This window comes from Microbulbifer sp. Q7, assembly GCF_001639145.1.
Classification (GTDB): domain Bacteria; phylum Pseudomonadota; class Gammaproteobacteria; order Pseudomonadales; family Cellvibrionaceae; genus Microbulbifer.
This window is the reverse complement of the sequence record NZ_LROY01000001.1, coordinates 290,857-521,542: the sequence shown is the minus strand read 5'-3', so window position 1 is coordinate 521,542 and position 230,686 is coordinate 290,857. Positions and strand designations below refer to the sequence as shown.

Genomic DNA, 230,686 nt, shown 5'->3' with positions numbered 1-230,686 from the left:
ACCAGACAAAAACGCCACCCCCAAGGCCAGCATGGCCATCATCTTCAATTTCATTCTTTAACCCCAAGTTTCTTAGGTCACTATTGTTTTATGGTTTTCCAGCTAATCGTACTGGAACGTCGATTATTAACCAGAAACTGCGCCCACAACACATGGGGCTTCAGAATAAATCACTAAACCATACCCCAAGAGATCAACAAGCAATCACCTCGGTCGATATTTGGTCAAGTTTCATGATGATAGCCTTGCAGTATTTCCAATACCGCCCTGGGGCAAACAATGAGCCGATGAAGTATTAAGGAATACGACTGACGCTGAGACTACTTTGACCTGGCAAGTTTGACCTGGCACGCGATTTCTTCCCCCTCAGGAGACACCGCAGGATTAGTTTATTTGCAGCTCTCGGGTGCGGTAATAGGCCTCTTCACTTATCCGATGATAAGGTATTACCTGTGATTCAAACGCCTGAAATGCCTTGTACACACGATTAAATTGCGGATCTTCAGCCGCAGTCTTTTGCATAAGGTCGTGATTGATTTTTTTCAGGTGCGCAATCACTTCGTCGGGCAGTTTTCTCAATTCCACGCCGTGCTCATCCACCAGTTCTTTCAGGGCGCGGTTGTTGCGCGCGGTATACTCGTCGAGCATGTCCTGATTGGCGTCACGTGCGGCGATACGGACGATGGCCTGCAGGTCTTCGGGAAGCTTCTGGAACGCTGTTTTGTTGATGATGATTTCGAGCACAGAACCGGGTTCGTGCCAGCCCGGGTAGTAATAGTATTTGGCAATCTGGTGGAAGCCAAAGGCGAGGTCATTGTAGGGACCCACCCATTCGGTCGCATCGATCACACCGGTTTGCAGTGCCGTGTAGAGTTCGCCACCGGGAATGGTGACAGCCGTGCCACCGGCACGGTTCAGCACTTCCCCACCGAGACCGGGGATGCGCATTTTGAGACCTCTCAGGTCATCGACAGAATTGATTTCCTTGTTGAACCAACCGGCCATCTGTACACCGGTGGAGCCCCCGGCCATGGGAAGCAAATCGAAGGGAGCGTAGATCTCTTCCCACAATTCCTGACCACCACCGTAGTGCAGCCAGCCATTCATCTCCTGGGCGTTCAACCCGAATGGCACCGCGGTAAAAAACTGCGCGGCGGGAATCTTGCCTTTCCAGTAATAGGCGGCACCGTGGCCCACCTGGGCGGCACCGCTGGACACGGCGCCGAACACACCCATCGCAGGCACCAGTTCGCCCGCCCCAAATACCTTGATCTTGAGTCGCCCGTTGGACATTTTCGCCACATTTTTGGCGAAACGTTCCGGCGCGCTACCGAGGCCGGGGAAATTCTTCGGCCAGGTGGTAACGAGCTTCCACTCAAAGGTCTGCTGACCCGAGTTTTTCAGGTGAGAGTCTTTTAGCGAGGTAACGGTCTGCACCTGATCAGAGCGGGAAACCACTAATGCGCCAAAGGTCAACACCAGCAGGGCGAGCAGGCCGAGGATAACGGGGGGATACCAGTTTATTTTTTTCATATCCGTTTGATTTTTTATTCTTCGGTTTTTTGTGTCATCCCTGACTTGAGCCGGGATGACGGAGTTTTGGGCTATGGATTGGTGGATAAGCGAAGCGCATCCACCATTTGCGGTTACAGAGGCTGTAGCTTGGCCATGGATACTACCAGCCATTTGCTGCCGGCGTCGTCGAAGTTGACCTGCACCCGTGCGCGTGGGCCATTGCCTTCGAACTGAATCACGGTGCCCTCACCGAATTTGGCGTGGTCCACGCGGCCGCCCAATGCCAGCGGCGGCAGGTCGTCGTCAAAGTCCGGGGCAGCGTCAGAGTATGGGTTGATGCCCCCACCGTACTTGCCGGCGTTCGGCTGGAACAGGGGTTTGGAAATTTCGGTTTTGAGCCGTACCTCGTGAATGTATTCCACCGGGATTTCACTGATAAACCGCGACGGCTTGTTGTAGGTCTCGCTGCCAAACAGGCGCCGGCTCTCGGCGTAGGTGATGTACAGTTTCTGCATGGCGCGGGTGATGCCCACATAGCAGAGGCGGCGCTCTTCCTCCATGCGCCCGGGTTCCTGGGCGGACATTTTGTGCGGGAAGAGGTTTTCTTCCACGCCGGCCATGAACACCAGCGGGAATTCGAGGCCTTTTGCGGAGTGCAGGGTCATCAGCTGCACCGCATCTTCAAACTCGTCTGCCTGCCCCTCGCCGGCGTCCAGCGCGGCGCTGTCGAGGAACTGGTTGATCAGCGGGATTTCTTCTTCGTCCACCGCTTCGCCATCCGCGTCCACGGTGGGCAAGCCGTCGAAGGCGCGACAGGCGCTGACCAGTTCCTGCAGGTTCTCCACCCGCGTCTGGCCCTTCTCGCCCTTTTCCTTACCGTGAAACTCGATCAGGCCGGTCTGCTCGATCGCCATCTCGGCGATGTGGTCGAGGGTCTTGTCGGTGCTCTCCTCATCCAGCGCGTCGATCAGGCTGAGGAAATTGCCCAGCGCATTGCCGGCGCGGGCGGCGAGCACCTTTTGCTGCAGCATCTTGGACGCAGCGTCCCACAGGGAGCAGCCGTGTTCACGAGCGAACTCGCGCACGGTATCCACGGTGCGCGCGCCGATGCCGCGGGTGGGGGTATTTACCACCCGCTCGAAGGAGGTGTCGTCGTGGCGGTTGGTGATCAGGCGCATGTACGACAGCGCATTCTTGATTTCCATGCGCTCGTAGAAGCGCTGGCCGCCGTAAATGCGGTAGGGCACCTGCTCGCGCAGCAGGCCTTCTTCCAGCACCCGCGACTGGGCGTTGGAGCGGTACAGGATGGCGATACTGTCGCGGCGGTTGCCGTCGCGCACCCAGTCCTGGATACGCTCGACGATAAAGCGCGCCTCGTCCTGTTCGTTGTAGGCGGAGTACAGCGAGATGGGTTCGCCCTTATCGCCCTCGGTCCACAGTTCCTTGCCGAGGCGGCCGGAGTTGTGTGCAATCACCGCGTTGGCGGCGTTCAGAATCGTGCTGGTGGAGCGGTAGTTCTGCTCCAGGCGTACCGTCTGCACGCCTTTCAGGTCCGCCTCGAAATGCTGGATATTCTCGATCTTGGCACCGCGCCAACCATAGATGGACTGGTCGTCGTCCCCCACTGCGGTGATCGCACACTGATCCCCGGCCAGCAGGCGCAGCCAGGCGTATTGAATAGTGTTGGTGTCCTGGAACTCGTCCACAAGGATATAGGGGAAGCGGCGGCGGTAATGGGCGAGGATACTGTCGTTATTAAGCAGCAGCTCGTGGGCGCGCAGCAGCAGTTCACCGAAGTCCACGACGCCGGCGCGCTGACAGGCTTCCTCGTAGGCACTGTAGATACGCACCATGGTCTGCAGCCAGGGGTCGCCGGTGAGCTGGATATACTGCGGGCGGATGCCCTCGTCTTTCTGGGCGCCGATCCACCACTGGGTCTCCCGCGGGGACCACTTTTTATCGTCCAGCCCCAGTTCGTTCTGCACCCGCTTGATCAGGCGCAGCTGGTCATCGCTGTCGAGGATCTGGAAATTTTGCGGTAGCTTCGCTTCGGCCCAGTGCGCACGCAGCAGGCGATGGGCGAGGCCGTGGAAGGTGCCCACCCACATGCCAAAGGTGTTTACCCCCAGCAGTTCCTCGATGCGCCCGCGCATCTCGCGCGCGGCCTTGTTGGTAAAGGTCACCGCCATAATGGAGTAGGGCGATGCCCCCTCCACCTGCATCAGCCAGGCGATACGGTGCACCAGCACACGGGTCTTGCCCGAGCCGGCGCCGGCCAGAACCAGTTGATGGCCCGGCGGCGCCGCGACGGCTTCGCGCTGGGGGTCGTTGAGGGGGTCTAAGAGTTCAGATACGTCCATGGGGGCGGATTGTATCAGGGGTTTTGGGATAACTGGGTATATAAACAGGGTTTTGTGGTGCGCCCGAATAAGGTTCGGTGGCGGGCCTGCTACCGGATATAGCTTTGCGGGACACGCCGTGCACCCATCCCTGGGGGCTCGGCTGCGGCCGTCCTGGCCGCAGACGGTCCCGCAAAGCTATATCCGGTATCAGTCCCTTAGCATTCGAGTCCTGTCTGACCCGCAAAATTTGTCCAAAACTCACAGACCCGAAGCGAAGGTGATGGTATCGGTGGGCCTATGCGGGACCTTCTGCGAGAGGGACCTCGCAGAAGAGCCCCCAGGGATGGGTGCACGGCGTGTCCCGCATAGGCCCACCGGTGCCAGCACCGCCCCAGGTCCAATATAAGCCAAGGCTCGCCAGCACCCCGCCATACCGCTAAACTGCACGGCTTGAACCATAGAAGGTAGAGTCGTGAAGCCAGCGGAAGTCACGCAGCGGATCAGCGAACAGCTGAGTTCCATGCGGAAATCGGAGCGCAAGGTCGCCGAATACATTCTCGCCAATCCGGGCGAAATCATCCATATGCGCATAGTGGATCTTGCCACCGAGGCCCAGGTGAGCGAGCCCACCGTGGTGCGTTTCTGCCGCGCCGTCGGCTGTTCCGGCTTTCAGGAATTCAAGCTCAACCTCGCGCAACAGCTCGCCTCCAGCCCCAGCTTTGGCCAGATCGCGGTTACCGAGACCGACACCATCGCCGAATACAAGCGCAAGGTCTTCGACTCCACCGTCGACACCTTGCTCAATGTGCGCGACAAGATCGACGGGCGCGCGCTGGAAGCCGCCGTGGCCGCCATTGCCGCCTCTAAACGCGTGGAATTCTTCGGCTTCGGCGCCTCCGGGGCGGTCGCCGCCGACGCCCAGCACAAATTCTTCCGCCTGCAGATGGCCACCGCCGCCCACTCCGACCACCACATGCAGAGCATGTCGGCGATGAGCATGGAGCCCGGGGACGTAGTGGTCGCCATCTCCCAGAGCGGTCGCACCTCCTCGCTGTTGCGCTCCATGGAAATGGCCAAGCAGCAGGGCGCCATCGTTATCGGCCTCGGCCCCAGCGGCTCCCCGATGACACGCCAGTCCAGCATTCCGCTGGAAGTGGATGTGGAGGAAGACATCGAGCTGTATACGCCGCTGTCCTCGCGCATTGCGCACCTGGTGGTCATCGACGTGCTGGCTATCGGCGTGGCCCAGCGCAAGGGGCCGCAATTGCAGGAACACCTGCTGAAGCTGAAAAAAGGCCTCTATAATTTGCGGGAAGAGAAGCACTAATACGACCGCAAAAGAGGCGAACAGGACGCGATATGCACGGAAGCAGCGACCAACAAGATAATACGCCCAACCAACCGCAGGATCTTGGCATCGCCGAAAAGCGCCTGATCCTGATCGCCGCCCTTCTTCAAGGCCTTGCCCTTTACGCACTCAAGTTCTTTGCCGCCGTCGAGCACTGGTCGCCAGTGTGGCAATTTCTCTGCTACACCCTGGTCATCACCCTGCCACCACTGATTATTGTCACGGTGGCGCCGCGTCTGGCGCGGGGGTACTGGTGGATCATCGCAGCGTACGCCGCACTGCTGGCTCTGCTGGCCAGCTACCGGGGCTATCAGTGCACGCCCGCCGATATGATCGATTGCAACTGGCCGTTTGCGTTCTGCGTTGCCGTGGTGGTTGCCACCTTTATTGTCGCTTTCCTGCTGCGGGCGGGCGCCACCGGCACGGCGCAGCTGCGCTGGCCGGGCTATTCCGCACAGTTCCACTATTCCTGGGACATGGCGCTGACCGTCGGCCTCACCCTGATTTTTACCGGGATTTTCTGGCTGATCCTGTTCCTGTGGCAGTCGCTGTTCAAGCTGGTGGGTGTGGGCTTTTTCAGGGAGCTGTTTGAGGAAGACTGGTTTTTCTACCCGGTGACCTGGTTGGTGACGGGCTGTGGCGCCATCCTGTTCCGCTCGCAACAAAGCTTTGTGCTCACCCTGAAGCGCCTGCTGCGCACCATGCTGGTGGCTCTGCTGCCACTGCTGGGGGTATTGACCGTGGTGTTCCTCGCCACCTTGCCGTTTACCGGACTGCAGCCGATCTGGGACACCGGCCACGGCAGCGCCCTGCTGTTGTGGCTGCTGGCACTGTTGCTGTTTTTCACCAACGGCGTGATCCAGGACGAGTTTCCCTTCGCCCGCTACCCCAAATGGGTCAATCGCCTGCTGTTGCTGGCCCTGGTGCTCGCGCCGATTTATGCCGGATTCGCCCTGTACGGCTTGTTCCTGCGGGTGCACCAGTACGGTTGGACCCCGGAGCGGCTGTGGGGTTTTGTGGTGGCGCTGACCCTGGCGCTGCTGGCCGTCAGCTACAGTGTCGCCATCCTGCGCCGGGGCGGGCACTGGGCCGACTGGTTGCCACGGCTAAATAGCGGGCTGGCGCTGTGGGTGCTGGCGGTATGCCTGATTACCCAGTCGCCACTGGCAAATTTCTGGCGCATCAGCGCCGACAGCCACGCGGCGCGGCTACAGGACGGGCGGGTGGCGCTGGCGGATTTTGATTTCTTTTTCCTGCGTCAGAAGCTCGGGCGACCTGGGCTGGAAGCGCTGCAAAGCCTGCAGGCACTGCCGGCAATCCAGCAGGACAAAGACATCGCCGAACATCTACAACAGTTGCTAGCACCAGAGATTGACGGGAACCTTCGGGAAAACCCGCTACAGATACACGCTCGCGCGCAGCGGGTGCGGGAGATTCCGGTGCTGCCCACAGGTGCGTCACCGCCACCGCAACACGCCGACCTCGGCGCCGCGGGTAGGGCCTGTGAGCAGGAGGGGCGCGCCTGCCTGTGGCTGGTGCAGGACCTCGACGGCGACGGAAAGCCCGAATACCTCCTGTTTGAACACCGGGATTCCAGCACGGATCAGCGCCACTGGCTGCGGATCACCGCCCACACCGCTGCAGACGATGGCTGGGCCGTGTTTGCCGACAGCAGCCGCACCACCACTGAATCCTTTGATCGGCTGAAGGAGCGGCTCGCCAGGGGTAACTTTGCGCTGCGCCCCTCCCGCTGGCAAAGCCTGTACCTGGAAGATGAACTGCTGTTCGACCCAACCCAGTAACCGTTTGACCCGGTATTCTCCCACTGTCATGGAAACCACCGCACGGGGCCGCTACCATGCCGGCCCCGCGGTTGCGTAATACCAAGCCCATCGACCGCCCGTGTTCGCCAACCAACTGTCGTACCCGATTTACTATGCCCCCGAATTTTTTCGACGCCCAAGGCAAGCCGCCGCGCTGGTTCGCCCCCTGTCTGGCTGCGCTGGTGGCGCTGACACCCTTTGCCATCGACACCTACCTGCCAGCCATCCCCAATATGGCCGCCGCCCTGGGTGTGGAAGTGGCGCAGGTGCAGCATTCGGTGTCCAGCTACCTGCTGGGTTTCGCGGTAGGGCAGATCTTTGGCGGGCCGCTGTCCGACCGCTTGGGGCGCATCCTTATCGGCACCATCGGCCTCAGCATTTTTATCGCCAGCACCATTCTGATCCTGTTTGCCAACACGGTGGAACTGCTGATTGCACTGCGCTTCCTGCAGGCGGTGGGCGGTGGCTTTGCCACGGTGATCTGCGGTGCCATCGTGCGCGACCTGTACCACGGCCGCGAGGCGGCACGCATCATGTCGATGATCGCCACCATGATGCTGATCGCGCCCATGGTGGCTCCGGTAATTGGCGCCACCCTGCTGAGCTTCGGCGACTGGCACACCATTTTTATTTTCCTGCTGGTGTACGGCCTGCTGATGATGTTGCTGGTGCGCGGCATCCTGCCGGAAACGGTATCGCGCTTTCGCCGCGCGCGTCGCCAGCGCCAGTCCCGACGTAGCATGCTGCAGGGCTACGGGCAGATTTTCCGCTGCCGGCGGGCGCTGGGCTTTCTATTCGGACAGGCGTTTGTCAGTGGCTGCATGTTTATCTATATCACCACCGCGCCGTTTGTCTTTATGGACCACTTTGGCGTCAGCTCGGAGCAATTTCCCCTGCTGTTTGGCAGCTGCGTGCTGGGCCTGGCAATTCTGGTGCAGCTGAATATCCGCCTGCTCAAGGTATTCGAGCCACGCCAGATTCTGGTGGTGGGCGTCGGTGCACTGCTGATGTCCTGTGCGCTACTGGTGGCCAGCACCTTGTATTTTGGTGACCGGCAGCCGCTGCTGGCGTGGATGGTCCCGCTGGTGATGGCGATGGGCTCCATTGGCATCATCGCGCCCAATTCCGCCGCCTGTTACCTGGAGTTTTTTCCCAATATCAGCGGCACCGCCAATGCGCTGTACGGTGCGTCGCTGTTTATTTTCGGGGGTGTGCTGGGCGGGACCGTGAATGCGGTACATACCGGCACCCTGGTGCCGATTGCCGTGGGCATGCTGTGCTGTGCGGCCGCCGCCGTGAGCCTCGCCCTGTTTGTGGCCAGGGCGCGGCAGCCGATCGGCGTCGAGGAAAGAGTGAAGTAGGCCCCGGAGCCGGGGCGATTACAGCAGGCCTTCTGCCTGCATCGCCTTCCTGACCCCTTCGCGCTGGGACATGCGCTCGGCAAAGGCCTTGAGCTTGGGCCAGCGGCCGGTATCCACCTCCACCTTGCTGCACCAGTTGTACACGGTAAACAGGTAGGCATCGGCGATGCAGAAGTCGTCACCCATCAGGTAATCACCGGCCATTTTTTCTTCCACATAGTGGAAGCGCTTGCCGAGTTTTTCCCTGGCCTCCGCCTTGTCCTCGTCACTCCCGCCCCAGAACAGCGGCACAAAGGATTTGTGCACTTCGGTGGAGATGTAGTTCAGCCACTCCAGTACCCGGTAGTGATCCAGGGAGCCGTATTCCGGGGCCAGTTTTTTCTCCGGCTTCTGCTCCGCCAGGAACTGCACAATGGCAGGACCTTCGGTGAGCACCTCACCGCCTTCCAGCTGCAGCGCGGGCACGTAGCCCTTGGGATTCACCTCGGTGAAATCACCGCCGCTTTCGGTCTGCTTGGTCTTCAGGTTGACCTTGCACAGATCCAGGTCAATACCCGCCTCGCAGGCAACGATATGCGGGGACAGGGAGCAGGCGCCCGGGGCATAGAACAGCTTCATGACACTTCCTCACAGAGTTTGATTGGTTCACATCGCAAAATCAGCCGCGACCGTGGGGCGCTGAATAATCCAGCTCCGGCCCCAGCGGCACAATCCCGGTGGGATTGATGTTTTTGTGGCTGGCGTAGTAGTGGGTTTTGATGTGGTGGAAGTCCACCGTCTCTGCCACACCAGGCCACTGGTACAACTCGCGCACATAACCCCACAGGTTGGGATAGTCCGCCAGCCGCTGCTTGTTGCACTTGAAATGGCCGTGGTACACGGCGTCGAACCGGATCAGTGTAGTAAACAACCGCCAGTCCGCCTCGGTGATGCGCTCACCGGTGAGGTAACGGTTATCTTGCAGCCGTTGTTCCAACTGCTCCACGACCTCGAACAGCCGGCGGTACGCCGTCTCGTAGGCCTCTTTACTGGTGGCAAACCCCGCACGGTACACACCATTGTTGATGTTGTCGTAGACCAGCGTGTTGGTGGCGTCGATGTCGCCACGCAAATCCTGTGGATAAAAATCCTGGGTATCGCCGGTAAGCCCATCAAACGCGGTATTGAACATGCGGATGATTTCCGAAGACTCGTTGCTGACGATGCATTGCTGCTGTTTGTCCCACAACACCGGCACCGTGACACGCCCGGAGTATTCGGGGCGGTTACGGGTGTACACCTGGTGCAGGAATTCGCTGCCGAACAGGTCATCGCCGGTACTGCCCTCGCTCTCATCGAAGGTCCAGCCGTTCTCCAACATGTAGGGGCTGACCACCGACACGCCGATGTAATCGGTGAGCCCCTTGAGCTTGCGGAAGATCAGGGTGCGGTGAGCCCAGGGGCAGGCCAGTGAGACATACAGGTGGTAGCGGTCTTTCTCCGCCGCGAAGCCACCTTCGCCGCTGGGGCCGGCACTGCCATCGGCCGTCACCCAGTTACGCAATTGCGCCGCCTCACGCTCGAAGGCACCACCACTTTTGTCGGTGTCATACCACTGATCTTTCCATTCGCCATTTACCAGTAATCCCATGGGTATCTCCTTAGCGCTTCTTCACGTTGGCCATGGCGTAATCAAAGCTGAATCGGCCGGCACCGGCGCAGGCCAACATCAGGAAGCCGCCGGCGATGGTGATGTTTTTCATAAACAGGATTTGCTGCATCTGGTCACCGGGCACATTGTGGAACAGCCACGCGCTCACCACACAGAAGGCGGCAAACGCCACCGCCACCCAGCGGGTAAAGAAGCCAAACAGAATGGCCAGGCCACCGCCCAGCTCCAGCAGAATGACCAGCGGCAGTAGAAAGCCGGGTACACCCGCCGATGCCATATATTCCTGCGTGCCCGCGTAGGCGCCGATCTTGCTGTAGCCGGCGACAATAAACATCACCGACATCAGAATGCGCGCCATCAGCTTGGAGAAATCAAACAGTACGCCGTTGTTCATAGCAGAGTCCTTAAGCGAGAGTTCTTTCAGAGAGAAAGTGTATGAAGAGACAACGCCGTTTAGTCTAATTCGGATTTTTAAAACGAAAATCGCATATATTCGCAGGGATACATCGAATTTATAGAAGTGAGCGCCAAACCTAGCGAAATCCCGCCAGAATCTGGTCCATCACCCGTGAGGCCTTGCCACCTTCGGCGGCAGATACCGGGTGCCGGCCTTCGCCGTTGAGGTGTTTGACCATATTGTCGATGTGGAAATACTGGATGTTTTCCGGGTGGGCGATTGCGACGGTTTCGGAATCGTCGCCGGCGTCGAGCACCAGCGGCTTGTCGGCAAACACGGAAAAACGGATGCTGCCCCTGCTGCCGTAGATCACTACCTCATCGCTGTAGTCACTGGCGGCAAAATTCCAGAAGCCCGCGCCGGTGGCACCACTGTCAAATGCCCAGCAGGCGGAAACCGCATCTTCCGCGTTATACAGGTCCTGCTGATTGACCGCGATCCCCTTGGCCTCGGTGATATCTCCGGCGAGATGGATAAACAGGTCGAGACCGTGACAGGCGAGATCGACAAAATGGCCGCCGCCGGACACCGCCGGGTCGGTGCGCCAATCGTATTCCGGTGACAGGTCCGCGGCGGAAGGCGCGCGCGCATAGCTCCAGTTGATATGGCGAATGGCACCGATTCTACCGCTGTCGATCCACTCTTTTACCTGATTGAAGCGGGGCAGGGAGCGGCGGTAGTAGGCGACAAACAGCTGTGCCTCCCGGCCTGCAAAAGCGGCGACAATGTCTTCGCACTCGCTGAAATCGAGCGCCATCGGTTTTTCCAGACAACAGTGTTTGTTAGCGCTCGCTATCTTCAGCGCGTACTCCCGATGGCTCCCCGGTGGCGTGGCCACATAAACGGCGTCGATTTCCGGGTCGTTGATCAGGTCGTCGGCGCTGGTATAGGTTTTCGGCACACGGTGGCGCGCGGCATAGTCCAGCAGCTTTTCCCGGTTGCGGCGCATGACCGCAACCAGCTTTGATCCCGCCACCTTGTTGAACGCCGGGCCGCTTTTCAGCTCGGTGACATTGCCGCAACCGATAATGCCCCAGCGGATTTCGTCACTGTCACGCACCATGACACGCTTCCTGTTTTAGATTGATTTGACCAGCGGGCAGAGGATACGGCGCCCCGATCACTCGATCGGTGGCAAGCCTTCACGCAGGGCGCGCAGCAGCAGGCAGGCGGCGGGGCCGGCACGGTCCTGATCCGCGTACACCAGATAGACAGTGACATCCCGCTCCCAGGGTTCTTCGGTGCGCAGCGGCAGCAGCCGGTCGGCCGACAGGGAGTCGCGGATGCGGGTCTGCGGCAGCCAGGCAAACCCCAGGCCGCGCTCGATCAATTCAATGGAGGTGTGCACGTTGGTGACGGTGATGCGCTGGTCGGAGCCGAGCCAACCCGCATCCTGGCGGTTTTTCAGCGCGGAATCGCGCATCACGATCTGCCGCGCCGCCTTGAGATCTTCCCGGTTCACCGGCCGCCCCAGATGATGCAGCGGGTGGTCCGGGTGTGCCACCGGCACAAATTTCACCCGCGCCACCGGCTCACCCACAAACCCCTGGGGTACGCGCGCGGACAGGATGAAATCCGCCTCCTGCTGCAACAGCAATTCCTCGGCACCGGACAATACGGTCTCGCGAATCTCCAGGCGGGTGTGGGGAAACTCGGCGGCAAAACGCTCCACCGCATTGAACAGGGCCTCGTAATCAAACAGCACATCCACCGCCAGGCGCAGTTGCGCCTCGGTGCCGGCGCCCAGGCTCGCGGCCACCGACTCCAGCGCTTCCGCCTCATCCAGCAGGCCGCCGGCGCGGTTCAGCAGTACCCGCCCCGCGTCGGTGAGTTCCGCCTTGCGCCCGCGCACTTCCAGCAGCGAAACCCCGAGGCTCTCCTGCAGTTTGTGCACCGCGTGATTAATCGAAGACTGGCTCTTGTGCACCGCTTCCGCGGCCTGGGAAAAACCGCCGTGTTCCACCACGGCCTGAAACATCCGCCACTGCTCCAGGGTTACCTTGGCCATTGACTGTCCTTTGTCTGATTTCGATCGGTGAAAAGAGTTACCGGCGCGACCTGTCGAGCCGTTCGAATATTAGCTGCGATTATTTGCCATTTTCTGGCGATTTAATCGGCCTATACTGCCGGAAATGGAGGAGCAGAACCATGCAAAACGTCACACCCAACAGCGAAAACAGCGTCAGCCTGCGGCCCGCCGCACGTGTAGTGGCGGGGCATCCGTCCGCCGATGGCGCCGGCGTGAAAATTCATCGGGTGGCTGGATTCCAGTCCGCGGACTTCAGCCCGTTCCTGATGGTCGATGAGATACGCTCGGAAAATCCCGACGATTACATTGCCGGTTTCCCGCCGCACCCGCACCGGGGGATCGAAACGCTGACCTACATGCTGAGTGGCGAGTTTGAGCACCAGGACCACCTGGGTAACCGCGGTGCCATTCGCGAGGGCGGTGCCCAGTGGATGCGCGCCGGGCGCGGCATCATCCACTCGGAGATGCCCTCCCAGGGCGAGGGCGGTATGCACGGCTTCCAGCTGTGGATCAATATGGCGGCGAAGGACAAGATGAGCACGCCGGACTGGCGCGACCTGCAGCCGGAACAGGTACAGGAACGCACGCTGGACGCGCATGGCTCAATGATTCGCCTGATTGCCGGCACCTGGCAAATTGCCGGTGAGTCCGTATCCGGCCCGCTGCTGGATGCGGCCAGTGCAGCCTCGGTGGCCGATGTGCGCCTGGCGCCGGGCGCCGACGTTTCCCTGCCACTGCCCAGGGAGCACACCGCACTGGCCTATATCTACCGGGGATCGCTGGCCACCGAGCGCGGCACCGTGACCCGGGGCAATCTGGTGTTGTTTGGTGCTGGTGAATCATTACAATTGCGCGCGCCCGCAGACGGCGCCGGAAAAGGTACCGGCTTGTTGCTGCTGCACGGCGCCCCACTCAACGAACCCGTTGCGCACTATGGCCCCTTTGTCATGAACACCCGCGAGCAGATTGAGCAGGCGGTGCGCGACTACAATAACGGCACGCTGACGGACTGAGCGCAGGCGCGCTGGCCGCAACGCCAGCGTGCAACCGACCCAACCGAGGCACCCCCCAGGGCATGGACGTCTATTACACCTTCTGTTTTCTCGCGGCTGTGTCCGTGTTCCTCGGTTTTATCAATCAATACGTACTGCGCACCCAGACCACCATTGCCATCACCGCGGGCTCACTGGCTCTGTCGCTGCTTGTTACCGGTCTCGGCAAGCTGGAAATAGTGGAGCTGCGGGATTGGGTGGCGCAGCTGCTCCCGGTGATGAACCTGGAAGACCTGCTGCTGAAAGGCATGCTGGGCTTTCTGCTGTTTGCCGGCTCCCTGCATATCGACCTGTTGATGCTGCGCAACCAGAAGGTGGAAATCACCCTGCTGGCCATCGTCGGCACCCTGATTTCCACTTTCGCGGTGGGCTACATGATGTATGCCCTGTTTGCGCTGATCGGTATGCCGGTGGACCTGGTGTACTGCCTGCTGTTTGGGGCGCTGATCTCGCCCACGGACCCCATTGCGGTGCTGGCCATTATCAAGAGCCTGAAGGCCCCGGAGCAGGTTTCGATTCAGGTCGAGGGGGAGTCGCTGTTCAATGACGGTTTCGGCATGGTGGTGTTTGCGGTGCTCTACGCGCTGGCGTTTCAGGGCACCGAACCGACGCTGCCGGCTATCAGCCACCTGTTTATGGTGGAGGCGCTCGGTGGCATCGCGCTCGGGCTCGCGATTGGCGGCCTGTTCCACTGGCTGATCTGCTCCACCAATGACCACAGCCTGGAACTGTTGCTGACCCTGGTGATTCCCACCGCCGGTTTTGCCGCCGCCAACCTGCTGCACGTGTCTGGCGCCCTGGCCATGGTGGTGTCCGGTATCATTATCGGCAACTTCACCCGCGAGCGCGGATTTTCGCGGGTGAGTCAGCACGAGCTGGACAACTTCTGGACCATTACCGAGGAGTTTCTCAACGGTATCCTGTTCCTGCTGGTGGGCCTGTTCCTGATCACCATCGACTTCTCGCCCATCGACTATGTGCTGATCGTCGCCGCGATCGTGATTGTGCTGCTGGGACGCGTGCTGGCGGTGGGTGTCCCGTTCCAGCTGCTCAAACGGCGCCGCAAATACCACCCCTACACCGAGCGGATTCTGATCTGGGGCGGGCTGCGGGGCGGACTGGCACTGGCGCTGGCGATGTCGATCCCGTCCGGCTACCTGATCGGCGATACCAGTAACGGCAGCACCCACGACTTGCGTCACCTGTGGGTAGTGATGACCTACGGCGTGGTACTCTTCTCCATTGTGGTGCAGGGATCTACCATCGCGCCGCTCATCCGCCGCAGCCGCGAAGCCGCCGATCCCGAGCGCGCCGCACCCACACCACAACCTGACTAACTGGCCGCCACGCGGCCCCGCGACAACCAGAAAGAGCGTTCATGCCGCACGACAATTTTTTACTTCAGACCGTCATATTTCTCGCCGCCGCCGTCTTCTCCGTGCCTCTGGCCAAACGCCTCGGGTTCGGCTCGGTGCTGGGTTACCTGGTGGCGGGGGTCCTGATTGGCCCCCACGCCTTCGGCCTGGTGGGTGATACCAGCGATGAGCTGCACTTCGCCGAGTTTGGTGTGGCGCTGATGCTGTTTTTGATTGGCCTGGAACTGCGGCCGAAGAAACTGTGGGCCCTTAGGGGGGCGATCTTCGGTACCGGTGGTGCCCAGGTGCTGCTTACCGCGGCGGCCGTGTGCGGGCTGGCGATGGCCATGTTCGGGCTGGACTGGCGCAGCGCCACCGCGGTGGGCCTGATTCTCGCGCTGTCGTCCACCGCCATCGTGCTGCAGTCGCTGTCGGAAAAGAACCTGCTCAAGACCGAGGGCGGGCGCAATGCCTTCAGCGTGCTGCTGTTCCAGGATATTGCGGTGATCCCCATTCTTGCGCTGCTGCCACTGCTGGCCACCGTGGAAGTGGCCACCGACCCCGACGCCCTGCAGGGCTGGACCTACGCGCTGGCGGTACTGGCGGCGATTACCGCGCTGGTGCTGGCCGGGCGCTACCTGCTGACCCCGCTGCTGCGGATGGTGGTGGGGTCGCGCACCCGCGAACTGTTTACCGCCTGCTCCCTGCTGATCGTGCTCAGCGCCGCCGCCATCATGAGCGGCCTCGGTCTGTCGCCGGCACTGGGGACGTTCCTCGCCGGCGTAGTACTGGCGGACAGTGAATTCCGTCACGAGCTGGAAGCCGATATCCAGCCGTTCAAGGGGCTGCTGCTGGGGCTCTTTTTCCTTGCGGTAGGCGCCAACCTCGACATCGCACTGGTGATGCAGCAACCACTGCTGTTGCTGGGACTGTTGCTGCTGTTGGTCACGGTCAAGTTCGTCATCCTGTTCGCGCTGGCGCGGGTGCGCGGCATGGCGCGGGGCGAGGACTGGCTGTTTGCCCTGTCCCTGGCGCAGGCGGGGGAATTCGGCTTCGTATTGCTGGCCTATGCCAGCCAGAACCAGGTGCTTCCGGCGGACGTCACCAGTGTGCTGATCGCCCTGATCGCGCTGTCCATGGCGGTGACGCCGCTGCTGTTGCTGGCCTATGAGCAGCTCATCCAGCCGCGGTTCTTCACTGGCCCACGCCTTCCAGATGTGCCCGACAGCGCCCCCAACGATGACGGTTCACCGGTGATCATCATCGGCTACGGCCGCTACGGCCAGATCTCCGGGCGCCTGCTGAACGCCTGCGGATTCGAGACCACGCTGCTGGAACACAACGCGGAACAGCTCGAACTGGTGCGCCGCTACGGTATCAAGGCCTACTACGGTGACGCCTCGCGGGAGGACCTGTTGCACGCCGCCGGCGCGGAAAACGCCAAGATCGTGATCCTCACCCTGAGCGACCAGGCGGCCTCGCTGGAGATTGTGAGCCGCATCCAGAATCACTTCCCGCACCTGACCATTCTGGCGCGGGCGCGCAACCGTATGCACCAGTACGCACTGATGGAAGCGGGGGTGAAATACATCTACCGGGAAACCGTCGACAGCGCCCTGGAAATCGGCGCCGGTGCCCTGCAGCTACTGGGGCTGTCGAAACACCAGGCCCAGCGCGCGGCGCGCAAGTTCAAGCAGCACGATCAGCGTATGCTGGAATCCCTGTTCCCCTACTGGCGGGATGAATCCCAGCACGTGGCAAAAACCAAAATCTACCGCGAGCAATTACTGCAGGCACTGCAGGAGGATCGCCGGGACCCGGACCTGCACCTGGATCACCACTGGGGCGATCACGAAGCCACCGCCGCAGAGAAGCAGCCGGCGCAGGGCCGCAAAGCGGTTCAGCCCGGCCTCTAGCCAACCGGGCCCGGTAGGATACCCGCGCGCGCCAACACATCCCGGTAGGGCTGCAGCTGCTCGGCAAACTGCTGCCAGCGGCCGCTGGAACGGGCGTGAATCGGTTCGCGCACCTGGGCCGCGCTGGCGGTTGCCGCGGCGCGTTCCGACCGGTGGAACTGCAGGCAACCGCTGGCGAAGGGCAGCCCCAGCCAGTCCAGCAGTGCGCGGGTCTGGCCTTCCGGGTCCGCCACCAGCTGGTCGTAGTCCAGGGTGTAAATTCGCTCCGGCATCAATTCCTGCCACTGCTGCATCAGCTGGTGATACTGCACGTAATACTCGCCCAGTTCCTGCAGATCGTAAGACCAGGGATACGCATCGGCGAACAATTGTTTGTAGATGGCAAAGCCGGCATCCATGGGATGGCGAGTAACGTGTACAAATCGCGCGCCGGGCAGGGCGCGGGCAATCAGTGGCAGGTAGAGAAAGTTGCCCGGCAGCTTGTCGGTAAACCAGCGCTGGTCGTTGCGCAGGTGCGCAATGCTCTGTAGGTAGCGCTGCCCCAGTGTGGCGGTAGAGCATCCGGCCACGGCGGCAATACTGTCGCGACTGATTAACGCCGCATCGCGACTGCCCGCGTGCTGCTTCACTGCCAGTGGCCACTGCACCAGTTCGCCCAGTGCCTGTACCTGCGGGTGGCTGCCAAGAATCTGCTCCACCAGGGTACTGCCGGTCCGCGGCAACCCCACAATAAACACCGGCGTTTCTCCATCGTCCCGGCCTGCGGCCTGATTCCGGTACCACTGATCTCCCAGGTGTTCGCGCACCGCGTCAAATATCCCGGTCTCCTCGTCACTGCGGTAATTCAATCGCTGCCGCTGCGCGCCGGCCCCGGCCTGGTAGTGCGCCCAGGCTGCTGGCCAGTCTGCGAGATCCTCACACAGCTTGCCCGCCGCATAGTGCACATAGGGCAGTGCCGCCGGCGACGCGCGTTCCGCGAGGGTGCGCAGGGTGCCCAGCTGGCCCCGGGTCTCATCGGGGTCCTCGGTGTGCCGGCATTTCGCCAGCAGCCAGTGACAGCGGTAGTGCTCCGGCGACCGCTGCAAGGCGCGCTGCAGAAGCTCGGCGGCTTCCGCGCGCTGTCCCAGAAATATCTGCACTGCCGCCGTATTGGCAAGAATACCCACGTCCTCGGGTGCGCAAACAAGCGCCTGCCGGTACAGCGCCAGTGCCTGTGGCTGGCGCCCCAGGTGGCTGTAGAGCGTGGCCAGGGTATCCAGTAACTGCGGGTCGCTGGTGATCTGCTCTTTGCACCTGTCGGCTTCGGATTCCGCCTCGGCAAACTGGCCGTTGGCCGCCAGTATCCGCGCAAGGTAGACCCGCGCTTCGCCAAACGAGGGATCCACCTTGAGGGCCGTGTTGAGCGCGCGCACGGCGATCTGCGCGTTGCCGCCCTCCAGCGCGGCGAGCCCCAGCAGGGTATGCGCTTCCGGCTGCCGCGGGTCGGTTTTCAGCACCGCGATACAGCGGGCGGACACGCTGCGCCAATCCCGGTTGGCGGCGGCCTTACGGGCGAAATCAAGCTGCTGGCGGATGGTGAGGTCAGACATAGCGGGCCATTCGGTATGGGTACACAGACACCGGTTGTAGCGGTTTTTTTCCTGCAGATCCAGAAACAAAAAAGGCGGGGCAAGCCCCGCCAAACGATCAACTCAGAGAAAGGATCAAAAGGATCAATCAGAACTCATACGCGAGGTTCACACCTACGGTACGCGGCTGGCCCACGTAGTAGAACTGGCCGCGCTCGCCGTAGCGCTTGGCACTGCGCACACCGTTGTAGTACAGCTCATTGGTGACGTTGTCCGCGAACAGGGATGCACGCCATTCATTCAGGCGGTAGTCCGCAGACAGGTTGAACAGGTGGTAGTCCTCGAGGGTTTCGTTATCGAAGTTACCGCCCTGACTATTAAGGCGCGTGTCCACCTGGTCCTTGTAGTAGAGGTTGCCGCGCAGGGTCAGCTCACCGGTGGGCACCGCCACGTTGTAGTCCATTGCCAGGTTGTACTGCAGGTTGGGCACACCCGGGAAGCTGTCGCCATCGAAACCACCGATTTCAGGCGCATCGCCATCCAGCGCGTGATCGTAGTAGGTCACCCAGCCGTTCAGCATCAGGTTGTCGGTGAGCGCGGCCTGGGTGGACAGTTCGAAACCGGTGATCTGGCCCTGGCTGGCGTTCTTGGTGATGTTGATCGCCGCTTCCTGGGACTTGGTGGGCACCTGCAGGTCGCTCCAGTCGATCATGAAGACCGCGCCGTTCAGGATGATGTTGCCACCGAGGGTAGTGTGCCAGCCCAGCTCGTAGTTCACCGCGGAATCGGAGCTGAAGGTCTGCTCGCTGTCCAGCAGCTGCGGGCCGGCATTGGTGCCGCCGCGGCGGAAGCCTTCGGCCACGGTCGCGTAGAACATGACTTCATCGGTGAAGTTGTAGGCGGCATTCAGCTTGAATACGGTGTCGTCGATCTCGCCATCACCATCGCGGCAATCCGCATCGGTGCCGGTGTAGAAGGGCAACATGGTGCAGTCGTAGGCGAATGCCTCTTCCTGCTGGAAGTAGCGGGCGCCCAAAGTGAACTGCAGCTGGTCGTTGGCGTGGAAGGTGGCCTCCCCGTACACCGCCTGCTCGGTGAAGGTACTATCCGCGTAGCGCCAGTATTCCAGGTCACCCAGACCGGTGGGGGACCAGTCCCATTCGTTCACCACAAAGTCGCCGAAGCCGGGAGCGTACTCACGGGCATCCAGCAGGGTGTCGGTTTCCTCGTAGTAGACACCGGCGATCCAGTCGAGCCACTCCGGGGAGTTCTCGTCGGTGGACAGGAAGCGGGTCTCATGCACCAGCGACTCGGACTGGTTGTCGTCCACGGTGTAGGCGGAGAACTGCGGGAAGTCGCAGTAGCCACTCCAGATGTCCACACACAGCAGGTCGGTCTGGTCGCGATTGCCGATACCTTCGTATTCCGCCACGGAGGTGGTGGAGAAAATTTCGATGGCGTCGCTGTTGTATCCCAGCTCCACGTTGAACAGGGAGTCCTTGTTCTCACGCACTTCGTTGTAACGCAGGGCGGAAGTGAAGTCGTCGCCGGTAAAGCCCGGGTTTACCGCCTGGCGGCCACCGGCCTTGGAATCCTGCAGGTAGTAGTTGGCCTGGGCGAAGAAGGTGTCGGTCGGCTCCCAACGCAGGGCGACACGGGCGGAAGTGGTTTCTTCGGTGTTGGCATCCTTGATCCGGCGCTCGTCATTGGAAACGCCCGGCTCAACCAGCACATTGTTGTAATCCACAAAACCTGCGTCGTCCACGCGCGTACCGGACACGCGCAGGGCCAGGGTGTCGGACAGCGGCAGGTTGAATACACCACTTACTTCACTGGAGAAACCGTCGCTCTCGCTGTTCTTGTACACCTCGGTGCGCACGGAACCCTCGGTAGCCTCGGTACTCGGCTTGTTGAGGATGTAGCGCAGGGTACCGGCCATGGCACCGCGGCCGTACAGGGTGCCCTGCGGGCCACGCAGGACTTCCACGCGCTCAATATCCACCAGCTTGAAATCGATCAGCAGCGGTGTGTCGTTGACGTAGCGGGAAATGATGTCCTTGCCGCCCTGGTTTTCTGAAGCCTCCAGGCCACCCACGTTCATGCCGCGCAGGGTCACCAGGCCGGTGCTGCGGGCGCCGGCATCGATCATCTGCATACCCGGAATGAACTGGGACATCTTGCTCAGGTCATCGGCGCCGATATCGTTGATGAACTCGCCGGTCACGGCGGTGATGTTGTAGGGAATATCCTGAATACTTTCGGCGCGGCGACTGGCGGTCACCACCACCTCTTCCAGCATTGCAGTCTTTTCTGTATCGCTCTGCGCCATTACGGCAGCAGGGGCGCAGTTGGCCATGGCAATAGCCAGGGCGAGCAGCTGTTTGTTGGACGGTTTCATCTCGGTACCCTCGGATGTGTCGTTGTTTTTGTAGAGTTTTTTTGTGTGTAAATTGCTGGTCTCTCCTCGACCGCTGGCGCGACGCACACGCGCGCGCGCCACCAAAACGAACTGGCCGAGAGAGGGAGCTGGAAAAATCAGGCAGGAAGGAGCCGCCCGCTACCAGAGCTGGTAACGGTCAACTAATTATCGAACCACTCACTGAGGTGGAAATCGCTGGCGCGCTTGCAGAGCGGGTCGCCCACAGCGCTTTGGAATCGCAACATAACGCCAAGTTTCTCAGGTTTACGCGTCGGTTCTACCGAATCGCGCAGGGAGACACAAGGCAAATCATATCGGCGGGATATTTTGTTAAAGTTTTTTGCCCGGAAGTAGCGGAATGTCAGGTTGTGCAGGTTCCGCCCACTATTGGAGTTGTGGAAAGACCGAGTAATCAATGCAGGACTTGCCGCACCAACTCGAATACCGATTGGTGCGCCTGGATAGATACATGGCGAATAACCCATGTGGTCATTTTTTTGCACCACTTGCTGTGAGTATTTCGCTGGCTTCCGTTTACTGGCTCTCTACCGACTTTCAATCTGATCCACGAAAATCAGCTCGCCCGTGTCGAACCCGAGTGCCGCGGCCCGGGACACAAAGCGCTGTTTGACAGCGTCCGGAACGGTGGGTGTACGCGAGAGTAACCAAAGGTAGGAGCGGTCGGGGCCGGAGATCATGGAATAGCGGTAATCGTCGTCCAGCTCGAAAATGATGTAGGAGCCGTAGAAGGGCCCAAAGAAGGAGACCTTGAGGTGGCCCACGTTCGGCGCGCCGACGAGATAGGCTTTGCCCTCGGCGTCTTGCCAGGTGCCTTTCTTCTCGTCATAGCCCCGGTTCACAACCCGAACCCCGCCATCGTCACGCACACTGTATTCCGCGGTCACCCGGCTCAGCCCGCGCTCAAACGAGTGGTCCAGACGCGCGATTTCATACCAGCGACCGAGGTAGCGCTGCAATTCAAAGTCATCGATGGGCTCCACGCCCTCTGGGATACCGGTGCAGGCCGTGAGCAGAGTGAGAAAGCACAGCAGCAGAATGTTCTGGATTCGATTGCGCACGGAGACCACCTTCGCCAAATTCATGTTTTCCACGGGTTGCTGCGATGGAAGGTCGCAACGTACAGGGCCTCGACCTTGTCCCGAGCCCAGGGAGTTTTACGCAGAAATTTCAAGCTGGATTTCACCGACGGGTCATTGATGAAGCAGTTGACCGGCACCCGCTCGGCGAGCCCGTCCCAGCCATAGTGCTGCTGCAGCTCCACTACGATGGCCTCCAGCTTGATGCCGTGCAGGGGATTGTTGGGTTGCTCATGGTGCATCTTCACGATTCCCAAGGAATAGGTGTCGGTTGTCCCGGGCAAACATGGCCAGGGTGCGCGGGGCTCTGCCGGTAACTTCCTGCACTGTTGCCGTCAGTGGCGGGGTGCCCTGTATACGCGGCAGGAAATGCAGCAGTGTGACGACCATCACCCAGGGGAGCTGTTCGCCACGCCGCAACCGGTCCAGAATGAAGGTCACTGGATTGCGGTTGGAATAGCGGATATCCGCTCCAACCGCACGGTTGATGGTCGCGGTTGCTTCAGCGAACCCGAGGCTTTCCGACCCGGTGACCTCGAGTACACGGCCGCGATATTCATCGAGCCGGCACATTGCACTGGCCGCCACTGCGCCGACATCTTCCACATCGACCCAGTTAAAGCGGGCATCTCCGGCGGGTAAACGGATATGCCGATTTACCAGCACATCGATTTTAAGGGTTGTTGTCAGGTTCTGCATGAAGTATCCAGGGCGGATTACGACATATGCCAATCCACTATGCGCTAGCAATCGCTCTATCTTGTGATGCGGTATCAGGCTGCTTTTTTCTGCTCCCTGAACCGATAGAAATACCACACCAGGTTTAGGCTCCAGACTGCAGCAGTAGTGGATCAGTGGGCGAAATATGCGATCGACATCCGAAATAGACGGTGGTCTCAACAGAAACAGACGATCACAGCCTGCAAGGGCCCGCGGCCAAGTGTGCTCACTTTCGAAGTCAAATGGTATCGTTTTCAGCCGGGTTGATCGCGGGAACTCCCAACGGACCGCTGCGGGATCGCGCACCCCGGCGACTACGGGAAAATCTCTCGATTGCGCACAAAGATGCCGCAGTAGCGAGCGGCCAACATTGCCGGTAGCACCGGTAACCAGGTATTTACCCATTCATCAAATATAGGCGGCGCTGTAAGCCTCTGCCTCGAGTGTTCACGGGTTAGTCGTGCTGTTGGTGATGGCACAAGCACCCGCTGGCTACTGCCTTACTCCCTTATTCGGTTGCCGCCTAAAAAGTGAAGTGGGTAGAACCGGCCGGCGACTCTACACTCCTCCCAAGCTCGGCACGGCCCACACTATCTCTTTTTTCACCGTGCATCGAGCGCAACCCTAGAGGTGACTCCATGACTTCGATGACATCTTTCTTCGCCCGCTTTCTTTCCGCCCCTCTACTGATTGCAGCCATGCTTGCCACGCCCCTTCAAGTGCACGCCGGTGATCATGGGAAAAAGACCATTGTCGAAACCGCTGTGGGTACTGAAGCCCTGTCGACGCTGGTAGCGGCGGTGAAGGCGGCAGAACTCGTCGACACGCTCAATGGCGATGGCCCTTTTACCGTATTTGCACCCACCAACGATGCCTTCGCGGCGCTGCCGGCCGGCACCGTGGACACACTGTTGAAACCTGAAAACAAAGCCAAACTGCAGAGCATTCTCACCTACCATGTGGTGCCGAGCAAAGCCACCGCGGAAGCGGTTGTCGGTCTGATCAAACAGGGCGGCGGCCACGCCAAGGTGAAAACTGTTCAGGGTGATGAACTGACCCTGCGTCTGGCGGGAGACAAGGTAACGGTGACTGATGCGAAGGGTAACACCGCAACCGTAGTAAAGGCCGACGTAATGACCTCCAACGGCGTGGTGCACGTGATTGATGGTGTGCTGATGCCCAGCAAGTAACCGCTGCACACCATCATGGTGTAGATGTGAGGTGTCGATACGAGTCGGCGGCCCGCTTGGGCCGCCGACTTTTCATTGGGGGTCTGCGGGTGCCTCAGGGGGCCAACCACCATTTCAGCAGCAACGAAAGACAACCCAGCACTGTCACACTCATCAGCCAGATCGCCAGCATCCAGCCCAACCGCTTCCAGGTCACCGCCGCTACCTTCATCAGTGGTACCCCTCGGTGCCGACTTTGCCGCGAAACACCCAGTAAGCCCAGCCGGTATAGCCCAGGATAACCGGGATGATAAACACCGCTCCCACCAGCAAAAACAGCTGGCTATCACGCGGGGCTGCAGCCTCCCAAAGCGTGACGGATGGGGGAATCATGTTAGGGAAAATACTGATGCACAGACCAATAAAGCCCAGCAGGAACAGTGCCAGCGCCATCAAGAATGGCAACAGTTCCCGACCTTGTTTCAGGCTCCAGAAAAGCACGCCGGTGCAGATAGCCACCAGTAATGGTACCTGGGCAGTCCACAGCACCTGGGGCATTTCAAACCAGCGTCGCCAATAATCATCTTTCAAAAATGGCGTTGCCGCACTTACCGCCACCAATGCCAGCACAGTGGCAATGGCCAGCCAATACGCCAGGCGATGGGCATGACGGTGGCATCCGCCCTCGGTTTTACGAATCAACCAGGTGGCACCCAGCAAGGCATAGCCGATCACCACCGCGACACCCGTAAGAACGCTGAACGGGCTTAGCCAGTCCAGCCAGCCACCCGCATAGGCGTTGTTCTCCACTTTGATGCCCTGAAGTATCGCGCCAATGGTGATGCCCTGGGCCAGGGCGGCCACAGTGGATCCCACGGTAATGATCAGATCCCAAAGCGGCTGATGGGCGGGATCCCGCCAGCGGAACTCGAACGCGGCACCACGAAATACCAGTCCCAGCAGCATCGCGATCATCAGCGGGTAAGTCGCCGGCAGGATGATCGCGTAGGCGAGGGGAAATACCGCCAGCAAGCCGCCGCCACCCATCACCAGCCAGGTCTCATTGCCGTCCCAGAATGGCGCGATGGAGTTGATCGCCTGATCCCGCTCGGTGCCCGGTTCCAGCACCGGAGAGAGAATACCCACGCCCAGGTCAAAACCGTCCAGCACCACGTAGGCGAATATCGCAAAGCAGATGAGTCCCGCCCAAATCAGCGGTAAATCAAGACTTTCCATGATCCCCCCCCTGCGGGTTCAGCGAGGTTGCTTGCAGGCTGGATGCGGGCGTAATACCCGCGGCATAGGTCGGAATGTTTGCCGGTTCCGGTTCGCCGGGATGGGGTGGACTCGCCATCATGCGCAGCAGGTAGTAAATACCCATGCCGAATATCGCCGAATAAACCACGACAAACGCGATCAGCGAGGCCGCTACCGCGGGCGCATCCAGCGGAGAGGCGGAATCCACCGTTTTCATCAGGCCATATACGGTATAAGGCTGTCGGCCCACCTCGGTAGTGATCCAGCCCGCGATAACGGCTACGAAACCTGCCGGCCCCATCAATACCGCCGCGCGGTGTAGCGCGCGCGACTTGTAAAGTCGCTTGCGGCGACGCGCAATCAGGCCGCATATTCCCAGTGCCAGCATGGCAAAACCGATCGCAACCATGATGCGGAACGACCAAAACACCACCGCCACCGGTGGCCACTCGTCCCGCGGAAAGTCCTTCAGGCCAGGCAGCGGTGCATTGAGATCATGTTTAAGAACCAGCGAGCCCAGCTTGGGAATGGCGACTTTATAGTGCACCTTTGCCGCCTCTTCGTCCGGAATACCGAACAGAATGAGCGGTGCTCCCTCTGGGCTCGGATCAAAATCCCCCTCCATCGCCAGCACCTTGACTGGTTGATGCTCCAGGGTATTCAAGCCATGCAAGTCGCCGACAAAAATCTGGATAGGTGTTACCAGCAACGCCATCCACATGGCCATGGAGAACATCTTGCGCGCCCCAAGATTGCTGCGGTCTTTCAACAAGTGCCAGGCGCCAACACCGCCCACCGCAAACGCGGTGGTGAGATAGGCCGCGGTCACTGTGTGTACCAGACGATAGGGGAAGCTCGGGTTGAAAATCACATCCCACCAGGAACCGTCGACAATAAACTGCCCCTGGTCATTCATGGCAAAGCCCGTCGGGGTTTGCATCCACGAGTTCACCGACAGGATCCAGAAGGCGGAAACAAAGGTACCCAGCGCCACCATACAGGTGGCAAAAAAGTGCAGGCGCTTGCCCACCTTGTTGATGCCAAACAGCATCACCCCGAGGAAGCCCGCCTCAAGAAAGAATGCTGTGATCACCTCATAGCCCATCAGCGGCCCGATCACCGGGCCCGCCTTGTGGGAAAACTCCGACCAGTTGGTGCCAAACTGGTACGACAGCACGATGCCGGAAACGACCCCCATGCCGAATCCCACGGCAAAAATCTTTAGCCAGTAGCGATACAGGTTGGCGTAGACGCCACGCCCGGTTTTCAGCCACAGCCCCTCGAGCACCATCAGGTAACTCGCAAGACCTATGGAGAAGGCGGGAAATATAAAATGAAACGACACGGTGAATGCAAATTGCACCCGTGCGAGGAAAACGGCGTCGAGATGTTCGAACAAAACCTGTGTACCCCGGTGACTGGTTTTATCTATCCTGATAAAAGTAGTCGCCAATGGGTCGCTGTACAGCACCGAAAGGTATGTTTTGTTTGACCAATGCTCAAACGCGGAAAATTATCGCTAAATTGCATTTTACCCACGAGCGCCGGCTAACGGAGGCTTAAGCTAGTTTGACCGCTTGTTTGATGATTGACGCTCGAAAAACTCCAGCATATCCCTTTCCACCGGCGCCTTGAAATCCAGTAGCCAGCTGAGAGAGCCGATCATGTCGATATGATCAACGCCCTCATAGATTTTTGCCTCTACTACACCACCGGATTTTTCAATTTTGTCTCTCAATCGATTCAGGTTGCGCTGAATCACATCGGTATCGTCGGCGCCATGCAGTAAAAGCATCGGCGGCTCGTTACCGCGGATATAGGTTGGCACCTGCATATTGGGATAATTGTCCGGCGGACCGAAAATGATTTTCAGATCCTCCGCCTGCGGTATGAAATCGTAGGGCCCGGCAAGACCGGCAAAGCCAGTGATAATGGAAAGCGGCTTGCCCTCGGCTTTCAGATAGTCGGGATTGGCGGAAACCAGCGCTCCCATATGCGCACCAGAAGAGTGGCCGGAAATATAGAATCGCGCGGTATCACCGCCATACTCGCCGATGTGATCGTGGGTCCAGGCGACCGCCTTGGCAGCATCTTCGACAAAAACCGGAAATTTTACCGCCGGATATTTGGAATAATCCGGCAAAACAACCACATAGCCCGCATCTGCAAATGTTTTTGCGACAAATGCGTACTGTTCTTTTTTACCAAAGGTCCAGCGGCCACCGTAGAAAAACACGAGCACCGGAGCCGGGGCGCTAGTTTCTTCCGGCAGGTAGATATCCAGTTTGTGCCAAGGCTCCGTGCCATAGCTGATATCCCGGTGCGTTTCGGGGCCTGCGAATTTCACCGGTAGGTTCGCCAGGAAAAACGCACCAGAGGAGCAGGCTGACAGCAACACCGTCGAAATACTAGCGATCAGTACTAATGTCAGTCTGCGTAACACCGATTTCCTCCTAACTGGAAAAGACGCCGTTACACATAACGACTTATTCAACGGTCACTGATTTGGCCAGATTCCGCGGCTGATCCACGTCGGTACCTTTCAACAAGGCCACGTGATAACTCAGCAATTGCAAAGGTACAGTGTAGAGAATCGGCTGCAGACTCTCCGGTGCATCCGGCACTTCAACCACCGTTAACCCGGACTCACTCTTGAATCCCGCTTCCGGGCTGGCGAACACGAAAAGTTCGCCGCCGCGCGCGCGCACCTCCTGCAGGTTCGACTTCAGCTTTTCCAGCAATTCATCGTTCGGCGCAACGACGATCACCGGCATATCCGCGTCTACCAGTGCCAGCGGGCCGTGTTTAAGCTCACCTGCGGGATAGGCTTCGGCGTGGATGTAGGATATTTCCTTCAGCTTCAGCGCACCTTCCAGCGCAATCGGGTATTCAACACCGCGGCCCAAAAACAGCGCGTGATGTTTTTCGGCGAAGGCCTCACTGGTGGTTTTTACCAGGGTGTCGAGGCCAGTGAATTTTTCCATCAGTGTAGGCAGCTGGTGCAGGGCGGTGATGAGCTCCGCCTCGCGCTCGCCGCTCATGCCGTTGGCCTTGGCCAGGGCGATGGAGAAGATCTGCAGGGCGACCAGCTGGGTGGTGAAGGCTTTGGTGGAGGCAACGCCGATTTCCGGGCCGGCTTCGGTCATCAGGTGCAGTTCGGATTCGCGTACCAGGGAGCTGTTGGGCACGTTGCAGATGGTCATGGAGGCGAGGTAACCGAGCTCCTTGGCCTGACGCAGTGCCGCCAGGGTGTCGGCGGTTTCACCGGACTGGGAGATGGTGACAAATAAAGTGCCCGGACGCACGGCGGTTTTGCGGTAGCGAATTTCGCTGGCGACTTCGACGGAGCAGGGGACACCGGCCCAGTCTTCAATCCAGTAGCGCGCGACCAGGCCGGCGTGATAGCTGGTACCGCAGGCGACGATCTGCACCTGTTTTACCTTCGGCAGGATTTCGTTGGCAGCGGTACCCAGTGCCTGGGACAGCACAGAGTGTTCTCCGATGCGGCCAGCCATGGTGGCTTCGACCACTTTGGGCTGCTCGAAAATTTCTTTCTGCATGTAGTGGCGGTAGCGGCCTTTGTCGGCGGCGTCGTGGCCGCCCTGCAGTTTGTGTACCGGCCGGCTCACTTCTTCGCCGGTTTTATCCCATACAGCAATACTGTCGCGGGTGACTTCGGCGAGGTCGCCTTCCTCGAGGAAGATAAAGCGGTCGGTAACCTGTTGCAGGGCCATGGGGTCTGAGGCGATGAAGTTTTCTTCGATGCCGACGCCGATCACCAGCGGGCTGCCAAGGCGGGCGCACACCAGGCGCTCGGGTTCGGTGGAGCAGACGACGCCGAGGGCGTAGGCACCGTGCAGTTTTTGGGTGGCGGCGGAGACGGCCTGCAGTAGGTCGCGGTTGTCTTTGGCGAGGTCGTGGATCAGGTGGACGACGACTTCGGTGTCGGTTTCGGACTGGAATTCGTAGCCCTTGGCGATCAGGTCGTCGCGCAGTTCCTGGTAGTTTTCGATGATGCCGTTGTGTACCAGGGCGAAGTTGCCGGAGGCGTGCGGGTGGGAGTTTTTGTCCGAGGGTACGCCGTGGGTGGCCCAGCGGGTATGGGCGATGCCCAGTTGGCCGGCGGTGGGGCTGTCGTCGAGAACGGATTCCAGATCGGCGACTTTACCCTGGGTTTTGCGCAGTTGCAGTTTGCCATCGCCATTGACGAGACACACACCGGCGGAGTCATAACCGCGGTATTCCAGTCGGCGCAGGCCTTCCAGCAGGATTCCAGTGACATTGCGTTGGGCCAGGGCGCCTACGATTCCACACATTTTCTTTAACCTCGTTTGTTAGTGCCTCCGGATCTTTTTGTCCGGTGGCGGTGACGCTACCGGATAAACCTTTGTGAGACACGCCGTAAACCACCATCTGACCGCCATGGATGGCGGAAATGCAGATTTTGCAGGAGCAAAAATCTGCCCTGGGGGCTCGGCTGCGGCCGTCCTGGCCGCAGACGGTCTCACAAAGGTTTACCCGGTATCGCCACCTTCTCGTCAAATTTCAGAGTGTTTGTTGCAATCCGTTTTAGCTTTAATTCACTTCTGCGCAGATGACGCGAAGCCCACGGCTTTCCAGTTGCGCACAAACCTTGTCGTCGATACCGCTATCGGTCACCAGCGTGCCGAACATTTCCCAGCTCAGTTCCAGATTCGGAATTCGTCGCCCAACCTTGCTGGATTCCGCCATTACCACCACTTCGCGGGCCACGTCGGCCATCACGCGGGACAAACCGATCTGTTCATTGAAGGTGCATGTGCCGCGCTCGAGGTCGATGCCATCAGCGCCGATAAACGCCTGGTCGAAGTCGTAGCCGCGTAACACCTGTTCGGCGACCTGGCCCTGGAAGGCTTCGAAGTGGGGGTCCCAAGTGCCTCCGGTCATGAGCAGGGTGGGTTCGTTTTCCAGTTCCCGCAGCTGGTTGGCGACGTGCAGGGAGTTGGTCATGACCACGAGGCCGCGCTTGCGGTTGAGCTCGGGGATGAGGCCGGTGGTGGTGCGGCCGTAGTCGATGACGATGCGGTTGTGGTCGCGAATGAGTTCGGCGGCGGCGCGGCCGATGGCGCGCTTGGTCTGGGACAGGGGGTCTTCGGCGACCAGTTCCCGGGGCAGGGGGATGGCGCCACCGTGGCGGCGCAGCAGCAGGCCGTTGTTTTCCATTGCCGCCAGATCCTTTCGGATCGTAACTTCGGAGGTTTCGAACTGCCGCGCCAGTTCTTCGACGCTGGCTTCACCGGCTTCGTTGATCTGGCTGAGTATCTGGTGACGGCGCTGCTGGGTGTTACGTTTCGACATAGTGAGTTAAGTTTCGATTCGAAAGTTAAGCATAGCAAAACGAAACGCGAGATCACACCCATGAATCAGGCGAGGTCCTCTTTAAGGGCTTTGAGGAATCGCGCCAGTTCGCCACCGGTGACGGCGCGGTGATCGGCGGTGATGGACAGGGGGAGCAGTTTGCGCACCCGGGCCTTGCCCTTGTGCGGCAATACGGCCTTGTGGGCCCGGCCGGCACCGACGATGCACACCAGTGGCGGGACAACCACCGGGGTGGCGAAGCGGCCGGCGAGACTGCCGAAGTTGGACAGGTGAATGGTGGCGCCCTGGAGATCTTTCTGGGGGATGGCACCTTCGCTGGCCTGTTGTTTAAAGCGGGTAATGCTGTCCAGCAGCGCGGTCTCGGTCTGGGCGCCCACGTCGCGCAGCACCGGCACGAACAGGCCCTTGGCGGTGTCCACTGCCAAACCCACGTTCACCGGGGTTTTCGGTTCCAGCACTTCGTTGTCGAAATGGGCGTTAAGGTTCGGTTCTTCGATCGCGGCGCGGGCAATGGCTCGCAACAGACGCAGGGTAGCGCTGGTGCCTTTGGGCCAGCCCGAGATATCCACCTCGTCGCACAGGGTCATGGGGCAGACCTGATCGCGGGCCCGGTTCATGGCGATGGTCATGGCCCGGCGCGCGGGGGCCATATCGCTTGCTACTGGGCCAGTTATCGACGATTCGTGTTTTTTTTCTCGATTTTCGTCGCCTATTTTCGATTTTTCGCTCCATCTCGGCAGGTTCTCGCCGCGGGCGGCGGCGCGGACTTCGGCTTCGCTGAAGCGGGCACCGGACGGGTGCAGGCTGTCGAGGTCGACACCGAGACGGCGGGCGAGTGCGCGGATGGCGGGAGTGGCGCTGCGGGGGCGGCTGCTTACGGGCCGCTGCTCCACGGCGAGAGCCTCACTGCCCTGTTCGATCTTGCCGACCACGGTGCCACTGTCGCCGGCGGCGTCTGTAGAGAGCGCCTTATGCGCAGGCTTCGGTCCCTCATCCGCGTCTTCATTCACCGCTTCATCGGCTTGCGCATCCGTGAACCCGATCAGCGGCTGCCCGGTTTCCAGGGTCTCACCCTCGGCGGCGAACAGGGTTTGCACGGTGCCGGCAAAGGGCGCGGGCACTTCCACCAGTGCCTTGGCGGTCTCCACGGTAACCAGCGTCTGGTCGGCTTTGACGCTGTCACCCTCCTGCACGTGCCACTGGCGGATGACCGCGTCCGGCAATCCCTCACCCAGGTCCGGCAGTTTGAAGACTTTCATTGGCCGCCCTCCTGCCCGCTTTGCCGCACATAATCCAGCGCCGCGCGCGCCCCGGCGAGGATTCGCTCAACCCCGGGCAGGTAGGCATTTTCCAGCTGGTAGTAGGGCATCACCGCGTCGTAGCCGGTCACCCGCTGCACTGGCGCATCCAGTAGATCAAACGCATATTCCTGGATCTGCGCGGCGATCTCCGCGCCGAGGCCACCAAAGCGCGCGGCTTCGTGCACGATCACACAGCGGCGGGTTTTCTCCAGGGAGTCGATGATGGTGTGGATATCCAGCGGTTTGAGGGTAGCGGGGTCGATGACATCGGCCTCGATACCTTCACGGGACAACTGCTCGGCGGCGGCGAGGGTTTCCTTGACGCTGGCACCCCAGGCAACCAGGGTCAGATCGCTGCCCTCGCGCAACACAAAGGCGCGGTCGAGTGGCAGGGCTTCGCCATCATCCGGCACCGGTTGTTTGGCGGCGCGATAGATACGCTTGGGTTCCAGAAACAGTACCGGATCCGGGTCGCGGATCGCCGCCAGCAACAGGCCGTAGGCGCGGGCCGGGGACGAGGGCACTACTACCCGCAGACCGGGGATATGCGCAAACATCGCCTCGGTGCTCTCACTGTGGTGTTCCGGCGCGTGGATGCCACCGCCGTACGGCGCGCGGTAAACAATGGGGCAACTGAGTCGACCGCGGGTGCGGTTGCGCATGCGCGCGGCGTGACTGAGGATATGGTCGAGGCCGGGGTAGATGAAGCCCATAAACTGGAACTCCGCCACCGGCCTCAAGCCCTGGGTGGCCATGCCCACGGCGATACCGGCGATCATGGTTTCCGCCAGTGGCGTGTCCAGCACCCGGTCGGCACCGTAAATTTTCTGCAAACCGTCGGTTGCCCGGAATACGCCGCCGTTCGCACCAATATCCTGACCGAACACCACCACTTGGGGATCGTTCTTCAGTTCAAACGCCAGTGCCTGGGTGACGGCTTCGACCAGCGTGATGCCGTTATCCTGCGCCGCCATCTATTCCGCCACTCCCTGCTGTTCGTCGCGCAACTGGTCGTACTGTTCATAGAGCCCCTCCGGCAGCCGCGCATAGAGATGGTCGAACATCGCGGTGACCGGCTCCGGAGCGCGGGACTCCCAGTTGTTCAGCGCCGCCGCCATCACCTGCGCCAGCTCCCGGTCCAGGTCCTGCTGCTTCGCGTCACTCCACAGGCCCTGTGCACGCAGATAGTTATCCAGCCGCTTTATCGGCTCCCACTGCCAGGCCTGCTCCAGCTCGGATGCGCTGCGATAGCGACTCGCATCGTCGGCGGTGGTGTGGTCGCACAGGCGGTAACTCATCGCCTCGACCAGCGCCGCGCCCTCACCCCGCCGCGCCCGCTCCATCGCATCGCGTACCGCCCAGGCCACGGCCACCACATCGTTGCCATCCACCTGCAATGCAGGAATGCCCGCGGCGATCGCTTTCTGGGCGATGGTCTGAGTGGCAGTCTGGGCGTTTCTGGGTACGGAAATGGCCCATTGATTGTTGTTCACCACAAACACCATCGGCAGCTTCCACACCCCGGCCAGGTTCATCGCTTCGTAGAAATCCCCTTTGGAGGTGGCCCCCTCACCGGAACTGGCGACCGCCACCTGCAGGGGCTGGTTGTTCTGCTGGTGGCGATATTTCAATGCAAAGGCAACGCCGGCGCCGTGCAGCATCTGGGTGGCGATAGGCACGCAGATAGGCAGATCGTTCGGCGCGTGCTGAAAATTCTGCCCGCGCTCGTCGCCGCCCCAGATAGCGAGGATTTCTTCAATCTCGACACCGCGCTCCAACAGGGCGCCGGTTTCGCGGTAGTAGGGGCAGTAGACGTCTTCGGCCATCAGCGCATTGCCGGCGGCGACGCCGATGGCTTCCTGGCCGAGGGTGGAGGGGTAGGTGCCGAGGCGGCCGGTGCGCTGCAGTTTGACCGCGCGATCGTCCACCAGCCGGGCCAGTTGCATCTGACGATGGCAGTGGCTGAGCCAGTCTGGGGTGGCGAAGTCGGGCAGGGGCTGGGTGGCCTGACCCTGTTTGTCCAGATACTGGAGGTAGGCGATATCGAAGGAAGCCTGAAGCTGCAGGCGGGGTTTGTGCATCGGCTGGGTTCCTTGGATTCCGATGCTTTTAGTGTAGTTGGGGGTTTTGGGGGTCTTTGGGTTGTGGGGTTCGTTTTATCTTGGTTCCGTGGCGGTAAATCACCGGGTGTGGGGTTTCGGAACCGCTGTAAATACATCCCTGTACGCTGCGTCAGCGACGTCCCTGTCGCTGACGCTTCCGAAACCCCACACCCGGCGCTTTACCTTCGCTTTAAAGATTGGGACTTTGTTAGCGGATCAGGAAAGTTTTTACGAAGTGGTTTAGGTTCGACTGAAGGTGGAGTGCCGGGTAAAGGTTTTCAGGAGCGTCGCAAACAGGATGTTTGCGCCGCAGCGCCCAGGGATGGGTTCACAGCGGTCCTGAAAACCTTTACCCGGTGCTCCACCGCCACCCAACCAAATTCAAAGTACCCAGGACCACAGGACTCAAGACTTTTTGCGAGGCCGCTGCCAGCCACTGATATTGCGCTGCTTACCACGAGCCACCGCCAGTTCGTCAGCACTTACTTCGCGAGTAATGGTGGAGCCCGCGCCAATGGTGGCGCCGGCGCCAATTTCTACCGGAGCCACCAGCGCAGAGTTGGAACCAATAAAGGCCCCATCGCCGATCACGGTTTTGGATTTGTTCACGCCATCGTAATTGCAGGTGATAGTACCCGCGCCAATATTGACGCCTTCGCCCACTTCGGCATCGCCAATATAGGACAGGTGATTCACCTTGCTGCCGAGGCCGATTTTGGTCTTTTTGGTTTCGACGAAGTTGCCCACCTTGGCGCCATTGGCCAGTTCGGTGCCCGGACGCAGGCGCGCAAAAGGACCGATGGCACAGGCTTCGCCCACCACAGCGTCTTCGATAATCGAGTTGGCTTCCACCACCGTGCCTGCAGCCAGCTGGCAGTTTTTCAGCAGGCAGTTGGGGCCGATTTTCACGTTATCGCCGAGGGTGACGTCACCTTCGAAGATGCAGTTGATGTCGATGGAGACGTCGGAACCACAATTAAGGGAGCCGCGGACATCAATGCGCGCCGGGTCCAGCAGAGTGACGCCGGCCGCCATCAGCGCACTGGCGTTGTCCGCCTGCAGCGCCCGCTCCAGTTCCGCCTGTTGCGCACGGCTGTTTACCCCAGCCACTTCGTTGGGATCGTCGGCGATCACGCCGGTAACGGCGATGTTTTCACGCACTGAACGCGCGATCACATCGGTCAGGTAGTACTCACCCTGGGCGTTGTCGCTGGAGAGTTCCGGCAGCCACTGGGCCAGCAAGTTAGCGGGCGCGGCGAGAATGCCGGTGTTGATTTCGGTGATTTTGAGGGTCTCAGCGTCGGCGTCTTTCTGCTCGACGATAGCCTGTACCTGTCCCTCCTCGTCACGCACTATGCGACCGTAACCCGCCGGATCCTCCATCACCACCGACAACAGGGCCGGGCCGGTTTCAGATGCGTTCAGCAGGTTCTGCAGGGTGGCGGTTTTCACCAGCGGTACATCGCCGTAGAGCACCAGCACCGTGGCGCCTTCGCGGAAGTTCGGAATCGCCTGTGCCACCGCGTGGCCAGTGCCCAGCTGCTCGGTCTGCTCCACAAACTGTACGCCGCTATCGGCAAAGCGCTCGCGCACCAGCTCCGCGCCGTGGCCGATCACCACAGTGATACCCACTTCGCCAAGACCTTTCGCCGCCTCAATGACTCGCCCCAGCATGGGTACCCCACCGATAGGGTGCAGGACTTTGGGCAGGTCGGAGCGCATGCGGGTGCCTTTACCGGCGGCGAGGATAACTACATCGATGGTCATGGGGTTCCCTGATGAGGTGCTATTGGTTTAGGTGCTATTAGTTTTTGATCGGAGCGGATTGTCACGAGTTGAGACGGTAACCGCAACCCGGAATGATGTCCCGACCCGCCCCCAATTCCCTCAATGGCTATGGCGGATGGAGCTGTATTTTACCCGCCCGACGAATATCGAGCCGCCGATGATATTGCCCGTGGTGGCAATGGCGAGGAACTGGAGTACATCCAATAGCCCGACGGTGGTGTTTTTGGCAAACCAGGCGCAGAACATGCCCACCGCGCCCGCAATACAGTGCGGCAGGCCACCAAGACCGATGACAAAGGTGATGATCGCGACCACGGTGATACGGCTGATGGTTTCCGCAGATGAGGTCACCATCCACGCCAATTGCCCCATCAGCCAGCCGGCGAAAATGGCACCTAGAAATTGTCCACCAACGCCGTCAGCGAGCATTTTCTCACCGTAGTAAGTAAACACTGACGCATCGAATCGGTCGGTCATATCCACAAACTGGACAAACAGGGCACTGAATACAATGGCCCCCAGCATGTTGCCCGAGTAGATAAAGCCCCATACCCGCAATAACTGTGGAAAGGATTTTCGACCATCCAGCACCGGCAGGATCGCCAGCGTCGTGTGCTCGGTAAACAGGTCCGAACGGCCGATGATCACCAGCATAAAGCCGACGGGATAGCTCAGTGCAGCCAGCAGGTACATCAGTTGGTGAGAGATACTGGCATGGAAATGACTGTAAAACGCCGCGATCAGGAACACGCTGAAGCCAATCTCCATGCCCGCCGCCATCGACGAGAGCAGCAGCGAACGGTTGTTGCGATTGTATTCCCGCAGGCTTTCGTCCATCTGCTCCGAAAGAATCTGGCGATCACTCTTGGGCCTGTCCTGATCCTTGTGGTGAGTCATTGCTGGTCTGTCCTGGATGGGATGCGCCCCGCGGCACCCCTTACCCCAGTCTAGTCACGCTGTTTGGCGGAAGGGCGCAAGCTGGGGCACCTTTTCACAGGCAAAAATCCGGTCACCTCGGGATATCCCGAGTTTTCCCCCGTTCGGCGTAGATGCGTTGAGTTTTGCCGGGAATCCAGTAATTTGTCACGATAGTCATTTTTCAAATAGCGGTGCCTTACCGGGGCGGCCGCGACTTCCAAGACCACTCCAGTAACCCAGGAGCCCTGAATGATCCATTCCAAAGTCAGCAAGCTGGCACGCCTGATCGGCGGCGCCGGCCTAGCCCTGACCCTGCCGCTGGCCGCCGCCGCAGAAGCGGGCAAACAAGAGGCGGACAAGTGGGACGTGAACAAGCCGCCCTACGAGTTCAAGTCCATCCCGCTGGATACCCGCGAAACCACCTGGAGCAACCTGGATATCAGCCCAGACGGTAAAACCATCGTCTTCGATATGCTGGGTGACATCTATGAAATGCCGGTCAGCGGTGGTGAGGCGAAGGCCATCACCAATGAGATTGCGTGGAATATCCAGCCGCGCTTCAGCCCGGACGGCAAGTCCATCGTGTTTGTGAGCGACCGCGACGGCGCCGACAACATCTGGATCATGGATCGCAACGGCGACAACCTGCGCCAGCTGACCACCGAGCGAGAGAACCTGGTGCATGCTCCCAGCTTCAGCCCCGATGGCCAGTACCTGGTGGCGCGTAAAGGCTTTATGAGTGGCCGCAGTATTCCCGCCGGTGAAATCTGGATGTACCACCACGGGGGTGGCGAGGGCCGCCAGATCAAGGCGCGCCTGGGCGGCGATATCGCACAGAAGAACATCTCCGATGCAGTGTTCTCGCCGGATGGCCGCTACATCTATTACACCATCGACACCACCCCAGGCACCGTGTGGGAGTACAACAAGAACTCCACCCAGCAGATTTTTGCCATCAACCGCTACGACCTGAACGATGGCAAGGACGAGACCTTCGTCTCTGGCCCCGGCGGCTCCATTGCGCCCATGCCCTCACCGGACGGTAAGAAGCTGGCGTTTGTTCGCCGCCAGGACTTCAACACGTCCCTGTTCGTCAAAGACCTGTCCACTGGTCTCGAAACACCGATTTACTCCGAGCTGGAGCGCGACCTGCAGGAAACCTTTGGTTCCCACGGCAACTACGTGCACTACGACTGGATGCCCGATGGCAAATCCCTGATCGTGTGGAGCAAGGGTAAGTTCCTGCGCATCGCCGCCGATGGCAGCAGCATCGATAACGGCCCGCGGGAAATCGTGGCGCACATCAAGACCGAGAAGAAAGTCGCCGACGCGGTGCGCTTCCCGGTGGATGTGGCACCGGAGCAGTTCGATGTGAAGATGATCCGCTGGGCACAGAAGTCCCCGGACGGCAAGCAGATCGCCTTCCAGGCGCTGGGTAAAATCTACGTTCAGGACGTGAAAAGTGGTGAACGCCGCCGATTGACCCGTCAGGATGAGCATTTCGAGTTCTATCCGAGCTGGTCCCGCGACGGCAAAAGCATCACTTACGTCACCTGGAACGACGAAAAACTCGGCCAGGTGCGCGTGGTTTCCGCCCGCAACGGCCGCGGCAAGAACATCACCAAGGAGCCCGGCCTGTACGTGGAGCCGAGCTTCTCCCCAGATGGCGAACTGGTGACCTTCCGTCGCTTTACCGGCGGTTACCTGTTGAGCCCGGAGTACTCTCTGGAGCCGGGTATTTACCTGGCAGATGCCGACGGTGACTGGCAGCGCCGTATTGCCAAGTCCGGTTACGAGCCGCACTTCGGTGCCGACAGCGACCGCATCTACTTCTCCGAGTTTGTCTACGGTAACGGCGGCAAGCGAGTGTTCAAGAGTGTGGACGCCAACGGCAAGGACGAGCGGGAGCATCTGCACGGTGCGGAAATCACTTCCTTCCGCCTGTCGCCCGATAGCCGCTGGGTCGCCTTTACCCAGGACTTCAAGGCATTTGCCGCCCCGTTCATGCACACTGGCAAATCCGAGTCCATTGGCCCCAAGGCGACCGCGGTCAAGGTGACCCAGGTCTCCAAGCGCGCCGGTGAAAACCTGCACTGGTCCGCCGACAGCGCGACCCTGGGTTGGGCCCACGGCCCCAAACTGTACGAGCGCGAACTCAAGGACGCGTTTGATTTTGTCGCCGGTGCCCCGGAGCAACTGCCGGAACCAGTGAGCGAGGGCATCGATCTCAGCTTCAAGCAGAAGTTCGCCAACTCCGACAAGCTGGTGGCGCTCACCGGCGGTACTGTGGTGACCATGCGCGATGCCGACCAGGCACAGGAAATCATCGAAAACGGCATCGTGCTGTTCCGCGGCAACCGTATCGTCGCGGTGGGCACCAGCAGTGAAGTGGAAATTCCTGTGGGCACACAGCGTATCGATGTCACCGGCAAAACGGTGCTGCCCGGCCTGATCGATGCCCACGCCCACGGCGCCCAGGGCCGCGAGGAGATCATCCCGCAGCAAAACTGGAACCTGTATTCCAGCCTGGCATTCGGTGTGACCACCATTCACGACCCGTCCAACGACAGCAGTGAGATCTTCTCTGCGTCAGAGATGCAAAAGGCGGGTGTGATCAACGGTCCGCGCATCTATTCCACCGGCACCATTCTTTACGGCGCCAAGGGCCCCGGCTACAAAGCCAAGATCAACAGCCTGGAAGATGCCGAGTTCCATGTGGGCCGCCTGAAGGAAATGGGCGCGATTTCCGTGAAAAGCTACAACCAGCCCCGCCGCGAACAGCGTCAGCAGGTGCTGGAGGCGGCGCGCAAGCACGGCATCATGGTGATGCCGGAAGGTGGCGGTAAGTACCAGCACAACATGAACATGATTGTGGACGGTCATACCGGCGTCGAGCACTCCCTGCCCATCGCCAATATCTACTCCGATGTGGAGCAACTGTGGGGCCAGACCCAGGTAGGTTACACACCGACCTTCGTGGTCGCCTACGGCGGTCTTACCGGTGAGTACTACTGGTACGATCACACCGAGGTGTGGAAGAACGAGCGCCTGACTCGCTTTACTCCGGACTTTATCGTCAACCCGCGTTCCATTCGTCGCGAGCGTGCGCCGGATCACCACTACAACCACTTCAATGTGGCTGAGCATGCAAAAACCCTGCGTGACAAGGGTGTCACCGTGCACATCGGTGCCCACGGCCAGCGCGAAGGTCTCGGCGCACACTGGGAACTGTGGATGATGGGGCAGGGCGGCTTCACCCCGTGGGAAGCCTTCCGCGCCGGCACCATCGACGGTGCGCGCTATCTGGGAATGGATAAAGACCTGGGCAGCCTGGAGCCCGGCAAGCTGGCGGACATCATCGTGGTGGACGGCAACCCGCTGGAAAACCTGCGCCTGTCCGAGAACATCAAATACACCGTGATCAACGGCAAGGTATTTGATGCGGCCACCATGAACGAGGTGGACGGCGACGAGCGCCTGGCATTCTTCCATGAGCGCCTGCCGGTCAGCGCCATGCCGACACCGACGGCAGAAGCCATTCAAGAGAAGCAGGAGCGCCACCACTGGGTGCACTGATTCCAAGTCAGCCAGCTACAAACAAAAGACCCGCGATTGTTCGCGGGTTTTTTGTTTCTGCTCACAACGCATGACCAGCGATGCTGTTGGTTTCTACTGCTATAACAATATTGGCAAATTCCAAAATTGATTTAAGAGCAGGGGGGACACTATGGGCAATAACAACAAACTGACTTTGGCAGCAACCGCGTTGGGCTCCGCCATCTCTCTTGCAGCTGTCCCCGCTTTTGCCGATGACTGGGCGTTTAGTGTCGCCCCTTTGTACCTTTGGGCCAAGAGTGTGGAGGGCACATCGAGCGCAGGCGGTATCGAAGCGCCACTGGATCTGGACTTTCAGGACGATATTTTGGAGAACCTCGAAGCAGCCTTCTCGATCCACGCTGAGGCTACCAATGGCACCATTACATTCTTCGCTGAGTATAACTACGCCAAGCTGAAGCCAAGTAACCGAACCGAAGTAGGGCCGGTGGAGGTACGCTCAGACATCGACTTCAGGGACGTAATGATCGAGGGCGGCCTTGGCTGGACGCTCGTAAGCTCGGACAGTGGCACCTGGGAACTGCTGGGTGGCTTGCGCTATATCGAGCAGGATATGACGGTAAAGTTTAGCAATTCTCTGCCCGGCGACTCTTCCCTGTTTGACCGGCTCGAGTTAGGCGACAGCTGGACACACCCTTTCGCGGGTGTTCGCTATACCAGTGTCATCAACAAGTGCTGGCGTTTTCGGGTGCGCGGCGACTTCGGCTACGGAGGGTCAGATAACAGAGCATTCCATGCTATCGGCCTGTTCGACTATCAGTTCCGCGACTGGGGCTCGGCCTTTGCCGGCTACCGCTACCTGAGCACTTACTTCGCCAACGGTAAAGACGGCCTGAGCCAATATGGCTTCGACGGCGACCAGCAGGGCCCGGTGCTGGGCGTAAACTTCTACTTCTAATTCCTAAAGCTAGCTAGTTTTACCGGTAATAAAAATTCGGATACCGGGACCACCTTAAGTGAAGAAGAACTCAAACCAACAGGAGCTTTTCATGTCCACTCGACAACCTGAAGCACTATCCCGGCTAGTAGCGAGGAGCCTCGTCGTGCTAGGTGCGATACTGTTCAGCTCCACCGCGCTCGCGGGCAAACCCATCGTCCATGACGCCGAGTTCTATGTTCTGCAGCAACAGAACGGGGAACGCTGGGCGGAGGAAGACAAGGTGCTGGACCAACGGCTGGCTGAGTTCAAGCGCAGCAATGGTGGCAAGCCGCCGAATATTATCTACATCCTGATCGACGACATTGGATTCGGCGATCTGGGTAGCCGTACCCTGAACATGATCCGTGGCTACGAGACACCCTCGATCAACAAAGTGGCCCGTGAGGGTATGCGCATGGTGCGCATGTACACGGAGCCCTCCTGCACCCCGACCCGGGTGGCGATGATGACTGGACGCCAGCCTCATCGTAATGGAATGGGAAACACCGCAGTGGACATCTCTGGCTTTGGTCTCGCGGGCAAGGAGGTCACACTGGCAGAGATTCTCTCAGCGAATGGTTACAACACTACCCACATCGGTAAATGGCACATGGGGGACATCAAGGAGGCCTGGCCGAATTTTCAGGGCTTTGATTACGCTGCCTTCCCAATTCACCAGCAAGGTCAGCTGACGATCTTTCACGACGATGCAGCTAACGAGGAAGTGTCTGTCGGTATCGGCGACAACAATTACGACGACCGCTATACAATGGACCGCTGGCTGCGCACGGATGCCTCGGCAATGGCGCTGGGCGTCGAGGGAACCCGCGGCCAACCGGTAAAGGAAGTCGGCATTAAACCCGGCGAACGCTGGACCGAGAAAAAATACGAGGAGATGAACTACCGCTACCAGGCTCAAGCTATGGAGCAGCTGCGCAAGCTGGCGAAGGAGGACAAGCCATTCTTCCTTAACTACTGGCCACTTTACCCACTGACAGGTCCACGTGCTTCCTACGATGAATACACCACCCCAAACGGCGGCAACTACGTGGAAAAAATGAAACTGGTGGACCAGTGGATTGGCGACATGATGAGAGAAGTGGAAGCGCTGGGCATTGTCGACAACACCATCGTAATCATCATGGGGGACAACGGTCACTTCACAAAATATTCGCCGAAGTCAGGCTACTCGCCGATGATTTTTCGCGGGGGCAAGGGAGCCACCACCGAGGGCGGTGTGCGGGTAGATGCGTTTGTCCGCTGGCCCGGCATGATCGAGGCGGACTCGGTTACTGGCGATATCGTGCATGTTACAGACCTGTTCACCACCCTCGCTCGTATCGGTGGCGCCCATGACGAAATACCACGAGATCGTATTATCGATGGTCTCGACCAGACTGCACTTTGGCTAAACGGTGACACGCATGGGCGTCGCGATTACGTCTTCCTGTACAACATTAACGCGCTAGAGGCGGTGATAAAGGAACAGTACAAGCTGGCTATACCCGGCGGAAAAATTGAGAATGCGATTCTCGCGGATTTCTATGACCTGTTCCGCGACACCCGCGAAGAGAAGCCAGTGTCAACCGAGATCGGAGCGTGGGGCGGCGCCAAGTTTGTGCGAATGCTGCAGAGACACATGGCGCGCAAGCAAAAGTACCCTAGCGAGGGACCCGCCACAGGTATGCCGTATGAAGGCATCACCAATCTTCGGCCGGAGACAAAGAGCGCTGTTCAGCAATTCCTGTTCATGATGAAAACCCCCACCATGTAATAGTTAGCGACATGGGAAAGCACTTGGGCCCGAGGACCGACTGGAAGACAACGTAAGCGCGTTGATTTATTCAGGCTCCACTTTCCGGTGTAAATCCTGCGCCAAGTCCAAGGAGGGCGGGCTCGCACTGGGTGTCCAGGCCGGCCTGCAATGACTTACCAGCGTACTCGAAAGCGCCGATTTTTCACCCGTGCGGGGAACGCCCCACAGCTGGGCAGCATCATCCTTGTGAGCAAACGCTGACCGTGTAAGGTCCATCAGCTGCCACTGCGCAAAAGGGCCTGCGCTCGCTGGCGTTGTTCCGCGGAGTGGCTCCACGCCACCACCCGCTCCAGGTATTCCCGCGCCAAAGCGTGTTTACCCAAGTGGGCAAGGTAAAACCCCAGCGCGATATTCAGGTTCAGGTGGTTCGGTTCCTGCTGGTAGGCGCTGAGCATAATCTGCAGGGCTTCTTCGCTTTTTCCCTTTAGTTGATAGGTGGTCCACAGCGTCCGGTATCCGGGCAGGTAGTCCGGCCCCATCTGCACAGCGATCTTGCCGTACTTCACGGCGGATTCATACAAATCGTCATCCCACTCGCGGGTCAGGGTCAGCGCCTGCAAACGCAGTAAATAATATTGCGCGAGATTGGCGGCGGTGAGGTGGCTGATCTGGCCGTACTCACCGATCTCCTCCACCACTTTTTCGCCGGGTTTGTAGTTCTTGTTTTCCGCTTCGAGCACCGCCAGGGCGGCTCGATTTTCCTGCCAGCCGAGGGCCAGCGGCTCACTCTGCTGCAAATACTGCATGGCCAGTGGGGGCCTGCCAAAGTCCACGGCGGTGCTGGCGAGCAGGAATAAGCGCGCGTTTTCGCTCAGTTCGCGGCGGGGAATGGAGTAGGTGTATTCGGGGATATCCAGCTTGTGGCGGTGAATATCGGTGCGCATATAGGCGAGCATTTCCCGCTGCATTTCTGCGATGGTTTTTCCGAAATGCTCCCGAAAAATTTCCCGCGGGTTGTCACCGGCGGCCACGGCTTTCAGGTATTGCGCGGCGGCTGTGCGGTAGTCCGGATGGCCGGCGTTGTAGCCCAGCTGCAGATAGTGGGTGAGCAGCCAGGCACTGGCGTAGTAATTGTTCCAGTAACGACTGTTGTCTTCACCCTTTTGCGAGACGAGTGGGGGCGGGGACAGCAACTGCGCGATACTGAGCGGCTCATCCTCAGCCCAGGCGCTCAGTCGCCACTCCGGTAACCCGCCCACTAGCACGGTTTTTTTGCGCAGCTCCGCACTGGCCAGGAGCTCGGCGAAGCCCTCGGAGTACCAGCGCGGGTAGGTCATGCCGCTGCGCTCGCGCATCAGGTGATGTACGTATTCGTGGAAGATGAGCCCGGAGCCAGTAATGCCGTGATCACCGTCGCGAGAAAAAATGATGGGTCCTTGCCAGGTTTCCCGGTACAGCCCGGCAATCTTGCGGTCGCCGGTAAACTGTTCAAATTCGATGGAATCGCGGAAGTGGAAGACCCGCAGATTACGATTTTCCGGGGTTTCTTCCTGACCGGTAAAGGAAAGGGCGGTGCGACGGAATCGCTCCAGGTCGCGCACCAGTGCGTTGACCCGGCGCTCCGGCACATCGGAATAAACGGTAAAGTTTTCCGAACGATATTCGTGCCACTCGGCCGCACCGGCGCTGAGAATGAACAGTGTGCTTAACCAGAGGCCGCTGAGAGAGAAAAGACGCCACATAGTGCCTCCCGGCCAACCAATCAGCCAGCGGCCACCGTATCTTCGATCCAGGTGCGCAGCCGGCGCGCTTCCACCTCGCCCGCGTCGATCGCCTCGGAGGCGCGGGAAAATTCCATACCGCCGATATCTGCGACCTTGGGCATGACCAATACATCCGGAGGTGAGCCCATCATGCGGGTGCGCTTGTGGCGGCGCTCGAGAATCGCCATCGCCTGATGCATGGTATCGAACATACCGGGCGGGGTAATTTTGGGCCGTTTGCGCAGTTCGCGGAACTGGGTCAACTGCTCCTTGCCTTGCTCCAGCAGGCGCGCCAGGCCATTCGTCGCACTCCCGTTTTCCGAGTCCGGTGCTTCCTCATCGTCGGCGGTCTCCGGTAGCGCGATCTCTGCGCGTTCCCGCTGCAAGGTCTGGATATCCTCTTCGGTGGGTTGCGCACTGACCACGCTGGTGACTTCATCATTATCACGGGTCAGCAGTGGCGCGCCATCCTCCATCACGTCAATCGCAATCACCCGTGTGGCGCCCATCGCCCGACACACATCCACCGGCACCGGATTGACTACCGCACCGTCAACCAGCCAGCGGCCCGACAGCGCCTTTGGCGACAGAAGGCCAGGAATGGAACAGGAGGCACTCACGGCATCTTGAAGATTGCCCTGTTGCAGCCAGATCTCCTGGCCACTGTGCAGGTCCGTCGCTACCGCCGTGAACGGCAACGCCAGGTCTTCAATGTCTTTGAACTCAAAGTCCTCGAAAAACGTGCGAAAGGGTTTTTTTCCGCCGATCACGCCGCCGCTCAGGGTCCAGTTAATGTCCAGCAGAGAAAACACTTTCCAGTTGTCCAGCTGGCGCACCCACTCTTCCAGTTTATCGAGCTGGCCGGCGGCATACGCCGCACCGACAAAGGCGCCCATGGAGGTGCCGGCGATGACATGGGGCTGGATGCCCATTTCATTCAGTACTTTGAGCACGCCGATATGGGCGAACCCCTTGGCGGCACCACTGCCGAGGGCTAGACCGATACAAGGTCCATCCGTTTTGACTGTTTCCACCTTTTCCTTTTCCTAAACCGGATTTACAGCAACCCATGATGGCGCGGCTGCGTTTGAAAGGGAATGACGGGCACAAAAAAAGCAGCCGAAGCTGCTTTCTTTGACCGGCGCTAAGCCAATGGCTCACCGCATTACTTGCCGGCGGCCTTGCGAATGGCCTGCATGGTACGCAGGCGCGCTTCGGCCTCGGCCAGTTGCGCGGAGATGCGGGCGTAGTCGATATCCGCCGGGGCACTGCGCAGGGCGTGTTCCGCCTCCTCGCGCGCCTTTTGGGCGGCATCTTCGTCGATTTCGCGCTCGGCGAGATCGGCGAGGATGGTCACCATATTCGGCTGGATTTCCGCATAGCCACCGCTCAGGAACAGCACCTCTTCATCACCATTGTCTTTGATGATGCGTACCGGGCCCGGCTTGAGGTGAGTGAGCAGCTGCGCGTGACCGTAGGAGATACCGAGTTCCCCTTCGACGCCGCTGACAATCACCATCTTCACCAGACCCGAGAAGAGGGATTCCTCTGCGCTAACAATGTCGCAATGTACTGTCATAGCCATAAGGCTACCTCAATCTCATTTGTTTGCCTTGTGGCATCGCACAAAATCTACTGCGCGTCTGGCTGACGGCGTCCGGCGGTGCTCGGCTGCTCATGTATGAGAATACACTCCGCTGCCTGCGCTCCGGCGGCCACCGCCAGCCAGCCGCTCGCTACGATTTTGAGCGAGCCATGATCCCCAAATACTTGGGGATCTATGTGCGTACCTTACTTCTTGTTGGCTTTCTCGACGGCTTCGTCGATGGTGCCGACCATGTAGAAGGCCTGCTCTGGCAGGTGGTCGTAATCGCCGTTCAGGATGCCCTGGAAGCCACGGATGGTTTCTTTCAGGGATACGTATTTGCCCGGTGCACCGGTAAATACTTCCGCTACGTGGAACGGCTGAGACAGGAAACGCTCGATCTTACGCGCGCGGGCAACGATCTGCTTGTCTTCTTCAGACAGTTCGTCCATACCCAGAATCGCGATGATGTCCTTCAGCTCTTTATAGCGCTGCAGTACGGACTGAACGCCGCGGGCAGTGTCGTAGTGCTCCTGACCGATCACCAGTGGATCCAGCTGACGGGAAGTGGAATCCAGTGGGTCAACCGCTGGGTAAATACCCTTGGCGGCGATGTCTCGGCTCAGTACTACGGTGGAGTCCAGGTGCGCGAAGGTGGTGGCTGGAGACGGGTCGGTCAAGTCATCCGCCGGTACGTATACCGCCTGGATGGAGGTGATGGAGCCAGTCTTGGTGGAGGTAATACGCTCCTGCAGCACGCCCATCTCTTCCGCCAGAGTCGGCTGGTAACCTACCGCAGACGGCATACGGCCGAGCAGTGCGGATACTTCGGTACCGGCCAGGGTGTAACGGTAGATGTTGTCGACGAACAGCAGTACGTCACGACCTTCATCACGGAACTTCTCGGCCATGGTCAGGCCGGTCAGGGCTACACGCAGACGGTTACCGGGCGGCTCATTCATCTGGCCGTAAACCATCGCTACCTTGGACTTGGCAAACTCTTCGACGTTAACAACGCCGGCTTCCTGCATCTCGTGGTAGAAGTCGTTACCTTCACGAGTACGCTCACCGACACCGGCGAACACGGACAGACCGCTGTGCTCGGTGGCGATGTTGTTGATGAGCTCCATCATGTTTACGGTTTTACCTACACCGGCACCACCGAACAGGCCAACCTTACCACCCTTGGCGAATGGACATACCAGGTCGATTACCTTGATGCCGGTTTCCAGCAGGTCGGTGGAGCTGGACTGCTCTTCGTAGGTCGGCGCCGCGCGGTGGATAGAGGAGCGCTCTTTCTCACCGATCGGACCACATTCGTCGATTGGGTTGCCCAGTACATCCATGATGCGGCCCAGGGTCTCGGTACCTACCGGTACGGAAACTGGTGCACCGGTGTTCTTTACCGGCAGACCGCGGGAGATACCCTCGGAAGAACCCATGGCGATAGCACGTACAATGCCGTCGCCCAGCTGCTGCTGCACTTCCATGGTGAGGTCTTTGGCCTCAACCACGAGTGCATCGTATACATTCGGTACGGCGTCGCGCGGGAATTCCACGTCGATGACCGCGCCGATAACTTGCACAATTTGCCCGTTACTCATTTCCCGATCCTCAAATTTCAAATCTTTACTCGGCGCGTTAAACCGCCGCAGCGCCGCTCACAATCTCAGACAGCTCTTGGGTAATTGCCGCCTGGCGCGCCTTGTTGTAAACCAGCTGCAGCGCATCAATGAGGTCACCGGCATTATCGGTGGCACTCTTCATTGCGATCATGCGCGCTGCCTGTTCACAGGCCTTGTTCTCGACGACTGCCTGATACACCTGAGACTCGATGTAGCGCGTCAGCAGACCGTCGAGAAGCTCGACCGGCTCTGGCTCGTACAGGTAGTCCCATTCGTGCTGCAGTTGCTCGTCTTCGTCTTTCTTCAACGGAAGCAGCTGCTCAACCTGCGGCTTCTGGGTCATGGTGTTCACGAATTCGTTGGACACCAGGAAAAGACGGTCGATTTCGCCATCGGCGAACTTGTCGAGCATGACCTTGACGGAGCCGATCAGCTGCTTGGCCTGAGGCTGATCGCCCAGGTCGCGCACTGCGGCTACGACGTTGCCGCCGATGTTGTTGAAAAAGCTGGCCGCCTTGTTGCCGACTGCACAGATATCCACGCCTACACCCTGCTTATCCCAGGAGTGCATTTCGCGGATGGCTGCCTTGAACACGTTGATGTTCAGGCCGCCGCAGAGACCGCGATCGGTCGATACCAGGATGTAGCCCACACGCTTCACTTCGCGTTCCTGCATGTAGGTGTGCTGGTATTCCGCGTTGGCGTTGGCCACGTGACCAATCACCGCGCGAATGCGGCTTGCGTAAGGGCGCCCCAGTGCCATGCGATCCTGAGCCTTGCGCATCTTGCTCGCCGCAACCATTTCCATGGCCGAGGTGATTTTCTGCGTGCTCTTGATGCTGGCAATTTTTGTGCGTACTTCTTTTCCGCCTGCCATAGTCAGTTACCTTTTTGCCGGAAGTTAACCTGCAGGAGCGAGTGCTTGCACAGGCTCCTGCACATGGGTACTTACCAGCTACCGGTAGCGACGAACTTCTCGATCGCAGCCTTGAAGGCGCTGTCGATTTCGTCGTTGTAGTTACCGGTGCTGTTTACTTGCTCCATCAGCTCTGCATGTTCGCTGTTCATGAAAGCGAGCAGGGCGGATTCGAAGTCCAGCACTTTGTTAACTTCTACGTCGTTCAGGTAACCCTTGTCCGCGGCGTAAACGGAAACAGCCATGTCCGCGATAGACAGCGGAGAGTACTGCTTCTGCTTCATCAGCTCGGTTACGCGCTCACCATGGTCCAGCTGGGCCTTGGTGGCTTCGTCCAGGTCGGAGGCGAACTGGGAGAAAGCCGCGAGCTCGCGGTACTGGGCCAGAGCGGTACGGATACCACCGGACAGCTTCTTGATGATCTTGGTCTGGGCAGAACCACCAACACGGGATACGGAGATACCCGGGTTGATCGCCGGACGAACACCGGCGTTGAACAGGTCGGTTTCCAGGAAGATCTGACCATCGGTAATCGAGATCACGTTGGTCGGTACGAACGCGGAAACGTCACCGGCCTGGGTCTCGATGATCGGCAGTGCGGTCAGGGAGCCGGTTTTGCCTTTCACTTCACCGTTGGTGAATTTCTCTACGTACTCGGCGTTTACACGCGCGGCGCGCTCCAGCAGACGGGAGTGCAAGTAGAAAACGTCACCGGGGTAAGCTTCACGGCCCGGGGGACGCTTCAGCAGCAGGGAGATCTGACGGTAGGCCCAGGCCTGCTTGGTCAGGTCATCATAAATGATCAGGGCGTCTTCACCGCGGTCGCGGAAGTACTCGCCCATGGTGCAGCCAACATACGGGGCCAGGAACTGCATCGCAGCCGGGTCGGCAGCGCCGGCGGCAACCACGATGGTGTGGTCCATGGCGCCGTGCTCTTCGAGCTTGCGTACCACGTTGGCAATAGAAGACTGCTTCTGGCCTACGGCTACGTAGACACACTTAATGCCGGTGCCTTTCTGGTTGATGATCGCATCGATCGCAACCGCGGTCTTACCGATCTGACGGTCGCCGATGATCAGCTCACGCTGGCCACGACCGATCGGGATCATGGTGTCGACCGCTTTCAGACCGGTCTGAACCGGCTGATCAACGGACTGACGGGCGATTACGCCGGGGGCTACTTTCTCAACCGCATCGGTCAGCTTGTTGTTCAGCGGACCTTTTCCGTCGATCGGGTTGCCCAGTGCGTCGACCACGCGGCCCAGCAGTTCCGGACCAACCGGCGCTTCCAGGATGCGGCCGGTGCAACGGCACTTCTGGCCTTCGGCCAGGGATTTGTAGTCACCGAGTACGATGGCACCAACGGAGTCGCGCTCCAGGTTCAGTGCCATACCGGTAACACCGCCTTCGAACTCGATCATCTCACCGTACATTACGTCGGCCAGGCCGTGGATGCGGATGATACCGTCGGAAACGGAAACAATGGTGCCCTCGTTCTGGGCCTCGGTGCTCACATCGAGATTGTCGATGCGGCTCTTGATAATTTCACTGATCTCAGAGGGATTCAGTTGCTGCATGCTCTGTTCCTCGATTTCCCGGCAGGCTCTGCCCACCGGGAAGGTAATTTAGGAGTTCATCGCCTCGGCGAGTTTGGCCAGTCGACCGCGCACGGTGCCGTCGATCACCGTATCACCAGCGCGAATGATCGCGCCGCCCAGCAAATTTTCGTCGACCGCACTGTGCAGATGCACTTCACGGGCAAACTTCTTGCTGAGAGCCTGGGTGAGGCGCTGGGACTGTTCGTCGCTGAGCGGGCGGGCAGAAATGACTTCCACTTCGAGAGTGGCTTCTGCCTGGGCCTTCAGGTCTTCGAACAGTTCGGAAATTTCCGGCAGCAGCGGCAGGCGGTGGTTTTCCGCCAGCAGCTTGATGAAGTTCTGTTGTGACGGGTTGAAATCGCCACATACAGACAGGAATTTTTCCGCGCGCACTTCACTGGTCAGCTGGGGGTTATCCAACAGCTCGCCAACTTTTTCGTTCTGGCTGACCACCGCTGCGGTTGCCAACGCCACACTCCAACCATTCAGGTCGGAAGCTTGCTGGGCGTGGGCAAAGGCCGCTTTTGCGTAGGGCCGAGCCAGAGTGCTGAGTTCCGCCATGGGTTCCTCGCTTACAGCTCGGCTGCCAGTTTCTCGATCATGTCATCGTGTGCCTTGGCATCGATGTTGACCGAGAGAATTTTCTCGGCGCCGGCAACAGACAGGGCAGCGATACGCGAGCGAAGCTGTTCTTTCGCACGGTTTACTTCCTGTTCAATTTCCGCCTGGGCGGCAGCTTTCAGGCGATCGCCTTCACTGCGCGCGGCTTCTTTGGCTTCGTCAACGATCTGATTGGCGCGCTTGTTGGCACCATCGATGATTTCCGCAGCCTGAGCCTTGGCTTCTTTCAGTTGCTCGGCAGCTTTGCGCTGCGCCAGTTCGAGATCTTTTCCCGCGCGCTCGGCTTCTTGCAGACCGGTAGCAATTTTCTGCTCACGCTCTTGCATAACACCCAGCAGGGCCGGCCAGACATACTTCCAGCAGAACCATACAAAGGCGAGAAAGGTGATCGACTGGCCGATCAGAGTCAGGTTGATATTCACACCGACACCTCTTGCTCTTTCAAAAATGGGTTAAAGGGCAATTGGAACGGGGAATTATCCAGCCAGACCAGGAGCTACCGCGAAAATCAGGTACATAGCGATACCAACACCGATCATCGGTACGGCGTCAAGCAGACCAGCCATCAGGAACATTTTGCCCTGCAGTGCAGGAGCCTGTTCCGGCTGACGCGCAGAACCTTCCAGCAGTTTGCCACCCAGGGTGCCGAAACCGATAGCAGTACCCAGTGCGCCCAGACCGATCAGCAGTGCAGCAGCTACGTATACCAGACCTAATGCTTCCATTGTTTTCTCCAAAAGTAAGTTGAGAGTTGTTGAAGTTGAAAGTGAATGAAAAACGTTAAATAACGAACGAAATTCTGTTTACCCTGAGACGGGCACGACCTTACTGGTCGTGCGCGTGCTCATCTTCCCGGTCGTGGGCCATGGCCATGTACACAGTAGTCAGTACCATGAATACGAAGGCCTGCAGGGTGATGACCAGGATGTGGAAAATGGCCCAGCCCATCTGCAACAGACCGGCGCCGATAAAGCCCAGTACGCCGACGCCGAATACGATGGCGATCAGGATGAAGATCATTTCACCGGCGTAGAGGTTTCCGAACAGTCGCAGACCGAGAGAAACCGGCTTGGCGATCAGGGAAACCGCTTCCAGCAGGAAGTTGAACGGAATCAGGAAGATATCGATGTACCACTTGCCGGAGTGGAAGGGGTGCAGGGTCAGCTCTTTCACGAAGCCCATCAGGCCCTTCTCGCGCACGCTGAAGAAAATCATCAGCGCGAACACCGCCAGCGCCATACCCAGGGTGGCGTTCAGATCAGTGGTGGGTACAACCTTGAAGTAGACGTGGTGCGGGTCGGCGCCGGTGAGGGCAGACACGCCCTGGGCGTAGGCCATAGGCAGCCAGTCAACGGGTACCAGGTCCATCAGGTTCATCAGGAAGACCCACACAAAGATGGTCAGCGCCATGGGGGCGACCATGCTGTTGCGGTGGGGGAAGGTGTCTTTCACGGTCTTGTCGATGAAGTCGACAATCACTTCCACAAAGCTCTGGAAGCCAGTGGGCACACCAGCGGTGGCTTTTTTCGCGGCGCGCGCGAACAGGAAGCAGAAGAGCATACCGAGACCAATGGACCACCCGAGGGTGTCTAGGTGCACGGCCCAGAAGCCCATATCGGCGGCTTCCTGGCTGCTGTGCGCAATGGTCCAGGTGGATTCGGGGAGCACGGTTCCGTCGGCACGGGTGTAACCCGCGGGAAGTTTACCGTACGCCAGATTTTGCAGGTGGTGCTGGATATACCCCGTCGCGGTTTGTTCGGCAGCCATAATTCCTCAACACGTTCTAAGATAAAAAATCTGCTTCGTGGAATCCCTCACTGCGCAGCCGTCTTTGTTTCGGCATCACTCTGTCGGCGCAGTCACTGTTGAGGCATCCCGGCCCCCGCAACTATTTGGGCTGCAGTCGGGCCACGAGAATCCATTGCAAAATCACGCACAAGCCGTAGCTGATAAACAGCACCGCGGGGTTCAGCGTTTTCACGCTGGCGAACACCGTCGCGAACCCCACCAGGGTCATCACGAACTTGCCGGTTTCGGCGCGGTAGAAACTCCCTACCGCTCGCTGGCTTGCGCGCGCACCGCGAATCTTGCCGCGGTTGGGGCCCAGTAGCTCGAAGGCGCGCAGGCCGAAATACAGATTGGGCAGCACACTCAGGATGCCACCGAGCAGGGCGGAAAGTGCGATCACCCGCCCCAGGGTCAGTTCGAGCGCCAGCACAGCAAGCACCAAAACTGCCAGCTGGATCAGCGAAATCTTGACTACCGGGGGATTACGCATAGGCGGGAACGGGCCGGCCAAAAATATACTTTTCCGCCCAAAAATTGGGCGTGCGAATTATGTATGAAGCAGGCTGCCGGTTCAACTGGCAAATCTAGTCTGTTGGCGTGGTGTTCGCGTTCTTTCACAACACGATAGGGTGATAGTAAACACTCACAATCATCGGTGAAACGACACCCTGTGAAACAAAAAGTGCGCCAAAACACCGCACTGTTTTGGCGCACTTTTCACGGAAACGTTGCAACCGTAACGGTTTCAGCGGGGGAGGTTCAGTCTTCGCTGTACCCCAAATGGGCGAGAATGCCGTCGAGCTCGTCCAGGCTGGTGTACTTGAGCACCAGCTTGCCGGCTCCTTTGTCACCGTGATCGATGGTAACGGGCACACCGATTTTTTCTGCCAGACGCTCACTCAGGCGTCGAATGTTCGGGTCGATTTCCGGCTTTTTCGGTTTTGGCTTACCCGCCTGCTCCTGAATCGAGCGCACCAGGGCTTCCGCCTGACGCACGGTCAGTCCGCGATCAACGACCTGGCGGGCGGCTTCGCGCTGGCTGTCGCCGGACAGACCCAGCAGGGCCTTGGCGTGGCCGGTTTCGATATCGCCGCGCTCGAGGAAGGTGCGCACTTCATCGGTGAGACTCAGCAGGCGCAACAGGTTGGTCACGGCGGTGCGGGATTTGCCCACGGCTTCCGCCACCTGCTGCTGGGTCAGCTCAAACTCGTCCTGCAGGCGCTTGAGGGCGTTGGCCTCTTCCACCGGATTGAGGTCTTCCCGCTGGATGTTCTCGATCAGCGCCATGGCAATGGCCGCTTCGTCCGGCACCTCACGGATCAGTGCCGGTACCTTGTCGAGCTCCGCCAACTGCGCGGCGCGCCAGCGCCGTTCACCGGCAATAATCTCGTATTTGCGCTCCCCCACCGGACGCACCACGATCGGCTGCATGATGCCCTGGGCACGGATGGAGTCGGCCAGCTCCTGCAGGGATTCCTGCGGGAAATCCCGGCGCGGCTGGTATCGGCCGCGCTGCAGGAATTCAATGGGGAGATCTCTCAGTTCGCCGTCGACGCGCGCAACGATATCGCCATTGCGCTCACCGGAAGCCACCGCTATGGCTTCACTGGCATTGTTGCTAATCAGGTGGGAAAGCCCTTTCCCGAGGCCTTTGCGTTTCCCGGCCATACGTGTACTACCTCAGTATTAAACCGCTTCCGCGACGGCGCGGGGGCCACTGTTTGAATTGCTGCTGTTCTGGTGGGCGGCGGCATGACGACGGGTGATTTCACCGGCCAGCGCGAGGTAGGCAATGGCACCCTTGGAGCTGCGGTCGTACTCCAGCGCGGGCTTGCCGAAACTGGGCGCTTCCGCCAGGCGCACGTTGCGCGGGATACAGGTGCGGTAGACGCGGTCGCCGAAGTACTCGTTGAGCTGGTCCGACACGTCACTGGTCAGGCTGTTGCGCGGGTCGTACATGGTGCGCAGGATGCCCTCGATCTTGAGATTCGGGTTCGCCGCCTGCTGCACCTGGTTGATGGTGTCGATGAGGGATGAAAGTCCCTCGAGGGCGTAGTACTCGCACTGCATCGGGATCAGTACGCCGCCCGCAGCACACAGGGCATTCACCGTGAGCATGTTGAGGGAGGGCGGGCAGTCGATGATGATGTAATCGTAATCGTCACTGATCTGCTCGAGCGCCTGGCGCAAACGGGACTCGCGGCCGTCCATTTCAAGCAGTTCGACTTCAGCGGCAGACAGGTCAATATTCGCCGGCATCAGGTCGTAGCCACTGGTTGTGGGCACGATGGCCTTGCGTGGTGGCAGCAGACTGGCGAGCACGTCGTAGCTGGAGAGCTGTAGTTCGCTCTTGTCGACACCGCTACCCATGGTGGCGTTCCCCTGGGGATCCAGGTCGATCAGCAGCACCCGTCGCTTGTTGGCAACGAGAGACGCGGACAGGTTGACGCAGGTCGTGGTTTTGCCGACCCCACCCTTCTGGTTGGCTACCGCAAAAATTTTGCTCAAGGTTCTGGTCCTGTTATTCCCGGCGGCACGTTTTCCTGCGGCCTGCCGGGCTCGCCGCTAGGCCGGATTCACCGGAAGGCGCGGCAGCAAAAGCGCACTCGCGAACATCGGCCCGGTGCGCTGGTGTCAATTTTCAATTCAGTAATGGTCGCGCCAGATGGTGCGCGCGACAGGCCACCCTGCCAGTGAGGGGCTTAACCCTCGCGCGCGAGGACGATCAGATGGCGCTCGGCATCACAGCCCGGCACTTGCAGGGTGTGTAGCTGTTCGACCTTAATCCCTTTTGGCAATGCACTCAACTCATCTTCCGGAATCTTGCCCTTCATCGCATAAAATCGGCCGCCCGGCGATAGTAAATGCTCACTCCCGGAAACCATATCCTGCAACGAGGCAAACGCTCTGGATACCACACCGGCGTAGAGACTATCCGGTCGATAGGCCTCGACTCTCTGGTTCACCACGTTGATATTGCCGAGCTTGAGCTGGCTGGCCACCTGGAACTGGAAACGGGACTTCTTGCCGTTACTGTCGAGCAGGCTCACCGGGCGCTCGGGGTGGACGATGGCGAGGGGAATCCCCGGCAAGCCACCACCGGAGCCCACATCGATCAGGGGCGACTGGTCGCTGGAGCTGGTGCCGCACAGGTTCACCACGCTCAGGCTGTCGATGATATGCCGCTCGAGCATCTCGGACGGGTCGCGTACCGCCGAGAGGTTGTAGGCCGCATTCCAGCGGGCGAACAGGTCCAGGTACGCCAGCAGCTTGTCCTGCTGCGCGCCGGCAAGCGTCAATCCCATCTGCGCGGCCGCTTGCTGCAGGCGCGGGCGATACTGCTCCATCACCGTCACACCACCTTTTTGCGGCTTAACAGGCCGCGCTTTTTCAGCTGGATCAGCAGCAGGGATACCGCGGCGGGGGTCACCCCGGGCACGCGGCCGGCGCGGGCGAGGGTATCTGGTCGGGCATCACTCAATTTCTGGATGACTTCGTTGGACAGACCGGAGACCGCAGAGTAGTCAAAGTCCACCGGCAGCGGCGTGTCCTCGTAGGCTAGCAGCCGCTCGATATCGTCCCGCTGGCGGTCGATATAACCGGCGTACTTGGCCGAGATTTCTACCTGTTCCGCCACCCGCTCATCGGCAACCGCGTCGCCGACGAGGCCGGCCACATCCGGGTAGGCGAGCTCCGGACGCTTCAGCAGGTCCTGCAGGCTGTACTCGCGGGCAAGGGGTTGCGGCAGCTTTTGCTCGACCCGTTGTGCCGCGTCGCTTCCCGGCTGCACCCAAGTTTCTTTCAGGCGCTGCTGTTCGCGCTCGATGGCTTCGCGCTTCTCGCAGAAGGCCTGCCAGCGGACGTCGTCCACCAACCCCAACTCCCGGCCTTTCTCGGTCAGGCGCAGGTCCGCGTTGTCTTCCCGCAGCAGCAGGCGGTATTCCGCGCGGCTGGTGAACATGCGGTAGGGCTCTTTGGTGCCGCTGGTGATCAGGTCGTCTACCAGCACGCCCAGGTAGGCCTCGTCGCGACGGGGCGCCCAGGCGTCTTTGTCTTGCGCCTGCAGCGCTGCGTTGGCGCCGGCCAGCAATCCCTGCGCGGCGGCCTCTTCGTAGCCCGTGGTGCCGTTGATCTGGCCAGCAAAGAACAGGCCGGCAATAAATTTAGTTTGCAGCGACGGCAGCAGGTCGCGGGGGTCGAAGAAGTCGTACTCGATGGCGTAGCCGGGGCGAGTGATATGCGCGTTTTCGAAGCCCTTGATCGAGCGCACCAGGCTCATCTGCACGTCAAACGGCAGACTGGTGGAAATGCCGTTGGGGTACAGCTCGTTGGTGGTCAACCCTTCAGGTTCCACGAAAATCTGGTGGCTGTTCTTGTCCGCGAAGCGGTGCACCTTGTCCTCGATAGACGGGCAGTAACGCGGGCCAATGCCTTCGATCACACCGGAATACATGGGCGAGCGATCGAGGCCGCCGCGAATGATGTCGTGGGTGTTTTCGTTGGTGTGGGTGATCCAGCAGCACACCTGGCGGGGATGCTGCTCGCGGGACCCCAGATACGACATCACCGGCAGCGGCTGGTCGCCCCACTGCTCTTCCAGCCCGGAAAAGTCTACCGAGCGCGCATCGATGCGCGGCGGGGTGCCGGTTTTCAGGCGCTCCACGCGAAACGGGAGTGCGCGCAGGCGTTCGGCGAGGGCAATCGAAGGCGGATCCCCGGCGCGGCCGCCGGCGTGATTGTCGAGGCCGATATGGATGCGACCACCAAGGAATGTGCCCGCAGTAATTACCACGGTCTTGCCGCGGAAGCGCAAGCCGGCATTGGTGACAACGCCAGTGACCCGGTCACTTTCGACGATCAGGTCATCGGCGGCCTGCTGGAAAATATCCAGATTGGGCTGGTTTTCCAGGATGTTGCGGATGGCTGCCTTGTACAGGGCGCGGTCCGCCTGGGCGCGGGTGGCGCGCACGGCCGGGCCTTTGCGCGCATTGAGCACGCGAAACTGAATGCCCCCCAGATCCGTGGCCGTCGCCATCGCGCCCCCCAGTGCATCAACTTCCTTGACCAGGTGGCTCTTGCCGATGCCGCCGATGGCGGGGTTACAGGACATCTGGCCCAGGGTTTCGATGTTGTGGGTCAACAGCAGGGTACGGCTGCCCATGCGCGCCGCCGCCAGGCACGCCTCGGTGCCAGCGTGTCCGCCGCCAATCACGATCACATCGTACTGTGTGGGGTAATCCATAGGGTCCAGCTCTGGTGCCAGCTCGTCGGGATACGGGCCTGGCTTGGTTAGTCAGTCAGGTAAACAACGGGCCATGGGAAAATTCGGCCGCACATTATAGGGGTCTTGAGCTGTGCAAAAAAGCGGCATTTAGAAATTTCGTTTTCCGCTTTCTTCTTTCTAAATAAATAAAGTTATACATACCTTACGTATAAGTACGTGTTTGTATTTAATGTTGTTATATAGGGGGGGTGTTTTTATGTATATCTGGAAAAATCTTTTGTAAAACAATGGCTTACGTTGATGATAAGTACCCTATAAACCCCTGCTTTTGCGGGGGTACAACCCCGGTAGAGCACTGTGGACAGACGGGATAACTTTGGCTGTTTCCGGCCGACGCCTCACTTGTCCCCGGTTTCGTACCGGTTTTTGAGGCCCTTTTCCCCGTGCGTTGTCCACATTGGGGAATTTCCACACCTTGAACGGGGCCTCTGTGCATAAGTCTGTGTGTTTTCGGGATAATTTGTTGTGTGCGGACCTTGGATGAGGGGTCTATCTGGATAACCTTGTGGATTTCTGTGAGCAACTCCTGTGTTTTGCTTGGGGAGCGGTTGCCTGGGCTTCCCGCGTTCACACAATTTTCACGCCCTTTTGACGCGCTTCTGATGTGGTGCCGGCCAGTATCGTGGCACTACACAACAGGAGAGCCTCATGAAAACTTCAAATTCACGGATCGTTTCGAAGCTGGCAGTGGCACTTCCACTGGCGGCATTTATCGCTGGTTGCTCGGATGACGGCAATGACAACGTACTGCAGTTCCCGCCGGCAGTAGAGGAGCCAGCAGCCAGTGGCTTCATCCAGGTCGTGCACGCTTCACCGGATGCGCCTGCCGTAAATGTGTTGCTCAACGGCAGCGTGGCAATCGAGGGGTTGGACTACGCCGAGACCAGCGGTTTCGCCGAACTGGATGCGGGCAGTTACGACATCGCCGTCGAAGGGATTGCCCCGGGCGGCAACCTCAGCGTGATTGAGGTGGCAGGCTTCAGTCTAGAAGAGAACGCTCGTCCCACTGTGATCGCTGTGGGCAATGTTGCAGAGATTGCGCCTCTCGTCGTCACTGAATCGGCGACAGATCCCGCAGATAACGAGGTTGCACTTACCGTGACCCACGCAGCGCCCGATGCGCCGCGGGTGGATGTTTACCTCAGTGCGCCGGAAGATGATTTCGCCAGCCTCTCAGCGGCTTTCGCCTTTGAGTTCGGCGAGTCGATTGATGCCGGCGTGGTGACCGCGGAGCCGGTGCGCATTCGGGTGGGTGTTGAAGATGAGGTGGTGTACGACTCCGGCACGGTGGATCTCACCGGTTTCGCTGGCCAAAAGCTGCTGGTGACCGCTATTGCCGCGGAAAACAGTACAGAGGCCGCAGCATCACCGGTGAAATTACTGGTGACCACCGAACAGGGCGAATCTGTTGAATTGATCGACGTCGACACCAATGCGGGCGTGCGCGTGCTGCACTTGTCGCCGGATGCCAATGCCGCGGTCATGTCTGCAGGTGTTGCCAGCGGTAATGTTGAGGTTTTTGCCACCAGTGAAGTACTGGGTATGGATCCCGTCGAGTTGATCCCCGGTTTCAATTACCTGGACCAGTTCCCCGGTGAGAGCGCCTATACCGGTGTGCCAGCGGCCAGCTACGTGTTTGATGTCGCGCCTGACACCGATATGTTGGGCGACAGCGTATTTACCTCGGGTGAGATTGCAGTCGAAGCGGGTACCGAGTACACCGTAATTGCAGCCGGCCGTGTACTCGGCTCCCCGGCCTTTGGCCTGCTTGCCACCGCCGACGCCAACCGCTCAGTGGCGACCGAAGCCTCCGTCAAAGTGATCCATGGTGCCCCGGCAGCCGGTGCGGTCGATGTGTTTGTGACCCCTGCTGGCGAGTTTACCGTCATGGATGTGGAAGGTGGCCTCGCCGGTGCACCTTTGCTGGATGACTTCGCGTTTGGTGAGATCACGGAGTATGTGACCGTCGCGCCCGGTGCCTACGATATTCGTGTGGTCGCCGGCGGGATGGCGGCGATCAACGTAGAGAACTTCGAGCTCGGCGGTGGAGTGGTTGCCAATGTTCTGGCATACGGCCCCAGCGAGCAGGGTGGCGACGTAGCAGACTTTGGTGTCGTAGTACTCACCAACTAATTTTCGTAGTATTTTCGAGCATTGCGCGCGGGCCTGTGATGGGCCCGCTTTTTCGTTTTTGGCAATCTTGCGGGGGCAGCGGTGATGCACACAACTGGCACGGTTTTGCTCATAGAGGACCATCGCGATATTGCGGAAATGATCGCGTCGTACCTTGAAGGACGGGGCTTTGTGGTGGATTACGCCGCGGACGGCGTCACCGGTCTGCACTTGGCAACCACCAAGCCGGTGGACCTGATTGTGCTGGATCTATCGCTGCCCGGTATCGACGGGCTGGATATTTGTCGGGCAATCCGCGAGCAGGCCAAACTCGACACACCCATCATAATGTTGACCGCCCGCGATACGCTGGATGAGAAAATTGCCGGGCTCAACGCAGGCGCCGATGATTATTTGGTCAAACCGTTCGCCATACGCGAACTGGCGGCACGGGTGAATGCGCAGTTACGTCGCAACCGCTCTGAAGTGACGCGGGAAAAACTGGTGGTGGGAGATCTGGTGCTCGACAAGAGCACCCTGCAGGTGCAGCGGGAGGGGCGAGATATCCGGCTGCCTCCCACCGGGCTGCGCTTGCTCGAAGTGCTGATGCGCAGCTCCCCTGCAGTGATGAGCCGCGCGGAGCTGGAGCGCAAGGTTTGGGGGGATGTCCTGCCAGACAGTGACACCCTGCGCAGCCATATGTACAGCCTGCGCAAGAAGGTCGACAAACCCTTTTCCCGTAGCATGATCCTGAACCACCCCGGCAGTGGTTATCAGCTGGTGGTGTGCGATGAGCAATAATCGCCTGCAGGACAAGATTCTGCGCACCTTTGTGCTGCAGGGGCTGTTAATCGGCGTTGCCGTCATACTCGGCATCCTGCTGACCAACTGGCTGCTGTCGCATTTCCTGGTGCAGGAAGCCCTGGAGCGGGAAACCGCGCATTACTGGCAGCTGGTTGAGGAAGACCCCTCGGTGCAGCTCTCCAACTCTCTTAATCTCCGCGGCTACCTGTTTCCCCGCGACCAGGCGAAGTTCCCCTGGCAAATGGAAGCGGGCATTGCGGATGGCTACCACGAAGTACACGCGGATGTTTTCAACTCCCTGTATGTGAGCTCCCGTGGCGACCAGCGCATGTTTCTGTTTTTCAACCGTTCCGGGGTTGAGAGCCTGATTTCGCTGTACGGGCTGGTTCCGCTGGCGGTGGTGTTGTCGCTGCTGTACCTGGTGTTGTGGTTCAGCTACCTGCGCGCGCGGCGCGCGGTCTCCCCGACCATCGAATTGGCGCGCATCATGAAGACGCTGCCGGAGGAAAAGGGCGCGTCGGACCTGACGGATCTGCTGCCGCCGAGCCTGGATACCGAGGTGGCCATGCTGGTGGATGCCATAGAGCATTACCGCAGCCGGATTGCACGCTTTGTCGACCGGGAGCGGGCCTTCACCCGCGACGCCAGCCATGAATTGCGCACACCGATCACAGTGATTGCCATGTCGGCAGAACTGCTTGCGGCGAAGGAGGAGCTCTCGGACCAGGACAGCAAACTGGTCGATCGCATCCAGCGCGCCTGCCACGATATGCAGGAGTTGATCGACGCGTTCCTGGCGCTCTCCCGCGAGCAGGATGGCGGCCTGCGGACAGAACCGGTGGATATCTGTGATTTGGCGGCGCGGGAGCTGGAGGGGATTACGTCGTTGGCCGAGCAAAAGGGCATTGCTGTAGAGCTGGAGTGTGGCACCTGCCCGTCGGTACACGCGAACAAGCGCGTGGTCTCGATCCTGGTGGGCAACTTGATTCGCAACGCGGTGAACTATACCGATCGCGGCCAAGTGTCTGTGAAGATCGGCGAGACCCGGGTACAGGTGATCGACAGTGGCCGTGGCATCAGCGAGGAAAAACTGGCCAGTATCTACGAGCCACACGTGCGCGGTGGTGAGCATTCGCGCGCCGGGTACGGAGTCGGCCTGGCGATTGTGAAGCGCCTGTGTGAACAAAATGGCTGGCGGATATCGCTGGCCAGTGAGGAGGGCACGGGCACAACCGCGACCCTCAGTTTTGCCTGAGACCGCTTTTACCGTTGGTGGCCCTTCCCACCGTGCACGATATGCCGCTTTAGCGGAGTCTTATTTGCCGATACAGAAGCTGCCAAAAATTTTGCCCAGCAGTTCGTCGGCGGTCATGGCGCCGGTGATTTCCCCCAGCGCCTGCTGCGCCTGACGCAGGTCTTCCGCCAGTAATTCCCCCGCGCCGCTGGCATTCAGCTGCGCCTGCCCCGCCACGATGAACGCTCGCGCACGGGCCAGGGCATCCAGATGGCGTCGTCGGGCGCTGAAGGTGCCTTCGTTGCCGGCGTGGTAGCCCATGCACTGCTTCAGGTGCTGCTTCAGATCGTTGATGCCGGCGCCTGTTTTGGCGCTGATGGCGACCACCGGAACCCCATCACTGTGTGCCTGCAACCCGGCGGTGTATTCGGTTAGGTCGATCTTGTTGACCACCAGGGTCAGCTTTTCCGGGTCGGGCAGCTGCCGGGTGAAGTCCGGCCAGGCGCGGTCCGGATCCAGATCCTGGAGTTCGGCGGCATCGACCACCAGCAGCACCCGGTCCGCGTGGCGGATTTCGTCCCAGGCCCGCTGCATGCCGATCTGCTCTACCTGATCCGGGGATTCCCGCAGGCCGGCGGTGTCGGCAACGTGCAATGGCATGCCATCGATATGGATGTGCTCCCGCAGAACGTCCCGGGTGGTACCGGCGATGTCGGTCACAATCGCGGTGTCCTTGCCGGCCAGTGCATTCAGCAGGCTCGACTTGCCCGCATTCGGTTTGCCGGCGATGGCCACCTGCATACCCTCGCGCAGGATGGTTCCCTGGCGTGCCTGGGTTTCCACGACGTCCAGCTGGGCCAGCAGCGCTTCCACATCCGCCGCCACCTTGCCGTCGGCAAGAAAATCGATTTCTTCTTCCGGAAAATCGATCGATGCTTCGACGTAGATACGCAAATGGGTCAGTTTGGTCGCCAAATCTTCGATTTTTTCGGAGAAAACCCCCTGCAGCGATCGCAGGGCATTCTGTGCGGCCTGGGCACTGCCGGCGTCGATCAGGTCGGCAATGGCCTCCGCTTGCGCCAAATCCATCTTGTCATTGAGAAAGGCGCGCTCGGAAAACTCGCCCGGCCGCGCCTGGCGTGCGCCCAGATCGAGCAGTGCGGACATCAGTGTGTCGAGGATAACCGGGCCACCGTGACCCTGTAGTTCCACCACGTCTTCACCGGTGAAGGAGTTTGGGCCGGGGAAAAACAGTGCCAGACCCTGGTCGAGCAGCTGTTCCTCGTGGGTGAAATTGCAGTAGTGGGCAAACCGGGGTTTGAAGGTTTTGCCAGCCAGCTGTTCACCAATCTCAAGTGCCCTTGGTCCGGATAGACGGATCACGCCGATACCACCACGGCCCGGTGGGGTGGCGACGGCGGCAATTGTGTCTTTGCTGAGGCTTTGCTGGGACATGTTTTGAGTCTATCCGGGTTTCAGGGGTTTCGTTGACATAAAAGAAGGGCCGCTTGCTGCGGCCCATGTTTCGAATCGAAGTACAGAAGTGAGTGCGAAGGCGAGGCGCCGGGTGGAAGGTTTTGAAAGCGTCGGCGACAGGGACGTCGCCGACGCAGCGTACAGGGATGTATTTACAGCGGTTTCAAAACCTTCCACCCGGTGGCTCGCCGCCCGTTAGCGGGTTTGATGCCTAACTATTTACTCGCCGCCTCGACCTGTTTGTTGATAAACCAGGTTTGGGCGATTGAGATCAGGTTGTTCGCAATCCAGTACAGAACCAGGCCGGCCGGGAACCACAGGAAGAAGAAAGTCATCATGATTGGCATCAGCTGCATGATCTTCGCCTGGGTCGGATCCGTGGGCTGGGGCTGCAGTTTTTGCATCAGCCACATGGAGGCGCCCATGACCACTGGCAGGAGGAAGTAGGGGTCTTTTACCGACAGGTCATGAATCCAGCCGATCCAGGGCGCGTGGCGCAGCTCGACGGTTTCCATCAGCATCCAGTAGAGGCCGATAAAGACCGGCATCTGCAGCAGGATCGGCAGGCAGCCCCCCACCGGATTGATTTTCTCCCGGCGGTACAGCTTCATGGTTTCTTCCGCCAGCTTCTGGCGGTTGTCTTTGTACTGCTCCTGCAGCTTTTTCATCTGCGGGGCAAACTTGCGCATCCGCGCCATGGATTTCAGGCCCGCCGCCGAAAGCGGATACAGCAGTGCCTTGATAAATACCGTGAGCAGAATGATGGACCAGCCCCAGTTATCCACGATGTGTTCGTGGATCCAGTTCAGTACGCGGAACATGGGCTTGGCGAGCCACCAGAGCCAGCCGTAGTCGACGGTCAGGTCCAGGTAGGGAGAGATCTCTTCCAGGCGATAGACGTCTTTCGGCCCTGCGTAGAAGGAGGTGGCAACCGTGCCCTGCTGGCCCGGCTCGATGCGCAGCTGCGGGCTGGTGAAGCCCATGCTGTACAGGCCGTTACCGATCGGCTGCAGGGTAAAGGTATTGCGCTCTTCCTGGTTGGGTACCCAGGCGCTGAGGAAGTAGTGCTGCACCATCGCTACCCAGCCACCGGTGATGGATTCGGTGGTCGGTTTCTTGGCGATGTCCTCGAAGTCCTGCTTGTAATAATTTTCATCACTGGTGTGCAGCGCGGCACCGAGGAACGGGGCCATACCGATGCCCACATCGACCGGGGGCTCCAGGCTGTCGCGCACAATCTCGCCACAGATACCGGCGAGCAGCGGCTTGCTGCGACCGTTATCCACCAGGTAGGCGATATCGATCAGGTATTCGCTGCGGGTGAAAGTGAAACGCTTGGTGAAGCCGATCCCGTTCTGGGTCTGCTTGAGGTCGACGATGAGTGAGTCTTTCCCTTCCTGCAGGGCATATTCGCTGGCGTCGCTGGAGAAGGCGGGGCGGCCGGCAGAGCAATTACCTTGCCCGCCTACCAGACCACTTTTGGCAACATAGGTGTGGCTGCGGGTCTGGTTGAGAAGAATCAGCGGGCGGTCCGGCGTATCGATTTTTTCGTAATAGTCGCGCAGGGCTACCTTGACGATGTCGCCGCCATTCGGGTCGATCAGCAGGCTCAGGGTATCGGTATCGACGCGGATCAGCTTGGGCTGGGCAGGGGCGCCCACCTCGGGCACTGCGCCTTCCGGCAGGTCGCCGGTTGTCGCGCTGGCTTGGACCTCGCTGCTGGGCAGAGTTGCGGAATCGGTAGCCTGCTGGTGCACCACGGTTTTTTGATCGAGGGCAGGGGCGTGCTGCTCCTTGAAAGCATTCCACTGGTAGACCAGTGCCAGGAGTACCGCGGCGATGCCGCCGACCAACGTATAGCGTTGCCAATCCATTATTTCGATAGCCTTATTGCGGTGGCGGGTTTTCGTCGGCCGCCGGAGTTTTCGATTGTGCAGGGGCGGGGGGGACGTGGTCCAGGCCGCCGGGATGCCAAGGATGGCATTTTATAAGGCGGCGCAGGGTTAAATAACCCCCCTTGCAGAATCCATGTGTTTTTAATGCATCTTCCGCATAACGGGAGCAGGTCGGATAGAACCGGCACTGGTTGCCAACCCAGGGGCTGGCGACCAGCCGGTAGAGATGAATCAGCTTGATGGCCAGCCAGTTCACTGCTGCTTCCCTGGCCCCGGGGCCTTTTGTGGGCGGCTTCCCGTGCTGCGCTTCTTCTTCCCGCGCTGGGGGCGGGTCCCGCCGTTGTCGGGCTGGGGGTTGCGCGCACGCTGATCCAGTTTTCGCCACAGCTTGTCAAAAATTTTCGCCAGTGCGGCGTTGTCGAGTTCTCCGGCGCCGGCGCGCGCGAGTACCACCGCATCCAGAGGAAACAGTGTGTGTTGTCGCAGGCGAAAGGTCTCGCGGGCAATGCGTTTGATCCGATTGCGGTCGGTAGCGTTGCGGACGTGTTTTTTGGCGATGACAAGACCGAGCCGAGGATGGCCTAGGTCGTTGGGGCGGGCGAGGATCAGAAACTGGGGTTGCGCGGCGCGAACCGGCGCGGAATCAAAAACGGCGCGATACTGCGCCGCATTGAGCAGCCGCAGCGGCTTGGCGAATGCGAAGTCGCTGCGTGGGCACTGCATAACGATTCAGTGGCAAGTATAAGGTTGCTCGCAGAGCGGCAATCTTAGGCGCACAGAACCTTACGGCCTTTGGCGCGACGACGAGCCAGAATTTTGCGGCCGTTCTTGGTGGCCATACGGGCACGGAAGCCGTGGTTGCGCTTGCGCTTCAAGTTGCTGGGCTGAAATGTACGTTTCATGGTTTTACTACCTGGAGTTATGTCCCGGAGTTGTGTCCTGGAGTTTGCGTAATTCTTTACCGCTTGCGGCAATAGCCCGTTGCGGCGTGCCCTTGTGGGCATACTTCGGAGCAGGCTATGCGCTGCGAAGGCGGCGGATTGTATAGAAAGAAACCAGCCAACGCAACGGGGCGCGTGCATTCCGTCCGGTTAATTGTTGTCGGTGGCGACGGTTGGCGGGATGCCGGCCCGAGTGCGCTCTTGCTTCTCTTTATAGGGTGGTTTCTCGTGATGTTGTCCTTCCCGGGTGCTAGTGAAACCGTTCGCCTCTAACGAGGTTATTCACGCCATTTCTTCAAGTCCTTGTATTGTCAGGGCTATCGGAGAGAGTGCACCGGTTTACCCCAAGGTATCCACAGGTTGCTGTGGATAAGTTGCAGATTTGCTGACCCGTTGTTCGGTTAATTTATGCTCAAGTGGTTGATATTACACGGCTTTCCTTGGAAAAAGTTGTCCCCAATCAAGGTGTATTTGTGGATAACCTGCGGGGCAGGGGATATACTGTCGCCCTTCTTTTAAGGTGCAGCCCGGTGTTTTGGGGGCAGCAATTTGCTGACACACTTTTGGGCGTAGTCGCACCTTGATCCGTCTTTTAGGGGGTTCCTTGTCTGATTCCGTTTGGAAGCAGTGCGCCGCTTGTTTGCAGGATGAGCTGCCACCGCAGCAGTTCAGCACCTGGATTAGGCCGCTGCGCGTCAGTGACGACAGTTCTGAAAATGAGCTGCGTCTGGTGGCGCCCAACCGCTTTATTCTCAATTGGGTAAGCGACAAGTTTCTCGATCGTATTCGTGAGCTGGTGCAACAGTTTGCCGGGCGCTCTGTGCCCGTTGAGGTGGTTGCACTGGATCGCCGTACTTCACGTTTTCGCCGCAACCTGGGCGCTGGGGAATCCGCGCCGCAGTACACGGGGTACCAGCGCCCTTCTGCGGCGGCAGCGCAGCGCACGGCCGGTTCTGCCGGTGCTGGTGGTGGCTTTGGGGGCGGCCCTGTTGCGTCCACGCATCCCGGTGATTCTTCGATGTCGGCGCATGGCGGCGGATTTGGCGGCACGGCAAATGTTGCGCCGCGTCCCCACGGTGCCGCCAATGCGCGGACCTCGCCGGAGGCGCACAATCTCGCTGCTGAGGAGGCGGGCGTTGACGCGTTGACGCCGGCGGAGCGGTTACCGGCGGATCTGCATTCCAACCGGGAGATGATCGCTCCCAGCGCGCAGAGTAATGGTCCAGGGGTGCAACGCAAGGTCGAGGTAGAGGGTGCGATCAAGCACGGTAGTGCCCTCAACCGGGGCTTTACCTTTGCGTCGTTCGTGGAGGGTAAGTCCAACCAGCTGGGGCTTGCAGCAGCGCAGCAAATTGCAGATAACCCCGGTGGCGCCTATAACCCGTTGTTTATTTATGGCGGTGTGGGGCTGGGTAAAACGCACTTGATGCACGCTGTGGGTAACGCGCTGGTCGATCGCAACCCCAATGCGAAGGTTGTGTATCTGCATTCAGAGCGCTTCGTTGCCGATATGGTGAAGGCGCTGCAGCTGAATGCGATCAGTGATTTCAAGCGCTATTACCGTTCGGTGGATGCGTTGCTGATTGATGATATCCAGTTTTTTGCCGGTAAAGAGCGCTCCCAGGAAGAGTTTTTCCATACCTTTAACGCACTGTTGGAAGGTGGTCAGCAGATCATCCTTACCTGTGACCGCTATCCCAAGGAAATCGACGGTCTGGAAGAGCGGCTCAAGTCGCGCTTCGGCTGGGGGCTAACGGTGGCGGTAGAGCCGCCGGAGCTGGAAACCCGCGTCGCCATTCTGATGAAGAAGGCGGAGCAGGTCGGAGTCGATCTGCCCCATGATTCGGCCTTCTTTATCGCCCAGCGTATTCGCTCGAACGTACGCGAGCTGGAAGGCGCGCTGCGCCGTGTCATCGCGAACGCACAGTTCACCGGTCGCCCCATTGACGATATTCTGGTGCGCGAGGCGCTGAAGGATTTGCTGGCGCTGCAGGATCGTCTGGTGAGCGTGGATAATATCCAGCGCGTGGTAGCGGAGTACTACAAGATCAAGGTGGCGGACCTGCTTTCCAAGCGTCGCAGCCGTTCGGTGGCGCGCCCACGGCAGGTGGCCATGTCGCTGGCGAAAGAGCTGACCAATCACAGCCTGCCCGAAATTGGCGATGCGTTTGGTGGGCGTGATCATACGACGGTGTTGCATGCCTGTCGGAAGATCAAGGAGTTGCAGGAGTCGGACGGGGATATCCGCGAGGATGTGCGCCTGCTGACCCGCTCGCTGACCACCTGAAGTCGTTGATATTAAAAGAATTTTTGCTGCATTTGGGTTTCCCTGTGCCGCGTAGAACAAGAATGACCTAACTGAGATCAAGGCAATAATTATGAAATTCAGCGTAAGTCGCGATGCCCTGGTAAAACCGCTGCAACTGGTGGCGGGCGTGGTAGAGAAGCGCCAGACATTGCCCGTACTGGCAAATGTTCTGATGCAGCTGCAGGGGCAGGAGCTTTCCCTGACCGGTACCGATCTCGAGGTAGAGATTGTCGGCCGCCTGCAGCTTGAGCAGCCCGCCGAGCTCGAAGGCGAGGTTACAGTGCCCGCGCGCAAGCTACTGGATATCTGTCGTTCCCTGCCAGACGGCGCCGAGCTGAAGTTCGAGCGCGATGGCGAGCGCCTGGTGCTGCGCAGTGGTCGCAGCCGCTTTCAGCTGTCGACGCTGCCGGCCAGTGATTTCCCCAACCAGGAGGAAACCACCGCGCAGAGTCGCTTCACAATTTCCCAGCGTGAAATTCGCCGCCTGATCGAGGCCACCGGGTTTGCCATGGCCCAGCAGGACGTGCGCTACTATCTGAACGGTCTGCTGCTGGAGTGTCGGCCGCAGCAGCTTCGCGCCGTGGCCACCGATGGCCACCGCCTGGCACTGTGTGACCGCGACGCGCCCGGCCTGAACGTTGAGAGCCCGGTTCAGGCGATTGTGCCGCGCAAGGGTGTGCTGGAGTTGGGTCGCCTGCTGGAAGATACCGACGCGAGTGCGGAAGTGGTGCTTGGCAATAACCATATTCGGGTAAACAGCGGTCCTTTTACGTTCACCTCCAAGCTCGTAGATGGCAAGTTCCCGGATTATGAGCGCGTGCTGCCGCGTGGCGCAGGCAATGAGGTGTTTGCCGATCGTCTCGCCCTGCGTCAGGCGTTCCAGCGCGCGGCGATTCTGTCCAATGAGAAGTACCGCGGTGTACGGTTGCAGCTGTCTGAGGGGCTGTTGCAGATCGTGGCGAACAACCCAGAGCAGGAAGAAGCGGAAGAGCAGTTGGTGGTGGATTATCACGGAGACCCCCTGGAGATCGGGTTTAACGTGGGCTACCTGCTGGACGTGACTGCGGCCATTCACAGTGATCAGATTCGTATCGGTCTTGGTGACGCTAACAGCAGTGCCTTGCTGCAGCAGCCGGAAGAGGGCGATTCCGTGTATGTCATTATGCCGATGCGTCTGTAATCGGCAGCCCCCAGAATCACTCGGTTGTTCGGTGCTGAGGCTTTGAATTCACCTCTCTTTGGCTTTTCGCGATTGGTTGAGACCGTCATCCCGCTGGGGTGGCGGTCTTTTCGTATGGGCGGTTTGCCCGTGGCGGGGTGGCTGTTTTGGCTTTGACCCGGGTGGCGCTCAAGAGCTTTCGCAATATTACGGAGGCGGACCTCGCGCTTGGGGCGGCGGTGGTGCTGTTTTGCGGCGCTAACGGTAGCGGTAAAACGTCGTTGCTGGAGGCGGTACACATGCTGGGTACCGGTCGATCTTTTCGCTCGCGGCAAAGTCAGGGGGTTATCCAATACCATTCGGACTCCCTTGCGGTTTTCGGCCGGTTGGAAGGTGGCAGCACCCTCGGGGTTGAGAAGCGTCGTGATGGTCAGGGGCGCATTCGCGTAAATCAGGCCGCTGCGGAGAGCAGCTCCCAGCTGGCGGCTTCCTTGCCGCTGCAGGTAATTGATAGTGAGAGCTTCGCCGCTCTGGATGGGGGCCCTGGGGTTCGCAGGCAGCTACTGGACTGGACAGTGTTCCACGTGGAACATTCGTTCGCGGGGCACTGGAAGGCTTATCAAAGCGCCCTAAAGCAGCGCAATGCATTGCTTCGTCGTGGTAAAATCGACCACAACTTGCTGGCCCCCTGGGAGCTCCAGCTGGTCCGAAGTGGTGAGATAGTAGACGCAATGCGTAGAGCGGTTTTTGAGACGCTGTACGGCCTGTTCAGGGAGCGTCTGGAGGATCTACCGGTTGCAGTATTCGGTGATCTGGATATCCAGTATCGAAGCGGCTGGAAGAAGGATTTGTCGCTGCGCAAAGCGCTGGATCACGCGCTGGAGGGGGATATATCGCAGGTCTTTACCCGTGCGGGCCCGCACCGTGCAGATATCCGCTTTGTTATCCACGGACAGCCGGCCCATTCAGTTCTTTCCCGGGGGCAACAAAAGATGGCGGTGTGCGCGCTGCGAACCGCAATGGCGGCGGCCGTTGGCGGTGCACAGCGGCCAGTGTTCCTGGTGGACGATCTTCCGTCGGAGCTTGATGCAGGGAATCAGGCGCTTTTTGCTCGCTGGATTAGCGAATGTGCCAGTCAGGTGCTTGTTACCGGGATCGATCACTCGGTCACGGCACAGCCGTGGCTCAAGCTGCCTGCACCGTGGTGCGAACCAAAGATGTTCCACGTGGAACATGGCAGTGTGAGCGAAGCTGGGATTGAGCTTTGACAACTTGGCTCGCGGTCCTACAAAAAATTGATACTCAGAAGAGAAGGCCTGGCGGTCAGCGCCGGCGTTAATGGAGCAACAGAATGTCGCAAGAGAATAATTACGATTCCAGTAGCATCAAGGTACTGAAAGGCCTGGATGCGGTGCGCAAGCGCCCCGGAATGTATATCGGCGATACGGATGACGGTACGGGCCTGCACCACATGGTTTTTGAGGTGGTGGATAACTCGATTGACGAGGCATTGGCGGGCCATTGCGACGAAATCCGCGTGACCATTCATCCGGATGAGTCGGTCAGTGTTTCCGATAATGGCCGCGGCATTCCCACTGAAATACATGAAGAAGAGGGCGTATCCGCTGCCGAAGTCATCATGACCGTACTCCACGCCGGGGGTAAGTTCGATGACAATACCTACAAAGTCTCCGGTGGCCTCCACGGCGTTGGTGTTTCCGTGGTGAATGCTCTGTCTGAAGAGTTGAAGCTCACCATCCGCCGCGGTGGCAAGATTCACGAGCAGATCTACCGCCACGGCGTACCGGATGCTCCACTGGCCATCGTTGGTGACACCGAAACCAGCGGCACCGCAGTGCACTTCAAGCCATCCGCCGATACTTTTACCAATATCGAGTTTCATTTCGAGCAGCTCGCCAAGCGCCTGCGGGAACTGTCGTTCCTGAATTCCGGCGTACGGATCGTGCTGCGTGACGAGCGCTCCGGTAAGGAAGAAGTGTACGAGTACGAAGGTGGCCTGCGAGCGTTTGTTGAATTTCTGAACCAGAACAAGACGCCGATCAACAAGGTTCTGCACTTCCAGAACCAGCGTGAAGACGGCATCGCCGTCGAGGTCGCCCTGCAGTGGAACGACTCCTTCCAGGAGAATATTTACTGCTACACCAACAATATTCCCCAGCGCGACGGCGGTACCCACCTGGCCGGCTTCCGCGCGGCGCTAACCCGAGGCCTCAATAACTACATTGAAAAAGAGGGCGTTGGCAAAAAAGACAAGGTCAGCACCACTGGTGACGACGCGCGCGAAGGCCTGACCGCGATTATTTCTGTCAAAGTCCCGGACCCGAAGTTTTCCTCCCAGACCAAGGACAAGCTCGTTTCCTCCGAAGTGAAGCCGGCGGTCGAGCAGGAAATGGGCCACTCTTTCAATGACTACCTGCTGGAAAATCCCCAGGAAGCCAAAGCGGTGGTCGGCAAGATGATCGACGCGGCACGGGCTCGGGAAGCGGCACGCAAGGCCCGTGAGATGACCCGCCGTAAGGGCGCACTGGATATCGCCGGCCTGCCGGGCAAACTGGCGGACTGCCAGCAAAAAGACCCGGCATTGTCTGAAATCTACCTGGTGGAGGGTGACTCGGCCGGTGGCTCTGCGAAACAGGGCCGTGACCGTCGTACCCAGGCAATCCTGCCGCTGAAGGGCAAGATCCTTAACGTAGAGAAAGCGCGCTTCGACAAGATGCTGTCCAGTGCGGAAGTCGGTACCCTGATTACCGCCCTCGGCTGCGGCATTGGCAAAAGCGAATTCAATCCGGATAAGCTGCGTTATCACTCCATCATCATCATGACGGACGCCGACGTGGATGGTGCGCACATTCGTACCCTGTTGCTCACCTTCTTCTTCCGTCAAATGCCAGAGCTGATCGAGCGCGGACACATCTTTATCGCCCAGCCGCCACTGTACAAAATCGGCAAGGGTAAGCAGGAGCAATACCTCAAAGACGAGGCGGCACTGACCCAGTTCCTCACCAACGCCGCGCTGGAGAGTGCAACCCTGTATGTGAATCCGGAAGCGCCGGGCCTGTCCGGTACCGCATTAGAATCCCTGGTGAAAGAGTACCGGTCGGTCATGGCAACCATTGACCGTCTGTCGCGCCTGTACCCGAAAGAAGTCCTGCAGAGCATGGTGTACCTACCGAGCTTGCAGCGCGAAGACCTTCAGTCAAAAGAGACTGTGACTGATTGGGCCCAGAAGCTGCACACATTGCTCGAGGAGCAGGGTGAGGGTGGTGGCCGCCGCCATGTGGTGACAGCTTCCGAAGACAGTGAGCGCAACCTGTTCCTGCCGACCATTGATATCGTCGCGCACGGTGTGAGCAGTCGCTATACCGTCAGCCATGAATTCTTTGATTCTGCTGAATATCGCGCCATCTGCCATTTGGGCGAGAAAATGCAGGACCTTCTCGAGGAAGGTGCGTACATTCAGCGGGGAGAGAAGCAGCAGCCGGTAAGCAGTTTCCCGGAGGCGCTTGCCTGGTTGATGAATGAAAGTCGCCGCGGCTACAGCATCCAGCGCTACAAGGGTCTGGGTGAAATGAACCCGGAGCAGCTTTGGGATACCACCATGAACCCGGAAACCCGCCGCATGTTGCAGGTAACCGTGGAAGATGCGATTGCTGCCGACCAGATCTTTACCACATTGATGGGTGACCAGGTGGAGCCACGCCGGGAGTTTATCGAGAGCAACGCGCTCTCGGTGGAAAACCTCGACGTTTAAGCGATTCCGCCAACCACAAAGCCCGCCCGGTTTGTATCGAGCGGGCTTTTTTTGTGTGGCCCCGTGTGTGAAATTTCAGCCCACCGCCGCAGCGGTGGTCAGGCAACACGGCAGTGCATGGTGATCTCCTCCTGACCGGCGACCGCATTGAATATGCGCTCTGCCTCCTGAAAGCCGTGTTGCTGCAGAAAGTAGCGGCCGTGCAGATTCTCTTCCAGTACCAGGGTTTCCAGTTGAATGCGGCCAAACTTGGCCTGTGCCATCAACTCGCTACCGACGCCGTGCCCCTGTTCCCCCGGTGACACAAAGATCGTGTCCACCCGCCGGTTCTCGGTGATGGTGACCAGCCCCTCGGACGTATCGGATCCGGCCCGGGTGTAAACCCAGTGAGTACTCACTCCGAGATCCCGTTGCCCGTCTGGCCTGCACTGCGCGTTCAGTCGCCGCCGCATGGCGCGTCCCGGCTCAGACCAGTAGCGCACCGGCAAGCTCGGGTGATTGGTGCATGCCACATGGAGCCATAGCTGCAGCAAACGCTCGATATCCGATTCCTGTATCGGTCTCAACATAGTTACTCCGAGTTCCGACGGATGTAACAGCCCATAGTAGGCTCCGACGACTGCTGTGCAAAACCAGCACCGAGCCGCCGTGGACGAAGAAAAAATCACAAAATTTCACCGGAAAAACCGCCGCGCCTGCTGACAAGGATCAACAGGCAAACTATAATCATTCTCATTACAAATACCGATGTCACTTATGGTCAAGGAGACCCAATGACCCGCTTTCTTCTCACCCCGCTTTCCGTTGCCATGCTCGCTGGATTCGGTGTCTACGCCGTTGCCGCGGAAAATCAGGAGCCGCTGGAGACAATTTCTGTACTGGGGAACAGTGAAGCACTGCATAAACTGCCCGGCTCTGCGCACCTGGTGAGTGCCGAAGAACTGGAGCAGTTCGAGTTCGTGGATATCAACCGCATGATGCGCGCGGTGCCGGGCGTCTATCTGCGCGAAGAAGACGGTTACGGCCTGCGCCCGAACATCGGCATTCGCGGTGCCGATGGCGGGCGCTCGGGCAAGATTTCCCTGATGGAAGACGGCGTACTGGTTGCACCTGCACCGTATTCCGCACCGGAAGCCTACTACTTCCCGACCGCGGGCAGGCTGCACAGCATTGAAGTGCTCAAAGGTCCCGGCACCCTGAAATACGGCCCGTTTACCGTAGGCGGTGCGGTGAATATGATCAGTACACCCATACCGGACGAGACCACCGGCAAGGTGCAGCTTGAAGCCGGCCAGTATGGCGAGAACCGTCTGCACACCTATTTCGGTGGCAGCACCGATACCAGTGGTTGGCTGGTGGAAACCCACCAGCAGCAGGCGGATGGCTTCCGTGAAATCGATCGCGCCGATAGCGCCGATATCGCGAAAGAAGACTACCTGCTGAAAGGTCGTTTGAACTCTGCCGAGGGTGCGGCCTTCGCACAACAGCTGGATGTGAAGCTGCAGTACTCGGAAGAAGAGTCCGGTATGAGCTACCTCGGGCTCACCGATGCTGATTTTGCCGCGGACCCCAATCGCCGTTACGGCATCAGCGCACTGGATGAAATGCGCAATCGTCACAGCACCCTGCAGCTCAACCACAGCATCGCTCTGAGTGACGACTTCAGCCTCAACACCCAGGCCTACTACAACAAGTTCAAGCGCGACTGGTTCAAGGTCAGCCTTGGCGGACTGATTGCCGATGCCAACATGGGGGATGCCGATGCGCAGGCCATTCTCGATGGTGAACTGGATACGGAATTCGGCATCAAGCACAATAACCGCAGCTATGTGTCGCGGGGCGTGCAAGTGAGTGCTAACTGGCAGCTGCAAACCGGTACCGTGCAACATGATCTGGAGATTGGTGTGCGTCGCCACTGGGACGAAGTGGATCGCTTCCAGCCGACGGAAAACTACCGTCAGATTAACGGCGAGCTGGTGTACCAGGACACGACAGATCCCAGCTCCAGCAACAACCGCGTAGAGGATGCCACGGCTAACTCCCTGTTCGTTTACGACCAGGTCCAGCTGGGGGAAAAATTGGCACTCACCGCCAGCCTCCGTTACGAGGATGTGGAAACCGCACAGCAGCGCTATAACGACGTGGATCGCCTCGAAAAGGGCAGCAGCCGCAGCAACAGCGTAAACGAATGGTTGCCCGGCCTGGGTGCCACCTACGCGGTGAGCAATGCGGTGACCCTGTTAGCCGGTGTGCACCGCGGTTTTGCACCCCCCGGGGGCGGCTCCGCTGAGGGTGAGGCCGGGGATCTGTCCACCAACTATGAGTGGGGCGCACGTTTTGACAACGGCGACCTGCGTGCGGAGCTTATTGCGTTCTACAGCGATTACGAAAATGCGGTGCAGAACTGCTCTGTTGCCGTACCCTGTGCCAATGGCGACGACAGCGGTAACTACGCCCTGGGCGAATCCGACATTCGCGGTGTGGAAGCGCTTGTTGCCACCGAGTGGTCCATGGCCAATGGCTGGCTGATTCCACTGAGTGCCAGCTACACCTGGACCGAAGCCGAAATCTCTCGCAGCAACCTCGACGGCTCTCTGCAGAAGGGCGACAACTTTGCCTACCTGCCGGAAAACGTCTTCGCCATCACCACCGGTATCGACAGCGGCGCCGCGTGGCGTATCAACCTGACCGCCGCCTACCAGGATGAGATGTGTGTGAACAACCTGTGTAATCGCGGTACCAGCGACAAGTACGATGTTACCGAGTCTCAGTGGGTGATGGATGCTGCCGCGCATTACGAGTTCAGTGACGATCTGGCCGGCTATCTGAAGGTGGATAACCTGCTGGATGACCAGGCGATCATCAACCGCGCTCCGGATGGTGCCCGCGCCAACCGCCCGCGCACCGCTTCTGTGGGCATTACCTATCAGTTCTGATTTCGCGGAAACTGCCTAGCAAAAAACCCGGCTTTAATTGCCGGGTTTTTTTATGCATGACGATTGTTGCTGCAGCGACAAAAGAGGGGCGCTACTGTTGGGTTCCGGACAGGTGCACAAAGTGTGCTTTCAGGTAGCGGGTTTCCGGAATAGCGGGATGCACCGGATGGTCTGCACCCTGACCGCCGCTGCTGATAATACTGATGGACTTGTCCAGGTGACGGCCGGCACCGCGCAGGATCTCCAGCAGCGTGTCCGACTCCAGGTGCATGGAGCAGGAAGCACTCACCAGTAAGCCGTTTTTTTCCAGCAGGCGCAGCGCCAGCTCGTTGATGTGTCGATACGCCGATTCCCCCGCCTTCTGATCCTTGCGCCGTTTGATAAACGCCGGTGGATCCAGAACGACGGCATCGTAGCGATGACCCTCCGCGATCAACTCTTTCATGGCGTCCACCGCTTTACCCTGGATGGTGATCAGGTCGTCCTGTCGACGATTCAGGGCCGCATTTTCCTCACACCAGTCCAGCGCCTGACCCGATGCATCCACGCAGGTGACCTCACTGGCACCGTGAGCGAGCGCTTGCACACCCCAGCCGCCGGCGTAGGAAAACAGGTCCAGAACCTTGCGCCCCTTCACCCACTGGTTCAGGCGCGCGCGATTGTCCCGGTGATCGTAGAACCACCCGGTTTTCTGTCCGGCATAAACCGGCGCCAGCAGCGGTACACCGTTCTCCTCGAATGGTGCCATCTCGGGCACCTCACCGTGCACCACCTCGCTCACAGCCGGCAGCTCTTCTACCTTGCGGCCCTGATGATCGTTGCGCAACAGAATCCCCGCTGGCTTGAGCAACGAGATCAGGCCGTCGACGATGTCCTGTAGCAGGTTCTCCATTCCCCAGCTGCTGACCTGGACTACCAGGTAATCCCCAAAACGATCCACCACCAGGCCGGGCAGCCCGTCGGAATCGCCATACACCATGCGGTAGCTCGGGTGCGGAAAATAGCGCTCGCGCAGGGCGAGTGCGGATTCCAGCCGTCGCTTGAGAAGCTTGGCAGTGAGGGGACCCTTGCGCGAAACCAGTCGTCCGCAAATCAACTGGTTCGGGTTGACCAGGGCATAGCCCAGGCTTTTGCCTTTGCTATCCAGAATTTCACACTGGCTGCCGGGCGCCATTCCTTTCAGGGGGCTGCGGCCGGTATCCACTTCATTGCTGTAAATCCACAGGTGGCCGAGTTTCAGGCGCCGTTCGGCACGGGGGTTCAAAATCAGTTGTTGCACGGTTGGGCTCCGGGAATGAGTGGGTGCGCCCTGCACAGCCGCATACAGCGTGCGGCGCCAGGGAATAGCAACCAAAGGAAAGCGATACAGTTATTGCAGCACAAAGTCCGCAAATTGAGCGAGGTCCGCAAACACCGCGGTCGCGGCCAGTTGCGGCTCGGGGTTTGAGAGCAGTGAGGCAAGGGTGTGCTGGCCTCTCCCGGTTTGTACCAGAATCGGCTTGCAGCCCTTGGCGATGGCACATTCGAGATCTTTGCGCTGGTCGCCGACGAAATAACAGTCGTGCAGGCTGGTATCAAATTCGGCCTCAATGGCATCCAGCAGGCCGGTCTTCGGTTTGCGGCAGCGGCAGTTGTCCTCATCGCGGTGGGGGCAGTAGAAAATGCCGGCCACTTCGCCGCCGGCATCTTCCACCAGTGCGCGCAATTTTGCGTGCATGGCTTCGAGGTCATCCAGATCAAACAGGCCGCGGGCAAGGCCGCTCTGGTTGGTGGCGATCACCAATTGGTGGCCCGCCTGACTGAGGCGCGCCATGGCCTCGATCGTCCCTGGCAGGGGGATCCACTGGTCAACGCTGGTCACAGGATCATCGGGCTGATGATTGATGACCCCGTCGCGGTCGAGAACAATGATGGCCATGGCGCTTGCTCGTTACTTGGCGGGCGCCAGCAGGGAAATATCTGCCGCTTCGAGAAACAGTGCGCGCAACTGGCCCAGCAGGGCCAGGCGGTTGTTGCGCAGCTGCTCGTCATCGGCCATTACCATCACACCGTCGAAGAAATTGTCCACGGTTTCGCGCAGGCCAGACAGGCCCGCCAGACCTTCTTCGAATCGCGCCGCAGCATACAGCGGTGCCACGTGCTCTTCCGCATCGCGAATGGCCAGATACAGCGCTTTTTCGGCGTCTTCCTGCAGCAGCGACTGGTTGACTTCGCTCGGTGCCGGGCCTTCCAGTTTGGCGAGGATATTGGATACCCGTTTATTGGCCGCCGCCAGCGCTTCCGCTTCCGGCAGCTGGCTGAAGCTGTGCACGGCTTTTACCCGATTATCGATATCCAGCGGGCGCGACAGCTTGCGCGCGGACACGGCCAGGAACACTTCGGCCTTGATACCGGCGTCTTCGTAGCGCGCGCGGAAACGCTCGATCATATACGCCAATGTCTGGTCGACCACGGTGTCGTGCTCGGCCAGTGCGGTGCGCGGGTAGCCATCGCGCGCCAGAGTCAGCAGCTCACGCAGGTCCAGGTCGATATTCTTTTCCACCAGGATGCGCAGCACACCGAGACTGGCGCGACGCAGTGCGAAGGGATCGCGGGAGCCGCTGGGCGGTTGGCCGATACCGAAAATACCCACCAAAGTATCGATGCGATCGGCGAGCGCGATGATGGTGCCGGTTTCACTCACCGGCAGCGCATCGCCGGCAAACTTTGGCATGTACTGTTCGTACATGGCCTTGGCCACGTCCAATGGTTCGCCATCATTTTCTGCGTAGTAGTAACCGGCAATGCCCTGCATGTCCGCAAACTCGAACACCATTTCGGTGACCAGGTCGGATTTGCACAGCTGTGCCGCGCGCTGCGCCAGCGCCGCGTCGCCGTTGATCTTCTCGGCGATGGCGGCCGCCAGCTTGGCGAGACGCTCGGTCTTGTCGTACACAGTGCCCAGCTTTTGCTGGAATACGATGGACTTGAGTTTTTCCCGGCGTGCTTCGAGACTGGTTTTTTTGTCGGTCTCGAAGAAGAAGGCGGCATCGGAAAGGCGCGGGCGAATCACTCGCTCGTTGCCCTCGATCACCTGCTTGGCGTCTTTGCTTTCGATATTGGAAACGGTAATGAAAAACGGCATCAGCTTGCCGTCGGCGTCTACCACGTGGAAATACTTCTGGTGCTCCTTCATCGAAGAGATGAGGGCCTCGGCCGGCACTTCCAGAAACCGCTTTTCAAAGCGGCCAGTGAGTGCCACCGGCCACTCCACCAGCGCGGTGACTTCATTCAGCAGGTCGTCATCAATAACGGCTTCGCCATTGACGTTGTTGGCTTCCGCCTGCACCTGCTCGCGAATCATTTCGCGGCGCTCGGCAAAGTCCACAACCACATAACCCGGGTCACGCAGTTGCTGCACATAGTCGTTGGGCGAGGCTACGGTCAGTGTGCGATTGCAGTGAAAGCGGTGTCCGCGTGTGGCATTGCCGGCTGTTAGTCCGAGCACTTGTGCATCGACCACAGCGTTGCCAAACAGCATGACCAGCCAGTGTACCGGGCGCACGAATTCTTCCTTGCGTGCGCCCCAGCGCATACGCTTGGGAATGGGCAGCTGCGCCAGTGCGCGCGCGACGATATCGCCCAGCAGATTGCGGGTCGCTTCCCCTTTCTGCTCGCTGATAAATGCCAGACGCTCGCCCTTGTCGGTCTGTACCCGCGCCAGCTCGTCGACGCTGACCCCGGCACCGCGGGCGAAGCCCTGTGCTGCCTTGGTGGGGTTGCCGTCTTTATCATACGCAGCGGCAACCGCCGGGCCGTGCTTTTCGACCTGTTTGTCCTGTTGTTGCTCGGCCAAATCGCTCACCGCAACCGCGAGGCGCCGCGGGCTGGCATAGGCTTTTACCGAGCCGTAGGCCAGTTCCGCATCCTTGAGGCCCTGTTCAATACCGTCCGCGAAGGCCTGCATCAACGTATGCAGTGCTTTGGGGGGCAGCTCTTCGGTGCCCAGCTCAACCAGAAAATCCTGAGCCATTACTTCTTCTCCTTCTTCGCTTTGGCCTTGTTATCGGCCTTCTCTGCCTGTGCCAGGACTTCGTTGCGGACTTGCTCGTCGGCCATCGGGAAGCCGAGCGCTTTGCGTGCGTCGAAATAGGCCTGGGCCACGGCGCGCGCCAGAGTGCGCACGCGCAGAATAAAGCGCTGTCGCTCGGTGACGGAGATCGCGTGGCGGGCGTCCAGCAGATTGAACGCGTGCGAGGCCTTCATCACTTGCTCGTAAGCTGGCAGTGGCAGGCCGAGATCGATCAGGCGCTGGCTGTCGCGCTCGCAGTGATCGAAGGTGGCGAACAGGAATTCCACATCCGCGTGTTCGAAGTTGTAGTGCGACATCTCCACCTCGTTCTGGTGGAATACATCGCCGTAGGTGACCGGTGTGCCGTCCGCATTGCGAGTCCACACCAGGTCATAAATGGATTCGACCCCCTGCAGGTACATGGCGATACGCTCGATACCGTAGGTGATCTCGCCGGTGACCGGGTAGCATTCGATACCGCCAACTTGCTGGAAGTAGGTGAACTGGGTGACCTCCATGCCGTTCAGCCACACTTCCCAGCCCAAGCCCCAGGCACCCAGGGTGGGGGATTCCCAGTTGTCTTCCACAAAGCGGATATCGTGCACCGCCGGATCAATGCCGAGGGCGCGCAGGCTATCCAGGTAGAGTTCCTGGATATTGCTCGGTGATGGCTTCATCACCACCTGATACTGATAGTAGTGCTGCAGGCGATTGGGGTTTTCCCCGTAGCGGCCATCCGTAGGGCGGCGGCAGGGCTGAACATAGGCCGCGTTCCAGGTTTCCGGGCCGATGGCGCGCAGGAAGGTGGCGGGGTGGAAGGTGCCGGCGCCCACTTCCATATCCAGAGGCTGTAGAATGACGCACCCTTGGCGCGCCCAGTATTCCTGCAGGGTAAAAATCAGTCCCTGGAAGGTGCTCAGGTCCTGCGCGGGGGCAGAACCGCTGGTTTGTTGCTCGGACACCACAATCTCCGGTTTCAGCTGGGTCGAATAGACAAGGGGCGCAATTATAGCGGCCTGCGGTGGTGCGCTAAACAGCGGGCAGAGAATTGATGCCCACAAAAGGGCCATACTCTAACAATTTGGACCTGCGGGGCGCCCCGGCGGGCTCCATTGGCGTTTTGAACAGGTAAGATCGGAGCCATGGCTCCGCGAATAAGGATGTAACGGGTTGGATATCAAAGGGCATTTGTCAGCGGGTGCACTGAAGCTGATTGGCAGTCTGCCGCTTAATTGGTCGCGGCGCCTGGGGAAATGGGTGGGACACGCCGCGGCAACGGCACACGGCGACGGTCTGCGTATCAGCAAGATCAATCTGGCGCGCTGCTTTCCTGAGATGGCGGAAAAGGAGCGCAACCGGCTGGCGCGCCGCAGTGTGGTCAATACGGTAACCACCGGGTTCGAAATGGCCACCCTCTGGCGCCAGCCCTGGAATCTGGCGGAAGACCGGATTATCCGTGTCCGCAACCAGCAGCTGCTCACCGGTGGCGTGGATGCGGGGCGCGGTGTGCTGGTGCTGGCGCCGCACATCGGCAACTGGGAGATTTTTGGCCAGTACCTGGCCACCGTCGGCCCCACCACCAGCCTGTACGCCCCCCCCAAAATTGCCGCGCTGGACCCCCTGATTCGTGAAGGGCGCGAGAAGACCGGCGCCCAGCTGGTGCCCACCAACATGCGCGGTGTGCGTGCACTGCTGAAAGCGCTGAAGGATGGCGGCATCGTTGGCGTATTGCCCGACCAGGAGCCGGATCTGTCCGGGGGCGAGTTTGCGCCATTTTATGGCCACCCGACCCTTACCATGACACTGGCCTACAACCTGATCCAGCGCACCGGCTGCAAGGTGGTGTTCGGCTTTGCCAAGCGCGTGGCCGACGGCTTCGAGCTGGTCCTACTGCCGGCGGAACAGGCCATTTACAGCGAAGAGGTCACGGTCTCCCTGGCCGCCCTCAACCGCGGCGTTGAAGCCTGTATTGCCGAGGCGCCGGAGCAATACCAGTGGGAATACAAGCGCTTCCGCCGTATTCCCGGTGGCAAGAGCGGGATTTACCGCAAGCGTTGAAACCCCGGGCGCCGGCACCGGATCGGCGAACGGGCGTCGTCATACGGCGCGCAATACCACAGAAAATTGTCCGTGCTGGCCAGTGGCTGTGGATAGACTATGTTTGTAGCGCGGTTATCTTTTTGACCCGCACAGCCAGCAACTTTCAGCGCGCCCGCACCATGAACATCAACCCAACCCCCGAGGAGAGCAAGGAAGAACCCCTGTCGGGCTCTCGCTGGCGCCACCTGCCCAACCTGCTATCGGTGAGCCGCATCCTGCTGGTGCCGCTTATCGTATGGCTCTCGCTGAATCAGGAACACCTCTGGGCGCTGGTATTGTTCGGTGTTGCTGCTGCCACCGATTTTCTCGATGGTTACCTGGCCAGTCGGTTTGGCTGGAAGACTTACCTTGGCTCAATCCTCGACCCGGTTGCCGACCGGGTTTTCGTGCTGTGCCTGATTCCGCTGCTGTGGTACTTCGATGCCATAGGTCCGCTGTACACCGTGCTGATTGTATTTCGCTACCTGGTGCAGCTGAGTGTTCTGCCGGTGTTTTTGTTGTGGCTGAAAAGGCCAATTAATGTGGTGCCGGATGGCGCGACAAAATTTGCCGCGCTGATCGTATTTCTGGTGCTGGGAATGGGCTTCGTCGACCTGTGGGTAATCGAGCTGTTGGATGAGAGCACAGGCGCCGATGAAATTTTTGAGCGCACGCTGGGGGCATTGACGTTTATCGGCTGCCTGTCGGAATTGTGGGTGCTATATAAATTCTTACCGCGCTACTGGAAAGTGATTCGGCGGGAATACGATCGCTTCCATTGATGCCGGTATTCAATGCCGCCAGAACGCCGGCGTCAGCAGCACCAGCAGGGTAAAGATTTCCAGGCGTCCCATCAGCATCGCCAGAATCAAAAAGCATTTCGCAATTTCATTCACTTCACCGTAATGCGCTGCCGCATCGCCCAGGGCCGGGCCGATATTACTCAGGCACGAGGCGACGGTGGAAAAGGAGGTAACGAAATTTTCCCCGGTTGCCATCACGATAATGGTGAGCACGAAGAACGACAGAATATAAATGGCAAAAAATCCCCACACCGCATCGGTAACTCGCGACGGGACGATTTTGCGGTTTACCTTGATCGGCACCACCGCGTTCGGATGCACCAGCCGGTTCAGTTCCCGCAATCCGGACTTCACAATCAGCATCACGCGTACGGACTTGATGCCGCCCGATGTGGAACCGGCGCAGGCACCCATAATGCCGAGCAGTAACAGAATATACGGAAGGAACGCCGGCCACAGGGCAAAACTCTCGGAAGCAAACCCCGCGGTGGTGCCGATGGAGACCACCTGAAACACCCCGTGCAGCATACTGCTCTGCATATCAAAGGTGCCGGATGCATACAGGTAGCCGACGATAATGCCGCATGCGCCGATGGTGACCATTACATAAAAACGGAACTCGGAATCTTTCCAGTAGTGGCTCAGGGTCCTGTTGCTCAGCGCAACAAAATGCAGGCCGAAGTTAATGGCCGCGGTGAGCATAAAAATAATTGCGATCGCCATAATGGCGTGGTTGTGGGCGTAAAACCCCATGCTCGCATCGTGGGTGGAGAAGCCACCGTTGGCCACCGTGGAAAAGGCGTGGCCCACCGCATCAAACACCGTCATCCCGGCCCACCAGTAGCCGATACCGCACAGGATGGTCAGCACAATATAAATCACGAACAGCGCGCGTGCGGTTTCCGCGATACGCGGCGTTAACTTGGTGTCTTTCACCGGCCCCGGCATTTCCGCCTTGTACAGCTGCATACCACCAATGCCGAGCATTGGCAGGATCGCCAGAGCGATAACAATTACCCCGATACCACCGACCCATTGCAGTTGCTGCCGATAGTACAAAATGGCCGGGGGCAGGGTGTCGAGACCGGTGATGGTGGTGGCGCCGGTGGTGGTCAGGCCCGAGATGGACTCGAAAATGGAGTCGACCACACTGAGATCCGGCTGTGGGCTGATAATCAGCGGCAGCGAGCCGAAGCTGCCCAGAATCAGCCAGAACAGGGAGGTCACCACAAAGCCGTCGCGGGTGCGCAGATCCTGTTTCAGGTCGTGTACCGGCAGCCACATAAACAGGCCGGTGAGCAGGGTGATGGCGAAGGCAATGGTGAATGCGATGTGGGTGCCATCTTCGTACCACAGGGAGACGCCGATCGGCGGCAGCAACGTGAGGCTGAATACCGTCAGCAAAATGCCAAATACACGCGCTATGACTGCAAATCGCATGGCTCGGGTTCCCGCCGTCAGAAGAAGCTGAAGCCGACCTGGAACAATTGCTCCACGTGGCGGGTATGGCGGCGGTCAACGAGGAACACGATCACGTGATCGTCGGTTTCCACGATGATGTTGTCGTGGGCAATCAGTACCTGGCTGTCACCGTCCCGCTCACGCACGATCGCACCGATGCTGGCGCCTTCCGGCAAGTCGATATCCTCGATTTTGCGACCCACGACCTTGGAGGTGCGCTTGTCACCGTGGGCAATGACCTCAATGGCTTCGGCGGCACCGCGGCGCAGGGAATGCACATTGACCATGTCTCCGCGACGCACATGGGTGAGCAGACTGCCGATGGTGTTTTGTTGAGGTGAAATGGCAATATCGATTTCGCCACCCTGTACCAGGTCCACATAGGCGCGGTTGTTGATCAGTGCCATGACCTTGCGTGTGCCGAGACGTTTGGCGAGCAGGGACGACATGATGTTGGCCTCATCGTCGTTGGTGAGGGCGAGGAACACATCGGTGTCTTCGATATTTTCTTCCAGCAGCAGGTCCTGGTCGGAGGCGCTGCCGTGCAACACGATGCTGTTGCTCAGTTCTTCGGAAAGGAAGATACAGCGATCGTGGTCCTGCTCGATGATTTTGACCGAGTAGCGGTTTTCCAGTTTGTGCGCGAGGCGCAACCCGATATTGCCGCCGCCGGCGATGGTGATGCGTTTGTAGCCCTGTTCCAGTCGGCGCAGTTCGCTCATGACGGCACGAATGTCTTGCCGGGCGGCGATGAAGAAGACTTCGTCGCCGGCTTCGATGACGGTGCTGCCCTGGGGGATGATGGGGCTGTTGCGGCGGTAGATGGCGGCAACCCGGGTGTCGACTTTGGGCATGTGTTCGCGCAGGTAGCGCAGCTGGTGGCCGACCAGTGGGCCGCCCTGTACGGCGCGCACGGCGACGAGCTGGACGCGGCCGTTGGCGAAGTCGAGTACCTGCAGGGCACCGGGGTGTTCGATCAGCCGGGATATGTATTCGGACACGATCTGTTCGGGGCTGATGAGGACATCGATGGGGATGGATTCGGTGGAGAACAGTTCGGGATATTGCAGGTAGGCGGAGGCGCGCACGCGGGCGATTTTGGTGGTGACCCGGAACAGGGAGTGGGCGATCTGGCAGGCGGCCATGTTGGTTTCGTCGTTGTTGGTGACGGCTACCAGTATGTCGGCGTCTTCGATGCCGGCTTCCTGCAGGATATCCGGATGCGAGGCGTGGCCGACGACCACGCCAATGTCGATGCGATCGCGCAGCTCGCGCAAAGTTTTCTCGTCGCTGTCTACCAGAACAATGTCGTTACGTTCCGAGGCGAGACTTTCTGCCAGTGATCCACCGACCTGGCCGGCGCCGAGAATAATGATTTTCATAGTTGTTTTTGGGCCTGGTCCGCTGGCGCTTTGTTGCTATCGCGGTGGCGCCGGCGCACCGGGTGGAGGTTTTCAGGACCGCTGTAGACCCATCCCTGGGCGCTTCGGCGCAAACATCCTGTTTGCGACGATCCTGAAAACCTCCACCCGGCACCCCGACTTCGATTCTTACTCTTGTACTGCGTATGTGCGGGTGAACCATTCCGTAGGGTGGATAAGCGTAAGCGCATCCACCATTCTCCTACCGGGCTCCCCGACAAACGGTAGATGCGCTGCGCTTATCTACCCTACAGGTGCATAGTTACTTTTTGGCCTTTTCAAGCTTCGCGTAATAAAACCCATCACCCGCATGGATGCCAGGCAGCAGCTGCATACCCGCCTCCTGCGGCAACCCCCAGGGCTGCTCATTCAGCAATTGCGGCGTATTGTCCCTCGCATCCGGCGTCTCCGCAATGAAGCGCGCCACTTGAGCGCTGTTTTCCTCGGGGAGCATGGAACAGGTGGCGTAGAGCAGGATGCCGCCCGGTTTTAACAGGCGCCACATGGCACGCAGGATTTTGCCCTGTAGCTCGGCCAGTTCGGGGATGTCGTCGGCGCGGCGCAGGAGTTTGATATCCGGGTTGCGGCGGATGACGCCGGTGGCGGAGCAGGGGGCATCGAGCAGGATGCGGTCGAAGGGTTCGCCGTCCCACCAGTGTTCCGGCTCGGCGGCGTCGGCGCAGATGATCTGGGCGCCAACGCCGAGTCGTTCGAGATTTTCGATGACGCGGTCGAGGCGTTCTTCTTCGATATCCAGGGCGCTGAGGTCGAGGTCGGGCTGAAGTTCCAGCAGGTGGCAGGTTTTACCCCCGGGAGCGGCGCAGGCGTCGAGGATTTTTTCCCCGGGCTGCGGGTCGAGCAGCGGTGCGGCGAGTTGTGCCGACTGGTCCTGAACACTGACGAGGCCGTCGTCGAAGCCGGGCAGGCGGGTGACGGCAACGGGGTTTTCCAGCACCAGTCCCGCCGCGGAAAATTCGCACGCCTGGGCCGGGATGCCGGCTTGCTGTAGTTGTTCGAGGTATTCGTCGCGGCTGGTTTTCGACAGGTTCACCCGCAGGGTCATGGGCGGGTTGGCGTTATTGGCGGTGAATATGGCGCGCGCCTCTGTTCCCCAGGCGGCCTTGATGGCCTGCTGCAGCCACTCGGGGTGGGCGGAGCTGAACTGGGGGTTGCCGGAGAGTTTGCGAGTGAGCACTTCCTTATTACGCAGCGCATTGCGCAGAACGCCATTGACCACACCGGTGGCATGTCCAAGCTTGAGCGCGCGCGCCGCTTCCACCGTGGCACCAATGGCGGCGTGGTCGGGGATACGGGTGTATTCCAGCTGGTACAGGCCAACCAGCATCAGCGCGGCCAGCTCTTCATCTTTGATGGTTTTTTTCGACAGTTTGCCGAGGATCAGCTCCAATCGCGGCGCGAAGCGGGCGGTGCCGTAGCAGAGCTCGCGCAGCAGGGAGCGGTCTTTATCTTCTACCTGCTTTTCCGCCCAGGGCAGCAGCCGCTGCAGCGAACCGCGGTCCTGAATCAGGCGGGCGACAACGCGGGCCGCCAGAGCGCGGGGATCATTCATGGTCAGTACCCAGTGTGGTGCCAGCGGTGAACAGGTCGCGGTAGCCTTTCAAGATCTCCGCCAACGGCAGCGCCTTCTTGCCCGGCAATTGTAGCTGCGTCAGGCGCAGAGCCTCGCGCCCACAGGCCACCAGAATACCCTCATCATCGGCACTGAGAATCGTGCCCGGCGCGTCGGTATGACAGCCCTGTTCGTGTTTTGCCTGGTATATCCGCAGGCGCTGGGTCTTGCCCTTGCCGTCCTGATACTCGGTCCAGCACACGGGAAACGGGTTAAATGCCCGGATCAGGCGCGCCAGCTCTGCCGCCGGGCGCTGCCAGTCGATGCGCGCCTCCTCCTTGGAAATCTTGCCGGCGTAATTGGCCAGCGTATCGTCCTGTACCTGCGGTTTCGCCGTGCCGCTCTCCAGCAGCTGCAGCGCCTCCAGCAGCGCCGGCCCGCCGAGACGCGCCAGCTTGTCGTGCAGGCTGCCACCGGTCTCATGGGCGGCAATGGGTGTACGGGCCTCGACTAACACCGGCCCGGTATCCAGCCCCGCCTCCATCTGCATGATCGCCACACCACTTTCTGCGTCGCCGGCCTCCACCGCCCGCTGAATCGGCGCCGCCCCGCGCCAGCGCGGCAATAAGGAAGCATGTACATTCACGCACCCGAGACGGGGCGTATCCAGCACCACCTGCGGCAGAATCAGCCCGTAGGCCACCACCACCATCAGGTCAGCATTCAGCGCCGCCAGTTCTTGCTGCGCGTTTTCGTCCCGCAGGGACAGTGGCTGATACACCGGAATGTCGTGCTCCAGCGCCAGCTGTTTCACCGGGCTGGACAGCAGCTTCTTGCCGCGCCCCGCGGGTCTATCCGGCTGGCTGTAGACCGCGATCACTTTGTGTTCGCTGTCGAGCAGGGTTTGCAGGTGAATCGCGGCAAAGTCGGGGGTGCCGGCAAAGATGATATTCAGGCTCATGAACGTACTTTCAGGTAGGAGGAAGCGGACTTGGATGCGAAGTCCAGGAATCAGATGCGAAGTCGGGGTGCCGGGTGTGGGTTTTCAGGATCGTCGCAAACAGGATGTTTGCGCCGAAGCGCCCAGGGATGGGTCTACAGCGGTCCTGAAAACCCACACCCGGTGCCCCGACGCTACCGAGCTGTAAAAAGAACTTACGCTCTCTGGCGATGCGCCTTTTCCAGCTTGGAGCGAATACGATTGCGCTTGAGCGGCGAGATGTAATCCACAAACAGCTTGCCATCGAGATGGTCGATCTCATGCTGGATGCACACCGCCAGTAGCCCCTCGGCCTCCAGGGCGTAGGCCTCGCCATTGCGATCCAGCGCCTTCAGGCGGATCTTGCGCGGGCGCTGCACCGTCTCGTAGAACCCGGGCACCGACAGGCAACCCTCATCGTACTTGTGGATCTCCGCATCCAGCACCTCAACCTCCGGGTTGATCAGCACCAGCGGCTCACTCTGATCCTCCGACACATCGATCACCACAATGCGCTCGTGCACATTGATCTGCGTCGCCGCCAGGCCCACGCCCGGCGCCTCATACATCGTCTCGAACATATCATCGATCAGCGTACGATGGTCGTCTGTCACCTCAGCAACAGGCTCCGCCACCTTGCGCAAGCGGGGATCGGGGAATTCAAGGATTTCCAGTTTGGCCATAACACCTGTGACAAACTTCTAGTCTTAGTGGAACTTGCGCTGATAACATAATGATCGCGCTTGAAATTTACTGAATCGGGAGCTGTCGTCGCGCACCGGCCATTGGGCCAGGTGGCGTTTATTTGCTCCCCTCCCGGCGACGTCAGCCGCCACCGGTCCAGCGCTGAGAGATTATAGCGATATAAAACCCCAGTGATAGCCGTATAAAGATTCAGCAGACAATTTCCGCGAACGACAAGGCCTCAGCGCTAGCGACAAAAAAGCATAGGAATGCTTCCATGAAAAAAATAATTCTGGCCGCCGCCGCCACCCTGCTGGCGACCTTTGGCCTGCAGGCGCAAGATTCGCGCCTCAACCCCGATCACCCGGACACCTACGTGGTGCAGAAAGGTGACACCCTGTGGGATATCTCGGGCGCCTTCCTGTCCCAGCCCTGGTACTGGCCGGAAATCTGGCAGGCCAACCCGCAGGTGGAAAACCCCCACCTGATCTACCCCGGTGACCGTCTCAACCTGGTCTATATCGACGGCCAGCCGCGCCTCGAGCTGGAGCGCGCGCCCACCGCCTACAAGCTAAGCCCGAACAGCAACAACCGCCTGGGCCCGTCCGTGCGCCGCGAGCCCATTGGCAGTGCCATCCCGGCCATTCCGCTGGATGCCATCAACGCCTTCCTGTCGCGCACCCGCATTGTCGGCCCCAACGCGTTCCAGGGCGTGCCCTACGTTATATCCGGGCAGGACCAGCGCATTCTGATGGGTGCCGGCGAAAAGATTTACGCCCGCGGCGACTTCCGCGAGCCCCTCGGCTCTTACGGCATCTACCGCCCCGGCCCGGTTTACGCGGACCCCTTTACCGGTGAAGAGCTTGGCCAGCAGGCCCTGGATGTGGGTTCTGTGGACCTGCGCCAGCTGGACGTCGACAACGCCAATACCGATTTTGCCGTGGCCACCCTTGATGTGACCCGTACCAGCCGTGATATCCGCCTGCAGGATCGCCTGTTACCGGTTGAGGAGCGCGCCATTGCCGCCCTGTTCCAGCCCGGTGCACCGTCCGTTCCCGTCGACGGCATCATTCTCGGTGTCGAAGAGGGCGTTACCCAGGTTGCCAAATACGATGTGGTTGCCCTCAACCGCGGTCTGCGCGAGGGTCTGGAGCCCGGCCACGTACTCGCCATCTACAAGCGCGGCGCCACCGTACGCGACCAGCTGGCCCGGCAAAATGTGAAACTGCCGGACGAGCGCGCCGGTGTGCTGATGGTGTTCCGCAGCTTTGAAAAAATGAGCCTCGGCCTGGTGCTGGAGGCTGACAAGCCGCTAGCAGTAATGGACTTGGTGCGTAACCCGTAATTTAAACGGTTCAAGGGTGCCTTAAAAAATTAGGATTTTTGTGCGAGCGCAAGGAGGTACCGCGCGCAAAACCGGAGCGTACAGACAGTACGTGAGGATTTGAGCACGGAGCCAACGCGGCTATCGTGCAAAAAGACAATTTTTGGAGGTACCCGACGCATGGATGCGTTGACCGCGACTCTCTCCCTGCTTCGTCTCGAAGGCATCGGCCCCGGCCTCTACTGGCAGTTGGTGGAGCGCTTCGGCTCTGCCCAGATGGCGCTGCAACAAGCTCCCGCCCAACTTCCCCGCAAACTCCCCGATCGCGCCCGCGTCCAGCTGGCTGAATTCCAGCGCCTGGCACTGGACAGCGAACTGGGCCAGTGGGCGCTGGCGGAGCGGCAGCGCTGCGCCGAGTCGTGTATCTATTTGATTCATCGCGACGACGACAGCTACCCGGCACTGCTGAGAGAAATACCGCGGCCACCGCCGGTACTGTACCTGCGCGGTAACCCGAATAGCCTGTCGCTGCCACAGATCGCAGTGGTGGGCGCCCGTCGTGCGACCCGCGCGGGGCTCGATAATGCACAGGCTTTTTCTGCGGATCTCGCCGCGGCGGGCTTTGCGATCACTTCCGGGCTGGCCCTGGGGGTCGACGCCGCTGCCCACAAGGGCGCGCTGCAGGGGGGAGGAAAAACCATCGCGGTACTCGGAACCGGCGTTGACCAGATCTACCCGCGCCGCAACAGCCCGCTTGCCGAGCAGATTCTCGAGGGCAATGGTGCCATCATCAGCGAGCTCCCCCTGGGTACCGCCCCGGAAGCGGGCAACTTTCCCCGTCGCAACCGCATTATTGCCGGGCTCAGTCTAGGCACATTACTGGTGGAGGCCGCGGTGCGTTCCGGTTCGCTGATCACCGCGCGCCTGGCGCTGGAGCAGAATCGCGAAGTGTTCGCCATACCCGGCTCCATCCATAACCCCATGGCGCGGGGGTGTCACCATATGATCAAACATGGCGCCCAGCTGACGGAAACCAGTGCGGACATTGTCCAGGAGCTCGGCGGGCTCTTGTCCGGCCTGGCGCCGCAACCGGGTTTGTTCGACGCACCCCCGGCATCCGCTGAATTTGCAGATTTGCCCGAAGCGCAGCGCCAGGTGATGCGCGCGCTGGGCGCGGATCCGCGCAGCATCGAACAGCTGGCGCGGGACACCGATACCGATGCGGGTGCGTTGATGGCCTGTCTGCTGCAGCTGGAACTCGCGGGCCTGGTGGAGCAGCTGCCCGGCGGTTACCAGCTCACCGGCCCCGGCAATATGGCCTTGCAGGCACTGGTGGAAGAGCCAAAAAGCCGTTACGGTCACGCCTGAAAATATCCGGGAGTCGAAATCATGGGTCTGTTCATCAATCGCTCTGGCAAGCGCGCGCTACGCTATTCGTTTGCCGCAGCCAGCACGGCATTGACACTGGCGTTCGCCAGTGTGGCGCACGCGGCCAAGGGCGATATCTACCTCGACAAGCTGAACCTGCCGCAAGGCTTCAAGATCGAGGTCTACGCCAAGGACATTCCCAATGCACGCCATATGGTGCGCAGCGACAAGGGCACCCTGTTTGTCGGCTCCATGGGCGAGGGCAAGGTCTATGCGGTACTGGACAAAGACGGCGATCAGAAAGCCGATGAGGTGAAAGTGATCGCCGAGGGCCTCAAGCGCCCCACTGGCGTGGCGCTGAAAGATGGCGACCTGTATGTCAGCGCCATCACCAGCATCCTGCGCTTCGATGACATCGAGACGAATCTCGACAACCCGCCGGAGCCGGTGATCATCACCGATCAGTTCCCGGAGAAGCACCACGGCTGGAAGTACATCGCGTTTGGCCCGGATGGCTGGCTGTATGTACCGGTCGGCGCGCCGTGCAATATCTGTGAGGAAAAGGACTACGCCAACATCCAGCGCCTGAAGATTGAAGGCGACAAAGTGGTGAAAACCGAGACCTGGGCCGAGGGGGTTCGCAACACGGTCGGCTTTACCTGGCACCCGCAGACCAAGCACCTGTGGTTTACCGACAATGGCCGCGACATGCTGGGTGACGATATTCCCCCCTGTGAGCTGAACACGGCACCGGTTGCCGGCCTGCACTTTGGATATCCCTATTGCCACGGCAATGACATCCTCGACCCCGAATTTGGCAATAAAGGGAGCGGCGAGGGCAAGCAGTGCAGCGCCTATGTACCGCCGGTACAGGAACTGGGGCCGCATGTGGCACCACTGGGCGTGAAGTTCTATACCGGCGACCAGTTTCCAGCCGCCTACAAAAATCAGGTGCTGATCGCCGAACACGGCTCCTGGAACCGCAGCAAGAAGATCGGCTACCGGGTAACGCTGGTGACTCTGGACGAGCGGGGCGAGGCCACCTCCTACGAGCCGTTTATTGATGGCTGGTTGCAAGGGGAGGAGAACTGGGGGCGTCCGGTGGATGTGCTGGTGATGCCCGATGGCGCGTTGCTGGTATCGGATGATTATGCCGGCGCCATCTACCGGGTCAGTTATCAGAAATAACCGACCGGCGCGGTCCGATCCATCCCGGGAGTGCCCGCCCGTACGGGCGCTCCCTATACTCCCCCTCATATAGAACACCGACAGAGCAGCACCCCATGCCACACCGCAAGGCAAAACCCAGCAAGGAAGAAGAATCCGTCGGCAAGACACTGCGCCGACTGCGCAAAGAGCGCCAGATGACCCTGGGGGAGCTGTCCGACAAAAGTGGCATATCCGTATCCTCGCTTTCGCGCATCGAAAATACGCAGTTATCGCTGAATGTCGAAAAAATTCACGCCCTGGCCAAGGTGTTGGCGGTGCCGCCGGAGGCGTTTTTACAGTCTCAGGGCGCAGAATCTGCACGTGCCCCAGCCAGCCATCCTGCGCGGGCACGGATGGCAATAAACCGCGCGCGCGGGCGCGAAACCACCCGCGAACTCGAGGTCAGCCTGCAATACATGTTCACTGACCTGGAGCCCCGCAGCATGAATTGCATTTATGCGGAGGTGGATCCTATCCCGATCTGGGCATCAGAATTTGTGCGGCACCCGGGTGAGAAGGTGATCATTATCCAGGAAGGGGAGCTGATGGCCTTTGTACAGGGGCAGGCCCCGGCACTGCTCGAAACCGGCGACGTGCTGTACATGGATGGCAACGTGTGGCACTCGGTGGTGGCCGCCAACGGCCGTATCGCTCGTGTCATGGCGGTGCTGAACACCGGTGACGCCGCGGCCCGGGGAGATTTTGAGTCGCGCTTCTTCACCGCGGATGAGTGGAACGCGCTAAATGAGTAGCCGCGTGCGGTTCGCCACCTGGTCTAGTAGCCGCCAGCCGATTTACCGCGCTCCGTCGCGGCCGCTCCTGTCCCTCTCCTATCCCCTCTGATATCCCCTCTGATATCCCCTCTGATATCCCCTCTGATATCCCCTCTGATATCCCCTCTGATATCCCCTCTGATATCCCCTCTGATATCCCCTCTGATATCCGCGATGGGGTTTCGGTCGGGTGTCAATCACGCTCCGTTTGGGGGGCTCCCATCCCAAATCGTACCGTGCTGCGCGCGACCCTGCGGTATTGCAATGTCGGATCCGGCGCCACCTTTCACTCCTTTTCGCAAAAACTGCATAAAAACTGTCCCTTTTCTTACACTTTTAGCAAAAAAACAATAAATCCCTAACGGGAAGCACGTCTGCAAGACGATTGCACCACTCAGTTGTGTATACAAGCAAATAATTAGCGTTTTATTGCGCTTTATGTGGGATTGAGGAGTGATTGACTGCACGATCCAGCGCCGCCGCCGCCATTTACAAAATACTGAATCCTCCCGCCAGTAGAGACAAAAACACTAACTGACCAATAGGTCGATTTGCTTCAATCGCAAAGAATGCCCCGGATTTACGGGGCTCTTGTGAATTGTGTCGCGCCAAGAGGCCCATATTGGTGCGCTTTTGGCAGAATTAATGCCCTTTTGTCCTTTCTCGTCCTTGACTGTCCCGAAAAGTGATCCGGTTTAGAACTGGTTGTTTTGCATATATGCAAATTCTTAATATCGGGCTTCCGGTATTTCGGCTGGGTTTTGTGCAAATTCTGGCCGGCTGCCAAAAACGAAAATAACAGGCTCCAGTGTGGCCCCGGTCTCGGGAATCTGCGCAGGGCCAAACTATTCGACGTAGGGCAACTTCATGAGAATAAAAACCCTGGCCAGCGCGATTGCCGCCGGCCTTTACGCCACGGGCGCGGTGCATGCCATCGCCCAGGCGGGTCCGGCACCCGCGGCGCCGACCAAGGCCATCGAGCTACAGGCGATGGAATTCACGCCAGAGCAGCTGGATCGTTTCCGCAAGCGCGCCGCCGCCGGCTCCCAGCACTCTGTGCTGCAGAACGACGGCCTCAATGTGCAGGTACGCCGCCAGACTGAGAAGTTCATCGAGGAGCGCGGCATTACCGGCGAGCACGTGTACCTGGTGCGCCTGCGCGATGAACCTGTCGCGACCTACCGCGGTGGCAAGGCGGGCTTTGCACCCACCCACGCCACGCTAATGAAGCAGGGCCGCAAAACCACCCTGAACAAACCGTTCAAGGCCGGCCAGCCACAAGCCCCCGCGGTGGAAAAATACCGCAGCCACCTGCTCGAGAAGCAGGCGGTGGTGCTGAACAAGGTGCAGCAGCGGGTTGGCAGCAAGGCGGTACGCCGCCAGTTCACCAACGCGGTGAACGGCTTCTCCATGAAGATGACCCAGGACGAAGCGCGCCGCATCGCACAAATGCCGGACGTCGCTTTTGTCGAGCGTTCGAAAATCTACGAGTTGCACTCGGATGAAGGCCCGAAACTGATCGGCGCCGACCAGCTGTGGACCGGTAGCGCGAATGCCACCGCCGGCGTTCCCCACAAGGGTGAAGGCATTATCGTTGGCATCATCGATACCGGTGTGAACACGGATCACCGCTCCTTCGCTGACGTCGCCGATGACGGTTACGACCACAACAACCCCTGGGGCCAGGGCGTGTACGTGGGTGACTGTACCGTGTCCGGTCAGGAATCCATGTGTAACGACAAGCTGATCGGTGTGCGCAGCTACCCGGTCATCACCGACTACTACGACCTGTTCAATGCGGAGCTGGGTACCAGCATTGCCAAGAACGGTGAAGACTACGACGGCCACGGCTCCCACACCGCCTCCACCACCGCGGGCAACGTCCTGTTGAACGTGGATTACGTGGTGCCCGCCGGTGCCAAAGAGAGCGACGGTATTCTGGTCGCAGAAAATCTGGTTCCGCAGATGTCCGGTGTGGCACCGCGCGCGAACATCGTTTCCTACCAGGCGTGTTTCCCGAACAACGATTTCGATGTGGGCGGCTGCCCCGGTGAATCCATCGTTGCCAGTATCGAAGATGCCATCGCCGATGGCGTCGACGTGATCAACTTCTCCATCGGCGGCCAGGACAGTTTCCCGTGGGAAAGCGCCATGGAGCTCGCGTTCCTGGCGGCCCGTGAAGCGGGTATCAGTGTGTCCGCCTCTGCCGGTAACGCCGGTCAACTGTGTGGCGAAGAGTGCTTCAGCGCCATTGACCACGCCTCCCCCTGGCTGCTCAACGTGGCTGCCTCGACTCACGGTCGTTCCTTCAACGTGGACACGCCCATCAGTCATGCAGGTGCCATCGACACCGGCAACGTGACCAAAACTCCGAGCTGGGAAACCACTGGTCTGGTTGGCGGCTCCATCAACGGCACCGAAATCACCGGTGTGGTGGTGCAGGCGAAGGACTACCCGAATATCAGTGGCGGTTACGACCAGTACTGTGGCGAGCCCTACGAGGCGGGTACCTTTGACAACTACCCGAGCCAGCAGAACGGTGGCGCACCTATCCTCGATAGCATGGGCCAGCGCCCGAATGTGATCGTGGTCTGTGCCCGTAACGACCTGAATGACCCGAACGGTATCGCCCGTTCCGCCAAGGCGGATAACGTCAAGGCAGGCGGCGCCGATGGTTTCGTGCTGTACAACTTCTCCAATGGCGATCCCTTATCCATTGCGTCCTACTCCCTGCCTTCTGCGCATATCACCAGTGAAACCTGGTGGGGCCAGTGGCCGGAGGACGGCCTGGCCTCCTGGTTGAACAACTGGGGCGACTACGGCCACATGATCACCATCGGCAGCACCCAGGTGGATCGCACCGTGAACCAGGAAGACGCCGACTGGCTGGCGCCCTTCTCGTCGCGCGGCCCCAGCTGGACCACGCCGGAGAGCCTGATCCCCATGGTGGCAGCACCGGGTGTGGACATCTACGCGGCCTACGCCGACCAGCACCCCTTCTCCTCTCTGGCGGGTTCCGGCGACTTTGCCGCCCTCAGCGGTACCTCCATGGCCGCGCCGCACGCCGCGGGTGCCCTGGCGCTGATTCGCGAGGCGCATCCCGACTGGACGGCAACCGAAGTGCAGTCCGCACTGATGCTGACCGCGGAAAAAGTGGTCAAGTACAAGCGCCTCAACCGTGAAAACGGCCAGGAAGCCATCGCGGATACCTACCGCGCCGGTGCCGGCCGCATCAATGTGGCGCGCGCGGTTCAGGCCGGTCTGGTGATGGACGAAACCGCTGATAACTTCCTGTTGGCCAACCCCAACAATGGTGGTCTGGTGCACCGTCTGAATATCCCCCAGCTGGTGGATATGAGCTGTGCCCCCAACTGCCAGTGGATGCGTACCTTCAAGGCTACCGAAGACGGTACCTGGAAAGTCTCCGCCGGGGATGTGGTCAACTGGAATCCCGAGTTGCTGTATCAGTCGGAACAGAACGGCGTGACCATCACCGCCATCCCGAGTGAGTTCTCCCTGAAAAAAGGGGAAACCCAGACGGTGGTGATCAACGCCTCCATCATGACCACCTCCGATGCCTTTGGCGGCTCGGAAACGGAACTGCACAGCGACCTGACCCTGACCCCAGCCAATGGCGGTCCGGAGCTGCGTCTGCCGATGGCGTTCAAGTACGACAACCGCGGTATGCCGGAGACCCTGACGGCCACGGCCCACCGCAACGATGGTGATTTCCAGTTCAACGGCATCAACCTGGTTGAAGCGGCCAGCCCGGTAGGGCGTGTGTTCGCACCGGTGAAGGCCGAGGTCAAGCAGGTCAGCCTGCCCAAGGACGACGAGACGGCCTTCCCCTGGGACAGCTATCGCGATGAGTCCGTAGCCATCGAAATGCGCCTGGACGAGGCCACCCACATTGAGTGGATCAATGTCCCGGCCAATGCCAAGCGCGTGGTGGTGGAATCCCACGGTACTGTCGACTCCAATGTGCCGGACGCCTTCGATATCGGTAACGCGGTTCTCTACCTCGGTAAGGACTACAACAACGATGGCAAGGTCGATCCGCTCGACGAAATCCTGTGTGCGTCTCTGCATCTTGCAGCCAACAACTTCTGTAACGTGGAAGATCCGGAGCCCGGCAACTACTGGGTGATCATCTACAACCCACCGGTTCTGCTGGATAACGATCCGATTCATCCGGATGCGCTGGAAACCTTCAGCTACTCCACCGCGGTGATCACCGATACCGAAGCCAGCAACCTGTCTGTGGAAGTCCCTGCAAGCACTGGCAAAGAGCCGGTCAGCGTTACGCTGAACTGGGATATGCCAGACATGCAGACCGGCGACATCTACTACTCCATGATGGACTTTGGCAGTAGCGCGGTGAACCCGGGCAACCTGGGTATGGTTTCCCTGAAACTGGTGCGCGGTAAAGATGACGTCACTTTGGAAGTGCCGCAGGATACGGCGCGCCCCGGCGATGAAATCCCGTTCACCTTCTCGGTACTGCCGAACAACAGTGGCCGCGATCGCAACTTCACCCTCACCGCAGAAATGCCCGAAGGCCTGAACTTCAGTGCCGACGACATCTATGCGTCCAACAGTGAAATTGTCAGCGACGTCACCGTTGATGGCCGCACCATCGTGATCAGCGGTATGCAGCCGGATACCGGCTCGGTACAGCCTGACTACGTGTTGACTACCAACAACGAAGATGCGGCCAACTACTCCCAAGCGTGCATGATGCCGGACTTCGGTCAGAGCGACCGCAGTGGCTACATGGACCTGCTGGGTGAGTTTGGTATGACCCCGGACTTCGGCGGCATGCGCCCGCTGGTCACCGACGACAACGGCTACCCGATTTACGACCCTGAAACCGGCTACACCTACGACGGTGGTATCGATTTCATGAGTGGCGTCAGCATTCCGGTATCGTCCCTGTTCCGCGGCTGGAGAGATAATTTCCATCTGTATAACAACGGCGAGCAAATGAACTTTGGCAAGCAAAACGAACTGTCCATCAAGGCCAACGGCCTGATTGCAATCGATGCGCTGCCGGTGTTCTGGCCGTTCAACAACCCGCTGCCGGACTACTCGATTCCCAATGAGAAGCTCGCTCCGCTGTGGCGTGGTTCCATGGGCTTCTTTGGCCCGCAGCAGGTGCTGTCCACCGAGTACAACCCGAACCCCTGGTGGCCGGAAGAAAACTCCGGTGTGACGCTTGCCGCCGCGGGTGAAGCTGGCTGGGGCATCATCGAGTTCGATAATGCCAAGGACTACCACAGTGAGCAGGACTGGTTCACCGGCATCATCAACAACACGCCGCTGGATAACAGCTTCGACTTCCAGGTGGTGTTCAACACCGACGTCCGTCACGGCGAAGGTGAGCACGAGCTGTACTTTGCCTACGACAACATCAACTTCGGCAGCTTGAACGACCATGGCACCATTGGTCTGCAGGGTTACCGCGGTGCGATGACGCCGTTCGGTCCACTGGAAGGTTATCTGGGTGAGTCCTACGTGGCCAAGACCGCGTTCGATGTCGAGCCGACCACTGGTCTGCGCGACACCATCCACGACAACCTGCTGCTGTGCTGGGACTACCGCGGTCCGGAATCCAGCCAGTTCGACGTCACCGTACCCACCCGGGTAGCGGGCAACGCAGCGGGTATGGAGTTGGCGGTTGAGGCTTTGAGCCAGGTGGATGAATTGGGTGATAAAACCCTGAACCACACCATCCTGGTGCAGAGCAACCTGACCATCAGCGCCATTGCCGACCAGCAAGTGGACGAAGATGGCAGCCTTGACATCACCGTGTTCTACGCCGATGAAACCGCCGGTCGCAACGAGATCCTCGTTTCCGGTGACAACGTTAGCGGTGTAGCGGACGGCTGGGAGCCCGGCTCCAGCGTAACCATCACCCCGGCAGCCGATTTCCACGGTGAGACCAAAGTGACCGTTACCGTGGCCGATCTGGAAAACCCGGCAGACGCGGCATCCACCACCTTTATGCTCACTGTGAATGGTGTAAATGACGCGCCCATGGCCGCGGTTACCGGCGATGTGACCATCACCGAAGGGGAAAGTGCCACTCTGGATGCGAGCGGGAGCTCGGACCCTGACGGCGACATGCTGACCTTCAGCTGGGCGGGCAATGGAACCATTGCGGATGCCACCCAGGCGACCACCACCGTGAGTGACCTTGGTGCGGGTGAGCATATTTTCACCGTGACCGTCAGCGATGGTGCGCTGAGTGCCGAGGCGAGCCTCACTGTCACCGTTGAGTCTGCGGTTGAAGACGAAGTGGAAGTCACCGAGAAACCGAAGAAAAAACGCGGTGGTTCCGTGTACTACCTGTTGGGCCTGCTGGCTCTGGCGGGACTGGTACGTCGCCGCAAGAACCCTGTTGTAGCGTAACGCTGTAACGCCCCGAAGGGTGGAGTAGCCCCCGCGGCTCCACCCTTCTTCCATCCTCACAGGATGACGGCCAGCCTTGTGCTGGCCTTTTTTATGTCTGGGGTTTGGCAAGGCACCAACCCGTGCGCGCCTTGTCTAGGCTGGTAGTATTCGCTAAATTGCTGCGCTTCCCGCCAGCATGGCCCGAAAGAGTCTCAGCCTTTGTCAGAGAAAGCCAAACCCGTCGCCGTGGGCGACCAGACCTCCTTGCATTCCCTTCCGCCCAGTGTCGGTTTCAGCCTGGCCAGCGCCGCGCGCATACTCGCCGCCGGCGGTGTGATCGCCCATCCCACCGAATCCGTGTGGGGGCTCGCCTGCGACCCGAATAACCGGGACGCGGTGGCACGCCTGTTGCGGCTCAAGAACCGTCCCATGGAAAAGGGCTTGATCCTCGTGTCGGGCAATGCCGGGCACTTCTCCGGCCTGCTGCACAACCTTTCCGGCGACCAGCGCGCGCGGATTGACGCCACCTGGCCGGGGCCCGTTACCTGGCTGGTGCCGCACTTCGACCAGGTGCCTTCATGGATCAGTGGCGTGCACCACAGCGTGGCGCTGCGCCACACCAATCACCCGTTTACCGCGGCGCTGTCGCGGGCCTTTGGTGGCCCTATCGTGTCCACCTCTGCCAACCCCGGCGGCTGCCAGCCGGCGCGGCACAAATTTCAGGTGCTGCGCTATTTTGGCAATGCGCTGGATTTCGTCGGCGGCGGCAACACCGGTGGGCGCGCCTCACCCAGTGAAATCCGCGATGCCGCCAGTGGCCGGGTGCTGCGTGCGGGCTGAGTGCCTCGGCCCTTTTTCCTGCTGCTGTTACCGCGACTGTTCCCGCGAACCTAATTCGAGAAGTTACTATGAGTACGATTGATATCCAGGCCGTCAAAGACTATCTGCTAGGTCTGCAGGATCGCATTTGCGCCGATCTGGTGGCGGTGGACGGCACAGCGTTTTTTGAAGACGCCTGGCAGCGCGAGGCGGGCGGCGGTGGTCGTACCCGTGTGATGGAAAACGGCAATGTGATTGAAAAGGGCGGGGTCAATTTTTCCCACGTGTATGGCGACAAACTGCCGCCCTCTGCCACCGCGGCGCGCCCGGAGCTCGCCGGCCGTTCGTTTGAGGCGATGGGTGTGAGCCTGGTAATCCACCCGCGCAATCCATACGCGCCCACCAGTCACGCCAACGTACGATTGTTTGTGGCGCAGAAAGAGGGCGCCGAGCCGGTGTGGTGGTTTGGTGGTGGCTATGACCTCACCCCTTATTACGGCTTTGAGGAAGACGTGGTGCACTGGCACCAGACCGCCAAAGACGCCTGTGCGCCCTTCGGCGACGATATTTATCCGCGCTTCAAAAAGTGGTGCGATGAATATTTCTATCTGAAACATCGGGACGAGGCGCGCGGCGTGGGCGGACTTTTCTTCGATGATTTCAATGAAGGTGGTTTCGATAACGCCTTTGGCCTGTTGCGGGCGGTGGGTGATTCCTATACCGACGCCTATTTGCCGATCCTGAAAAAGCGCAAGGACACCGAATACGGTGAGCGCGAGCGGGATTTCCAGCTGTACCGCCGCGGCCGTTACGTGGAATTCAATCTGGTGTTCGATCGCGGCACCCTGTTTGGCTTACAAAGCGGTGGCCGCACCGAATCCATCCTGATGTCACTGCCACCGGAAGTGCGCTGGCGCTACAACTGGCAGCCGGAAGCGGGCAGCGCGGAAGAAAAACTCTACGCGGACTTTTTGCCGCACCGGGAGTGGATCTAAAGCACCTTACTGAAAGGTCGTAAAAAGGAAAACGCCATGCACAAGGCTCGTCTGGAAGACATCAACCAACTGTTCCTCGAATACCGCCGCTTATTTGAGGCGCGGGATGCGGAGCAGATTGCAGACTTTTATCGTTTCCCGATCCACTACTATTTTTCCAATGGAAAAAAATCCGATCTCAGCCGTGAGTACTTTGTTGGGCGGGTAAAAAAGCTGTTAGCGCTGTACCAGAAGCTGGGGGTCACCCAGATCGTCGGTGCGGTTACCGATGTGATCGAGCTGAATGAAAATACCAGCCTCGCCACGCTCAACTGGGTGCTGCTGGATGCGAGCGGTGAAAAACCGAAGCAGATCTACAGCGCGATTACGCGCTATATGGTGTGCGAGCTCAATGGAAAACTGAAGATCGACGGATTGATCGGTGTTGATGAAACTTCTCGTATTCGCGAGGCATTGAGAAAATCCGAATGAAAATAATAATTTCGCTATTCATTGTTCTGGCAGTAAGCGGTTGTGCGCGCATTGCCAATAATCTGCAGCTGTACAAGCTGGAAGCGAATTCTGTCGATAAGACCCTTACCGAAGGGAGTAAGACCGTGGAGCTGGAGTACCACGGAGAGAAAGGGGAATCCGTATCTTCTGCCGTGTCGCGTTGGATGAATCAGGCGGAAGCCATTTGTGATTCCGCGGATTTTACTATTTACTCGCCTAGCTTCAGTCGCATCATGTTTGAGGTAGGCGATGTCCGCAGCTATGGCGATCTGACGGTGGTCTTTCCTGAAAGAGGAAAAGAACACTGGCCTCAGGTACTCGGGCAGATTGATTGCCCCTGCTTCCGGGAGCTGCCCTCTTCGGATGATTTGAGCTTCCTTTTTCCTGAAGATGTTCGAGACCAGTACAATTGTTTTAAGGAAGAGATCTGACCCAACATGGAACTGGATCAATACGCAGTAATTGGCAATCCCATTAAACAATCCCTGTCTCCGGTGATCCATACTGCGTTTGCCAGGGAGACTCATCAAGCGCTGGAATACGGCAAGCTGTTTGCGGAAGTAGACGGCTTTAAGGCGGTGGTGGATGCATTTTTTTCTGCCGGCGCCAAGGGGCTGAATGTCACCGCGCCGTTCAAGCTGGATGCATTTGAATACGCCGATGAACTTACCGAGCGGGCACGATTGGCCGGTGCGGTGAATACTCTGGCGCGACAGCCCGATGGCACTTTACTGGGCGACAATACCGATGGACCGGGGCTGGTGTCGGATATCCGCGACCACCTGGGCTGGGTCATCGAGGGCAAGAAGGTACTGGTGTTGGGCGCCGGTGGCGCGACGCGCGGTACCTTGCTGCCACTGCTGAAGCAAAACCCGGCGCAGCTGCATATCGCCAATCGTACCGCGTCCAAGGCCGAGCGGCTGGCCGAGGACTTTGCGGCCTACGGCGCGCTGAGCGCCAGTGGCCTCGACACCATTCCCGCGGGCTTTGATCTGATTATCAATGCCAGTGCCGCCGGCCTGTCCGGCGAGCGGCCGCAGATCGACCCGTCGGTGATCGGCCCGGATTGCTCCGCCTACGACATGGTGTACGGCGCCGAGCCCACCGCTTTTATGCGCTGGGCGGAACCACTGGGTGCACGCACCGCGGATGGTCTGGGCATGCTGGTGGGGCAGGCGGCCGAAGCGTTTGCCCTGTGGCGCGGCGTGCGGCCGTCGGTGGAACCGGTACTGGCGATGCTGCGGGAGACGCTGCGCGCAAAGGGCCGGGCACACGAGCGCTGATTTCGCCACCGCCCCAATCCTTCCCCATAGAACGATTCTCCGTTTTACGGTCACCAAAAGGTGTTCTGACCGCCACGCCACACTATGGTTAAAGCCGGGAATTGCCGCCCGGTCCGGGATTTTTTCACCGCCGGGGCCGCGATTCCCCCGGCAATACGCCAAAGTGCCAGAGAAATCCGCTGAAACTGGCCGGAAAACGCCGCACAGCGTACTTTTCCGGCCGAGTTTTGGTATCCTCTCGCCCCTAATTTTTTGGGCTCGACCGCGTTTGCTGCTAGGCGAGATTGGCGCGGCCCTGTGTTCCCTGGCTTTTCCCTGTGTCACTGGCGACTTTCACCCTGCGGCATCGGCGAACTCTGGAGTTATCCACAAGTGAAACAGCTTCCCTTCGAGAAAGTCACCATCGTCATGGGCTCCCAGTCCGACTGGCCAACCATGGAAATGGCGACCAAGCCGCTGACCGATCTGGGCGTGCCTTTTGCCACCGCCGTGGTCTCTGCCCATCGCACCCCGCAGCGCATGGTGGAATTTGCCACCACGGCGCACGAGCGTGGCACCCAGGTGATCATCGCCGGTGCCGGCGGTTCCGCGCATTTGCCGGGTATGATCGCGGCCATGACCCCGCTGCCGGTGATCGGTGTGCCGGTGGCCAGCAAATTCATGACCGGCATGGACAGCCTGCTGTCCATCGTGCAGATGCCGAAGGGCGTGGCGGTGGCCACCCAGGCAGTGGGCGCTTCCGGTGCATTCAATGCGGGCCTGATGGCGGCACAGATGCTGTCCCTGACCGACCCGGAGCTGCAAAAGCGCCTGATCGCCTGGCGCGAACAGCAGAGCGCCGGCGTGCCATTCGAAGTGGAATGATTGTCCGTAGAGATTTCTGAACGTTTACGAGGTGTAGCGCAAATGACCGTCAGACGCGTAGGTATTGTCGGCTGTGGCCAGCTGGCCCAGATGATGGCCCAGGAGGCTCGCCCGCTGGGTATCGAGTTCAGTTTCCTCGCCGAGGGTGGGGAAAACACCACCTGCGTGGAAGGGCTCGGCACGATTGTGGATGCCGGTGATGGCGCCGACGTCGAGGCGCTGTACGAGGCCATGGGCAGCCCCGAAGTCATCACCGCCGAGCGCGAGGGTGTGGATGTCGGCCTGCTGCGCGCGTTGGAAAAATTCTGCCCGGTCTACCCGCGCCCGGATGCCTTCGAAAAAACCCAGCATCGGGTGCGCGAAAAGACCGCGATCACCGACGCGGGCCTGCCGGTGGCACCCTTCCGCCCGGCCAACAATTACGCCGAGATCTGCGAGGCCGTGAAGGCGTTGGGTTACCCGTCATTTATCAAAAGCTGTGAAAACGGCTATGACGGCAAGAACCAGTGGCGGGTGAACAGCGACGAGGATCTCGCGGCCATCGCCAACGACGTGCCCGAGTCCGAGTATGTGGTGGAAAAGGGCATCCACTTTTCCCGCGAAGTCTCCCTGATCGGTGCGCGCACCGCTGACGGCAAGGTAGTCACCTATCCGCTGGCGGAAAACGACCACTACAACGGCACCCTGCTGGTTTCCACGGCACCGGCCCCCCATGTGGACGAAAAGCTGCAGACCACCGCCGAAGAATACCTGTCCACCCTGATGAACGCCTGGGATTACGTGGGCGTGCTCGCAATGGAGTGCTTCGTGACCGAAGACGGCCTGCTGATCAACGAGCTGGCGCCGCGGGTGCACAACAGTGGCCACTGGACTTTGGCCGGCGCCAAAACCAGTCAGTTTGCCAACCATGTGCGCGCGATACTGGGTATGGAGCTTGGCGCCACCGATGCGGCGCGTCCGGCAGTGATGATCAATATGCTGGGTGTGGACAAGAAACCGGCACTGGCCAACGAAGGTGTCTGGTCCTACGGCAAGGCACTGCGCCCGGGCCGTAAGATGGGCCATGTAATCCTGCTGGACGATACACAGGATGCGCTGGCTACCCGCATCGACAGCATGTTGGAAGAACTGTACGGTCCCAGCAAGCGCCCCGCCTGATTATTCCGGCGGCGGTGGCACTGCCGCTGCCGGGTATCGTTCGGTTTTCCCAATCCGGTGAAACCCGAACTCTGCACCACTCCTTTTCAGTGGATCTGGCATACTGACCCCCGTTGACCCCGCCAGGTTTTTCCTGGCGGTACCATTGACCGGGGGTTGCTGTATGCGTGAATTCATTAAAAATCTTTCCATCTGTTTTGCCGCCGGCGGCATCGCCGGGCTCGCCTATGCCCTGGGCCTGTGGGCCATGGGGCACTACGGGTTTACCCGCTTTCTGCACGTGGATATCGCGCCCTATCTCTCCAATGCCTATATTTACCAACGGGTAGTCTGGGGTGGCATCTGCGGCCTGATATTCCTGTTGCCCTGGCGCAAGAGCTGGGTCAGTCGCGGCTTTCTGCTATCCCTGATTCCCGCGGGTATTTTGCTGCTGGTGCTGCTGCCCATGCGCGGCCTTGGGGTCGGCGCACTGGCACTGGGTACGCTTGCGCCGCTGGTGATTATCCTGGCCTGTGCGGCCGGGGGTATTGCGGGTTCCGGCTGGTTGAGAGCCCAGGGAAAATAAACGGTGTTACAAACAGGGTGCATACAATGAAACGGAAACTATCGATCGCTCTGCTGATGGCGGCGATGTCTCTGGGCGCAACTGCGTCGGAGCAGGACACGCGGGATTTGATCGCGCTGGGCGCACTGACCTTTGCGGATAATTGCAGAAAGTGTCACCAGCTGGACGGTTACGGTGAGGAGGCGCTCTACCCATCGTTGCACGATCCCAAGCTGCTGGCGAACAAGTCGCTGTTGATCGACACGCTGCTGCATGGGCGCTCGGCACCGCGTCGCAACGGTGGTGAAGAAGATCTGATGCCGCCGCTGGAATTTCTGACCGATCGCGAGATTGCAGCGATTATTGCGTTTATTTCCAATACCTGGGGTGACGGGGTCTTGCTGGTGAGCGAAGAAGAGATTAAAGCGGCGCGCTGAGTGAACGCGGCACTGAAGAGAGATTAATAAAAAAGGTCGGCAATTGCCGACCTTTTTTATTGCGATGCACCTTACGCAGGCTTTCTTGCCAGCGGCTGGCACATGCAGTGCACACCGCCGCCGCCGGCAGTGATCATGGAGATGTCCGGGTCGATCACGTCGAGGCCGTGGGCGCGGCACTTTTCTTTCAGTTCGGTGTTGTCGGACGGCAGCATGACGCGGTCGTTGCCCAGCGCGACAACGTTGACGCCCAGCTCCATCACCTGTGGGTAGGAGATGTCGATGATGTCGAAGTTACGGGACTTGAACCACTGCACCAGTTCCGGCTCTACGGCGTCGACACACACGGCGACGAGCTTTTCCGCCAGCGCGGCGACGAGTACGTCGATGTGCAGGAAGTAGGGGTCGAACTCGTAGCCTTTCACTTCCCAGCCTTCTTTTTCAATCCAGCTTTTCATCTGGTTGAAGCCCTGGGGTGAGGTGCGTTCGCCGCTGTAGCCACACAGGATGACACCGGGTTCGAGCACCATGAAGTCACCGCCTTCCAAACTGCCGGCGGTGATGATGTCGTAAATGGGGATGTCGAGTTTCTGGTAGGTCTTCACCACATCGACCCATTCGCCGCGGCGCCAGGGGGAGTACATCTGGGTGACGATGGGTCCCCAGGGGGTCATGACGCTGCTGTCGCGGGCGTAGAGCTGGTAGGGGAGGTTGGCGTCGGCGGGCAGCAGGTGAGTGGTGACGCCGGCGTGCTTGTAGGCGTCGAGCATTTCCTGGTGCTGGCGTTTGGCGACGGCGGCGTCGAACTGACGGCCGAGGCGCACGGAGCGGCGGCTGGCGGCGTTGCCCATCTGCCAGGTGTAGTTGTCGATGGGGCCGACGAGCAGGTCGGTGAGCACGCCGTATTCGGAGTCGATGCCCCAGTTTTTCAGCGGCGCGGTGTTGCCGTCTTCGTTGCGGTGTTTGTAAGTAAATTCAGTCATCTTAAAAACTCGATTGGGTTGCTCGGGTTTTGTGGAGCCGGTTAGCTGGTTCCGGGGCGCCGCCACTGGCGGCTTCAATTCAAATATCTTCGTTCTATTCAGCCATGTGGTTCGCGCGCCCCAGTCCGTAGGGTGGATAAGCGCAGCGCATCCACCAATCCGCTCAGCCGGGGTTTGCCATCTTCAGCATCGCGTGCAGCAGCACATTCGCCCCCGCTTCCAGATCCTTCGGTTCCGCATTTTCCGCTTCGTTGTGGCTCAACCCTTTTTCACAGGGCACAAAGATCATGCTGGTAGGGGCAACGCGGGAGATGTATACGGAGTCGTGCCCGGCGCCGGAAACCATTTCCTTGTTGCTGTAACCCAGCCCGGCCACTGAACTGCGCACGGCTTCCACGCACTGGTCATCAAACTTGACCGCGGGGGAGCGCCATTCGTCGCGGATCTGGTGTTCGAGGCCGGTATCGTCGGCCACGCGGGCGGCGATTTCGCGGAAGCGCTGGTCCATGCTGTCGAGGATGTTCTGGTCCGGGTGGCGCAGGTCGACGGCGAGGACGAGTTTTTCCGGCACGGTGTTGCGGCTGCCGGGTTCGACGCGGATGTCGCCGAAGGTGGCGCGAGCCCAGGGGGCGTGCTCTGCGGCGAGTTTGTATAGTTCGTCGAGGATCCGATGCAAGCCCATAAACGGATCGCGACGGGTTTCCATGGGGCTGGGGCCGGCGTGGCAGGGTTGGCCGATGAGGGTGAGGTCGTACCAGTGCATGCCCTGCACGCCGCTCAGCACGCCGATGGTTTTTTCTTCCGCTTCTAAAATGGGGCCCTGTTCGATGTGGACTTCAAACGCGGCGGCGAGGGGGCGCGGCTTGGCGGGGGTGTCGCCTTTGTAGCCGATGCGCGCGAGTTCTTCGCCGAAGGATTTGCCTTCCTTGTCCTCGCGGGCGTAGGCGTAGTCGAGGTCGAATTCACCCGCCCACACGCCGGAGCCGATCATGGCGGGGGAGAAACGGGCACCTTCTTCGTTGGTCCACACCGCCACCTCCAGCGGGGCTTCGGTTTCGATGCCGGCGTCATTCAGTGCACGCACGACCTCGAGGCCGGCGAGGACGCCGTAAACGCCGTCGAACTTGCCACCGGTGGGCTGGGTGTCGAGGTGGGAGCCGGTGAGTACCGGCGGCAGATCCGGGTTTTTACCCGGGCGTTGCGCGAAGATATTGCCCACTTCATCGAAAGTGACGTTACAGCCGGCTTCTTTGCACCACTTCACGAACAGGTCGCGGCCCTGCTTGTCGAGGTCCGTGAGCGCCTGGCGGTTGCAACCGCCCTTGTGGGTAGCGCCGATCTGCGCCATTTCCATCAGGGTATTCCACAGGCGCTGGCCATTCACGCGCAGCTCGCTGGTGTCCATCATTCTATGGTCTCGCTGGTTATTGGTTTATGCGCAATCAGGAATTTTCTGGGCCTTCAGATTCTAGGCCCAAATGAGGAGGTATTTTGACCGAGGGTGGCGTGCTCTTTTGCGGATTTGGTTTGGTGAGGCCATGGATTGTGCGGTGGCGCCGCTTTTGAGGTGCATAAAATTCCGCCTTCGGCGGAAGCCCGTCTGGCGAAGCCGTTAAATTACGCGTCAAAAAAGTGTTACGCTTTCGCTGATTCACAACAATAAATTTAGGGGGATAGTCGATGAAAAGGATGTTTCTCGGGATCTTTTTGAGTCTCGTAGGCGCTGCCCTGCCGGTGGAGGCCAGTTTCGAAAAGGCCATGGAGGACTACACCGCGGGCAACTTCACCGAAGCCTATCGCAGCTTTGACGCTCTGGCTGCGATTGGTGACTACAGCGCGGCGTTCAATATCGGTGTTATGTACTACCGGGGTCAGCATGTAGAGCACGATCCCGTGGAAGCGTGGGCTTGGATGCAGCTGGCGGCTTCCCAGTCTGGCGTCGAATCTTTGTCGCAGACCGCGCAGAAGGTTCTTGCCAACCTCAACCAGCAACAGCAGAACGAGGCCTCTGCGCGCCTGGAAACCCTGTTGCAGAGTTACAGCCAGGAAGTGCTCGCAGAGGCGCTGGCGCCCGTGCCGATGTCCGACGAGGAGTGCGATGTGGACCGCATCTCGATCGCGAAGAAGCAACCCCGTTATCCAACGAAAGAACTGCGGCGGGGCAATTTCGGTCGCGTCGTGGTGGAATATTCGGTGATGCCCACCGGGCATGTGCGCGATGTATCGGTAGTGCAGTCTAATAGTGACGACTTTTCCCGAGCGGCCGCTGACTCCGCGCTCTATTACCGCTATGAGCCGTTGCCTCAGAGAGAGCCCACTACCGGCGTGAAAACGTTGATTTCCTTTTCGATGGAAGGAGGGATCGCCAATCGCGACGAACTGGTGGCCGAGCTGGATGAGTGGCGAGAAAAGGCCGAAGCCGGCGATGGGGTGGCGCAATACGTGTATGCATACCGACTAAATGTGTTCCGCTCCTTCAAAAAATATATGGACGATGTTGACCTGGAATACCAGACCGCTAACCAGTGGTATATGGAGTCCGCGAAGAATGGTATCCCTCAAGCCCAATATCAGATGGGCCGCAACATGATCGCCGGTCGTGGGTGTGAGGCGGATGTTGAAACGGGGATGAAGTGGATCAGTGCGGCGGCCGTGTCTGGTCTGCCGGAGGCGCAGCAGTACCTCGCCAGTAACGCCCGCGGTATGCCCGAGGAGCAGCGTCGTGTGCATGCCCTGCGCTGGCTGAAAAACGCCGCCGCCGGTGGCCATTACCTTTCCGGCCTGTTGCTGGCGTGGGAGCTGGTTTCCGGCCCGGACGCGGCAAGTGCCGAAGACCTGGCGCTGGCGGAACGGCTAGTTGACGCAGATCCCGAGCGCTACTTCGATGAGGTGCGAATTCTCGAAACGCAAGCGGCGGTGGCCGCAGCACAGGAGAACTTCCGGAAGGCTCAGCGTCTGCAGAAGAAAGCAGTCAAAATTGCCGACCGCCTCGGGTGGGATCTGCGAGATGCGAATCACCGACAGGCTGCCTATCTGCGGGGCGAAAAATGGAGCGGTCCCTACTACTTCGATATTGAGCTGGAGCCAGACTCGGTTCAGGTCGCTGCAGAGTAAAGACTCGGCGGCGACCGCGGACTACCCGCCGTTACAAATTATTCAGCGAGCTACTCGTTGGTGAGTTTCTCTGAGACGTTTTCCGGCCGAGCGTGGTGTCCCGTGCCAATCCCAAGCTAGAAGTTGCGCTATTGACTAAGGTTGCTGGGTCAATATCGCTTTTTGGGAATGCACCATGTCGGTCAAAACGAACGTGTTGGGTTTGGTTGTGCTGGTGGCGCTCTTCACCGGTTGCTCCAAATCCACGGATGGCACCTCAGGGCCGGATACAGGGGGTAGCGTGATCCCCAGTGCGCAGGCACAACAGGCGACGGAGCAGCCCTCTGCCCAGTCGGACTACGCGTTTACAACGGAGCAGAAGGATGCTTCGGAATACACCCTAAAGCTGAACGAGGCGGTCTACAGCGAGCTGGATTTCGACGACAAGACAGCGCAGGAAAACGTCGAGCGCGGGTTTATTGCACCGCTGCTGAACAATGGCGATATCGAGGGAGTTTACCCGGCCACCAAGCTGAATTTCATGCAGGGAAAAAAAGCCCCGCCCGAGGTAAACCCGAGCCTGTGGCGGCACGCGCAGCTGGTGAATCGCGGTGGCCTGTTCAAGGTGATCGACCGCGTCTATCAGGTGCGCGGTCAGGCACTGGTAAACCTCACCATTATCGAGGGTGACACCGGCATCATTCTGTACGATGTGGAATACACACCGGCGACGCTGGTTAAATCGATTGAGCTGTACCAGCAAGAGCGCGGCAAGAAGCCGCTGAAAGGCGTCATTATCTCCCACAGTCACGCGGACCATTTTGGTGGCTTCAACGGCATTATCGATGCTGGGCTGGCGACCAAGGAAGATTTTACCAGCGGCAAGATTCCGCTGATTGCGCCAGCAGGGTTTGTTGAAGAGTCTGTCAGTGAAAACGTGATGGGCGGTAATATCATGGCGCGCCGCGCCGGTTACCAGTACGGCAATGTGTTACCCGCCGGCCCGAAGGGCAAAATTACCGCAGCGCTGGGTGCTGCCGTTGCCGATGGCCAGTCCGGGTTGCCGATACCGAACAAGACAATTTCCAAAGATGGTGAAAAAGTTACCATCGACGGTGTCGAGTTCGAGTTCTATGTCACGCCTCACGCCGAAGCACCCTCGGAAATGGTGTTTTACATTCCCCAGTGGAAGGCCATGTCGATGGCGGAGGAACTCAATCATCTGCAGCACAACATCTACACCTTGCGCGGAGCCAAGATCCGCGATGCCAGCCTTTGGGCCAGCTATCTCGCCGAAGCCGTGGCCCGCTGGGGTGATGAAGTAGAGGTCAATTTTGGCCCGCACACCTGGCCCGTATGGGGGAACGAGAATGTGGTGCGCTATCTGAAGGCGCAGCGCGATCTGTACCAGTCGATTTACAACACCGCCCTGCGCTATGCCAATTATGGCTACCGGCCGGACGACATTGCGGAATACGCGGCGCTACCGGATTCGGTATTCAAGCAGTGGTACAACCGCCCTTACTACGGCCACACCAAGAACAATCTGAAATCAACTTATGTGCGCAATTTCGGCTGGTTTAACGGTAACCCGACCGAGTTGGCGAAATATCCGGATGCGGAGCGCGGCAAGCGTTATGTGAAGGCGATCGGTGGCGAAGAGCGTGTGCTGGCTCTCGCACTGGAGAGCTTCAAAGCCGGCGATTACCGTTTCACGGTGGATATTTTGAATAATGTGGTCGCGTACAATGGCAAGAATACCAACGTCAATCTGCTGATGGCGGATGCGTTTGAGCAGCTTGGCTATCAGGAAGAAAACACCTTATATCGCAACCTGTATTTATCTGGCGCATCTGAGCTGCGCGCCGGCGGCAATATCCCCAATAAACTTGGGACGGCTTCACCGGAAGTGCTGGGAGCGCTACCGCCCAGCTTGATGCTGACCTATCTGTCCATGCTGGTGGACCAGAAAAAGGCAGAGGGTGCCGGAAACTTCACCATCAATCTCAAGTTGAAAGGTGAAGGTAATTACGCATTGGACATGAACAACGGGGTATTGACCAGTGTTGCCGATCACCAGACAAAAAACGCCGATGTAACGTTGGAAATTGCCAAGCTGGATCTGCTGGCGGCCATGTCGGGCAAGGCAAAACTGAAAGATTTACTGAGTGCCGACAAGGCGAGTATTACTGGCAACCAGGAGGTGCTCAGCAAGCTCACCAGCGTGATGGGCAGCAAGATGCGGAATGATATGAACCTGGTGCTACCGCTGCAGGATGCCAATAAAATCCAATAACCGATGAGGCCGCGGGCGCATCGCTCGCAGCCTCATCGGTGGCCATGGCCGGAATGGCTACTGCCCGAGATACTCGTCTTTCAACTTTACATAGTTGCCGGCGGTGTAGGTGAAGAATTTTCGCTCCTTCTCTGTCAGTGGGCGCGCCTGCTTTGCCGGCGAGCCCACGTACAGGTAGCCACTCTCCAGTCGCTTTCCCGGTGGCACCAGCGCGCCGGCGGCGAGCACCACTTCGTCCTCGATCACCGCCCCATCCAGCACAATAGCGCCAATCCCGATCAATACCCGGCTGCCCACGGTACAGCCGTGCAGGCAGGCCTTGTGACCGATGGTCACGTCGTCGCCAATGGTCAGCGGCCAGCCGCCCTCATTGAAGTCGCTGGCGTGGGTGATGTGCAGCACTGAGCCGTCCTGCACGCTGGTGCGGGCTCCGATACGCACCCGGTGCATATCGCCGCGGATCACGGTCATGGGCCACACGGAACAGTCGTCCCCCAGTTCCACATCGCCGATCACCGTGCTCTGGGGGTCGATATAGACCCGCTCACCGAGTTGTGGGCGGCGGCCGCGATGTTCGCGCAGGGTGTGCTGGGGTAATTCGGACATGGGTAGGGCTGACCTCCGGGCGTTCGAGCAAGGTGTTAGTGTGCAACGAGCGAGTGCAATCCACTAGAATAGTGGGCATATGTTAACCCGTCTTTGCGATCATCGCCCCGGTGCTGTTCGCCTCTCGACAAGGAATTCCGATGTCTGAACCCGCTTCCGCCAACCCGCTGTTGCGCGCTCCGCTGCTGCCCCCGTTCGATACGGTTAAACCGGCACACGCCGAACCGGCAATCAGCAAACTTATCGCCAACTGTCGCGAACAGCTGGATTCTTGCCTGAAAAATGCGGGCAAAGAACCTACCTGGGAAGAGACGATGGCACCGTTGGAAGAGGCTCAGGACCAGTTGAGCAAGGCATTCTCACCGGTCTCGCACCTGAACAGCGTATTGAGCGGCGACTGGCGGGCGCCCTATGAGGCGTGTCTGGCCCAGGTGACTGAATACTGGACCGAGCTGGGCCAGAACCCGGAGCTGTATGCGGTGTACCGGGCGCTGGCCAAGTCGCCGGACTTCGCCAGCTGGCCCCAGGCGCGGCAGCAGGCGGTACGCCACGGGCTGCGGGATATGCACCTGGGTGGCGTTAGCCTCGAGGGCGAGAAGCGCGAGCGATACGCCGCCATCAGCAAGCGTCTGGCGGAACTGAAGAGCACCTTTGCCAACAACGTGCTCGATGCAACCAATGCCTGGAGCCTCAACGTTACCAACGAAGCCGAGCTGCAGGGGATCCCGGAATCCGCGTTGGCTACTGCCAGGGCTCTGGCGGATGCCAGGGGCAAGGAAGGCTGGCTGCTCTCGCTCGACGGCCCCTGCTTTCTGGCGGTGATGACCCACGCGGAAAACCGCGAGCTGCGCCACAAAATGCACTATGCGTTTATCACCCGCGCCTCCAATATCGGCCCCAATGCGGGCGAGTTCGACAACGCCAATGTGATGGCGGAGATTCTGTCCCTGCGCGCGGAGCAGGCCCATTTGCTGGGAATGAAAAATTACGCCGAGCGTTCCCTGGCCAGCAAGATGGCGGAATCCCCCGAGCATGTGGAGCGTTTCCTGCGGGATCTGGCCAAGCGCGCCAAGCCCGCTGCGGTACAGGAATTCGCGGAGTTGCAGGCCTTTGCCACCGATGAGCTGGGGCTCGATCAGCTGCAGCCGTGGGATGTGACCTGGGCAGCGGAGAAACTGAAGCAGGCGCGCTATGCGGTCAGTCAGGAAGAGCTGCGCCCGTATTTTCCGTACCCGAAGGTGCTGTCGGGCCTTTTCGCGGTGGCAGAGAAACTGTTCGGCGTGACCGCTGAGCTGGATAGCTCGGTTCCCACCTATCACCCGGACGTCCACTTCTACTGGCTGAAACGCGCCGGCGAGCCGATAGCCGGCTTCTATCTCGATCCTTACGCGCGCGAAAACAAGCGTGGCGGTGCCTGGATGGATGACGCGCGGGTGCGCCGCCAGACCAGCGCGGGCCTGCAGCTGCCGGTGGCCTATCTGGTGTGTAATTTTTCGAGTCCAAGCAAAGATACACCGGCACTGTTGACCCATTACGAAGTCACCACGCTGTTCCACGAATTTGGCCACGGCCTGCACCATATGCTGACCCAGGTGGATGTGGCCGCGGTCTCTGGCATTAACGGTGTGGCGTGGGATGCGGTAGAGTTGCCCAGCCAGTTTCTGGAAAACTGGTGCTGGGAGCCGGAAGCGCTGGCGATGATTGCCGGTCACTACGAGACGGGCGAGCCCCTACCGCAGGCATTGCTGGAAAAAATGCTCGCGGCAAAAAACTTCCAGTCCGCCATGTTTACCATGCGCCAGCTGGAATTTGCCCTGTTTGATTTCCTGCTGCACTCACGCCCGGAGGGCGCCAACGCGGACGAGATCCAGCGCCTGATCAACGAGGTGCGGGCGCAGGTGTCGGTCGTGCCGGTGTCCCCGGACAACCGCTTCCAGAACAGTTTCAGCCACATCTTTGCTGGCGGTTACGCGGCTGGATACTACAGCTACAAATGGGCCGAAGTATTGAGTGCTGATGCGTTTTCGCTGTTTGAGGAGACGGGAATTTTTGATCCGTCCACCGGTAACCGCTTTCTCACCGCAGTGCTGGAGCAGGGGGGAAGCCGCGACGCGCAGGATCTGTTTGCAGAATTCCGCGGTCGCGCGCCCAGAATTGACGCGCTGCTGCGGCACTCGGGCATTGAATAGTCCGCTTCTTAACGAGGTATATCTTGAGCGAAGAATTTGAAAAGCCCGTCAAGCGCCGATTTATTGCCGGCGCGGTTTGTCCACGCTGCAGCGAAATGGACAAGATCGTCAATTACAAAATGGGCGATAAAAATTATCGTGAATGCGTTGCCTGTGGGTTTAAAGATGAAATTCGCCTGCAGGCGACCGCGCGGGAACTGGATACCCGTGTGAACAAGACAAAAGACAGGGAAGTGGAAGAAACCGCGGTAAAAATACTGCAGCCGCCGGGCGATAAAAATTAACCTGTAAAATCGTGCTCCCTTGAAAAAAATTTATCCACTGGTCGCGCTGGCGATCGTCCTCACTATCGCTGCTTTTTACGGCCTGGATCACTATCGCGAAGTACGTGAAAAGCAGCACGCTCTTACCGCGCATCTGATCACGCGCTGTGCCAACCAGGGGTTGTTGTCTCTGTTTGCCTTGCAGGCCAATGACTGGACGAAAAACCCTCGGCAGTTAGTGGTCGAGGTAGAGCGCCTGGGGCAGCGGGTGGCGGCCCTGCCGGATGCCGTGTATGAGGGTAAATCCTTTGCGGACTGGCACGCTGCTCTGGAGGTATGCGATCGCCTGACGGTAAATTCCAACCGCCAGCATAAAACGATTTTCCGCCCCCTGGCGGAAATGGCCAAGAAGGAACTCTGGAGCCTGGACACCGCCAAAAGTGAACCGTTTCAGCAGCGGCGCAAGAGGGCCATCTATCGCACCAAAGAGGCTGCAGAGGCAGCCGACAGGTACCTTGATGACCTGCGCGCAGACATAAATCGCTTGCTGGACGTGAGCAGGATTTCGCCACAGGCACGCGCGCTCACCGAGCAGAATTTGCAGGCGGCGATCTTTCAGAGGTACCGCAAGGGCAGATTCAGTAAGCGGCGCGTGCTCCAGTACCTGGAGCGGCAAGAGGCTTTTTATCAACTTCTTACTGACAATCCCAAGGGTTTTACCCTGCGCGGTGGCAGCCTGTATTTTTACAATAAAAAAATACACCGCAAGGCGGACGACCTGAATCGCCTGCTGTTACAGGGGGAGGTGGATTTTTTTGCTAACTGGCGGCAGATCGTCGAGCAGTAAGTGGCCGCCCAACCTCAGTGCGAAAGGTCCATATGGTGTGGCAGGGAGGGCGCACGCAAATCAATTTGCATGTGACGTGCGAAGTCCGGCCACTCTCCCGGCGCATCGTCATAACGCTGCTTGTGTAAAATCATCGAGACCAGTCGCTTCGGGTCCAGTTCGGTGGGCTCAAAGCGCTGCAGTAAAACGTCCGCCAGGTTGTCGAGCTGGCAAGCCAGTGCTTCTCCCAGCAGCTCCCGCACCACCAGATTGGCCACCATCGGATCCATCGGCAGCAGCGGTGTACCGCACACCGGGTGCAGCACATCATTGATTTCTTCCATGGTGCGGTGGGCCAGGTACGCCTCATCCAGAATCGAACCCAGGCCGTGTTCGTGCGGCTGTCGCTCGGGGATCTCACTAAAGCTGTGCAGGATGAGCTCGCGCACGGGAACGAAGTTCAGGCCGCCCGCCTGGCACAGTTCATCCAGACGCTTCAGCCACGACGGAATGGCCTGGATATACCGAATGACAAAACAGGTGATGTGCAGCGGGGCATCCCGTTGCGGCAAATGAATACTGCGGTGAAGGCTTGGCAGGGTGTCGTGCAGGGAACGTCGAAAACGGCCACGGGCCTGTTCGGCGGTGACGGCGCGATCAATGCACTGCTGGATCAGTTGATAATGGTCAGGCATACATCAAAACAAAAACGACGAAACCGCCTCCCCGTTTCTTTGTCTGCGGGCCCCCCGCTGGCTCCTGTGCGGAACTCTGCTCAAGAGAGAAGACAAGACTGCTTAACGTTGGAAGAGGATTCGCTAGCGTAGCTCCAATGACATCCAATGGTTGTTCTTAGTGTAGTTATAAAAGTAGACCATCAATCCGCAAGAACGTGCGCCAAACCACAAAAATAAGCTAAACCAGATGCCATCGTTGCCCCAGTGGCGGGTAAACCACCAGCATGGTAAAAACACCATCACAGTGGCGATGATCATCGTGTCCCGCATTTGTCGGCTCTTGCCCGCGCCGATGAAAACCCCGTCCAGCTGATAGCTCCAAACCGCCACCAGAGGCAACGCGCACAGCCAGGTGTAGTACTCCAGAGATGCGGACAAAACCGCGGGAATATTGGTGAACAGCGGCAATATCCAGTGTTCTCCCGCGATCAGCAGCAACGTGATCAGCACCGCGGATGTCAGCGCCCAGGTGCCTGCCGCCGCGTTGGTGCGCAGAAATTGCGTCATCGACTTGCGGGCAACGGCACGCCCTACCAGAGACTCGGTGGCATGGGCAAAACCATCCAGTGCGTAGGAGGTCATCATCAGTAATTGCAGCAGTATGGCGTTGGCCGCCAGCACCGTATCTCCCTGAGCAGCCCCCTGTGCAGTGAAAAATGTCAGCGTGAACAGCAGCAGGCAGGTGCGCACAAACAAATCCGCGTTGATGTGCAGCAGTTCTCGCCACGGCGCCCCATTGCGCCACGGCCAGAAATCTGATTCGAGCAGCACTCGCCGAATCTGCATGACCGCTGGCTGATGGCGTTTGCCCATTAGCCACAGACCCATGCCGAAGCCGCAGACATCCGCGCACACCGAGGCCCAGGCCGCGCCCCGCGCGCCCATTCCCAGGCCAAGGATCAGCAACAGGTCGAGAACGATGTTCAGCAGGTTCGCCGTTACCAGAATCGCCAGGGGAGCACGGCTGTCCTGACGGCCGATGAAAAAGCCCAGCAAAGCGAAATTGGCCAGCGCCAGTGGCGCACTCAGCAGGCGGATTTGCAGGTAATCGCGAGCGTGCGGGCTGGCTTCGGCGCTGGCATTCATCCACTGCACGATTGCGGGCAACAGGGGGGAGGCGAGCACCAGCAGCAGGGAACCCAGCAAGCCGGCAAGACACAGCGCGCGCAACAGCCAGGCCGCCCCGTCGGCATCGTCAGTGGCGCGCGCCACCAGTCCCGTGGTGCCCATGCGCAGAAAGCCGAAGGCCCACAGCAGCATGGAAACCACACTGGCGCCGATGGCAACGCCGGAAAGATATTCCGGGCTTGGCAAGTGGCCGAGCACAGCAGTATCCACTGCACCCAGCAGAGGCACGGTGATGTTGCTCAGAATCATGGGCCACGCCAGTTGCCACACCCGCATATACGGGGCGCGAAAGCGGCGGGAAATGGCACCAGGGCGCGCCTGTGAATTTTTCATGTAAGTAGGCGATTTAATTGACTTTCTTCTGGCAATGTGTTTCTTTTGAAAACGCTAGATGCGACAAAAGACACAGGTTGTTGGTTGTACCTTCCGGGCGACGACATCTGAAGTAAAAAATAACAAGTTGCACTGTCAGCAGTATCGCGCAGTCGAGGTCCTCGCCCGGTGTGCGAACAGTGTATGTAGTCTTGGTTTACTACAGCATGTCCACATCATGATGTGTGGAACATAACCCGATCCCAGGATCGGGGCAGACTCCAGTCCTCCGAACAGCCAGCCGCTGTTACAGGGTTTCGCTAGTTTGTGGTTTGCAGCGCCGCGACCGCCCACGGGTTTTTCCTGTGTGGGTGGCAGCAGCCATGCGACCGCGGAAAAGCGGCCCGCGAGAATAACAAACATGGAGATCTGCAGGCGATGTTGATGGGCTTAAAACGGCTGTTCGCCTTCCTGACCCTCACGGCTCTCGCTCCCGGTGCGCTCGCTCAAGAAGCGGCAGAAAAAGCACAGGAGGGCGTTCAGCGTTGGGGGGTCAATATGACCCAGGGGGTTACCGAAGTTTCCCGTACCACTTACGACTTGCACATGCTGATTTTCTGGATCTGCGTGGCAATCGGCGTGGTGGTGTTTAGCGTGATGTTCTACAGCATGTGGCGTCACCGCAAAAGCAAGGGTTACAAGGCTGCACAGTTTCACGAAAGTACGCTGGTGGAACTGGCGTGGACCATAGTGCCCACCCTGATTCTGGTGGGTATGGCGATACCCGCCACCAAAACCCTGTACGATATCTACGACACCAAGGACGCCGATCTCGATATTATGATCACCGGCTACCAGTGGAAGTGGAAATACGACTACCTGGGTTCCGATGTCTCCTTCTTTTCCAATCTCGCCACCCCCGCCTCACAAATTAATAACCAGCAACCCAAGAACGAAAACTACCTGCTGGAAGTTGACGAGCCGATGGTGGTGCCGATCAATAAAAAAATTCGCTTCCTGATTACCGCCAATGACGTGATCCATGCGTGGTGGGTGCCGGATCTGGCAGTAAAAAAAGATGCGATTCCGGGGTTCGTGAACGAATCGTGGACGCGTATCGACGAGCCCGGTATCTACCGTGGTCAATGCGCGGAGCTGTGCGGCAAGGATCACGGCTTTATGCCGATCGTGGTCAAGGCTGTGCCGGAAGATGAATATCACTCCTGGTTGAGCAAGCGCGCCGAGCAGGCCGCCCTGATCAAGGAGTTGACCAATAAGACCTTCACCTTTGACGAGCTCTACGAGCGCGGCAAAAACGTGTACAACCGCGCATGTGCGGCCTGTCACCTCCCCGGCGGTCAGGGTGTGCCCGGTACCTTCCCGGCCATTGCCGGGTCCAAAGTCGCCACCGGCGGCATGGATGGTCACTTGAGTATGGTGGTGAATGGCTCGCCCAAAAACCCCGCCATGCAGGCCTTCGGTGCACAGTTGAATGAAGTGGATCTCGCTGCGGTTATTACCTACCAGCGCAATGCCTTCGGCAACAATATGGGCGACACCGTGCAGCCCATCGACATTCTCAATTTCAAGAATAAGTAAGCAGGAGCCGAGAGGAGTTTAGATATGGCACACGGTCCCAAACCCGGTTTTACCCGCTGGCTCTACACGACTAACCACAAGGACATCGGCTCGATGTACCTGTGGTTCAGTTTTGCGATGTTCCTGCTTGGCGGTTGTATGGCGCTGGTTATTCGCGCCGAATTGTTCCAGCCCGGCCTGCAGATTGTGCAGCCCGCCTTCTTCAACCAGATGACCACCATGCACGGCCTGATCATGGTGTTCGGTGCGGTGATGCCCGCCTTTGTGGGGCTCGCCAACTGGATGGTACCGATGATGATCGGTGCCCCGGACATGGCTCTGCCGCGCATGAACAACTGGAGCTTCTGGATTCTGCCATTCGCGTTCGCGATGCTGACATCCACCCTGTTCATGGAAGGTGGTGCACCGGACTTCGGGTGGACCTTCTACGCACCGCTCTCCACAGAATATGCGCCGCCCAGCGTAACCTTCTTTATCTTCGCCGTGCATATCATGGGTGCGTCTTCCATCATGGGCGCCATCAACATCGTGGCGACCATTTTGAATATGCGTGCTCCCGGCATGACGCTGATGAAGATGCCGCTGTTCGTATGGACCTGGTTGATCACCGCATACCTGCTGATTGCGGTAATGCCGGTGCTCGCGGGCGTGGTCACCATGATGTTGATGGATATTCACTTCGGCACCAGCTTCTTCAGCGCTGCCGGTGGTGGTGACCCGGTCCTGTTCCAGCACGTGTTCTGGTTCTTCGGTCACCCCGAGGTATACATCATGATCCTGCCGGCCTTCGGTATTGTGTCGGCGATCATTCCCACCTTCGCGCGCAAGCCGCTGTTCGGTTACAGCTCCATGGTGTACGCCACCGCGTCGATCGCCTTCCTCAGCTTTATCGTGTGGGCGCACCACATGTTTACTGTGGGTATGCCGATTGCCGGTGAGCTGTTCTTCATGTACGCCACCATGCTGATCGCGGTACCCACCGGGGTGAAGGTGTTCAACTGGGTAACCACCATGTTCCGCGGGTCGATGACCTTCGAAACGCCCATGCTGTTCTCGATCGCGTTTGTAATACTGTTTACCCTGGGCGGTTTCTCCGGCCTGATGCTCGCCATCGCACCGGCGGACTTCCAGTATCACGATACCTACTTTGTGGTGGCGCACTTCCACTACGTGCTGGTGCCTGGAGCCATCTTCTCGATCACCGCGGGTGTGTATTACTGGCTGCCGAAGTGGACCGGCAACATGTACAACGAGACCATGGGTAAAGTGCATTTCTGGATGGCGTTTGTCGGCCTGAATGTGACCTTCTTCCCCATGCATTTCGTCGGCCTTGCCGGCATGCCGCGCCGCATTCCGGACTACGCGCTGCAATTTGCCGACTTCAACCAGATCGCCAGTATGGGAGCCTTCCTGTTCGGCGCGGCACAGATCGTGTTCCTGTTCAACGTGATCCGCACCGTGAAGGGTGGCAAAAAGGCCACCGACGAGGTCTGGGAAAACCCGGAAGGGCTGGAGTGGAGCGTGCCGTCACCGGCGCCGTACCATACCTTCAGCACGCCACCGGTCGTACGCTGATTGCGTGAGCAGGTAATACCCATGTCCATGAGTGCAAACGCAAAAACCACCGTCAAGATGCTGACCCTCGCGGTCAGCATGCTCGGCTTTGCGCTGTTCATCATGCCGCCGCTCTACGACGCCTTCTGTGAAGTCACCGGGCTCAACGGGAAAACCGGCGGCCGCTATGAGGCGGTGCCGGCGGCGGTGGACACGGAGCGCAGGGTAAAAGTGCAGTTTGTTGCCAGCAACAATGAAAACATGCCCTGGGAATTCAAGCCCGATACGGTGGAAATCTATGTGCATCCCGGTGAGGCGGTAGACACCGTATTCCATGCGCGCAACCCCACCGACGCCGACATGATCGGCCAGGCCATTCCCAGTGTGGTGCCATTCAAGGCGGCGAGCTATTTCCACAAGACCGAGTGTTTCTGCTTTAACCAGCAGGCGCTCGCTGCCGGAGAAACGGCCGAACTGGGGCTGCGCTTTATTGTCGACCCGGATCTGCCTGCCGGTGTAAACACCATTACGCTTTCCTACACGCTGTTTGATGTCACGGAAAGAATTGCCAAACAAGCGAACAACAAAAATACCGACTCCGAGCGAGAGGGATAAAAAACTATGGCCACCGAAAGCAGCTACTATGTTCCCGAGCAGTCCCGGCTGCCTATCTTCGCCACCATCGGCATCTTCCTGACGGCCTTCGGTGCCGCCAATTGGATCAATGGCGGTAGCTCCTATATTTTCTTTGCCGGCGCACTATCCATGGCCACGGTGCTGTGGTTCTGGTTTGCGGCGGTGATCCAGGAAAACATGCAGGGGCTCAACAGCGACCAGCTTAAGCGCTCTTATGTGTGGGGTATGGGCTGGTTTATTTTTTCTGAAGTGATGTTCTTCGCGGCATTCTTTGGTGCGCTGTATTACATTCGCACCTTTACCCTGCCCTGGTTGGGCGGTGAGGGCGACCGCGGCTCCTCTAACATGTTATGGGAGGGCTTTCAGAATACCTGGCCATTGATGGTGACCCCGGAGCAGGCGGTGGCCGGCGATGCGGCCAAAGTGGTTGGTCCCAAGGGTATTATTGATCCCTGGCACCTGCCGCTGTTGAACACGGTGCTGCTGCTTGCCTCCAGTGTCACCGTGCATGTCGCGCATGTGTATCTGAAGAAGGGCAAGCGCCAGGGGTTCAATCTGTGGCTGGGTGCCACCGTTATACTGGGTTTTACCTTCCTGTTTTTCCAGGTAGAGGAATATCTCGAAGCCTATCAGCAGCTGGGATTGACACTCGAATCCGGCATCTACGGCACCACCTTCTTTATGCTGACCGGTTTCCATGGCGCGCATGTAACGCTGGGAACCATCATGCTGCTGATCATGTTGCTGCGCTCGGTCATCGCCCATCATTTCAAGCCGGACGACCACTTTGGTTTTGAGGCGGCGAGCTGGTACTGGCACTTTGTCGATGTGGTTTGGGTAGGCCTGTTTATCTTTGTTTACGTGCTGGGTGCGTAAACCCGCAAGCAAATGGTGGATGGGAGGTCGCCCATCCACCATGACGGTTGCTCAGTATCGATTGGCCCAGGGCGCGGTGTTGGAAAGCACTCCACTGTGGAAGCCATACCAGATGGCCACAAGGAGAAGCGCGGCAAGGGAAATGCGAACCCCGAGAGCATAGAGTGTACGCTTGGATTCGGGCGCACCCATATCACGCAGTAAGAAGAGCAGGGCGCTGGTCAGGCTCGCCAGCACGGCGAGAAACAGCAACACGATTATTGCTTTTAGCCACATAATTAACCGCCATTTATAGAAGTATTGTTGGCATGACTGTTCCGAATGAATCGTCACATAAAGACGATAACGCAGTATCCACCGGGACCGGAATACTCTCCACGGAAGCGGGCGACCCACCGCGCGTTGCCAGTGTAGCATTTATCCGCAGCTGGACTCTCAGCGCCCTGTGCCTTTTCTTTTTTCCCCTGTTGGTCGGGCTCGGCAACTGGCAATTGCACCGTGCCGAAGAAAAGCAGCAGATTCTCCAGCAACTAAACACTCGTCTCTCCTCTCAGCCGGTATCGGTGTCCGGGCTTGAATCCCTGGAAATCTTTACCCCGGTCCGCTTGCTCGGTGTCTACACCGACGAATACCTGTACCTCGACAACCGGACGCGCAACGGTCGCGTGGGCTATGAGGTGTTACAGGTATTTGAGGTCAGCGCGAATGTCGGCCACGCCAAGACCGGGAAAAAGTCGCGCTGGCTGATCAATCGCGGTTGGCTTGCTGCCGGCCCGGATCGTGGCCAACTACCGGAAGTGCGTTACCCACTGGCCGCCAAGGTGGTGACCGGATTTCTGTATCCGAGCGCGGAGAGCGATCAAGAGGGTCCACGCCCTTCCACAGCTGTAGCCGACGGGCACGGGCGCATTCAGTCGATGGATGCGGGGCTGGGCAGGCGGCTGGGGCTGCAGCATCCCCAGTGGCACGTGCGGCTCGGTGCGGACTCGGATACGGCACTGGTGACCGACTGGCAATTGATCACCACAAATCCACAAAAGCATCGTGGCTACGCCGTGCAATGGTTCTTGATGGCCGCTGCACTGCTGGTCATGTGGTTGCTGGCCGCGACCAGAACGCGGGAAATTGTGCGAGAAAAGTGGTTTAAAAATTCGCCAGAACAGACATAATCAACGAATAACAATAACGAGCCATCCCATCTCGGTATCCCGGCAAGCCTGGCGGGAAACCGGGCACACGGCGGCGCAGTAGTGAGGTCAGATCGTGGCAGAGAATACTCAAATCGAACACTCCATCAGCGGTGACGACGGCGGCAATCAACGCCCGTCAACCGGTCCCAGCCGCCTTGCCGGTTTTACCGTATTTGCATCGGTAGCGCTGCCGATCCTGGCCGCCTATGTGGTGTTTTACACCGGTATCGGTATACCTTCCGATACCGTCAATCAGGGTGAGCTGCTGAAACCGGCCCAGCAGGTGGCCGAGCTTGACCTGATCGAGCGCGATGGCCAGCGGATCAATCTGTCCGATGAAGAGCCCAAGTGGCGCTACCTGATTGTTGCCGATGAGAAGTGTGCAGGCGAATGCGAGAAGCTGCTGTATACCACCCGCCAGGTCCACATCCGCCTCGCCGAAAAGGCCCCTCGCGTAGAGCGCCTGTTGGTGACCGGCGAGCCCCTCACTGAACTGCGCCACCAGGATCTGGCCAGCCAGCACCCTCTGTTGCGTTTTTCCATGGCGGACTCGCAGCAGGTCGAGCGCTGGCTCGCGGACAGCGACCACGCGCAATTGGCGCGGCCAAGCGTACTGCTGGTGGATCAGAATGGTTTCGCGATGATGGTTTACAACAACCGGCATACCGGCAACCAGATACTCAAAGATATCAAACGACTGCTGAAGTACTCCTACGAAAAATAGAGGCCGCGATCGCGGTAGCTGGCCTGCTCAACGCGGTAGCTATCCAGATCAACAAGGCCCCCTGTGAATCAAGCCTCAGGAGAGAGCAAAATGGATGTGGAATCCGACATCACCGAACTGAGAAAAAATTACAAAAAAGACTGGCGCTTCCGCCTGGCGTTGATCGGCACCGGACTGGCACTGGTGGTCATCGTGCTTGGCGCGTTCACCCGCCTGACGCATGCGGGCCTGGGGTGTCCCGACTGGCCCGGTTGCTACGGGCACCTGCTGTGGCCGAATGAGGGCCACGAAATTGCCGCGGCGAATCAGGCATTTCCGGATACTCCCGTAGAAACCGATAAAACCTGGCCGGAAATGGTGCACCGGTATTTTGCCGGCATGCTGCTGCTACTGGTTGCCGGCCTCACGGTGATGTTCTGGCGCCGTCGCGGGCATCGCGGATTTATTCAGAGCCACATTTTACTGGGATTAATCGTACTGCAGGCTGCGTTTGGTATGTGGACGGTAACCCTGAAACTTTGGCCGCAAGTCGTGACCGCGCATTTACTGGGTGGCATGGCCACTGTCTCGTTACTGTGGATGCTGGTTGAGCGACTGCGTTATCGAAAACGCGTGATCCCGCCCCAGGAGTTCACCGCGTTGCAAAAGTTACGTCCGCTCGCGGTGGCGGCGGTCGTCGCAGTGGCCCTACAGATTACCCTCGGTGGTTGGACCAGTGCCAATTACGCCGCACTCGCCTGTCCGGATTTCCCTACCTGTCACAACCAGTGGTGGCCAGAAACGGACTTCGCCCAGGGATTCAATATCGCACAACAGATCGGGCCGAACTATCTGGGTGGCGCACTGGAGGGCGATGCGCGCACGGCTATTCATATGACCCATCGTATCGGCGCAATCATCGTCACGCTCCTGGTAAGCCTGCTTTGCCTGCTCGCCTGGCGTGCAGGATCCCGTCGCTGGGCGCAGGGGTTGTTCGCTGTTTTGTGCTTGCAAGTAGGGCTCGGAATTGCGAACGTGGTGATGTCGTTACCGCTGTCGATTGCGGTGGCGCACAATGCGGGCGCGGCACTGTTGCTGTTAAGCCTGCTGACCTTCTGTTATCGCATTAATACCGTGCAGGCAGCGAACAGGAGCTTTGCATAACGAACAAATTGTCTTTGCAAGAGGATCGAGTCGTACCTCTGGTTAAATACAAGGGAGCACGCCGGGTCACACCAAGTGACCGGCCTCGCAGAAAGGCCAAGGGAATGGGCCAACTATAAAAATGCTATCGAGGTGGTAACCATGAGTATCCAGGCAGTTAATGTTCAGCGCGCCGGCTGGCGCGATTACTACGAACTCACCAAACCGCGGGTGGTGATGTTGATGATCCTCACCTCCGTGATCGGTATGCTGCTGGCCGTACCGGGGATGGTGCCACTGGATATTCTGATACTGGGGAACATCGGCATTGCCTTGTGTGCTGGCGGTGCCGCCGCGGTCAACCATCTGGTGGATCGTCATGTCGACATCAAAATGGCGCGTACCACCAACCGACCGGTGGCGAGGGGTCGGGTCGAGCCGCAAAAAGCGTTGGTATTCGCCCTCGTTCTCGGGTGCAGCGGAATGGCGATCCTGCTGGCTTTTGTGAACCCGCTGACCGCATGGCTGACCTTGCTGTCGCTGCTGGGCTATGCCGTTGTCTACACCATGTTTCTGAAGCGTGCGACACCGCAGAATATCGTGATTGGTGGTCTCGCCGGTGCGGCGCCGCCTCTGCTGGGTTGGGTGGCGGTGACCGGCGAGATGCACGGTCACGGGTTACTGCTTGCGTTGATCATTTTTGCCTGGACGCCGCCCCATTTCTGGGCGCTGGCGGTGCACCGCCGTGATGATTACGCCAAGGCAGAAATTCCCATGCTGCCCATCACCCACGGTGTGCGTTACACCAAAGTCCATATTCTTCTCTACACCATCATCCTGTTTGCGGTGAGCCTGCTTCCGTTTGCAACGGCCATGCTTGGCTGGATGTATTTGTTGGGCGCAGTCGTACTGGGGATCGGGTTCCTCTACTGGGCCATTGAAATGCTGCGGGATAAAAACCCCAAAGCGGGAATGGAAACCTTCAAGTACTCCATCATCTACCTGATGGCACTGTTCTGTATCATGCTGCTGGATCACTACCTGGTGGCGTTGCCGACGAGTGGAGCCTGAACATGAGCGAGAATGTCCAACAAACCCGGGAGCAGAAGCGGGGAATTTATCTCACCGTCGTAGTCATGGTGGTGTTCATGGTGGCGGTGTTGCTCGGCTTTTTGAATAAATTGAATCAGCCGCGGGTGATTACCGAGGCGGAGTTGCGTGCCAATGGTGCGATCAAGCTGGAGCGGCCGCGCATACTCGACGAATTCGAGCTGCTTGCGGATACCGGGGATGCCTTCAAAACCACGGATCTGGCGGGGCGCTGGACCCTGGTGTTTTTCGGCTTTACCCATTGTCCGGACGTTTGTCCCACCACGCTTGCGACGCTGAATAATTTCTACCAGACACTGGATGAGGACACGCAGGAAGATACGGATATTTTACTGGTTTCTGTCGACCCCCAACGGGATAAACCCGAGCAGCTGCACAGCTATGTTCGCTACTTTAATCCCGACTTCTACGGGGTTACTGGCGAATTCCTTAACCTGAAACGCTTTGCCAACCAGCTGAATGTTCCGTTCAACAAGGTGCCCCTGGAAGACGGAAATTACACCGTGGATCACGGATCCCAGGTTGTGCTGATCAATCCGCGCGGACACTATCACGGTTTCTTCAAGGCGCCGCTGGACCCGGCAAAAATGAAGCTCACCTATCGATCCATGCGGGCCACGTATAACGGATAGCGGGAATTTCTTCACTGAAATGGATTGCAGCAGGCGCTAAGATGGCGCCTGCTCTCGTTTGACGAAACCGAAAATGGATTTTCTATGTTTTCACTTAATGTTCATGACGGCGCGCCAGTGATTCGCGCTGCCACACCCTTCGACACCAAATCGCTTTGGCTGCCGGCGTCGCTTCTGTGTTTACTGGCCATACCGTTCGGCTGGATCGGCACCTTTGCGCCGGCGATCTGGCTCGGGCTGGTTGCCATGGAAAATGCCAGGCGCTGGAAACGCGCGTTGAGTTTTGTGATCACCGGGGCACTGATGCTGGTGGTCAACAGTGGCCTGATACCCGGCAATGACCACATCACCGTGTTGCCGCCCTACACCGATGCCGAAGGCAATGTGATCTATGCCAGTTTGCGACCAGCCAAGGCGATCATCGCGCTGACAGTAGTGATCTTCATGTTATATCGGCCGCAGCCCCTGAAGCGTTCGGACCTGCCGGTAATCGCCGCAGCAGTCGCGGTACCGGTGCTACTGGGTGCGCTTCTGCTCGGTGTTTCTCCCAAGCTGAATGCCACCATCGCTATCGCCGCACTGATTAACCTGCTGGTGGTGTGCATTGCGGAAGAAGGATTCTTTCGTTGGGTGATGCAGCGGGGCCTGGGGGAATGGCTCACCGGTAAATGGCGTTGGCTTCCCACTCTCTTCGTCGCGACCGTGTTTACCACCCTGCACACCGGCTGGGCGGCAACGCCAGCGCTTATGGCGTTGGTTGGTGTGGCCGGGCTGGGTTATGCACTGGTGTGGCAGCTGCGCGGCAGCTTCTGGGCCTGTGTGTTTGCCCACTGGGGGGTAAACCTGCTGCATATGACGTTGTTGCGATACCCCGCCTAAAGGTCCCAAACACCTCGACTGAACCATCCCGGGGCGGCTCTTTCATTGTCGCCCTCGCTCCTCCCCTCTCCAATTCCCCGCTTTTTCACTTCTGCACCAATGAAGCCGCGCTGGTATACGCCGCCGCGGGCTAGTCGGACAGCCTTGAGCTAGGCTGAAAATAGGCGGAATCACGCTGAAGGTGTTTCATGAGTTTGAAGGTGCAAGCTGCGATACAAGCGGATGGGCATGGGCGTTAAGCGACGCTGGCTGGGCTATCTTGGGCTCGCCCTGGTTCTGCCGTGGGTTGTCTGGTTCCTGCTTGGGCTGCTGGGTGTGGTGCCCTCACTGGTTTCGGTGTTCGGTATCCCCGGTTTGCGTATTCCAGCGTCTGTCGCCATCGCCGGCCTGATGATAGCCGCTCTCGGCTTCTACCACGATTAACCACTCCACGGACACGGAGGCGCCAATGTTCCAGCTCTCGGACTTGTTTATCTTTCTCGCCGTTGCGATTGCCTTTGCGCTGTCGGGTTACCTCTGGTTCAACGGCTATCGCGAGCAGGGTGTGTTCACCGCCATCTGGGTACCGTCCATTTTGTGCTTCGGTATCTACGCCAAGGTTTCCGCACTACTGGCTAAGCGGCAGTGACATGTCAGACACTCTGATTCTTTATGTTGGGATTGCCGTATTCACACTCATGCTGATTGGCATCGGGCTCACCGTGTACGGGTTTCACCGGGCCGGCAGTGAGCGGGTGCGCCCGCCGCGCCACAGCGGGCGGAAGCGGGAGTAACCGGCGGGCGGGTGGCTCAGGTGGTTGCCGGGCGCAGCTGGCAAAGCAAGAATAACCCACCGGCCGCCAGCACAATGGAAGGTCCTGCGGGGCTGTTCCAGAGCACCGATGCGGCAAGCCCGAGCAGTACGGCGATACACCCGATTAACGAAGCGAAGCCCGCCATCTGTTCCGGGGTCGTGGAAATGCGCCGCGCCGCGGCGGCGGGAATGATCAACAGTGCGGTGATCAACAGTACACCCACCACCTTCATGGCAATGGCGATCAGCAGCGCCAGCATCAGCATCAGCGCCAGCCGGATCCACTCCACCCGCACGCCCTCCACCGCGGCCAGTTCCTCGTGCAGGGTGAACGCGAGCAGTTTGGGCCACAGCAGCAGCAGCAACATCCCGATCACCAGTGCCGCCAATGCCATCAGCACCAGGTCCTGGGCGGATACCGCCAGCAGGTCACCCAGCAGCAGTGACAACAAATCGACGTTGATTTCCAGCAGGCTGACGGTGACGATCCCCAGCGCCAGCATGGAATGCGACAGGATACCCAGCAGGGTGTCGACAGAAAGATTCTGGCGCCGCTGAAAATACACCAGCAGCAGCGCCAGCAGGCAGCTGCTCACGCCCACGGCGAGTGTCGGCTGAATATGCAGGACGAAGCCGAGGGTAACCCCCAGCAGCGCCGAGTGGGCGAGGGTATCGCCAAAGTACGCCATCCGTCGCCATACGGCGAAGCAGCCCAGGGGGCCGCTGACCACCGCGACCAGCAAACCCGCAGCGAGGGCGTACCAGAGGAAGGTGCTGTGTAGAAGCTGGGACAAATCGTTCACTGGTGGTTACCGCTGCCGGGCGTGTTTGAGCTGGACGGGGGTGGGGTGACCGCATGGGCGTGGTCGTGCGTGCAGTGCTCGTCCACCACCTCGCCACTGAGATCGTGGTGGTGGTTGTGGTGATGGGTATACAGGGCGAGCTTGTCCCCGAACATTTCCAGATAGACCGGGTCCTTGCTGACCTGTTCCGGGTGACCGTGACAACAGATGTGCTGATTCAGGCACAACACCCGGTCGGTCGCGGCCATCACCAGGTGCAGGTCGTGGGACACCAGCAACACGCCGCAGCGAAGCTCGTCACGCAACTGCGCGATGAGCTGGTAAACCTCACTCTGGCCCCCGACATCGACACCCTGGGTGGGCTCATCCAGCACCAGCAGTTGCGGCCGGCGCGCCGCTGCCCGTGCCAGAAGTACCCGCTGCATCTCGCCACCGGATAAATCCGCGAGCCGCGCGGATGCAAGATGGGGTGCCGCCACCCGCGCCAGTGCATCCTCCACCGATACGCCTTCGATACCCAGCTGCAGGAAACGCCCCACCGTCATCGGCATGGTGGCATCAATTTGCAGGCGCTGGGGCATATAGCCAAGACGAAGGCCGGGGATTCGCTCCACTGTGCCACTGGTGGGCTTGCTGAGCCCGAGCAGCAGGCGCAGCAGGGTCGTCTTGCCGGCGCCATTGGGGCCGATCACGGTGACGATTTCGGCTGGCTGCAATGCCAGCGAAATATCGTGCAGCAGCTGCCGGCCCGCGATTTCCAGACCGAGGTTGTGGGCGCGGATGAGCGGGGCAGAAGAGCTCAGGAGATACTCCAAATCGGCTGACAGATGGGTTGCAATGGGCGGATACGGCTGGCGAGTGTAAGCCGGGTGTGATTATATCGCACCCCCTTTCCCACGTTGCGGTGTGTCATTGTGTTGCAATGACCACGACCCCGAAATTGAGGCGGGGATTTTGCGCGCCATTTTGTACCGGCCAGGCCTTCTTTACATGTTCAAACCATCATTCCCAACCGTATGTTTCCTGATTATCGCTGCTCTCGCCGCCTTGGTTGCCGGCTGTGGTAACGAAACCCCGGCTCGCACGGAGCCGCCGGTGTTGCTGGCCAGCATTGCGCCGGTGGCAATGATTGCCCGGGAGGTCGCCGCGGATGACATCGAGGTCAGGGAGCTGATCCGCGGCGGTGACCCCCATCACTACGCCCCCAAGGTTGCCGACCGGCTGGCGATGGAGTCGGCGCAGCTGGTGGTGTGGCTGGGCCCGGAAATGGAATCGGTACTGGCGCGGCAGATGTCGCTGTTGCCGGCGGATCGACAGCTGGGCTTGCTCGCCGCGGGTGGCTATGAGTTCGAAGGTGCCGACGCGGATGACCCGCATCTGTGGTTGCGCCCGCGCAATGCGGCGGTGATGGCCGCGCACATCGCCAACCGGCTCGCACACCTGAACCCGCAGCGGGCAGAGGCGTTCCGCACCCGGGCACGTGATTTTTCCCGCGCCATGGCCAACCTGCAGAAAGTGCAGGACCGCGCGCTCTGGGCCTACCGCGATGTTCCCATCGTCTCCACCCACAAAGCTTACAGCCAGTTTTTCGGGCCCGCGGGTGTCGTCACGGAAAGTCTTGGCGCCACTGCCGGCCACCAGCACGGTGCGCGCACTATGTTGGACAAGCAGCAAAAGCGGGGAGCAGGGCCGGTGCACGGCTGTCTGTTCGGTGAGGTGCCAGCCAATGACCGCGATCGGCAGACGGCGGCGCACCTGAATCTCGACTATGTGGCGTTGGACCCGCTGGGCACGGCGCTGCCAGAGAATGCCGATTATGCGGATCTCATGGCCCGGCTACTGGCGGATGCGCGCCAGTGCCTGGGGGCCATTCCGGACCGGGATCACTGACGCCCCGGGGATTGCGCGCAGGCATTGCCGCCAACGTTAACTGGGTTCCTGGGCTGCCTCTTCTGCCTGTTGCGTCTCCTGCGCGGGCTCGATGGCCGTCGCCTCTTCCTCGCCATCCGCAACCGGTTCGATGGTCAGCGCCGCCGGTTGCTGCAGGTTCAGCGGTTCCTGAACCACTTGCTCCGATGGTTGCTGTGTGGGCGCGGTCTTCACCACTTCCGCGGTTTCTTCCTCGCTGCCCTGGCCTTCGCCGGCGGTGCGGAAGGCTTCCAGCTGTTGCTGCTGGATATTGTGCACGCTGTCCATGAGTGCGCGGCGGTTGTGCTCGCGCAGCAGCTCCTGCCGGGACTGCTCACGGAACTGCTCCGCCACCAGGCGCCGGTCGGTCTCGTCGGCATCCTGCGTGATCGCGGGCACCGGGTAGCCCACGGCCTCCACGTGCTCCATGATCTCGGGCGCCTTGTCGGCCGTGGCCGGCTGGGCATCGGTTTCTTCCGTGGCAAAGGCTGCGCAGGACAGGGCGCAGGCCAGCAGACCCGACAGTAAGTAGCGGGGTTCCATCTCGATCACCTCTCGGTAAATTTCCTATACCAAGCCTAGAAGGTGTGAGAGAGAGGCGGGCGACAGTGCGATGACTGGCGCGGCGTTGACGATGGACGGAAAAAGCCGCTGTCGGTGCAGGAGTGGAGCGCGAGGAGGGGAGCGAAAAGAACCGATCGCAGGTATCCTGTGCCCCAACATAAAGACCTGCAAACCCAACTCCGGCTTTCCATCTGTATATGAGCAATGACAAGAAACCTTCCGCGCCATTGATTCTGGTTGACGGCTCCTCCTACCTGTACCGCGCCTTTCACGCCCTGCCGCCCCTGGCCACCAGCCAGGGCCAGCCTACCGGCGCCGTGCGGGGCGTGATCTCCATGCTGCGCAAGCACCTCAAGGAGCACCCGGACAGCCCGGTAGTCGTGGTTTTCGACGCCAAGGGCAAGACCTTCCGCGATGAGCTGTTTGAAGAATACAAATCGCACCGCCCCCCCATGCCCGACGACCTGCGCGCGCAGATCCAGCCGATCCACGACATCATCGACGCCATGGGCCTGCCGCGGCTGGTGATCGACGGCGTGGAAGCGGACGATGTGATCGGTACGCTGGCGGTGCAAGCGCAGCAGAAAGGCATCGACGTCATCATCTCCACCGGCGACAAGGACATGGCCCAGCTGGTGCGCCCCGGTGTGACCCTGGTAAACACCATGTCCAACACCGTGCTGGATGAAGAGGGGGTGAAGGAAAAGTTTGGCGTAGGCCCGGACCTGATCATCGACTTCCTCGCCTTGATGGGCGACAAGGCCGACAACATTCCCGGGGTTCCGGGTGTGGGGGAAAAAACCGCGCTGGCACTGCTGCAGGGTCTGGGCAGCCTGAAAGACATCTACGCCAATCTCGACGCCATCGCGCCGCTGGGGTTCCGCGGCTCCAAGACCCTGGCCAAGAAAATGGCGGAGCACAAAGACGCCGCGGATATGTCGTACCTGCTCGCCACCATCAAAACCGATGTCGAGATGGATTGTGCGCCGGAGTCCCTGGCCAATGGCGAGCCGGATACGGAAAAGCTGCGGGCGATGTTTAGCGAGCTGGAGTTCCGCAGCTGGGTCGATGAGCTGGGCGGTGACGACGAGCCGGAATCCGCCGCCGAGGCGCTGGCGGTCGAGCGCAACTACAGCATTATTCTCGATGAGAAAACCCTGGACGCCTGGCTGGAGCGACTGAAAAACGCCGAGGTGTTCGCCTTTGATACGGAAACCACCAGCCTCAACTATATGCAGGCCAAACTGGTGGGGGTGAGCTTCGCGGTGGAGCCCGGTGAGGCCGCTTACCTGCCCCTTGCCCACGACTACATGGGTGCGCCCGCGCAGGTGGACTTCGACGTGGCACTGGGCAAACTGAAGCCGATTCTTGAAGATGAGCGCTATAAAAAAGTCGGCCAGAACCTCAAATACGACAGCCATATTCTGGCCAATTACGCCATCCAGCTGCGCGGCATCGCACGCGACACCATGCTGGAATCCTACGTGCTGAACAGCACCGCCAGCCGGCACGATATGGACAGCCTCGCGCAAAAATATCTCGGCGAATCAACGGTCAAGTTCGAGGATATTGCCGGCAAGGGCGCCAAGCAGCTGACCTTCAACCAGATCGAACTGGACAAGGCCGGGCCCTACGCCGCGGAAGACGCCGATATTACCCTGCGCCTGCACCGGGAGCTGAGTGGTCGCCTGGCCAAGGAGCCGAGCCTGGAAAAAGTGCTCGACGAAATCGAGATGCCGCTGGTACCCGTGCTGGTGCATATCGAGCGCAATGGTGCCTACATCGATGCGGCCATGCTGAAGAAGCAGTCCGGCGAGCTGGAACAGAAAATGCGCGAGCTCGAACAGCGCGCCTACGACGAGGCGGGCGAGGAATTCAATCTCGGCTCCACCAAGCAGCTGGGCGCTATCCTGTTTGAAAAACTCCAGATCCCGGTGATCAAGAAGACCCCCAAGGGGGCGCCGTCCACCGCGGAGCCGGTACTACAGGAGCTGGCCCTTTCCCACAAACTGCCGGCGTTGATCATGCAGTACCGGGGCATGGCCAAACTGAAAAATACATACACCGACAAGCTGCCGCAAATGATCGACCCGACCAGCGGCCGTGTGCACACCTCGTATCACCAGGCGGTGGCGGCTACCGGGCGCCTGTCTTCGAGCGACCCCAATCTGCAGAATATCCCGATTCGCACCGAAGAGGGCCGCCGCATTCGCCAGGCCTTCGTCGCCGATCCGCGCATCAATGGGGGCAGCCTGATCGTGGCTGCGGACTACTCGCAGATCGAGCTGCGCATCATGGCGCACCTGTCGGGAGATAAAGGCCTGTTGGATGCCTTTGCCGAGGGCGCCGACATTCACCGTGCGACCGCCGCCGAGGTGTTCGAGGTGCCCGCCGCTGAGGTGTCCGATGAGCAGCGTCGCCGAGCGAAAGCCATCAACTTCGGGCTGATCTACGGGATGAGTGCTTTCGGCCTCGCCAAGCAGCTGGATATCCCGCGCGCGGATGCCCAGACCTATATCGACCGTTATTTCCAGCGCTACCCCGGTGTCCTCGCTTACATGGAGAACACCCGCAAGCAGGCCGCGGACAAGGGCTACGTGGAAACCCTGTTCGGCCGCCGCCTGTACCTGCCGGAAATCAATTCCCGCAATGGCATGCAGCGTCAGGCCGCCGAGCGCACCGCGATCAATGCGCCGATGCAGGGCACCGCAGCGGACATTATCAAGCGCGCGATGATTGCGGTGGATGCCTGGTTGCGCGAGGAAGCGCTGCAGTCGCGCCTGATCATGCAGGTGCACGATGAACTGGTGCTGGAAGTGCCCGCGAACGAGCGGGGTTTGATCGTAAAGCGTATTCCCGAGTTGATGCAGGCCGCCGCAGAACTGGATGTGCCGTTAATCGCGGATCTCGGTGAAGGCGTCAACTGGGATGAGGCGCACTGAGTCATCGGGTTTACATTTTTTTAAATTTTTTTCGAACCTGCGGAACTCCCGCAATCAGGGGGCCTCTAACTAAGCAAGATCGTTGGATTGCATCATCATCCCCCAAAGCTTAGTCAGAAGCCCCTCGCCCCGAAGCTACCCCCCTCGGGGCTTTTTTTTGCCTGGCGTTTGCGTCTGGGTACGCTGTAACTGCCTGCCGCTCTGGTCAAGCAATGATCTGCATCGGCGAAAAATTGCGCATGAAGGAAGTTAATTGGGTTCAGAGCGGGAAGAATGTCTCAACAACAGAATATTTTGCCCCCGGCGAATCAGATTGTGGGATACAGTTCCCGAATCCGAACTGCGGAACGCAGCGCGAAGAAAAAGAGTGGGGAACCTTAGCGGCCCAGCTTAGTCTTTGTAGTGAAGGGAATGCATCGGATGCAGTGGAATTTGGGTGAGAACCCAAGAGCGCGCCCGTCCCCCTGGGCGTGTTCCCCAAGGTGCCCATCCCCAAGGGCACTGACCCCTAGCCGGCAGCTGCAATCTGCCGGCTTTTTTTTGCCCGTCACTTTTCTTCGCCCGACTCTGTGCCCCATATCGCGGGCCGCGTCCGGTTACCGCAATGAACGACACCGGGTGCCAGTGCATGGCCGTGCGGTGGGGTGTCACCGACAAATTCACCGGGCTCACCTTCAGTTTAGTCGAAATCTGGCGGGCCATTTCACCATTGCCCGCACAGCCGATACTGGCTCCAGATACGGGCTTATGGTGCACCGGTGATCGCTGGTCAGGCTAGGCGGGAGTTGTGTTGTCGTCGTCCTGTGCCTCTGGTGGCGCCAGCGACAGCCACTGATTCAGGCGCGCCTCCAGCTTTCCCAACCCCTTGCGCTTGGGAGAGGAAAAGATCTGTACGCTGACGTTGTTGTCCAGTTCCAGTGCCTTCAGTTCCTTTTCCACCGCGAAGCGCACATTGTTGGCGGGCCCGTTCTTCAGCTTGTCGGCCTTGGTCAGCAGAATATGTGCCGGTAGCCCGGCGTTGACTGCCCAGGAGAGCATCTGCAGGTCGAACTCCTTGAGCGGCTGGCGGATGTCCATCAGCAGCACCAGGCCCTTGAGGCACTGGCGCTGTTCCAGGTAAAACGCGAGATGTCGTTGCCACTCGTCTTTCATGGAGCGGGCCACCTTGGCGTAGCCATAGCCCGGCAGATCCACCAGCCGCTGCTGCTCGCTCAGGCGAAAGAAGTTGATCAGCTGGGTGCGTCCCGGTGTCTTGGAGGTGCGCGCCAGCTTGCCGTTGTCGGTCAGGGCGTTGATGGCGCTGGATTTGCCGGCATTGGAGCGTCCCGCGAACGCGACCTCGGCGCCGGTATCCTCCGGGCACTCCGCCAGGGTGGGCGCACTGATTAAAAATTCCGCACGGCGGAAGTTGATTCGTTCTACATTGGATTCAGACATGTGTCTTCCCGGTACACTCAGATGGCGCGCAAGTATATAATGCCGCGGTTTCAACGTCGCTGATGGCTGCCGGGCGTACGGATAAGCCGCCAGCGACGTTAATCGGGTGCTCAATATTCAGCGCGCAACAGGACGACGTATGAACAGCATTATAAAGAAGGCCGCTTTGGCTTTGGGAATGGTAGCGTTCGCTCAGGCAGGTTACGCCGCCGGTGACGCCACTGCGGGGCAAGCGAAGGCGGCGATGTGTGTCGCCTGTCACGGTGCAGATGGCAACAGCCCGGCGCCGACCTTTCCGAAAATCGCCGGTCTTGGTGAAAAGTACCTGCTCAAGCAGCTGCACGATGTCAAAAACGGAGATCGTGCCGTGCCGGAAATGACCGGTATGCTGGACAATATGAACGATCAGGACCTGCAGGACATTGCCGCGTTCTTCGCTTCGCAGAATATCCAGATTTCCGGCTCCGAGGCCTTCTCGGTCATGCTGAACAACGGCGACAACGTGGATGGCCTGGCCCTGGGCCGCGAGATCTACCGCGCCGGCAACCCCTCCAGCGGTGTTCCCGCCTGCATGGGCTGTCATTCGCCCACCGGTCTGGGCAACGCCCCGGCGGGCTACCCGCGCCTGTCCGGCCAGTATGCAGAGTATGTGGAGAAGCAGCTGAAAGCCTTCCGCGCTGGCACCCGCGCCAATGATGGCGACACCCGCGTTATGCGCACCGTGGCCCGCCAGCTGACCGATGCTGAAATCAAGGCTGTGGCGAACTATGTGGCCGGCCTGACCGAGTAAACTCTGTCCCGCCCGCCATCCGCAACGGGCACTGGGTCACAAGGGCCGGTCACTGACCGGCCTTTTTGTGTCCTGCTGCCGCACCCGGGTTGCACCGGAGCCCGGGAACTTCAATAATTTCCGCGGTCTATATTCAGCCGGGCGCCAGCAAGCAACCGTCATACTGCGCCCGTCACCCAGAATAAAAGTTTGGAGTAAGTCCCTATGAGAGCTGTTGTTGCCCTGTTTACCATGCTGCTGAGCCTTGCAGCCTGCGCCCAGGATTCGCCGGGTAAGTTCAAAGCAGGCCAGCACTATGAAGTGCTGCCACAGGCTGTCGCCCAGGACGACGATAGCAAGATCGAAGTGACCGAGCTGTTCTGGTACGGCTGTGGACACTGCTACCACTTCGAGGCGCCGCTGAAAAAATGGCAGGAAACCATGCCCGCCGACGTCGCCCTGAAGAAGATTCCGGCCATCTGGCAGCCGGTGATGGAAGTGCACGCCCGCATGTTCTACGTGGCCGACGCCATGGGTGCACTGGACAAGGTGCACGGCCCGGTTTTCAATGCCATCGCCCAGCAGCGCAAAATGTTCGCCGACCGCGACGGTCGCAACTGGAATCCGGACAACGCCGCTATTGCCGCGATCTTTGCCGACAATGGTGCCGATGGTGAAAAGGCGGTGAAACTGCTGAATTCCTTCGCCATCAACAGCAAGGTCAAGCAGGGTCAGGCCAAGCAGCGCGCCTACAACCTGAGCGGTACTCCGGAAATGGTCGTGGCCGGCAAGTACCGTGTCAGCACCTCGCTGCCCGGGCTGAAAGGAAAATCCAACGGCCAGCAGCTGATGCTGGAAGTGGTGGACTTCCTGATCGAGAAAGAACGCGCCGAAAAAGGCTGATTGAGCCCGGCTAAAAAACCCCGCACCTGCGGGGTTTTTTTATGTCTGCCGTTCCGGCAGCACTTTGTATGCTCCGTGTTGCTGCTAGGCTAGAACGGGATACCAAAAAATTTCCGCCAGTCACAACATGCCCAGACTACATCCACGCCAGCGCTACCTGCCCGTGCTCGCACTCTGCCTCGTGTGGGGATGGGCCTGGGCACAGCCCGCGGTCGACCAGCAGAACCGCAGTACCGCCGCGCGCGCGGTGAACCTGCTGTCATTTGTGGCGGTAGATTACCCCGAGGCGGTGGTGGGTGGCGCAATCCGCGACCGCAGCCTGTATCGCCAGCTACAGGGGAATGTGGCGGTGGCCACGTCACTGCTGCAGACGTTGCCGGACAAGCCCGGTCGCGCCCAGTTGCTGGAGAACCTGCGCGCGCTGGCGCAGGCGGTGGAGAAGCGCGCTCCGGTGGCCGAAGTACGCCAGCGCGCCAATACCGCCGCCGATCGTTTTGCCGCGCTCTACCAGTTACCCCGCTCGCCGGCTGAGCCGCTGCCCCCCGCGGGCGAAGCGCTGGCGTTGTACCAGGACCGCTGCCAGCACTGTCATGGGGTGCGCGGTGATGCGCCCCAGGCGGAGCGCAAGTTGAATGATCCGGCGCGCATGGCCAACCTCAGCCTGTACGATTTCTACAACGTGCTCGAGCCCACCCGCAACGACGCCCACGATGCCGACGTCGATGGCGATCTCAGCCATCGCGAGCGCTGGGCACTGGCGGTGATGGTGGCCGGGTTCGCGGCCCCCGAGTCGGCCCCGGCCCTCGAACGCGCCAGAGAATACCCCGCACTGGTGGGATTGCCCGGTGCGGCGATCTTGCGCCCCGCAGAGTTGCCACCCCAGGCCCGCGATGCCCTGATGTGGTGGCGAGCCCATCCGCAGGAAACCGCCCATCTTCAGCACCCCCTGGCGCGGGCGGCGGGGCTTTTGTACCTGGCGCAGAGCGCCTATCGCGGTGGCGATACCGCCAGTGCCTATCACCAGGTGATGCTTGGTTTGCGTGAAGGCTATGCCCAGGCCCGGCCACAACTGGTGGCGCGCAACCCCGCGCTCGCGGCACAGCTCGATCAGCAGTGGCAGGAACTGCGGCAATCGATCCTCGACCGCGCCCCCAGCAATAAGGTGATTGATAAATTCCAGCGCCTGCTGGGCAATGTGGTGCGCGCGCGGGAGCAGATGCAGCCATCTTCTGGCAGCGCAATATATGCGTGGGCCGCGATATTGTTTGTCGCTGCACTCGGCTTGGGGGCTCTGCTGTGGTACCGGCTTCGCCGCCGGCGACGGTGACGAGCGCTGAATGCGCACGCTGCGCGGCAGGGTATGGCCGATCTAGGGTGGCGTGGCGCGGAATCAAAGAATTTTGTCGCATTCGCTGCCACAGTTGAGATTTACGACTAGGCTTTTATTTAGGTTGTTCAAATAACCGCCAGTCGTAGAATCCAACAGAGAAGAGTGCCGCATGAAGTTGTTGCGTCAGTTGTCCTTCCGTCCCGTTCTCCTATCCCTACTGCAGGCCTATTTACTGGTGCTTGTAGTGTTCCTTCTGGTCCCGATGATCGCGACCGCTCAGTCCAAAACGCCCGATCAGGCCAACGCCCACCAGTGGGCGGGCAACTGGCTGGTGGTGGGGCAGGGCGACGAGCAGCTGGTATGGCAGCTCAAGTCGGATGGTACCGGGTTTGCCCATGGCTTCCGCAAAGACGGGCAGCTCACGCACGGGTTTGCCATTTCCTGGCGGATCGAGGGCGATACCGTGCGCATTCGCACCGGCGGCACCCTGCACTGCAACAGCGGCATGGTCTATGCGCAATTTACCGGTTGGAGCCCCGTCACCCTAGACTTCAACGTGATCGACGGTCGTCACTGGCGGCAACACAATGGCGGCATTCTGGCGTTTCAACGCCGCCTGCCCAACTGGGAAACGCCCAATCACGGTGCCGAGTGCCCGAACCTGTACGAAGGTCAGCGCAAGGACCCCCAGCAGACCGCCTCTACGGGTAATTGAGCCCCGGGCGCGGAAGCAGGAATGTGACGGTGCATCTTGCGGTGCCCAGCCGCCGGCCCGGTCAGGAGCGACCCCTCGGCGGCCCCATCCATTCGCCAGACACTCAGGGACGGGTAAAGCGCAAGCGGAGACCGGCTGTGACACAGCAACGCTTTAGCTCCTCGCAGCGCGCAATGGCCGCGCGAATTTTGCGCCCGCTCGTTTGGGCAGCGGCGGTGGCGATTACCGGCTACGGCCTGCATTCCCAAGCCGAGGAAAGCGCGCAGCAGGGTGCCGATGCCGAGAGTTCCGAGAATCGGGTGGAAGAGGCCCAATATCCCGGCTGGAATACCGAGTCCCGCCTGCAAGCCTCACAGTGGGTCGGCAACTGGTTAATCTCCCGCGATGGCGAAGCGCAGCATGTTTGGAGCCTGAACAAGGACGGCACCGGTCGTTCCTATGCGTTCAGCCGTCACGGCGACAAAATGAAGTTCGCTTACGGCTACGATATTCGCTGGTATTTCGATCCGTTCACCCAAATGGCCAATATCAAAACCGAGCGCAGGATCGTGTGTCGCGGTGGCCGCCTGTATCCCTATTTCCTCACCCTGAAATCCTACGAAAGCGATTACGCGGTCAAGGGCAAGTATGCCTGGCAGACCACCTGGACCGAGGCCAGCATCGGGCGCAACTACCTGCATAAATCCCTGGTGGTATTTGTGGCACCGCTATCCGGTTGGCACAACCCCGAAAAAGACGCGCCCTGTCCCACATTTCCGCGCATGGATATCGAGAAAGATATCGATACCGCCCTCGACCGCTGGGAGACGGAGGCGGTAACCGCGGAGCTGGTTGACACCACACCCGCCGAGGGCGAGCCGGAATTTGAGGGTGAAACCTTTGGCGGCGAAGAAGCCGCCCCCGCCGTGGCATCGCCACAGAAGCGCAAAAACACCGCAAAAGCGCGTGTGAAAGACAAGTCCGCAAAACCGAAAAATCGCCGGCCGGACTGACCGGGTACCGATTATCAGACTGGAGACACAAGTATCATGAATGCCCAGGTACAAATCGACCAGCTACTACAACGCATGACCCCGATCCTGAACCGCACACCGCTGGTGATGTGCACCCTCGATGACGCCCAGTTGCAGCAACTGTTGCATGAGTGCCTGTGTGTGTTTCGCGAGCGCGAGGGTGTCTGTGCGCTGCTGCCAAAAGAAATAGCCGAGCGCGAAGCCATCCCGGAAGATGGCGGCTACCGCCAGATTACCCTGCAATACTCCGCGTGCCTGCAGGTGCCTGGGCTTACCGGCATTATTGTGGGCGAGCTCGCCGACGCCGGTATTCAGGCCAATATCGTGTCTGCCCGCTTTCACGAGCATCTGCTGGTGAGCGAGCGCGATGCGGCGCAGGCCATGCAGATCCTGTACGGCATCAGCAACCGATTGCAGTACAGCTAGCGCTGCACACCTGACGTCGGCAGACAAGATCGATATCCGGCAGGGAGCGCCGCTGAGGAGCTTCCCGAGACCATGCATATCGCCTACCCCGCACCACTGCCACACGGCCACATCCATCAGGTGTTGCCGGATTTTTTTGTGGTGCGCGGTACGGCCCGCATCGCACCCCGGGTAGTGGTGAACCGCAATATGGGTATCCTGCGCTCCGGCGATGACCTGCTGCTGGTGAACCCCGTGCGGCTTCGCCGCCTGGAAGAGGAGCGCTTGTGCGAGCTCGGTCGTGTGCGCCAGGCCGTGCGGCTCGGCTACTACCACGGCTGCGATGATCTCTATTATCGCGACCGCTTCAATGTATTTTTCTGGCGTCAGGCCCACTCCGACCACTACCCGTTACCGCCCGCCGATCAGTTTCTTACCGACGGCGGCACCTGCCCGGTTACCGGTGGGCGGGTGTTCGAGTTCAGCAACAGCAAAGTGCCCGAGGCGGCCCTGTATATTCCGCAGGCCGGTGGCCTGCTGCTCACCTGCGATGCGCTGCAATACTGGGACGGCTGGACCGGCTGCAGTTGGGCCGGCAAATGGATGCTGCGCTTGAGTGGCGTGCACCGGGGGATGCAGGTGGCCCCGGGCTGGCGCCGCCGTGCCACGCCGGACCACGAAAACAGCCAGCGCTGGCTCGCCGCGGATTTCCAGCGCCTGTTGAACCTGCCGTTTTACCACCTGCTCGGCGCTCACGGCGATTTCTGTGCAGACCGGGCCCACGAACTGGCTGAAAACGCCGTCGCCAGCAGTTTTATGAGACTTGCACCTCGCCACTGATGTCCGCCAATCGCCGGTCTGGATACCGGTGTCCGTGTTAAGCTCGCCCGCAAGATTCCCAAAAAACATTCGGTCACCAGGTTCGTAGTCGCGTTCGCTCACAAACGATACTTGCAAGACCGATGCTGACGAGCTTCCCATGACAATAAACCGTATCGCTGGTCGCATTGCTGTAGCGGCCACCCTCTCCGTACTGCTGGGGGTGGGCATGGGTGCCTGCACCCGCCTCTCGGGCCAGCCCCCCATCCCAACCGCCGACAGCGACAAGATGCGTGCAGATGTGGAATACCTTGCCGCCGACACGCTCGCCGGGCGTCAGACCGGCAGTGCCGGTTACCGGCAGGCCGCGCAGTATGTCGCCGACCGTTTTGCGGCACTTGGCCTGCAGTTGATCACCGGCGACGACTACTTTCAGTCGGTGCCATTTCGCGAGGCCCACTGGGGGGATGAGCGGGCCACCCTGGTGCTGCACGGACGCGAGGGGGATATTACCTTTCAGCTGGGAGAAGATTTTCTCGCATCCCCCCCGACCATCAGTGAAGACACGGTAGCTTCTGCGGGATTGGTGTTTGTCGGTTACGGTATCGAGGCGCCAGACTACGGTCTCGACGATTACGCCGGGCTGGATGTGCAGGGCAAAATCGTGGTGATGCTGGATGGGCGGCCGGCGAAACTGCCCAGTGAAGTGGGTGCCCACTACGCCTCCGGGCGCAACAAGCGGGATACTGCCGCGCGGCATGGCGCGGTGGGCTCGATCACCCTGAACACCCCGGCGCGGGAAGCGCGCAGGCCGTTTGTCCGCTCCGTCGAGCACGTGAACGACCCCAGTTTTGACTGGGTGCGCGCGGACGACATTCCCGGTAACGCCATTCCCGGTTTGCACCCGGGGCTGATTCTGGACATGCCCGCGGCCAAGCAGTTGTTCATGGGCGCATTGCGCAGTCTCGATACCGTGTACACCGAGATGGAAAACGGTGTGGTACCCAAGGGGTTCCCACTGCCTTACAGCGCGACCGTCCGCAGCAGCGCCGCACACCGCAAGCTCATCAGTCCCAACGTGGTCGGCCTGTTACCCGGCAGCGACCCGGTGCTGAAACATGAATATGTCGTCTTCTCCGCGCATCTCGACCATATTGGTGCCGCCGCCCATGGGTGGGACGCGGACGCTGAATCCGGGCACGACACCATTCACAATGGTGCCCAGGACAATGCGGCCGGTATTGCAGTGATGCTGGAAGTGGCGCGACTGTTTGCGGAGTCCGCACAGGCCCCGCGGCGCTCGATTCTGTTTGTGGCGGTGACCGCAGAAGAAGAGGGGTTGCTCGGCTCCGACTATTTCGCCCAGCACCCGCCGGTTGCGCCGCGAGCCATGGTGGCCAACATCAACCTGGATATGCCGATGCTGTTGTATCCGTTCCAGGATGTGATCGCCTTCGGCGCCGAACACTCAAGCCTCGGCAAAACTGCGGCGCGTGCCGCCCAGCGGGCCAACCTCAAGCTCAGCCCCGACCCGATGCCAGAGCAGGTCATTTTTGTGCGCAGCGACCACTACAGCTTCGTGCGCCAGGGCGTACCGGCCATCTACCTGATCACCGGGCGCGAAGCCATCGACAAAAAGATTAATGGCACCGCCGCGCAAATAGAATTTCTCCAGTCGCGCTACCACCGCCCCAGTGATGAGGCGGATGAGCAGGTCAACTATATCGCCGCACAACAGTTTGCCGAAGTGAACTACGCCATCGCACGGGAAGTCACGGACGCCGAGCAAAAGCCGCACTGGTACCGGGGGGATTTCTTTGGGGATCTGTTTCGCAAAGCTCAGTGAGCCAACTATTAACGTCAGGCCTGACGCACTACCACAGCGGTGCGTAAGCGCTCACTCCCGAATAGCGACATCAATGCGAAATCTTCCCGCGCGATAGGTAGATATTGGCTGTCGAGCGGGTTGTCTTCATCGTCTACATCCGGGTCGTGCACATAAAAGCATTGGTCGTCCATACCGGTTAGTGTGACCCAGTGCGGCACCTTCTTTCCGTCCAGTCGGTAGGTGCTGATCAGTAGTAAAACCAGCGCGCCCTGTTCTAACCATTGCTGGCACTGTTCCTGGGTGAAGTCCTGTGCAATGACCGGCAAACCGGCCAAATCCGCCTGCGATCTGTAATCGGCATCGACCTGCTGGATAACGCGTTTTTTTTCCTCACTGCGTACACCCTGAATAAACAGTGGCGCCTGCAGGTTCAGATAAACCTCACAGGCAAAGCCTCGTTTCTGCATCGCCAGTGCCAGCCCGATGGGATGGCAGCCGCCGTGGCCGGAGGTCATAAAAATAGTGGTCGCTTCCCGCCACAGGGTTAATTCGTCACTGGCATTGGGCGTATAGCCCGGATCAAGGCCGGCCATGGCCATCATTGCGGCGGCGGGGCCGCAGGTAAATTCCGTGCGCTGTCCGTACCAGGGCACCTCGGCGGTCTGCAGGTTTTCCGGGCGGTAGCGAATGCGTTTCTGCATGCGCAGGGCGTTGCCGGCATCCTCATAGTAATTGCTGTAGCTGCCGAAGGTGCGGTACCCCAGCTGCTGGTAGAGCGCGATGGCGGCCGTGTTGTGCTCGGCCACTTCCAGCCGCATGTACAGGCGGCCGCTGCGGCTACTGGCGTCTTCGGCCGCGGAGAGCAGGGCTTTGCCAATGCCCTTGCCGCGACCGGCGGGCGCAACTGCCAGGGAGTAGAGTCGCGCAAGCCGGGTACCCCGACGCAGCAGTACCAGTGCGTAGCCCAGCAGACAGCCAGCCTGTTCTGCCACCAGAAATACCCGATTGTCGGTTTTCAGCCAGTGGCGAAAACGTCGACGGCTCAGGCGGTCGCCACGGAAACTGGCTTCCTCCAGGGTGCACAATGGATCCAGATCGGTATCGACGGCGGGGCGGATGGATAGGTCAGGGCTTGGGAATTGGGTCATGAAGGACAGCTGATGGGGCCGGGGTTGGCCCGCAAGGTGGTAGAAGGACTGCGATTAAAGCGCTGGTTGCGCTTGCGGGCAATATCCGTACAGAAATATTTCTTGGCAGCGCTGGCCCGCACGACCGGCGAACCTAGTAGGCGTAGCCGGTGTGACTGTTCTCCAGGGCGTAGAAGGTGGCCTGAACGTAGTCAGTGTCATCGCCAGTATTGTTCTGGTTGTACACGCCGGCCTTGAAGTAGTGGTACTGATCTGCGCTGTCGTAGCCGCTATTACGCATGTCGACCACCTGTACCACATCGTCTTTGCCCTCGCGGGTGATGGTGACGGTCAAGGTGTTGCCTTCCACCTTGATTTCGTAGCCGAAGGTTTCATCCAGGGCGATACCGTCAACCGGGTTGGATGCGCTACTGGAGCGGCTGCCGATCAGTTCGTACCAGGTATCCTCACCCCCTTTGATTTCGTGGGCGATATAGATGCTGCCATTGCTGTTGCCCGGCAGTTTCCGGTAGTAGAGGCGCAGGGGCTCATCATCGTTGGCGTGGATCTGGCCGACGATCACCCGGCCTACCTGGCCGTTGTCGCCGGTGGTGGTGACGTGGTTGACCGCAAGGGTTGCTCGCAGAATGCCATCGACGCCTGCGGCCGCTTCGCGGGCGGCGCTAGGGGCTGAGCCGAAGACCCAGTTGTTCTTATTGACGCCCTGGGTATCGATACTGGTATCGCCGCGGCGCAACATTTCCCGCAGCTCGGTACGGGTGTAAGACGTATTGGTCGAGGTTTTGTAACCAGCCACGGGGCAACGAAATACCATGCCGCCATCGTTGCCGGTAAAGAAATAGCCGCTGTTTCCGTAGCCACTGTTCAACTCGTTTTCCTTGATCGAGTCGGCTTTGCCATTGCCGTCGTCATCGGTGGGCACGCTGAGGTACCAGTCCGATAGATCAAAATTACTGGAGGGTGGTAACAGGGGATCAAGACCGGACCCAGATCCGTTGTCGGTACCGCTGCTGCTGGAGCTGCTGGATCCACCGCCAGAGCTACTGCTCGAACTTGATGAACTCGAGGATGAACTTGAAGAGGAGCTGGAGGATGAGCTCGAGGATGAGCTCGAAGTTGGCGCTTCAGGATCAGCCTGTTCTGCAGGGCCGGATTCACCACTGCAACCGGCGATCATGACCGTGAGGGTACCTGCGAAAAAAAACCGACGAAGGATTGGCTTCGATACTGCGTGAAGATTCCAGAAAGTCACGGGACAGGTTCCTGTTGATGTAAATGGGTAGGTAAAACATCGCGTAAAAACCAAAAAAACCGGAGTGGCGAAGATGAACCGACACCGCTCCGGGAAGCTTCTGCTGGGCGACCCCTTCAGACAAACGATTTCTTGGGGGTGAGGCCGCCCGCATCACGCGCTGGCGAGAGATTAAATGGAAGGTTAATCGTGCGACTGCTCCAGGGCGTAGAAGGTCACCTGGACATAGTCACTGGCATTGCCGGTGTTGTTCTGGTTGTACACCCCGGCCTTGAAGTACTGGTACTGGTCGGCGACGTCGTAACCGCTGTTGCCCATATCCACAACCTGTACCACATCGTCTTTACCAGCACGGAAGATGGTCACGGTGAGGGTGTTACCGACAACCTTGACCTCGTAGCTCCAGACTTCATCCAGTGCGATACCGTCGGACGGGTCCGAGGCGCTGCTGGAACGGCTGCCAATCATGTCGTACCAGCTGTCGCTGCCGCCGTTTGGCTCATGGGCGATATACACAGAACCTTTGCTGTGGCCCGGTAACTTGCGGTAGTAAAGACGCAGCGGTTCGTCGTTGTTGGCGTGAATCTGTCCAACAATCACCCGTCCAACCTGGCCGCTATCTCCGGTAGTGGTGACATGGTTTACCGCGAGGGTTGCGCGTAAAACACCGTCGACACCGCCGGCTGCTTCACGTGCCGAAGCGGGTGCGGAGCCGAATACCCAGTTGTTTCCATTGACCCCCTGGGTGGCAATGCTGGTGTCGCCACGACGTAGCATCTCGCGCAGCTCGGTGCGGGTATAGGACGTGTTGGTCGATGTTTTATAGCCATCGATCGGGCAGCGGAACACCATGCCGCCATCGGCAGCAGTATAGAAGTAGGTGCCATCTGCATAGCCTGCATTCAGGTCATTTTCCTTGATGGAGTCGGCCTTGCCATCGCCATTGTTGTCGGTAGGCACGCTCAGGTACCAGGCGCTCAGGTCGAAGTTGCTGGACGGGGGCAGGTTCGGATCGAGGCTTCCGCCCGAGCTGGAACCGCCAGAGCCACCGCTGGAGCTGCCACCTGAACTGCTGCTGGAACTACTGGAACCGGAAGAGGATCCGCCAGAGCTGGAACCGCTGCCGCTCTCCGTGCAGCCGATTACATCCATTTCCAGAATGCTGTTCCAGTTGTTGGCGGTGTTGCCACTGCCGGTGACGCGAACATAGCGAGCGCTGGTGTCCGCGAGATCATAGCGTTCAAAATCCGCTGTGGTACCGCTCGACTGCCCGCCAGATAGGACCACGGTCCAGTTGCTATTGTCGGCCGAAGTCTCGACCTCAAAGAAGCTGGCTCGCTGGTTGCCCTTGTACCATGCGATATCAATGGCCTGCACGGTTTGGGGGACACCGAGATCTAGCGTGATCCATTTGATGCCCTGAGAGGACCAGCGAGATTGTGCCGCGAAGCTGCCGTCGAGTACATTTGCCGGGCCGTTACCGTCGTTAGTGCCATCATCCGTTGCGGCAATAATGGTAAGGCTGCTACCTGAAGTGCAGCTGTCGCCGCCGGAACTGGAGGAGCTGCTGGAGGAACTGCTGGATGAGCTGGACCCGGTACCGAGGCTCTCCAGGGCGAAATCATCGAAGCGACCTTCGCCACCGTTATAACTACCGAAGATGGTAATGCTGCTGGCACTACCGGAATTGAACTCCACTGACACCGGTTGCCAGTCGGAATGACTTGCGCTGCTATCGAACGTAGATCCGCCCACCTGTGCACCGACGGTGCCGGCCCCACGCACGTAAGCGGTCAAACGATAATTGGTGTTTGAACTGACGGGAACTTCCTGTTCGACGCGACCACCGCTACCGGAAACTTTTGCGGACTTGCTGCCACTGTTAGCAACGCCGGAAAGGGCAGAAGGATCGGTGTCGACCCAGTTGTCAAAGCTGCTTTCAAAGCCAGGGTTAAGAATGGATGCGTTGGCACTGGCAATACAAGCAGACAGTACGACAGCGCAACTTACTTTCATCGCTAGAGATGTTGATTTCATGGGACCCTCTTTATGTATTTATGTAGGGTTTTCTAATTGGCAGCAATTAAAACCTGCTGCGTCGTTTACCGAGTTTTCAAACCACGGCAGTGCCACCGGTAGTATCCGGTTCTCTCAACTCTGCATGGGATATAACGAAAAAGAGCGGCAAATCTGGTCAGGGAATACAGCCGGCGGTGTGAAACCGCCGGCTGTACTTCATTGCTGGAGGTCAGCAATAAGCTTGAGTGCAACGAGAGGATCAGAACTTCGCGCGCACACCCAGTACGTAGCGACGGTCAGTTTCCATGATCTGGAACGCTGTGCCGTTGGCACCGGTGTTGATAGTGGGCTCTGCGGTCAGGTTAGTAACGTTTGCGATCACCGTAATGTCTTCGGTCACGTCATAGCTGGCAGAGAGGTCCAATTGCGAGAGGTCTTCGCGGTAATCGTTGCCCAGTGTTGGATCATCCGAACCTGCGCCCAGTACGAGCTCACCCAGCGGCAGTACGCGTTTGGTTTGCGCGCTATCCAGGAAGCGGTCGCGATAGGTGTAGGCGAGGCGAATACCCAGGCCTTCGTACTCGTAGTAAAACTGCGTGTTGAAGGTATTTTTAGAAATATCTTCCAGCGCAACGCCATTCGGGTCTTCACTGTCCGCGTAGGTGTAGTTGGCGCTGATGCCCAGGCCAGACCAGCGACCAGGCAGGAAGTCGAAGGCTTGCTGGTAACCCAGCTCCAGCCCTTGAATCTTGCCGTTCTCACCGTTGGTGATGAAGTCGGTGAGAATACCCATTTCAGAAATTGGCGTGTTCGCATTCGCGTACTGAATGCCATTCGCCTGCCACAGACAGATTTTGTCGAAGTCCGAGGTATTGGTCAGGGTACTGACCACTTCCGGCTGGTTTTCACATTCAAAGGTCTGGGTCAGGAAGGATTCAACATCCTTGTAGAACAAGGTGGCAGACACCATGTTGCTGTCCCAGTAGTGCTCGGCAGCAATGTCATACTGGGTCGCGCGATAGGGCTCCAAATCCGGGTTGCCCCGGCTGGCGGCGATGTAGGCATCACGATAGTTGTAGGCGGGGCTCAGCTCATTGAAGTCGGCGCGGCGCATGACCTTGGCCGCAGCAAAACGCAATTGCGTATCTTCGTTGAGGCTCCAGGTGACGTTAACGCTCGGCAGGAAATCGTCGTAGCTGGCACCGTCGGAGACGATGTCGCCATCTTGGTATGCCCTGGAGGTGACGTCTGTGGAGACGTAACGACCACCTACAACAGCGCGCACATCGCCAAAGTCCAGATTGGCCTGGACGTAGGCGGCAGACGTTTCTTCATTCACTTCCGAGTAGCTGCCTTCCTGGTACGCAAGGTTGTCCGCAAGGCTGCCACTGATCTCCATATTCGTTCCGGCCAGCAGCTGCTGAACGATATCGAAGGTTGCCTGCTGGTTTTGCAGAAGGCCCACATCGTACGCGGTTACTTTAGCCAGGTCGTAAGCGCCACTCCTGCCGGTGTGTTCAAACGCATCCCCGCTAAAATCGTAGTCCTTGATCGCATTCGGGAACTGTGCGGCGATATCTTCCATCCAGATGATGTCCGGATTACCGTCCGCGTCCTCCAAGTTTTTGAAGATATTGGTAATGCGGAACTGGTAGCGGTTCTGTTCGAAATCCCGCGATGTCGCGCGCACACCGGTTTTGACGGAAGATACCCACTCAAGGCCGAACGGCTCAGCATACTCAACGTCGAACTTGAACGCGCTTTCTGCATTATCGATGTAGGTACGGGTATCTTCGTAGCGGCGGAACGCCTGATTTTGCTGATCGGTAAATACATAGCCGTCGGCAAAGTCGATGGTCGGTGCGCTGTTGTTGCTGTTCTCGAAGGTCACCGGAATCAGCCATTTGTTCTCACCATCCGCGCCCTGGCCTTCCAGCTCGCGATCGATGCCGCGGAAACGGAATTCAGAGAAAGGCGTGTAGCTATCGGACTCTGCGTAGGAAAATTCCCCACTCACGGTCAGCTTCTCGGTGAAATCCCATGCGCCACCAAACGCGTGGCTGAAGGAGTCGCTGTTGCGGAAGCTGGAGCCGGCAGTCTGTAGTGGCTGAACTTCGTCGTACATGAAGTTTTGCAGCTGGCCATTTTCGTCTTCGTAGGTTTGTCCTGGAATCACCGTCGGTGAGTCGAGGATGTGCAGCAGTGAGAACGTCTCCTGGCTGCCCGCGCGCTCTACGGAGTTCAGGTCCAGATAGAATTGACCCTGCTCTGACGCCGGCGCCCACTGGAATGCGAGGTTGATCGCGGTGCGCTCACGCACTTCGGTGCGCGGGTTAAAGGTATGCTCGCGGCCATATACGTAATTGCCGCTGGGGGTATTCTGTGCGGGGGGCATTCCCTCGACCTCACCGACCTGCAGCTGCACCAGGGATTCGTCGCGACGCAGTTCGCGGTCCTGGTAGGCCAAAGACGCAATCACGCCAAAGGTGCCGGCATCACCCAGATCCCAGGTGTTGCCCACGCCGGAGTTGATGATAGGGGCCCAGTTATCGGCCTTGTCGGCGTACTCGCCCTGCACAGATACAGCGGCCAGAGGTCCGTTGAGATCCAGCGGACGGGCCATTTTCAGGCTGATGGTGCCGCCGAGCGCGCCTTCGGTCATTTCCGGGGTAGGCGACTTGATCACTTCCACTTTTTCAAGGAACGCGGCGGGGAAGTCCTGGAAGTCGATGCCGCTGCGGGTATCACCCAGTACGGAGCGGCCGTTTACTTCCACGCGGTTTTGCTTAAGGCCACGAATGGAGACCTCGGAGCCCACACCGAAGTCGCGGTTGATGGAAACCCCGGTCACTCGCTGCAGTGCTTCGGCGATGTTGTTGTCCGGGAGTTTACCGATATCTTCCGCAACAACTGCGTCAACCACTCGGGCGTCGTCGCGCTTTGCGTCAGCGGCTGCCTCCAGGCTGGCACGAATACCGGTCACGCTCACTTCTTCGAGCGCAGCGGCGTCGTCCGTTTGGGCGGCAACCATTGGGGTAAATGCCATAGCAGAGGCGGAGAGCATCAGCACACTCAGATCCTTCAGTGCACTCTGCTTATCGAACTTCTTAAACGTTTTATTGTTATCCATGTAACGGTTTCCTCTCATTGTAAGAACACTTATGTTTTTATTAGCTCTCAGAGTGGCGAGTTAAACGCGAACCGAAAAACCTGTCAACAACATTGGTTAGCAGTATTGGTAAGATAGGTTGCTGTGAAAACCCTGTAAATTATTGTTTTGTATCCATTTTTAGTGATTTTTCTGGTCGGCAACTGATTTAAAAAAATTTTTAATTTGGCCGTTTATAAAATAAATCCCCAAGAGGTAAAACCAATCGTTATGACAGATATTGTCCGGGGGGACCTCCGGTGACGAAATGGACGACAACGGCGCGAAAAGACACGCAATAAAAAAGCGGCCAACTGGCCGCTTTGCATGATTCCGCTTACCGTGGTTATCAGGCCGTCTCGGTACCTTCTGGCATGGCGCTTCGCGCAATGACGGCACCGCGATGTTGGATAACCGTGCTCGCCAAGCGGTGTCCGTTTGCGGCTGCTTTCTCAGCACTGTCACCAGCGAGACGGCTGGCGAGGTAACCCGCATTGAACGAATCACCGGCCGCGGTGGTATCTACGGGTACCACTTTATTTGTCGGTACCAGTCGCGGGTCCCGGTTTCGCTGTACCACCAGACACCCATCTCCGCCCAGTTTCAGCACGATTTCATCCACTCCCCACGCCTGCAAGCGCGCCAGCGCGGCATCGGTATCTGTGTCATGAAACAGCATCTGCTCGTCTTCGAATGTCGGCAATGCGATATCCGTGAGCCGCAGCATCTGTTCGTAGGCTTTGCGGGTTAGTGTCTCGTTGCCCCACAGTCGCGGTCGATAATTCCCGTCGAAAATCACCTGACCGCCACCCTGGCGAAAATCCGCAAGGAAATCGAACAGGCACTCGCGCCCATAGGGCGACAGGATGGCGAGGGAGATCCCAGAGAGGTAAATCGCATCAAACCGCTTCAACTGGGCAAACAACTGGGTTGCCGCTTGCGCACTGTCCAACAGCCGTTTGGCCGGTGCGCGGTCTCGCCAGTAGTGGAAAGTGCGCTCGCCGGTGCTATCGGTCTCGATCAGGTAAAGCCCGGGCGTTGCATTCGCCTCGCGCTTTACCAGATCGCAACCGATACCTTCTGCCTGCCATTGGCGAATCATCCAATCACTTAAATGATCATCCCCCAGCGCAGTGACATAATCGACACTGGCGCCGAGACGGGACATATACAACGCAGTGTTTAATGTGTCGCCGCCGAACGAGAGACCCGCCTGTAAGCGGGGCTCGCTATGGTAGCTGCGACAATCGCCGTCCAGGTTCATTTCCAGCATACATTCGCCGATGACTGCTATGCGCTTGTGCATCACTATTTCGCCCAAGAGTTACGCCTGTTTACCTCAAGTACCATTTCGCCATTCTTCCCCAAATCAGGAGAAGAACAGTCCACCGTTGATGTCGATGTTGGTGCCGGTGATGAAAGAGGCTTCATCGGACGCCAGGTAGGCAACCGCGTCTGCGACTTCCGGAGCTTTACCCTCGCGCTTCAGCGGAGTGGCGTTCGCAACATTTTCACGCACCGCATCTTTGGTGAAGGTATCGTGGAAAGTGGTACTGATCATGCCCGGGCACAGGGAGTTCACACGAATGTTTTTTGGTCCCAGCTCTTTCGCCATGGCGCGGGTAAAGGTCATCACCGCACCCTTGGAGGTCGCGTACGCAGAAGCACCGGGGCCACCACCATCACGGCCAGCCTGGGAAGCCAGGTTTACGATAGCGCCGCCATCCATGTGCGGAACAACGGCTTTGGTCAGCAGGAAGGTGCTGTTCAGGTTCAATGCGATAACTTTGTTGAAGAACTCTTCGTCCATCTCTTCGATGGTTTTGCGTTCTACCAGGCCGCCGGCAACATTCACCAGGACGTCGATGGTTTTGCCGTAGGCTTCCTGTGCCGCAGCGACAACGCTCGCCACGTCCGCCTGCTTGGTCATGTCGCCCTTGGCGATGATGGCTTCGCCGCCCGCTGCCTTGATCTCGGCCAGCGTTTCTTCTGCAGTCTGTGCATTGCTAAAGTAGTTCACCACTACCTTTGCGCCTTCTGCTGCCAGCTTCAGGGAAACCGCTTTACCGATGTCCCGTGCCCCACCGCTGACGATGGCTACTTTACCTTGAAGTTTCATAGTGACTCCTGACTGTAATTTTGATTTCCGATGTCGAATCGAAGATTTTCTTGTGTTTGAGCTAGCTCGCTGCGTCAGCGAGTTGCTTCTTTTCGTGTTTGCTACGTACTGGTGTGATACGTCCCCCAACAAACAGAACAGAGATCAACATCAGCGGCACCAGAGAAGCACCGAGAATGAAGAAGGGCGGATAGTAGGTGCCATCGTTGGTAATGAATGGAACCAACTGAATGGCGGTAATGACACTGATCACACCGACGGCGCCGCTGATACCGGCAAGGCTGGCAACGCTTTTTCCGGAGAAGTAGTCGCTGGGCAGTGTCTGGATATTATTAATCGCAGCCTGGAAGCCAAACAGGATTACGGTGATCAGCGCGAGTGCTGCCGCGGGCGTTGCAGCAACTGTGGTGGCGAGCAGGGCGGGCAACATACAGCAGCCACCAAACAGTACGGCAAATTTGCGGGACTTATTCACGCTCCAGCCGCTGCTCATCAGCTTGCCAGACAACCAGCCCCCAAACAGGGCGCCGGCTGCGGCGCCGCAGTATGGAATCCACGCAGAGGCACCAATGGCTTTTACGTCAAAACCGAATTTGTCGTTCAGATACAGCGGCAACCAGGCCACAAACAACCACCAGATCGGCTCAATGAAGAAGCGGGCGGAGATGACACTCCAGCTCTGGCGGTGCGACAGCAGCTCGCGTAGATTCGGAACATACTCGTCTTCGTCTTTCTCCGCTGTAATCTGCCCGGACAGGATCAGCTCGCGTTCTTCCTGGGTAATCCAGGGGTGCGCATCGGGTCCACTTTTGTAGATGATCAGCCAGGGCACGAGCCAGATAAAGCCGAGAAGTGCCACGACTACGAAGGTGGCCTGCCAGCCGAGGAAGGCATAAAGAAAGGCAACCAGCGGCGGTGCAATAATGCTTCCCGCAGACGCGCCAGCGCCAAAAATGCCCTGGGCAAGTGCGCGCTCCTTGGCCGGGAACCACTCGGCGTTCGCTTTGGTAGCGCCGGGCCAGTTACCCGCTTCACCGAAGCCTAGCAGGATGCGGAAAAGACTGAACGATGCCACGGACGTGGCCAATGCGTGCAGCGCGATGGAGATCGACCACACCACAATAGAAAGCATGAAACCAAGACGAGTACCGATTGCATCAAATACCCGGCCAAACACCGCCTGACCGATGGCGTAGGCAATCAGGAACACACTCATGATATTGGCGTAGTCGTGACTGTCCATGCCGAGGTCATCGGCAATGCCCGGCCACATCACCGAAAGCGCGGTACGGTCGATATAGTTGATGATGGTAGCCAGGGCTACCAGGGACACAATAGTCCAGCGTAAGTTCTTCATTATTATTTTCCTGATTCGTTTTCCAGAAAGTCTTCCCGGTAGGGGCTGAAGGTATCGAGTAGCACTCCGGCCTTTTTGCACACGGCACCATGTTCCAAATGTGGTGCTATGTAAAAACTGTCGCCGGCTTTCAAAAGTTTTTTACGTCCATCGACCTGCACTTCAAACTCCCCGCTCTCCACATAGCTCACCTGGGTGTGTGGGTGTTTGTGCACATAGCCGATACTCCCTTCCTCAAACCAGACTCTGACAATCATCAGGTTGTCGTCGTGGCCGAGGATCTGCCGTTTTATTCCGCCGCCCAGGTCTTCGACTTCGACATCCTGCGCTTGTACAAATGCATCAGTTGCGGGCATTCATTCCTCCGCCATTATTAATTGTTGAATTGAAAAAGTTTGGCGCGACCGGTAAAGCTGTACTCACTGCCGCCGAATTTGAAGGTGTGCCTGGCATCGGCCGCGATACCCTTGCTGCGGTGGTACGCCAGCAACTGGGTCACACCATCTTTGGTTCCGATTGTGATCAGCTCCAGATCACCAACGCGCTGGTGATCCAGTGCGTTCACCTGGCTTTCTGCCTCGAGGGTAAATTCCTTGGACGGATTGTATTGGCCGTGCGGCTCCAGAACGCTCACGAAGGTGTGCGACTTGACGCCGTCACGGCGCGCAATGAAGCCCTTTTCCGAACGCAGGTTGAAATTGGGATCGTTGGCTCCAAGCTCGGTAAACAGCAGTTCGGTAGCGCCATCCATCAGGCTCGACTGGGTATAAAAACGGCCGTTGTCGTTCAGCCAGGTTACCTGTGCGAGGCCGGACTCTGGCTTGCCACGGGCTTTCAGCCACAGGTGCTGGTAACCATGATTGGTGCCCAGTGCCTTAAGATTGTCGGTGAAGCCCTGAAGCCTGAAGCTGGTGTCGACCAGCTGACCGTTGTAATGCAGTGGCAGATCCAGCTGATGTTCCTTGCTGGACGCCACATCGAATACGTCGATGGCAAAGGTCTTACCATTTTCCGGGCTGTTCACCAGTGCCATGGTGCGCTTCAGGCGCACACCCGGGTAGGCGGAATCAATTTCTGCCGCGCTGATCTTGACCTGGTCGTCCGCATGGAAGAACAGCAGATCCGGGTGATTCTGGTTGGCAACTTTCAGGTTGTTATCGAAGTGAGAGGTCTCATCCACCACAACCGTGTTGTGAGCGACCGTCTGCTTGGCCCAGGTTTCGTTCTCTTCCAGGTAGCGACCGCCATTCTTGGCTTCCACATTCAGAAAGCGAGCGGCGCCGTAGTCGGTAACAATCTCTTCCCCGCGATCGTAGAACTGCCAGGTGAGCTTGTCGAAGTGGCCGTGGCCCATACCTTGTGCGGCGGGCTTGAACACCAGCGCCTGGTCACCGTCAGTTTGCTGGCGCAGGACAACCAGTGCCCCTTCATCGCCGTCTTTACCGTCGCGGAAAGCGAAAGATTTGAAGGTGTAGGGCTGTTGCTGACCTGCATCCAGAGCATTCGCAACCTTAAGCCCATCGCCAGACAGCAGGATCTGATCCTGCTTGGCCGCGATATCCAGCAGCTGTGGGTCGCCGGAATGGCCATAGGCGATGGTGACACCCAGTACCAGCTCCGATGTATCGATACCCTTGCTTTTGATGGCATCGTTGATCGGGAAAAACAGGTTGTCGTAGCTGAGCTGGATAGTGGTATCGATGGCTTTCATCACGATACCGTCGCGGTATTCAAAAATACCCCGCTCTGGCTCATTGTTTTCGATCGCCTTGGCAAAGGTTACGAATGGCATCAGCGCGTAGCGCTGATAGTAGGGGCCTTCGTTATAGTAGCCATCTGGCGAGAAGAGTGTGCTCAGCTGGCGAAGGAAGCCGCCTTTGCCAGATTTGTCCAAGTCCAGTAGTGCCTGTTCCACCCACTCCGGCTCGTCGAGCACATAACCGGCCATACCCACACCGGCGGTTAGCCAGGTGCCGTGGTTGTGTACCTTGTTGAAGGTCTTCGGCGAATCGATAGATAGGAACTTGGCCACCGGCCGAATGGCTCCCTGCTCAATCTTTTTTGCTTCCGCATCGGTTAGAGATGGGAGAATCAGATCGTATGCCTGGATGGTGTAAACCAGCCACACCGCCTCGTTAAGGCTCTGCCAGAACAGTTTGCCGGGGTTATCCGCTCCCGAGCGACGCTTTGGGTGTAACGGCAGTGTGGGATACAGCTCTGCGTAGGCGAGCAGCATATCGCGCACGCGCTCAGCGTACTTGGGATCCTGCGTGATCTGATACAGCACCCCGGCGTTATACATCAGCTGGTAGTTTTTCTTGTGCTGCTCATGGGTGTAGCCACCGCCGGCATCGGCGGGCATGGGTATAGCCAGTGGTGCTTGCAGTGCGCGATCGACGGCAGACTGCGTGGCAAGAAAGGCATTACGAAAACGGCCGGGCTGTTTGATTGCCCCCTGCATGGCATCGACATCCGCCGCACTGATAACCAGGTTGGGGTGGTCGGCGGCATAGGCGGCCAGAGGACTCAAGACCAGCATTGCGGCAGTCATGCCCGCGGCCAGTGTGATGCCGGCAGCGAGGGTTTTGCGCGTGTGAAAAGCTGAATTCGCCAACATGGTTTTACTTCTTTTTTTAGATCAGTTCTTGACTTCGTTATTGGCGAGGATCGCAGTGTGCGGCCCTTTTGCCACCAGCTCAGTCACTTCCGGCAGCGGCGCGCCGAAGAACTGATTGTTGGCAATATGGGTGACCGGCTCACCGACGGTGTGCTCGACTACGATGCCAGCACTGTTCTCGATCCGGTTGTCGCGAATATCCGCCACTTGCGTGCCATGGAGTTTGATCAGTGCCTGTGTCTTGTTGCGCTTGCCTTTACCGGATTCGGCGACCGTGTTGTTGCTGAAGTCGATATGGGGGCCGAAGGTACTTTCATCGGTACCGCCGCGATAAAGATCCACCATGGCACCTTGCACGTTTTCGAAGGTGTTGCCGGTAACAATCACATACTCCGCGTTGTAAATACCCAGATCGTCCGTCTCCTTATTCAGTTTGAGCAGATCCCCGGTGATATTTTCAAAGTGATTGTTGTGCAGGGTGATGGTGTCAGCAAACGCGCGCAGACCGGAATCAAAGAAGTGATAGGAGTGGTTGATATCCAGGTTTTCCACCCGGCTGTTGGTCATGGAAAAGCGATAATTTTTCAGCATGCCCCAAACCGAGGTTCGGATCAGGATATTGCCGGCATTGTCCGGGCTGTTGGCTCCGGAAATCACCAGACCGTCCAGCGACAGACTGCCGCCGTCCTGGATTTCAAACATCACCGGACGCTCGCTGGTCAGGGTAACCTTGCCCTGCTTCTTCGCCTTGATCGTCAGGGTCTTGTCGATATCCAGGCGCTTGCTTGCGCTGTACACACCGCTTTCCAGCAGCAGAGTGTCACCGTCGGCGGCGCTAACAATGGCATTGAACAGGGCATTCTCACCGGGCCGCACGCTGATGGTCTTGCCACTACCAAACGGGGTGACTGGTTCGGACTTCGGATACCAGGGAGCGCCGGTCATTTCTTTGGTGGTGACCACCAGATCTTTGCTTGCGCCTTTTTGCGCCGCTGAGTCGCTGACCGGATAGAGCAGGCCGTTGTCGGCGCGCTTCAGTTTGTCCACGACCTTATCAATTCCCTCGTGGATTTTCTTGTCCACAAAGCCATTGGAGATATTGTTGGCGAAGGTAATGCCGGAGATATCGTCGAAGACAGAGAAGGGAGACTTGCCGCTTTCGCTGTAGAAGATGTTGTCGGCAATAGAGGAATCTTGCGGCACCGCGCTGCGCTCGGGGTCGCTGCCCGCGGCCAGGTGGATATGCTCTACGTTGATAAAGCTGTTGTTCTCGATCTTCGCGTTCACCACCTGGTGGTAGCGGTTGATGGGAGAGTTGGGAACACCGTTCATCACGGTGAACCCACTCCCGAATCGATAGCCTGTGAGACCTTCGAGATAATTGTTGCGAATCATCTGGTCCGCATTGATTACGCGGATACCGCCGGTGTGGTCCACCCCATTGCCCAGGAACACGTTGCCTTCAATCAGGTTGCCGTTGCCGTGACGCATGGTCAGGGTGCCGCGGGACTCGAAAAAGGTGTTGTTACGCAGAATGTTCTTGCCGGATTTGACGGAGATGATTTCCACCTCGCCGTCACAGCGGTCGAAGAAATTGTTTTCGACTACGGTGAGAGAATCGGTCAGAGAATAGTGGCTGGTACCGATGCGCAGGGTTTCGCCGCCGTTGGAACCCAGTACCGGGCGCGGGCCGAAATAGTTGTGATCGATACGATGGCGGTTTTCCTGGCTGGCTTTGCTGTTCAGGCGCACCGCCATGGTGACACCCTTGTTGCGCTTGCCCGCCAGTTGGCTGTGGTCGAAGCGGTTGTTTTTGCCGTAGACGCCCACCCAGTAATCGGAGTCCATACGCTCCGGTTTGCTGAAGTCTTCGATGACAATCTCGGTCACGCGAGAATGGTTCGCCAGGTGATCTTTGTTGCGGCGAAACGCGATGACTTCACTGCTCGGCGTGTAACCGTTCTTGAACACCAGGCCGGAAACCACCAGATGTTCACCGGCAAGGCGTAGATTGGACTGCCCGCTGAGCACAACCTTCCCCTTTTCTTCGGCAGTTAGCGTAATCGGTTTTCCTTTCTTCCCTTTGCCAGTGAACAGAATTTCAAAATCTTTCCAGACGCCATTCGCCAGCATCACGGTGTCGCCCGCTTCCAGGCTTTTCACCACCCGGGCGTATTCCTTCTGATTGTGTACCAGGTATTCCTCGGCGGAGGCGTGGACACAGAACAGAGAGGCCTGGCCCGCGGTCAGCAGCGCGGCGGCGAGTAATGGTTTCAATCTGGAAGCGCTCATGATCACCTGATTTATTTTTCTGCGTTTGCGTTATCACGTCTGCCCGCAGCGCCAGATCCAACCCTGTTTAAATGCACCATATCAGTGCGCCAGGTGGCGTTGTGGACTTATTATGGGGCCAGACTAAATTGGTCAAAAATAATTGTCAACCAATCGGGTTAACCAGTTCCCACCAAAATTTTGTGCCGAATTGGTGCATCAGGGAAAATTTTCCACAAAAATGCACAAAAACTGTTCAGGGGTCAGTCCAAAATGTGATTTTTTTCAGGAAATTGGTTGACTGTGTTGTAAGCGGGTGACAATTTGATCGGGCCCAGCCGCGGGCAGCCCGCCAGAATTAGGTTGTAACTGGTCTGAAGGCTGACATAAAAAACCGCGGCACAGGCGATGAATAGGGCGCCAGGAGAGCGCGCCCTTGTTACTATCAACCAGCGCAGACATCCTTGGGGGTTAGCATGCGTGATAATAATAAAGACGCGAGAGAAAACATGGCGAACGAGAAAAATTTTAAGAAGTCACTCCTGGTAAGCGCAATCGCTGCAGTGACTTATGTAGGTTACGCCGGTGCCGTTCATGGTCAGGAAGCACAAGCGGACCAGGCTCTGGAAGAAGTAGTGGTTACCGGTTCCCGTGCCACCATCCAGTCCACTATTGATATCAAGCGCAACTCTGTAACCATCGTCGACGGCCTGTCGGCGAGCGAGATTGGTGAACTGCCGGCGCTGTCGATCGGCGAAGCACTCGAGTCCGTAACCGGCGCGTCTTCGCACCGTGAAAACGGCGGCGCTACCGAGATTTCCATCCGTGGTATGGGGCCTTACCTGAGCGCAACGACTTTTAATGGACGTATGGCCACCAATGGTAGTGGTGACCGCTCGGTGAACTTTTCCCAGTTCCCCTCCGAATTGATGAACAAGGTTGCTATTCGCAAGACTCAGGATGCGAGCCTGATCGAGGGCGGTGTGGCCGGCCTGATCGAGCTGGAAACTCTGAAGCCGCTGGAATACGGCAAGCAGCGTATCCAGTTTGATGCCAAAGCGAATATCAATCCGAACCAGTCCAATATCGACGACCCGATGGCCGGTGATCTCGGTTTCCGCGGAACCGCGAGCTATGTAGACCAGTTCGAGTTCGATAACGGCATGGCATTTGGCGTGTCCCTCGGGTATCAGCGCAGCGATATTTCCCAGCCTGAATCCGAAATGCGCTCTTCCAGCCCGACCGGTTCGTCCCGTTACGCCTGCCTTAACGATCCCAGCGTAACCAACGAAGGTTTTTACCGCGAAAGCTCTGGTGACTGTGAAGACCAGATTGGTGGCTCTTCCAACCAGGGATACAACACCAGTGTTGATCCCGAAACCGGCAAAGCGGTCAGCGATGGGATTGCCTATGCGTTCGCGCCCAGTTCCAATGGCTATCGCCAGAACGATACAAGAGATGAGCGCGATTCCGTATTTGTTGCGCTGCAGTTCCAGCCGAACGACAAGACCGATATCAACTTTGACCTGCAGCAGTCTGAGCGGATTCAGTCCGAACTGCGGCATGATCTGAACTTTGCCAACATGAAGCGGGTAACCCCGGGTGTTACCGCTGAGTCGCTGGTTGTGACCGATAGCGGTACCGTTTTGAACTGGGCCGGTGAAACGGCGATTGAGTCCAATAGCGAAACGTATGAGCGCGCAGAAGACTATCTCGGTTACGGTCTGAACGTGTCCTATGCATTTACCGATAATCTGACGGTTTCCGCGGACTACTCCTTCTCCGAGACTACTCGTACCGAAAATCAAATCCTGTTGCGCACCCAGTCCGACAGCCGCGATGTCTTCGGTGACTCCACGGCAGCGGGATACCGTCCCCTGGTTGCGTGGGACATGGATTCCGAGATCCGCCAGTACACCGTCACCGATTTCGATGTCACCGACCACACCCTGTTCTCGGACGAATACCGTATTCGTGTAGACAACGATGTGGATCGCCGCAACACCAACGAAGCGTTCCGTGCTGACTTCGACCTGGTTCTGGATAATGAGGTTGTGACGGCGGTCCGTGGCGGCCTGCGTTTCTCCGAGCTCGAGTATGTCGATCTGGGTAGCGCCCGCGACACCTATGAAATTGACCGTGGCGACGATGAGAGTGAAGCGGCTCTGCTGGCAATCAACGAGGCTTGCGCTATCGCTTTCCCGGAAAGCGACTTCCTGGGTGCCGAGAGTGACGGCAGCCTCATCACGATGGTCGATGAGAATGGCAACGTAACCGGAAGCGCGAACGAGTGGGCGACTTTCGATACCCAGTGTGTTGCGGACATGGTGCTGTCTCACTTGGGCGAAACGTTTGCCTACCCTGAGCTGGAAGAAAAAAGTGCGAATGTTACCGATGTGACTGAAACCACTACCGCCGCCTATGTCATGGCTGATTTCAGCAGTGCTCTCGCCGGTACGCCGATTAACGGTAACGTCGGTGTGCGCGTGGTGCAGACCGACGTTGAGTCCGTGGGTTACCGCACGCCATACACCATCATCACCAACGCCGATGGCACCTATGCCATGCAGGAAGTCGAGGGTGCCGATCTGGAGCGTGTGGTTGCTGGAGGTGATTACACCGAAGTACTACCAAGCTTGAACCTGGTTGCGGAACTCACCGAAGAAGTACTGTTGCGCGGTGCGGTATACCGTGGCCTGTCCCGCCCGGATCCGTCTGACCTCGGTTACCGGCGCTCGTTCGATACCAACGGCGCGGACGACATTGTCGACATCGCTGACCTGCTGGACGGGGTAGATGGTGACGGCAACCCCAACATGCAGCCGCTGACTTCATGGAATTTCGATACCGCCATCGAGTGGTACCCGAACGACGACACCATGTTGGCCTTTGGTATTTATCACAAACGCTTCCAGGGTGGCTTTGAAACCGCACAGATCGTCGAGACGTTCGAAGTTGATGGCGAGATTATTCCGGCGGATTTCAATATCACCCGCACCGATGACGACACAAGCTCTCTCACAGGTTTTGAGATGACCGCGACGCATCGCTTCTCGTATCTGCCCGGTTACCTGAGCGGTCTCGGTGTCAAGGCGAGCTACAACTACGCGGATTCCAACTTCGAGTTTGAAGACAGCAATTACGGTGACTCCGTGGTGTTGGACCAGGATGGCAATACGGTTTCCGAGAACATCGGCATTATCGCCCCGGGTAATATCCCCGGCTTCTCCGAGAACGTGTTCTCCGGCCAGGTGTACTACCAGATCGGCGATTTCGATACCAGCTTGATCTACAAGTACCGCAGCGAGTACTTCCAGCCCTATACCAGCAATGGCACGCGACTGCGTTTCGTCGGTGACGTAGGTGTGTGGGAGGCGAAAGCGTCTTATCAGCTGACCGACAACGTGAAGCTGAGCCTGGAAGCGATCAACCTGTTTGACGAGCCCAAGAAGCAGTACTTCTACACCCGCGATAACCTGGGTGAGATGAACAGCTATGGACCGCGTGTATTCCTTGGCCTGAAAGCCAAGTTCTAAGTGCTATCCCGGGTCCGTTATGCGGGCCCGGGGCCTTTGGCATAGGGGGAGCTGTAGCCCAATCTTGCGGAGCGGGTTGCAGGTTCTTCGGTTTGTTTGATTGGTTGTCTCTTCTCCATCCGATAAGGTGCCGCCTTTCGGAGACTATTCGCCCGCTTTATGCGGGCTTTTTTGTGTCTGCTTTCCTGCCCTGGAATAGGTGGCTTAATTCGCGGGCACAAAAAAGGGCCATACCCTTTGTGGTATGGCCCCGAGAGTTTGCGATCCAGGTCGAAAAAATCAGATCCCGGTGGTCTCGCCCAGCCGGTCGATGGAAAAGCGCTTGCGGCGTTCGGATACTTCCCGGCGTACAACTTCAACCGCCTTTGCTTCGGAGGCATCGTGCAAGGCGTTCAATGAGCGATTGAAGTGCAGGCGCATCGCCTTGCGTGCAGCGCACGGATCGCGGTTTTCCAGCGCCTGCAGAATCGCCTTGTGCTCGGCGAGGCGTTTTTGCCCATCCTTTTTACACACATTCTTGTGCACCGTTTGGATGTCCGGTGAGTGCCCCTGGATATCCCACAACTTATCGATGGTGCTCATCAATACCCGGTTGTTGGTGGCGCGCGAAATGACCTCGTGGAACTTCCGGTCGGCGCGCTCGGAGGTCAGGTTACCCTCTTCGTTCTCGCGTACCATATCCCGATAGGCGAGGCGCAGGTCTTCCAGTTGCTCTTCGGTAATCATGGTGGCTGCCAGGGCCGCCAGCTCGCCTTCGATCAGCACGCGCGCTTCGGTGAGCTCAAACGGGCTGAAGTCCTTGGTATCGGTGAAGGAATTCACCGGTTCGATCACATAAACCCCGGAGCCGGTGCGCACTGCTACCCGGCCCATGACCTCCAGGGCGATAATGGCTTCGCGAATACTTGGCCGGCTGACATCGAACATCTCCGACAGCTCGCGCTCCGAAGGCAGTCGCACGCCGGGCGGGTACTCCCCACTATCGAGCAAGGCCAACATTTTTTCTACCACCTGCTGATATATACGGCGGCCACTTCCAACATAATCGCTTTTCATAGCACTGAATTCTATCGTTGTTATACGAACCTGCCCCAAATAGCGCGTCGACGCCGGGAGCCGAAAGTCACCCTTGAGTCTACCATAATTGGTCTTACAGGCAATGTTTATTGGTATGATGGCTGGTCGTGACAGATTGTGCAGCCTCTCATCGAAGCCACTGATCTGGCGAGAAAATTTGCGCAAAAAGTATTAGGCAGAAACGGAGATTTCTTCTATCTTTCGCACGTTCAGCGAGGCCGTTCTGACTCGCTATCCAGGCCCCCCTGAGATCACGCATTACCGACTCCCAGTGCCGCCCACCTATTTATAGAGGCAGACCGCCAAACAATGTCCCAGATCCTGATTGTGATCGACCAGCCCGACGATTGGGCCCCCTACTACCCGAGCGAGCGGGTGATTACCTTTGCCGACTACCTGGCGTTGCCGGCCCGCTCGCAGCGGGTGCGGGTCATCAACCTGTGCGCGGATTACGACTACCGCAGCGAGGGCTATTACTGCTCCCTGCTGGCGGAGGCGCGGAGCCACAATGTATTGCCCAGCGTACGCACGCTGAACGATCTGGCCTTGCCGCAGCTGTACAAGCTGCAGCTATCCCAGGCGATTCCGGCACTGGCGAAGCTGCCACTGCCGGCACCGGGTACCGAGCGCGTGGTGAAGTCCTATTTTGGTCGCTGTGCAGATTCGTCCCTGCAACCATTGGCGCGTGCATTGTTTGACCGCTTTGCCTGCCCGGTGCTGGAGATTCACCTGCAGGCCAATCCCCAGTGGGAGATTGTGGAGTTAAAGGTCTGTTCCCATCGGGATCTGAGCGAGGGAGAAGAAACCGAGTTTGCCGAGGCCTTGGATAACTTCAGTAACAAGGTATGGCGTCAGCACAAGAAGCCCAGCAACAGCCGCTATGACCTGGCCATTCTGGTAAACCCGGAAGAACCGTTGCCGCCGTCCGATGGCGCCGCGATTAAAAAATTCGTTAGCGCCGGGCGCGAGCTCGGCCTATCGGTGGAATTGATCGGCCCCGGGGACTACATGCGCCTGTCGGAATTTGACGGCCTGTTTATCCGCGAGACCACCGCGATTGATCACCACACCTACCGGTTTGCGAAAAAAGCCGAGGCAGAGGGTCTGGTAGTGTTGGACGATCCCACCAGCATCCTGCGCTGTACCAACAAGATATATCTCGCGGATCTGTTCACCAATCACAAGGTGCCGGCACCGCGCACCTGCATCCTGCGTCGCGGTGACGAGGAAAGCCTGAGGAAGGCGCTGGAAGAAATCGGCTTGCCGATGGTGGTGAAAATCCCCGACGGCTCTTTCTCCCGGGGCGTGGTAAAGGTTCATTCGGAAGACGAATTGCACAGCAAACTCGAAGAGCTGTTTGCGGAGTCGAGCCTTCTACTGGCACAGGAGTTTTTGTATACAGAATTCGACTGGCGCATTGGCGTACTCGATAACAAGCCCCTGTACGCCTGCCGTTATTACATGGCCAAGAATCACTGGCAGATATACAACCACGGCAGCAAGAAAACCGTGAGCGGAGGGTTTACCACCCTGCCGACGTTTGAGGTGCCCAAGCCGGTACTGCAGGCGGCGTTGAAGGCAACCAAGCCCATTGGTCGCGGTTTCTATGGCGTGGATGTAAAAGAGTCAGCGGGCAAGGGCTATGTGATCGAGGTGAACGACAATCCTTCCATCGATAGTGGCGTGGAAGATAAGTATCTGGGTAAGGAACTTTATCGCTTAATACTGCAGGAATTTCTTCGCCGTCTGGATGCGCGCAAAGCGGGTCAGGAATAGGGAGTTTTGAAACAGCACCGCCTAGGGGCCTGGCTTCAGCCCCTCTGGCTGGCGTTCATGTCAAGCCTGCTGCCGGCACAGTTCCAGCCAGCGCTCGATTCCCGTGCTGCGATACTTTTGCCGATGTAGCACAAAATAAAACTCGCGGCTGAAATCCCTTTGCGGTACCGGCAGCTCAATCAGTGCGCCGCGACGAAAGGCATCTGTCAATGATACGCGCGAGAGGCAGCTGATCCCCAGGCCTGCTTCCACTGCGCGCTTGATCGCTTCAGTATGCTGCAGCTCCAGGCGGATATTCAGTTCCGGTAGTAGCCCCGCCAGCGCGCGTTCGAAGGTCTGCCGGGTACCAGAGCCAGTTTCCCGCAGAATCCAGGTAGCTTTGCGCAGGTCTTCATCGCTCAGTTGCGCGCGTTTCGCCAGGGGGTGATCCGGTGCGCAGAACACCACCTGCTCATCGTCCCGCCAGCGGATCATTTCCAGATCGGGATGATTCAGCTCCCCCTCGATCAGTCCAAGGTCGAGTTCGAAATTCAGTACCCTTTGGGAGATGGCCGCGGTATTGGCCACTTCCAGCTCCACCCGCGCGCCAGGTTGCTCTTCCATGTAACGAGCCATGATATCGGCGGCCAGGTAATTGCCGATGGTTAACGTGGCCCCGATCTTCAATCGCCCGAGGTCACCGTGCGCCTGCAGGCTAACTTCCAACTCCCTTGCACGCTCCAGTAGTTCCTCCGCCCTCGGCCAAAGCTGCCGCCCCAGCTCATTCAGGCGCAGACGTTTACCTGTCCGCTCGAAAAGTCGCAGGTCGAATTGTTGCTCAAACTCTTTGAGCGCGGTGGAAGCCGCAGACTGTGACATGTTGAGGCTTTCCGCAGCTCGACTCACGTTCTGGTAGTGCGCGCAGGCGAGAAAAACTTCTAATTGACGCAAGGAGTAGCGCATGGAGATGCTCGAATCGATGTTAACCACAGACTAGGCGCTGCGTTTTTGGCATTTTCCATTGAATACAGCGCTACAGCAAATACGGGTGTCTGTATATCGACCATAGGACCTGCAGTGAACAAATTTCGATCACGGGGCGATTGGACTTCAGCCAGAAAACGGGTGCTGGCAAAATCTAGCGCTAGCAGCGCCGGATTCTTCATATTCCTGTAATAGGGAGCGATCTGCAGCATGTCATGGGCTCGTTTCGGGCACACTTTGTGCAATAGATAGAAAGAAAAACGACACCGCCACAAGAATGGAATCTTTGTCCTTTGGGATGATCCTGGCGCCATAGCGGGGATCACAGATCAATCTTTTATTTTGTCAGCGTATCTTGCTAGAGTGTGATCCCCATCCAATTGGCGCCGTATTGTTAAATTTGGATGTTTTACCGGGTTTCGGTATGTCTCTATGAGTCCGTGTCTGTAGCCAAGGCAACACTGGACGCCACCGCTCATCATGGCCGCAAGGCTCAATGGGCAAAGTAAATGGATTTACTAAACAAGGTCCACCAGTAACTGGAGGACACTTTGTGAGAGAGCAGGGATATGTCTCACCAGCCCAGACAAGATTTTGAGCAACAAGCGAGCCTCGCCCTCGAAGCGCCGGTATTTGTTATTGGCCCACTGCGCTCCGGATCCACACTTCTCCGATTACTCTTGGATCACCACCCCAAGATACATATGTTTGGGGAGTTTGAGGGCGCTGTTTCCCAGGCCCGCGGTGATCGATGGCCCGACCTCGAAGACTATTGGCGCTTTGTTAAAATCGATCGGCAGACCAGTGCAATGAACCTGGCGATTGACCCTGAACTGGATTATCCAGCATTAGTTAAAGACTTTCTCCGGCAACTTTACCTCCGCAATCCCCAACCAGTCGTTGGCGCGTCGATCCACTCGCGTGTAGACCTGTTACCCAGGCTTTGGCCCAACGCCCGGTACATACATCTCTACCGAGATCCCAGAGATGTTGCCCGCTCTTGCATCGGGATGGGCTGGGTGGGAAATGTCTATGAAGGCGCAAAAATATGGTGCGATTTCGAAAAGCGACGTGAGCTTTTGAGAACACAGGAGCAGCCTGGTCAAGCAATCGAGGTTTTCTATGAACAGCTCGTTGAGAACCCCGTAAAGGAATTGTCGCGCCTCTGTGAATTCCTCTCTCTCAAGTTCGACCCGGAAATGCTCAAGTTGGATCGAGACACCACTTACAGCTGCCCTTCAAAGCAATACGCTGAGCAGTGGAAGTCCAAATCATCGGCTCGAGAAATCCGCTGGATCGAATTACTGACGAGCGAGCAAATGATGAAACAGGGGTATCAGCCCTTCTCCCGTGATACATGCGCGCTCACGATACAAGAAAAACTCGCGCTGAAGGTTCAAAACCGTGTCTATCGCATGCGTTACAACATCAGAAAATGGGGCCTCGTTCTTTGGCTGCAGCATGTCCTTGCGCGACGTACCGGAATTCGTCAATGGGTCGAATACGTAAAACACAGAACGAATGCGATTGATCGTTCATTGCTGAAATAGCTATGCGTAACGCCTCCCCGTGTATTCCAGACAGAACCTGCTAGCTGGGTTGTTCGCTGGTGTATCGAGTGAAGTTGGGAGCGCACGAGTCAGTAGAGGGCGCTCCCACCAGCACCTCAGCACCTCCGAATACGGCAACCAGCCGCGCTTCAAGCTGATCCACGCGGGCAACTAGAATACCGAGTCTATATCTATTAAATAGATAGCTGGTATCAAAATATCCCACTGTCCAGATATCGCATGTGGCGCTAAAATTCGGCCCACAAGCATTTCTGGATTAAGCGGTTATATTTTTATGTCAAACCTGAATACGGAAACGGTGCTGGAAGTCCACCACTGGAATGACACGCTGTTTAGCTTTAAAACAAGCCGTGACCCGGGGTTCCGATTTGAAAACGGTCACTTCACTATGATCGGTTTGGCGCAGCCAAATGGCCGACCACTGTTGCGTGCCTATTCGATAGCCAGTGCCAATTATGAAGATGAGCTGGAATTTTTCAGTATCAAGGTGCCGGATGGTCCGCTCACTTCCCAGCTGCAGAAAATCAAACCTGGAGATGAAATCTTCGTCAGTCGCAAGCCAACGGGAACCCTGGTCGCCGATCATTTGTTGCCGGGCAAGCGCCTGTGGCTCCTTTCGACCGGTACAGGGCTAGCGCCGTTTATGAGTATCATCAAAGACCCGAGTGTCTACGAGCGCTTCGACCAGATAATCCTTACCCATGGTGTGCGATACAAGTCAGAGCTTGCCTATCAGCACTACATTGAACACGAGCTTCCAGAGCATGAGTACTTTGGTGAGATGGTAAGGGAAGGACTTATGTATTACCCGACAGTGACTCGTGAATCTTACCGCAATAATGGACGCCTCACTGATCTGATGCTTTCGGGCAAACTTTTCAATGATCTGAACTTACCTAAACCAAATACAGATGAAGATCGATTTATGCTTTGCGGCTCGCCGGCCATGCTAAAGGATCTAACGTCAATCCTCGACAGTTGGGGTTTCAAGGAAACCCGCGCTGGTGTCCCGCGGGAGTATGTGATTGAGCGCGCATTTGTTGAGAAGTAACCGGCAACCTCAACAGCTGGTACCTCTTTTTCATGGATTGGAGTGCCGCACATAATGGACAAACAAACAATAGGGGCGTCAACTATTGGCGCCTCTCTCTTCCTTCATATCTTTTTCTTTTGAATTATCAGGAATAGTTGATAAAGTGAGTTGCGCGTCTCGCTTCGGACGTCTATTTCAACTGGAACCTGGATTTCCGGTAGTGGCCCGAGCGATCCCGCTGCTGATCAGCGCAACAGAGCCTCCCGCTTTACGCGATAAATGGATGCAGCAATTTCAATGCGCCTCGGATAGTGCGCAATAAACCGGATACCGCAATAAAGTTTGGCACGTAAGTTGCGAACATAGCGGTGAACGAAGGTTGCAACATTTAAATGGATTTTCCCGCATTTCCCCCTGAAATGGCGGCAATAAAGAAGCAGACAATGGAAGGTCGCGCCCCCCTCAAGCTTGCAGTAGTGATTGTTAATTACTGTACTCCGGATCTCGTTCAGGATTGCCTAAAGAGCTTGGTCCCGCAGCTATCTGGCCTGAATGCGCAAGCCGTCGTTGTGGATAATGCTTCCGGTGATCATTCAATCGAACTTCTCGAGCATTGGTTAAAAAGCTGCCCAGCAGCCTTCAGCACGAAAATCCGGTTGTGTGCATCTTCAGTAAATGGCGGCTTTTCTGCGGGCAACAACTTCGGAATGTCGCAGGTAGAAGCTGAGTATTATCTCCTGCTGAATAGCGACACGATTGTCCGCCCGGGTGCGATTTCAGTGCTCCTCTCCAGAATGGAGGGCGACCGAACTATCGGGGCCCTCGGTCCACGTCTCGAATACCTTGATGGACAGCAGCAAGTAAGTCGCTTTCGCCGCAGGGGTGTGACCAGTGAGTTAATTCGCGGTGCCCAGATTGAGTTAGTAACAAAGCTGCTCAAGTATAAGAACACGCCAATAGAGCTCAATGAGCCAGACCAGGAATTGGACTGGGTTAGTTTCGCTTGCGTGCTGCTGCGCTCGGATATCGTCACGCAAATTGGCCGCATGGATGAATCGTTCTTCATGTATTTTGAGGATATCGAGTATTGCTTGCGGATAAAGCGTGCAGGTTACAGCATCAAGCAAGAATTAGATGCCCGCGTAGTACATTTGCGTGGGGGAACCTCCAGCGTCAAGAAGAATGGCAATGCGAGAAAGCGCGTCCCCGCCTATTTCTATCGATCCAGATCGCGTTACTTTCTCCTGCTAGGCGGTAGACGAAAGCTATTTGCTGCAAATCTCGCCTGGTGTGCTGGCCGAATCTTGCGACTCTCAAAGTGCCTGCTCGGGCGTGCTCCCGGCCCATCAATTTCGGGTGAGTGGCGGGATCTTTGGCTCGGTTTTCTATCCGGGGAAAAGGGCACCAATAAAAGAGTTTCTGCATACGGTAATCAGGTGGCCCAGTCATGAATATATTGAAACCCGGAAAGCGACCGGACTTTATAATTATTGGCGCAATGAAGTCAGCTACTACAACGATTTACGAGCAATTGCGTTTGCTCGATGGCGTGTATATGCCGGATCTAAAGGAGCCAAACTTCTTCAGTGATGATTCTCAGTATGCGCGTGGTGCAAGCTGGTATGAAAGACTTTTCGAAGCCGCAAAGGCAGATGACATCCTCGGAGAGGCCAGCACCCATTACACGAAAATTCCAACGTACCCGCAGTGCTTTGCAAGGCTTTCCGATGCATTACCTGACGTAAAACTTATTTACATCATGCGAGACCCGATAGATCGCTTGGTATCACAATATATACATGAATGGAGCTGCAACAATATCCGGGTCGATATTAATCACGCAATTGATTTGCACCCGGAACTCGTAAAATATAGTTGCTATGCAACCCAGTTATCTCCATACCTTGCTCACTACGGGAAAGAAAATATTCTTCCAGTATTCTTCGAGAGAATCAAACGTAATCCCGCACAAGAACTCTCACGGATTGCAAAATTTATAGGTTATAAGCAAGAGGTTGCGTGGATCGACTCGCATGCAAAAACAAATGTTTCATCTGCCCGCCTGAGAACGAATGCATTTACTAATTTCCTGATTCGTAATCCGCTCTTGACGATCATAAGGCGCACCCTTGTCCCTGCCACATTTCGCAATTCGATTAAGTCAAGAATGCAAATGTCAAAGAGGCCAAATCTATCAGCCGCCAGTATACGAAAATTGGAAGCTACATTTGATGAAGAGCTAAAAATGCTGGGTACGTTATTTAATACTAATCTTGATTGCGAAAGCTATAAGAAAGTCGTGTTGGGGAAACCGATGGAATGGAGTAAGCCAACCGATAAAGTAGATCTGGCGAGAATTCATAAATATGCGTGAAGCGCACCTTAGGGCAGAAAAGATGCTAGCTCTTGGCTTTGTCGTTATCGGAAGAAATGAAGGGGAACGACTTCGCCGCTGTCTGGAATCTATTCTTGAGCAGTCAATTGCCCTGCGACGAGAGATGCTTGTTGGCGAAAGCGCCAGTGACGAATCAGTCTCCGACTTGATATTAACTCCGATAGTCTATGTCGATTCAGGTTCCGTCGATGGTAGTGTTGATTCTGCAAAAAATCTCGGATGCGACGTGGTGCAGCTCGAAGCCACGCGACCTTTCACGGCGGCACGAGCTAGAAACGCAGGCCTGGAGCGCCTGATCGAAATAAGTCCGGTGGTCGAATTTATTCAATTTATCGACGGTGATTGTTCATTGCAACCCGGGTGGCTATCGAAGGCAATAGCATTTTCTTCAGTGAACCCAGAGGCTGCCATCGTGTGCGGCCGAAGAAGAGAGGTATATCCGCAGAAAACCGTATACAACGCACTGTGTGACATTGAGTGGGATACACCTATCGGAGAATCCAAAGCATGTGGCGGAGATTTTCTTGCTCGTAGAACCGCTTTAGAAAGTGTCCAGGCTTTTAACTCTGACATGATTGCTGGAGAGGAGCCTGAAATGTGCTTCAGATTGCGAAAAGAGAACTGGCGCGTCTGGAGAATAGATAGCGAGATGACATCGCACGATGCTGCGATGACGAGCTTCAGGCAATTCTGGCTCAGAAATGTACGGGCTGGATTCGCATACGCAGAGCGCTGCGCAATGCATGCTACGAAAAAACGGCCGTATTGTGTGAGGGAAATTTCAAGCATTTTTTTCTGGGCATTTTTTATACCAGTGGCCGCGCTAACTCTTGCGCCAGCATTTGCGCCGATATCAATTTTAATCCTGATGGCTTATCCAGCCATCGCGATCAGAATATTTCTACGGCGAATAAAGCTTCGAAATTCAATTCGTCGATCCCTCGTTTATAGCATGTTTACAATACTGGCAAAATTTCCGCAGTTTCTTGGTGCTACGAAATATTTTCTCACGCAACTAGCAGGTAGAAAATCCTCAATTATTGAGTATAAGTAAAAAAATTATGCAGCCCAAAGTTGAATCGCTAAATTTAGGTCTATGTAGAATTGACATGGCCTGTATGGATCGCGTCTTGTCGGAAATTAGATTCATGCGATGCAATAACAAAAAGGGATACATAATAACTCCCAACATCGATCATCTTGCGCGACTTGCTGAGGTGCCCTCTGGCCGTAAGCTGAGGGATTTATATTTCTCAGCAACCCTCTCATTATGCGATAGCCGAATCCTGGAGTTCATACTGAAGGCACACGGATGCCGGCTACCTGGCGTAGTTACGGGGAGTGACCTCACCGCTAGGCTATTCCGAGACGAAATAAAGAAAGAAGATAAGGTATACATTTTGGGCGGAGACGCAGAGACACTAGAAAAGATTAGCAGTAGATTTCCATACATTGACATCGCCCATCATAATCCTTCTATGGGATTTATAAATAAAACAGAAGAGGTCAAAGATGTCGTCGCCAACATTGTCGATTCCCACTCAAACTATGTTTTCCTAGCTGTCGGTTCACCTCAGCAAGAAATAATAGCCAGCAAACTCATGTCCGAAGAACGATTCGATGGTCTCGCATTTTGTATTGGTGCATCGATGCTCTTTCTCGCGGGGTCGGAAAAGCGCGCACCGCACTGGATGCAGAGATTACGATTGGAGTGGCTCTACCGACTGATGCAAAATCCCAAGCGCATGGCCATGCGGTATTTTAATAACGCCCTAAAATTGCCGTTTATAAACCGACAAATTGCAATACATCTCAGGCAGAACGCCGAATCTTAATTATGCGAATTGCAAGGAAGCTACGTTGAAAAGTAGAGATTACCTGATCATATCGCCTTGTCGCGACGAAGCGGAGTATATGGAGCGCACACTGGATAGTGTGGTATCGCAGTCGGTGGTGCCGAAATTATGGATTATCGTTGATGATGGATCCACAGACAGATCACCTATCATTCTTGAACGATACGCTGATCGATATCCATTCATTAAGGTCGTGAAGCGGGAGAACCGGGGATTTCGTAACGTAGGGCCTGGTGTCGTCGACGCATTTTACGCTGGTTTGCGACAAGCCAATATCGCGGACTACCAGTATATATGCAAATTAGACCTAGATCTTGAATTACCCGAAAAGTACTTTGAAACACTGATTGAAAAAATGGAAGCTGATCCCCGTTTGGGCACTTGTAGTGGAAAACCATATAACGAGCATGAAGGTAGACTGGTTAGTGAACGGCGTGGCGATGAAATGTCCGCTGGAATGACAAAATTCTACAGAGTCACATGTTTCCAGCAAATTGGTGGCTTCGTAAGGGAGGTAATGTGGGATGCAATTGATTGCCACAAGTGTAGAAAGCTCGGATGGAAGGCCAGAAGCTGGGACCATCCGAACTTAAACTTTCTTCATCTCCGGATTATGGGCTCAAGTCAACACGGAGTCCTAACCGGCCGTATGCGACATGGGTATGGGCAATATTTCATGGGCACCGGAGTTGTCTACATGTTTGCAACCTGCCTGTTTCGGGCAGTTGAATACCCATTGTTGATCGGCGGATCCGCAATGTTTTGGGGGTACCTGCGTTCCTTGTTACAACGAAAAGAGCGATATTCAGATCCGGACATTATTAAGGAAATACGACAATTTCAATGGCGGGCACTTTTTGTTGGAAAACGGAAGGCAACAAGTTATATGGAAGCTAAAAGCTTTCCGAACTGGAAGCCAGACGGCGGGTGTGCAAGATCACTTGAATTTATGGATAACAAGCAGTTAAACACGGAATCCTAAAAAATGTTAACTGCACAGCGTCCACAAATTGCATATTTGGCCCCAGAAATACCAGGGCGTTCAAGCACGTTTGTATACAACGAGATACTAGAACTTGAAAAATTAGGTATAAATGTAGTTCCTTTCTCTTTGCATTCAGTAAAAAATATCAGTAAATCAGAACAAGTTGCACGTATCAGCAGCATTTGCACATATTTGTATGAAACCGGGGTGTTCGAGCTTTTAGCTGCTCAAATTTTATGTTTCTGGAGAAGGCCGAGTGGATACTTAACCGTATTAGGCGTACTAACATCTGATGTGCTGAAGCTCGTTAAGCAGCCGCGGCGCGCTCTGGGGATGATCTATAGATTTTTAATGGCTGCGAAATTCGCAAATAAATTGGCTGCCCAAAAAATAGCAGATATACATTGCCATTTTTGTCATATTGCTGCCGATGTTGCTATGTATGCGTCTGCAATGAATGGCGGAAACTTCAGCATTACAGCGCATGCTAACGATCTATTTGAGCATGGCTATCTTTTACGAGAAAAATCTGAAAGGGCAAGTTTTATTGCAACGATTTCTGAATATAATGTAAAGCTTCTTCAAAAATCTGGTATCCAGCCTGATAAAATAAGGCTGGTTCGGTGTGGAGTAGATGATAAAGCCTTTGAGCCTCGTCCGTTCAGGCCTTTGGCGACTGTTCTACGAATAGGCTGCTTGGCACGGCTTGTTGAAAAGAAGGGTATCGATCTACTAATCAGCGCGGCTAGTATACTCAAAAAAAACGGCATTCCATTCGAATTGGTTATCGCCGGTTCTGGTCCACTTGAGACAGCGTTAAAAGAAATGGCCAAAAGTAGTGGTATTTGGCCGAATACAAAGTTTTTGGGGGAAATATCTCATGACCAGGTAGCGAGCTGGTATGGCAGTATTGATGTTTTTGTCTTACCGGCGAAGAAGGACTCTAATGGTGACATGGATGGAATTCCTGTGGTACTTATGGAAGCTATGATGCGCCGAGTTCCTGTTATTTCAACCAATATATCTGGCATTCCAGAGTTGGTCCGTGACAAAAAAACAGGTCTGATTGCTCGCCCCGAAGCGCACTCAATTGCGGCTACGATTATTGCGTTCATTAAAGATACTGAAAGAACTATTGTGAATCGGCTGGATGAAGCTGAAGCCCTTGTAAGGTCTGAATTTAAATTAAGTGACAATGCCTTGAGGTTGGCAAAGTTCAAGAGCCTAATATTCATTCCCTGCGAAACAGCGAAAGTGAACACTCCGTGCCAAATATCGTTGCACAGCTAAGTCTGGTCATTTGGCCACTTGTCGCAATCCTTCTATTCAAACGGCTTAGCCCTCTCGTTGCGAGCTTTTGGACGATTGTAGGTGGGTATCTATTCCTTCCGGTAAAGGTCAGCTTTGAACTTCCCCTAATTCCTAGCCTTAACAAAGAGTCTATATCAGTTATCAGTGCGCTTGTAGGGTGTGTGCTGCTTGGAAAGGTCCGGCTAAGTCAATTACCCCAGAGCAAATGGGCAAAAGTAATGATTATCGCCGGACTTTTGTTTCCTGTCGCCACAGTTCTTACAAACAGAGAGCCTGCGTTTAATGGCGAATTCTATATTCAGGCAATGCCACTAAAAGAGGCGATTACACTGATATTAAATCGCTACATATTGCTTATACCGTTTTTGCTTGGTGCGTTGCTGGTCAGAAGTCTTGATGATGGCATTACCGTGCTCAGACATCTCGTATTGGCCGGTGTCATCTATTCGCCGTTTATTATTGTCGAGGTTCTCCTGAGCCCGCAATTACATACTTGGATATATGGCTTTTTCCCGCATTCATTTGCACAGCAAATACGATTTGGCGGATATAGGCCTGTCGTTTTTATGGGGCATGGTCTCCTCGTCGCGAACTTTGCCGCAATCGTTTTTGTTGCGGCGGTTGGACTCTGGAAGGCAAGGCAGAAGATACTCTATATACCAAGCATATTTTTCGTGATCTATTTGGCGCTTATCTTGGTTGTCTGTAAAACTGTCGGTGCTTGGATCCTCGGAGTTCTGGGTGCTGTAATAATGATATTCACAAGTGCAAAAATGGGAGTGAAAATAGTATCGGCAATTGCAATATTCATATTCCTGTATCCGATTATGTCAATTTTTGGTTTTGTGCCTAGAGATTGGCTCGTTGAAGTTATCGGTGAAGTTTGGCCTGATCGGGCGCTGAGTCTCGCATTCAGATTTCATCATGAGCAGATGATGCTAGAACACAGCCTAGAGAAGTTTATGTTCGGCTGGGGAGGTTGGAACCGAAATCGAGTATTTGGCTCGGTGACAGACGGCTATTGGATTATAGTGCTAAGCAAATACGGACTAGCTAGCTACGCAGTATTGTTCGGTCTCCCAATGTTGGCGGTCTTATCTGGATATCGAGTAGTCTGCAAAATAGGTAGCAGAGTTGGTCAGCGAGTAACCGCCGTATATTGCGTAATTATTTGTCTTATGATGATCGATCAGATTCCGAATGCTTCTCAGGATAGCTGGGTTTTGTTCATCTATGGCTGCGCAATCGGGTTATTTGTGCCAATAAAATCAGCCGTCAAAAATAATGCAAGAGTAAAGTTTGCTAGACCGCAGAGAATCGAGGTTGGGTGATGTTTAATTCAGTAAACACACATCCAAAGCGATTCAACGAAACCCCACGTGAAGCCGTCGAGTAGACTTATCCCAGGCGACTCGTATTGGTCGGGTGATCTTTCCTTACAGTATCAAAGGCCCAGTCGTCATTGTTGATTGAGGTAATGCGCTTTTACTTCCAGCGCTTGCGATGGAAATTGTGATCACACTCGGATGTCTATTTGACTGACCAATCGGTACTGGTCGAGACCACTTGTCAAATGGATGGAAGACCCTGAGTCGGATAGTTGGAATATCTCGTTTCAGCTATTGGGTGATCTATCAATATAGACTTAAGTTATCGTTATCGAAAATATGAATTGCTTCCTGATATTGACCTCCAATCAGTGTATTTTTTACACACCTTAAGTGAACTGGCATAAAACATGCCGGTTAATTTCTTTCGGAAACCGCAATGTTGTGAAGTTGTGATGAAGCGGATAAAGCACCTAGGTTACGCGTACTAGGTCACACACTCAGTGTTTAGTCCTCTTATCCCTCACGGTGGGCTTGCCCGTGTATCAAACTGAACGTGCGCCGCGGCATTGCGTGACTTTTATTCTGTATCTAGTCAATTATTCAGCGGGCTCTGCTACAACAAAAGTGTGGCGTCGCGATCGAAAGCAATACGATTAGGCAAATTCAGGAATTCCTGTAAACCAGTTTGCGCCAATAAGCCAAACAGATGCGCAGCACCGAGTTACCCGAGGTAGAGGTAAAACCATGTTACGAAGGCTCCGAAATTTAGCGCTCTTTTTTTTGATTTTCATTGTGGCTACAGGCTGTGGAGGCGGTAGTGGAAAAGACAAAGGTGAGAAAAACACTCCACCCACAATCTCTCTAGCAGGAGCCTCTGAAGTTTCATTAAAAGTTGGTTCCAACTTTTTTGAACCTGGTTTTACAGCGTCTGATAAAGAAGATGGTGTTTTGACAGATCAGGTGGTTACCGAAAGTGATTTAGACACAGGTAAAGCGGGTAGCTATACACTCACCTATCGAGTCACGGACTCAGGTGGTCTCTCTGCTCAAGTAACGCGGACTGTTCGCGTGGTCGAAGAGTCAGATTCCGGCGAACCTGATCCTGAAAATAACGGCCCCGCTATTAAAAGCCTGTCCGTGGTCGCATTTTCTGACGCTGGTTATAGTGAGTTTGTTCCTCTGGCGGAAGGTGCGGTAGTTGACCTTTCCAAAGCCCCGACAAATCAGCTGAATGTCATAGCGACATCCAATGATGCGTCAAAAACAGGCAGTGTCCACTTCTTATTAGATGGCCCCGTATCTATCGATCGTCACGAAAATGTGGCCATCTATACAATGGCTATCGAAAGCGACAACCTTCATATCGACAAAGGAGAGCTTCCTACTGGTGAATACAGTCTCACCGTGACTCCTTATGCGGGTCCGGATAAAACTGGTGAAAAAGGAAATAGCAAAATTGTCCGGTTTAGTGTTATCGATGGAGACGATGGTGGTCCCCAGTCAACAGTGCCTGCGATTGCCGCGATTGATTTCGTGACCGTTGACAGTGAGGACAATATTTTAGTGTTTGAATCAAGGCTTTCGAGTGGTGAAACGATTGATTTGAATACACTTTCCACAGACCTTTTTAATTTTGTGGCCGAGCCAGTCAATGATGAGCTAACGAGCAGCGTCGCGTTTACTTTGCGGGCCAAAGACTCGAATGAATACATCATTGATCGCTATGAAAATACGCCTGCATATACGGCAGCACACGGTGCTGACCACTTAAGTGTCCAGTCCTCAGTTCTTCCTTCCGGCGATTACGTGCTCACAGTTACACCTTACTCTGAAAATAACAAGGAAGGTGACGCCGGAAAGCAGTTTGTACTCGAATTTAGCGTCATCGGTTACAGCGAATCAGCCGTGTTTGCTGCTAACGACTTCTATCAAATGGAAATCGGCGGTACGCTTGAGACGTCAGAGAGCAATGCTGTTTTCAACAACGACACTGTTGATAGAGATAAAGCGACATTCGCAATGTCGGTAGAACCTAAATCCGGGAGCTTGGAAATGGATGTCACAGGCATGTTCTTGTATCAGCCTGACCCTGATTTTACAGGGACGGATCAATTCGTTTACGAAATCCGACAAGATTCGGAGGTGTCGAAAGCGACGGTCTCAATTGAAGTCACTGATCCAAGCAGTGGTGGCAATCTTCCGCAATACACCAATGAAGGCTTCACCCTGATTATGCCCTCCAATGATTCAAGGGTGATCTATGTCAGTAATTCGGCCGGTAGTAATACAAATGGCTGTCTTTCCGAGAGTTCACCTTGTAAAACTATTCAGGCTGGTATCGAGAAAATGCGTGTGGGTTACCCGGACCATATTTATCTGAAGCGAGGAGATAGTTGGGAAACCGGAAATATCAAAATACCCAGCGGTAAGTCTGTGTCTGAACCTTCGGTGATGGCATTTTATGGTTCAGGACCGCGCCCCAAGATCGTATCTTCAGGTAACCACCTGCGTCATATCCATGGTGACTCGAAATACATCAGTTACATTGGCCTGCATTTCTACGCTTATAAAAAAGACAGGTCAAATCCAGGCTTCGACCCTGTGGATGACGATACGCTGTCATTTATGGGGCCCAATCATGATATTTTGATCGAAGACTGTCTGATCGACCACGCTGAATTGGTAATACAGGAGTGGGAGGGCAGTAAGGTCGGTACATTTACGGTAAGGCGCAATATCTTCACTGGTGCTTACGTTTCCGGAACCAGCACCAGTAGATCTCATCGCCCATCGAATGTTTTTGCGAAAGGTGTAGAACAACTCACGCTTGAAGAAAATGTCTTTGACTACGGCGGTTGGCACCCAGACGTCGCAGGCGCCGGCGCCAATATGTTTAACCACAACGTCTACCTCCAAGCGGGCTCAAATGGGAACAAGCTTCTTTTTAAAGAAAATATTTCTGTTAGAGCGTCTAGTCATGGTGTACAGATGCGTTCTGGAGGGCTTGCTGATAATAATTTCTTTGCACGCAATGCGATCGGCTTGCTTATTGGGTATAACGTTATAGATATTCCTGCGGGTACCCGCGCATACGCATATGACAATGTGGTGTCTGAAGGACAAAGTATGCACAAGGGGATAGACGGGTGCTCTGCTGACAATCTTTGCACGGGGGCTCTATACGGAATCAACCTGGGCGGTGACCTCGCCGATTTCATTGCTCAAGATAATATCGTATCAAAGCGCAGTCCCGACGAAACTCAAGATTATTCAACTCTGAACATTAAGGGATTTGCGGTAAGCAGCAATGTTCAGATGTCCGGAAATATTGAGTACAAGTTTGAAAGTGAGGACGATATTGGTGCAAGCTATAGAGATCCCGAGCGTACACTGGCTGACTACAACGCTTACCTAGGTGGTGATAGAAGCTTCGATGCCTTTATGGATGTGGTGAAGCAGCGCCCCTTACAGTCATGGGATACCCGATATTCTGCGCCAGCCATAAATGACTATATACGAGAAGGCTTCCTTATCGACTAGCATTATCAGAGCCCCGAAACACAATCGGGGCTCTGACTTTACTCCTTCGAATTTCCTCGCAAGATCCCTCGCTTTTAACCAAGACGGAAAATGATATTTGCGCAAATTCTGGCCAGCCAACATCGTCGATGTTGCCCTCCCGTTAATGTTAGAATGTGATTCTAATATCGGTGCCTAATTTCACCTTCCACTCAAGCTATCAGGGAAAGATAAAATGATGAGTTGGTCTTTGGCCTTGGCAACCTATGAGCGAAGGGATGTACTTGAACAATGTATCCACTGCATACTTGCTCAGTCCTACCGGCCCAAGGAGATAGTAGTAGTCGACGGCAGTCGTTCTTGGCGGGAAAATAAAGCAGCGGTGGAGGCGCTACTTCAGGACGAGCATGGTATAACGCTTATTTATGAGGAAGCGTTAGTTCGCTCAGCTGCAGCACAACGGAATCAGGCAGCCGAAATTTGTAGTGGAGATGTATTGTTTTTCATCGATGACGATACATTGATGTATCCAGAATGTGCTGAACGCATAATGGAGATCTACACAGCCGATAAAAATTGCCAGATTGCAGCTGTTGCAGGTGCAAATGTAGGGCAAAATCCATTAAATTGCTCAAATTCAAAAGAAGCAAGCTTGTTGTCCTCCAGTCCAGGGGGCGGTGTAGTAAAAAAAGCTGTGCGTTTCATTTTAAATGCAAACAGTCGCTTTTTGCCCTACGAAGACAGTTTCCCCTCCCACGATGCGCCTGAATTTTTAAAAGATTTCAAGGTCGCTTTTTGCAATACATTGCCTGGCTTTTCACTGACTATGCGTTCGGAAATTGCCAAGAAAGAGAAATTCGATAATAGGCTGCTCAGATACTCGGCAGAAGAAGATAGCGATATCACGTATAGAGCTTCTAGATCTGGATTACTAATAAAGTCTCTAGATGCCAAACTCCATCATATAGGATCGCCAGGTGGTCGCCTGAGCACATATACAACAACAGCTCTCACGGCAATAAACCTTGTATTTCTACATAGAATAAACAGCCCTGATTTAAAAAGTTCAAAGTTCAGGCTCTGGAAATTTTTGTTGCGTCGCTCAGTGATCGAAGCTGCAAAAGATGTCTATTACAGAGACCCATTATTCCCAAGATTCAGAGGAATTATTCGTGGGATACACTCCATAGGGTCTCTGTTGAATACAAACATGCAAAGTAGTATCGAAAAGTTTTGTTCAATTCAGGAAAAGCTGGTTCTGGATAAATAGTCAATTCTTGGCAGAAATACATATGGACGTGAAAAAATACAAAGTACTGGTATTAGCTGAAGCGGCAAATCCGGAGTGGACGAGTGTACCTTTGATCGGCTGGTCTTATGCCGAAGCGTTAGGGCGTTTATGCGATATTCACCTAGTAACACAAATAAGGAATAAGGCAGCCATTGAACGGCAAGGATGGGTCGAAGGTAAAGAGTTCACAGCATTAGATACAGAGCTAATTGCAAAGCCGATAAATCTTATTTCACGCATTGTTCGTGGAGGAGATAAGCTTGCCTGGACTGTTGCTACGGCCTTTCAATCATTTATATATCCTTATTTTGAGTATAAATGCTGGAGACTATTCTCGCAGAGATTGAAAGACGGTGAATTCGATGTGGTGCATCGAATTACACCGGTCAGCCCGACCGCACCGAGCTACCTTGCTAAAAAACTGAAATCGATCGGTATCCCATTTGTGGTCGGGCCGATGAACGGCGGAGTTGAGTGGCCAGACCAGTTCAGTGATCGAAGGCGTCAGGAAAAAGAATGGCTTACCAAGTTTCGGAAAATGTACAAACTGTTGCCAGGCTATAAATCAATGCGTAAGACGAGCTCGGCAATTTTAGCCGGATCTAGAGCAGTACAACAGCAATTGCCAAAGTACGCTAATGATAAAGTAATCTATATGCCCGAAAACGGAATAGATACAAAAAGATTCACGGTCACTGGTAGAGAATCATTAGGTAAGCCACTACTGAGAGCAGTATTTATAGGGCGCCTGGTCCCCTACAAGGGAGTGGATATGGCAATCAATGCGATTCAACACGTGGCTTCACTTGGTAGGATCCGGTATGACGTTTTTGGTGCAGGGCCAGAAATGGAAAAATTGCAAAGCCAGATTAATTCTTTGGGCCTCGAAAAGAGTATAAAACTACACGGGAATGTCGCACATTCTGAGTTAAGTGCTCATCTAAAGGACGCCGATATACTAATTTTTCCAAGTATCAGAGAATTCGGCGGAGGAGTAGTTTTGGAGGCTATGGCTTGCGGAATTGTCCCGGTGGTCGTTGATTACGCTGGTCCTTCCGAACTGGTGGACGAAAGCTGTGGCTATCTGGTAGAACTCGGTAATCAACGGCAGATCGAATGTCGACTGACCTCTTTGATCGAACGGATTATAGAGAATCCGAGCGAATTGATTGAAAAAAGCAAAAACGGGATGTCGAAAATCAAAGATAAATATACCTGGCACACAAAAGCAGAAAATACCCTGCGCATCTATTCGTGGGTGCTAGGTGAATCTGAAAAGCCTCAGCTTCCCTATTAATCTTCGGAATGCTAACTGGCAACCGTATCCTCAAAACGCTTAATCGAATTTTCCCAAGATACGTCCTTGACGGAGTCGATACAATGAGCGCGCATAGTGAGCCTCTCGGGGTGTGCCATATCGGCGATCTTTTGAATCGCAGTTGATTGGTTCAACATGTCATCTATCTCCGAAAGGTATCCGTTTTTACCGGGTTGGATGTAATCTACAGCGCATCCAGCCTTGGTGGCGATTACAGGGCAACCACAAGCGAGAGCCTCAAGAATCGGAAGGCCAAATCCTTCAGTGCGACTGCTAAAGACATAGCCATCTGATAACGCGTAAGTTTCTCGTATTTGAGATTGACTAGGATTCTCCAGTACTGTTACCCCTTCAATAGATGTATGCCGTGCTATATCTTCACGACCAAATATGATCAGCTGTATATCCGGTCGAGTCTTCTTAGCATGCAGGAATGCTGAAATCGTGACATCGAAGCCTTTAAACCTTCTTTTCGAGTACATTGTGCAAAAGACCGTAGACCTGGGATCCGGCTTCTTCTCCGGGTAAAACATAGACTTATCTACTGCATTCGGTACAAGATGAACATTAGCATCTCCATATTTTTTTGCCATGACGTTAGCTAACCAATTTGCTATTACGATTTTTGTTAACGGGTAACGATAGCTGGCTTCGACTTTCTCTCTTGGAAAATGCGGATGGGTTTCATGGTGCTGGACGAAATAAAATTTCTTTCCCTTGCGTTTGCTGAAACCGTATGCCCAGTCCGCCGTCTTCCACCAGGTAGCGATAACGACGTCTGCATCTGGGACATGTCTGTCTCTCAATCGATCATTACCCGGCAACAGCTTGACACGAACCTTCTCTAGGTTGGAAAAATGTGAATTCTCAACGTAATCCTTCCTCTCTCGCCTCCGAAGAATGCCGCTCAGCCACTTTATTGGATTTTTGGTCTTAGGTTCGCCGAACCCACAAACGATGGACACTTCATGGCCGAGAGCGGCAAGCCCTTCCGCATATATCGCGACAACTCGACAGCCTCCAGAATAATTAGGCTTAGGGTGCAGAAAACAGATTCTCAATGTCGAAGCTCCAGGCTGTATCCTTACAAATCTAAGCTGCTGCACGGATCTAGGATAACGTCATTGGGCGACCTTCCCTTAAAGGGGCATTACCGCTGATGAACAACGCCAGAATCCGAAGAATATTTTATTGGCTTATGAAATGTAGATGATTTAAGGGTTTGAACAGATATTAACCGCAACAAAGGTTCTTAGCCAGAGTAAGATGTTTCGCGCTACCCCGCTATTCTCGTGCCGGTAAAAAATTGAAAAGGATCTGGTGTGACACTTTGGTTAAATATATTCAGACCAACACAAAACGGGTATATCCTGCGTCTTCGGATCTAGTGGAAAAATGCGCCAATAAAGACGATTAATTGACTCGGTTTTTATCGGTTTCTGTAAAATGGAATGTATCTGGCTGATACTCGTTCGGCCATTAACTCCAGGGCCAATCTCTGAGCTGGAACTGCCCCGCTCTTGGTCGCGCCTCTCATTTGTTGTAGGGATGCTACTTCAGTCGGAGCGAATACTGCAGTACCCTCACATATTGAGTGAACTTTTCTTCTATAAACCGCATCAGGTAGCTCCAATTCGGTGTGATGTGAGGCGCCACCCAAAGGTCTTCCGTTGATTTCACTCAAACTAGTCCGCTGCGTCTCAAGAGCTATTTATCAATAAAGAGAGAATACGTTCTCGGAAACAGCCCTTAAATACTAATCTAATGTTGATCTAGGATAATTATGAAAATTTTTGGTGTCGGTCTCTCCAAGACTGGAACAAGCAGTTTGACGAAGGCTTTGAAGATACTTGGGTATAAAAATTCGATACACAACCCCTCAGAATGGCTGCATCTTGACGACCAAAAAGAACTAATCTTCGATTTTGATCAGCTTGATGGCATGGATTCAGCGACAGATATCGAAATCGCCTACTACTTTAAAGAGCTGGACAAACGTTATCCCGGGTCGAAGTTCATATTGACAACAAGGGGCATCGATGGATGGTTGAGATCCTGCGAAAACCATTTTAATGACCAATTAAGTAGTTCGGACGCCGAAAGGGTTTTACATAAGGCACTTTACGGTAGCTCGGTTTTTAATACAAAGATTTTCAGGTCGGCTTATACCAATCATGTAAATGAAGTTGCATCATACTTCCGCGGAAGAGAAGATGACCTTCTTGTTCTTCCTATCGAATCAGAGAAAAAAATGGCATTGCTGGCTGACTTTTTGGGTATTGACGGCAATATCCATCGGTACCCAATTGCGAACCGGGCGTTTCCGTTGCCCATATGGCTAAAATCTCGGCTACGAAGGTACCCAGTACTTATGAAGCTGCGAAACCAGTTTCGTTAGCTGTTGCTTTGAAATCATCGTTGTAGCGGTTGTAGCGGTTGTAGCGCTTTCTTCGTACCATTTGACACTTCCGATTTAGTTAGATGGAGGTGTGTGCAAAAGCGGGTTAGGTTCCTTTTGGGGTCAATAGAATAGCTATCTGCGATAGAATGATCGCTTTCTATGACCAAAGACATTCATTGCGGCCGCCATGACAAAAATAGCTTCAGATTCTGCGTCACCTGTTTTTATCGTCGGACCACCGAGATCAGGAACTTCGCTTCTGTCAGCCATACTTGGCAGTCACAGCCGGATTGCATGTGGTCCTGAAACGGATCTATTCAGAGCAATACCGCTAGAGACCGCCGTTCAGATAGTTCGTGAGAAGGATTGGCGCCAGCTGGCCGTCCTGCAACTTAAAAGCATTCTATATCCGGATGGAAAGAGTATGCTGAGCCATTTTGGACTGACAGAACAATCGATTAATAAATACCTGTGCACTCAAGAGCCTACCGCGTCGGCAATTTATTCAGCAATTCCAGCCGCATTCGCCTATAGACATGGAAAAGTACGATGGGCAGAAAAAACTCCCCGGCACATAATGTATGCAGACACCATTAGACTGCTCTATCCCGATGCAAAAATAATCCGCATAATTCGAGATCCTCGCGACTCTATTCCATCAGTAGTAAAAAACATTGGCTTGTCCAAATCATTTGTCGGCGAGTTCTATCGCTGGATGTCAGTGTATGAACAAAGTGAACCGTTTTTTCGTGATGATTCAGGCTCGGTCACCGTTCGTTATGAAGATCTGGTGGTAAACCCGTCAAAAGAAGTCGGCGCGATTTGCAAGTTTATCGGTGAAGATTTTGAGCCTGAAATGCTTGAAAGGTCTGGAGCAGATCTTGTACGTGTCGAGACCGAGACATGGAAAGGAGACATTGATAAGCGGATTGACGCTGACTGCATATACGACTGGAAGAGAAAATTAAACCATCGTGTGGCGAAAGCAGGATCGATAATCTGCTACGAAGCGCTGGAAGTATTTCGATACCCGGAAGGGATAAAGCCCAATCGGGATATTAAGGTATTCCCTTTGGGAGAGAATTTCGGTGTCGTAAACGAATCCTTCATCATCGACAGCGCCCAAAATGGCATCAGATATTCTACAGCCGGCAAGTCTTATCCTACATCGATATCTGAAGCATTTGTCTGCCATCAGGATGTTTTAATTGGCGACTTGCCGCTTGGGAAGGGTGCGATGGAGAGAGTTTGGAATAGCATGAACGCCATTTTAAGAATCATATCGCGATTCGTGCGCGGTACGCCCGTCAAGGTCGATCCTAATATCCAGCTTGGAGTCGGAACTCTTAGTCGAGTAGTGACAGCGGTTGCATTACGATTTGGACACAAAATGCGGATAGGTTAGCTCACTAATACCTGGCTGCATCGTAGGAGCAATATCCGTCCATTCGGCCAGCGAGATCCCTCACCGTCAGACGGGTCCTGTGTGCGACCCCCGTTTCGTTTAAATGATACTCAGTATCAAAAAAATATGAATCAGGGAGAAGATAGGCTACAGGCCTACCTGCGAAAGCGACACCTTCCGCCCGATAGAAATCGACTATTTCATCAAAAAAATCGAGAAATCTTTCCGAATCATATTCCTCAAAGTACATTAGGTTAGGTGGCGCTCCGACTATGCAAATGTTGTTCTCTCTCGCCCAGGAGAAATATTGACGAAGCACTGATTTCGAGTATTCAGAAATCTTTCCGTTGCCTATGTCCTTAGGCTGCAAACCCTTCAGTCGTGCTGTATAACTCATAGCCTGCTCGAGGCTATTTCTTATCTGGTCCCCAGAGGGACTTACGTTGCCAACATTGTATACCTTGGCCGAACGACCCTGATAGCGATCACTGCCTCCGCTAAGCCCTTCGAATATCCGTCCGAACGAGACGGTGGCATAACCAAGTATCTGATGCGCAATAGGTAGCGAGTGAAAATACTCAGGATCTCTGGCTAAAAGAAAGTCCATCAATTGTGACGATGGCGCAGCGTCTTGCTGATAGAGCGCATACTCAATCGGTAGATAAACAATATCGCCTGGGATCAAGGATCCTTTGCTCCGCTCAAGTATATAGCTAAGTCCAAGACCAGCATGTACACCGAAATTCGTCGTTGGCCGATGTAATTTCTCCTCTAGCTCCGTGGCTGAGATCCCAAAGAGGCTATTTGATCCGGCGACGATCAAGAGTTTATTTGAATGGGCAGCTCTGGCATGTTCTTCTTTGACATGATACAGGTCGTGAGCCCATTTGGAGCTGGATGTGGGCACGCCTTCTTGCAGTTGAATAAGAAGGACAAGCATGGCTAAGCCTAGGAATACACCAAACGAAAAAGCGATGTAATTGCGCATAGTATCTAGAAGTTAAAGTACAGGAACTCGCTATTCGGCGAGGATGCGATTATTTTTAATGAAAGGGCAAAAAGCACCCCCGCAATGACCATCACTCCAGTAGTTTGTATTGTATCTATGCGACCTTTGCTTGGGAGGCTAGTGGTCTCAGAAAACCACCGAATAATTTGATTGGAGTTGGGTAAAAAGAACACAATGAACATTGCAGCGAAGATAAATCCAAAGCCCTTGACGTGGGGAAATGCACCAATGGAAAGTCCGGGGGTTGGGTCGGCGAATATCGAAAATATGTACGGGGCGATAGAGAAAATCTGCTGAGGAACATTAATTCCATTAAGCCCAAAAGCTCCCCGAAGGATGGACAATGCCCCATCCAGTGACTCTGCTCGAAAAAACGACCAAGTCAAGGATACGAGCAAAAATGTAGTGAAAATACCGAACCCACGATAAACAGAAGGGTAAGGAAAAAGGCGATAACCAGAGGGCTTCTCTGATATTGGCGGAACGGTCCGCGGTGAATGACCGTGGCTGTTGGAGCTCAAACCTACAGAAAGTACCTGCCCTGAAGTTGACGTGTCGGCTGTAAAATTCAGCAGCGACTTAGCTTGAGCCCACCAGTGATTTACGATCAAGTAAGTGCCATGCAATCCACCCCAAATGACGAAGTTCCATCCTGCACCGTGCCACAATCCGCCAAGTAGCATAGTCACAAATAGGTTTAACGATCTTGATCCCCTCTTGCTACCGCCTAATGTTATATAGAGATAGTCGCGTAAAAAATGCGATAAAGTGATATGCCACCGGCGCCAGAACTCAACGATATTTGCCGACTTATATGGGGAGTCAAAGTTGATCGGCAAATTGATACCGAACATTTTCGCTAAGCCAACCGCCATATCTGCGTAACCACTAAAATCAAAATATAGCTGCAACGCATAAGCTAGAAGCCCACCCCAGGCATCGAGTAAGGCGGGTGCTCCACCACTATCAGCGGTAGAAAAAACTGGAGTCGCATAATGGGAAAGCTGGTCGGCAATAATGACTTTCTTCGCAAGCCCGATGACAAAGAGTAATAACCCAGAGGATATTTGCTCATGCCTTATTGGTGTGTATGGCAGAGCTGAAAACTGTGGGGCAACGTCTTTGTGATGAACGATGGGGCCCGCAATAAGCTGGGGGAAAAATGATACGAAAAGTAGATATTGGTCGAATTTTTTTTCAGCGCCCGCTCCGCGGTAAACATCGACAAGGTATGCAATCTGCTGAAAAGTAAAGAATGAAATGGCGAGAGGTAATAGCAGCTCGGGGGTGGTGACCTGAAGGTCGGAAACTCCTGAAATAATCGTCGAGAAAAAACCAAGATATTTGTAGAAACCAATAGCTGCAAGATTTCCAATAATGCCAATGATCAGGAATAGCTTGGGCCTATCACTGCAAGTGATTATTTTTCCAAGCATGAAATTAAGCACGATAGAAGATAATAGCAGCGCTAAATATAGGGGGTTCCACCATGCATAGAAGAATAGCGAAGCTAGCGAAAGCCATGCGAGCGCAAAGCGGAAGAGAGTCACATGGCGCAGAATATAGTAGCCGACCAAAACGGACGGCAGGAATATCAAGATGAAAGTAATAGAATTAAAGAGCACGTCGATTCCATGCCAGCATATTTATTTGTGAATTTTCGCTCTGTAAGCGCTGCTAAATATGTAGCTCCAGATATCGCGCAACATGCTCCGCCTGTCCTGGCATTAGAAGAGATCGATGATTGCCGGGCGCTTCGTAGGTAATCAGGTTTTCACAATATTTATTCCATCCTAGATCCTTAGATGGTTTCTCGCCATATAGGTGTATTCGGTCACGGGCCTTAATCAGTACTACCGGCCGTTGAATAGGGGACAGGCGAGTTGTGAAAATTGCATTCTTCCGTACTTGATGTCTTACGCGAATATTTATCGACTCTTCGTTACAATCATGTGCGACAGAGCTGGGTAAAGCGTTCCTGTGGGTAGTACGTGAACGTCTGCTGTTAACCCGCTCCAACAAGTATCTCGGACCTTGCTTGAAAATATTCTTGATGTGCTGCGTTACTCGGAAATGGAATCTCTGGTGGGCGGTAAATGCCTCTGGTGTTACCGTATCAAGCAACCCTGTGAACGCTACCTCGTGCCCGAGCTTTTCGAGCTCTCGAGCGACCTCAATGGCAATAATCCCGCCAAAGGACTTCCCGGCCAGGTAATAAGGTCCCTTTGGTTGCAGGCTGGTAATTACGGTTAGATATAGCTCGGTAATTCCAGCTATGGAATCTGTTGTAGTGGCCGCAGTAGACGCGGCGCCTTTAATGATTAGATCCATCTCCTCGGGAAGGTATATGGCGTAGACTGATCGATCCGTTGATAAGGTCTTTGCTAACTCGAGATATTCGACAACTCCATTGATCAAGAGCAGGGGCGAAATATCGTTGCGCCCCGATTTTAATTGCAGGTACCCTGGATCGTGGGTGAGGCTTACTGAATCAGTGATATCCTGGTTTGACTGTCGTTGTTCAATCAGGGCTGATTGTTGACGCACGGTGGTATTGCTAACAATATCAGCGATAGAGAGATTGACAAGACACTCTGTAGATATTTTGGTAATAAGACGGACTGCCGAAATCGAGTCCCCGCCCAACTCGAAGAATTGACTGTTTGCATGAACTGAATTTGCACCCAAAAGTTCACGCCAGATATTCGCCACCTTGATTTCAATATTATTACTAAGCGGCAACTCTTCATTCGACTGAAGTACTCGACAGTCGCTCGGTGCCGGTAACTTGGCTCTGTCAACTTTACCATTGTGATTGGTCGGTACTGACTCAATTTCAAGATACAGTGAGGGCACCATATACTCTGGGAGAAGGCCCCTAGCGATGGCCTTTATATCGCTGACCGTGGCGCCTACGGATCCATCGGGCAAAATATAGGCCACTAATGCCGCTGAATTGGACTCCTCATTGAGGCATTTTGCTGCGACAACGCAGTCTTTTATTCCTGGTATCCCTTTGAGCGTGCGCTCTACCTCAAGGAGCTCGATCCGATTTCCATTCAGCTGAATCTGGAAATCTTCCCGGCCGAGCATCTCATAGTTTCCTGCCTCATCGACGCGCGTCATGTCTCCCGTCGCAAAGTATCGGCGGCCGTCTATCTCGCGAAATTTCTGTTGATTCAGGTCTTCGCGGTTTAAGTACCCAGCAATGACTCCTGGACTCGAGACAAACAACTCCCCACTCTGGTCCTTGCCTACCTCCTTGCCATTCTTATCGAGAACCAGCAGCCTCACATTTTTCTGCGGCCTTCCGATTTTTGTTTTGAGTGGAGCTAGCTCTGCTACGGGCCAGTAGGTAACCATACAGCTTGTCTCGCTCGCCCCGTAGTTCACATAGAGATGCACCCACGGAAGCAGGCTTCGGATCTTGCATAGGAGGTCGGGGGGAACGTTGTCTCCACCCGTAAGGATGCGTTGGAGGTTTTTAAGGCGTACGGCCCTGCTCGGCTCCGCTTCCACGAATTCTATGAGTCTGGCAAGTAGCGTAGGCACAAAGTGCCATACAGATACCTGGCAGGCTGTGGAGAAAAGGGCATCTAGTTGAAGGATATCGTCGCGTTCAGCAATCATGATCGAGCCGCCAACCGCAAGAAGTGATAGGAGTTCAAAAGTGCTGATGCTAAAGGACGAGCCAGCGACAGAAAGTATGCTATGCGAACTGTCAAGCTCGAAGCAGTGTGCCGATGACGACATTCCGTGAGCGAGATTCAGCTGTGAAGAAACTGCGCCCTTCGGCCGTCCTGTAGTCCCGGAAGTGAAGAATATGTGAGACTCGTCGCTTAGAGTCACCGGATATGCTTGAAACGAATTTGCTTGATGCGCTCCAAGGATTGATAAATGATCGTACGTGTGAAGCTGCGAAGAAAAACATCCAGTTATTGTCTCTTGTATCGCACATCCATCTACATCCAAATATACGATTGCGGCGGGCTGTATATCCTCCAAAATCATTCTGATTCTTGCTACGGGGAAGCTCGGATCAACAGGCACATAAGTTGCCCCAAGCAGGTGTGTGGCGAGCAGGCCAATAACCAATTGCGGACAAGGATGCATTAATAGCGATACCCGAGAGCATTTGGTAACGCCTGCGCACTGTAGTCCGGCAGCAAGCTGGCGTGCGGCAGCCATCAAGTCGGAGTAGGACAGCTTATTGTTCTTATGTATGAGTGCAATCTTGCCCGGGAAGCCTTCCGAATTGCGTTCTATCTGTCGAATCACCGGAACGTCGAAGCCGTATGATAATCGCATTGTGGCGTCGGAAGAGTCGGGTGTTACCCGAATTTGGTATGCGCCGGCTATGGATCTACTTTCCACGCTGTATTCGTCCGTATCTATTCCTAAGCGTATCTACGCAATTTACAGGATGAAATTAACCTTCTGAAGGTCGCCTGCCAATCGCCGACACTAATTGGTTTGGGTGCGTAGTGACGGCCGCAGGAGAGTCCCGACGCTTAAGCCTGGACGGTTGCTTCGTGTTCTTTAGAGCGTGTGGATATTGGAGCTGACGGTGCTTGCGGGGCGCCCGGAGTCCAGTCGGAAGGCATAAGGGCGAAGTCGATCAATGTCGATGTATCACCAGTGTTCCTCGCGTGTTCGATGCGCTGGTAGAAGTTCTTACCGGTATTTTGTGGAACGCTTGTGCTCATCTGTACGCCCTGCTTGGGGCGCTCTACGTATTCAGGAAAGGACATTTCTGCGGCGTTCTGCTTGGCATATCCCTTGCCGAAAAGCTGTTTCAGATCCCCGAACCCATCATTGCTTACGAGCTGTTGCCCGCGAAGGTTGACACCTTTAGCGATGGCGCGCGAAACAAATTGCTCGAGGTTTTCAGTGTCGAAAGCGATATGTTGTACGCTATGGTCGCCATGGCACTCAGCGAAGGCTGTGACTTGACTCTTTTTCTTGCGATCGATCCCCTCTACCAGTACGACCCCGAAGGATTCAAAGTCGATACACCAGAGCTTCATGCTGCTATCCGGATCGTCGGGACGAACGTCATCTACCCGTTTGGTGAGCTTCCCGCCTTCCACTTCGATGTGGTACCAAGCCCATTTTTCGATCATTCCTTCTGCAACCGCATATGCGATATGGTCAACTCTGCTGACTCTAGACATTCCATGTCCCCCCGAAATTGCACTTTTTGCCACGAAAACTGTGGCTAGCGGACGCCAATATGGCATTGCTGAAAATAATGTCAACTGAAAAATACTGAGAACACGCGCACAAAAATGATTCACCGGTGGAGGCTTAATTCAAAATTTGTGCGAAATGCACGCTTGCATCCATGGAAGATCGAGTTCCCATTTGCAGATGTGGCGCGTATTTCAGTGTTCGGAGCGCACAGGCCATGCACTTAGGTTTTTATTCGCGCCAATATTCACTTTTTTGGTGCTTGGCGCGCTATGTGTTCGAAAATTAGTTGAGTCCCATCACACTTTGGTCCGATAATCCTACGCCACTGGCGCATACTCACAGCAAAAAACAGCTGGGATAAAAAAATTTTGGTAGCAAGGAAAATCGGCCCGGTATATGCATTGGTGTATACGGCACCGTCGCTGCTGATATCTCATTTTTGGCGATTAATGTGTTTTGCAATATGTCAGTGTCTTCAGCCTAATCGCAGAAGAGCTTAAAAACAGGGAATAGTTGGGGGCGTTAAGCCTCTCCTAATAGAGGGAGTGCTTGTGGAACAGGGATGGGTCCGCAGTCGTCGAAGTGGCATTACAGCGCTTTATCGACTGTTTGATGTGCTGCTAATTCAGGGGGTACTTTATGCAAGTCTTGCGTACTTTGAGGTCACACCCGGGAAAGACTGGCTGATTGCAGGCCTGCTGGCCGCGGTATCTTTTGCCTTTATATCAGAGTCTGTTGAACTGTACCGATCCTGGCGCGGTGAATCATACAAAAGAATTCTCGGTGCGGTGACTGTGGCTTGGGTTGCGGTATGTGCCTTTCTTATCCTCCTCGCTTATTCGTTCAATGCATTTGGCGCTGACTATATGCGGCCAGCCGTCGCGGCATGGATGATATTTACTTTCTTCGGCCTGGCCTTCTGGCGCTACTGTTTGCGTCAGTTTCTCTTTGCCATTCGTATGAATGGCGGCAATTCTCGCCGGGCAGTGATCATTGGCTGCACCGACGCTGGCTATAAACTCGCCAAGGATCTTGCCGAAAACCCCCAGTTGGGCATTCATGTCAATGGTTTCTATGAGGTGCCTGGATTTCAAGAACACGTCCGCTGCCTTGGCGACGAAGCAAGATTCCCTGTACTTGGGACCGTAGATGAGGCCTTAGAAAAAGGGCGGGCGGGTGAGCTGGATTTGGTATTTATCGCGCTACCCATGCGGGCAGAGCAGATAATCAGCGAAACGTTGGATAAATTCTCAGACACGACGGCAACCGTACATATTCTTCCCAACTTCTTTGTCGCTAAGATGTTGCATGCGCGTTGGCATCAGGTGGGAAGTAGTAGCCTTCTGAGCGTGTTCGATACGCCGATTCAGGGATTTGATGGATGGTTGAAACGATTGGAAGACCTCGTTCTGGCATCAATGATCCTTGCGCTAATTTCACCGATTCTGTTGGTGGTCGCGGCGGCCGTAAAGTGTACCTCACCTGGCCCAGTTATCTTTAAGCAGCGACGCTATGGGCTGGATGGCCGCACAATTTACGTGTGGAAGTTCCGCAGTATGACGGCTATGGACGATGGCGAAAAAGTAGAGCAAGCGAAGGAGGGGGATCAACGTATTACGCCAGTGGGTAGGATACTACGCCGAACGTCCCTTGATGAGTTACCCCAATTTTTTAATGTGTTACAGGGAACGATGTCGATCGTGGGGCCCAGGCCGCACGCGGTAGCGCATAACGAAGAATATCGGAGCCAAGTCAATGGCTATATGCTCCGGCACAAGGTGAAGCCTGGTATTACAGGGTTGGCGCAAATAAAAGGCTTCAGGGGAGAAACGGATACTCTGTACAAGATGAGTCGGCGTGTCGAGTATGACCTCGAGTATATTCGCCGCTGGTCAATCCTGCTTGATCTTCGAATTATATTCCTGACCATTTATCGCGGTTTTTACCACAAGAATGCCTATTAGCCGTCAATCCCGGTCGTGCGGATCGGTGGATGAGAGCGGGATACTGATATGAAGCGAAGATTCAACAGCGGTAAGGTGGCCGGCCATTGGAAGGGTAAAAAAATAACCTTGCACTGCGGTGCTGTATTTTTGGGGCTTGCGGGTATCGCCGCGACGGCGCAAGCGGTCACCGTCGACCTGCCGGCGAATTTCGAGCTGATCGGCTCGGCCGGGTTAGAAGTACAGTATGACGACAATGTCTCATTAACCACACAAAATCGCCAGGACGACTGGATTACACGTGTATCTCCGTCTTTGGAGCTATCACGTGAGGGGCAGCGTACAAATCTGAGTACTAGCTTTACGGTCACCCGTGGCCACTACCTAAATGGCGCACGAGAAAATTTTACAGATTATGCAGCAGATATTGCTTGGCAATGGCGTGTGGGTTCTCTGATTGAGGTGCGTTCGACAGCAAGTTATGCGGATGTCGCTCAGTCGGTTACAGGTACTTTGGATGGTGGGCTGGCGCCGATATTGGTCGAGGCTGAGCGAACACGGCGTCCGAGCGGAGAAGTTAGTATTGCCTTTGGTCGCCAGGGTGGCAGGCTACAGAGCCTAATCCGTCATGGCATACGGAAAAGTGAGTTTGACGACGCTGCCCGGGATTCCACAGCGGTATATTCAGGAGCGACTGGAAGCTTCGAATTGAATAGTATGCTTCTGGTGGGAATAGAGGCGGTTCAAACCAACCTGGACTATGTGGAACTAACCCAGATTCCGAGGCGGGACAGTAATGAAGTTCTTGTGATGGCCACCACAGAGGTACGGTTACCAAAAACAACTATTCAATTGCGGGGCGGAAGACTTCACAGAGATTTTACCCTGGATACGAGGCCGGATTTTGAGGGGCCACGCTGGGACGGACGAATTTCCTGGAGCCCAAAAACGTACAGTACTATCTCGTTCGCTATAGGGGAGAATGTGCAGGAGTCCCTAGGGTTCGCGAGCTTTGTTGACGTCAAGAGCTCCGTTTTTTCCTGGACTCACCAGTGGGGCGAGACGCTAAGTAGTACCTTTTCTCACAGTGAGACCGCGGGGGAATTCGTTGGTACTGAACGTTCCGATCGGGTGACGCGGTCAAGTCTTTCAGTAGGATATTTGCCTCTCGACTGGCTAAGCGTGCGGCTTGGTATGTCCAGTCTTGACAGCAGCACTTCGATAAACGCTCTGGGCCTGGAAAATAATCGATATTTTCTGGGGCTAGAGGCGCCGCTTTAATAGGCAGGATCAGGACAGGAATTTCGAATGCGTGCCTTGAAGCTAACATCGCTGGCTTTGACAATCTTGGTCAATGTTTTGCTTTCGCTGACACATGCGGCGGCCGCGACCGTTGAATACAGGATGAATGCCGGTGACAGAATTTCTATTCGGGTCTATGGCGAGAATGACCTGAACATCGACGCCATGTTGGGAGAGTCTGGAAATATCAATTATCCGTTTCTCGGTGAGATCAAAGTTGTCGGCCTTACACCTGAAGAGCTTGAGGCGATCATTGTAAAAGGTCTCAAGGGTGACTATCTGATTGACCCCAGTGTGACCGTATCTATAACCCAATATCGCCCGGTGTTCATCTACGGGGAAGTGCAGGCGCCGGGAGGATATAGCTATCAACCGGGTTTAACTGTCGGCAAGGCTACAGCGCTCGCACAGGGAATCACCGAGCGAGGATCGGAAAATAGAATATTTCTCACTAGAGAGGGTGATTCAGAAGAGGAGAGGGAGCGCGTAGAGATGTCTACCAAGCTCCGGCCTGGTGACGTGGTGACTATCGAGCAGGGGTTTTTCTGACATAAGTATGGAGACTAATACACGTATCGAGGAGGAGATGGATTCCTCGCCTCTGGGTAATATTGATATCATTGCGCTGATTTTTGCCGTTTATGAAAAAAAATGGTACATCGCAGCATTTGCACTGATGGTCACCATTGCGGCGTATTTTTCTGTACAAAGCATACGCGACAGATATCAGGCGACCGCGACCCTATTGCTATCGCCAAGCCAGACCAATCTGGTTTCAATCAGGGATGTGTACGAGGCTGGCGCGCAGCGTCGTGAATTTCTTATGACCCAGGTCGAGATGTTGCGTTCTCGGGCGATCGCAGAGAGGGTAGTGGATGCGATTGGCCTGGAAAATCATGAGGAGTTCAATCGGCCACCGAAACCCTCCCTCTCGTCAAAATTAAAGCAGTGGGTTGGCATTGAGTCTGAACCTGCATCAATGGACCCAGAGGCTTTGTCGCGTCGCAAACGCGAGCAGATCGTGAATCACATTGTCGACAAAATAAATGTGAGGCCGGTCAGGAATACCCAGCTGATCAAGCTGTCCTATGAAAGCTACTCGCCTCGGTTGGCCGCGGACATACCAAATGCAATTGCCCAAGCCTATATAGCGGAGCAGCAGAGTGTCCGTACAGATGTGACAGAAAAAGCCACTAGCTGGCTGAGTGAGAGATTAGAAGGCCTTCGTGAAAAACTGGAGGCTTCCGAGCATGCTCTCAATGCGTTTCAGCAGCGTGAAGATCTGGTTGACCTACAAGGGGTGCGCGGGCTTGCGTCTCAGGAACTGAACGAGACAATGAATCAGTTGCTGGAGGCAAAGCGGGAACTCAAAGATGTCGAGGCAATCTACCGCCAGGTCAGGAGGAAAGATGTTGCTGCAGAGTCGTTGCTAAGTCAGCCAGAGGTTCTTAATAATCCTCTGATTCAGGCCGCGCGCCAGGCAGAAAATTCTGCCCAGCTGGGTGTCACCGAGCTTGCGCGCCGTTATGGGCCCAAACACCCAGCTATGCAGGCGGCGCACGACGAGCTAGACAGTGCCCGTGCGAACCTCCGAGGTGAGATAGTGAATCTCGTCGCGAGCATCGAAATCGACTTCGAGCAAGCAAGGGAAAAAGTGCGTGCGCTAGAGAAGGAGCTGGCGATAGCCAAATCTGATTTGCAGACCGTAGCTCAAAAAGAGGTGCGCTACGATGAGCTAAGGCGCGAAGTGGAGATCAACAGCCAGCTTTATAATACCTTCCTGACAAGGTTCAAGGAAACTCGTGAAGTTTCCGGGTTTGAGACTGCTGCAGCTCGTCTCGCAGATCCTGCGATAACACCAAGGCGACCTCTTGCGTCCAAGAAGAGGCTTCTTATCTTGTTCGCATTCGTTGCGAGTACCGGATTCGGAGTGGCGCTTGTGGTTTTAATGGATCTCCTAAAAAATGGAATTCGAGACCCACAGGATGTAAGTAGAAAGCTAGGCCTGCCATTGATGGGCATGGTTCCCAGAGTGCCCTCAAAAGATGGAGATGGGCTCGCTCTGTATAACTATTTTGATGGAGAAGATAGACAGTTTTCAGAAGCCATACGATCGTTGCGTACCGGTGTCGTGCTCTCACGATTGGACGATAGAGCCGAAGTAATATGTGTAACTTCGTCTGCGCCAGAGGAAGGCAAGACTTCTATGTCAATCAACCTTTCGTTTTCCTTGGGACAGCTTGAAAAAGTGCTGTTGATAGATGCCGATATGCGCCGTCCCTCTATCGCTAGGAAATTTGATATTTCGCCAAACCGACCTGGTCTCGCCGATCTTTTGTCTGGCCGCTTTTCCACTGATGAGTGTATTGTTCGAGATGAAAAAAGCGGGGTAGACCTGATGCCCTCGGGCATTCGTCCAGAAGATCCTCAGCGCTTGTTGGGGTCGGTTCAATTCCAGAACAGGTTGAAAGAGCTCAGGGGAAAATACGATCGTATTATTATCGATACGCCACCAGTGCAGGCTGTAAGTGATGTGATGGTTATCGCCAAGTTAGCCAACTCCTTGCTTTACGTCGTTCGCGCAGAAGAGACAAGGGTAGGCGTCGTCCGAGCGGCAATTTCACGTCTGGCGAGTATCGGAATCAGGCCTGAGGGCGTGATACTGAATTACGTTTCCATGGAGAAACGGGGCGCTTATTCAGATCAACATTATGGTTATTATCCGGAATACTCATAGTAAAATCAGGGCTTCAAAAAAATTGTCTATTAGCAGCATGAGCCTAAGCGCATTGATGGCATATAGTCGACGGCGGGTAAACGCGCCATAAATGCGATAATATACGTCAATGATTGATCTCCACTGCCATATTTTACCGGGCGTTGACGATGGCCCGCAGACATTAGAGCAAAGCTTGGCGCTAATCCGGGCAGCTGCATCTAATGGCATCACGCATATGGTGGCAACGCCGCATATTCATCCCGGGCGTTATCCGAATACTGCAAGTTCAATCGCCCAGGCATTTCGAGGTTTCCTTGATTCGCTGCCCGTCCGCGAGGATCTTGGAGTTCAGTTTGCGCTGGCCGCAGAGGTGCGGGTTTCAGACGAACTGATTTATCTTGCTTCTGCGAATAAGCTACCCGCCCTCGGATACTGGGAGGGGGACCTCCTCGTATTGTTGGAAATGCCCCATAGCCACATTCCGGCGGGCCTGACCAAGCTGCTCGACTGGCTTACCCGTCAGAATGTCCGGCCGCTGATAGCGCACCCAGAGAGAAATAAAGACATTATTCGCGATTTCGACCAGATAAAACCGCTCGTCAAGGCGGGCTGTCTTTTTCAGGTTACCGCAGGTGCTCTGGTGGGGCAGTTCGGGGAGCCTGCACGGGCACGCGCCGAGCAGATCGTAAAGCGGGGCCTGGCAACAGTCCTGGCGACTGATACCCATCACATACAACGACGCCCCCCGAATTTGGCGGAAGGGCGACGTGCGGCCGAAACGTTAATCGGAGAGACATCGGCCTGGGCACTGGTCAAAGATAATCCCGCGAAAATCGTGGGTGATCGTGTGTTTATCGGTGCCTGATCATCTAGATTTCGAGTTCCTGAACGCCCTTGCCTAGTGGTTTCTCGGGGTGCAGCGACGCTGGCCACACTGCTAGCCCGTCTTCCCAGTCAGTTCTTTCACCTCTCTTCAGCTTCCGCGTCCCGGTGGTCCCTTAAATGTGAGATACAGAACGTAATGTTTGGTCACTGATTTTCCACCGGAAACCGTAGTCTGGACCTATCACTTCAAGAGCCGTCATTCGCGACCCTTGACATTGGTTACACGCGTAACTAAATTCGTTGCACCTGAAACCACCCGACCCGACGGCCACGAGCCGCGCTGCTGGTCGCGATAACGAATCCTATAAAAGGAGGATCACATGGCTGATTTATTTGAGAACCCGATGGGCCTGGACGGCTTTGAATTCGTGGAATTCACCGCCCCGGAGAAAGGCATTCTGGAGACCGTTTTTGACGCCATGGGCTTCACCAAGGTAGCGCGCCACCGCACCAAAGACGTTGAGCTGTGGCGCCAGGGTGACATCAACTTTATCACCAACTATGAGAAAGGCAGTCACGCGGACTACTACGCTCGCGAGCACGGCGCCTCGGCCTGTGGCCTGGCGTTTCGCGTAAAAGACGCGACCTTCGCCTACAACGCGGCGATCGAGAAGGGCGCGCAGCCGGTTGAAGTGAAGACTGGTCCGATGGAACTGCGTCTGCCGGCGATCAAGGGCATTGGCGGCGCTACCCTGTACCTGATCGACCGCTACAAAGAAGGCGAAAGCATCTACGACATCGACTTCCACTGGCTGGAAGGGGTCGACCAGCATCCACAGGGCTGTGGCTTTCACACCCTGGATCACCTGACCCACAACGTGTATCGCGGTCGCATGGACTACTGGGCCAAGTATTACGAAGATCTGTTCAATTTCCGCGAGATTCGTTACTTCGATATCAAGGGCGAGTACACCGGTCTGCTGTCCAAGGCGATGACTGCACCGGACGGCAAAATCCGCATCCCGCTGAATGAAGAAGCGGCCGGCGGTGGCGGTCAGATCGAAGAGTACCTGATGAAATACAACGGCGAAGGCATCCAGCACATTGCCTTTGCCTGTGACGACCTGGTGGCCTGTTGGGACCGTCTCAAAGAGCGCGGCATGCAGTTCATGACGCCGCCGCCGGATACTTACTACGATATGCTGGAAGAGCGCTTGCCGGGTCACGGCGAACCCACCGAAGAATTCAAGAAGCGCGGTATTCTGCTCGACGGCACCACCGAGGGTGGCCAGCCGCGCCTGCTGCTGCAGATTTTCTCAGCCAACATGCTGGGCCCGGTATTCTTTGAGTTTATCCAGCGCAAGGAAGACGAAGGTTTTGGCGAGGGCAACTTCAAGGCCCTGTTTGAATCCATCGAACGCGATCAGTTGCAGCGCGGTGTGATTGGCAAAAAAGGCGAGGAAGACGCGGCCTGATCGGCCGCGCCTTTTTAAACCAGCCGGGAGGCCAACCATGGCAATACAACGTATCCATCATGTGGCGTATCGCTGCCGCGATGCCAAGGAGACCGTGGAGTTTTACCGCGATCTTCTGGGCATGGATTTCCAGCTCGCCATCGCCGAAGACAAGGTGCCCTCAACCGGGGCGCCAGACCCGTACATGCACATCTTTCTCGATGCGGGGCAGGGCAATGTACTGGCATTCTTTGAACTGCCCAACTCGCCCGACATGGGCCGTGATGAAAACACCCCGCAGTGGGTACAACATATTGCGCTGGAAGTGGAGAGCATGGACGAGCTGCTGGCGATGAAGCAGAAGCTCGAAGATGCGGGTATCGATGTGCTCGGCCCCACCGATCATACGATCTTCAAATCCATTTACTTCTTTGATCCGAATGGCCACCGCATCGAGCTGGCTGCCAATACCGCCAAGCCCGGTATGCACAAAGAGCTGAAGCGCGTGGCCGAGGATATGCTGGAAGAGTGGTCGCGCACCAAAAAGGCACCGCGTCATGCGGCGTGGATGCACGGTGACGAAGAGTTCAAAGCACTCGATCCGTAAACCCAAAATACTATTTTTTAGAGGAAGGCACAGTGAAGTTAGCCAGCCTGAAGTCCGGCCGCGACGGTCAGCTTGTGGTGGTCAGTGATGACCTGACCCGCATGGCGTCCGCGGTGGAAATTGCTCCTACCCTGCAAAGCGCACTGGACGACTGGGCGGAAAAATCCGTGCAGCTCGAAGCGCTACAGGAAAAACTCAACCGCGGTGAAATCGAAGGCGAAGCCTTTGACCAGGCCCAGTGTCACTCGCCGCTGCCACGGGCCTACCACTGGGCCGACGGCTCCGCGTATGTCAATCACGTGGAACTGGTGCGCAAGGCGCGCAACGCGGAGATGCCGGAAAGCTTTTGGACCGACCCGCTGATGTACCAGGGCGGTTCCGATACCTTCTTGGCACCGCGCGAGCCGGTCAAGATGCCGCAGAGCGAAGGCTTCGGTATCGATTTTGAAGCGGAAATCGCGGTCATTACCGACGATGTGCCCATGGGTGTGTCTCCCGAGGATGCGCTCAAGCACATCAAGCTGGTAATGCTGGTGAACGATGTGTCCCTGCGCGGGCTGATTCCGAACGAGTTGTCCAAAGGCTTCGGTTTCTACCAGTCCAAACCCTCCAGTGCGTTTTCCCCGGTGTGCGTCACGCCCGCGCAGCTGGGTGGCAACTGGAAGGACGGCAAGCTGCACCTGCCGCTGGTCTCCGAGTTGAACGGCGAAAAGTTTGGCGAACCGAACGCGGGTGTCGATATGACCTTCCACTTCGGTCAGTTGATTGCCCACGCCGCAAAAACCCGCCCGCTGGGTGCGGGCACCATCATTGGTTCGGGGACGGTATCCAACAAACTCGACGGCGGCCCCGGCAAGCCGGTAAAAGAGGGTGGTGTTGGTTACAGCTGCATCGCCGAGATCCGTATGATCGAAACCATTCAGGATGGAAAACCGACCACGGCGTTTATGCAGTTTGGTGATCGCATTGCCATTGAAATGCTGGATGATCAGGGCCGTTCCATTTTCGGCCGTATTGAGCAGACGGTAGAGCAAGCCTGAGTGCGTGCTGTTGCCACAGAGGCCACCTTCGGGTGGCCTTTTTTTTGGCTGTCTTTTTTACGGGATTCTGCGCATGGACAGAAGCGGCATACGCTGTCTTACCTTGGCGAGTGTGGCGGCACTCAACTGGGCGGTGATCACTGCCTCTCCCTCCTCCGCCTGCGCGAGAATGGTGCCCCAGGGATCGATGATCATGGAGTGGCCCCAGGTTCGTCGTTTTTCCGAATGCTGGCCGCCCTGACCAGCGGCAATTACAAAACTGCCGTTCTCGATCGCGCGCGCTCGCAGCAGGGTTTCCCAATGGGCCTTGCCGGTGGTGTGAGTAAAGGCCGCCGGCACCACAAAGACTTCGGCACCCGCCGAGGCCAGCTTCCGATACAACTCGGGAAAACGCAGATCGAAGCAGATACTGAGGCCGATTTCCGCCCAGGGTGACGAGGCTACGCGTATTTCGTCGCCGGGCTCGATACTGGCGGATTCCCGGTAGCTGCCCGCGGCGTCTTCCACCTCCACATCAAACAGATGCATCTTGTCGTAGCGCGCGCGCAGCACGCCGCGGTCGTCGTAGAGCAGGCAGGCCGAGCGGCTGCGCTTGCCCTCGGCATAAGCGCCGTCGGGTCTTTCCAGCAGGGGCACGGCGCCGGCAAGAATCCACAGATTGAGTTCGGCGGACCAGGACTGCAGCGCGTGCTGGATCGGGTGCAATTCCGGGCTGGCATTTCCATTCTGGGGAAAGGTTTCCGCTACGGCATAGCTGCCCTGATCTGACAGGTGCGCAAAGTATTCCGGCAGCAACGCCAGCTGTGCTCCCGCCGCGGCCGCTTCTTTCAGCAGGGCGTGGGCGCGGGCCAGGTTATCGGCAACAGAGTCACTGCTGACCATCTGTACCGCGGCGACACAAACATCTTTCATGGCAGGGTGTTCCTGATGCGGATTCCGTGACGGGTGAGACACACAGGCTACCGCCAGCCAGTCAGTGTGCGCAAGCCAGGGGCACCGGTTGCTGTTGTGCCGATGCCAACACCGCTAGCGGAGGCTGCTGCGCTCCCGCCACCAGGTCAGCGTCAGCAGCGCAAGCAGTGCCAGTGCCAGCCAGGGGAGAGGAATCGGCTGTCGGACTGACTGGCTCTCGGTTTCCGGCCCAAGGCGTGCGCGCGCCATCTGTGCGGATTCCTGCCGTGTCATGCCGGCCTGCCATTCGCGCCAGGTATCTGTGGCAGACACGTACACGGAGAAGTCCGTGTCGCCCAGTTGATACCAGCCCGGCGCTGGCGGCCAGTAACTGTAGCAGCGGCCGTGGGCGTCGGCACCGGCGGGCACGCCGCGCCCCCAGTCTGCGTCGCTGGCGCTTTGCGGGCTGTGCAGTGGCAGGGGTATGTCGCCGAAGCCGCTGCTGCATAGGGTGAGCCGCTGCAGCGCGCGGGGGATTTCGGTACGCACATGGATGGGGGCGTCACCGCCCTGGTAGGTCAGTTGCCGGTCGACAAGCTGTTTCCACAGCTGGGCCAGTTCGCGGGCGAATCCCGCGGTTTGCCACTGATAGCTGTTGCGGAAAAACACGAAGCCCAGGGACTGCCGGGGTTCTACCCGTGCCCAGTAGAGTGTGTGTCCGTCCTCGGTGATCTGCGCGTCGCGATCGAGTATTTCCACAGGCTGCAAAGCGGCAAGCTGCAGCGGCGGTGGTGTCGGCTCGGCGTTGGCGACAGAGGGGGTGGAAATGACGGCTGTCATGTAGCTGGCGGTGGCGGGCTTGGTTGCCCGCAGCGGCATATTTTGCGCGCGGGCGTAATCCACAAACCCCGCCGGGCTATCGCTGTCGACCAGCCACAGCAGCGACTTGGACGCGGGCAGACGGGTGAGCCGGCGTTGCTGCGCTGCATCCAGTTGCGACCACAGGCGGCTGTCGAGCACCAGCAGGTCAAAGGGACTGTCCGCGCCGAGTAGTTCTGCGTCGTGCAATGGCTGGCCATTGAAGGTTTCGCGCCGTTGCATGCCCGGTGCCAGCTGGGTGACCACCTGCGCCGGGGTGCCCGACTGGCGCAACCAGCGCGCCAGCGCCGCGGTTTCAAATCCCGGGCGCGACAGCCACAGCAGCACCCGGGGGTTTTGTGCCTCGCGCACGGTGACCGGCAGCAGCTCGCTGCGCCCGGACTCGGAGTGAATACCTACTTCGCCTGCGGAAGCCGGGTCTTCTGAGTTGCTCTCAATACGCAACCGGTACAGCCAGTTGCCTGCCATTTTGGGCTGCGCCCGCAGCGTCGCCCGCGGGCGGTCCGCGCTTAGTGGCGCGCTGTGGATGTCGTGCCCGAAAGGATCTTGCAGGGTGAGTGTGACCGGGGGCTGTTCGCCGTCTTGCAGGGCAACGCTCAGTATCAGTGGTTCACCCAGCGTCATTGTGCGCGACCACGCCATCTGCCATGCGGGGCTGGGGCTGGCGGCGAGGGGTTGCAGGCGCACCGGCGGCAGGTCGCGCAGGGCGTCGCGGCTCAGGCCATCAGTGGCCATCTTGGGCGCGTCGGCTGTGGCGAAGGGTTCGGTGGGCGGCAGCACAGACGGTGGCTGCAGCAGCGACCACACCAGCAGCCAGATGACGGACTGCAATAGCGCAGCGCCGGATCGTCGCAACAGCGGGGCGTTGCGTTGTCGCAGCGTCAGCCACAGGGAGACGGCCAGCCCGATGAGACACAGCGCGGTAAACAGACTCATAGCGCTGTACCCTCCGCGGATTGCCGCAACCAGTCCATGTAGCTACCCGATGGGGCGGGGTTCTGCGGCAGCGCGGGCGCGGCCGTGGGTGGCGGCAGTAAGGCATAGAGGAATGCCGACAGTTGTTGACGGCAGTCGCTGCAGTCTGGCTGCTGGCGATAGCGACGCAGGTGCTTGGCCAGGGTGATCTGCAGGGTGCTGTCGTCGCGCAGTGAGGGCAGTTGCCGCAGCCCTTCTGCGGTGTCTTCCTCCAGTTGCCGGCCTGCTTGTACCTGCGCCAGCACCGCCAGTATGTGGTCCCGTTCGGGCTGCTGGCGATCGCGCTGCACCTGCGGCGGCGTTACCGGCTCGTGCTCACCAGATAGACGCCGGGTCTCATCCAGCGGCGGCGCTTCAAAGCCCACCCGCTGCAGGTAAATGCGCGAGGCCTGCTGCACCTGTTTGATGTAGCGCAGTGCTTCGTGCTGGTGGGGAAGGGAAGCGCGGGGCTCGGTAATCGAGAGACTCCGCCACGCGCTCCACATGGCATTGAGCGCACTGCGCAGCAGCTCTTTGGTTTCCGGGTCGAACAGCGTGGCGTGTTCCGAGGTATCGTGGGCGTGCCCGGCGGCGGCGATCACACCGGTGGCATCGCCGAAGGCGCGGGTGCTTGCACCGCCCTCGGCGTGCTCGTCGTGATGCGCGTGCGCGTCGTTTTTCTCGTGCTGTTGGTGATCGTGATGCGGCTCGTCGTGGTCATCAGCACCGTGTGCTTGTTCCGGCGTTTTATGGGTGTCATCGCTGTGTTCCATGGCCGAGTCCTCTTCGCCGAGAAAGCGGCCGTAGCGCATGCGCAGCAGGTTCTGTTCGTAGGCCAGGGACCCGGAGCGCGCGCGAAATTCCTGTGGCGGGATTGTGTCCTGTTCGGCTAGCAGCGCCTCGGTATCGATAATCAGCTGGCGCTGACTGCGGAAATACTCCGGCAGTATCTTGATCGCCATACCCTCGGCATCGCTCACGCCAAAAATTTCCTCCTGGGGCCAGCGCAGGATGAAGTGCTGGCTTTTGGCGACGTTCGCGCTGGGTGCGCGGTTGTCGCGGGCTTCCAGGTGCCAGTAGAGCTCGTCGCCGGGTTCAATCTGGTAGCGGTCCACGGGAATGGCAAACCGGTAGTGCTTGCGTGTGCCGCTGCCACTGTGCGGCTCCAAGGCTATGCGCTCGTTGCGAAACCGCACGTTTTCACCGCTGCCGCTGGCCAGGGTGAGCAGCAGGTGGGTTTCCCCGACCTGAAAATCATCCGTCACCGACACACGCACGTTCAGCAGCGGGGAGCCGCTGGCCTGCGCGACATTGATGAGGGTGACATTGTCCCGGGGTGCATCAAAGGTGAACGCCGGGGCGCGGTCTGCGGTGATATCGATGTTGTACAGCTCGGGCAGCACCGTGGGTTCAGCGCGCGTTCTGGCGGTGCCGGCGGGAGTGACCGCCAGCTGATAGAAATCCGATTGCGCCATGGTGCGGGTCAATTGCCAGTGGCGGCTCGGCAGGTCGTCGCGGGGTATAAAGGCCAGCGTCTGTTCCGCGGCGAGCATAGCCAGCCCCACAGCGGGTGTATTGAGGGAGATCTGCCAGGTAATGCGTGAGTTTTCTGCGGCGGTCAATTCCAGCGAGTCCTGCCGTGGCGCCAGCCCGGTGTAGGCCGGGGGCTGGATCTGGGTGACCGCGCTGTGAATAAGCGCGGTCTCAGTTTGCGACGAGGTAACGGCGTGTGCGGCATCGCCACGGTGATCGGTATGGGCGGCGCGGTGATACCGGTGTTCCATCGCGAAGAAAACCAGCAGCCCGAGCACTGCGCCGGCGGCGCTCACTAGTGGGCTGCGCAGCGGCTGCGGGCCGAAACCGCGGAGCGCACCGTCGGCCGCCAGTTGGTGCAGGGTAGTTTCTACGCGCTGTTGCTGCAGTTGCGCCACCGCGCCCAGATGTGTGGTAGGTGCCAGCAGCAAATGACTGCTGTCTTCCAGTGCCGGATAGCGGGCATCCAGTTTGCGGCAGAGTTCCGTGCGCGATGGCCGCCAGTGGCGATCTCCAACCCATGCCAAGGTCACCGCGGCGAGGCTGGTGGGCAGGGCCCAGGACGGCAGCGACCAGTAGTGCTGTGCCAGCGCAACCAGTAGTGCGCTCGCGCAGGCCAGCAACCCGTAGGGCCAGCTGCCGGCGAGGTACCAGCGGAGCATCGCCCGCTTCAGTGCGGTCGGGGTGCGGTGCGCGCTTGTGTCAGTCACGGGCACCTCCCTTGTGCAACAGGGTGGGGCGCGAGAGTGCGACGGCGCGCTCCAGCAGCAGTAGCAGTGCAAACGCCAGCAGCAGGGGGTAGTGCAGCGGTTGCGAAAATTCGCGGCTCACCGCGGCATCTTCTACCGGTACGCCGGGCGGCTGGGTGACAGTCCAGTGGCCACGCGAGCGGTGCAGCCACGGCCAGTCCTGTGCAGACCAGTGGGCCCACAGCTGTTGCGGCAGCGCATTGTTGTGAAAAAAGCTTTCACTCTGCCAGTCGCCCCGGTAGCGCAGCCAGCTGCCGCGGCCGATAGCAACGGCCTCAAGGCCGCTGTCCGAATAACCACTATCCGCAAGGCCACTCTCAATAAAGTCACTGCCCCCATCCACTTCCGAAAAACCGAGCGTGTCTTCCGCGGTAACTCGCGCATCGGTCACCAGCATGCCGCCGTCGCGCACAAACACGCGCAGGGGCTCCGGTAGCGCACCGGGTACGGCGTAAATCACCCAGTCTGCATCCTCTAACGCCGTCAGCGCCGAGGCAGGGCGCTGTTGCAGGGTCAGTCCCGGCAGCGGGCCTTCCTGCAGTTGCCCCATGGCCGGTGCGAGCCACGCGGGCTCCGCACCCAGCTGCACGATTTTTGGCAGTGTCGGGTCGGCTTTGGCACCGCTGGTTTCCACCGCGTGCCACTGCCAGTGCGGGCTGACACGCAGCGCGCGATGCCCGTCGGGATTCTCCGCCTGGTTCAGCAGAATATGCGCGTGGCGGAAGCGAGGGTTGTGGGCGAGCTGCGACAGTGCCGGCCACAGTGCCACCGATGGCGACGGGGCTTGGTGCAGCGGCTCGGGATTGGGGTGCAGCCAGAAGCGGTCGATGAGCTGGGGGTGCTGCGCCAGAAACTGCGCGAGGGCCTGCGGCGGCACTGCCGGGTCCACCAGCAGGGTGTTGTCGGAGGGCGGTGCCTTGCGCAACAAAAGCGGTTGTACCAGCAGCAGGGCCAGCAACAGGATCAGCAGCAGTCGCAGCAACAGCAACCACCGGTCGCGTAGAATCCATTTATTCCAGCGCCGCGCCGGTTTTTGTTGCAGCCAGCGCACCGCGGCAAAGGTAATTTCCCGGGGCTGGCTGCGGCGCAGCAGGTGGACCAGCAGCGGGATCGCGAGCGCGCTGGCGAGCCACAGCCAGGCGGGCGACTCCATCAGTAAAGCCGGGGGCCAGGGCATCTCAGCCAACCCTCTGGTGGGCGCGAATAAAGGCACGCAGGGAATGTTCGATGGGGGTTTCCACGGTCGTGGTGGTGAGCGGGCATGCCCGCGCGGCAAAATCCGCGGCCAGTGTTTTTTGCGCGGCGGTAAACGCAGACAGATATGCCGCGCGCTGTTGGCGGGCGCCGAGCTCGGTGATGCCCGGTGCTTCCGGATCGCGGATTTTCAGCTCGCCGTCAAAGGGAAAGGTCTGCTCCGCCTCCACCAGAATCTGCAGCGGCAGGCAGGGGCGACCGGCGGCGGACAGGCGCGCGGCAAACTGACGCAGCTCTCCCGACTCGTGGCGCTCGAAGAAATCGCTCACCAGCACCACCTGACAGGGCTGTTCGAAGTGCACCCACACCGGTGCCAGCTGTTCGCGGTCCGGCCACTGGCCTGCCGCCTGCAGCGCGTCCAGCGCCAGCGCCACGCGCCGGTGATGGCCCTCGCCCTGCCCTTCGGGGACATGGCGGTTACCCCGGTCGTTCAGTGCCAGCAGGGAAAAGCGATCCCCCTGGTTGTGCAGCAGCCAGCACAGGGTGGCCAGCCAGCACTTGGCGTACTGCAGTTTGCTCAGCGTCGGGTGGGTAAAACTCGGCTGTGCCATGGACGCACTGGTGTCGAGCACAATGCACACGTGCATCTGGCTTTCCTGCTCGGCCTCGCGCACAAAGTAGCGGTCGGAACGGGCAAACAGCTTCCAGTCGATATGCCGGATGGCGTCGCCGGGTTCGTAGCTGCGGTACTGCTGGAACTCGATGCCGGCGCCGCGACGCTGGCTGTGCTGCATACCCAGCAGCATGCCCTCGGCAATGTGCCGGGACAGCCAGGCGAGGTCGCGGGTACTGGCCAGCGTGAGCGGATCAATCAATTGCACAAGCCGGGCCCCGTCAGTCGCTGCCGGGTTCCGGCACGGTGCGCAGCAATTCCTGCAGCACCTGCTCTACGCCGATGCCATCGGCCTGGGCGTGGAAGCTCAGCAACACCCGGTGGCGCAATACGGGCAGCAGCAGCGCCTGAATATCGGCGCGGGTCACTGCCAGTCGTCGCTGCAGGAAGGCGCGCGCCTTGGCGGCAAGAATCAACGCCTGCCCGGCGCGGGGGCCGGCGCCCCACTTGATCCACTGGGCCAGTTTGCCCTCCCCGTGATCGGGGCGGGTAGCGCGCACCAGCTGTGCCACGTAGTGATAGAGCCCGTCACTGACGGACACTTCCCGCACCAGGTCCTGCATGGCCAGCAGCTGCTCGGCATCGAGGCAGGACTGCGGTTGCTCGCCGGCGGCACCGGTGGTGGCGCGCAGGATGGCGACCTCTTCGGATTCCGCCGGGTAGTCGATATGGATATTCAGCAGGAAGCGATCCAGCTGTGCCTCGGGCAGGGGATAGGTGCCCGCCTGCTCGATGGGATTCTGGGTGGCCAGCACGAAATACGGCCGCGGCAGGGCCATGGTGTCACCGGCAACGGTGACGGCGTACTCCTGCATGGACTCCAGCAGTGCGGCCTGGGTCTTGGGTGGTGTGCGGTTGATTTCGTCCGCCAGCAGAATATTGGTAAAGATCGGGCCGGGCTGGAATTTGAAAAAGCGTTTACCGGTGGTGTGGTCTTCCTCCAGGATCTCGCTGCCGAGAATATCGCCGGGCATTAGGTCCGGCGTGAACTGCACGCGCTTGAATGTGAGGCTGGACGCGTCCGCCAGAGTTTTCACCAGCAGGGTTTTACCCAGGCCGGGCACGCCTTCGAGCAATGCATGGCCGCGGGCCAACAGGCACACCAGCATCTGTTCCACCACCGCCTGCTGGCCGACGATGACCTTGCCGATTTCGCCGCGCAGGGTATCCAGTGCCGCGTGTTGTTGTTCGATCATGTGCGCAATCTTGTCTGGAGAGGTGGTATGCATGGTGTTTCAGCTTGTGAGTGCATAAATAACAATGTTGACCGCGAAGCGGGTGTTGTCGATGGCCAGCCAGCGTTTGTTGCGGTAGTCATAATCCCACTCGCAACCAAAATCCTTGTTGCTGTACAGTACTGCGATGCGACCGTTGACCACGATGGCCTTGAGGTAATCGTGCACCAGGTCATCGCCCCAGCCGTTCAGTTCAAAGCTGGTCACCGGCAGTTCGTCGAAGTGGAAAAAGCAGCGATACAGTTCGTGGTCGTCGGGCAACTTCTGCAGGCAGTCCTCGCCAAACAGCTTGACCATCTGTGCCTCAAAGGATTTGGCAAACAGCCCGTCGATATCGTGGTTGCAGTCGTCCACAAAAATGAATCCGCCGCGATTGACGTAGTCGCGAAAATTGCGCGCTTCCGCCGGAGTGAACTCCACCAGCTTGTGTCCCGCCAGATAACAGAAGGGGGCCAGCAGCATTTCCGGGTCTGCCAGGGGTACGATGCGTTCGTTGGGGTCGACCTTGAGCGTGGTGTACTCAATCAGGGAGTTGAGCACATTGGAAGGCATGCGCTGATCCACATCCCAGTCACCGGATTCGTACATCAGGCGGGTGAAATAGAAATCGTATTGCGGCGCAGCGTCACCCTGCGCGCGCACAGCGGCGGGCAGTGCAAAACTGCCACCGGCCAGCAACAGCTGTTGCAGGAATTGTTTGCGGGTAAGTGACACGGATACCGCTCTGAAACTTCGTGTGGGCTTGGCGGGTCTTGGCAGTCGCCCCGCCGGTATCGGCAGGGCGACTGCGGCACCCGGGGTTAACCGAGTTTACGCTTGGTGTTGATCACGTTGACACCGTCAAAGCGCGTGGTGGAACTGCCGTGGGAGACCGCGCTCACCTGGCTCGGCTGGCCCTTGCCATCGAAGAAGGAACCGCCCAGGCGGTAGTCACTCTTGTCGCAGATTTGCGAGCAGGAATTCCAGAACTCCTGGGTGTTCGACTGGTAGGCGACATCTTCCAGCATCCCGGTAATCTTGCCGTCCTCGATTTCATAGAACAGCTGACCGCCGAACTGGAAGTTATAGCGCTGCTGGTCGATGGAGAAGGAACCGTCGCCCACGATATAGATGCCTTTTTCCACATCCTTGATCATGTCGTCCACGCTCAACTTCTCTTCCCCGGGCAACAGGGAGACGTTGGCCATGCGCTGGAACTGCACGCTGGACCAGCTGTCCGCGTAGCAGCAACCCTGGGATTCTTTCTGCCCCAGCATATGCACCTGATCGCGAATGGCCTGGTAGTTGGTCAGTACCCCGTCTTTCACCAGGTCCCAGCTACCGGTTTTCACACCTTCGTCGTCGTAGCCGACCGCGCCCAGCGAGCCCGGCTGCACCTTGTCGGCAAACAGGTTTACCTTGTCGCTGCCGTACTGGAATTTACCGCTCTCCCATTTGTCGAGGGTGGCGAAGGAAGTGCCGGCAAAGTTGGCCTCGTAACCCAGCACGCGGTCGAGCTCTAGCGGGTGCCCCACGGATTCGTGGATGGTGAGCCACAGGTGCGACGGGTCCAGTACCAGATCGTATTTGCCCGGCTTGACGGACTTGGCGGTGAGCTTTTCCTGGGCCTGCTGTGCGGCCAGTTTCGCGTCCTCGACCATGTCGTAGGAGTCACCGTAGAGCACCGTCTGCGACTGTACCTTGTGCTCGGCGCGACCGTCGAGATACTCGAAGCCGCGGCCCACCGGCATACCCAGGCCGTCGCGGGTGCGGAACCCGCCATCTTTCTTGTCAACCGCAGTGACACTGAACGGCGACCACAGGCGGTGTACATCCTGATCGATGTAGGAACCGTCGGTAGAGGCAAAGTACTTCTGCTCGTTCACCAGGAACAGCATGGAGTTGATAAAGCTGGCCCCGGCATCCAGTGCCGACTTGTTGACTTCCATCAGCAGGTCGACCTTTTCTGCCAGTGGAATAGTCATGGCATTTTTCTGGATCGGGGTTTTCCAGCTGACTTCGCCGTGACCTTTTACCGGGGCCAGTTGCACCGGCTCCTGCTGGTATCGGGCATTGGCCTTGGCGGTAGCAACTGCCTGCGCGGTGGCGCGGGCAATGCCGTCGCTGGTCAAATCGTTGGTGGCGGCGAAGCCCCAGGTACCGTTGGCGATCACGCGCACACCGGTGCCGATGGACTCGGTATTCACCACGTTCTGCACATTCATCTCACGGGTGATGACGTACTGGTTGAGGTAACGGCCGATACGCACATCCGCGTAAGAGGCGCCCAGTTTGGTGGCAGTATTCAGGGCGGCATCGGCGAGTTCTTTTTTAACCGCGATATCCAGTCCGCTCTGGGTCAGCTGGCTTTCGGCAATCACATTGCCAGACAGTGGCAGCATGGACACACCGAGACCGGCGCCGCCCAACTGCAGAAATTTTCTTCGATCCATTGTTCGCTCCTATTATTTTTCTGCAGTAGTGATTAAACGGCGTCGGACAGACTGCTGAAGGTGAAATCGCGCACTTTCAGCGCGGGAATCATGGCCGGGCCACCCCACATGCTGACGCGCTCCGGGCGGCCCATGTCTTCGATGTTGTTGAGCATGATGACGGGGCTTTCGTTGAACCGGAAATTCTTGATCGGGTATTTGATTTTGCCGTTCTCGATATAGAAGGTGCCGTCGCGGGTTAACCCGGTCAGCAACAGGGACTGTGGGTCGACCATGCGGATATACCAGGTGCGGGTGACCAGCACGCCACGGCGGGTTTTCTTGATCAGTTCGTCGGTGGACTTGTCGCCACCCACCATGATCAGGTTGTTCGGGCCGGGCATCGCGGTGCCCTTGGATTTCTCCGCCCAGTAGCGGCTGCACGGCAGGTTTTGCACCACGCCATCTTTGATCCAGTCTACCCGCTGCATCGCCATATAGTCTTCATCGGACCAGGGCTGCACCGGCACGTTCTGGTCAGCGGGGTCGGAATACAGGTGCACGCGCTTGTCGAACATCTTCTCGCCAATGCGGTTGCCGCCACCTTTCTTGCTCATAAAGCTGCGGCCTTCGTCGGCGCTGCGCGCATCGAAGTTGCCCATCATGTAAGCCACGAGGCCGGATACCGCGCTGGGCTCCAGAATTACGGTGTACTTGCCTGGCTCCAGTGCGCGCGCTTCCTGGGAAAGAACGGCCTTGTCGATGGCCACTTCCGAGCTGGAGGCGGTATTCATATTGCCGAAGTCCGTCACATCGCTCTGCGCCCAGCCGGAGCCGAGGCCGTTTTCGGTGCGCATGGTGACGGTGAAATTGGCCGAGGTGGAGGCGTGGTAGCCGAACAAGCCTTTGGTGTTGGCTACGGCGGCAAAGGCGCGGGCGTCTTCCAGGTAGCCTGCGGCAACCACGTCCTTTTTCATCGCCGCCTTGATGGAATCGGCTGCGGCCTTGGCGCGCTGGTCCGGCGTGATATTGGCGGTGGACTTGGCGAAGCCGTCAACGGCCATGTATTTCTGTTCGCCCAGAAGTGGCATGGCTTCGGGGTTATCCGGAGAAAGCTTGGCCAGCTCTTCGGCGCGGCGCATGACTTTTTCCAGCGATGCATCGCTGAACTCGTTGATGGTGGCAATGCCGGATTTCTTACCGAAGCGCGCTTCCACCGCCAGCTCGATATCGTTGACGATACCGCTGGTGGACACACTGTTGCGCGCATAGCGGATATTGCCGGTCTCAGCGCCGGAAAGCTGCGCACTGGCCCCTTCCGCCTTGCTGTATTTCAGTACCTTGTCGAGAATTTTTTTGGCTTCACTTCTGGATAAAATGGCCATCTTGTTTGCTCCAAAAATTTATTGTTGTCCGTTTAGCCGATCTTACGTTTGGTATTGATCACGTTAATGTTGTCGAAGCGCGTGGTCGCGCACCCGTGGGAAACAGCACTGACCTGGCTGGGCTGGCCCTTGCCATCGAAGAAGGTACCGCCGAGGCGGTAATCGCTGCTGTCACAGATCGCGCTACAGGAATTCCAGAATTCCTGTGTGTTCGACTGGTAGGCAACATCTTCTACCTGGCCGACAATTTCCCCGTTCTTGATCTCGTAAAACAGCTGCCCGCCAAACTGGAAGTTGTAGCGCTGCTGGTCGATGGAGTAAGAACCGCGCCCCACGATATAAATGCCTTTTTCAACGTCACCGATCATGTCTTTCACCGAGTACTTTTCCTTACCCGGTGCCAGGGAGACGTTGGGCATGCGCTGGAACTGCACACTGGACCAGCTATCGGCGTAGGAGCAGCCGTGGGATTCCTTCTGGTCGATCATATGCACCTGGTCGCGGGTGGCCTGGTAGTTCACCAGCACGCCGTCCTTGATCAGGTCCCAGCGCTTCGCCTTGACCCCTTCGTCGTCGTAGCCCACGGCGCCCAGTGAGCCCGGTTGCGTGCGGTCGGCGAAGAAGTTGACTCTGTCGCTGCCGTACTGAAACTTGCCGGTGCGCCATTTGTCGAGGGTAGCGAAGGAGGTGCCCGCGTAATTGGCCTCGTAGCCCAGTACCCGGTCGAGCTCCAGCGGATGGCCCACGGATTCGTGGATGGTCAGGCGCAGGTGCATCGGCTCCAGTACCAGGTCGTACTTGCCGGGGTCGATGGATTTGGCCGACAGCTTGACCTTGGCCTGTTCCGCCGCCAGTACCGCATCCTCCGCCATATCGTAAGAGTCTTTGTACAGGGTGGTGGGGCCGGCGATCTTGTCGGCTGCGCGGCCGTCGAGGTACTCGTAACCCATGCCCACCGGCGTGCTCAGCCCGTCGCGGGTCTTGAACTGGCCACTGTCCTTGTCCACCACCGTGACCTGCATCGGCGCCCACAGGCGGTGGATATCCTGGTCGATGTAGGAGCCGTCACTGGAGGCGAAGTATTTCTGCTCGTTCACGAGGTAGAGGGCAGAATTGATAAAGCTGGCACCGGCGTTCAGCGCGCTCTGGTTCACGTCCATCAGGAAGTCCACCTTTTCGCGGATGGGCACCTCGATGGCGTTCTTCATGATGGGAGTCTGCCAGGAAACCTCGCCCACGCCCTTCACCGGCGCCAGTTGCACCGGCTCGGTCTGGTAGCGGGCATTGGCCTTGGCCACTGCCACGGCCTGGCGCGCGGCACGGGCCAGCCCGTCCTCGGTGAGATCATTGGTGGCGGCGAAGCCCCAGGTGCCCTGGGCAATCACCCGGATGCCGGCGCCGAACGACTCGGTATTGACGATGTTTTCGACGTTGGCTTCGCGGGTGAGCAGGAACTGGTTGAGGTAGCGGCCGATGCGCACATCGGTATAGCTGGCGCCGGCCTTGCGCGCGGCATTCAGAACGATGTCGGAGAGGGCTTTCTTTCTGCCCACGTCCATACCGCCATTGATCAGCTGCTCGGCGGAAACCTGCGCGCCATAGAGGGGCAGCGCAATTCCACCCGCACCGACGCCGGCGAGTTTGATGAAGCGTCTTCTATCCATTGTCCTCCCCGCATACCTGCGCCAGCTGTGCCGCCGGGATACGGGGGCTGCGGCGGGATGCCTGCTTATTGTTATCGGGTTATTACCGCTGGATCACAGTGGTTTAGCCGGATAGGTAATCGCGTTGGCGCGGGTTTGTAAAGTAATAAGTCGGTGAAAGGAGGGCTGGCAGGGCTGAGTGGTTGCGCTGGGCGGCAGTGCACGGCGCTGGTGCGCGGGGGCAAAAAGGGCGCAGGCAGTACCCGGGTTGCAGCGCTGAGTCTACGCTCAGTAGTGGGGCCGCCGGCCGGCGCAGCCCCGCTAACACAGGTCGTCACCGACGGTGCGATACACGGTTCAGCAACAGGGAAGGAAGTGCAATGGATCTGCAGCTTGATGGCAAACTGGTATTTATCAGCGGTTCCACCAAAGGCATCGGGCGGGCCATTGCCGAAGCGCTGCTGCCAGAGGGCGCCCGGGTAATCATCAACGGACGCTCGGGCACCGCGGAGGTGGCGCAGGAGCTGGCGGGCCTCGGCGAGGTGATCGCCATCGACGGCGACCTCGCCGACGCCGAAGACAGCGCACGGGTGTGCGGTGAAATCGAACAGCACGGCCCATTGCACGTACTGGTGAACAATATGGGGATCTTCAATCCCCAGCCATTTGCCGAGATTTCTGACGAAGAGTGGCGTCGCTTCCTCGACATCAATGTGCTGAGTACCGTGCGCCTCAGCCGGCACTTTTTCCCCAAAATGCTGGAGCAGGATTTTGCCCGCATTATCAATATCGCCAGTGAGGCCGGCATGCGCGGGCTGGAAAGCATGGTGCACTATTCGGTGACCAAGGGCGCGCAGATCGTGATGGGGCGGGGGTTGGCGAACCTGACCCGGGGCTGCGGCAACAATGTCACGGTCAATTCGGTACTGCCCGGGCCGACACGCACCGAGGGGGTCAGCCAGTGGCTGAAGGAGAGTGCCGCGGGGCAGGGAAAATCCGAGGATGAGTTTGTGGGGGAATTCTTCCGGGAGACGGAGCCGGATTCACTGCTACAGCGCTTTATCGAGCCGGACGAAATCGCCGCGGTGGTCGCCTTCCTGGCGTCGCCGCTGAGTGCTGCGGTGAATGGCGCGAGCGTCAGGGCCGAGGGTGGCCTGATCAAGAGTATCGGCTAACACCGAAACCAGCACTGGCCCGGTTTTGTGCCGGGCCAACCCGCGATTCACAGGATATTTCTCTACGCGCCACCGGTTGGTCGAGCGCAGCCGTCGTTTAGCCCCGGGGCGCTTCCGCGGGGCCTCTCTATCACGTGTGGCCGTGGTACAGTCGTGCGCAAAATCACTACGCTCGATTGTGCATTTCGGAGAGATACATCATGTTCCGACGGTTCCTGACACAGCCTGTGCGGCTGTGGTCTTTTTTCCTGCTTGTGACCGCACTGGTCGCGCCTGCCGCACACGCCGCCACGGCGTCGGCACAGCTGCAGGCCATTATTGACGACCACTGGCAATACAGCCTGCGGGAAGACCCCATCACCGCCAGCCGCATGGGCGAGAAAGGGTACAGCGACCGCCTGCCCGGTGTGGCACCGGCGGACCGCAGCCGCCGCCTGCAGGCGGAAGAGGCGTTTGTTGCGCGCCTCAACAAGGTGGACAGCCGCCAGCTGAATGCGGCCGAGCGGGTCAACAAGGACCTGCTCACCTGGGTACTGAAAAATTCCATCGAGTCGAACAAGCTGTATCTCGAGCGCATCCCGGTCAATACCTTCTACAGCTTCTGGAGTTCGGCGCTGGACGCCAGCAGCGGCCTGAATATGCCGCAGGTGTCCGACTACGAGGACTACATCAAGCGCATTCAGGATTTCGGCCGCTACTTCGACGAGAACCTGGCGAATATGCGCGCGGGCATTGCCGACGGCTTCGTACTGCCCAGAATTGTGGTGCAGGGCATTGCCCCTACGGTGCGTGCCCAGGTGTATGCCGACCCCACAGAAAGCAGCCTGTACGAGCCCTTCACCGACCTGCCGGATAACTTCCCGGCCAGCGAAAAACAGCGCCTGCAGAAGGCCGCTGCCGCGGCTATTCGGGAGCATGCCATTCCCGCGTTTGACCGCGTGGCAACCTTTCTCGAAGGTGACTACATGAATGCGGCCAGCGAGTCCCTGGCCGCAGAAGACCTGCCCGGTGGCGAAGATTACTACCGCCACGCAATCCGCACTTATGTCACTCTCGACATGGCGCCCGCGGACATCCACAAAATCGGCCTCGCGGAAGTGAAGCGTATCCGTGAGGAAATGAACCAGCTGATCGCGGAGTCCGGCTTTGATGGCGGCTTTGACGAATTCACCGAATTCCTGCGCACCGATCCGCAGTTCTACGCCGAGACCCCCCGGGAGTTGCTGAAAGAGGCCTCCTATATCGCCAAGCGCATCGACTACCGCCTGCCCGAATTTTTCGGCAAGCTGCCGCGCCTGCCCTACGGTGTGGTGCCGGTGCCGGACGAGATCGCCCCCAACTACACCACCGCCTCGTACAACCCGGCGGCCATCGGAGGCACCCGCGGCGGCGCCTACTGGTTGAATACCCACGCGCTGGACCAGCGCCCCATGTACGAACTGGTGGCGCTCACCCTGCACGAGGCCGCGCCCGGCCACCATCTGCAGGGCGCCCTGTCGCAGGAACTGGAAAATGTGCCGGACTTCCGCCGCGGCCTGTACCTGAGTGCCTACGGTGAGGGCTGGGCGCTGTACACCGAGCGTCTCGGCGTAGAGATGGGGGTTTACGAAAATGCCTATCAGCAGTTCGGTCGCCTGAGCTATGAAATGTGGCGCGCCGCGCGCCTGGTGATCGACACCGGCATCCACTCCCAGGGCTGGACCCGCCAGCAGGCGCTGGACTTCCTTGCGGACAACACCTCGCTGTCCAAGGCGAATGTGCGTGCGGAAGTGGACCGTTACATCTCCTGGCCGGGACAGGCGCTGTCGTACAAGATGGGCGAAATCAAGATTCGCGAACTGCGTGCGAAAGCGGAAAAGGCACTGGGTGATCGCTTTGACCTGCGCGCCTTCCACGATGCCGTACTGGCCAACGGCGCACTGCCGATGGAAATGCTGGAAGTGCAGATGGATCGGTTTATCGCCGCCAAGCAGTAACGCCAACCAGTAACACCAAACCGCAACCGGTTGGTGTGGCCCCGGCGGATACCGTCGGGGCCGTTTGCCTGCCTTCCGTGCCACAGCACAGCAGCACAACTGCGTAACAGCCCGCCCGGGCACGCCCTCCCTAAATCGAACGATTTATCCCAATAAATTCAATTTATCCCCGGTGTCTGCCTTCGTATAGTGACGCCATGTCAGTCAAACGGGCCATTCACAACGGGCCCAACATAGGGAGGACGGCAAGATGCTTTACCTACGACGTGCCGACGAGCGCGGCAAGGCGAATTTCGGTTGGCTGGACTCACGCCACAGTTTTTCCTTCGGTCACTACTACGACCCGAAGCACATGGGCATTTCCGCGCTGCGGGTGATCAACGACGATACCGTCGCGCCGGGTGCGGGTTTTGACACCCACGGCCATCGGGATATGGAAATTATTTCCTACGTGCTGGCAGGGGCGATCGAACATAAAGACAGTATGGGCAATCGCTTTGTGGTGCCTGCCGGCGAAGTGCAGCGCATGACCGCAGGCACCGGGCTCACCCATTCCGAGTTCAATCATTCGACCAGCGAACCGCTGAAGTTCCTGCAGATCTGGATTATCCCCAACCAGCGGGACCTGACTCCCGGCTATGAACAGAAAGCGATTGCGCAGAACGGGGCACTGACCCCGCTGGTGACCCCGGACGGGGCAAACGGATCACTGACGGTTCACCAGGATGCGGCGATCTCCCGCCTGCAACTGGCGCCTGGCGAAACCATCGATCTCACCGCCGACAAGGGCGTGGGCTACCTGCACCTGATTGACGGCGGTGTCGGTGTGAACGATGGCGAGCTCGCCGCCGGTGACGGACTGGGGGTGATGGAAGAAACCCTGCAACTGACAGCGGACGCAGAAGGTGTCAGCGCCCTCTGGTTCGACCTGCCGCGCACGCCGGGCTAGACCATGCTGGACAGCCAATGACCGTCATCAGTAGCAGCCCCCTGTTCTGGGGGCTTGCCCTGTTGGGCGTGGTGCTCACCGGCATTTCCAAATCCGGCTTTGCCGGCGGCGCCGGCGTGGTCGCGGTGCCGCTGTTGGCGCTGGTGCTGCCGGTGGAAACCGCAGTGGCGTTAATGCTGCCGATCCTGCTGATCATGGATGGACGCACCATTGCCTATTACTGGCAGCACCGTAATGCCCAGGAACTGAAAAAACTGCTGCCCGCGGCGGTGCTCGGCATTGCGCTGGGTGGCTGGCTGCTGGCCTGGGTATCGCCGTTTGCGCTCACCCTGTCACTGGGGGTGTTGAGCCTGTTGTTCGCCTTCTGGCAGAAGCTGGCACCGCTGGCCGCGCGACTGCCCGGCAGTGCCTGGCTGTGGGGCTCTACAGCGGGGCTTACCAGTACCCTGATTCACGCCGGCGGCCCGCCGCTGAATATGTACCTGATCGGGCGCGGGTTGCCCAAGCTCACCTGGCTGGCCACGGCGGGGGTGGTATTCGGGGTGATGAACCTGGTCAAACTGGTGCCCTACACCCTCGCGGGTTTGTGGAGCCGGGAATTGCTGGTGACCGCGCTGGTGCTATCGCCGGTGGCCTACCTTGGTGTTTACCTCGGCTATCGTGTGCAGCGACTCCTTGATGAACGCGCGTTCCTGCGCATCTGCCGCTGGCTGCTGGCGTTATCCGGTGCGGCGCTGCTGTTCAAGGCGCTGGCCTAACCCAAGTCCAATCCCAACTCCCGGCAGCGGTTGCATTGTCACACCGGCTGCCCATGCAGGGCGCGCCCGAGCAAATCAAAGTACCGGCGAAATGCCCCGTTGATCCGTGCCCGGTGCGCACCGCTGGGGTAGAGCCCCAGCTTGGCCTCCTCTGTAGCCTTGGTGCCCGCCACCAGAAAGTTATTCGCAATACTCGCATCCTGTACAAATGCCTCGAAGGCGCGCGCGCACATTTCGGCGGGCTCCGCGTAGTAGAGGCAACCGTTGGCCGCATCTGCGGCTTTGGATGCGCGAAACAGGTCGCTGGGGTTTTCCCCGCTTTCATCCAGCATGATCGCGCGGAAGCAGGCGAACAGTGCATCGTTGATGGGGTGCGGCACCGGGGTGGCATCGCGCAACCAGGCCTCGGAGGCAAAGCGCTTGCCGGATGCATCACTGAAGGCCTTGTCCGCGAGGTAATGGTCCAGTGCGTGAAACCACTCGTGGGCGATGGAACCGGGGCCGGCATTCTTGGCCAGGGCAAAGGTGCGCGTCGCCGGCTCGTAATGGGCGGAGACACCGGGGCGGCCGCCGGTGCCGTACTGGAAAGCGAGGGTACCGCGCAGGGAGACCAGCAACTCCGGCCCCTGCAGTATCGTCATCAGGTCGACCAGCGCATCGTAAAACAGGCCCGCCGCGCGCGCTTTTTCCGCTTCGGTCACCCAGCGGCCGATGGCAATGGAGCGAAAATCAAAACGCTTGCGCACATCGTTGAAGGTGACGTTTTGCTGCGGTCGCTGTTGCGGGCTGCGGCGGTAAAAGGTGCGGTCTAAACCCATGGCGTTTGCGATTTACCCATTCCAGAAATGATCGAGGGCGGCGGAAAGTGCGTGGCCATTATTGCAGGTCTGCGGGTGCCAGTGCTGCGGATACAGCGCGCGGTAAAACGGATCGGCAAAACGGTTGTCGGCCAGGATGACCACGCCGCGGTCGCTCTCGCTGCGGATTACCCGGCCGGCGGTTTGCAGCACGCGGGTCAGGCCCGGGTAGCGGTAGGCCGCATCGAAACCGTTTTCGCCCCGCTGTTCGCAGGCCGCGCGCAGCAGTTCCTGTTCTTCGTTGACCTGCGGCAGGCCCACACCCACCACAATGGTGCCCACCAGCTGTTCGCCCACGTAATCCACGCCCTCGCCGAACACGCCTCCCATGATGGCAAATCCCAGACTGCGGCGGCCACTCTGGAAGTTGTCCAGAAAAGCGCTGCGCTGCGAATCGGAACTGCCGGAAGCCTGCTGCACCAGCGGAATTTCCGGGTACTGCGCGGCAAAGCGCTCGGCCACCTGCTGTAAAAAGCGGTAGGAGGGGAAGAACACCAGGTAGTTGCCCGGGCGGCTGCGATAGGTGCGCGCAATCATTTCCACCAGGGTGTCACTGGCCCGTTGGCGGGCGCGGTAGCGGGTGTCTACAAACGGGCACACAAACAGCCCCAGTTGCTCGGCCGCAAACGGCGAGGGCAGGGCGAGATACGGCGCCTCCGCCTGCAGCCCCAGTTGCCGAACCACATGGCCCGGCGGGCGCAGGGTGGCAGAGAACGCGATGACGCTGTGAAACAGCGCGTAGGCCTGTTGCAGGTAGTCGGCGGCACTCAGGCACAGCAGTTCAATTTCCTGCTCCCGCCAGCGGCTGTCGCGATTTGGCAGGTGTTGCGCACGGGTAATACAGCGGTGGTGCTCTGCCGCCAGCTGCTCCACAGTCTGGTAGCGGAACAGGGCCCGCAGCCAGTCGACAATGGCTTCCGGTGGTGCCTGCGACTGCTCCCACAACTGGCTCACCACCAGCAATACCTTGTGCACCGCCGCGCTCACCTTGTGGGGCGCGCCATCGGCGAGCGCGGTGATCCACAGTTCGGTTGTTTTTCCGTTTTCTCTTGCGACTCTTTTCTCGTCTACTTTTTCAATCTTTTCTGGCTTGCCCGGCGGCGCGGCCTGCTGCCCCGATTCCCGCCGCTGCTCTACCCAGCTATCCAGTGCGCGCACCAACGACTGAATAGCGCGCTGCAGCGCGGGGTGGGAACCCTTGCAGGCGGCGGCAGCACGGCGGCTATCCGCGCGGCTGAGTTTCGCGCTGAACATGGCCCGCGCGCGGTCGCTGAGGTTGTGCGCTTCGTCGATCAGCAGCGCGCGTTGCAGGCGCGCGTCGCGCAGGCCGTGCATTTGCACCAGCGGATCGAACACGTAGTTGAAGTCGCACACCACCAGGTCTGCCCAAGGCAACATCTGCAGCGACAGCGCAAACGGGCACAGCTGCAGGCGGTCCGCCTCTTCGGCAATCACCTCCGGCGTCAGCAGCGGGCGCCCCAGCAGGGCGCGGCGCGCTTCCGGCAACCGGTCGAAGAAGCCGCGGGTACGCGGGCAGATACCCGCATCGTCGCGGCTGCACAGGCCAAGATTGCAGGCACAGGTTTTGTCCCGCGCCTGCAGTTCCAGTACCGACAGGGTCAGCCCGCCGGCGTGCAGCCGCGCGGCGGTTTCCCGTACCACCTGGCGGCCGGAATTTTTCGCGGTGAGATACATCAGCTGGTCGAGGGTTGTTTCCCCCACGGCCTTGATCGCCGGGAACAGGGTGCTGATGGTTTTGCCGATACCGGTGGGAGCCTCCACCAGCAGTTCACCGCCATCGCGCAGGCAGCGGTAGGCCGCCACCGCCAGTGCGCGCTGGCCCGCCCGGTATTCCGCAAACGGAAAGGCCAGTGCGCGCGCGGAGGCGCGCACCGCCTGTCGGTGGGCCTGCCAGCGCCGGTGCCACTGCAGGTAGGTGGAAAGCGCGGTTCGGGCGAAGGTTTCCAGCTCGTGCCAGCGGAACTCGCGGGATTCGGGGTAGGTCTTTTTTTCCTTCAGGTTGTGCCACAGCATCTGCAGCGCCAGCGGCGTGTCGGCGGAGAACTGCTGTTGCAGCCCGTAGCAGAAACCGTAAATTTTCAGCTGTGCCCAGTGCAGGTCGCGGGCGGATTCCGCCAGTTTGTGCGGCGGCACATAGGTGGTTTTTATCTCGTCCAGCTGCGCCGCGCGGTGCAGGTCCGGCTGGGGGTGCAGGATATCCACCCGGCCGCTGAGTACCACGGTTTGGCCGTCCTGCTCCACGGTTTCCTGCAGGCGGTATTCCGCTTCACTGCCCGCGGGGCGTTTTTTCTGCAGTCGCTGGTGCGCGCGTATCCCCTCTTGTGCGGTGGGCCCGCCGGAGGGCTCGCCCACCAGGTCCCCGCTGCGGCAGGCGAAGGCCACCAGCTCGCCCACGGAAAGTTGCAGCGTGGTGTCGAGCGCGGTTTGTTCTTGTGCTTCTGCTGGAGACTCACTCACGGCGTTGCCCACTCCACATGCAAAACCCGGTGTGGGATCTGGTGCGTGGCAAAGTAGGCCAGCCAGCGCTGCTGGTTTTGCTGCAGGCGATCACCGGGGCCTTTGACTTCCACCAGTTCGTAGCTGCCCGCCGCGGGGAACCGGATCAGGTCCGGCAGGCCGTTGCGGTGATGGGCGATATCACCCAGCAGGCGGCGGAACAGCGCCAGCCAGTGTTCCGTGGGTATACGCTCCAGCGCCAGCGTCAGCAGGGATTCTGGCAAGGCTTCCCAGGCCACCAGCGGATTGGCAATGCCGTGCTTTTCGTGAAAGTGCTGCCAAACCCAGCGGTTCAGGTTTCCCCGCGCCAGTTCTGCCAGGCGGCCCTCAAGTGCGGCGCTGCGCTGTGGATAAAAATCGGGGGTGCGGAAGTCGCTCGGCGCTACCTGAAAGGGATTGAAGAAAGCCCCCGGCACCGGCGCGAACAGAATGTCCCAGATCGCGAGACCCAGTACCCCGTTAAACAGGGTGTTTTCCACGTAGAAGCAGTGATCGTCCGAGGCGCTTGGCGCAAGGTGTTCCGCGGCGAGCAGTTCTACCCGCGCCCCGGTAGGGGGCAGCGCGACGGTGTCCGTTGGCGGTTTGTGTCGGCGCGGTGCCGGCCAGGTATCACCGTCGCCGATTTTCTTCGCGGTGCGGTGCCCGAAATTCCGTGCAAACGCGCGTTCCGCCTCGTTGTGCGGGTTGGCGATGATCTCCGCACACAGGGCCAGCGCGGCCGCGGGTTCACCACGGGCCACCGCGATCCGCGCTTGCCGCTCCCGCGCCGGCGGGCGGCTACACAGGCGGTACAGCGCATCGGCGTCATCCAGTGCATCGAGCCGCTCCAGTTGTCGCGCCAGGGTCAGGCGTAGCCGGTCCAGGCGTCGGTGCAGGGTGCGGTCGCCGTCGATACCGGCGGGGAGCTGCGCCGCCAGTGCATTGATCGCGGGCGCATCGGCGGCCAGCGCGCACTCGGCTTCTGCCAGGCAGTCGTAATAACGCAGGTGCTGTTCGATCTGCGCGCGGTCCTTAAACGGCAGCTGTTCCCGCTCGAGCGGGTAGCGTTCATAGCGGAACAGTCCCAGGTCCCGCAGCACATAGTCGGTCAGGTCCTGGTTCAGGTTGCCAAAAAACAGCAGCTTGAAGGTTTCGAAGTGCGCCGCCGCCTGCACCGCCACCAGCGGTTCGTCCACTGTCAGGGCGTTTTGAATGGGCGCCGCCTGCTGCGCGAGCAGCGCCTGTTCCACGGCCGGGCGTTTCAGGGTTTTGGGCAGCGGCTCGGGGCTGCTGGCGAGCAGTTCGTGCTTGGTAAACAGCGGCAGGATTTCGGCCAGTGCCAGCGACGGGTTGCGCTGCAACAGGCCGCTGATCACCAGTTCTTCCACCGCCGCGGGCAGATCGCTGATCTCCCCGTAAGCCAGCTTGTGTTGCCGGAACAGCGCGCCGGCGGAGGAGGGCACGCCCTTGCGCGATAGCAGGCGCACGTAAAGACGCTGGCTGTTGGTCGTCAGCGCCCGGAACTGACGGTAGAACTGCCGTTCGTCGTCGCTCAGCAGCGCTTCATAACGCGCCACCACAAAGTCCACCAGCGCGTGGAAGTTGCTGAGGTAGTAGTCCGGTGCCAGTTCGACGGGATCGGCCATGGGGGAATTCAGATATCTGGGAGTGTGCTCAAGCGGTGGGCGGCATTATCGCCCAGTGCTGTATGGTTATACAGCACTCGCGCAACGTGAACAAACCGGCGACCGACCGGCGGGACATATCCGGTCCGCTGGTGTTGGGTGCCCCGCTACCGTTACCCTGCAAAAAACACAGTACATCTGGAAGGAAGTCTTCATGCAGCAAACCCGGCAAGTCTGGCGCACGCAAAAGGCGGGCGCTATCAGTAACCTGAAGCTGGTCGATGAGCCGCTCGGGCCGCTGTCCGGTGCGCATATTCGTGTGGCGGTAAAGTCCGTGGGATTGAACTTCGCGGATATCTTCGCGCTCACCGGACTCTACTCCGCAACCCCGCAGGGCAGTTTTATTCCCGGGCTGGAATTTGCCGGTGTAGTCACCGCTCTCGGCGAAGGTGCCGTTACCGATTTGCAGGTGGGGGATCGGGTCTACGGCTGCACCCGTTTCGGCGGTTATGCCACGGTGGTGGATGTGCCGCCGCAACACTGCCGGAAAATCCCCGCACACTGGGGCTTCGCCGAAGGCGCCGCCTTTCCCGCGCAGAGCCTCACCGCTTACTACGCCCTTGCCACACTTGGGGCGGTAAAGCCCGGGCAGGTGGTGCTGATCCAGAGCGCCGCCGGCGGCGTCGGCTTGCAGGCCATGCGTATGGCCGCGCAGATGGGGGCCATCCCCATCGGCACCGTCAGCGCCCAAAGCAAGCGCGCGTTTCTCGCCGAGCAGGGGTTTTCCGAAGTCATCCTACGTGGCAACGATTTTGCCGAACAACTACACACACAACTGAACGGGCGACCGCTACACGCGGTACTCGATGGCATCGGCGGCGCAATCCAGAAGCAGTCCTTCGCCGCCCTGGCACCCACCGGGCGGCTGGTGGTATTCGGTGCGGCCGAATTCACTCCCGGCGACAAACCCAACTGGCTCAAGGCGGCCTGGCTGTACCTAAAACGCCCACGTTACGACGTGATGGACATGATCAGCAGCAATAAATCCGTGCTCGCCTTCAACCTCATCTGGCTGTGGCAGGAGCAGGCCCTGTTCGAGGAATTACTGGATGGCTGCGCTGGGCTGGGCCTGCCGGCTCCGCATGTGGGGTGTGAGTTTCCGTTTGCC

At 57.8% G+C, this 230,686-nt stretch carries 187 protein-coding genes (2 of these 187 running past the window's edge); 92 read left to right on the top strand and 95 right to left on the bottom strand.

The genetic code is table 11. From position 1 onward, the window contains the following. From AU182_RS02015 to uvrD, 3 genes are all read right to left on the bottom strand, one after another. Positions 1–54, bottom strand: the beginning of a protein-coding gene (locus tag AU182_RS02015) for a hypothetical protein (protein ID WP_066959902.1). The gene continues 654 nt to the left of window position 1, outside the view; 54 of the gene's 708 nt are visible here — the first part of the coding sequence; its start codon is at positions 52–54; its stop codon lies off the left edge, out of view. A 330-nt stretch (positions 55–384) separates the two neighbouring features. Beyond that, positions 385–1,533: a TRAP transporter substrate-binding protein gene (locus AU182_RS02010; protein ID WP_066959899.1), complete on the bottom strand. Its 1,149-nt coding sequence runs from the start codon at positions 1,531–1,533 to the stop codon at positions 385–387. A 113-nt stretch (positions 1,534–1,646) separates the two neighbouring features. After that, positions 1,647–3,875, bottom strand: coding sequence for a DNA helicase II (gene uvrD / locus AU182_RS02005; RefSeq protein ID WP_066959897.1), 2,229 nt, complete (start codon positions 3,873–3,875; stop codon positions 1,647–1,649). Between the two features lie 454 nt (positions 3,876–4,329). Here uvrD and hexR point away from each other — a divergent pair, with 454 nt between their 5' ends. The 3 genes from hexR to AU182_RS01990 all read left to right on the top strand — a co-directional run bounded on the left by hexR (position 4,330) and on the right by AU182_RS01990 (position 8,389). Continuing rightward, entirely contained in the window at positions 4,330–5,184 is an 855-nt protein-coding gene (gene hexR, locus AU182_RS02000; protein ID WP_066959894.1) for a transcriptional regulator HexR, read from the top strand. Between the two features lie 32 nt (positions 5,185–5,216). After that, a complete protein-coding gene (locus tag AU182_RS01995) occupies positions 5,217–7,007 on the top strand; it encodes a DUF4153 domain-containing protein (protein WP_066959892.1) in 1,791 nt (596 codons plus the stop codon). 134 nt (positions 7,008–7,141) lie between these two features. Continuing rightward, positions 7,142–8,389: a multidrug effflux MFS transporter gene (locus tag AU182_RS01990; protein WP_066961989.1), complete on the top strand. Its 1,248-nt coding sequence runs from the start codon at positions 7,142–7,144 to the stop codon at positions 8,387–8,389. An 18-nt stretch (positions 8,390–8,407) separates the two neighbouring features. On the opposite strand, the gene gstA is transcribed toward AU182_RS01990, so the two are convergent. From gstA to AU182_RS01965, 5 genes are all read right to left on the bottom strand, one after another. After that, positions 8,408–9,007 carry a glutathione transferase GstA gene (gene gstA / locus AU182_RS01985; RefSeq protein WP_066959889.1) on the bottom strand — a complete coding sequence of 200 codons (600 nt, stop codon included), beginning with the start codon at positions 9,005–9,007 and terminating at the stop codon, positions 8,408–8,410. A 40-nt stretch (positions 9,008–9,047) separates the two neighbouring features. Beyond that, on the bottom strand, positions 9,048–10,019 hold the full coding sequence (locus AU182_RS01980; protein ID WP_066959886.1) for a glutathione S-transferase family protein: 972 nt from the start codon (positions 10,017–10,019) through the stop codon (positions 9,048–9,050). Positions 10,020–10,029: 10 nt separating this feature from the next. Beyond that, entirely contained in the window at positions 10,030–10,434 is a 405-nt protein-coding gene (locus tag AU182_RS01975) for a DoxX family protein (RefSeq protein WP_066959884.1), read from the bottom strand. Between the two features lie 139 nt (positions 10,435–10,573). Beyond that, positions 10,574–11,560 (bottom strand): Gfo/Idh/MocA family protein, encoded by a 987-nt coding sequence (locus AU182_RS01970; RefSeq protein WP_066959881.1) that lies wholly within the window; start codon positions 11,558–11,560, stop codon positions 10,574–10,576. A gap of 57 nt (positions 11,561–11,617) precedes the next feature. Then, a complete protein-coding gene (locus AU182_RS01965; RefSeq protein WP_066959878.1) occupies positions 11,618–12,505 on the bottom strand; it encodes a LysR family transcriptional regulator in 888 nt (295 codons plus the stop codon). 140 nt (positions 12,506–12,645) lie between these two features. Here AU182_RS01965 and AU182_RS01960 point away from each other — a divergent pair, with 140 nt between their 5' ends. The 3 genes from AU182_RS01960 (at position 12,646) to AU182_RS01950 (ending at position 16,849) form a co-directional block, all read left to right on the top strand. Beyond that, positions 12,646–13,539 carry a pirin family protein gene (locus tag AU182_RS01960; protein WP_066959875.1) on the top strand — a complete coding sequence of 298 codons (894 nt, stop codon included), beginning with the start codon at positions 12,646–12,648 and terminating at the stop codon, positions 13,537–13,539. Positions 13,540–13,601: 62 nt separating this feature from the next. Next, positions 13,602–14,915 carry a sodium:proton antiporter gene (locus tag AU182_RS01955; protein WP_066959872.1) on the top strand — a complete coding sequence of 438 codons (1,314 nt, stop codon included), beginning with the start codon at positions 13,602–13,604 and terminating at the stop codon, positions 14,913–14,915. Positions 14,916–14,956: 41 nt separating this feature from the next. Further along, positions 14,957–16,849 carry a monovalent cation:proton antiporter-2 (CPA2) family protein gene (locus tag AU182_RS01950; RefSeq protein ID WP_066959869.1) on the top strand — a complete coding sequence of 631 codons (1,893 nt, stop codon included), beginning with the start codon at positions 14,957–14,959 and terminating at the stop codon, positions 16,847–16,849. Here the strand turns inward: AU182_RS01950 and AU182_RS01945 are convergent. The 5 genes from AU182_RS01945 to AU182_RS01925 form a co-directional block, all read right to left on the bottom strand. Beyond that, positions 16,846–18,438 carry a sulfotransferase gene (locus tag AU182_RS01945; protein WP_153039087.1) on the bottom strand — a complete coding sequence of 531 codons (1,593 nt, stop codon included), beginning with the start codon at positions 18,436–18,438 and terminating at the stop codon, positions 16,846–16,848. The two genes, AU182_RS01950 and AU182_RS01945, sit on opposite strands and share 4 nt — an antisense overlap. Positions 18,439–18,565: 127 nt before the next feature. After that, positions 18,566–20,815 (bottom strand): TonB-dependent receptor, encoded by a 2,250-nt coding sequence (locus AU182_RS01940; RefSeq protein WP_153039086.1) that lies wholly within the window; start codon positions 20,813–20,815, stop codon positions 18,566–18,568. A gap of 566 nt (positions 20,816–21,381) precedes the next feature. Continuing rightward, a complete protein-coding gene (locus AU182_RS01935; protein WP_193754270.1) occupies positions 21,382–21,939 on the bottom strand; it encodes a lipocalin family protein in 558 nt (185 codons plus the stop codon). Next, positions 21,936–22,175 (bottom strand): VF530 family DNA-binding protein, encoded by a 240-nt coding sequence (locus AU182_RS01930; protein WP_066959858.1) that lies wholly within the window; start codon positions 22,173–22,175, stop codon positions 21,936–21,938. The genes AU182_RS01935 and AU182_RS01930 overlap by 4 nt, the downstream gene beginning before the upstream one ends. Then, entirely contained in the window at positions 22,165–23,058 is an 894-nt protein-coding gene (locus tag AU182_RS01925) for an NAD(P)H-binding protein (RefSeq protein WP_066959854.1), read from the bottom strand. The genes AU182_RS01930 and AU182_RS01925 overlap by 11 nt, the downstream gene beginning before the upstream one ends. A 233-nt stretch (positions 23,059–23,291) precedes the next feature. On the opposite strand from AU182_RS01925, the gene AU182_RS01920 reads away from it, so the two are divergent. Further along, the gene (locus tag AU182_RS01920; protein WP_066959851.1) at positions 23,292–23,843 is read left to right on the top strand and encodes a fasciclin domain-containing protein; all 552 of its coding nucleotides are present in this window, start codon (positions 23,292–23,294) and stop codon (positions 23,841–23,843) included. Positions 23,844–23,937: 94 nt separating this feature from the next. Here the strand turns inward: AU182_RS01920 and AU182_RS16355 are convergent, their stop codons facing one another. From AU182_RS16355 to AU182_RS01870, 11 genes are all read right to left on the bottom strand, one after another. Further along, complete coding sequence (locus AU182_RS16355) at positions 23,938–24,054, bottom strand: DUF2474 family protein (RefSeq protein ID WP_085462357.1); 117 nt, start codon at positions 24,052–24,054, stop codon at positions 23,938–23,940. Next, entirely contained in the window at positions 24,054–25,058 is a 1,005-nt protein-coding gene (gene cydB, locus AU182_RS01915) for a cytochrome d ubiquinol oxidase subunit II (protein WP_066959848.1), read from the bottom strand. The genes AU182_RS16355 and cydB overlap by 1 nt, the downstream gene beginning before the upstream one ends. Then, complete coding sequence (locus AU182_RS01910) at positions 25,045–26,478, bottom strand: cytochrome ubiquinol oxidase subunit I (protein ID WP_066959846.1); 1,434 nt, start codon at positions 26,476–26,478, stop codon at positions 25,045–25,047. Before AU182_RS01910 ends, cydB begins: the two co-directional genes overlap by 14 nt. Before the next feature lie 165 nt (positions 26,479–26,643). Further along, on the bottom strand, positions 26,644–27,522 hold the full coding sequence (locus AU182_RS01905) for an alpha/beta hydrolase (protein WP_227718082.1): 879 nt from the start codon (positions 27,520–27,522) through the stop codon (positions 26,644–26,646). Between the two features lie 43 nt (positions 27,523–27,565). Continuing rightward, positions 27,566–29,395 (bottom strand): glutamine--fructose-6-phosphate transaminase (isomerizing), encoded by a 1,830-nt coding sequence (glmS, locus tag AU182_RS01900; protein ID WP_066959843.1) that lies wholly within the window; start codon positions 29,393–29,395, stop codon positions 27,566–27,568. A gap of 259 nt (positions 29,396–29,654) precedes the next feature. Further along, positions 29,655–30,416: a DeoR/GlpR family DNA-binding transcription regulator gene (locus AU182_RS01895; RefSeq protein ID WP_066959840.1), complete on the bottom strand. Its 762-nt coding sequence runs from the start codon at positions 30,414–30,416 to the stop codon at positions 29,655–29,657. Positions 30,417–30,481: 65 nt separating this feature from the next. Continuing rightward, on the bottom strand, positions 30,482–31,696 hold the full coding sequence (locus AU182_RS01890) for a dihydrolipoamide acetyltransferase family protein (protein ID WP_066959837.1): 1,215 nt from the start codon (positions 31,694–31,696) through the stop codon (positions 30,482–30,484). Beyond that, entirely contained in the window at positions 31,693–32,712 is a 1,020-nt protein-coding gene (locus AU182_RS01885; RefSeq protein WP_066959834.1) for an alpha-ketoacid dehydrogenase subunit beta, read from the bottom strand. The genes AU182_RS01890 and AU182_RS01885 overlap by 4 nt, the downstream gene beginning before the upstream one ends. Further along, complete coding sequence (gene pdhA, locus AU182_RS01880; protein ID WP_066959831.1) at positions 32,713–33,819, bottom strand: pyruvate dehydrogenase (acetyl-transferring) E1 component subunit alpha; 1,107 nt, start codon at positions 33,817–33,819, stop codon at positions 32,713–32,715. A 426-nt stretch (positions 33,820–34,245) separates the two neighbouring features. Continuing rightward, positions 34,246–35,607, bottom strand: a complete 1,362-nt coding sequence (gene glmU / locus AU182_RS01875; RefSeq protein WP_066959828.1) for a bifunctional UDP-N-acetylglucosamine diphosphorylase/glucosamine-1-phosphate N-acetyltransferase GlmU — start codon at positions 35,605–35,607, stop codon at positions 34,246–34,248. A gap of 120 nt (positions 35,608–35,727) precedes the next feature. Then, entirely contained in the window at positions 35,728–36,525 is a 798-nt protein-coding gene (locus AU182_RS01870) for a formate/nitrite transporter family protein (protein ID WP_066959825.1), read from the bottom strand. Positions 36,526–36,795: 270 nt separating this feature from the next. On the opposite strand from AU182_RS01870, the gene AU182_RS01865 reads away from it, so the two are divergent. The 3 genes from AU182_RS01865 (at position 36,796) to AU182_RS01855 (ending at position 42,854) form a co-directional block, all read left to right on the top strand. Next, positions 36,796–40,122 carry an amidohydrolase family protein gene (locus tag AU182_RS01865; RefSeq protein WP_066959822.1) on the top strand — a complete coding sequence of 1,109 codons (3,327 nt, stop codon included), beginning with the start codon at positions 36,796–36,798 and terminating at the stop codon, positions 40,120–40,122. 151 nt (positions 40,123–40,273) lie between these two features. Further along, complete coding sequence (locus AU182_RS01860) at positions 40,274–41,059, top strand: hypothetical protein (protein ID WP_066959819.1); 786 nt, start codon at positions 40,274–40,276, stop codon at positions 41,057–41,059. A 145-nt stretch (positions 41,060–41,204) separates the two neighbouring features. After that, complete coding sequence (locus AU182_RS01855) at positions 41,205–42,854, top strand: sulfatase-like hydrolase/transferase (protein WP_227718081.1); 1,650 nt, start codon at positions 41,205–41,207, stop codon at positions 42,852–42,854. Between the two features lie 257 nt (positions 42,855–43,111). Here AU182_RS01855 and AU182_RS01850 read toward each other — a convergent pair whose 3' ends face one another. From AU182_RS01850 to mnmG, 15 genes are all read right to left on the bottom strand, one after another. Continuing rightward, positions 43,112–44,578, bottom strand: a complete 1,467-nt coding sequence (locus tag AU182_RS01850; RefSeq protein WP_066959813.1) for a tetratricopeptide repeat protein — start codon at positions 44,576–44,578, stop codon at positions 43,112–43,114. 20 nt (positions 44,579–44,598) lie between these two features. Next, positions 44,599–45,633 carry a patatin-like phospholipase family protein gene (locus AU182_RS01845; RefSeq protein ID WP_066959810.1) on the bottom strand — a complete coding sequence of 345 codons (1,035 nt, stop codon included), beginning with the start codon at positions 45,631–45,633 and terminating at the stop codon, positions 44,599–44,601. A gap of 131 nt (positions 45,634–45,764) precedes the next feature. Next, positions 45,765–46,184, bottom strand: a complete 420-nt coding sequence (locus tag AU182_RS01840) for a F0F1 ATP synthase subunit epsilon (RefSeq protein WP_066959807.1) — start codon at positions 46,182–46,184, stop codon at positions 45,765–45,767. 206 nt (positions 46,185–46,390) lie between these two features. Further along, complete coding sequence (gene atpD, locus AU182_RS01835) at positions 46,391–47,788, bottom strand: F0F1 ATP synthase subunit beta (protein ID WP_066959804.1); 1,398 nt, start codon at positions 47,786–47,788, stop codon at positions 46,391–46,393. A gap of 37 nt (positions 47,789–47,825) precedes the next feature. After that, a complete protein-coding gene (atpG, locus tag AU182_RS01830; RefSeq protein ID WP_066959801.1) occupies positions 47,826–48,686 on the bottom strand; it encodes a F0F1 ATP synthase subunit gamma in 861 nt (286 codons plus the stop codon). A 71-nt stretch (positions 48,687–48,757) separates the two neighbouring features. Then, complete coding sequence (gene atpA / locus AU182_RS01825) at positions 48,758–50,302, bottom strand: F0F1 ATP synthase subunit alpha (RefSeq protein ID WP_066959798.1); 1,545 nt, start codon at positions 50,300–50,302, stop codon at positions 48,758–48,760. Positions 50,303–50,350: 48 nt separating this feature from the next. Then, positions 50,351–50,884 (bottom strand): F0F1 ATP synthase subunit delta, encoded by a 534-nt coding sequence (locus AU182_RS01820; RefSeq protein WP_066959795.1) that lies wholly within the window; start codon positions 50,882–50,884, stop codon positions 50,351–50,353. Between the two features lie 11 nt (positions 50,885–50,895). Next, a complete protein-coding gene (locus AU182_RS01815; RefSeq protein WP_066959792.1) occupies positions 50,896–51,366 on the bottom strand; it encodes a F0F1 ATP synthase subunit B in 471 nt (156 codons plus the stop codon). 54 nt (positions 51,367–51,420) lie between these two features. Then, the gene (atpE, locus tag AU182_RS01810; RefSeq protein WP_010131056.1) at positions 51,421–51,669 is read right to left on the bottom strand and encodes a F0F1 ATP synthase subunit C; all 249 of its coding nucleotides are present in this window, start codon (positions 51,667–51,669) and stop codon (positions 51,421–51,423) included. Between the two features lie 100 nt (positions 51,670–51,769). After that, positions 51,770–52,711 carry a F0F1 ATP synthase subunit A gene (gene atpB, locus AU182_RS01805; RefSeq protein WP_066959788.1) on the bottom strand — a complete coding sequence of 314 codons (942 nt, stop codon included), beginning with the start codon at positions 52,709–52,711 and terminating at the stop codon, positions 51,770–51,772. Between the two features lie 121 nt (positions 52,712–52,832). Next, positions 52,833–53,222, bottom strand: coding sequence for an ATP synthase subunit I (locus tag AU182_RS01800; protein ID WP_066959785.1), 390 nt, complete (start codon positions 53,220–53,222; stop codon positions 52,833–52,835). Positions 53,223–53,491: 269 nt separating this feature from the next. After that, entirely contained in the window at positions 53,492–54,400 is a 909-nt protein-coding gene (locus AU182_RS01795; RefSeq protein WP_066959782.1) for a ParB/RepB/Spo0J family partition protein, read from the bottom strand. An 18-nt stretch (positions 54,401–54,418) separates the two neighbouring features. Next, the gene (locus AU182_RS01790; RefSeq protein WP_066959780.1) at positions 54,419–55,240 is read right to left on the bottom strand and encodes a ParA family protein; all 822 of its coding nucleotides are present in this window, start codon (positions 55,238–55,240) and stop codon (positions 54,419–54,421) included. A 194-nt stretch (positions 55,241–55,434) separates the two neighbouring features. After that, a complete protein-coding gene (rsmG, locus tag AU182_RS01785) occupies positions 55,435–56,079 on the bottom strand; it encodes a 16S rRNA (guanine(527)-N(7))-methyltransferase RsmG (RefSeq protein ID WP_066961979.1) in 645 nt (214 codons plus the stop codon). Positions 56,080–56,084: 5 nt separating this feature from the next. After that, positions 56,085–57,974, bottom strand: a complete 1,890-nt coding sequence (mnmG, locus tag AU182_RS01780; RefSeq protein ID WP_066959777.1) for a tRNA uridine-5-carboxymethylaminomethyl(34) synthesis enzyme MnmG — start codon at positions 57,972–57,974, stop codon at positions 56,085–56,087. 690 nt (positions 57,975–58,664) lie between these two features. On the opposite strand from mnmG, the gene AU182_RS01775 reads away from it, so the two are divergent. The 3 genes from AU182_RS01775 to AU182_RS01765 all read left to right on the top strand — a co-directional run bounded on the left by AU182_RS01775 (position 58,665) and on the right by AU182_RS01765 (position 62,187). Next, positions 58,665–60,149, top strand: coding sequence for a DUF4397 domain-containing protein (locus AU182_RS01775; protein WP_066959774.1), 1,485 nt, complete (start codon positions 58,665–58,667; stop codon positions 60,147–60,149). Between the two features lie 84 nt (positions 60,150–60,233). Beyond that, positions 60,234–60,929, top strand: a complete 696-nt coding sequence (locus AU182_RS01770; RefSeq protein ID WP_066959771.1) for a response regulator transcription factor — start codon at positions 60,234–60,236, stop codon at positions 60,927–60,929. Beyond that, entirely contained in the window at positions 60,919–62,187 is a 1,269-nt protein-coding gene (locus AU182_RS01765) for a HAMP domain-containing sensor histidine kinase (protein ID WP_066959768.1), read from the top strand. The genes AU182_RS01770 and AU182_RS01765 overlap by 11 nt, the downstream gene beginning before the upstream one ends. 60 nt (positions 62,188–62,247) lie before the next feature. Here AU182_RS01765 and mnmE read toward each other — a convergent pair whose 3' ends face one another. From mnmE to rpmH, 5 genes are all read right to left on the bottom strand, one after another. Beyond that, positions 62,248–63,621, bottom strand: a complete 1,374-nt coding sequence (gene mnmE, locus AU182_RS01760; RefSeq protein WP_066959765.1) for a tRNA uridine-5-carboxymethylaminomethyl(34) synthesis GTPase MnmE — start codon at positions 63,619–63,621, stop codon at positions 62,248–62,250. A gap of 236 nt (positions 63,622–63,857) precedes the next feature. Then, positions 63,858–65,516, bottom strand: coding sequence for a membrane protein insertase YidC (gene yidC, locus AU182_RS01755; protein WP_066959762.1), 1,659 nt, complete (start codon positions 65,514–65,516; stop codon positions 63,858–63,860). Between the two features lie 13 nt (positions 65,517–65,529). Continuing rightward, on the bottom strand, positions 65,530–65,793 hold the full coding sequence (gene yidD, locus AU182_RS16165; protein WP_082859156.1) for a membrane protein insertion efficiency factor YidD: 264 nt from the start codon (positions 65,791–65,793) through the stop codon (positions 65,530–65,532). Continuing rightward, on the bottom strand, positions 65,790–66,260 hold the full coding sequence (gene rnpA / locus AU182_RS01750) for a ribonuclease P protein component (RefSeq protein ID WP_082859155.1): 471 nt from the start codon (positions 66,258–66,260) through the stop codon (positions 65,790–65,792). Before rnpA ends, yidD begins: the two co-directional genes overlap by 4 nt. 44 nt (positions 66,261–66,304) lie before the next feature. Further along, complete coding sequence (rpmH, locus tag AU182_RS01745; RefSeq protein ID WP_066959759.1) at positions 66,305–66,439, bottom strand: 50S ribosomal protein L34; 135 nt, start codon at positions 66,437–66,439, stop codon at positions 66,305–66,307. A gap of 643 nt (positions 66,440–67,082) precedes the next feature. Between rpmH and dnaA the strand changes: the two genes are divergently transcribed. The 4 genes from dnaA (at position 67,083) to gyrB (ending at position 73,717) form a co-directional block, all read left to right on the top strand. Beyond that, positions 67,083–68,765, top strand: a complete 1,683-nt coding sequence (gene dnaA / locus AU182_RS01740) for a chromosomal replication initiator protein DnaA (RefSeq protein WP_066959755.1) — start codon at positions 67,083–67,085, stop codon at positions 68,763–68,765. Between the two features lie 91 nt (positions 68,766–68,856). Further along, positions 68,857–69,966, top strand: a complete 1,110-nt coding sequence (gene dnaN / locus AU182_RS01735) for a DNA polymerase III subunit beta (protein ID WP_066959752.1) — start codon at positions 68,857–68,859, stop codon at positions 69,964–69,966. Between the two features lie 146 nt (positions 69,967–70,112). Beyond that, positions 70,113–71,213: a DNA replication/repair protein RecF gene (recF, locus tag AU182_RS01730; protein WP_066959749.1), complete on the top strand. Its 1,101-nt coding sequence runs from the start codon at positions 70,113–70,115 to the stop codon at positions 71,211–71,213. Between the two features lie 83 nt (positions 71,214–71,296). After that, positions 71,297–73,717, top strand: a complete 2,421-nt coding sequence (gene gyrB / locus AU182_RS01725; RefSeq protein WP_066959746.1) for a DNA topoisomerase (ATP-hydrolyzing) subunit B — start codon at positions 71,297–71,299, stop codon at positions 73,715–73,717. A 98-nt stretch (positions 73,718–73,815) separates the two neighbouring features. Here the strand turns inward: gyrB and AU182_RS16160 are convergent, their stop codons facing one another. Beyond that, entirely contained in the window at positions 73,816–74,286 is a 471-nt protein-coding gene (locus AU182_RS16160; RefSeq protein ID WP_082859154.1) for a GNAT family N-acetyltransferase, read from the bottom strand. Positions 74,287–74,490: 204 nt separating this feature from the next. Here AU182_RS16160 and AU182_RS01715 point away from each other — a divergent pair, with 204 nt between their 5' ends. Then, on the top strand, positions 74,491–76,653 hold the full coding sequence (locus AU182_RS01715; RefSeq protein ID WP_066959740.1) for a TonB-dependent receptor domain-containing protein: 2,163 nt from the start codon (positions 74,491–74,493) through the stop codon (positions 76,651–76,653). A gap of 91 nt (positions 76,654–76,744) precedes the next feature. Here AU182_RS01715 and AU182_RS01710 read toward each other — a convergent pair whose 3' ends face one another. From AU182_RS01710 to glyQ, 4 genes are read right to left on the bottom strand one after another with little or no spacing between them, the layout of a single operon-like run. Next, entirely contained in the window at positions 76,745–77,968 is a 1,224-nt protein-coding gene (locus tag AU182_RS01710; RefSeq protein WP_369802028.1) for a class I SAM-dependent rRNA methyltransferase, read from the bottom strand. Positions 77,969–78,022: 54 nt separating this feature from the next. Beyond that, positions 78,023–78,571: a D-glycero-beta-D-manno-heptose 1,7-bisphosphate 7-phosphatase gene (gmhB, locus tag AU182_RS01705; protein ID WP_066959735.1), complete on the bottom strand. Its 549-nt coding sequence runs from the start codon at positions 78,569–78,571 to the stop codon at positions 78,023–78,025. A 12-nt stretch (positions 78,572–78,583) separates the two neighbouring features. Then, positions 78,584–80,665, bottom strand: coding sequence for a glycine--tRNA ligase subunit beta (glyS, locus tag AU182_RS01700; RefSeq protein ID WP_066959732.1), 2,082 nt, complete (start codon positions 80,663–80,665; stop codon positions 78,584–78,586). Next, positions 80,665–81,666, bottom strand: coding sequence for a glycine--tRNA ligase subunit alpha (glyQ, locus tag AU182_RS01695; protein WP_153039085.1), 1,002 nt, complete (start codon positions 81,664–81,666; stop codon positions 80,665–80,667). Before glyQ ends, glyS begins: the two co-directional genes overlap by 1 nt. Positions 81,667–81,874: 208 nt before the next feature. On the opposite strand from glyQ, the gene AU182_RS01690 reads away from it, so the two are divergent. Continuing rightward, positions 81,875–82,762, top strand: a complete 888-nt coding sequence (locus AU182_RS01690; protein WP_066959729.1) for a lysophospholipid acyltransferase family protein — start codon at positions 81,875–81,877, stop codon at positions 82,760–82,762. A 122-nt stretch (positions 82,763–82,884) separates the two neighbouring features. Continuing rightward, on the top strand, positions 82,885–83,565 hold the full coding sequence (locus tag AU182_RS01685; RefSeq protein WP_066959726.1) for a CDP-alcohol phosphatidyltransferase family protein: 681 nt from the start codon (positions 82,885–82,887) through the stop codon (positions 83,563–83,565). A 9-nt stretch (positions 83,566–83,574) separates the two neighbouring features. Here the strand turns inward: AU182_RS01685 and AU182_RS01680 are convergent, their stop codons facing one another. From AU182_RS01680 to def, 5 genes are all read right to left on the bottom strand, one after another. Continuing rightward, positions 83,575–85,026, bottom strand: coding sequence for a TrkH family potassium uptake protein (locus AU182_RS01680; RefSeq protein ID WP_066959723.1), 1,452 nt, complete (start codon positions 85,024–85,026; stop codon positions 83,575–83,577). A gap of 17 nt (positions 85,027–85,043) precedes the next feature. Next, positions 85,044–86,429 (bottom strand): Trk system potassium transporter TrkA, encoded by a 1,386-nt coding sequence (gene trkA, locus AU182_RS01675; protein ID WP_066959720.1) that lies wholly within the window; start codon positions 86,427–86,429, stop codon positions 85,044–85,046. 301 nt (positions 86,430–86,730) lie between these two features. Further along, entirely contained in the window at positions 86,731–88,038 is a 1,308-nt protein-coding gene (gene rsmB / locus AU182_RS01670; protein WP_066959717.1) for a 16S rRNA (cytosine(967)-C(5))-methyltransferase RsmB, read from the bottom strand. After that, a complete protein-coding gene (gene fmt / locus AU182_RS01665; RefSeq protein ID WP_066959713.1) occupies positions 88,031–88,999 on the bottom strand; it encodes a methionyl-tRNA formyltransferase in 969 nt (322 codons plus the stop codon). The genes rsmB and fmt overlap by 8 nt, the downstream gene beginning before the upstream one ends. Before the next feature lie 194 nt (positions 89,000–89,193). Further along, positions 89,194–89,700 carry a peptide deformylase gene (gene def / locus AU182_RS01660; protein WP_066959711.1) on the bottom strand — a complete coding sequence of 169 codons (507 nt, stop codon included), beginning with the start codon at positions 89,698–89,700 and terminating at the stop codon, positions 89,194–89,196. Positions 89,701–89,978: 278 nt separating this feature from the next. Here def and AU182_RS01655 point away from each other — a divergent pair, with 278 nt between their 5' ends. From AU182_RS01655 to AU182_RS01640, 4 genes are all read left to right on the top strand, one after another. After that, positions 89,979–91,046 (top strand): LysM peptidoglycan-binding domain-containing protein, encoded by a 1,068-nt coding sequence (locus AU182_RS01655; RefSeq protein ID WP_066959709.1) that lies wholly within the window; start codon positions 89,979–89,981, stop codon positions 91,044–91,046. A 159-nt stretch (positions 91,047–91,205) separates the two neighbouring features. Then, entirely contained in the window at positions 91,206–92,393 is a 1,188-nt protein-coding gene (gene dprA / locus AU182_RS01650) for a DNA-processing protein DprA (protein WP_066959707.1), read from the top strand. 21 nt (positions 92,394–92,414) lie between these two features. Next, complete coding sequence (locus AU182_RS01645; protein ID WP_082859153.1) at positions 92,415–93,581, top strand: sorbosone dehydrogenase family protein; 1,167 nt, start codon at positions 92,415–92,417, stop codon at positions 93,579–93,581. A 95-nt stretch (positions 93,582–93,676) separates the two neighbouring features. Further along, a complete protein-coding gene (locus AU182_RS01640; protein WP_066959705.1) occupies positions 93,677–94,354 on the top strand; it encodes a helix-turn-helix domain-containing protein in 678 nt (225 codons plus the stop codon). A 23-nt stretch (positions 94,355–94,377) separates the two neighbouring features. Here the strand turns inward: AU182_RS01640 and AU182_RS16715 are convergent, their stop codons facing one another. Further along, on the bottom strand, positions 94,378–94,572 hold the full coding sequence (locus tag AU182_RS16715) for a hypothetical protein (protein ID WP_227718080.1): 195 nt from the start codon (positions 94,570–94,572) through the stop codon (positions 94,378–94,380). Positions 94,573–95,242: 670 nt separating this feature from the next. Here AU182_RS16715 and AU182_RS16880 point away from each other — a divergent pair. The 10 genes from AU182_RS16880 to AU182_RS01590 all read left to right on the top strand — a co-directional run bounded on the left by AU182_RS16880 (position 95,243) and on the right by AU182_RS01590 (position 107,360). Then, a complete protein-coding gene (locus AU182_RS16880; RefSeq protein ID WP_066959703.1) occupies positions 95,243–100,786 on the top strand; it encodes a S8 family serine peptidase in 5,544 nt (1,847 codons plus the stop codon). A gap of 201 nt (positions 100,787–100,987) precedes the next feature. After that, entirely contained in the window at positions 100,988–101,608 is a 621-nt protein-coding gene (locus AU182_RS01630) for an L-threonylcarbamoyladenylate synthase (RefSeq protein ID WP_369802027.1), read from the top strand. Between the two features lie 68 nt (positions 101,609–101,676). After that, positions 101,677–102,582, top strand: a complete 906-nt coding sequence (gene hemF / locus AU182_RS01625) for an oxygen-dependent coproporphyrinogen oxidase (RefSeq protein ID WP_066959700.1) — start codon at positions 101,677–101,679, stop codon at positions 102,580–102,582. A 36-nt stretch (positions 102,583–102,618) separates the two neighbouring features. Beyond that, positions 102,619–103,053, top strand: a complete 435-nt coding sequence (locus AU182_RS01620; RefSeq protein WP_066959698.1) for a hypothetical protein — start codon at positions 102,619–102,621, stop codon at positions 103,051–103,053. After that, positions 103,050–103,505 (top strand): hypothetical protein, encoded by a 456-nt coding sequence (locus tag AU182_RS01615; RefSeq protein WP_066959696.1) that lies wholly within the window; start codon positions 103,050–103,052, stop codon positions 103,503–103,505. The genes AU182_RS01620 and AU182_RS01615 overlap by 4 nt, the downstream gene beginning before the upstream one ends. Before the next feature lie 6 nt (positions 103,506–103,511). Next, the gene (gene aroE, locus AU182_RS01610) at positions 103,512–104,357 is read left to right on the top strand and encodes a shikimate dehydrogenase (RefSeq protein ID WP_227718079.1); all 846 of its coding nucleotides are present in this window, start codon (positions 103,512–103,514) and stop codon (positions 104,355–104,357) included. Between the two features lie 372 nt (positions 104,358–104,729). Further along, the gene (purE, locus tag AU182_RS01605) at positions 104,730–105,221 is read left to right on the top strand and encodes a 5-(carboxyamino)imidazole ribonucleotide mutase (RefSeq protein WP_082859152.1); all 492 of its coding nucleotides are present in this window, start codon (positions 104,730–104,732) and stop codon (positions 105,219–105,221) included. A 42-nt stretch (positions 105,222–105,263) separates the two neighbouring features. Beyond that, positions 105,264–106,379: a 5-(carboxyamino)imidazole ribonucleotide synthase gene (locus tag AU182_RS01600; RefSeq protein ID WP_066959694.1), complete on the top strand. Its 1,116-nt coding sequence runs from the start codon at positions 105,264–105,266 to the stop codon at positions 106,377–106,379. A 163-nt stretch (positions 106,380–106,542) separates the two neighbouring features. Beyond that, entirely contained in the window at positions 106,543–106,944 is a 402-nt protein-coding gene (locus AU182_RS01595; protein ID WP_066959692.1) for a hypothetical protein, read from the top strand. 26 nt (positions 106,945–106,970) lie between these two features. Next, complete coding sequence (locus AU182_RS01590) at positions 106,971–107,360, top strand: cytochrome c (RefSeq protein WP_066959690.1); 390 nt, start codon at positions 106,971–106,973, stop codon at positions 107,358–107,360. 71 nt (positions 107,361–107,431) lie between these two features. Here AU182_RS01590 and AU182_RS01585 read toward each other — a convergent pair whose 3' ends face one another. Together AU182_RS01585 and AU182_RS01580 are read right to left on the bottom strand one after the other, a co-directional pair. Beyond that, complete coding sequence (locus AU182_RS01585) at positions 107,432–108,343, bottom strand: dimethylarginine dimethylaminohydrolase family protein (RefSeq protein WP_066959688.1); 912 nt, start codon at positions 108,341–108,343, stop codon at positions 107,432–107,434. Between the two features lie 163 nt (positions 108,344–108,506). Next, positions 108,507–109,751: a Zn-dependent hydrolase gene (locus AU182_RS01580; protein WP_066959686.1), complete on the bottom strand. Its 1,245-nt coding sequence runs from the start codon at positions 109,749–109,751 to the stop codon at positions 108,507–108,509. 272 nt (positions 109,752–110,023) lie between these two features. Between AU182_RS01580 and AU182_RS01575 the strand changes: the two genes are divergently transcribed. Continuing rightward, complete coding sequence (locus tag AU182_RS01575; RefSeq protein WP_082859151.1) at positions 110,024–111,457, top strand: TonB family protein; 1,434 nt, start codon at positions 110,024–110,026, stop codon at positions 111,455–111,457. Between the two features lie 175 nt (positions 111,458–111,632). After that, on the top strand, positions 111,633–113,732 hold the full coding sequence (locus AU182_RS01570; RefSeq protein WP_082859150.1) for an alkyl/aryl-sulfatase: 2,100 nt from the start codon (positions 111,633–111,635) through the stop codon (positions 113,730–113,732). Between the two features lie 57 nt (positions 113,733–113,789). On the opposite strand, the gene AU182_RS01565 is transcribed toward AU182_RS01570, so the two are convergent. Next, positions 113,790–114,338, bottom strand: coding sequence for a gamma carbonic anhydrase family protein (locus tag AU182_RS01565; protein ID WP_066959682.1), 549 nt, complete (start codon positions 114,336–114,338; stop codon positions 113,790–113,792). 140 nt (positions 114,339–114,478) lie between these two features. On the opposite strand from AU182_RS01565, the gene AU182_RS01560 reads away from it, so the two are divergent. The 3 genes from AU182_RS01560 to AU182_RS01550 are packed head-to-tail and all read left to right on the top strand — an operon-like array spanning position 114,479 to position 117,637. Further along, a complete protein-coding gene (locus tag AU182_RS01560) occupies positions 114,479–116,527 on the top strand; it encodes a M3 family metallopeptidase (protein WP_066959680.1) in 2,049 nt (682 codons plus the stop codon). 23 nt (positions 116,528–116,550) lie between these two features. After that, positions 116,551–116,811 (top strand): YheV family putative zinc ribbon protein, encoded by a 261-nt coding sequence (locus AU182_RS01555; RefSeq protein WP_082859149.1) that lies wholly within the window; start codon positions 116,551–116,553, stop codon positions 116,809–116,811. Positions 116,812–116,830: 19 nt separating this feature from the next. After that, entirely contained in the window at positions 116,831–117,637 is an 807-nt protein-coding gene (locus tag AU182_RS01550) for a hypothetical protein (protein ID WP_066959678.1), read from the top strand. A 14-nt stretch (positions 117,638–117,651) separates the two neighbouring features. Here AU182_RS01550 and AU182_RS01545 read toward each other — a convergent pair whose 3' ends face one another. Beyond that, positions 117,652–118,311 (bottom strand): hypothetical protein, encoded by a 660-nt coding sequence (locus AU182_RS01545; protein WP_066959676.1) that lies wholly within the window; start codon positions 118,309–118,311, stop codon positions 117,652–117,654. Between the two features lie 123 nt (positions 118,312–118,434). Further along, a complete protein-coding gene (locus tag AU182_RS01540) occupies positions 118,435–119,814 on the bottom strand; it encodes an MATE family efflux transporter (protein ID WP_227718078.1) in 1,380 nt (459 codons plus the stop codon). Between the two features lie 417 nt (positions 119,815–120,231). Here AU182_RS01540 and coxB point away from each other — a divergent pair, with 417 nt between their 5' ends. Genes coxB through AU182_RS01520 form a run of 4 tightly spaced genes read left to right on the top strand, consistent with a single transcriptional unit; the run spans position 120,232 to position 124,458 of the window. Next, a complete protein-coding gene (gene coxB / locus AU182_RS01535; protein ID WP_066961952.1) occupies positions 120,232–121,392 on the top strand; it encodes a cytochrome c oxidase subunit II in 1,161 nt (386 codons plus the stop codon). A gap of 24 nt (positions 121,393–121,416) precedes the next feature. Then, entirely contained in the window at positions 121,417–122,967 is a 1,551-nt protein-coding gene (ctaD, locus tag AU182_RS01530; protein ID WP_066959674.1) for a cytochrome c oxidase subunit I, read from the top strand. Between the two features lie 21 nt (positions 122,968–122,988). Beyond that, entirely contained in the window at positions 122,989–123,561 is a 573-nt protein-coding gene (locus tag AU182_RS01525) for a cytochrome c oxidase assembly protein (RefSeq protein ID WP_066959672.1), read from the top strand. Between the two features lie 6 nt (positions 123,562–123,567). Next, a complete protein-coding gene (locus AU182_RS01520) occupies positions 123,568–124,458 on the top strand; it encodes a cytochrome c oxidase subunit 3 (RefSeq protein WP_066959670.1) in 891 nt (296 codons plus the stop codon). 51 nt (positions 124,459–124,509) lie between these two features. On the opposite strand, the gene AU182_RS01515 is transcribed toward AU182_RS01520, so the two are convergent. Next, positions 124,510–124,734 carry a DUF2909 domain-containing protein gene (locus AU182_RS01515; protein WP_066959668.1) on the bottom strand — a complete coding sequence of 75 codons (225 nt, stop codon included), beginning with the start codon at positions 124,732–124,734 and terminating at the stop codon, positions 124,510–124,512. 32 nt (positions 124,735–124,766) lie between these two features. Between AU182_RS01515 and AU182_RS01510 the strand changes: the two genes are divergently transcribed. The 9 genes from AU182_RS01510 to AU182_RS16605 all read left to right on the top strand — a co-directional run bounded on the left by AU182_RS01510 (position 124,767) and on the right by AU182_RS16605 (position 130,888). Next, positions 124,767–125,627 (top strand): SURF1 family protein, encoded by an 861-nt coding sequence (locus AU182_RS01510; protein WP_066959666.1) that lies wholly within the window; start codon positions 124,767–124,769, stop codon positions 125,625–125,627. Positions 125,628–125,721: 94 nt separating this feature from the next. Beyond that, entirely contained in the window at positions 125,722–126,372 is a 651-nt protein-coding gene (locus AU182_RS01505) for a hypothetical protein (RefSeq protein WP_193754269.1), read from the top strand. A gap of 90 nt (positions 126,373–126,462) precedes the next feature. Beyond that, positions 126,463–127,515: a heme A synthase gene (locus AU182_RS01500; protein WP_066959664.1), complete on the top strand. Its 1,053-nt coding sequence runs from the start codon at positions 126,463–126,465 to the stop codon at positions 127,513–127,515. Positions 127,516–127,656: 141 nt separating this feature from the next. Beyond that, entirely contained in the window at positions 127,657–128,565 is a 909-nt protein-coding gene (cyoE, locus tag AU182_RS01495; protein WP_066959662.1) for a heme o synthase, read from the top strand. A 2-nt stretch (positions 128,566–128,567) separates the two neighbouring features. After that, the gene (locus AU182_RS01490) at positions 128,568–129,236 is read left to right on the top strand and encodes an SCO family protein (protein WP_066959660.1); all 669 of its coding nucleotides are present in this window, start codon (positions 128,568–128,570) and stop codon (positions 129,234–129,236) included. A gap of 84 nt (positions 129,237–129,320) precedes the next feature. Then, positions 129,321–130,115, top strand: a complete 795-nt coding sequence (locus AU182_RS01485; protein ID WP_153039084.1) for a CPBP family intramembrane glutamic endopeptidase — start codon at positions 129,321–129,323, stop codon at positions 130,113–130,115. 228 nt (positions 130,116–130,343) lie between these two features. Then, positions 130,344–130,538, top strand: a complete 195-nt coding sequence (locus tag AU182_RS01480) for a hypothetical protein (RefSeq protein ID WP_153039083.1) — start codon at positions 130,344–130,346, stop codon at positions 130,536–130,538. A gap of 25 nt (positions 130,539–130,563) precedes the next feature. After that, positions 130,564–130,743 carry a hypothetical protein gene (locus AU182_RS01475; protein WP_066959654.1) on the top strand — a complete coding sequence of 60 codons (180 nt, stop codon included), beginning with the start codon at positions 130,564–130,566 and terminating at the stop codon, positions 130,741–130,743. Between the two features lies 1 nt (position 130,744). Further along, positions 130,745–130,888 (top strand): hypothetical protein, encoded by a 144-nt coding sequence (locus tag AU182_RS16605; RefSeq protein ID WP_193754268.1) that lies wholly within the window; start codon positions 130,745–130,747, stop codon positions 130,886–130,888. 16 nt (positions 130,889–130,904) lie between these two features. On the opposite strand, the gene AU182_RS01470 is transcribed toward AU182_RS16605, so the two are convergent. Next, entirely contained in the window at positions 130,905–131,711 is an 807-nt protein-coding gene (locus tag AU182_RS01470; RefSeq protein ID WP_082859148.1) for an iron chelate uptake ABC transporter family permease subunit, read from the bottom strand. Continuing rightward, complete coding sequence (gene znuC, locus AU182_RS01465) at positions 131,708–132,526, bottom strand: zinc ABC transporter ATP-binding protein ZnuC (protein ID WP_227718077.1); 819 nt, start codon at positions 132,524–132,526, stop codon at positions 131,708–131,710. The genes AU182_RS01470 and znuC overlap by 4 nt, the downstream gene beginning before the upstream one ends. Before the next feature lie 175 nt (positions 132,527–132,701). On the opposite strand from znuC, the gene AU182_RS01460 reads away from it, so the two are divergent. Then, on the top strand, positions 132,702–133,601 hold the full coding sequence (locus tag AU182_RS01460) for a metal ABC transporter substrate-binding protein (protein WP_082859147.1): 900 nt from the start codon (positions 132,702–132,704) through the stop codon (positions 133,599–133,601). A 36-nt stretch (positions 133,602–133,637) separates the two neighbouring features. Here the strand turns inward: AU182_RS01460 and AU182_RS01455 are convergent, their stop codons facing one another. Next, complete coding sequence (locus AU182_RS01455) at positions 133,638–134,162, bottom strand: hypothetical protein (RefSeq protein WP_066959652.1); 525 nt, start codon at positions 134,160–134,162, stop codon at positions 133,638–133,640. Between the two features lie 218 nt (positions 134,163–134,380). On the opposite strand from AU182_RS01455, the gene polA reads away from it, so the two are divergent. Beyond that, a complete protein-coding gene (gene polA / locus AU182_RS01450) occupies positions 134,381–137,125 on the top strand; it encodes a DNA polymerase I (protein WP_066959650.1) in 2,745 nt (914 codons plus the stop codon). A gap of 774 nt (positions 137,126–137,899) precedes the next feature. Here polA and yihA read toward each other — a convergent pair. After that, complete coding sequence (gene yihA, locus AU182_RS01445) at positions 137,900–138,562, bottom strand: ribosome biogenesis GTP-binding protein YihA/YsxC (RefSeq protein WP_066959648.1); 663 nt, start codon at positions 138,560–138,562, stop codon at positions 137,900–137,902. 139 nt (positions 138,563–138,701) lie between these two features. Here yihA and AU182_RS01440 point away from each other — a divergent pair, with 139 nt between their 5' ends. From AU182_RS01440 to AU182_RS01405, 8 genes are all read left to right on the top strand, one after another. Continuing rightward, the gene (locus AU182_RS01440) at positions 138,702–139,352 is read left to right on the top strand and encodes a cytochrome c (protein WP_066959646.1); all 651 of its coding nucleotides are present in this window, start codon (positions 138,702–138,704) and stop codon (positions 139,350–139,352) included. A 204-nt stretch (positions 139,353–139,556) separates the two neighbouring features. Continuing rightward, the gene (locus AU182_RS01435) at positions 139,557–140,234 is read left to right on the top strand and encodes a thiol:disulfide interchange protein DsbA/DsbL (RefSeq protein WP_066959644.1); all 678 of its coding nucleotides are present in this window, start codon (positions 139,557–139,559) and stop codon (positions 140,232–140,234) included. 127 nt (positions 140,235–140,361) lie between these two features. Beyond that, positions 140,362–141,561, top strand: a complete 1,200-nt coding sequence (locus AU182_RS01430) for a hypothetical protein (RefSeq protein ID WP_066959642.1) — start codon at positions 140,362–140,364, stop codon at positions 141,559–141,561. 172 nt (positions 141,562–141,733) lie between these two features. Continuing rightward, on the top strand, positions 141,734–142,279 hold the full coding sequence (locus tag AU182_RS01425) for a hypothetical protein (RefSeq protein ID WP_066959640.1): 546 nt from the start codon (positions 141,734–141,736) through the stop codon (positions 142,277–142,279). A gap of 137 nt (positions 142,280–142,416) precedes the next feature. Beyond that, entirely contained in the window at positions 142,417–143,271 is an 855-nt protein-coding gene (locus AU182_RS01420; RefSeq protein ID WP_153039080.1) for a hypothetical protein, read from the top strand. Between the two features lie 36 nt (positions 143,272–143,307). Then, complete coding sequence (locus AU182_RS01415; protein ID WP_066959635.1) at positions 143,308–143,718, top strand: ACT domain-containing protein; 411 nt, start codon at positions 143,308–143,310, stop codon at positions 143,716–143,718. Between the two features lie 72 nt (positions 143,719–143,790). After that, on the top strand, positions 143,791–144,537 hold the full coding sequence (locus tag AU182_RS01410; protein ID WP_066959633.1) for a hypothetical protein: 747 nt from the start codon (positions 143,791–143,793) through the stop codon (positions 144,535–144,537). 139 nt (positions 144,538–144,676) lie between these two features. After that, positions 144,677–146,362 carry a M28 family metallopeptidase gene (locus AU182_RS01405; RefSeq protein ID WP_066959631.1) on the top strand — a complete coding sequence of 562 codons (1,686 nt, stop codon included), beginning with the start codon at positions 144,677–144,679 and terminating at the stop codon, positions 146,360–146,362. A 14-nt stretch (positions 146,363–146,376) separates the two neighbouring features. Here the strand turns inward: AU182_RS01405 and AU182_RS01400 are convergent, their stop codons facing one another. After that, on the bottom strand, positions 146,377–147,492 hold the full coding sequence (locus AU182_RS01400) for a GNAT family N-acetyltransferase/peptidase C39 family protein (protein ID WP_066959629.1): 1,116 nt from the start codon (positions 147,490–147,492) through the stop codon (positions 146,377–146,379). Positions 147,493–147,625: 133 nt separating this feature from the next. Continuing rightward, positions 147,626–148,462, bottom strand: coding sequence for a polysaccharide lyase family 7 protein (locus tag AU182_RS01395; RefSeq protein WP_153039123.1), 837 nt, complete (start codon positions 148,460–148,462; stop codon positions 147,626–147,628). A 25-nt stretch (positions 148,463–148,487) separates the two neighbouring features. On the opposite strand from AU182_RS01395, the gene AU182_RS16600 reads away from it, so the two are divergent. Continuing rightward, on the top strand, positions 148,488–148,727 hold the full coding sequence (locus AU182_RS16600) for a hypothetical protein (RefSeq protein WP_193754300.1): 240 nt from the start codon (positions 148,488–148,490) through the stop codon (positions 148,725–148,727). Positions 148,728–148,927: 200 nt separating this feature from the next. On the opposite strand, the gene AU182_RS01390 is transcribed toward AU182_RS16600, so the two are convergent. From AU182_RS01390 to AU182_RS01355, 8 genes are all read right to left on the bottom strand, one after another. Beyond that, positions 148,928–150,781, bottom strand: coding sequence for a polysaccharide lyase family 7 protein (locus tag AU182_RS01390; RefSeq protein WP_227718076.1), 1,854 nt, complete (start codon positions 150,779–150,781; stop codon positions 148,928–148,930). Positions 150,782–151,022: 241 nt separating this feature from the next. After that, positions 151,023–153,893 (bottom strand): TonB-dependent receptor, encoded by a 2,871-nt coding sequence (locus AU182_RS01385; RefSeq protein ID WP_082859145.1) that lies wholly within the window; start codon positions 153,891–153,893, stop codon positions 151,023–151,025. Between the two features lie 367 nt (positions 153,894–154,260). Continuing rightward, the gene (locus AU182_RS01380; RefSeq protein ID WP_066959624.1) at positions 154,261–155,217 is read right to left on the bottom strand and encodes a sugar kinase; all 957 of its coding nucleotides are present in this window, start codon (positions 155,215–155,217) and stop codon (positions 154,261–154,263) included. 63 nt (positions 155,218–155,280) lie between these two features. After that, positions 155,281–156,030: an SDR family NAD(P)-dependent oxidoreductase gene (locus AU182_RS01375; RefSeq protein ID WP_066959622.1), complete on the bottom strand. Its 750-nt coding sequence runs from the start codon at positions 156,028–156,030 to the stop codon at positions 155,281–155,283. A gap of 61 nt (positions 156,031–156,091) precedes the next feature. Next, positions 156,092–157,387, bottom strand: coding sequence for an MFS transporter (locus AU182_RS01370; protein ID WP_066959620.1), 1,296 nt, complete (start codon positions 157,385–157,387; stop codon positions 156,092–156,094). A gap of 2 nt (positions 157,388–157,389) precedes the next feature. After that, positions 157,390–157,743: a cupin domain-containing protein gene (locus tag AU182_RS01365; protein ID WP_066959617.1), complete on the bottom strand. Its 354-nt coding sequence runs from the start codon at positions 157,741–157,743 to the stop codon at positions 157,390–157,392. A 17-nt stretch (positions 157,744–157,760) separates the two neighbouring features. Further along, a complete protein-coding gene (locus AU182_RS01360; RefSeq protein WP_082859144.1) occupies positions 157,761–160,004 on the bottom strand; it encodes a heparinase II/III family protein in 2,244 nt (747 codons plus the stop codon). Positions 160,005–160,025: 21 nt separating this feature from the next. After that, entirely contained in the window at positions 160,026–162,296 is a 2,271-nt protein-coding gene (locus AU182_RS01355) for a chondroitinase-B domain-containing protein (protein ID WP_082859143.1), read from the bottom strand. Positions 162,297–162,751: 455 nt separating this feature from the next. Between AU182_RS01355 and AU182_RS01350 the strand changes: the two genes are divergently transcribed. Continuing rightward, the gene (locus tag AU182_RS01350; RefSeq protein WP_066959615.1) at positions 162,752–165,811 is read left to right on the top strand and encodes a TonB-dependent receptor; all 3,060 of its coding nucleotides are present in this window, start codon (positions 162,752–162,754) and stop codon (positions 165,809–165,811) included. A gap of 279 nt (positions 165,812–166,090) precedes the next feature. On the opposite strand, the gene AU182_RS01345 is transcribed toward AU182_RS01350, so the two are convergent. Then, positions 166,091–166,867 (bottom strand): FadR/GntR family transcriptional regulator, encoded by a 777-nt coding sequence (locus tag AU182_RS01345; protein WP_066959613.1) that lies wholly within the window; start codon positions 166,865–166,867, stop codon positions 166,091–166,093. Between the two features lie 330 nt (positions 166,868–167,197). On the opposite strand from AU182_RS01345, the gene AU182_RS01340 reads away from it, so the two are divergent. Continuing rightward, the gene (locus AU182_RS01340; RefSeq protein ID WP_066959611.1) at positions 167,198–168,664 is read left to right on the top strand and encodes a RimK family protein; all 1,467 of its coding nucleotides are present in this window, start codon (positions 167,198–167,200) and stop codon (positions 168,662–168,664) included. Positions 168,665–168,724: 60 nt separating this feature from the next. On the opposite strand, the gene AU182_RS01335 is transcribed toward AU182_RS01340, so the two are convergent. After that, a complete protein-coding gene (locus tag AU182_RS01335; protein WP_066961932.1) occupies positions 168,725–169,606 on the bottom strand; it encodes a LysR family transcriptional regulator in 882 nt (293 codons plus the stop codon). A 590-nt stretch (positions 169,607–170,196) separates the two neighbouring features. Between AU182_RS01335 and AU182_RS01330 the strand changes: the two genes are divergently transcribed. The 12 genes from AU182_RS01330 to AU182_RS01280 all read left to right on the top strand — a co-directional run bounded on the left by AU182_RS01330 (position 170,197) and on the right by AU182_RS01280 (position 186,216). Then, on the top strand, positions 170,197–171,177 hold the full coding sequence (locus AU182_RS01330; RefSeq protein ID WP_066959609.1) for a sulfotransferase: 981 nt from the start codon (positions 170,197–170,199) through the stop codon (positions 171,175–171,177). 295 nt (positions 171,178–171,472) lie between these two features. Further along, positions 171,473–172,249, top strand: coding sequence for a ferredoxin--NADP reductase (locus AU182_RS01325; RefSeq protein WP_066959607.1), 777 nt, complete (start codon positions 171,473–171,475; stop codon positions 172,247–172,249). A 374-nt stretch (positions 172,250–172,623) separates the two neighbouring features. Continuing rightward, complete coding sequence (locus AU182_RS01320; RefSeq protein WP_082859141.1) at positions 172,624–173,682, top strand: glycosyltransferase family 2 protein; 1,059 nt, start codon at positions 172,624–172,626, stop codon at positions 173,680–173,682. Further along, complete coding sequence (locus AU182_RS01315; protein ID WP_082859140.1) at positions 173,679–174,605, top strand: sulfotransferase domain-containing protein; 927 nt, start codon at positions 173,679–173,681, stop codon at positions 174,603–174,605. Before AU182_RS01320 ends, AU182_RS01315 begins: the two co-directional genes overlap by 4 nt. Then, a complete protein-coding gene (locus AU182_RS01310; protein WP_227718075.1) occupies positions 174,598–175,680 on the top strand; it encodes a glycosyltransferase family 2 protein in 1,083 nt (360 codons plus the stop codon). The genes AU182_RS01315 and AU182_RS01310 overlap by 8 nt, the downstream gene beginning before the upstream one ends. Before the next feature lie 94 nt (positions 175,681–175,774). Next, the gene (locus tag AU182_RS01305) at positions 175,775–176,461 is read left to right on the top strand and encodes a WecB/TagA/CpsF family glycosyltransferase (protein ID WP_193754267.1); all 687 of its coding nucleotides are present in this window, start codon (positions 175,775–175,777) and stop codon (positions 176,459–176,461) included. Positions 176,462–176,486: 25 nt separating this feature from the next. Further along, positions 176,487–177,464: a glycosyltransferase family 2 protein gene (locus AU182_RS01300; protein WP_227718074.1), complete on the top strand. Its 978-nt coding sequence runs from the start codon at positions 176,487–176,489 to the stop codon at positions 177,462–177,464. Between the two features lie 3 nt (positions 177,465–177,467). Continuing rightward, complete coding sequence (locus tag AU182_RS01295) at positions 177,468–178,757, top strand: glycosyltransferase (protein ID WP_066959603.1); 1,290 nt, start codon at positions 177,468–177,470, stop codon at positions 178,755–178,757. Then, entirely contained in the window at positions 178,733–180,109 is a 1,377-nt protein-coding gene (locus tag AU182_RS01290; protein ID WP_153039079.1) for a hypothetical protein, read from the top strand. The genes AU182_RS01295 and AU182_RS01290 overlap by 25 nt, the downstream gene beginning before the upstream one ends. A 744-nt stretch (positions 180,110–180,853) precedes the next feature. Beyond that, positions 180,854–183,649 carry an immunoglobulin-like domain-containing protein gene (locus AU182_RS01285; protein WP_082859138.1) on the top strand — a complete coding sequence of 932 codons (2,796 nt, stop codon included), beginning with the start codon at positions 180,854–180,856 and terminating at the stop codon, positions 183,647–183,649. Between the two features lie 214 nt (positions 183,650–183,863). Then, on the top strand, positions 183,864–184,898 hold the full coding sequence (locus tag AU182_RS16155; protein ID WP_082859137.1) for a glycosyltransferase family A protein: 1,035 nt from the start codon (positions 183,864–183,866) through the stop codon (positions 184,896–184,898). A 22-nt stretch (positions 184,899–184,920) separates the two neighbouring features. Further along, positions 184,921–186,216, top strand: coding sequence for a glycosyltransferase family 4 protein (locus AU182_RS01280; protein WP_066959598.1), 1,296 nt, complete (start codon positions 184,921–184,923; stop codon positions 186,214–186,216). Between the two features lie 11 nt (positions 186,217–186,227). On the opposite strand, the gene AU182_RS01275 is transcribed toward AU182_RS01280, so the two are convergent. Then, on the bottom strand, positions 186,228–187,298 hold the full coding sequence (locus AU182_RS01275) for a glycosyltransferase family 4 protein (RefSeq protein WP_066959596.1): 1,071 nt from the start codon (positions 187,296–187,298) through the stop codon (positions 186,228–186,230). 722 nt (positions 187,299–188,020) lie between these two features. Between AU182_RS01275 and AU182_RS01270 the strand changes: the two genes are divergently transcribed. Together AU182_RS01270 and AU182_RS01265 are read left to right on the top strand one after the other, a co-directional pair. Continuing rightward, positions 188,021–188,635 carry a sulfotransferase gene (locus tag AU182_RS01270; protein WP_153039078.1) on the top strand — a complete coding sequence of 205 codons (615 nt, stop codon included), beginning with the start codon at positions 188,021–188,023 and terminating at the stop codon, positions 188,633–188,635. 190 nt (positions 188,636–188,825) lie between these two features. Continuing rightward, the gene (locus AU182_RS01265) at positions 188,826–190,043 is read left to right on the top strand and encodes a sulfotransferase (protein WP_082859135.1); all 1,218 of its coding nucleotides are present in this window, start codon (positions 188,826–188,828) and stop codon (positions 190,041–190,043) included. Between the two features lie 4 nt (positions 190,044–190,047). Here AU182_RS01265 and AU182_RS01260 read toward each other — a convergent pair whose 3' ends face one another. The 4 genes from AU182_RS01260 to AU182_RS01245 all read right to left on the bottom strand — a co-directional run bounded on the left by AU182_RS01260 (position 190,048) and on the right by AU182_RS01245 (position 196,226). After that, a complete protein-coding gene (locus AU182_RS01260; RefSeq protein ID WP_066959589.1) occupies positions 190,048–191,031 on the bottom strand; it encodes a hypothetical protein in 984 nt (327 codons plus the stop codon). Between the two features lie 5 nt (positions 191,032–191,036). Then, positions 191,037–192,677 carry an MBOAT family protein gene (locus tag AU182_RS01255; RefSeq protein ID WP_066959587.1) on the bottom strand — a complete coding sequence of 547 codons (1,641 nt, stop codon included), beginning with the start codon at positions 192,675–192,677 and terminating at the stop codon, positions 191,037–191,039. A 52-nt stretch (positions 192,678–192,729) separates the two neighbouring features. Further along, a complete protein-coding gene (locus tag AU182_RS01250) occupies positions 192,730–195,360 on the bottom strand; it encodes an AMP-binding protein (protein WP_082859134.1) in 2,631 nt (876 codons plus the stop codon). Between the two features lie 203 nt (positions 195,361–195,563). Beyond that, complete coding sequence (locus AU182_RS01245; RefSeq protein ID WP_153039077.1) at positions 195,564–196,226, bottom strand: hypothetical protein; 663 nt, start codon at positions 196,224–196,226, stop codon at positions 195,564–195,566. A gap of 570 nt (positions 196,227–196,796) precedes the next feature. On the opposite strand from AU182_RS01245, the gene AU182_RS01240 reads away from it, so the two are divergent. From AU182_RS01240 to AU182_RS01205, 8 genes are all read left to right on the top strand, one after another. Continuing rightward, positions 196,797–198,209 (top strand): undecaprenyl-phosphate glucose phosphotransferase, encoded by a 1,413-nt coding sequence (locus AU182_RS01240; protein ID WP_066959581.1) that lies wholly within the window; start codon positions 196,797–196,799, stop codon positions 198,207–198,209. Positions 198,210–198,257: 48 nt separating this feature from the next. Beyond that, a complete protein-coding gene (locus tag AU182_RS01235; RefSeq protein ID WP_066959578.1) occupies positions 198,258–199,469 on the top strand; it encodes an outer membrane beta-barrel protein in 1,212 nt (403 codons plus the stop codon). 27 nt (positions 199,470–199,496) lie between these two features. Continuing rightward, positions 199,497–200,039: a polysaccharide biosynthesis/export family protein gene (locus tag AU182_RS01230; RefSeq protein WP_082859133.1), complete on the top strand. Its 543-nt coding sequence runs from the start codon at positions 199,497–199,499 to the stop codon at positions 200,037–200,039. Positions 200,040–200,046: 7 nt separating this feature from the next. Beyond that, the gene (locus AU182_RS01225; RefSeq protein ID WP_066959575.1) at positions 200,047–202,227 is read left to right on the top strand and encodes a polysaccharide biosynthesis tyrosine autokinase; all 2,181 of its coding nucleotides are present in this window, start codon (positions 200,047–200,049) and stop codon (positions 202,225–202,227) included. Positions 202,228–202,336: 109 nt separating this feature from the next. Then, a complete protein-coding gene (locus tag AU182_RS01220) occupies positions 202,337–203,074 on the top strand; it encodes a tyrosine-protein phosphatase (RefSeq protein ID WP_066959573.1) in 738 nt (245 codons plus the stop codon). Positions 203,075–203,414: 340 nt separating this feature from the next. After that, entirely contained in the window at positions 203,415–204,509 is a 1,095-nt protein-coding gene (hppD, locus tag AU182_RS01215) for a 4-hydroxyphenylpyruvate dioxygenase (protein ID WP_066959571.1), read from the top strand. A 37-nt stretch (positions 204,510–204,546) separates the two neighbouring features. Continuing rightward, positions 204,547–205,095 carry a VOC family protein gene (locus AU182_RS01210; protein WP_066959569.1) on the top strand — a complete coding sequence of 183 codons (549 nt, stop codon included), beginning with the start codon at positions 204,547–204,549 and terminating at the stop codon, positions 205,093–205,095. 32 nt (positions 205,096–205,127) lie between these two features. After that, the gene (locus AU182_RS01205) at positions 205,128–206,135 is read left to right on the top strand and encodes a fumarylacetoacetate hydrolase family protein (protein ID WP_066959567.1); all 1,008 of its coding nucleotides are present in this window, start codon (positions 205,128–205,130) and stop codon (positions 206,133–206,135) included. A 57-nt stretch (positions 206,136–206,192) separates the two neighbouring features. Here the strand turns inward: AU182_RS01205 and AU182_RS01200 are convergent, their stop codons facing one another. From AU182_RS01200 to AU182_RS01155, 10 genes are all read right to left on the bottom strand, one after another. Continuing rightward, the gene (locus tag AU182_RS01200) at positions 206,193–207,047 is read right to left on the bottom strand and encodes a carbon-nitrogen hydrolase family protein (protein WP_066959565.1); all 855 of its coding nucleotides are present in this window, start codon (positions 207,045–207,047) and stop codon (positions 206,193–206,195) included. A 114-nt stretch (positions 207,048–207,161) separates the two neighbouring features. Further along, positions 207,162–208,841: a hypothetical protein gene (locus tag AU182_RS01195; RefSeq protein WP_066959563.1), complete on the bottom strand. Its 1,680-nt coding sequence runs from the start codon at positions 208,839–208,841 to the stop codon at positions 207,162–207,164. Beyond that, positions 208,838–211,102: a hypothetical protein gene (locus AU182_RS01190; RefSeq protein ID WP_066959561.1), complete on the bottom strand. Its 2,265-nt coding sequence runs from the start codon at positions 211,100–211,102 to the stop codon at positions 208,838–208,840. The genes AU182_RS01195 and AU182_RS01190 overlap by 4 nt, the downstream gene beginning before the upstream one ends. After that, the gene (locus tag AU182_RS01185; RefSeq protein WP_066959559.1) at positions 211,095–212,318 is read right to left on the bottom strand and encodes a BatA domain-containing protein; all 1,224 of its coding nucleotides are present in this window, start codon (positions 212,316–212,318) and stop codon (positions 211,095–211,097) included. The genes AU182_RS01190 and AU182_RS01185 overlap by 8 nt, the downstream gene beginning before the upstream one ends. Before the next feature lies 1 nt (position 212,319). Next, the gene (locus AU182_RS01180; RefSeq protein WP_066959557.1) at positions 212,320–213,216 is read right to left on the bottom strand and encodes a DUF58 domain-containing protein; all 897 of its coding nucleotides are present in this window, start codon (positions 213,214–213,216) and stop codon (positions 212,320–212,322) included. 13 nt (positions 213,217–213,229) lie between these two features. Continuing rightward, positions 213,230–214,237, bottom strand: coding sequence for a MoxR family ATPase (locus AU182_RS01175; RefSeq protein ID WP_082859132.1), 1,008 nt, complete (start codon positions 214,235–214,237; stop codon positions 213,230–213,232). Positions 214,238–214,243: 6 nt separating this feature from the next. After that, a complete protein-coding gene (locus AU182_RS01170) occupies positions 214,244–214,957 on the bottom strand; it encodes a DUF4159 domain-containing protein (protein ID WP_066959555.1) in 714 nt (237 codons plus the stop codon). Positions 214,958–215,043: 86 nt separating this feature from the next. Continuing rightward, positions 215,044–216,675, bottom strand: coding sequence for a TldD/PmbA family protein (locus AU182_RS01165; RefSeq protein WP_066959553.1), 1,632 nt, complete (start codon positions 216,673–216,675; stop codon positions 215,044–215,046). Positions 216,676–216,707: 32 nt separating this feature from the next. Next, complete coding sequence (locus AU182_RS01160) at positions 216,708–218,039, bottom strand: TldD/PmbA family protein (RefSeq protein WP_066959551.1); 1,332 nt, start codon at positions 218,037–218,039, stop codon at positions 216,708–216,710. Positions 218,040–218,071: 32 nt separating this feature from the next. Continuing rightward, the gene (locus AU182_RS01155; RefSeq protein WP_066959548.1) at positions 218,072–219,703 is read right to left on the bottom strand and encodes a TldD/PmbA family protein; all 1,632 of its coding nucleotides are present in this window, start codon (positions 219,701–219,703) and stop codon (positions 218,072–218,074) included. A gap of 359 nt (positions 219,704–220,062) precedes the next feature. On the opposite strand from AU182_RS01155, the gene AU182_RS01150 reads away from it, so the two are divergent. The 4 genes from AU182_RS01150 to AU182_RS01135 all read left to right on the top strand — a co-directional run bounded on the left by AU182_RS01150 (position 220,063) and on the right by AU182_RS01135 (position 224,540). Beyond that, positions 220,063–220,857 (top strand): SDR family NAD(P)-dependent oxidoreductase, encoded by a 795-nt coding sequence (locus tag AU182_RS01150; RefSeq protein ID WP_066959546.1) that lies wholly within the window; start codon positions 220,063–220,065, stop codon positions 220,855–220,857. Positions 220,858–221,057: 200 nt separating this feature from the next. Then, the gene (locus AU182_RS01145) at positions 221,058–222,833 is read left to right on the top strand and encodes a DUF885 family protein (RefSeq protein WP_066959544.1); all 1,776 of its coding nucleotides are present in this window, start codon (positions 221,058–221,060) and stop codon (positions 222,831–222,833) included. A 250-nt stretch (positions 222,834–223,083) separates the two neighbouring features. Continuing rightward, positions 223,084–223,782 carry a pirin family protein gene (locus AU182_RS01140; protein ID WP_066959542.1) on the top strand — a complete coding sequence of 233 codons (699 nt, stop codon included), beginning with the start codon at positions 223,084–223,086 and terminating at the stop codon, positions 223,780–223,782. A gap of 17 nt (positions 223,783–223,799) precedes the next feature. Then, positions 223,800–224,540: a sulfite exporter TauE/SafE family protein gene (locus AU182_RS01135; RefSeq protein WP_082859131.1), complete on the top strand. Its 741-nt coding sequence runs from the start codon at positions 223,800–223,802 to the stop codon at positions 224,538–224,540. Between the two features lie 38 nt (positions 224,541–224,578). On the opposite strand, the gene AU182_RS01130 is transcribed toward AU182_RS01135, so the two are convergent. Genes AU182_RS01130 through AU182_RS01120 form a run of 3 tightly spaced genes read right to left on the bottom strand, consistent with a single transcriptional unit; the run spans position 224,579 to position 229,539 of the window. Beyond that, positions 224,579–225,358 carry a CLCA_X family protein gene (locus AU182_RS01130; protein ID WP_066959540.1) on the bottom strand — a complete coding sequence of 260 codons (780 nt, stop codon included), beginning with the start codon at positions 225,356–225,358 and terminating at the stop codon, positions 224,579–224,581. Positions 225,359–225,370: 12 nt separating this feature from the next. Then, the gene (locus AU182_RS01125) at positions 225,371–227,875 is read right to left on the bottom strand and encodes an ATP-dependent DNA helicase (protein WP_227718073.1); all 2,505 of its coding nucleotides are present in this window, start codon (positions 227,873–227,875) and stop codon (positions 225,371–225,373) included. Continuing rightward, positions 227,872–229,539, bottom strand: coding sequence for a VRR-NUC domain-containing protein (locus AU182_RS01120; RefSeq protein WP_066959536.1), 1,668 nt, complete (start codon positions 229,537–229,539; stop codon positions 227,872–227,874). The genes AU182_RS01125 and AU182_RS01120 overlap by 4 nt, the downstream gene beginning before the upstream one ends. A 193-nt stretch (positions 229,540–229,732) precedes the next feature. Here AU182_RS01120 and AU182_RS01115 point away from each other — a divergent pair, with 193 nt between their 5' ends. Next, on the top strand, positions 229,733–230,686 hold the 5' portion of the coding sequence (locus AU182_RS01115) for a zinc-binding dehydrogenase (RefSeq protein ID WP_066959534.1). The gene runs 75 nt beyond the window's last position; 954 of the gene's 1,029 nt are visible here — the first part of the coding sequence; the start codon lies at positions 229,733–229,735; its stop codon lies off the right edge, out of view.

Excerpts from the sequence above, each read along its gene's own strand:
- dnaN (WP_066959752.1), top strand. The coding sequence starts at position 68,857 with ATGAAATTCAGCGTAAGTCGCGATGCCCTGGTAAAACCGCTGCAACTG.
- AU182_RS01320 (WP_082859141.1), top strand. The coding sequence starts at position 172,624 with ATGGATTTTCCCGCATTTCCCCCTGAAATGGCGGCAATAAAGAAGCAG.
- AU182_RS01620 (WP_066959698.1), top strand. The coding sequence starts at position 102,619 with ATGCACAAGGCTCGTCTGGAAGACATCAACCAACTGTTCCTCGAATAC.
- AU182_RS01220 (WP_066959573.1), top strand. The coding sequence starts at position 202,337 with ATGATTGATCTCCACTGCCATATTTTACCGGGCGTTGACGATGGCCCG.
- AU182_RS01265 (WP_082859135.1), top strand. The coding sequence starts at position 188,826 with ATGACAAAAATAGCTTCAGATTCTGCGTCACCTGTTTTTATCGTCGGA.
- rnpA (WP_082859155.1), bottom strand. The coding sequence starts at position 66,260 with ATGCAGTGCCCACGCAGCGACTTCGCATTCGCCAAGCCGCTGCGGCTG.
- AU182_RS01185 (WP_066959559.1), bottom strand. The coding sequence starts at position 212,318 with ATGCCCTGGCCCCCGGCTTTACTGATGGAGTCGCCCGCCTGGCTGTGG.
- coxB (WP_066961952.1), top strand. The coding sequence starts at position 120,232 with ATGTTGATGGGCTTAAAACGGCTGTTCGCCTTCCTGACCCTCACGGCT.
- AU182_RS01130 (WP_066959540.1), bottom strand. The coding sequence starts at position 225,358 with ATGGGTTTAGACCGCACCTTTTACCGCCGCAGCCCGCAACAGCGACCG.
- AU182_RS01335 (WP_066961932.1), bottom strand. The coding sequence starts at position 169,606 with ATGCGCTACTCCTTGCGTCAATTAGAAGTTTTTCTCGCCTGCGCGCAC.
- AU182_RS01150 (WP_066959546.1), top strand. The coding sequence starts at position 220,063 with ATGGATCTGCAGCTTGATGGCAAACTGGTATTTATCAGCGGTTCCACC.
- AU182_RS01430 (WP_066959642.1), top strand. The coding sequence starts at position 140,362 with ATGCCCAGACTACATCCACGCCAGCGCTACCTGCCCGTGCTCGCACTC.
- AU182_RS01270 (WP_153039078.1), top strand. The coding sequence starts at position 188,021 with ATGAAAATTTTTGGTGTCGGTCTCTCCAAGACTGGAACAAGCAGTTTG.
- AU182_RS01560 (WP_066959680.1), top strand. The coding sequence starts at position 114,479 with ATGTCTGAACCCGCTTCCGCCAACCCGCTGTTGCGCGCTCCGCTGCTG.
- cydB (WP_066959848.1), bottom strand. The coding sequence starts at position 25,058 with ATGGAAAGTCTTGATTTACCGCTGATTTGGGCGGGACTCATCTGCTTT.
- AU182_RS01800 (WP_066959785.1), bottom strand. The coding sequence starts at position 53,222 with ATGCGTAATCCCCCGGTAGTCAAGATTTCGCTGATCCAGCTGGCAGTT.
- AU182_RS01600 (WP_066959694.1), top strand. The coding sequence starts at position 105,264 with ATGACCGTCAGACGCGTAGGTATTGTCGGCTGTGGCCAGCTGGCCCAG.
- AU182_RS01155 (WP_066959548.1), bottom strand. The coding sequence starts at position 219,703 with ATGGATAGAAGACGCTTCATCAAACTCGCCGGCGTCGGTGCGGGTGGA.
- AU182_RS01540 (WP_227718078.1), bottom strand. The coding sequence starts at position 119,814 with ATGAAAAATTCACAGGCGCGCCCTGGTGCCATTTCCCGCCGCTTTCGC.
- AU182_RS01945 (WP_153039087.1), bottom strand. The coding sequence starts at position 18,438 with ATGTCTGACCTCACCATCCGCCAGCAGCTTGATTTCGCCCGTAAGGCC.
- AU182_RS01890 (WP_066959837.1), bottom strand. The coding sequence starts at position 31,696 with ATGAAAGTCTTCAAACTGCCGGACCTGGGTGAGGGATTGCCGGACGCG.
- AU182_RS01160 (WP_066959551.1), bottom strand. The coding sequence starts at position 218,039 with ATGGCCATTTTATCCAGAAGTGAAGCCAAAAAAATTCTCGACAAGGTA.
- fmt (WP_066959713.1), bottom strand. The coding sequence starts at position 88,999 with ATGAGCCTGAATATCATCTTTGCCGGCACCCCCGACTTTGCCGCGATT.
- AU182_RS01580 (WP_066959686.1), bottom strand. The coding sequence starts at position 109,751 with ATGATGGACACCAGCGAGCTGCGCGTGAATGGCCAGCGCCTGTGGAAT.
- AU182_RS01330 (WP_066959609.1), top strand. The coding sequence starts at position 170,197 with ATGTCTCACCAGCCCAGACAAGATTTTGAGCAACAAGCGAGCCTCGCC.
- atpA (WP_066959798.1), bottom strand. The coding sequence starts at position 50,302 with ATGCAGCAACTGAATCCCTCTGAGATCAGTGAAATTATCAAGAGCCGC.
- AU182_RS01975 (WP_066959884.1), bottom strand. The coding sequence starts at position 10,434 with ATGAACAACGGCGTACTGTTTGATTTCTCCAAGCTGATGGCGCGCATT.
- AU182_RS01585 (WP_066959688.1), bottom strand. The coding sequence starts at position 108,343 with ATGACTGAATTTACTTACAAACACCGCAACGAAGACGGCAACACCGCG.
- AU182_RS01770 (WP_066959771.1), top strand. The coding sequence starts at position 60,234 with ATGCACACAACTGGCACGGTTTTGCTCATAGAGGACCATCGCGATATT.
- AU182_RS01390 (WP_227718076.1), bottom strand. The coding sequence starts at position 150,781 with ATGAAATCAACATCTCTAGCGATGAAAGTAAGTTGCGCTGTCGTACTG.
- AU182_RS01120 (WP_066959536.1), bottom strand. The coding sequence starts at position 229,539 with ATGGCCGATCCCGTCGAACTGGCACCGGACTACTACCTCAGCAACTTC.
- AU182_RS01655 (WP_066959709.1), top strand. The coding sequence starts at position 89,979 with ATGAAAAAAATAATTCTGGCCGCCGCCGCCACCCTGCTGGCGACCTTT.
- rsmB (WP_066959717.1), bottom strand. The coding sequence starts at position 88,038 with ATGAATGATCCCCGCGCTCTGGCGGCCCGCGTTGTCGCCCGCCTGATT.
- AU182_RS01715 (WP_066959740.1), top strand. The coding sequence starts at position 74,491 with ATGACCCGCTTTCTTCTCACCCCGCTTTCCGTTGCCATGCTCGCTGGA.
- AU182_RS01765 (WP_066959768.1), top strand. The coding sequence starts at position 60,919 with ATGAGCAATAATCGCCTGCAGGACAAGATTCTGCGCACCTTTGTGCTG.
- AU182_RS01385 (WP_082859145.1), bottom strand. The coding sequence starts at position 153,893 with ATGGATAACAATAAAACGTTTAAGAAGTTCGATAAGCAGAGTGCACTG.
- AU182_RS01295 (WP_066959603.1), top strand. The coding sequence starts at position 177,468 with ATGTTAACTGCACAGCGTCCACAAATTGCATATTTGGCCCCAGAAATA.
- AU182_RS01820 (WP_066959795.1), bottom strand. The coding sequence starts at position 50,884 with ATGGCGGAACTCAGCACTCTGGCTCGGCCCTACGCAAAAGCGGCCTTT.
- AU182_RS16880 (WP_066959703.1), top strand. The coding sequence starts at position 95,243 with ATGAGAATAAAAACCCTGGCCAGCGCGATTGCCGCCGGCCTTTACGCC.
- AU182_RS01955 (WP_066959872.1), top strand. The coding sequence starts at position 13,602 with ATGGACGTCTATTACACCTTCTGTTTTCTCGCGGCTGTGTCCGTGTTC.
- trkA (WP_066959720.1), bottom strand. The coding sequence starts at position 86,429 with ATGAAAATCATTATTCTCGGCGCCGGCCAGGTCGGTGGATCACTGGCA.
- AU182_RS01225 (WP_066959575.1), top strand. The coding sequence starts at position 200,047 with ATGGAGACTAATACACGTATCGAGGAGGAGATGGATTCCTCGCCTCTG.
- AU182_RS01405 (WP_066959631.1), top strand. The coding sequence starts at position 144,677 with ATGACAATAAACCGTATCGCTGGTCGCATTGCTGTAGCGGCCACCCTC.
- cyoE (WP_066959662.1), top strand. The coding sequence starts at position 127,657 with ATGAGTATCCAGGCAGTTAATGTTCAGCGCGCCGGCTGGCGCGATTAC.
- AU182_RS01895 (WP_066959840.1), bottom strand. The coding sequence starts at position 30,416 with ATGTCGAAACGTAACACCCAGCAGCGCCGTCACCAGATACTCAGCCAG.
- AU182_RS01455 (WP_066959652.1), bottom strand. The coding sequence starts at position 134,162 with ATGGAACCCCGCTACTTACTGTCGGGTCTGCTGGCCTGCGCCCTGTCC.
- AU182_RS01245 (WP_153039077.1), bottom strand. The coding sequence starts at position 196,226 with ATGTCTAGAGTCAGCAGAGTTGACCATATCGCATATGCGGTTGCAGAA.
- AU182_RS01250 (WP_082859134.1), bottom strand. The coding sequence starts at position 195,360 with ATGCGATTATCATACGGCTTCGACGTTCCGGTGATTCGACAGATAGAA.
- AU182_RS01965 (WP_066959878.1), bottom strand. The coding sequence starts at position 12,505 with ATGGCCAAGGTAACCCTGGAGCAGTGGCGGATGTTTCAGGCCGTGGTG.
- AU182_RS01440 (WP_066959646.1), top strand. The coding sequence starts at position 138,702 with ATGAACAGCATTATAAAGAAGGCCGCTTTGGCTTTGGGAATGGTAGCG.
- rpmH (WP_066959759.1), bottom strand. The coding sequence starts at position 66,439 with ATGAAACGTACATTTCAGCCCAGCAACTTGAAGCGCAAGCGCAACCAC.
- uvrD (WP_066959897.1), bottom strand. The coding sequence starts at position 3,875 with ATGGACGTATCTGAACTCTTAGACCCCCTCAACGACCCCCAGCGCGAA.
- AU182_RS01175 (WP_082859132.1), bottom strand. The coding sequence starts at position 214,237 with ATGCATACCACCTCTCCAGACAAGATTGCGCACATGATCGAACAACAA.
- AU182_RS01305 (WP_193754267.1), top strand. The coding sequence starts at position 175,775 with ATGCGATGCAATAACAAAAAGGGATACATAATAACTCCCAACATCGAT.
- AU182_RS01680 (WP_066959723.1), bottom strand. The coding sequence starts at position 85,026 with ATGCGATTTGCAGTCATAGCGCGTGTATTTGGCATTTTGCTGACGGTA.
- AU182_RS01545 (WP_066959676.1), bottom strand. The coding sequence starts at position 118,311 with ATGCCTGACCATTATCAACTGATCCAGCAGTGCATTGATCGCGCCGTC.
- AU182_RS01345 (WP_066959613.1), bottom strand. The coding sequence starts at position 166,867 with ATGAAAAGCGATTATGTTGGAAGTGGCCGCCGTATATATCAGCAGGTG.
- AU182_RS16605 (WP_193754268.1), top strand. The coding sequence starts at position 130,745 with ATGTCAGACACTCTGATTCTTTATGTTGGGATTGCCGTATTCACACTC.
- yidC (WP_066959762.1), bottom strand. The coding sequence starts at position 65,516 with ATGGATTGGCAACGCTATACGTTGGTCGGCGGCATCGCCGCGGTACTC.
- atpG (WP_066959801.1), bottom strand. The coding sequence starts at position 48,686 with ATGGCAGGCGGAAAAGAAGTACGCACAAAAATTGCCAGCATCAAGAGC.
- yihA (WP_066959648.1), bottom strand. The coding sequence starts at position 138,562 with ATGTCTGAATCCAATGTAGAACGAATCAACTTCCGCCGTGCGGAATTT.
- AU182_RS01640 (WP_066959705.1), top strand. The coding sequence starts at position 93,677 with ATGCCACACCGCAAGGCAAAACCCAGCAAGGAAGAAGAATCCGTCGGC.
- AU182_RS01350 (WP_066959615.1), top strand. The coding sequence starts at position 162,752 with ATGCGTGATAATAATAAAGACGCGAGAGAAAACATGGCGAACGAGAAA.
- gmhB (WP_066959735.1), bottom strand. The coding sequence starts at position 78,571 with ATGGCCATCATTGTTCTCGACCGCGACGGGGTCATCAATCATCAGCCC.
- AU182_RS01980 (WP_066959886.1), bottom strand. The coding sequence starts at position 10,019 with ATGGGATTACTGGTAAATGGCGAATGGAAAGATCAGTGGTATGACACC.
- AU182_RS01860 (WP_066959819.1), top strand. The coding sequence starts at position 40,274 with ATGGGCAATAACAACAAACTGACTTTGGCAGCAACCGCGTTGGGCTCC.
- glmU (WP_066959828.1), bottom strand. The coding sequence starts at position 35,607 with ATGACCATCGATGTAGTTATCCTCGCCGCCGGTAAAGGCACCCGCATG.
- AU182_RS01775 (WP_066959774.1), top strand. The coding sequence starts at position 58,665 with ATGAAAACTTCAAATTCACGGATCGTTTCGAAGCTGGCAGTGGCACTT.
- AU182_RS01425 (WP_066959640.1), top strand. The coding sequence starts at position 141,734 with ATGAAGTTGTTGCGTCAGTTGTCCTTCCGTCCCGTTCTCCTATCCCTA.
- mnmG (WP_066959777.1), bottom strand. The coding sequence starts at position 57,974 with ATGGATTACCCCACACAGTACGATGTGATCGTGATTGGCGGCGGACAC.
- AU182_RS01525 (WP_066959672.1), top strand. The coding sequence starts at position 122,989 with ATGTCCATGAGTGCAAACGCAAAAACCACCGTCAAGATGCTGACCCTC.
- AU182_RS01870 (WP_066959825.1), bottom strand. The coding sequence starts at position 36,525 with ATGACTCACCACAAGGATCAGGACAGGCCCAAGAGTGATCGCCAGATT.
- AU182_RS01230 (WP_082859133.1), top strand. The coding sequence starts at position 199,497 with ATGCGTGCCTTGAAGCTAACATCGCTGGCTTTGACAATCTTGGTCAAT.
- dprA (WP_066959707.1), top strand. The coding sequence starts at position 91,206 with ATGGATGCGTTGACCGCGACTCTCTCCCTGCTTCGTCTCGAAGGCATC.
- AU182_RS01475 (WP_066959654.1), top strand. The coding sequence starts at position 130,564 with ATGTTCCAGCTCTCGGACTTGTTTATCTTTCTCGCCGTTGCGATTGCC.
- AU182_RS01795 (WP_066959782.1), bottom strand. The coding sequence starts at position 54,400 with ATGGCCGGGAAACGCAAAGGCCTCGGGAAAGGGCTTTCCCACCTGATT.
- AU182_RS01285 (WP_082859138.1), top strand. The coding sequence starts at position 180,854 with ATGTTACGAAGGCTCCGAAATTTAGCGCTCTTTTTTTTGATTTTCATT.
- glyS (WP_066959732.1), bottom strand. The coding sequence starts at position 80,665 with ATGGCTCAGGATTTTCTGGTTGAGCTGGGCACCGAAGAGCTGCCCCCC.
- AU182_RS01165 (WP_066959553.1), bottom strand. The coding sequence starts at position 216,675 with ATGGATCGAAGAAAATTTCTGCAGTTGGGCGGCGCCGGTCTCGGTGTG.
- AU182_RS01520 (WP_066959670.1), top strand. The coding sequence starts at position 123,568 with ATGGCCACCGAAAGCAGCTACTATGTTCCCGAGCAGTCCCGGCTGCCT.
- atpB (WP_066959788.1), bottom strand. The coding sequence starts at position 52,711 with ATGGCTGCCGAACAAACCGCGACGGGGTATATCCAGCACCACCTGCAA.
- AU182_RS01145 (WP_066959544.1), top strand. The coding sequence starts at position 221,058 with ATGTTCCGACGGTTCCTGACACAGCCTGTGCGGCTGTGGTCTTTTTTC.
- AU182_RS01590 (WP_066959690.1), top strand. The coding sequence starts at position 106,971 with ATGAAACGGAAACTATCGATCGCTCTGCTGATGGCGGCGATGTCTCTG.
- AU182_RS01935 (WP_193754270.1), bottom strand. The coding sequence starts at position 21,939 with ATGAATTTGGCGAAGGTGGTCTCCGTGCGCAATCGAATCCAGAACATT.
- AU182_RS01865 (WP_066959822.1), top strand. The coding sequence starts at position 36,796 with ATGATCCATTCCAAAGTCAGCAAGCTGGCACGCCTGATCGGCGGCGCC.
- AU182_RS01960 (WP_066959875.1), top strand. The coding sequence starts at position 12,646 with ATGCAAAACGTCACACCCAACAGCGAAAACAGCGTCAGCCTGCGGCCC.
- AU182_RS01990 (WP_066961989.1), top strand. The coding sequence starts at position 7,142 with ATGCCCCCGAATTTTTTCGACGCCCAAGGCAAGCCGCCGCGCTGGTTC.
- pdhA (WP_066959831.1), bottom strand. The coding sequence starts at position 33,819 with ATGCACAAACCCCGCCTGCAGCTTCAGGCTTCCTTCGATATCGCCTAC.
- AU182_RS01375 (WP_066959622.1), bottom strand. The coding sequence starts at position 156,030 with ATGAAACTTCAAGGTAAAGTAGCCATCGTCAGCGGTGGGGCACGGGAC.
- AU182_RS01260 (WP_066959589.1), bottom strand. The coding sequence starts at position 191,031 with ATGCGCAATTACATCGCTTTTTCGTTTGGTGTATTCCTAGGCTTAGCC.
- AU182_RS01995 (WP_066959892.1), top strand. The coding sequence starts at position 5,217 with ATGCACGGAAGCAGCGACCAACAAGATAATACGCCCAACCAACCGCAG.
- AU182_RS01410 (WP_066959633.1), top strand. The coding sequence starts at position 143,791 with ATGCATATCGCCTACCCCGCACCACTGCCACACGGCCACATCCATCAG.
- AU182_RS02010 (WP_066959899.1), bottom strand. The coding sequence starts at position 1,533 with ATGAAAAAAATAAACTGGTATCCCCCCGTTATCCTCGGCCTGCTCGCC.
- AU182_RS01510 (WP_066959666.1), top strand. The coding sequence starts at position 124,767 with ATGACTGTTCCGAATGAATCGTCACATAAAGACGATAACGCAGTATCC.
- glmS (WP_066959843.1), bottom strand. The coding sequence starts at position 29,395 with ATGTGTGGAATCGTAGGCGCCCTGGCCCAACGCAATGTCACTGGAATC.
- AU182_RS01940 (WP_153039086.1), bottom strand. The coding sequence starts at position 20,815 with ATGAAACCGTCCAACAAACAGCTGCTCGCCCTGGCTATTGCCATGGCC.
- AU182_RS01920 (WP_066959851.1), top strand. The coding sequence starts at position 23,292 with ATGACTTCGATGACATCTTTCTTCGCCCGCTTTCTTTCCGCCCCTCTA.
- AU182_RS01925 (WP_066959854.1), bottom strand. The coding sequence starts at position 23,058 with ATGGGTAAATACCTGGTTACCGGTGCTACCGGCAATGTTGGCCGCTCG.
- AU182_RS01380 (WP_066959624.1), bottom strand. The coding sequence starts at position 155,217 with ATGCACAAGCGCATAGCAGTCATCGGCGAATGTATGCTGGAAATGAAC.
- AU182_RS01645 (WP_082859153.1), top strand. The coding sequence starts at position 92,415 with ATGGGTCTGTTCATCAATCGCTCTGGCAAGCGCGCGCTACGCTATTCG.
- AU182_RS01595 (WP_066959692.1), top strand. The coding sequence starts at position 106,543 with ATGCGTGAATTCATTAAAAATCTTTCCATCTGTTTTGCCGCCGGCGGC.
- AU182_RS01840 (WP_066959807.1), bottom strand. The coding sequence starts at position 46,184 with ATGGCTATGACAGTACATTGCGACATTGTTAGCGCAGAGGAATCCCTC.
- AU182_RS01210 (WP_066959569.1), top strand. The coding sequence starts at position 204,547 with ATGGCAATACAACGTATCCATCATGTGGCGTATCGCTGCCGCGATGCC.
- hppD (WP_066959571.1), top strand. The coding sequence starts at position 203,415 with ATGGCTGATTTATTTGAGAACCCGATGGGCCTGGACGGCTTTGAATTC.
- AU182_RS01515 (WP_066959668.1), bottom strand. The coding sequence starts at position 124,734 with ATGTGGCTAAAAGCAATAATCGTGTTGCTGTTTCTCGCCGTGCTGGCG.
- AU182_RS01370 (WP_066959620.1), bottom strand. The coding sequence starts at position 157,387 with ATGAAGAACTTACGCTGGACTATTGTGTCCCTGGTAGCCCTGGCTACC.
- AU182_RS01355 (WP_082859143.1), bottom strand. The coding sequence starts at position 162,296 with ATGAGCGCTTCCAGATTGAAACCATTACTCGCCGCCGCGCTGCTGACC.
- AU182_RS01500 (WP_066959664.1), top strand. The coding sequence starts at position 126,463 with ATGGATGTGGAATCCGACATCACCGAACTGAGAAAAAATTACAAAAAA.
- hemF (WP_066959700.1), top strand. The coding sequence starts at position 101,677 with ATGAGTACGATTGATATCCAGGCCGTCAAAGACTATCTGCTAGGTCTG.
- atpD (WP_066959804.1), bottom strand. The coding sequence starts at position 47,788 with ATGAGTAACGGGCAAATTGTGCAAGTTATCGGCGCGGTCATCGACGTG.
- AU182_RS01315 (WP_082859140.1), top strand. The coding sequence starts at position 173,679 with ATGAATATATTGAAACCCGGAAAGCGACCGGACTTTATAATTATTGGC.
- atpE (WP_010131056.1), bottom strand. The coding sequence starts at position 51,669 with ATGGAAGCATTAGGTCTGGTATACGTAGCTGCTGCACTGCTGATCGGT.
- AU182_RS01570 (WP_082859150.1), top strand. The coding sequence starts at position 111,633 with ATGTCGGTCAAAACGAACGTGTTGGGTTTGGTTGTGCTGGTGGCGCTC.
- gstA (WP_066959889.1), bottom strand. The coding sequence starts at position 9,007 with ATGAAGCTGTTCTATGCCCCGGGCGCCTGCTCCCTGTCCCCGCATATC.
- rsmG (WP_066961979.1), bottom strand. The coding sequence starts at position 56,079 with ATGGAGCAGTATCGCCCGCGCCTGCAGCAAGCGGCCGCGCAGATGGGA.
- AU182_RS01490 (WP_066959660.1), top strand. The coding sequence starts at position 128,568 with ATGAGCGAGAATGTCCAACAAACCCGGGAGCAGAAGCGGGGAATTTAT.
- AU182_RS01565 (WP_066959682.1), bottom strand. The coding sequence starts at position 114,338 with ATGTCCGAATTACCCCAGCACACCCTGCGCGAACATCGCGGCCGCCGC.
- gyrB (WP_066959746.1), top strand. The coding sequence starts at position 71,297 with ATGTCGCAAGAGAATAATTACGATTCCAGTAGCATCAAGGTACTGAAA.
- AU182_RS01400 (WP_066959629.1), bottom strand. The coding sequence starts at position 147,492 with ATGACCCAATTCCCAAGCCCTGACCTATCCATCCGCCCCGCCGTCGAT.
- AU182_RS01195 (WP_066959563.1), bottom strand. The coding sequence starts at position 208,841 with ATGAGTCTGTTTACCGCGCTGTGTCTCATCGGGCTGGCCGTCTCCCTG.
- AU182_RS01135 (WP_082859131.1), top strand. The coding sequence starts at position 223,800 with ATGACCGTCATCAGTAGCAGCCCCCTGTTCTGGGGGCTTGCCCTGTTG.
- AU182_RS01200 (WP_066959565.1), bottom strand. The coding sequence starts at position 207,047 with ATGAAAGATGTTTGTGTCGCCGCGGTACAGATGGTCAGCAGTGACTCT.
- AU182_RS01460 (WP_082859147.1), top strand. The coding sequence starts at position 132,702 with ATGTTCAAACCATCATTCCCAACCGTATGTTTCCTGATTATCGCTGCT.
- AU182_RS01615 (WP_066959696.1), top strand. The coding sequence starts at position 103,050 with ATGAAAATAATAATTTCGCTATTCATTGTTCTGGCAGTAAGCGGTTGT.
- AU182_RS01885 (WP_066959834.1), bottom strand. The coding sequence starts at position 32,712 with ATGGCGGCGCAGGATAACGGCATCACGCTGGTCGAAGCCGTCACCCAG.
- AU182_RS01950 (WP_066959869.1), top strand. The coding sequence starts at position 14,957 with ATGCCGCACGACAATTTTTTACTTCAGACCGTCATATTTCTCGCCGCC.
- AU182_RS01930 (WP_066959858.1), bottom strand. The coding sequence starts at position 22,175 with ATGCACCATGAGCAACCCAACAATCCCCTGCACGGCATCAAGCTGGAG.
- AU182_RS01415 (WP_066959635.1), top strand. The coding sequence starts at position 143,308 with ATGAATGCCCAGGTACAAATCGACCAGCTACTACAACGCATGACCCCG.
- AU182_RS01575 (WP_082859151.1), top strand. The coding sequence starts at position 110,024 with ATGAAAAGGATGTTTCTCGGGATCTTTTTGAGTCTCGTAGGCGCTGCC.
- AU182_RS16160 (WP_082859154.1), bottom strand. The coding sequence starts at position 74,286 with ATGTTGAGACCGATACAGGAATCGGATATCGAGCGTTTGCTGCAGCTA.
- AU182_RS01140 (WP_066959542.1), top strand. The coding sequence starts at position 223,084 with ATGCTTTACCTACGACGTGCCGACGAGCGCGGCAAGGCGAATTTCGGT.
- AU182_RS01280 (WP_066959598.1), top strand. The coding sequence starts at position 184,921 with ATGGACGTGAAAAAATACAAAGTACTGGTATTAGCTGAAGCGGCAAAT.
- polA (WP_066959650.1), top strand. The coding sequence starts at position 134,381 with ATGAGCAATGACAAGAAACCTTCCGCGCCATTGATTCTGGTTGACGGC.
- aroE (WP_227718079.1), top strand. The coding sequence starts at position 103,512 with ATGGAACTGGATCAATACGCAGTAATTGGCAATCCCATTAAACAATCC.
- AU182_RS01970 (WP_066959881.1), bottom strand. The coding sequence starts at position 11,560 with ATGGTGCGTGACAGTGACGAAATCCGCTGGGGCATTATCGGTTGCGGC.
- mnmE (WP_066959765.1), bottom strand. The coding sequence starts at position 63,621 with ATGTCCCAGCAAAGCCTCAGCAAAGACACAATTGCCGCCGTCGCCACC.
- AU182_RS01235 (WP_066959578.1), top strand. The coding sequence starts at position 198,258 with ATGAAGCGAAGATTCAACAGCGGTAAGGTGGCCGGCCATTGGAAGGGT.
- AU182_RS01485 (WP_153039084.1), top strand. The coding sequence starts at position 129,321 with ATGTTTTCACTTAATGTTCATGACGGCGCGCCAGTGATTCGCGCTGCC.
- AU182_RS01850 (WP_066959813.1), bottom strand. The coding sequence starts at position 44,578 with ATGTGGCGTCTTTTCTCTCTCAGCGGCCTCTGGTTAAGCACACTGTTC.
- AU182_RS01325 (WP_066959607.1), top strand. The coding sequence starts at position 171,473 with ATGTCAAACCTGAATACGGAAACGGTGCTGGAAGTCCACCACTGGAAT.
- AU182_RS16155 (WP_082859137.1), top strand. The coding sequence starts at position 183,864 with ATGATGAGTTGGTCTTTGGCCTTGGCAACCTATGAGCGAAGGGATGTA.
- AU182_RS01365 (WP_066959617.1), bottom strand. The coding sequence starts at position 157,743 with ATGCCCGCAACTGATGCATTTGTACAAGCGCAGGATGTCGAAGTCGAA.
- AU182_RS01435 (WP_066959644.1), top strand. The coding sequence starts at position 139,557 with ATGAGAGCTGTTGTTGCCCTGTTTACCATGCTGCTGAGCCTTGCAGCC.
- AU182_RS01480 (WP_153039083.1), top strand. The coding sequence starts at position 130,344 with ATGGGCGTTAAGCGACGCTGGCTGGGCTATCTTGGGCTCGCCCTGGTT.
- AU182_RS01360 (WP_082859144.1), bottom strand. The coding sequence starts at position 160,004 with ATGTTGGCGAATTCAGCTTTTCACACGCGCAAAACCCTCGCTGCCGGC.
- AU182_RS16355 (WP_085462357.1), bottom strand. The coding sequence starts at position 24,054 with ATGAAGGTAGCGGCGGTGACCTGGAAGCGGTTGGGCTGGATGCTGGCG.
- ctaD (WP_066959674.1), top strand. The coding sequence starts at position 121,417 with ATGGCACACGGTCCCAAACCCGGTTTTACCCGCTGGCTCTACACGACT.
- AU182_RS01310 (WP_227718075.1), top strand. The coding sequence starts at position 174,598 with ATGCGTGAAGCGCACCTTAGGGCAGAAAAGATGCTAGCTCTTGGCTTT.
- def (WP_066959711.1), bottom strand. The coding sequence starts at position 89,700 with ATGGCCAAACTGGAAATCCTTGAATTCCCCGATCCCCGCTTGCGCAAG.
- AU182_RS01340 (WP_066959611.1), top strand. The coding sequence starts at position 167,198 with ATGTCCCAGATCCTGATTGTGATCGACCAGCCCGACGATTGGGCCCCC.